This window comes from Pseudomonas sp. MWU12-2029 (genome assembly GCF_023242425.1).
Classification (GTDB): Bacteria; Pseudomonadota; Gammaproteobacteria; order Pseudomonadales; family Pseudomonadaceae; genus Aquipseudomonas; species Aquipseudomonas kribbensis.
The window spans coordinates 564,759-795,444 of sequence record NZ_JALJDY010000001.1; the positions used below are offsets into that span (position 1 = coordinate 564,759).

201 protein-coding genes and 1 pseudogene (1 of these 202 running past the window's edge) are annotated in these 230,686 nt (G+C 60.5%); 91 read left to right on the forward strand and 111 right to left on the reverse strand.

From position 1 onward, the window contains the following. Window positions 1–231: 231 nt before the first annotated feature. The 18 genes from tilS to rpsB form a co-directional block, all read right to left on the reverse strand. The gene (gene tilS / locus M5B44_RS02805) at window positions 232–1,560 is read right to left on the reverse strand and encodes a tRNA lysidine(34) synthetase TilS (protein WP_248738172.1); all 1,329 of its coding nucleotides are present in this window, start codon (window positions 1,558–1,560) and stop codon (window positions 232–234) included. A 146-nt stretch (window positions 1,561–1,706) separates the two neighbouring features. Then, entirely contained in the window at window positions 1,707–2,654 is a 948-nt protein-coding gene (locus tag M5B44_RS02810; protein WP_085712849.1) for an acetyl-CoA carboxylase carboxyltransferase subunit alpha, read from the reverse strand. 140 nt (window positions 2,655–2,794) lie between these two features. Further along, window positions 2,795–6,316, reverse strand: coding sequence for a DNA polymerase III subunit alpha (dnaE, locus tag M5B44_RS02815; RefSeq protein ID WP_248738173.1), 3,522 nt, complete (start codon window positions 6,314–6,316; stop codon window positions 2,795–2,797). A 76-nt stretch (window positions 6,317–6,392) separates the two neighbouring features. Further along, window positions 6,393–7,019 carry a ribonuclease HII gene (gene rnhB, locus M5B44_RS02820; protein WP_248738407.1) on the reverse strand — a complete coding sequence of 209 codons (627 nt, stop codon included), beginning with the start codon at window positions 7,017–7,019 and terminating at the stop codon, window positions 6,393–6,395. 11 nt (window positions 7,020–7,030) lie between these two features. Then, window positions 7,031–8,161, reverse strand: coding sequence for a lipid-A-disaccharide synthase (lpxB, locus tag M5B44_RS02825; protein ID WP_248738174.1), 1,131 nt, complete (start codon window positions 8,159–8,161; stop codon window positions 7,031–7,033). 2 nt (window positions 8,162–8,163) lie between these two features. After that, window positions 8,164–8,940 carry an acyl-ACP--UDP-N-acetylglucosamine O-acyltransferase gene (gene lpxA, locus M5B44_RS02830; protein WP_085712845.1) on the reverse strand — a complete coding sequence of 259 codons (777 nt, stop codon included), beginning with the start codon at window positions 8,938–8,940 and terminating at the stop codon, window positions 8,164–8,166. Next, entirely contained in the window at window positions 8,937–9,377 is a 441-nt protein-coding gene (gene fabZ, locus M5B44_RS02835) for a 3-hydroxyacyl-ACP dehydratase FabZ (protein WP_003222142.1), read from the reverse strand. Before fabZ ends, lpxA begins: the two co-directional genes overlap by 4 nt. A gap of 106 nt (window positions 9,378–9,483) precedes the next feature. Further along, a complete protein-coding gene (gene lpxD, locus M5B44_RS02840) occupies window positions 9,484–10,539 on the reverse strand; it encodes a UDP-3-O-(3-hydroxymyristoyl)glucosamine N-acyltransferase (RefSeq protein ID WP_248738175.1) in 1,056 nt (351 codons plus the stop codon). Window positions 10,540–10,542: 3 nt separating this feature from the next. Continuing rightward, complete coding sequence (locus M5B44_RS02845; RefSeq protein ID WP_003222140.1) at window positions 10,543–11,046, reverse strand: OmpH family outer membrane protein; 504 nt, start codon at window positions 11,044–11,046, stop codon at window positions 10,543–10,545. A 45-nt stretch (window positions 11,047–11,091) separates the two neighbouring features. Then, window positions 11,092–13,467, reverse strand: a complete 2,376-nt coding sequence (gene bamA, locus M5B44_RS02850) for an outer membrane protein assembly factor BamA (RefSeq protein WP_248738176.1) — start codon at window positions 13,465–13,467, stop codon at window positions 11,092–11,094. A 74-nt stretch (window positions 13,468–13,541) separates the two neighbouring features. Then, window positions 13,542–14,894: a sigma E protease regulator RseP gene (gene rseP, locus M5B44_RS02855; protein ID WP_248738177.1), complete on the reverse strand. Its 1,353-nt coding sequence runs from the start codon at window positions 14,892–14,894 to the stop codon at window positions 13,542–13,544. Between the two features lie 53 nt (window positions 14,895–14,947). Next, window positions 14,948–16,138: a 1-deoxy-D-xylulose-5-phosphate reductoisomerase gene (gene ispC, locus M5B44_RS02860; RefSeq protein ID WP_114881639.1), complete on the reverse strand. Its 1,191-nt coding sequence runs from the start codon at window positions 16,136–16,138 to the stop codon at window positions 14,948–14,950. After that, window positions 16,135–16,941 carry a phosphatidate cytidylyltransferase gene (locus M5B44_RS02865; RefSeq protein WP_085712840.1) on the reverse strand — a complete coding sequence of 269 codons (807 nt, stop codon included), beginning with the start codon at window positions 16,939–16,941 and terminating at the stop codon, window positions 16,135–16,137. Before M5B44_RS02865 ends, ispC begins: the two co-directional genes overlap by 4 nt. Further along, window positions 16,941–17,696 carry a polyprenyl diphosphate synthase gene (gene uppS / locus M5B44_RS02870; protein ID WP_085712839.1) on the reverse strand — a complete coding sequence of 252 codons (756 nt, stop codon included), beginning with the start codon at window positions 17,694–17,696 and terminating at the stop codon, window positions 16,941–16,943. Before uppS ends, M5B44_RS02865 begins: the two co-directional genes overlap by 1 nt. 14 nt (window positions 17,697–17,710) lie before the next feature. Further along, a complete protein-coding gene (gene frr / locus M5B44_RS02875) occupies window positions 17,711–18,268 on the reverse strand; it encodes a ribosome recycling factor (protein WP_085688727.1) in 558 nt (185 codons plus the stop codon). Next, entirely contained in the window at window positions 18,265–19,008 is a 744-nt protein-coding gene (pyrH, locus tag M5B44_RS02880) for a UMP kinase (protein WP_011332683.1), read from the reverse strand. The genes frr and pyrH overlap by 4 nt, the downstream gene beginning before the upstream one ends. Window positions 19,009–19,217: 209 nt before the next feature. After that, window positions 19,218–20,081, reverse strand: a complete 864-nt coding sequence (gene tsf / locus M5B44_RS02885) for a translation elongation factor Ts (protein ID WP_085712838.1) — start codon at window positions 20,079–20,081, stop codon at window positions 19,218–19,220. Between the two features lie 190 nt (window positions 20,082–20,271). Continuing rightward, a complete protein-coding gene (gene rpsB / locus M5B44_RS02890; RefSeq protein WP_003222119.1) occupies window positions 20,272–21,009 on the reverse strand; it encodes a 30S ribosomal protein S2 in 738 nt (245 codons plus the stop codon). A gap of 373 nt (window positions 21,010–21,382) precedes the next feature. Here rpsB and map point away from each other — a divergent pair, with 373 nt between their 5' ends. From map to M5B44_RS02915, 5 genes are all read left to right on the forward strand, one after another. Further along, window positions 21,383–22,165 carry a type I methionyl aminopeptidase gene (gene map / locus M5B44_RS02895; protein ID WP_011332681.1) on the forward strand — a complete coding sequence of 261 codons (783 nt, stop codon included), beginning with the start codon at window positions 21,383–21,385 and terminating at the stop codon, window positions 22,163–22,165. A 40-nt stretch (window positions 22,166–22,205) separates the two neighbouring features. Continuing rightward, entirely contained in the window at window positions 22,206–24,908 is a 2,703-nt protein-coding gene (locus M5B44_RS02900) for a [protein-PII] uridylyltransferase (protein WP_248738178.1), read from the forward strand. A gap of 43 nt (window positions 24,909–24,951) precedes the next feature. Continuing rightward, window positions 24,952–26,151 (forward strand): succinyldiaminopimelate transaminase, encoded by a 1,200-nt coding sequence (gene dapC / locus M5B44_RS02905; protein WP_248738179.1) that lies wholly within the window; start codon window positions 24,952–24,954, stop codon window positions 26,149–26,151. Window positions 26,152–26,318: 167 nt separating this feature from the next. Next, window positions 26,319–27,047, forward strand: coding sequence for a M12 family metallopeptidase (locus tag M5B44_RS02910; protein ID WP_248738180.1), 729 nt, complete (start codon window positions 26,319–26,321; stop codon window positions 27,045–27,047). 183 nt (window positions 27,048–27,230) lie between these two features. Beyond that, window positions 27,231–27,989, forward strand: a complete 759-nt coding sequence (locus M5B44_RS02915; RefSeq protein WP_248738181.1) for a hypothetical protein — start codon at window positions 27,231–27,233, stop codon at window positions 27,987–27,989. Between the two features lie 24 nt (window positions 27,990–28,013). On the opposite strand, the gene M5B44_RS02920 is transcribed toward M5B44_RS02915, so the two are convergent. After that, window positions 28,014–29,645, reverse strand: coding sequence for a Na+/H+ antiporter (locus M5B44_RS02920; RefSeq protein ID WP_248738182.1), 1,632 nt, complete (start codon window positions 29,643–29,645; stop codon window positions 28,014–28,016). Window positions 29,646–29,905: 260 nt separating this feature from the next. Between M5B44_RS02920 and M5B44_RS02925 the strand changes: the two genes are divergently transcribed. The 4 genes from M5B44_RS02925 (at window position 29,906) to M5B44_RS02940 (ending at window position 32,975) form a co-directional block, all read left to right on the forward strand. After that, a complete protein-coding gene (locus tag M5B44_RS02925) occupies window positions 29,906–30,214 on the forward strand; it encodes an arsenate reductase (RefSeq protein WP_042607053.1) in 309 nt (102 codons plus the stop codon). Window positions 30,215–30,245: 31 nt separating this feature from the next. Beyond that, complete coding sequence (dapD, locus tag M5B44_RS02930) at window positions 30,246–31,280, forward strand: 2,3,4,5-tetrahydropyridine-2,6-dicarboxylate N-succinyltransferase (RefSeq protein WP_085712832.1); 1,035 nt, start codon at window positions 30,246–30,248, stop codon at window positions 31,278–31,280. An 88-nt stretch (window positions 31,281–31,368) separates the two neighbouring features. Beyond that, window positions 31,369–32,574 (forward strand): aminotransferase class V-fold PLP-dependent enzyme, encoded by a 1,206-nt coding sequence (locus M5B44_RS02935; protein WP_248738183.1) that lies wholly within the window; start codon window positions 31,369–31,371, stop codon window positions 32,572–32,574. Beyond that, window positions 32,571–32,975: a SufE family protein gene (locus M5B44_RS02940; RefSeq protein ID WP_248738184.1), complete on the forward strand. Its 405-nt coding sequence runs from the start codon at window positions 32,571–32,573 to the stop codon at window positions 32,973–32,975. Before M5B44_RS02935 ends, M5B44_RS02940 begins: the two co-directional genes overlap by 4 nt. A gap of 25 nt (window positions 32,976–33,000) precedes the next feature. Here M5B44_RS02940 and tcdA read toward each other — a convergent pair whose 3' ends face one another. Then, complete coding sequence (tcdA, locus tag M5B44_RS02945) at window positions 33,001–33,819, reverse strand: tRNA cyclic N6-threonylcarbamoyladenosine(37) synthase TcdA (RefSeq protein WP_085702578.1); 819 nt, start codon at window positions 33,817–33,819, stop codon at window positions 33,001–33,003. A 273-nt stretch (window positions 33,820–34,092) separates the two neighbouring features. Here tcdA and M5B44_RS02950 point away from each other — a divergent pair, with 273 nt between their 5' ends. The 4 genes from M5B44_RS02950 (at window position 34,093) to M5B44_RS02965 (ending at window position 39,314) form a co-directional block, all read left to right on the forward strand. Next, window positions 34,093–36,684 (forward strand): glycosyltransferase, encoded by a 2,592-nt coding sequence (locus tag M5B44_RS02950; RefSeq protein ID WP_134825633.1) that lies wholly within the window; start codon window positions 34,093–34,095, stop codon window positions 36,682–36,684. A 215-nt stretch (window positions 36,685–36,899) separates the two neighbouring features. Continuing rightward, a complete protein-coding gene (gene dapE / locus M5B44_RS02955) occupies window positions 36,900–38,051 on the forward strand; it encodes a succinyl-diaminopimelate desuccinylase (RefSeq protein WP_248738185.1) in 1,152 nt (383 codons plus the stop codon). Next, window positions 38,051–38,860: a putative RNA methyltransferase gene (locus M5B44_RS02960; RefSeq protein ID WP_134825631.1), complete on the forward strand. Its 810-nt coding sequence runs from the start codon at window positions 38,051–38,053 to the stop codon at window positions 38,858–38,860. The genes dapE and M5B44_RS02960 overlap by 1 nt, the downstream gene beginning before the upstream one ends. A gap of 76 nt (window positions 38,861–38,936) precedes the next feature. Next, complete coding sequence (locus M5B44_RS02965; RefSeq protein ID WP_007954752.1) at window positions 38,937–39,314, forward strand: hypothetical protein; 378 nt, start codon at window positions 38,937–38,939, stop codon at window positions 39,312–39,314. 135 nt (window positions 39,315–39,449) lie between these two features. Here M5B44_RS02965 and M5B44_RS02970 read toward each other — a convergent pair whose 3' ends face one another. Next, window positions 39,450–39,659, reverse strand: coding sequence for a cold shock domain-containing protein (locus M5B44_RS02970; RefSeq protein ID WP_007954750.1), 210 nt, complete (start codon window positions 39,657–39,659; stop codon window positions 39,450–39,452). A gap of 237 nt (window positions 39,660–39,896) precedes the next feature. On the opposite strand from M5B44_RS02970, the gene plsB reads away from it, so the two are divergent. From plsB to M5B44_RS02990, 4 genes are all read left to right on the forward strand, one after another. After that, window positions 39,897–42,395: a glycerol-3-phosphate 1-O-acyltransferase PlsB gene (plsB, locus tag M5B44_RS02975; RefSeq protein WP_248738186.1), complete on the forward strand. Its 2,499-nt coding sequence runs from the start codon at window positions 39,897–39,899 to the stop codon at window positions 42,393–42,395. 92 nt (window positions 42,396–42,487) lie between these two features. Then, window positions 42,488–43,174 carry a hypothetical protein gene (locus M5B44_RS02980; protein ID WP_248738187.1) on the forward strand — a complete coding sequence of 229 codons (687 nt, stop codon included), beginning with the start codon at window positions 42,488–42,490 and terminating at the stop codon, window positions 43,172–43,174. Window positions 43,175–43,219: 45 nt separating this feature from the next. Beyond that, window positions 43,220–43,618 carry a YbaY family lipoprotein gene (locus tag M5B44_RS02985; RefSeq protein WP_248738188.1) on the forward strand — a complete coding sequence of 133 codons (399 nt, stop codon included), beginning with the start codon at window positions 43,220–43,222 and terminating at the stop codon, window positions 43,616–43,618. A 25-nt stretch (window positions 43,619–43,643) separates the two neighbouring features. Beyond that, window positions 43,644–44,333 (forward strand): DUF4197 domain-containing protein, encoded by a 690-nt coding sequence (locus tag M5B44_RS02990; RefSeq protein WP_085712823.1) that lies wholly within the window; start codon window positions 43,644–43,646, stop codon window positions 44,331–44,333. Here the strand turns inward: M5B44_RS02990 and M5B44_RS02995 are convergent. The 3 genes and pseudogenes from M5B44_RS02995 to M5B44_RS03005 all read right to left on the reverse strand — a co-directional run bounded on the left by M5B44_RS02995 (window position 44,330) and on the right by M5B44_RS03005 (window position 50,400). After that, window positions 44,330–45,721 (reverse strand): annotated as a pseudogene (locus tag M5B44_RS02995) (Fic family protein). The gene M5B44_RS02990 and the pseudogene M5B44_RS02995 overlap by 4 nt on opposite strands. Before the next feature lie 503 nt (window positions 45,722–46,224). Then, window positions 46,225–49,293, reverse strand: coding sequence for an efflux RND transporter permease subunit (locus tag M5B44_RS03000; protein WP_248738189.1), 3,069 nt, complete (start codon window positions 49,291–49,293; stop codon window positions 46,225–46,227). 6 nt (window positions 49,294–49,299) lie between these two features. Beyond that, on the reverse strand, window positions 49,300–50,400 hold the full coding sequence (locus M5B44_RS03005) for an efflux RND transporter periplasmic adaptor subunit (RefSeq protein ID WP_248738190.1): 1,101 nt from the start codon (window positions 50,398–50,400) through the stop codon (window positions 49,300–49,302). 94 nt (window positions 50,401–50,494) lie between these two features. Here M5B44_RS03005 and M5B44_RS03010 point away from each other — a divergent pair, with 94 nt between their 5' ends. After that, on the forward strand, window positions 50,495–51,130 hold the full coding sequence (locus M5B44_RS03010; protein WP_248738191.1) for a TetR/AcrR family transcriptional regulator: 636 nt from the start codon (window positions 50,495–50,497) through the stop codon (window positions 51,128–51,130). A 45-nt stretch (window positions 51,131–51,175) separates the two neighbouring features. Here the strand turns inward: M5B44_RS03010 and M5B44_RS03015 are convergent, their stop codons facing one another. Continuing rightward, window positions 51,176–51,958 (reverse strand): class I SAM-dependent methyltransferase, encoded by a 783-nt coding sequence (locus tag M5B44_RS03015; protein ID WP_114881557.1) that lies wholly within the window; start codon window positions 51,956–51,958, stop codon window positions 51,176–51,178. A 93-nt stretch (window positions 51,959–52,051) separates the two neighbouring features. On the opposite strand from M5B44_RS03015, the gene M5B44_RS03020 reads away from it, so the two are divergent. Continuing rightward, complete coding sequence (locus tag M5B44_RS03020; protein WP_085712817.1) at window positions 52,052–52,666, forward strand: energy transducer TonB; 615 nt, start codon at window positions 52,052–52,054, stop codon at window positions 52,664–52,666. 12 nt (window positions 52,667–52,678) lie between these two features. Here the strand turns inward: M5B44_RS03020 and M5B44_RS03025 are convergent, their stop codons facing one another. The 6 genes from M5B44_RS03025 to ppc all read right to left on the reverse strand — a co-directional run bounded on the left by M5B44_RS03025 (window position 52,679) and on the right by ppc (window position 59,233). Continuing rightward, entirely contained in the window at window positions 52,679–53,515 is an 837-nt protein-coding gene (locus tag M5B44_RS03025) for an isocitrate lyase/PEP mutase family protein (protein ID WP_248738192.1), read from the reverse strand. Between the two features lie 29 nt (window positions 53,516–53,544). Continuing rightward, entirely contained in the window at window positions 53,545–54,405 is an 861-nt protein-coding gene (locus M5B44_RS03030) for a DUF72 domain-containing protein (protein ID WP_248738193.1), read from the reverse strand. Then, on the reverse strand, window positions 54,405–54,713 hold the full coding sequence (locus M5B44_RS03035) for a hypothetical protein (RefSeq protein WP_085712814.1): 309 nt from the start codon (window positions 54,711–54,713) through the stop codon (window positions 54,405–54,407). Before M5B44_RS03035 ends, M5B44_RS03030 begins: the two co-directional genes overlap by 1 nt. A 173-nt stretch (window positions 54,714–54,886) precedes the next feature. Continuing rightward, the gene (gene tsaB, locus M5B44_RS03040) at window positions 54,887–55,561 is read right to left on the reverse strand and encodes a tRNA (adenosine(37)-N6)-threonylcarbamoyltransferase complex dimerization subunit type 1 TsaB (RefSeq protein WP_192552959.1); all 675 of its coding nucleotides are present in this window, start codon (window positions 55,559–55,561) and stop codon (window positions 54,887–54,889) included. A gap of 93 nt (window positions 55,562–55,654) precedes the next feature. Further along, window positions 55,655–56,302, reverse strand: a complete 648-nt coding sequence (gene adk / locus M5B44_RS03045) for an adenylate kinase (protein WP_085712812.1) — start codon at window positions 56,300–56,302, stop codon at window positions 55,655–55,657. 300 nt (window positions 56,303–56,602) lie between these two features. Then, window positions 56,603–59,233 (reverse strand): phosphoenolpyruvate carboxylase, encoded by a 2,631-nt coding sequence (gene ppc, locus M5B44_RS03050; protein WP_134825621.1) that lies wholly within the window; start codon window positions 59,231–59,233, stop codon window positions 56,603–56,605. A 213-nt stretch (window positions 59,234–59,446) separates the two neighbouring features. On the opposite strand from ppc, the gene M5B44_RS03055 reads away from it, so the two are divergent. From M5B44_RS03055 to M5B44_RS03065, 3 genes are all read left to right on the forward strand, one after another. Continuing rightward, window positions 59,447–59,791, forward strand: coding sequence for a pilin assembly protein (locus M5B44_RS03055; RefSeq protein WP_085729780.1), 345 nt, complete (start codon window positions 59,447–59,449; stop codon window positions 59,789–59,791). A gap of 365 nt (window positions 59,792–60,156) precedes the next feature. Next, window positions 60,157–60,561, forward strand: a complete 405-nt coding sequence (locus M5B44_RS03060) for a DUF4398 domain-containing protein (protein WP_085697302.1) — start codon at window positions 60,157–60,159, stop codon at window positions 60,559–60,561. Window positions 60,562–60,616: 55 nt separating this feature from the next. Continuing rightward, window positions 60,617–61,405: an OmpA family protein gene (locus tag M5B44_RS03065; protein ID WP_085712811.1), complete on the forward strand. Its 789-nt coding sequence runs from the start codon at window positions 60,617–60,619 to the stop codon at window positions 61,403–61,405. A gap of 65 nt (window positions 61,406–61,470) precedes the next feature. Here M5B44_RS03065 and M5B44_RS03070 read toward each other — a convergent pair whose 3' ends face one another. The 14 genes from M5B44_RS03070 to M5B44_RS03135 all read right to left on the reverse strand — a co-directional run bounded on the left by M5B44_RS03070 (window position 61,471) and on the right by M5B44_RS03135 (window position 76,727). Beyond that, entirely contained in the window at window positions 61,471–61,800 is a 330-nt protein-coding gene (locus M5B44_RS03070; RefSeq protein ID WP_119427141.1) for a hypothetical protein, read from the reverse strand. Next, window positions 61,797–62,702: an alpha/beta hydrolase gene (locus M5B44_RS03075; protein WP_248738194.1), complete on the reverse strand. Its 906-nt coding sequence runs from the start codon at window positions 62,700–62,702 to the stop codon at window positions 61,797–61,799. Before M5B44_RS03075 ends, M5B44_RS03070 begins: the two co-directional genes overlap by 4 nt. A 58-nt stretch (window positions 62,703–62,760) precedes the next feature. Then, window positions 62,761–64,038, reverse strand: coding sequence for a flavohemoglobin expression-modulating QEGLA motif protein (locus M5B44_RS03080; RefSeq protein WP_085712808.1), 1,278 nt, complete (start codon window positions 64,036–64,038; stop codon window positions 62,761–62,763). 33 nt (window positions 64,039–64,071) lie between these two features. Further along, window positions 64,072–64,626 carry a hypothetical protein gene (locus M5B44_RS03085; protein ID WP_248738195.1) on the reverse strand — a complete coding sequence of 185 codons (555 nt, stop codon included), beginning with the start codon at window positions 64,624–64,626 and terminating at the stop codon, window positions 64,072–64,074. Window positions 64,627–64,672: 46 nt separating this feature from the next. After that, window positions 64,673–65,377 (reverse strand): TetR/AcrR family transcriptional regulator, encoded by a 705-nt coding sequence (locus M5B44_RS03090; protein ID WP_011332647.1) that lies wholly within the window; start codon window positions 65,375–65,377, stop codon window positions 64,673–64,675. A gap of 118 nt (window positions 65,378–65,495) precedes the next feature. Next, entirely contained in the window at window positions 65,496–66,995 is a 1,500-nt protein-coding gene (gene lysS, locus M5B44_RS03095) for a lysine--tRNA ligase (RefSeq protein ID WP_248738196.1), read from the reverse strand. 69 nt (window positions 66,996–67,064) lie between these two features. Then, window positions 67,065–68,160, reverse strand: a protein-coding gene (gene prfB, locus M5B44_RS03100; protein WP_102621447.1) for a peptide chain release factor 2 whose coding sequence is annotated in 2 segments (ribosomal slippage) — window positions 67,065–68,087 and window positions 68,089–68,160 — 1,095 coding nt in all. Because the reading frame shifts where the segments join, the coding sequence is not laid out codon by codon here. 106 nt (window positions 68,161–68,266) lie between these two features. Then, entirely contained in the window at window positions 68,267–69,268 is a 1,002-nt protein-coding gene (locus tag M5B44_RS03105) for a response regulator (RefSeq protein ID WP_248738197.1), read from the reverse strand. Window positions 69,269–69,316: 48 nt separating this feature from the next. Beyond that, window positions 69,317–70,327 (reverse strand): chemotaxis response regulator protein-glutamate methylesterase, encoded by a 1,011-nt coding sequence (locus M5B44_RS03110; RefSeq protein WP_114881546.1) that lies wholly within the window; start codon window positions 70,325–70,327, stop codon window positions 69,317–69,319. Beyond that, window positions 70,324–72,618: a hybrid sensor histidine kinase/response regulator gene (locus M5B44_RS03115; protein ID WP_248738198.1), complete on the reverse strand. Its 2,295-nt coding sequence runs from the start codon at window positions 72,616–72,618 to the stop codon at window positions 70,324–70,326. Before M5B44_RS03115 ends, M5B44_RS03110 begins: the two co-directional genes overlap by 4 nt. Beyond that, on the reverse strand, window positions 72,615–73,298 hold the full coding sequence (locus M5B44_RS03120) for a chemotaxis protein CheW (protein ID WP_248738199.1): 684 nt from the start codon (window positions 73,296–73,298) through the stop codon (window positions 72,615–72,617). The genes M5B44_RS03115 and M5B44_RS03120 overlap by 4 nt, the downstream gene beginning before the upstream one ends. Next, on the reverse strand, window positions 73,295–74,572 hold the full coding sequence (locus M5B44_RS03125) for a CheR family methyltransferase (RefSeq protein WP_248738200.1): 1,278 nt from the start codon (window positions 74,570–74,572) through the stop codon (window positions 73,295–73,297). The genes M5B44_RS03120 and M5B44_RS03125 overlap by 4 nt, the downstream gene beginning before the upstream one ends. Then, window positions 74,569–75,105: a chemotaxis protein CheW gene (locus M5B44_RS03130; RefSeq protein ID WP_248738201.1), complete on the reverse strand. Its 537-nt coding sequence runs from the start codon at window positions 75,103–75,105 to the stop codon at window positions 74,569–74,571. The genes M5B44_RS03125 and M5B44_RS03130 overlap by 4 nt, the downstream gene beginning before the upstream one ends. Then, a complete protein-coding gene (locus M5B44_RS03135) occupies window positions 75,105–76,727 on the reverse strand; it encodes a methyl-accepting chemotaxis protein (protein ID WP_085712799.1) in 1,623 nt (540 codons plus the stop codon). The genes M5B44_RS03130 and M5B44_RS03135 overlap by 1 nt, the downstream gene beginning before the upstream one ends. 528 nt (window positions 76,728–77,255) lie before the next feature. Between M5B44_RS03135 and M5B44_RS03140 the strand changes: the two genes are divergently transcribed. The 6 genes from M5B44_RS03140 to M5B44_RS03165 all read left to right on the forward strand — a co-directional run bounded on the left by M5B44_RS03140 (window position 77,256) and on the right by M5B44_RS03165 (window position 86,234). Next, a complete protein-coding gene (locus tag M5B44_RS03140) occupies window positions 77,256–77,771 on the forward strand; it encodes an Hcp family type VI secretion system effector (protein WP_007949952.1) in 516 nt (171 codons plus the stop codon). Between the two features lie 128 nt (window positions 77,772–77,899). Further along, window positions 77,900–79,951, forward strand: coding sequence for a type VI secretion system tip protein TssI/VgrG (tssI, locus tag M5B44_RS03145; RefSeq protein ID WP_248738202.1), 2,052 nt, complete (start codon window positions 77,900–77,902; stop codon window positions 79,949–79,951). Beyond that, the gene (locus M5B44_RS03150; protein ID WP_129973734.1) at window positions 79,948–80,835 is read left to right on the forward strand and encodes a DUF4123 domain-containing protein; all 888 of its coding nucleotides are present in this window, start codon (window positions 79,948–79,950) and stop codon (window positions 80,833–80,835) included. Before tssI ends, M5B44_RS03150 begins: the two co-directional genes overlap by 4 nt. Then, complete coding sequence (locus M5B44_RS03155) at window positions 80,828–84,217, forward strand: T6SS effector BTH_I2691 family protein (RefSeq protein ID WP_248738408.1); 3,390 nt, start codon at window positions 80,828–80,830, stop codon at window positions 84,215–84,217. Before M5B44_RS03150 ends, M5B44_RS03155 begins: the two co-directional genes overlap by 8 nt. A gap of 7 nt (window positions 84,218–84,224) precedes the next feature. Next, a complete protein-coding gene (locus M5B44_RS03160; RefSeq protein WP_248738203.1) occupies window positions 84,225–84,941 on the forward strand; it encodes a permease in 717 nt (238 codons plus the stop codon). 195 nt (window positions 84,942–85,136) lie between these two features. Next, window positions 85,137–86,234, forward strand: a complete 1,098-nt coding sequence (locus M5B44_RS03165; protein ID WP_309295633.1) for a DUF6708 domain-containing protein — start codon at window positions 85,137–85,139, stop codon at window positions 86,232–86,234. Between the two features lie 186 nt (window positions 86,235–86,420). On the opposite strand, the gene M5B44_RS03170 is transcribed toward M5B44_RS03165, so the two are convergent. Together M5B44_RS03170 and M5B44_RS03175 are read right to left on the reverse strand one after the other, a co-directional pair. Continuing rightward, the gene (locus M5B44_RS03170; RefSeq protein WP_248738204.1) at window positions 86,421–87,416 is read right to left on the reverse strand and encodes a formylglycine-generating enzyme family protein; all 996 of its coding nucleotides are present in this window, start codon (window positions 87,414–87,416) and stop codon (window positions 86,421–86,423) included. Window positions 87,417–87,497: 81 nt separating this feature from the next. Continuing rightward, window positions 87,498–88,220, reverse strand: coding sequence for a tellurite resistance TerB family protein (locus M5B44_RS03175; protein WP_248738205.1), 723 nt, complete (start codon window positions 88,218–88,220; stop codon window positions 87,498–87,500). Window positions 88,221–88,395: 175 nt separating this feature from the next. On the opposite strand from M5B44_RS03175, the gene M5B44_RS03180 reads away from it, so the two are divergent. From M5B44_RS03180 to M5B44_RS03215, 8 genes are all read left to right on the forward strand, one after another. Further along, the gene (locus tag M5B44_RS03180; protein ID WP_007954670.1) at window positions 88,396–89,310 is read left to right on the forward strand and encodes a LysR family transcriptional regulator; all 915 of its coding nucleotides are present in this window, start codon (window positions 88,396–88,398) and stop codon (window positions 89,308–89,310) included. A 102-nt stretch (window positions 89,311–89,412) separates the two neighbouring features. Further along, complete coding sequence (locus M5B44_RS03185) at window positions 89,413–90,900, forward strand: gamma-aminobutyraldehyde dehydrogenase (protein WP_207866804.1); 1,488 nt, start codon at window positions 89,413–89,415, stop codon at window positions 90,898–90,900. An 82-nt stretch (window positions 90,901–90,982) separates the two neighbouring features. Further along, window positions 90,983–92,134 (forward strand): putative ABC transporter substrate-binding protein YdcS, encoded by a 1,152-nt coding sequence (ydcS, locus tag M5B44_RS03190; protein WP_085702557.1) that lies wholly within the window; start codon window positions 90,983–90,985, stop codon window positions 92,132–92,134. Between the two features lie 191 nt (window positions 92,135–92,325). Beyond that, a complete protein-coding gene (locus M5B44_RS03195) occupies window positions 92,326–93,363 on the forward strand; it encodes an ABC transporter ATP-binding protein (protein ID WP_248738206.1) in 1,038 nt (345 codons plus the stop codon). Between the two features lies 1 nt (window position 93,364). Beyond that, window positions 93,365–94,300, forward strand: a complete 936-nt coding sequence (locus tag M5B44_RS03200; protein ID WP_007954664.1) for an ABC transporter permease — start codon at window positions 93,365–93,367, stop codon at window positions 94,298–94,300. Continuing rightward, a complete protein-coding gene (locus tag M5B44_RS03205) occupies window positions 94,290–95,099 on the forward strand; it encodes an ABC transporter permease (protein ID WP_085697286.1) in 810 nt (269 codons plus the stop codon). The genes M5B44_RS03200 and M5B44_RS03205 overlap by 11 nt, the downstream gene beginning before the upstream one ends. Before the next feature lie 50 nt (window positions 95,100–95,149). Beyond that, window positions 95,150–96,574 (forward strand): gamma-aminobutyraldehyde dehydrogenase, encoded by a 1,425-nt coding sequence (locus M5B44_RS03210; protein WP_248738207.1) that lies wholly within the window; start codon window positions 95,150–95,152, stop codon window positions 96,572–96,574. A 144-nt stretch (window positions 96,575–96,718) separates the two neighbouring features. Further along, window positions 96,719–98,203 (forward strand): APC family permease, encoded by a 1,485-nt coding sequence (locus tag M5B44_RS03215; protein WP_248738208.1) that lies wholly within the window; start codon window positions 96,719–96,721, stop codon window positions 98,201–98,203. A gap of 58 nt (window positions 98,204–98,261) precedes the next feature. On the opposite strand, the gene M5B44_RS03220 is transcribed toward M5B44_RS03215, so the two are convergent. Beyond that, window positions 98,262–98,819 (reverse strand): hypothetical protein, encoded by a 558-nt coding sequence (locus M5B44_RS03220; RefSeq protein ID WP_248738209.1) that lies wholly within the window; start codon window positions 98,817–98,819, stop codon window positions 98,262–98,264. A 541-nt stretch (window positions 98,820–99,360) separates the two neighbouring features. Then, a complete protein-coding gene (locus tag M5B44_RS03225; RefSeq protein WP_039769577.1) occupies window positions 99,361–99,546 on the reverse strand; it encodes a hypothetical protein in 186 nt (61 codons plus the stop codon). Between the two features lie 403 nt (window positions 99,547–99,949). Here M5B44_RS03225 and M5B44_RS03230 point away from each other — a divergent pair, with 403 nt between their 5' ends. Then, window positions 99,950–101,578, forward strand: coding sequence for a glucan biosynthesis protein D (locus M5B44_RS03230; RefSeq protein ID WP_248738210.1), 1,629 nt, complete (start codon window positions 99,950–99,952; stop codon window positions 101,576–101,578). A gap of 12 nt (window positions 101,579–101,590) precedes the next feature. Here the strand turns inward: M5B44_RS03230 and M5B44_RS03235 are convergent, their stop codons facing one another. The 4 genes from M5B44_RS03235 to M5B44_RS03250 all read right to left on the reverse strand — a co-directional run bounded on the left by M5B44_RS03235 (window position 101,591) and on the right by M5B44_RS03250 (window position 105,871). After that, entirely contained in the window at window positions 101,591–102,124 is a 534-nt protein-coding gene (locus M5B44_RS03235; RefSeq protein WP_248738211.1) for a GNAT family N-acetyltransferase, read from the reverse strand. A gap of 91 nt (window positions 102,125–102,215) precedes the next feature. Continuing rightward, the gene (locus M5B44_RS03240; protein WP_248738212.1) at window positions 102,216–103,322 is read right to left on the reverse strand and encodes an NADH:flavin oxidoreductase/NADH oxidase; all 1,107 of its coding nucleotides are present in this window, start codon (window positions 103,320–103,322) and stop codon (window positions 102,216–102,218) included. Between the two features lie 242 nt (window positions 103,323–103,564). Next, complete coding sequence (recJ, locus tag M5B44_RS03245; RefSeq protein ID WP_007954648.1) at window positions 103,565–105,274, reverse strand: single-stranded-DNA-specific exonuclease RecJ; 1,710 nt, start codon at window positions 105,272–105,274, stop codon at window positions 103,565–103,567. Window positions 105,275–105,328: 54 nt separating this feature from the next. Further along, window positions 105,329–105,871 (reverse strand): YaeQ family protein, encoded by a 543-nt coding sequence (locus tag M5B44_RS03250; protein WP_248738213.1) that lies wholly within the window; start codon window positions 105,869–105,871, stop codon window positions 105,329–105,331. Between the two features lie 146 nt (window positions 105,872–106,017). On the opposite strand from M5B44_RS03250, the gene M5B44_RS03255 reads away from it, so the two are divergent. Both M5B44_RS03255 and M5B44_RS03260 read left to right on the forward strand, forming a co-directional pair. Continuing rightward, window positions 106,018–107,217, forward strand: a complete 1,200-nt coding sequence (locus tag M5B44_RS03255) for a CaiB/BaiF CoA transferase family protein (RefSeq protein ID WP_248738214.1) — start codon at window positions 106,018–106,020, stop codon at window positions 107,215–107,217. Then, window positions 107,144–108,124: a TIGR02285 family protein gene (locus tag M5B44_RS03260; RefSeq protein ID WP_248738215.1), complete on the forward strand. Its 981-nt coding sequence runs from the start codon at window positions 107,144–107,146 to the stop codon at window positions 108,122–108,124. The genes M5B44_RS03255 and M5B44_RS03260 overlap by 74 nt, the downstream gene beginning before the upstream one ends. A 174-nt stretch (window positions 108,125–108,298) precedes the next feature. Here M5B44_RS03260 and M5B44_RS03265 read toward each other — a convergent pair whose 3' ends face one another. From M5B44_RS03265 to xerD, 7 genes are all read right to left on the reverse strand, one after another. Continuing rightward, window positions 108,299–108,580 (reverse strand): DUF3509 domain-containing protein, encoded by a 282-nt coding sequence (locus M5B44_RS03265; RefSeq protein WP_119429023.1) that lies wholly within the window; start codon window positions 108,578–108,580, stop codon window positions 108,299–108,301. A 164-nt stretch (window positions 108,581–108,744) separates the two neighbouring features. Beyond that, entirely contained in the window at window positions 108,745–109,152 is a 408-nt protein-coding gene (locus tag M5B44_RS03270) for a DNA-binding protein (RefSeq protein ID WP_248738216.1), read from the reverse strand. A gap of 118 nt (window positions 109,153–109,270) precedes the next feature. Next, window positions 109,271–110,644, reverse strand: coding sequence for a transporter substrate-binding domain-containing protein (locus M5B44_RS03275; RefSeq protein WP_248738409.1), 1,374 nt, complete (start codon window positions 110,642–110,644; stop codon window positions 109,271–109,273). Between the two features lie 119 nt (window positions 110,645–110,763). Continuing rightward, window positions 110,764–112,173: a threonine synthase gene (gene thrC / locus M5B44_RS03280; RefSeq protein ID WP_248738217.1), complete on the reverse strand. Its 1,410-nt coding sequence runs from the start codon at window positions 112,171–112,173 to the stop codon at window positions 110,764–110,766. Between the two features lie 66 nt (window positions 112,174–112,239). Continuing rightward, window positions 112,240–113,544: a homoserine dehydrogenase gene (locus tag M5B44_RS03285; protein WP_011332618.1), complete on the reverse strand. Its 1,305-nt coding sequence runs from the start codon at window positions 113,542–113,544 to the stop codon at window positions 112,240–112,242. A gap of 131 nt (window positions 113,545–113,675) precedes the next feature. Next, window positions 113,676–114,407 carry a bifunctional protein-disulfide isomerase/oxidoreductase DsbC gene (gene dsbC / locus M5B44_RS03290; RefSeq protein WP_085711641.1) on the reverse strand — a complete coding sequence of 244 codons (732 nt, stop codon included), beginning with the start codon at window positions 114,405–114,407 and terminating at the stop codon, window positions 113,676–113,678. Between the two features lie 141 nt (window positions 114,408–114,548). Then, the gene (gene xerD, locus M5B44_RS03295; RefSeq protein WP_085729749.1) at window positions 114,549–115,445 is read right to left on the reverse strand and encodes a site-specific tyrosine recombinase XerD; all 897 of its coding nucleotides are present in this window, start codon (window positions 115,443–115,445) and stop codon (window positions 114,549–114,551) included. Between the two features lie 108 nt (window positions 115,446–115,553). On the opposite strand from xerD, the gene M5B44_RS03300 reads away from it, so the two are divergent. Beyond that, complete coding sequence (locus tag M5B44_RS03300) at window positions 115,554–117,365, forward strand: cation:proton antiporter (protein WP_248738218.1); 1,812 nt, start codon at window positions 115,554–115,556, stop codon at window positions 117,363–117,365. Between the two features lie 24 nt (window positions 117,366–117,389). Here M5B44_RS03300 and M5B44_RS03305 read toward each other — a convergent pair whose 3' ends face one another. The 6 genes from M5B44_RS03305 to ffh form a co-directional block, all read right to left on the reverse strand. Then, entirely contained in the window at window positions 117,390–117,803 is a 414-nt protein-coding gene (locus M5B44_RS03305; RefSeq protein WP_248738219.1) for an acyl-CoA thioesterase, read from the reverse strand. A gap of 91 nt (window positions 117,804–117,894) precedes the next feature. Beyond that, window positions 117,895–118,245, reverse strand: coding sequence for a 50S ribosomal protein L19 (gene rplS / locus M5B44_RS03310; protein WP_009047143.1), 351 nt, complete (start codon window positions 118,243–118,245; stop codon window positions 117,895–117,897). 45 nt (window positions 118,246–118,290) lie between these two features. Then, window positions 118,291–119,043, reverse strand: coding sequence for a tRNA (guanosine(37)-N1)-methyltransferase TrmD (gene trmD, locus M5B44_RS03315; RefSeq protein WP_085711645.1), 753 nt, complete (start codon window positions 119,041–119,043; stop codon window positions 118,291–118,293). Between the two features lie 2 nt (window positions 119,044–119,045). After that, window positions 119,046–119,582, reverse strand: coding sequence for a ribosome maturation factor RimM (rimM, locus tag M5B44_RS03320; protein ID WP_085711646.1), 537 nt, complete (start codon window positions 119,580–119,582; stop codon window positions 119,046–119,048). A 5-nt stretch (window positions 119,583–119,587) separates the two neighbouring features. Further along, complete coding sequence (gene rpsP, locus M5B44_RS03325) at window positions 119,588–119,839, reverse strand: 30S ribosomal protein S16 (RefSeq protein ID WP_003198088.1); 252 nt, start codon at window positions 119,837–119,839, stop codon at window positions 119,588–119,590. A gap of 248 nt (window positions 119,840–120,087) precedes the next feature. Then, window positions 120,088–121,464 (reverse strand): signal recognition particle protein, encoded by a 1,377-nt coding sequence (gene ffh / locus M5B44_RS03330; protein ID WP_085711647.1) that lies wholly within the window; start codon window positions 121,462–121,464, stop codon window positions 120,088–120,090. Window positions 121,465–121,673: 209 nt separating this feature from the next. On the opposite strand from ffh, the gene M5B44_RS03335 reads away from it, so the two are divergent. The 3 genes from M5B44_RS03335 to M5B44_RS03345 all read left to right on the forward strand — a co-directional run bounded on the left by M5B44_RS03335 (window position 121,674) and on the right by M5B44_RS03345 (window position 125,292). After that, window positions 121,674–122,486: an inner membrane protein YpjD gene (locus M5B44_RS03335; RefSeq protein ID WP_085711648.1), complete on the forward strand. Its 813-nt coding sequence runs from the start codon at window positions 121,674–121,676 to the stop codon at window positions 122,484–122,486. A 12-nt stretch (window positions 122,487–122,498) separates the two neighbouring features. Beyond that, complete coding sequence (locus tag M5B44_RS03340; protein ID WP_248738220.1) at window positions 122,499–123,740, forward strand: transporter associated domain-containing protein; 1,242 nt, start codon at window positions 122,499–122,501, stop codon at window positions 123,738–123,740. 235 nt (window positions 123,741–123,975) lie between these two features. Then, window positions 123,976–125,292, forward strand: a complete 1,317-nt coding sequence (locus M5B44_RS03345; protein ID WP_248738221.1) for an MFS transporter — start codon at window positions 123,976–123,978, stop codon at window positions 125,290–125,292. A 46-nt stretch (window positions 125,293–125,338) separates the two neighbouring features. Here the strand turns inward: M5B44_RS03345 and purT are convergent, their stop codons facing one another. From purT to M5B44_RS03370, 5 genes are all read right to left on the reverse strand, one after another. Beyond that, complete coding sequence (purT, locus tag M5B44_RS03350; RefSeq protein WP_024011715.1) at window positions 125,339–126,520, reverse strand: formate-dependent phosphoribosylglycinamide formyltransferase; 1,182 nt, start codon at window positions 126,518–126,520, stop codon at window positions 125,339–125,341. 100 nt (window positions 126,521–126,620) lie between these two features. Then, on the reverse strand, window positions 126,621–127,088 hold the full coding sequence (locus M5B44_RS03355) for a VUT family protein (RefSeq protein ID WP_248738222.1): 468 nt from the start codon (window positions 127,086–127,088) through the stop codon (window positions 126,621–126,623). 230 nt (window positions 127,089–127,318) lie between these two features. After that, on the reverse strand, window positions 127,319–127,531 hold the full coding sequence (locus tag M5B44_RS03360; RefSeq protein ID WP_248738223.1) for a DUF1289 domain-containing protein: 213 nt from the start codon (window positions 127,529–127,531) through the stop codon (window positions 127,319–127,321). After that, entirely contained in the window at window positions 127,528–128,052 is a 525-nt protein-coding gene (locus M5B44_RS03365) for a gamma carbonic anhydrase family protein (protein ID WP_034154816.1), read from the reverse strand. The genes M5B44_RS03360 and M5B44_RS03365 overlap by 4 nt, the downstream gene beginning before the upstream one ends. Window positions 128,053–128,099: 47 nt before the next feature. Beyond that, window positions 128,100–128,699, reverse strand: coding sequence for a CoA pyrophosphatase (locus M5B44_RS03370; RefSeq protein ID WP_085711654.1), 600 nt, complete (start codon window positions 128,697–128,699; stop codon window positions 128,100–128,102). Between the two features lie 147 nt (window positions 128,700–128,846). On the opposite strand from M5B44_RS03370, the gene M5B44_RS03375 reads away from it, so the two are divergent. From M5B44_RS03375 to nagE, 7 genes are all read left to right on the forward strand, one after another. Further along, window positions 128,847–129,398 carry an NUDIX hydrolase gene (locus M5B44_RS03375; protein WP_096819233.1) on the forward strand — a complete coding sequence of 184 codons (552 nt, stop codon included), beginning with the start codon at window positions 128,847–128,849 and terminating at the stop codon, window positions 129,396–129,398. Between the two features lie 103 nt (window positions 129,399–129,501). Continuing rightward, window positions 129,502–130,017 carry a L,D-transpeptidase family protein gene (locus M5B44_RS03380; protein WP_248738224.1) on the forward strand — a complete coding sequence of 172 codons (516 nt, stop codon included), beginning with the start codon at window positions 129,502–129,504 and terminating at the stop codon, window positions 130,015–130,017. 329 nt (window positions 130,018–130,346) lie between these two features. Continuing rightward, window positions 130,347–131,078 (forward strand): GntR family transcriptional regulator, encoded by a 732-nt coding sequence (locus M5B44_RS03385; RefSeq protein ID WP_007954613.1) that lies wholly within the window; start codon window positions 130,347–130,349, stop codon window positions 131,076–131,078. Window positions 131,079–131,108: 30 nt separating this feature from the next. Further along, the gene (gene nagA / locus M5B44_RS03390; RefSeq protein ID WP_248738225.1) at window positions 131,109–132,215 is read left to right on the forward strand and encodes an N-acetylglucosamine-6-phosphate deacetylase; all 1,107 of its coding nucleotides are present in this window, start codon (window positions 131,109–131,111) and stop codon (window positions 132,213–132,215) included. Beyond that, window positions 132,196–133,218 (forward strand): SIS domain-containing protein, encoded by a 1,023-nt coding sequence (locus M5B44_RS03395; protein WP_248738226.1) that lies wholly within the window; start codon window positions 132,196–132,198, stop codon window positions 133,216–133,218. Before nagA ends, M5B44_RS03395 begins: the two co-directional genes overlap by 20 nt. A 35-nt stretch (window positions 133,219–133,253) precedes the next feature. Next, the gene (gene ptsP, locus M5B44_RS03400; RefSeq protein WP_248738227.1) at window positions 133,254–135,767 is read left to right on the forward strand and encodes a phosphoenolpyruvate--protein phosphotransferase; all 2,514 of its coding nucleotides are present in this window, start codon (window positions 133,254–133,256) and stop codon (window positions 135,765–135,767) included. 23 nt (window positions 135,768–135,790) lie between these two features. Then, on the forward strand, window positions 135,791–137,506 hold the full coding sequence (nagE, locus tag M5B44_RS03405) for an N-acetylglucosamine-specific PTS transporter subunit IIBC (RefSeq protein WP_248738228.1): 1,716 nt from the start codon (window positions 135,791–135,793) through the stop codon (window positions 137,504–137,506). Between the two features lie 403 nt (window positions 137,507–137,909). On the opposite strand, the gene M5B44_RS03410 is transcribed toward nagE, so the two are convergent. After that, window positions 137,910–138,221: a YqfO family protein gene (locus M5B44_RS03410; protein WP_248738229.1), complete on the reverse strand. Its 312-nt coding sequence runs from the start codon at window positions 138,219–138,221 to the stop codon at window positions 137,910–137,912. A 5-nt stretch (window positions 138,222–138,226) separates the two neighbouring features. Beyond that, window positions 138,227–142,123 (reverse strand): phosphoribosylformylglycinamidine synthase, encoded by a 3,897-nt coding sequence (purL, locus tag M5B44_RS03415; protein ID WP_248738230.1) that lies wholly within the window; start codon window positions 142,121–142,123, stop codon window positions 138,227–138,229. A gap of 285 nt (window positions 142,124–142,408) precedes the next feature. Here purL and mltF point away from each other — a divergent pair, with 285 nt between their 5' ends. After that, window positions 142,409–143,869, forward strand: a complete 1,461-nt coding sequence (gene mltF / locus M5B44_RS03420; protein ID WP_085711664.1) for a membrane-bound lytic murein transglycosylase MltF — start codon at window positions 142,409–142,411, stop codon at window positions 143,867–143,869. Between the two features lie 43 nt (window positions 143,870–143,912). Here the strand turns inward: mltF and pdxJ are convergent, their stop codons facing one another. The 8 genes from pdxJ to lptF form a co-directional block, all read right to left on the reverse strand. Beyond that, window positions 143,913–144,656 carry a pyridoxine 5'-phosphate synthase gene (pdxJ, locus tag M5B44_RS03425; RefSeq protein WP_038357694.1) on the reverse strand — a complete coding sequence of 248 codons (744 nt, stop codon included), beginning with the start codon at window positions 144,654–144,656 and terminating at the stop codon, window positions 143,913–143,915. Between the two features lie 46 nt (window positions 144,657–144,702). Further along, window positions 144,703–145,392: a DNA repair protein RecO gene (gene recO, locus M5B44_RS03430; RefSeq protein ID WP_248738231.1), complete on the reverse strand. Its 690-nt coding sequence runs from the start codon at window positions 145,390–145,392 to the stop codon at window positions 144,703–144,705. A gap of 168 nt (window positions 145,393–145,560) precedes the next feature. After that, entirely contained in the window at window positions 145,561–146,463 is a 903-nt protein-coding gene (gene era / locus M5B44_RS03435; protein WP_011332590.1) for a GTPase Era, read from the reverse strand. Beyond that, window positions 146,456–147,145, reverse strand: a complete 690-nt coding sequence (gene rnc, locus M5B44_RS03440; RefSeq protein ID WP_169428982.1) for a ribonuclease III — start codon at window positions 147,143–147,145, stop codon at window positions 146,456–146,458. The genes era and rnc overlap by 8 nt, the downstream gene beginning before the upstream one ends. A gap of 182 nt (window positions 147,146–147,327) precedes the next feature. Further along, window positions 147,328–148,182 carry a signal peptidase I gene (gene lepB, locus M5B44_RS03445; RefSeq protein ID WP_065261873.1) on the reverse strand — a complete coding sequence of 285 codons (855 nt, stop codon included), beginning with the start codon at window positions 148,180–148,182 and terminating at the stop codon, window positions 147,328–147,330. Between the two features lie 9 nt (window positions 148,183–148,191). Next, on the reverse strand, window positions 148,192–149,988 hold the full coding sequence (lepA, locus tag M5B44_RS03450) for a translation elongation factor 4 (protein ID WP_085711666.1): 1,797 nt from the start codon (window positions 149,986–149,988) through the stop codon (window positions 148,192–148,194). A 173-nt stretch (window positions 149,989–150,161) separates the two neighbouring features. Continuing rightward, entirely contained in the window at window positions 150,162–151,223 is a 1,062-nt protein-coding gene (gene lptG, locus M5B44_RS03455; RefSeq protein WP_248738232.1) for an LPS export ABC transporter permease LptG, read from the reverse strand. Beyond that, window positions 151,216–152,337 carry an LPS export ABC transporter permease LptF gene (gene lptF / locus M5B44_RS03460; RefSeq protein ID WP_085711668.1) on the reverse strand — a complete coding sequence of 374 codons (1,122 nt, stop codon included), beginning with the start codon at window positions 152,335–152,337 and terminating at the stop codon, window positions 151,216–151,218. The genes lptG and lptF overlap by 8 nt, the downstream gene beginning before the upstream one ends. A 308-nt stretch (window positions 152,338–152,645) precedes the next feature. Here lptF and M5B44_RS03465 point away from each other — a divergent pair, with 308 nt between their 5' ends. The 5 genes from M5B44_RS03465 (at window position 152,646) to rlmF (ending at window position 159,166) form a co-directional block, all read left to right on the forward strand. After that, window positions 152,646–154,136: a leucyl aminopeptidase gene (locus M5B44_RS03465; protein ID WP_114881502.1), complete on the forward strand. Its 1,491-nt coding sequence runs from the start codon at window positions 152,646–152,648 to the stop codon at window positions 154,134–154,136. Between the two features lie 60 nt (window positions 154,137–154,196). Continuing rightward, on the forward strand, window positions 154,197–154,625 hold the full coding sequence (locus M5B44_RS03470) for a DNA polymerase III subunit chi (RefSeq protein WP_248738233.1): 429 nt from the start codon (window positions 154,197–154,199) through the stop codon (window positions 154,623–154,625). Window positions 154,626–154,633: 8 nt separating this feature from the next. Further along, a complete protein-coding gene (locus M5B44_RS03475; protein ID WP_085711671.1) occupies window positions 154,634–155,029 on the forward strand; it encodes a DNA polymerase III subunit chi in 396 nt (131 codons plus the stop codon). Between the two features lie 134 nt (window positions 155,030–155,163). Next, on the forward strand, window positions 155,164–158,010 hold the full coding sequence (locus M5B44_RS03480; RefSeq protein WP_248738234.1) for a valine--tRNA ligase: 2,847 nt from the start codon (window positions 155,164–155,166) through the stop codon (window positions 158,008–158,010). Window positions 158,011–158,143: 133 nt separating this feature from the next. Continuing rightward, the gene (rlmF, locus tag M5B44_RS03485; protein WP_085711673.1) at window positions 158,144–159,166 is read left to right on the forward strand and encodes a 23S rRNA (adenine(1618)-N(6))-methyltransferase RlmF; all 1,023 of its coding nucleotides are present in this window, start codon (window positions 158,144–158,146) and stop codon (window positions 159,164–159,166) included. Window positions 159,167–159,288: 122 nt separating this feature from the next. Here rlmF and M5B44_RS03490 read toward each other — a convergent pair whose 3' ends face one another. Further along, complete coding sequence (locus M5B44_RS03490; protein ID WP_003221909.1) at window positions 159,289–159,570, reverse strand: HU family DNA-binding protein; 282 nt, start codon at window positions 159,568–159,570, stop codon at window positions 159,289–159,291. A gap of 396 nt (window positions 159,571–159,966) precedes the next feature. Between M5B44_RS03490 and yejK the strand changes: the two genes are divergently transcribed. Continuing rightward, window positions 159,967–160,971, forward strand: a complete 1,005-nt coding sequence (gene yejK / locus M5B44_RS03495) for a nucleoid-associated protein YejK (protein WP_248738235.1) — start codon at window positions 159,967–159,969, stop codon at window positions 160,969–160,971. Continuing rightward, window positions 160,971–161,321, forward strand: a complete 351-nt coding sequence (locus M5B44_RS03500) for a glutaredoxin family protein (protein ID WP_248738236.1) — start codon at window positions 160,971–160,973, stop codon at window positions 161,319–161,321. The genes yejK and M5B44_RS03500 overlap by 1 nt, the downstream gene beginning before the upstream one ends. A gap of 31 nt (window positions 161,322–161,352) precedes the next feature. Here the strand turns inward: M5B44_RS03500 and M5B44_RS03505 are convergent, their stop codons facing one another. From M5B44_RS03505 to M5B44_RS03525, 5 genes are all read right to left on the reverse strand, one after another. Next, window positions 161,353–162,288 carry a glutathione S-transferase family protein gene (locus M5B44_RS03505; RefSeq protein ID WP_248738237.1) on the reverse strand — a complete coding sequence of 312 codons (936 nt, stop codon included), beginning with the start codon at window positions 162,286–162,288 and terminating at the stop codon, window positions 161,353–161,355. 739 nt (window positions 162,289–163,027) lie between these two features. Further along, window positions 163,028–163,330 (reverse strand): GIY-YIG nuclease family protein, encoded by a 303-nt coding sequence (locus M5B44_RS03510; RefSeq protein WP_248738238.1) that lies wholly within the window; start codon window positions 163,328–163,330, stop codon window positions 163,028–163,030. 39 nt (window positions 163,331–163,369) lie between these two features. Beyond that, window positions 163,370–163,843, reverse strand: coding sequence for a nuclear transport factor 2 family protein (locus M5B44_RS03515; protein WP_248738239.1), 474 nt, complete (start codon window positions 163,841–163,843; stop codon window positions 163,370–163,372). 204 nt (window positions 163,844–164,047) lie between these two features. Next, window positions 164,048–165,352: a CynX/NimT family MFS transporter gene (locus M5B44_RS03520; protein WP_248738240.1), complete on the reverse strand. Its 1,305-nt coding sequence runs from the start codon at window positions 165,350–165,352 to the stop codon at window positions 164,048–164,050. Continuing rightward, window positions 165,342–166,001 carry a FadR/GntR family transcriptional regulator gene (locus tag M5B44_RS03525; RefSeq protein ID WP_248738241.1) on the reverse strand — a complete coding sequence of 220 codons (660 nt, stop codon included), beginning with the start codon at window positions 165,999–166,001 and terminating at the stop codon, window positions 165,342–165,344. The genes M5B44_RS03520 and M5B44_RS03525 overlap by 11 nt, the downstream gene beginning before the upstream one ends. 166 nt (window positions 166,002–166,167) lie before the next feature. Between M5B44_RS03525 and M5B44_RS03530 the strand changes: the two genes are divergently transcribed. Continuing rightward, on the forward strand, window positions 166,168–166,476 hold the full coding sequence (locus tag M5B44_RS03530; protein ID WP_248738242.1) for a type II toxin-antitoxin system MqsR family toxin: 309 nt from the start codon (window positions 166,168–166,170) through the stop codon (window positions 166,474–166,476). Next, on the forward strand, window positions 166,473–166,961 hold the full coding sequence (locus tag M5B44_RS03535) for a type II toxin-antitoxin system MqsA family antitoxin (RefSeq protein WP_248738243.1): 489 nt from the start codon (window positions 166,473–166,475) through the stop codon (window positions 166,959–166,961). The genes M5B44_RS03530 and M5B44_RS03535 overlap by 4 nt, the downstream gene beginning before the upstream one ends. Window positions 166,962–167,014: 53 nt before the next feature. On the opposite strand, the gene M5B44_RS03540 is transcribed toward M5B44_RS03535, so the two are convergent. The 4 genes from M5B44_RS03540 to M5B44_RS03555 form a co-directional block, all read right to left on the reverse strand. Next, window positions 167,015–167,779 (reverse strand): amino acid ABC transporter ATP-binding protein, encoded by a 765-nt coding sequence (locus M5B44_RS03540; protein WP_114881492.1) that lies wholly within the window; start codon window positions 167,777–167,779, stop codon window positions 167,015–167,017. Between the two features lie 11 nt (window positions 167,780–167,790). Continuing rightward, complete coding sequence (locus tag M5B44_RS03545) at window positions 167,791–168,888, reverse strand: amino acid ABC transporter permease (protein ID WP_096819186.1); 1,098 nt, start codon at window positions 168,886–168,888, stop codon at window positions 167,791–167,793. Between the two features lie 10 nt (window positions 168,889–168,898). Continuing rightward, window positions 168,899–170,080: an amino acid ABC transporter permease gene (locus M5B44_RS03550; RefSeq protein WP_248738244.1), complete on the reverse strand. Its 1,182-nt coding sequence runs from the start codon at window positions 170,078–170,080 to the stop codon at window positions 168,899–168,901. Window positions 170,081–170,145: 65 nt separating this feature from the next. Further along, on the reverse strand, window positions 170,146–171,177 hold the full coding sequence (locus M5B44_RS03555) for an amino acid ABC transporter substrate-binding protein (protein ID WP_085711685.1): 1,032 nt from the start codon (window positions 171,175–171,177) through the stop codon (window positions 170,146–170,148). 467 nt (window positions 171,178–171,644) lie between these two features. Between M5B44_RS03555 and M5B44_RS03560 the strand changes: the two genes are divergently transcribed. The 5 genes from M5B44_RS03560 (at window position 171,645) to M5B44_RS03580 (ending at window position 176,836) form a co-directional block, all read left to right on the forward strand. Continuing rightward, window positions 171,645–172,301, forward strand: a complete 657-nt coding sequence (locus tag M5B44_RS03560; protein WP_085711686.1) for an alpha/beta hydrolase — start codon at window positions 171,645–171,647, stop codon at window positions 172,299–172,301. 110 nt (window positions 172,302–172,411) lie between these two features. Further along, window positions 172,412–173,890, forward strand: coding sequence for an ATP-dependent RNA helicase RhlB (gene rhlB, locus M5B44_RS03565; protein WP_085711687.1), 1,479 nt, complete (start codon window positions 172,412–172,414; stop codon window positions 173,888–173,890). A 124-nt stretch (window positions 173,891–174,014) separates the two neighbouring features. Then, the gene (locus tag M5B44_RS03570; protein ID WP_248738245.1) at window positions 174,015–174,959 is read left to right on the forward strand and encodes an ornithine cyclodeaminase family protein; all 945 of its coding nucleotides are present in this window, start codon (window positions 174,015–174,017) and stop codon (window positions 174,957–174,959) included. Between the two features lie 14 nt (window positions 174,960–174,973). Then, entirely contained in the window at window positions 174,974–176,101 is a 1,128-nt protein-coding gene (locus M5B44_RS03575) for an NAD(P)/FAD-dependent oxidoreductase (RefSeq protein WP_248738246.1), read from the forward strand. A gap of 93 nt (window positions 176,102–176,194) precedes the next feature. Further along, entirely contained in the window at window positions 176,195–176,836 is a 642-nt protein-coding gene (locus M5B44_RS03580) for a transcriptional regulator (protein ID WP_085711690.1), read from the forward strand. Window positions 176,837–176,876: 40 nt separating this feature from the next. Here the strand turns inward: M5B44_RS03580 and M5B44_RS03585 are convergent, their stop codons facing one another. From M5B44_RS03585 to M5B44_RS03610, 6 genes are all read right to left on the reverse strand, one after another. Continuing rightward, on the reverse strand, window positions 176,877–177,653 hold the full coding sequence (locus tag M5B44_RS03585; protein WP_085711691.1) for an ABC transporter substrate-binding protein: 777 nt from the start codon (window positions 177,651–177,653) through the stop codon (window positions 176,877–176,879). A 200-nt stretch (window positions 177,654–177,853) separates the two neighbouring features. Then, entirely contained in the window at window positions 177,854–178,306 is a 453-nt protein-coding gene (gene moaE / locus M5B44_RS03590) for a molybdopterin synthase catalytic subunit MoaE (RefSeq protein ID WP_085711692.1), read from the reverse strand. A 3-nt stretch (window positions 178,307–178,309) separates the two neighbouring features. Continuing rightward, window positions 178,310–178,552 carry a molybdopterin converting factor subunit 1 gene (gene moaD, locus M5B44_RS03595; RefSeq protein WP_248738247.1) on the reverse strand — a complete coding sequence of 81 codons (243 nt, stop codon included), beginning with the start codon at window positions 178,550–178,552 and terminating at the stop codon, window positions 178,310–178,312. Further along, the gene (moaC, locus tag M5B44_RS03600; protein WP_007957321.1) at window positions 178,549–179,022 is read right to left on the reverse strand and encodes a cyclic pyranopterin monophosphate synthase MoaC; all 474 of its coding nucleotides are present in this window, start codon (window positions 179,020–179,022) and stop codon (window positions 178,549–178,551) included. The genes moaD and moaC overlap by 4 nt, the downstream gene beginning before the upstream one ends. Before the next feature lie 101 nt (window positions 179,023–179,123). Then, window positions 179,124–180,518, reverse strand: coding sequence for a PhoH family protein (locus M5B44_RS03605; protein ID WP_085711694.1), 1,395 nt, complete (start codon window positions 180,516–180,518; stop codon window positions 179,124–179,126). A gap of 350 nt (window positions 180,519–180,868) precedes the next feature. Further along, window positions 180,869–181,993, reverse strand: a complete 1,125-nt coding sequence (locus M5B44_RS03610; protein WP_248738248.1) for a polysaccharide deacetylase family protein — start codon at window positions 181,991–181,993, stop codon at window positions 180,869–180,871. Window positions 181,994–182,132: 139 nt separating this feature from the next. On the opposite strand from M5B44_RS03610, the gene yaaA reads away from it, so the two are divergent. The 13 genes from yaaA to M5B44_RS03675 all read left to right on the forward strand — a co-directional run bounded on the left by yaaA (window position 182,133) and on the right by M5B44_RS03675 (window position 199,978). Then, window positions 182,133–182,912, forward strand: coding sequence for a peroxide stress protein YaaA (gene yaaA / locus M5B44_RS03615; protein ID WP_248738249.1), 780 nt, complete (start codon window positions 182,133–182,135; stop codon window positions 182,910–182,912). Window positions 182,913–183,722: 810 nt separating this feature from the next. Further along, entirely contained in the window at window positions 183,723–185,039 is a 1,317-nt protein-coding gene (locus tag M5B44_RS03620) for a nucleotide sugar dehydrogenase (RefSeq protein ID WP_085711697.1), read from the forward strand. Window positions 185,040–185,122: 83 nt separating this feature from the next. Beyond that, entirely contained in the window at window positions 185,123–186,604 is a 1,482-nt protein-coding gene (alg8, locus tag M5B44_RS03625; protein WP_248738250.1) for a mannuronan synthase, read from the forward strand. Window positions 186,605–186,639: 35 nt separating this feature from the next. After that, window positions 186,640–187,809, forward strand: a complete 1,170-nt coding sequence (locus tag M5B44_RS03630; protein ID WP_085711699.1) for an alginate biosynthesis protein Alg44 — start codon at window positions 186,640–186,642, stop codon at window positions 187,807–187,809. Window positions 187,810–187,818: 9 nt separating this feature from the next. Further along, window positions 187,819–189,225, forward strand: a complete 1,407-nt coding sequence (gene algK / locus M5B44_RS03635; RefSeq protein ID WP_248738251.1) for an alginate biosynthesis TPR repeat lipoprotein AlgK — start codon at window positions 187,819–187,821, stop codon at window positions 189,223–189,225. After that, window positions 189,222–190,703: an alginate export family protein gene (locus M5B44_RS03640; RefSeq protein ID WP_134825559.1), complete on the forward strand. Its 1,482-nt coding sequence runs from the start codon at window positions 189,222–189,224 to the stop codon at window positions 190,701–190,703. Before algK ends, M5B44_RS03640 begins: the two co-directional genes overlap by 4 nt. Before the next feature lie 26 nt (window positions 190,704–190,729). Then, complete coding sequence (gene algG, locus M5B44_RS03645; protein ID WP_085711702.1) at window positions 190,730–192,316, forward strand: mannuronan 5-epimerase AlgG; 1,587 nt, start codon at window positions 190,730–190,732, stop codon at window positions 192,314–192,316. Between the two features lie 10 nt (window positions 192,317–192,326). Then, window positions 192,327–193,778, forward strand: a complete 1,452-nt coding sequence (locus M5B44_RS03650; protein WP_248738252.1) for an alginate O-acetyltransferase — start codon at window positions 192,327–192,329, stop codon at window positions 193,776–193,778. An 8-nt stretch (window positions 193,779–193,786) separates the two neighbouring features. Beyond that, complete coding sequence (locus M5B44_RS03655; protein ID WP_248738253.1) at window positions 193,787–194,911, forward strand: mannuronate-specific alginate lyase; 1,125 nt, start codon at window positions 193,787–193,789, stop codon at window positions 194,909–194,911. 87 nt (window positions 194,912–194,998) lie between these two features. Continuing rightward, the gene (locus M5B44_RS03660; protein WP_192552923.1) at window positions 194,999–196,564 is read left to right on the forward strand and encodes an MBOAT family O-acyltransferase; all 1,566 of its coding nucleotides are present in this window, start codon (window positions 194,999–195,001) and stop codon (window positions 196,562–196,564) included. A gap of 10 nt (window positions 196,565–196,574) precedes the next feature. Then, complete coding sequence (locus M5B44_RS03665; protein ID WP_248738254.1) at window positions 196,575–197,750, forward strand: alginate O-acetyltransferase; 1,176 nt, start codon at window positions 196,575–196,577, stop codon at window positions 197,748–197,750. Between the two features lie 14 nt (window positions 197,751–197,764). Then, window positions 197,765–198,421 carry an alginate O-acetyltransferase AlgF gene (locus M5B44_RS03670; RefSeq protein ID WP_114881477.1) on the forward strand — a complete coding sequence of 219 codons (657 nt, stop codon included), beginning with the start codon at window positions 197,765–197,767 and terminating at the stop codon, window positions 198,419–198,421. Between the two features lie 105 nt (window positions 198,422–198,526). Beyond that, entirely contained in the window at window positions 198,527–199,978 is a 1,452-nt protein-coding gene (locus tag M5B44_RS03675; RefSeq protein WP_134825554.1) for a mannose-1-phosphate guanylyltransferase/mannose-6-phosphate isomerase, read from the forward strand. Between the two features lie 78 nt (window positions 199,979–200,056). Here M5B44_RS03675 and M5B44_RS03680 read toward each other — a convergent pair whose 3' ends face one another. Further along, a complete protein-coding gene (locus tag M5B44_RS03680) occupies window positions 200,057–202,885 on the reverse strand; it encodes an RHS repeat domain-containing protein (protein WP_248738255.1) in 2,829 nt (942 codons plus the stop codon). Window positions 202,886–203,066: 181 nt separating this feature from the next. Between M5B44_RS03680 and M5B44_RS03685 the strand changes: the two genes are divergently transcribed. Continuing rightward, complete coding sequence (locus M5B44_RS03685; protein ID WP_248738256.1) at window positions 203,067–203,531, forward strand: multidrug transporter; 465 nt, start codon at window positions 203,067–203,069, stop codon at window positions 203,529–203,531. A gap of 35 nt (window positions 203,532–203,566) precedes the next feature. Continuing rightward, complete coding sequence (locus M5B44_RS03690) at window positions 203,567–204,391, forward strand: SDR family oxidoreductase (RefSeq protein ID WP_248738257.1); 825 nt, start codon at window positions 203,567–203,569, stop codon at window positions 204,389–204,391. Between the two features lie 7 nt (window positions 204,392–204,398). Here M5B44_RS03690 and M5B44_RS03695 read toward each other — a convergent pair whose 3' ends face one another. Then, complete coding sequence (locus M5B44_RS03695) at window positions 204,399–205,280, reverse strand: LysR family transcriptional regulator (RefSeq protein ID WP_248738258.1); 882 nt, start codon at window positions 205,278–205,280, stop codon at window positions 204,399–204,401. Window positions 205,281–205,389: 109 nt separating this feature from the next. Here M5B44_RS03695 and M5B44_RS03700 point away from each other — a divergent pair, with 109 nt between their 5' ends. Beyond that, window positions 205,390–206,760 (forward strand): MFS transporter, encoded by a 1,371-nt coding sequence (locus tag M5B44_RS03700; RefSeq protein WP_248738259.1) that lies wholly within the window; start codon window positions 205,390–205,392, stop codon window positions 206,758–206,760. Beyond that, window positions 206,757–207,155 (forward strand): DUF4440 domain-containing protein, encoded by a 399-nt coding sequence (locus M5B44_RS03705; RefSeq protein WP_248738260.1) that lies wholly within the window; start codon window positions 206,757–206,759, stop codon window positions 207,153–207,155. Before M5B44_RS03700 ends, M5B44_RS03705 begins: the two co-directional genes overlap by 4 nt. Window positions 207,156–207,200: 45 nt before the next feature. Here the strand turns inward: M5B44_RS03705 and M5B44_RS03710 are convergent, their stop codons facing one another. The 4 genes from M5B44_RS03710 to M5B44_RS03725 are packed head-to-tail and all read right to left on the reverse strand — an operon-like array spanning window position 207,201 to window position 211,979. Then, window positions 207,201–208,064 (reverse strand): HlyD family secretion protein, encoded by an 864-nt coding sequence (locus tag M5B44_RS03710; protein ID WP_248738261.1) that lies wholly within the window; start codon window positions 208,062–208,064, stop codon window positions 207,201–207,203. A 10-nt stretch (window positions 208,065–208,074) separates the two neighbouring features. Then, complete coding sequence (locus tag M5B44_RS03715; protein WP_003221811.1) at window positions 208,075–208,275, reverse strand: DUF1656 domain-containing protein; 201 nt, start codon at window positions 208,273–208,275, stop codon at window positions 208,075–208,077. Further along, the gene (locus M5B44_RS03720) at window positions 208,265–210,457 is read right to left on the reverse strand and encodes an FUSC family protein (RefSeq protein WP_248738262.1); all 2,193 of its coding nucleotides are present in this window, start codon (window positions 210,455–210,457) and stop codon (window positions 208,265–208,267) included. Before M5B44_RS03720 ends, M5B44_RS03715 begins: the two co-directional genes overlap by 11 nt. A gap of 10 nt (window positions 210,458–210,467) precedes the next feature. Further along, window positions 210,468–211,979, reverse strand: a complete 1,512-nt coding sequence (locus M5B44_RS03725) for an efflux transporter outer membrane subunit (RefSeq protein WP_248738263.1) — start codon at window positions 211,977–211,979, stop codon at window positions 210,468–210,470. Between the two features lie 182 nt (window positions 211,980–212,161). Between M5B44_RS03725 and M5B44_RS03730 the strand changes: the two genes are divergently transcribed. Together M5B44_RS03730 and M5B44_RS03735 are read left to right on the forward strand one after the other, a co-directional pair. Next, a complete protein-coding gene (locus M5B44_RS03730) occupies window positions 212,162–213,130 on the forward strand; it encodes a LysR family transcriptional regulator (protein ID WP_085711718.1) in 969 nt (322 codons plus the stop codon). A gap of 582 nt (window positions 213,131–213,712) precedes the next feature. Then, window positions 213,713–214,687, forward strand: a complete 975-nt coding sequence (locus M5B44_RS03735) for a 2-hydroxyacid dehydrogenase (RefSeq protein ID WP_248738264.1) — start codon at window positions 213,713–213,715, stop codon at window positions 214,685–214,687. A gap of 51 nt (window positions 214,688–214,738) precedes the next feature. On the opposite strand, the gene M5B44_RS03740 is transcribed toward M5B44_RS03735, so the two are convergent. Beyond that, window positions 214,739–215,641, reverse strand: a complete 903-nt coding sequence (locus M5B44_RS03740; RefSeq protein WP_248738265.1) for a DMT family transporter — start codon at window positions 215,639–215,641, stop codon at window positions 214,739–214,741. Window positions 215,642–215,784: 143 nt separating this feature from the next. Between M5B44_RS03740 and M5B44_RS03745 the strand changes: the two genes are divergently transcribed. Then, window positions 215,785–216,660: an AraC family transcriptional regulator gene (locus M5B44_RS03745; protein WP_248738410.1), complete on the forward strand. Its 876-nt coding sequence runs from the start codon at window positions 215,785–215,787 to the stop codon at window positions 216,658–216,660. Here the strand turns inward: M5B44_RS03745 and M5B44_RS03750 are convergent, their stop codons facing one another. The 4 genes from M5B44_RS03750 to M5B44_RS03765 all read right to left on the reverse strand — a co-directional run bounded on the left by M5B44_RS03750 (window position 216,661) and on the right by M5B44_RS03765 (window position 221,119). Continuing rightward, complete coding sequence (locus M5B44_RS03750) at window positions 216,661–219,090, reverse strand: TonB-dependent siderophore receptor (RefSeq protein WP_248738266.1); 2,430 nt, start codon at window positions 219,088–219,090, stop codon at window positions 216,661–216,663. It lies immediately after the preceding gene. Between the two features lie 104 nt (window positions 219,091–219,194). Beyond that, a complete protein-coding gene (locus M5B44_RS03755) occupies window positions 219,195–220,184 on the reverse strand; it encodes a FecR family protein (RefSeq protein WP_248738267.1) in 990 nt (329 codons plus the stop codon). Then, complete coding sequence (locus tag M5B44_RS03760) at window positions 220,181–220,747, reverse strand: RNA polymerase sigma factor (protein ID WP_119426751.1); 567 nt, start codon at window positions 220,745–220,747, stop codon at window positions 220,181–220,183. The genes M5B44_RS03755 and M5B44_RS03760 overlap by 4 nt, the downstream gene beginning before the upstream one ends. 66 nt (window positions 220,748–220,813) lie before the next feature. After that, window positions 220,814–221,119, reverse strand: a complete 306-nt coding sequence (locus tag M5B44_RS03765) for a DUF3649 domain-containing protein (RefSeq protein WP_085711727.1) — start codon at window positions 221,117–221,119, stop codon at window positions 220,814–220,816. A 175-nt stretch (window positions 221,120–221,294) separates the two neighbouring features. On the opposite strand from M5B44_RS03765, the gene M5B44_RS03770 reads away from it, so the two are divergent. The 3 genes from M5B44_RS03770 to fecA all read left to right on the forward strand — a co-directional run bounded on the left by M5B44_RS03770 (window position 221,295) and on the right by fecA (window position 225,135). Continuing rightward, window positions 221,295–221,783, forward strand: a complete 489-nt coding sequence (locus tag M5B44_RS03770) for a sigma-70 family RNA polymerase sigma factor (RefSeq protein WP_248738411.1) — start codon at window positions 221,295–221,297, stop codon at window positions 221,781–221,783. Next, a complete protein-coding gene (locus M5B44_RS03775; RefSeq protein ID WP_248738268.1) occupies window positions 221,780–222,709 on the forward strand; it encodes a DUF4880 domain-containing protein in 930 nt (309 codons plus the stop codon). Before M5B44_RS03770 ends, M5B44_RS03775 begins: the two co-directional genes overlap by 4 nt. A gap of 92 nt (window positions 222,710–222,801) precedes the next feature. Next, a complete protein-coding gene (gene fecA, locus M5B44_RS03780) occupies window positions 222,802–225,135 on the forward strand; it encodes a TonB-dependent Fe(3+) dicitrate receptor FecA (protein WP_248738269.1) in 2,334 nt (777 codons plus the stop codon). Between the two features lie 116 nt (window positions 225,136–225,251). On the opposite strand, the gene M5B44_RS03785 is transcribed toward fecA, so the two are convergent. Together M5B44_RS03785 and M5B44_RS03790 are read right to left on the reverse strand one after the other, a co-directional pair. Continuing rightward, window positions 225,252–225,659: an HPF/RaiA family ribosome-associated protein gene (locus M5B44_RS03785; protein WP_085711730.1), complete on the reverse strand. Its 408-nt coding sequence runs from the start codon at window positions 225,657–225,659 to the stop codon at window positions 225,252–225,254. Window positions 225,660–225,859: 200 nt separating this feature from the next. Beyond that, window positions 225,860–226,807 (reverse strand): LysR substrate-binding domain-containing protein, encoded by a 948-nt coding sequence (locus M5B44_RS03790; RefSeq protein WP_085711731.1) that lies wholly within the window; start codon window positions 226,805–226,807, stop codon window positions 225,860–225,862. Between the two features lie 135 nt (window positions 226,808–226,942). Here M5B44_RS03790 and M5B44_RS03795 point away from each other — a divergent pair, with 135 nt between their 5' ends. The 3 genes from M5B44_RS03795 (at window position 226,943) to M5B44_RS03805 (ending at window position 230,201) form a co-directional block, all read left to right on the forward strand. Beyond that, window positions 226,943–228,319 (forward strand): L-serine ammonia-lyase, encoded by a 1,377-nt coding sequence (locus M5B44_RS03795; protein ID WP_248738270.1) that lies wholly within the window; start codon window positions 226,943–226,945, stop codon window positions 228,317–228,319. Window positions 228,320–228,382: 63 nt separating this feature from the next. Next, on the forward strand, window positions 228,383–229,684 hold the full coding sequence (locus M5B44_RS03800) for an HAAAP family serine/threonine permease (RefSeq protein ID WP_248738271.1): 1,302 nt from the start codon (window positions 228,383–228,385) through the stop codon (window positions 229,682–229,684). A 199-nt stretch (window positions 229,685–229,883) separates the two neighbouring features. Next, complete coding sequence (locus tag M5B44_RS03805) at window positions 229,884–230,201, forward strand: DUF3509 domain-containing protein (protein WP_085729667.1); 318 nt, start codon at window positions 229,884–229,886, stop codon at window positions 230,199–230,201. On the opposite strand, the gene M5B44_RS03810 is transcribed toward M5B44_RS03805, so the two are convergent. Beyond that, on the reverse strand, window positions 230,198–230,686 hold the 3' portion of the coding sequence (locus M5B44_RS03810; RefSeq protein ID WP_003221775.1) for a phosphate-starvation-inducible protein PsiE. It continues 12 nt past the right edge of the window; only the last 489 of its 501 coding nucleotides appear in the window; the start codon falls outside the window, past its right edge — the gene reads right to left on this strand; its stop codon occupies window positions 230,198–230,200. The genes M5B44_RS03805 and M5B44_RS03810 overlap by 4 nt on opposite strands.

A 230,686-nucleotide genomic window follows, 5' to 3' on the forward strand; every position in this document is an offset into this window, starting at 1 on the left:
GGAAAGCGAAGGAAGGCCGAAGCCCCCGATCACCTGCATTAATCACAGTGCACCTTTCAAAAAAACCGCCGCGTTGGGACAGACCGGAAGTGAAAACACCGGTACGTTGCTCGCTACACATTTTTTGGAATCGCCCAGCAAAGACTGCTTGGTAATCGGCAACTCCTGCAATTCAGGCGAATCCACAGAAGTTGTATCAAGAAGGGAGCGTAGTCTACCGGAATGCCCCCTTCATCTCAAACCTTGATCTTCGTCAGAAGGCTGCCAATGCAATCGCCAGCCCTCCGGTGCATTGCCATCGAGCCCCGGCAGGTTCGCCACGGCGAGCAATTCTTCACCACGAAACAGCAGCGGCAATCTGCCACGCACAAAGGCCGGCACCGCGCGCTCATTGAGCAGGCGCTTGAGATCGCGATGTCCGCGATCCGCCAGATGCATCACCTCGCCGCCCCGTCGATAGCGGATCTGCAGCGGCCCTGCGGGAGTCTGACCGCTGAACATGACACGCCCGTTATCGGGCAAGCGTAGCGCCAGCGACGTCTCGCGCCAGTCGCCGCTGACCACCGGCGTGCGCAGCCAGTGGCCGCTGAGCCACCACAGGCGACCGGCGCTGCGGTGCAACTCGCCATCCGCCAGACGCCAGACCGGAGCGGCATCGTTACCGGCATCGCGCAGATCGATCCAACCCGACCAATGGTCGGTATCCGGCAGTCGGGTCAGCGGTTCGAGCCAGTGACTGAGTGCATTGCGCTGGCGCGCATCGGACAACCCGGCGAGGACCGCGAACTCCAGCGATGGCAATCCCGACCATTCGAACTCACCGGGCAAGCTCGCTTGAGCCAGATCGATCTGCGCCAGTTCATCGAGCAAACCTTGCGCCTCCCGCAAATGCGCCGCACTGCGGGCCATGCTGGCATGTGCCTGCGGCCAGCGACCGGTCAGCAGCGGCATGACTTGATGGCGAAGGTAGTTGCGCGAAAACTGTCGATCCTGATTCGACGGATCCTCCACCCAACGCAGATCATGATCCCGCGCATAGGCTTCCAGTTCGGCACGCGAGATGTCGAGCAACGGCCGAACCAGACTGCCCTGCCCCAACGTTCGCTGCGCCGGCATGCCGGACAGACCGCGCACCCCGGCGCCACGCAGCAACCGGAACAACAGGGTTTCTGCCTGGTCGTCGCGGTGCTGGCCCGTCATCAACACATCATTGATCCGGGTCGCTGAAGTGAATGCCGCGTAACGCGCATCCCGCGCCACACGCTCAAGGCTGGCGCCCTTTTGCACGGTCACGTGAACGATCTGCAATGGAATGCCCAAGGCGTCACAGACAGCCTGGCAATGCGCCGGCCACGCATCGGCCGCGGCCTGAAGGCCGTGATGGACATGGATGGCACTTAGCGCCGGAAGGGATTCGGATTTGGCGATAGTTGCCAGAAGGTGCAGCAGGACGGTCGAATCGAGGCCACCGGAGAAGGCGATGCGCCAATGGGAAGCACCGAGCCAGGGCTTGAGATTACGCAGAAGCCTGGAAGGCAAATCAATCGAGGGCTGACCCATTTTTCTACCTTTTCACAAACCAAATGTGGGAGCGGGCTTGCTCGCGAAAGCGGTGAAACAGCCAACACAGTTGTTGAATGTTACATCGCATTCGCGGGCAAGCCCGCTCCCACAGTGTTTTGCATCAATGGCCGAAACGGCTCGACTTAGAGACCGTAGCTCATCAGACGATCGTAACGACGCTTGAGCAGCGCTTCGTTGTCGAGCTTCTTCAGCATCGCCAGTTGCGAGCTCAGCTCGGCACGGATCGAGGCAGCTGCAGCCGCCGGATCGCGGTGAGCGCCGCCCAGAGGCTCGCCGATCACTTTGTCGACGATGCCCAGGCCTTTCAGACGCTCGGCGGTGATGCCCATCGCTTCAGCGGCATCCGGCGCCTTTTCTGCGGTTTTCCACAGAATCGAAGCGCAACCTTCCGGCGAAATCACCGCGTAAGTCGAGTACTGCAGCATGTTCAGCTGGTCGCAGACACCGATTGCCAGAGCGCCGCCGGAACCACCTTCACCGATTACGGTGGCGATGATCGGGGTTTTCAGGCGGGCCATGACGCGCAGGTTCCAGGCGATCGCTTCGCTCTGGTTGCGCTCTTCGGCGTCGATGCCAGGGTAGGCGCCCGGGGTGTCGATGAAGGTCAGGATCGGCATCTTGAAACGCTCGGCCATTTCCATCAGGCGGCACGCCTTGCGGTAGCCTTCCGGACGCGGCATGCCGAAGTTGCGGCGTACCTTTTCACGCACTTCACGGCCCTTCTGGTGACCGATCACCATCACTGGCTGGTCTTCCAGACGTGCCACGCCGCCTACAATGGCCGCGTCGTCGGAGAAGTGACGGTCACCGTGCAGTTCGTCGAACTCGGTGAAGATGTGTTCGATGTAGTCCAGGGTGTATGGACGTTTCGGGTGACGTGCCAGACGTGCGATCTGCCAGCTGGTCAGCTTGCCGAAGATGTCTTCGGTGAGCGTCTTGCTCTTGTCCTGCAGGCGGGAGATCTCATCGCCGATATTCAGCGAATTGTCATTACCGACCAAGCGCAACTCTTCGATCTTGGCTTGCAGGTCGGCGATCGGCTGTTCGAAATCCAGGAAATTCGGGTTCATAGGCGTCCGTCTTGGGTCGTGTCCCAAGTGAGCTTGGGGCCGGCCGGTTGTCTATTCGCGCCCTACCTTAAGGGAGAGGCGCGCTGAGGTCGAGATTAAAAATTCAGGTTGTGGGCAGGCGGTTCGGTCCCGCCTGCCGGTCAACGGTATTGGAGGAAGACGTTGTCTCGCCCGAACTGGTCACGCAGGGCTTGAATCAAGGCATCCGCCGGGTCGATCCGCCAGGTCTCGCCAAACTGCAGCAAGGTCTTCGCATCCGGGCTGGTGTATTCCATGGTGACCGGGCACGCCCCGCGATGACGCTTGAGCAAATCCCCCAACCAGCGTAGCTGATCGCCTTTCAGGTCCTGGGTCTGCAGCTTCAGGCGCAGACTCTCGGCCAGATTGGTGCGCGCATCTTCCATGCTCATCACCCGCTTGACCCGCAAGCGCAGGCCGCCGGAGAAGTCATCGTTGCTGACCTCGCCTTCGACCACCACCATCGCATCGGTCTGCAACAGCGACTGCGCAGAGTGGAACGCGTCGGCAAACAGCGACGCCTCGATCCGCCCGGAGCGGTCGTCAAGGGTGATGAAACCCATCTTGTCGCCCTTTTTGTTCTTCATCACCCGCAGGGCAATGATCATCCCCGCCACGGTCTGGGTGTCCCGGGCCGGTTTCAGGTCAATGATGCGCTGGCGGGCGAAACGGCGGATTTCGCCTTCGTATTCGTCGATCGGGTGGCCGGTCAGGTACAGGCCGAGGGTGTCTTTTTCACCCTTGAGGCGCTCCTTGAGCGTCAGCTCCTTGGCCTTGCGATGCAGCGCGTAAACGTCTGCGTCTTCCTCGACGAACAGCCCGCCGAACAGGTCGGCGTGACCACTGTCGCGGGTGCGTGCAGTCTGTTCGGCCGACTTGATCGCCTCTTCCATCGCCGCCAGCAACACAGCGCGGTTGCGGTCGATGTTGGCGTGATAAGCCTTTTGCTCGTCATGGAAGTACGGGCCGAGGCGATCCAGCGCACCGCTGCGGATCAGGCCGTCCAGCGTACGCTTGTTGATGCGCTTGAGATCGACCCGGGCGCAGAAGTCGAACAGATCCTTGAACGGACCGGCCTGACGGGCTTCGGTAATCGCTTCCACCGGACCTTCGCCGACGCCTTTGATCGCGCCCAGACCGTACACGATGCGGCCCTCGTCGTTCACCGTGAACTTGAACTCCGAAGTGTTCACGTCCGGCGCGTCGAGGCGCAGCTTCATCGTGCGCACTTCCTCGATCAAGGTCACGACCTTGTCGGTGTTGTGCATATCCGCCGACAGCACCGCGGCCATGAACGGCGCCGGGTAGTGAGCCTTCAGCCAGGCAGTCTGGTACGACACCAGGCCGTAGGCGGCGGAGTGGGATTTGTTGAAGCCATAACCGGCGAATTTTTCCACCAGGTCGAAAATGTTACCGGCAAGATCCGCGTCGATATTGTTCGACGCACAACCCTCAATGAAACCGCCGCGCTGCTTGGCCATTTCCTCGGGTTTTTTCTTACCCATCGCCCGACGCAGCATGTCCGCACCACCAAGGGTGTAACCGGCCATGACCTGGGCGATCTGCATCACCTGTTCCTGATACAGGATGATGCCGTACGTCGGTGCCAGTACCGGCTGCAAACCTTCGTACTGGTAATCCGGGTGCGGATAAGCAAGTTCGGCACGACCGTGCTTGCGGTTGATGAAGTCATCCACCATGCCGGACTGCAGCGGCCCCGGACGGAACAGGGCCACCAGTGCGATAAGGTCTTCGAGGCAGTCGGGCTTGAGCTTTTTGATCAGCTCTTTCATGCCGCGGGATTCAAGCTGGAACACCGCGGTGGTTTCAGCTTTTTGCAGCAGCTGATAAGTCGGCTTGTCATCCAGCGGGATGAACGCGATGTCCAGGGGCGGCTCGTTGACCTTGGCGCGGTCGCGGTTGATGGTCTTCAGCGCCCAGTCGATGATCGTCAGGGTACGCAGGCCGAGGAAGTCGAACTTCACCAGACCGGCCGCCTCCACGTCATCCTTGTCGAACTGGGTTACAAGACCGTCGCCGGCCTCGTCGCAATAGATTGGCGAGAAGTCGGTCAGTTTGGTCGGCGCAATCACCACGCCACCGGCGTGTTTACCGACGTTACGCACCACGCCTTCGAGCTTGCGCGCCATCTCCCAGATTTCCGCCGCTTCTTCATCGACCTTGATGAAGTCGCGCAGGATTTCTTCCTGCTCGTAGGCTTTTTCCAGGGTCATGCCGACTTCGAACGGAATCATCTTCGACAGACGATCCGCCAGGCCGAACGACTTGCCCTGGGCCCGCGCCACGTCCCGCACCACAGCCTTGGCCGCCATGGAACCGAAGGTGATGATCTGGCTTACGGCGTTGCGGCCGTACTTTTCGGCCACGTAGTCGATCACCCGGTCGCGGCCGTCCATGCAGAAGTCGACGTCGAAGTCGGGCATCGATACCCGTTCCGGGTTGAGGAAACGTTCAAACAGCAGGTCATATTCCAGCGGGTCGAGGTCGGTGATCTTCTGCACATAGGCCACCAGCGATCCAGCACCCGACCCCCGGCCCGGCCCCACCGGCACGCCGTTGTTCTTGGCCCACTGGATAAAGTCCATCACGATCAGGAAGTAACCGGGGAATCCCATCTGGATGATGATATCCAGCTCGAAATTCAGCCGGTCGACATAGACCTGACGCTTGGCCTCGTAATCTTCGGTGGTGTCCTTGGGCAGCAGCACGCTGAGGCGCTCGTCCAGACCATCGAAAGACACCTTGCGGAAATACTCGTCGATGGTCATGCCATCGGGAATCGGATAGTCCGGCAGGAAGTGCTTGCCCAGCTTCACGTCGATATTGCAGCGCTTGGCGATCTCGACGGAGTTTTCCACGGCATCCGGCAGGTCGCTGAACAGCTCGGCCATTTCCTCGGCGCTTTTCAGGTACTGCTGATCGCTGTAATTCTTCGAACGACGCGGATCGTCGAGGGCCCGGCCCTCACCGATGCAGACGCGGGTTTCGTGGGCGGCGAAGTCTTCCTGCTTGATGAAGCGCACATCGTTGGTGGCGACCAGCGGCGCGCCGAGTTTCTCGGCCAGGGCCACGGCGCCGTGCAATTGTTCTTCGTCATTCGGACGATTGGTGCGCTGGATCTCCAGATAGAAGCGATCCGGGAACACCGTCATCCACTCACGGGTCAGCACCTCGGCCTCGGCAGGGTTGCCGCCGATCATGGCCATGCCGATCTCGCCCTCTTTCGCGGCGGACAGCATGATCAGGCCTTCGTTGGCCTCGGCCACCCACTCGCGCTCGATGATGATCATGCCGTTGCGCTGACCGTCGATGAAGCCACGGGAAATCAGCTCGGTCAGGTTGCGATAGCCCAGGGCGTTCATGACCAGCAGGCTGATCCGGCTCAGCGGACCATCCGGGTCTTTGTTCGACAGCCACAGGTCGGCGCCGCAGATCGGCTTGATCCCCGCGCCCATGGTGTTTTTATAGAATTTGACCAGCGAACACATGTTGTTCTGGTCGGTAACCGCAACGGCCGGCATGCCCATGCCGGTCAGGGCCTTGACCAGCGGCTTGATCCGCACCAGCCCGTCGACCAGGGAGTATTCAGTGTGCAGGCGTAGATGAACGAATGAAGCCGGCATAGTGATCCTGTCCAGTTACATAGAGACAACAAGGCCCGGATTGTACCGGGCCCCGAATAAAACATCAGCCTCGCCGCTAAACCTGCGTGAGACCTTCCAGCGCCTCGCAAGCCTGCCGCACCGGGGCAAACGAACGCCGGTGAATCGGCGTTGGCCCGAGGCGCACCAGCGCTTCCAGATGAACGGGCGTCGGATAGCCTTTATGGCCGCCGATGCCGTAGCCCGGGTAGATCAATTCGAACGCCGCCATCTCGCGGTCGCGGCTGACCTTGGCCAGAATCGACGCGGCGGCGATGGCCGGGACCTTGCTGTCGCCCTTGACCACCGCTTCGGAACGCATCGGCAGTTTCGGGCAACGGTTACCATCGATCATCGCCAGTTTCGGCTGGATATGCAGACCCGCGACGGCGCGCTGCATCGCCAGCATGGTGGCGTGAAGGATGTTCAGTTCGTCGATTTCTTCGACTTCGGCGCGGGCGATGCACCAGCTCAAAGCCTTTTCGCAGATTTCGTCGTAGAGCTTTTCACGCTTGGCTTCGGTGAGTTTTTTCGAGTCGTTGAGACCAAGAATCGGCCGGTTCGGATCGAGGATCACCGCCGCCGTGACGACCGCGCCGCACAAAGGGCCGCGACCGACTTCATCAACACCGGCCACCAGCTCTTCGACTTCGGCGACCAGGGTGAAATCCAGGCCCATTTGCATGCTTGTCTTGCTCATCGAGTTTGACCGATCAGGTTCAGAACGGCGTCAGCCGCCTGATTGGAGGCGTCCAGGCGCAGGGTGCGGTGGATTTCATCGAAGCCGCGAGTCTGTTCCTCACCGCCGTCGATCAGCGGGGACAGGGTCTGGGCCAGCGCCTCGACCGTCGCATCATCCTGCAACAGTTCAGGCACCAGCAGTCGCTGGGCCAGCAGGTTCGGCAGGGAGACGTACGGGCTCTTGACCATGCGTTTGAGGATCCAGAACGTCAGCGGCGCAAGACGATAGGCCACGACCATCGGGCGCTTGTAGAGCAGCGCCTCAAGGGTCGCCGTGCCCGACGCGATCAGGACCGCGTTGCACGCTGCCAGCGCCAAGTGGGACTTGCCATCGAGCAAGGTCACCGGCAAATCGCGACCGGCCAGCAGCTCTTCAAGCTGGGCTCGACGCTCTGGATTGGCACATGGAATGACGAAGCGCAAACCCGGACGCATGGCGCGAAGGCGTTCGGCGGTATCGAGGAACAGCGCGCCCAGACGACTGACTTCGCCGCCCCGGCTGCCGGGCATCAAAGCCACCAGCGGACCGTCAGGCAGACCCAGCTCCGCTCGCGCAGCGGCGCGATCAGCCTCCAGTGGAATGGTATCGGCCAGCGTATGGCCGACGAACCGCACCGGTACGCCCTTCTCTTCGTAAAACTTTGCTTCGAACGGCAGCAGCGTGAGCATCAGGTCGCAGCCTTCGCGGATCTTCAGCACCCGCTTCTGCCGCCACGCCCATACCGACGGACTGACGTAATGCACGGTCTTGATCCCGGCCTGACGCAGCTTGAGTTCGATATTGAGGTTGAAATCCGGCGCATCGATGCCGATGAACACGTCCGGCTTTTCAGCGATCAGGGTGGCGATCAGATCCTTGCGGCGCTTGAGGAGTTCACGCAGCCGACCGAGGACTTCCACCAGCCCCATGACCGACAACCGCTCCATGGGGAAATAGGAATTCAGGCCCTCGGCCTGCATCAGGGGACCGCCGACGCCGATAAACTCGACCGCCGGATGCTGCGCCTTGAGGGCGCGCATCAGACCGGCACCCAGAATATCGCCGGAAGCCTCACCCGCCACCAGCGCAATACGCAGATTGGCCATGATCAGCGAGTGATGCCGCGAGACGACGACTGGATGGAGTCACGGAATACCGCAACTTCCGGAAACTGGGCGGCAGGCTCGGCCAGTTCGGCCAGCGCTTGCTCGACAGTCAGCCCCTGACGATAAACGGTTTTGTAGGCGCGACGCAGGGCGTGAATGGCATCCTCGCTGAAACCACGACGGCGCATGCCTTCGAAGTTCATGCTGCGAGCTTCAGCCGGGTTGCCGAACACCGTGACGAACGCCGGGACGTCCTTGCCAATGGCCGTTCCCATGCCGGAAAAGCTGTGGGCGCCGATGTGGCAATACTGATGCACCAGCGTGAAGCCGGACAGGATCGCCCAGTCCTCGACGTGCACATGTCCAGCCAACGCGGTGTTGTTGACCAGAATGCAGTGGTTGCCGATGACGCTGTCGTGACCGATGTGGGCGTAAGCCATGATCAGGTTGTGATCGCCCAGGGTGGTTTCCGAGCGATCCTGAACGGTACCACGGTGAATCGTCACGCCTTCACGGATAACGTTATGGTCACCGATCACCAGACGGGTCTCTTCACCCTTGTACTTGAGATCCGGCGTGTCTTCGCCTACCGAGGAAAACTGGTAGATGCGGTTGTGCTTGCCGATTCGGGTCGGACCTTTGAGGATCACGTGTGGCCCGATCACTGTTCCCTCGCCGATTTCCACACCTGCGCCGATGATCGACCACGGGCCGACCTCGACACCCTCGGCCAGTACGGCCGAAGGATCGATGATTGCGCGAGGGTCAATCAAACTCATAGCTTGCGTTCCGCACAGATGATTTCAGCGGAGCAGACCGGCTTGCCATCGACCGAAGCCTGGCATTCGAACTTCCAGATCTGACGCTTGCAGCTGATGAACTTGGCTTCGAGGATCAACTGATCACCCGGCAGCACCGGCTGACGGAAACGCAGTTTGTCGGAACCGACGAAATAGTAGAGGGTGCCATCGGCCGGTTTCACATCGAGCATCTTGAAACCGAGGATCCCGGCAGCCTGAGCCATCGCTTCGATGATCAGCACGCCTGGCATGATCGGATGCGCAGGGAAGTGGCCATTGAAGAACGGTTCGTTGATGCTGACATTCTTGTAGGCGCGAATGCGCTTGCCTTCCGTATCCAGTTCCACCACCCGGTCCACCAGCAGGAACGGGTAACGGTGAGGCAGGTATTCGCGAATCTCGTTGATGTCCATCATTTCGGGGGGAAGCCTATGTAAAGATTGGGAGCGCGACTGACGCGCACTCCTCTAGCAAATCAAGGAGGCAGTCCAGAGGCTGTGCACACTTGATATGGAAATGGTATCAGCCTTCAGATGAAGCGTTACCGCCAGGGGTCACTTCCCCTGCCTGCTTTTCCAGCTGTCGCAAGCGTCGCGCGATGTCATCGAGCTGACGGATGCGTGCCGCGCTTTTGCGCCACTCGGCAGCCGGCTGCATGGCCGTACCGGAAGAATAGGCGCCCGGCTCGGTAATCGAGTGAGTCACCATGGTCATCCCGGTCAGGAATACGTTGTCGCAAATATCGATGTGCCCAACCAGGCCGACACCACCGGCGAGCATGCAGTGCTTGCCGATTTTGGTGCTGCCGGAAATCCCCACGCACGCGGCCATGGCGGTGTGATCACCGACCTGAACGTTGTGGGCGATCTGAATCTGGTTGTCGAGCTTGACGCCGTTACCGATCACAGTATCGGCCAACGCACCGCGATCGATGGCGGTATTCACGCCGATCTCCACATCGTCACCGATGGTGACGCCACCGATCTGGGCGATTTTCTGCCAGATGCCTTTCTCGTTGGCAAAGCCGAAGCCCTCACCGCCAAGCACTGCACCTGACTGAATCACCACCCGCTTGCCGATGCGTACATCGTGATACAGCGTGACACGCGGAGCCAGCCAGCCGCCCTCGCCGATTTCACTGCGGGCACCGACAACGCAATGTGCGCCGAGCGTCACGCCCGCCCCGATCCGTGCTTGCGCCTCGATCACCACAAAGGGACCGATGCTGGCAGTCGGATCGACCACGGCATCCGGAGCGATCACTGCCGACGGATGGATACCGGCTGCAGCTTTCGGCTTCGGATCGAACAGGTGAGAAATACGTGCGTAAGCCAGATAAGGATCCGGCACCACCAACGCATTACCGGCATAACCTTCGGCATCAGCCGCCTTGAGCAGCAATGCTGCCGCTTGCGAGCCAGCCAGGTATTTGCGGTATTGAGGGTTTGCCAGAAAGCTCAACTGAGCTGGGCCAGCCTCCTGCAAGGTGGCTAGCCCAGTAATTTGCTTCTCGGGATCGCCACTCAGGGTGGCACCGAGGAACTCGGCCAACTGGCCGAGTTTGATAGTCACGGTCATGGGTTACTTCAGCTGATTCATGCGCTCGATAACCTGGCGCGTGATGTCGTACTGAGGTTTGACATCGATCACTGCGCCACGCTCGAACACCAGGTCAAAACCACCTTTCTTGATGACTTCTTCCACTGCGCTATCCAGTTTCGGCTTGAGCTGCTTGAGCATTTCACGGTCAGCAACAGCCTTGGCTTCGTTCAGCTCCTTGGACTGGAACTGGAAATCACGGGCCTTTTGCTTGAATTCCAGCTCCAGACGCTCACGCTCGCCCTGCTGCATCTTGTCGCCGCCAGCCATCAGACGATCCTGGATACCCTTGGCGCTGCTTTCCAGCGTCTTCAGTTTGGTCAGTTGAGGACCGAACTTTTTCTCGGCATCCACGGCGTACTTCTTGGCCGCATCGGACTCCAGCAGAGCCATCTGATAGTTCAGAACAGCGATTTTCATGTCGGCAAATGCCGGGCCTGCCACCAGTACGGAGGCCAGGAGAACCAATTGAGTCAACTTACGCACGATGCACTCCTACAAAATCCATTGTCGTTATCTTGGGTCAGACGCTTAGAACGTCTGACCGAGGGAGAATTGGAACACTTGAGTTTCAGCGTTATCCGGTTTCTTGATCGGTGTGGCCAACGCGAAGCTCAAAGGACCCAGTGCGGTAACCCAGGTCACGCCGACACCGACGGAACTGGCCATGTTGCTCAGGCTGATGTCGTTGCACTTGGTGCTGGACTTCGAGCCATCGGCGTTCACAGTATCCTTGCACTGCGAGTCAAACACGTTACCCACATCCCAGAATACCGAGGTACGCAGGGAACGCTGATCCTTGACGAATGGCAGCGGGAACAGAACCTCGACACCGCCCTGAATCAGGACGTTACCACCGAACGGAAGCGGATCCTGATCCGGGTCTGCCAGGGTGCCAGGGTTTGTACCCTTGCTTGGCGTACTACGTGGACCGAGAGTGCTGTCCTTGAAGCCACGAACCGAGTTGAAACCACCAGCATAGTAGTTTTCATAGAACGGCAAGCCGTCGGTTGAACCATAACCGTCGCCATAACCCAATTCAGTGTGCAGGCGCAGTGTGTAGTTCTCGGTGATCGGCTGGAACAGCTGACCACGGTAATCAAGCTTGTAGAACGACAGGTCGCTGCCAGGAATGGTGGATTCCAGTGTCAGGCTCTGCGAACGGCCGCGGGTTGGCAACACGCCCTTGTTCAAAGTGGACTCGGACCAGCCGGCCGACGCCTTGAAGTTCAGGTACTGGTCGCCTTCGCGCTTAACGAAGTCGAAAATCTCGTCAACGGTGTAGGTACCGGTCTTGATCTTGTCCTGTTGAGCGGACAGACCGAAGGTCAGACGCGAAGTCTCGCTGATCGGGTAACCGACGTTCACGCCAGCACCCAGGCTGTCTACCGCATAGCTTGCTACGTCGACGTCGAGGTCTTTGTAGTCGGTGGTGCGATAGAACGCGTTGTAGCCCAGGCTCACGCCATCGGCGGTCCAGTAGGGGTCAACGTAGCCGAAGTTGTAACGGCTCTGGTACTGGCTACGGGTCAGGCCGACGCTGACGCGGTTACCGGTACCGAGGAAGTTGTTCTGGGTGATCGAGCCACCAAGGATCAGACCGGCACTCTGGGCAAAACCGACGCTGGCAGTGATCGAACCGGAAGCCTGTTCTTCAACCGCATAGTTCACGTCAACCTGGTCGTCGACGCCCGGAACAGCCGGAGTCTCGACGTTCACTTCCTTGAAGAAGCCCAGACGCTCAAGACGGGTCTTGGACTGGTCGATCAGGTAAGTCGAAGCCCAGCCACCTTCCATCTGACGCATTTCACGGCGCAGCACTTCGTCTTCGGACTTGGTGTTGCCACGGAAGTTGATGCGGTTGACATAGGCGCGCTTGCCCGGATCGACAGCGAACAGGATGTCCACGGTGTGGTCGTCATCGTGCGGCTGCGGAACGCCATTGACGTTGGCGAAGGTGTAGCCCTCGTTACCCAGACGACGGGTGATCAGTTCCGAGGTGGTGGTCATCAGCTTGCGCGAGAACACCTGGCCCTTTTGCACCAGCAGCAGCGACTTGACCTGGTCTTCAGGGACTTTCAGATCACCGCTGAGCTTGACGTCACGAACGGTGTACTTCTCGCCTTCGTTGACGTTGACAGTGATATAGACGTGCTTCTTGTCCGGGGTGATGGACACCTGGGTCGAAGCGATATCCATGTTGATATAGCCGCGGTCCAGGTAATAGGAACGCAGACGCTCCAGGTCACCGGAAAGTTTTTCACGGGCGTACTTGTCATCGTTCTTGAAGAACGACAGCCAGTTGGTGGTCTTCAGTTCGAACAGGTCGGTCAGGTCTTCCTCAGGGAAAACCGTGTTGCCCACCACGTTGATGTGCTGAATGGCAGCGACGGTGCCTTCGTTGATCTTCACTTTCAGGCCGACACGGTTACGCGGCTGCGATATCACTTCGGTATCGACGGTGGCCGAGTAACGACCTTGCGCAACGTACTGGCGTTGCAGCTCGTTACGCACGCCTTCGAGGGTCGCACGCTGGAAGATCTCGCCTTCGGCCAGACCGGATTGCTTGAGGCCCTTCATCAGGTCTTCGGTGGAGATCGCCTTGTTGCCTTCGATCTCGATGCTCGCGACCGATGGACGTTCAACGACCGTGATCACCAGAACGTTGCCTTCGCGGCCCAGCTGGATATCTTGAAAGAAACCGGTTTTGAACAACGCACGAGTGGATTCCACCAGGCGACGATCATCCGCCTGCTCGCCGACGTTCAACGGCAAGGCACCAAAGACGCTACCCGCGGAGACCCGCTGGAGGCCATTGACGCGAATATCAGAGATAGTGAAGGACTCGGCGTGAACTTCGGCGATCATCAATACGGTGAGAACCGCAGTTAGCAGCAGACGTTTCATGAAGTCCTTTCTTATTCCAACTGGCAATAAACAAACTGCCGCAAAATGCGGCAGATTCGCAATTCAGCGAAGCGTTACAGTCGACCCAGATCGTTGACCAGAGCAAGCAACATCACCCCGACCACCAAACTGATACCGATCTGTATCCCCCAACCTTGCACCCGATCCGACAAGGGACGACCACGCGCCCACTCGATCAGATAAAACAACAAATGCCCCCCATCCAGTACAGGAATAGGCAGCAAATTCAGAACCCCCAGGCTAATACTCAGATAAGCAAGGAAATTCAGGAAATCAGCAACGCCCGACTGGGCAGAAGCGCCCGCCACTTTAGCAATGGTTATCGGTCCACTCAAGTTTTTTACCGAGAGCTCGCCGAACAGCATTTTCTTCAGTGAATCCAGCGTCAGCACGCTCATGGTCCAGGTACGACGGGCACCCTCGCCAATCGCGGCCAAAGGACCATAACTGACCTCGCGGATCATCTCCGGTGGCCAGTCGACAGCTTTTACTCCTGCCCCCAGATAACCGCTTGGCGACTTGCTTTCACCACGCGCCGCCAGCGTCACGGGGACGTCGATTTGAGCACCGTCGCGCTCGACGTGCAGCATGATTTTGGTATCAGGACGCGTACGAACCGTGTCGACCACTTGCTGCCAGTCATCCAGCGCCTTGCCGTCCAGCGCCAGCAGACGGTCACCGGTCTTCAACCCGGCAGCCTGGGCCGGGCCTTTCGGATCGAGCTCAGCGAGAATCGGCGGCAATGCAGGACGCCATGGACGGATACCCAGAGAACGAATCGGATCCGGCTCGTCAGCACCTTTGAGCCAGTGATCCAGCGCAAGCTCACGCGGCGAATCGGCCGAAGAGCCCTGCTCACGCACCAATACCTGCAGGGAACCGCTTTCCCCCAGGCGACGCACCAGTTGCAGATTGACCGCCGCCCAGCCCGAAGTGGGCTCGCCGTCGATGGCGACGATTTCCTGACCTGCATTCAAACCGGCTTTCGCAGCGATACTGCCGGACTCGACAGCGCCGATGACCGGACGTACCTGTTCGCTGCCGAGCATGGCCAGCACCCAGAAGAACACCATGGCCAGCAGGAAGTTGGCGACGGGTCCGGCAGCCACGATAGCAATACGCTGGCGAACTGACTTGCGATTGAAAGACAAATGAAGCTGATCAGCGGGCACTTCACCTTCACGCTCATCGAGCATCTTGACGTAGCCGCCCAGCGGAATGGCAGCAACGACAAACTCTGTCCCCTGCTTGTCATGCCAGCGCAGCAACGGCATGCCGAAGCCCACGGAAAAGCGCAGGACCTTGACGCCACAGCGACGCGCGACCCAGAAGTGGCCGAATTCGTGAAAGGTGACCAGCACACCCAGGGCGATCAGGGTGCCGGCAATCATATAGAGCGCGCTCATCTACTTTCTCCGCAATCCTGTTCTATGCCGCGTGAAGCCTTGTACCGCAGGGTCTATCGACCGTGACGAGTCAGCCATTGCCCGGCGAGCGTACGTGCTGCCGCGTCCGCCGTGAACACCGCATCGAGATCATTCAGAGCAACCACCGGCTCGAGATTCAACACTTCCTCGATGATACTCGCGATTTCGAGGTAGCGAACCCGTCCGTCGAGAAACGCCGCCACCGCGACTTCATTCGCGGCATTGAGCATGGCAGGTGCACTGTTGCCGGCCTCGGCTGCCTGACGGGCAAGTCGCAGGCACGGGAAGCGCTCTTCATCGGGCGCTTCGAAGTCCAGGCGCGCGATGGCAAAAAGGTCCAATGGCGCCACACCGGAATCAATGCGCTCAGGCCAGGCCAGCGCATTGGCGATCGGCGTACGCATGTCGGGATTACCCAACTGCGCCAGTACCGAGCCATCTACGTAGTCGACCAGAGAGTGAATCACGCTCTGTGGATGGATCACCACTTCGACTTGCGACGGCCGGGCATCGAACAGCCAGCAGGCTTCGATCAACTCGAGCCCCTTGTTCATCATGCTGGCCGAATCCACGGAAATCTTGCGACCCATGGACCAGTTAGGATGGGCACAGGCCTGGTCGGGAGAAACATGCGCCAGTTCGGCCATCGGCGTCTGCCGGAAAGGACCACCAGAGGCCGTCAGCAAAATCCGACGCACACCGACATTGCTCAATCCACGAGCGAAATCCTGCGGCATGCACTGGAAAATCGCGTTGTGCTCACTGTCGATGGGCAGCAGGACGGAACCGCTCTTGCGCACAGCCTCCATGAACAAGGCGCCGGACATCACCAGCGCCTCCTTGTTGGCCAGGAGAATTTTCTTGCCCGCCTCGACAGCGGCGAGGGTCGGGCGCAGACCCGCGGCGCCGACGATGGCCGCCATCACGGCATCCACCTCAGGGGCTGCCGCGACCTGACACAGACCTTCCTCACCTACCAGCACCCGGGTCGACAGGCCGGCAGCACGCAAATCGTCTTGCAAACCACGGGCTGCCGCGACTTCCGGCACCACAGCGAACTGCGGCACATGGCGTACGCATAAGGCAAACAGCTCGCTCAGACGCGTAAAGCCACTGAGTGCAAATACCTGATAACGCTCGGGGTGACGAGCAATGACATCCAGAGTGCTCAGACCGATCGAGCCGGTTGCCCCCAGAACAGTGACCTGTTGTGGGCGGCTCACGGTGCAGCCATCCACAACAGCACGGCGAATACCGGGATCGCGGCAGTCAGGCTATCAATGCGGTCCAGTATGCCGCCATGACCCGGCAGCAGATTGCTGCTGTCCTTGATACCGGACTGACGTTTGAACATGCTTTCAGTCAGATCGCCCACCACCGAGATGAACACGATCAGCGCAGCGCCAATCAGGCCTTTGAACAGTTGCGCCACTGTCCAGTCACGGAACAGAGCGACCAGCGTGGTGATGACGAGGCTCAGCGCCAGACCGCCATACACGCCTTCCCAGCTTTTGCCCGGGCTGACTTGCGGGGCCAGCTTGCGCTTGCCGAATGCACGACCGGAAAAGTAGGCACCGATATCGGCGCCCCAGACCAGCACCATCACCGCCATGATCAGCCAGTTACCCAGCGGGTATTGCTTGATCTGAACCAGCCCTTGCCAGGCCGGCAGGAGAATCAGCAGGCCGATCACCAGTTTGCTGGCGGCACTGGCCCAGCGCTCGCTGGAGCGCGGATAGGTCAGCACCAGCCAGGTCGCTACTGCCCACCAGATCACCGAAGCACCGAGCACCCAGGGCGCCAGCCCCGGCAGGATGTACATGACGAACAGCATCAGCGCGACGACTGCCGCATAACCAACGCGAAACGATTGCGCGGTGAAACCGGCCAGGCGTGCCCATTCCCAGGCGCCCAGACTGACCACCAGACCGATGAACAGCGCAAAACCGGAACCCTCGAGCAGGAAAAATCCGCCCAGTGCGATCGGCAGCAGGATCAGCGCAGTGATGATTCGTTGTTTAAGCATTAAACCCGGGCTCCAGCTTCGATCTGCTCGCTCGTTTTACCGAAGCGACGCTGACGCGAAGCGAAATCGGCCAGTGCATTACGCATGGCATCGTGTTTGAAGTCCGGCCAGAACAGGTCGGAGAAGTACAACTCGGCGTAGGCCAGCTGCCACAGCAGAAAGTTGCTGATGCGGTGCTCGCCGCCCGTACGGATGCACAGGTCCGGCAATGGCAGGTCGCCGGTCGCAAGACAGGTTTGCAGCAGATCCGGGGTGATGTCTTCCGGCCGCAGGTGACCGGCCTGGACTTCACGAGCCAGGCGCTGCGCGGCTTGCGCGATATCCCACTGACCGCCGTAGTTGGCGGCAATTTGCAGGATGAAGCGATTGGCACCCGCAGTCATCGCTTCAGCTTCACGCATGGCCGCCTGAAGCTCAGGATGGAAACGCGAACGGTCACCAATGATGCGCAGGCTGATGTTGTTGTCATTGAGGCGCTTGGCCTCACGACGCAGCGCCTTGAAGAACAGATCCATCAGGGCACTGACTTCATCGGCCGGGCGCTGCCAGTTCTCGCTGGAAAAGGCGAACAGCGTCAGCACCTCGACCCCGGCCTCGGCACACACCTCGATCACCGCCCGCACAGCATCTACACCCGCTTTATGCCCGGCGACACCCGGCATAAAGCGTTTTTTCGCCCAGCGATTGTTGCCATCCATGATGATCGCGACATGGCGCGGCACCGCGGACGGCGCAGTCTGCTTGGTCTTTTCCATTTAAAGCTCGACCCTTATACGGCCATCAGATCCGCTTCTTTTTCCTTGGTAGCCGCGTCGATATCAGCTTCGGCCTTGTCGGTCAGCTTCTGGATATCAGCCGCCGCACGGCGCTCTTCGTCTTCGCTGATTTCCTTGTCCTTGACCAGTTTCTTCAGGTCGCCCAGTGCATCGCGGCGAATGTTGCGCACGGCAACGCGTGCATCTTCAGCCGCTGCACGCGCCTGCTTGGTGAAGCCCTTACGGGTTTCTTCGGTCAGCGCCGGCATGGAAACCAGCAGCAGCTCGCCAAGGTTGGTCGGATTGAGGTTCAGACCGGCGTTCATGATCGCCTTGTCGACCGCCGTGAGCATGTTGCGCTCGAACGGCACGACCTGCAGGGTACGGGAGTCTTTCACCGTAACGTTCGCTACCCCGCTCAAAGGGGTATCGGCACCGTAGTAAGGCACCATCACGCTACCCAGAATGCTCGGGTGAGCCTTGCCGGTACGAATCTGGCCAAATGCATGACTCAGCGACTCGATCGACTTCTTCATGCGCTCTTGGGCGTCTTTCTTGATTTCGTTGATCATTGTTGAACTTCCTCGATCAGGGTTCCTTCAGCGCCGCCGTGCACAATGTTCAGCAGGGCGCCGGGCTTGTTCATGTTGAATACGCGCAATGGCATCTTGTGGTCGCGGCACAGGCAGATGGCCGTCAGATCCATTACGCCCAGCTTGCGATCCAGTACTTCATCGTAAGTCAGATGATCGAACTTCTCGGCATGCGGGTCTTTGAACGGGTCGGCGGTGTAGACGCCATCGACCTTGGTTGCCTTGAGTACGACGTCCGCGTCGATCTCAATGGCACGCAGGCAGGCTGCCGAATCCGTGGTAAAGAACGGATTGCCGGTACCGGCCGCGAAAATCACCACGTCCTTGGAGTTCAGGTGGCGCATGGCCTTGCGACGATCATAGTGATCGGTCACACCGACCATGGAAATGGCCGACATCACGATGGCCGAGATATTGGCACGTTCCAGCGCATCGCGCATGGCCAGGGCGTTCATCACAGTGGCCAGCATGCCCATGTGGTCGCCGGTGACGCGATCCATGCCGGCCTTGCTCAGCGCTTCACCGCGGAACAGGTTGCCGCCGCCGATCACCAGACCGACCTGAACGCCGATGCCGACCAACTGGCCGACTTCCAGCGCCATGCGATCGAGCACTTTCGGATCGATCCCGAACTCTTCCGAGCCCATCAGGGCCTCGCCGCTAAGCTTGAGTAGAATGCGTTTATAGCGAGCCTGATAACCACTGCCCTGCTGAGCCATTGCGAATCTCTCCTGCGGCGTATTTAAAAATTCTTTGCGAGCTGTTTGCAGCTGCGTTCACTCTAGCGTGGCGCTGCTTCAGCGCCATCGGAACATGGCTTTGTAAGTCAGTTCCAAGGGGAAACCAATTAAAAATTGGTAACCCTATCTGAAAAGAGGCTGCGCGCGTGAGCGGGCAGCCTCTTTCGGGCGACAGTTGAAAAACCGTCTTACTGCTTGGCGGCAGCCACTTGAGCGGCAACTTCGGCAGCGAAGTCATCAACTGGCTTCTCGATGCCTTCGCCTACTTTGAAGTAGGTGAAGGAAACGATTTCGGCACCGGCTTTCTTGGCCAGCTCGCCAACCTTGACTTCAGGGTTCATGACAAAGGCTTGCTCTTTCAGCGAGGCTTCGGCTTTGAACTTGGTGATACGACCGTTGATCATGTTCTCAACGATGTTTTCCGGCTTGCCGGCGATCTTGTCGGCATTCAGCTGCAGGAATACGTTCTTCTCGCGCTCGATGGCCTCGGCGGAGATTTCCGACGCGTCCAGGAACTCTGGGTTCGAAGCTGCAACGTGCATGGCGATGTTCTTGGCCAGGTCGACGTCGCCGCCTTTCAGAACAACCACTGCACCAATCTTGTTGCCGTGCAGGTAAGCGCCTACAACGTCACCCTCAACACGCGCCAGACGACGGATGTTGACGTTTTCGCCACACTTGGCAACCAGGGCTTCACGAGCAGCTTCACGCGAAGCGATCAGCGGAGCCGCGTCGGTCAGCTTCTGAGCGAAGGCTTCTTCGAGGCTTTCGCTGACGAAGTTCTTGAAGTCGTCCTGCAGGGCCAGGAAGTCGGTCTGCGAGTTCACTTCCAGCAGAACGGCGGACTTGCCGTCAGCCTTGACAGCGATAGCGCCTTCAGCGGCAACGTTGCCGGCTTTCTTGGCAGCCTTGATCGCGCCCGAAGCACGCATGTCATCAATGGCTTTTTCGATGTCGCCGCCAGCCTTTTCCAGGGCTTTCTTGCAATCCATCATGCCTTCGCCGGTACGCTCGCGCAGTTCTTTGACCAACGCTGCAGTAATTGCTGCCATTTTCAAATTCCTCTTGGATAGGTTTTCAACCATTCCACCCGATCGAACGGGCGTTCAATTCTTCCCGAACCACCTTGTAGCCGCTGCACGTTACAGATGCTGTAGCTGCGCTGCCGACAGATGGTTTTCGAGGTGGCAAAAAGGGGGCCAAGCCCCCTTTTTGCTTACTGAGTCAACGCCAGGGCGTCAATTACTCAGCTGCAGCCTGAGTTTCTTCAGCTGCGAATTCAACAGTACCGCCAGCAACATTGTTGCGACCACGGATAACTGCGTCAGCCATCGAACCCATGTACAGCTGGATAGCGCGGATTGCGTCATCGTTGCCTGGGATGATGTAGTCAACGCCTTCCGGGCTGCTGTTGGTATCGACAACGCCGATGACCGGGATGCCCAGCTTGTTGGCTTCGGTGATCGCGATGCGCTCGTGGTCAACGTCGATCACGAACAGTGCGTCTGGCAGACCGCCCATGTCCTTGATGCCGCCCAGGGAGCGATCCAGCTTCTCAAGATCACGGGAGCGCATCAGCGCTTCTTTCTTGGTCAGCTTGGCGAAAGTACCGTCTTCGGCTTGTACTTCAAGGTCACGCAGACGCTTGATGGAAGCACGGATGGTCTTGAAGTTGGTCAGCATGCCGCCCAACCAGCGGTGGTCGACGTACGGCGAACCGCAACGTGCTGCTTCTTCAGCAACGATCTTGCCAGCGGAACGCTTGGTGCCGACGAACAGAATCTTGTTTTTGCCCTGGGCCAGACGCTCTACGAAAGTCAGAGCTTCGTTGAACATTGGCAGGGTTTTTTCAAGGTTGATGATGTGAATCTTGTTACGCGCGCCGAAAATGTACTTGCCCATTTTCGGATTCCAGTAACGGGTTTGGTGACCGAAGTGCACACCGGCCTTCAGCATATCGCGCATATTGACTTGGGACATGATAGTTCCTTGATAAGTCGGGTTGGGCCTCCACGTATCCCAATGACCAACCCCTGATCCGAGGATCAAAGGCACCCAGGCCATCGTGTCGACACGTGTGTGGGTTAATGCTCCCGGAGCTATCCCCGGAAAGCGGCGCATTTTATACCACAGCAAGGCTGCAAACGGAACCCGGAATCTTTAATCCCGTCAGGGACATGGATGCCGGCCCCTTGGAATCGGCCTTGCGCGCACTATTGTATAGAGAGAAGCGATGCACGCAGGCGCGGATTTGCGCCTTTGGTCTGTTAGAATCGCGTTTTTCAGGGCTGCCAGGCGAAAACCGCCGCCCTGTCCGTATCAGCAAGCGCCGTCGAGCGCAGAGAGAGCCTGTATGACCGTCACCCTCAAAACTCCCGAGGACATCGCTGGCATGCGTGTCGCCGGCAAACTGGCCGCCGATGTGCTGGAAATGATTGCCGAACACGTCAAGCCGGGCGTGACCACCGATGAGCTGAACCAGATCTGTCACGACTATATCGTCGACGTGCAGAAGGCCATCCCTGCCCCGCTCAACTACAAGGGCTACCCGAAGTCGATCTGCACTTCGATCAACCACGTGGTCTGCCACGGCATCCCGAACGACAAACCGCTGAAAAACGGCGACACCCTGAACATCGATGTCACCGTCATCAAGGACGGCTACCACGGCGACACCAGCCGCATGTTCCACGTCGGCACCGTACCGGTCTGGGCCGAGCGTCTGTCCCAGGTCACCCAGGAATGCATGTACAAGGCGATCGAGATCGTCAAACCCGGCTGCCGCCTCGGCGACATCGGTGAAATCATCCAGAAGCACGCGGAAAAGAACGGCTTCTCCGTGGTGCGCGAATTCTGCGGTCACGGCATCGGCAAGGTGTTCCACGAAGAGCCGCAGATCCTGCACTACGGCCGCGCCGGCACCGGCATGGAACTGAAGGCCGGCATGACCTTCACCATCGAGCCGATGATCAACCAGGGCAAGGCCGACACCAAGGTACTGGGCGACGGCTGGACCGCGATCACCAAGGATCGCAAGCTGTCGGCACAGTGGGAACACACTTTGCTTGTCACCGACACCGGCTACGAGATCTTCACCCTGCGCAGCGACGACACCATCCCGCGCATCTCGGCCTGATACAGACACCGTTCCCAGCCTTTAGAAGGAAAGCCAATCGATGCCGCAGGTGGATCCCGAACTCTTCGACCGCGGCCAGTTCCAGGCTGAACTGGCCCTGAAAGCGAGTCCCATCGCGGCGTTCAAGAAGGCGATCCGCCAGGCCCGCGAAGTGCTCGATGCACGCTTTCGCAGCGGCCGCGACATCCGGCGACTGATCGAGGATCGCGCCTGGTTCGTCGACAACATCCTGCAAAAGGCCTGGGACCAGTTCAACTGGAGCGAAGACGCCGACATCGCGCTGGTCGCGGTCGGCGGCTACGGTCGCGGTGAATTGCACCCCTATTCCGACATCGACCTGCTGATCCTGCTGGACAGCGCCGACCACGAAATTTTCCGTGATTCCATCGAACGCTTTCTGACGCTGTTGTGGGACATCGGCCTGGAAGTCGGTCAGAGCGTTCGCTCGGTGGACGAATGCGCCGAAGAGGCCCGTGCCGACCTGACGGTGGTCACCAACCTGATGGAAAGCCGCACCATCTGCGGCCCCGAGCGTCTGCGCCAGCGCATGCTCGATGTCACCAGCACCGCCCACATGTGGCCGAGCAAGGAATTCTTCCTGGCAAAACGCTCCGAGCAGAAGGCCCGCCACCACAAGTACAACGACACCGAATACAACCTGGAACCCAACGTCAAAGGCTCGCCCGGCGGACTACGGGATATTCAGACGATTCTGTGGGTCGCCCGGCGTCAGTACGGAACCCTGAACCTGCGTGCCCTGGCCGGCGAAGGCTTCCTGGTCGAGAGTGAAAATGCCCTGCTGGCGTCGTCCCAGGAATTCCTCTGGAAAGTACGCTACGCCCTGCACATGCTGGCTGGCCGCTCCGAAGATCGCCTGCTGTTCGACCATCAACGCACAATCGCAGGGCTGCTGGGGTTTGAAGGTGACGACGCCAAGCAGGCCGTCGAAAACTTCATGCAGCAGTACTTCCGCGTGGTGATGAGCATCGCCCAGCTCAGCGACCTGATCATCCAGCACTTCGAGGAAGTCATCCTCGCCCCGGAAGACGAAGCGCCGCCGCAGCCGATCAATTCGCGATTCCAGCTGCACGACGGTTACATCGAAGCACGCAACGACAACGTGTTCCGCCGCACGCCGTTCGCCATGCTCGAGATCTTCGTGCTGATGGCCCAGCAGCCGGAAATCAAGGGCGTGCGCGCCGACACCATTCGCCTGCTGCGGGAAAACCGTCACCTGATCGACGACAATTTCCGCAACGACATCCGCAACACCAGCCTGTTCATCGAACTGTTCAAGTGCAAGATCGGCATCCACCGCAACCTGCGACGAATGAACCGCTACGGCATTCTCGGGCGCTATCTGCCGGAATTCGGTTTCATTGTCGGGCAGATGCAGCACGACCTGTTCCACATCTATACGGTCGATGCCCACACGCTGAACCTGATCAAACACCTGCGCAAATTGCAGTACTCACAGGTGTCGGAAAAATTCCCGCTGGCCGCCAAGCTCATGGCCAAGCTGCCGAAACCCGAACTGATCTACATGGCGGGCCTGTATCACGACATCGGCAAGGGCCGGCACGGCGACCACTCGGATATCGGCGCGGTGGATGCCGAGGCGTTCTGTCAGCGCCATCAGCTGCCGGTGTGGGACAGCCGCCTGATCGTGTGGCTGGTGCAGAATCATCTGGTGATGTCGACCACCGCCCAGCGCAAGGACTTGTCCGACCCACAGGTCATCCATGACTTCGCCCAGGCGGTCGGCGACGAAACCCGCCTCGACTACCTGTACGTGCTGACCGTGGCCGACATCAATGCGACCAACCCGACCCTGTGGAACTCCTGGCGCGCCAGTCTGCTGCGCCAGCTCTACACCGAGACCAAGCGCGCCCTGCGTCGCGGCCTGGAAAACCCGGTGGATCGCGAAGAACAGATCCGCCAGACCCAGAGCGCAGCGCTGGACATTCTGGTGCGCGGCGGCACCGATCCGGACGACGTCGAGCAATTGTGGGCGCAACTGGGCGACGACTATTTCCTGCGCCACACCGCCGGCGACGTGGCCTGGCACAGTGATGCGATTCTCCAGCAGCCGGCCGACGGCGGCCCGCTGGTGCTGATCAAGGAAACCACCCAGCGCGAATTCGAGGGCGGTACGCAGATCTTCATCTATGCCCCGGACCAGCACGATTTCTTTGCCGTGACCGTGGCGGCGATGGACCAGCTCAACCTGAACATTCACGACGCCCGGGTCATCACGTCCAGCAGCCAGTTCACCCTCGACACCTACATCGTGCTCGACACCGAAGGCGAATCCATCGGCGACAATCCGGCCCGGGTCAAACAGATCCGCGACGGTCTCACCGAAGCCCTGCGCAATCCTGATGATTACCCGACCATCATCCAGCGTCGGGTGCCGCGCCAGCTCAAACACTTTGCGTTTGCCCCGCAGGTCACGATCCACAACGACGCCCAGCGTCCGGTGACGGTGCTGGAACTCACAGCGCCCGACCGCCCGGGTCTACTGGCACGGATCGGCGGGATTTTCCTGGAGTTCGACCTGTCGCTGCAGAACGCCAAGATCGCCACCCTGGGCGAGCGGGTGGAAGACGTGTTCTTCATAACCGACGCCCACAATCAGCCGCTGTCCGATCCGCTGCTGTGCAGCCGTTTGCAGGATGCCATCGTCGAGCAGCTCAGCGTCAATCAGGAACCCGATATCAAACTGTCGCGCATCAGCATTTGATTGCGCGCCCGGATTCAACCGCTTTGCACGAGACCCCGCACCGATGAACAACGCTCTGACCCAGTTGCAGCCCTACCCGTTCGAAAAGCTCCGCGCCCTGCTCGGCAGCGTCACGCCAAACCCGGACAAGCGCCCGATCGCCCTGTCCATCGGCGAGCCGAAACACCGTTCGCCAAGCTTTGTCGCCGAAGCCCTGGCCAACAACCTGGATCAAATGGCGGTGTACCCGACGACTCTCGGCATCCCGGCCCTGCGTGAAGCCATCGCCGCCTGGTGCGAGCGTCGTTTCAACGTACCGAGCGGCTGGATCGACCCGGCGCGCAATGTGCTGCCGGTCAACGGCACCCGTGAAGCGCTGTTCGCGTTTACCCAGACCGTGGTCAACCGTGGCGACGACGCGTTGGTAGTCAGCCCGAACCCGTTCTATCAGATCTACGAAGGCGCGGCGTTCCTCGCCGGCGCCAAGCCGCACTACCTGCCATGCCTGGATGAAAACGGCTTCAACCCGGACTTCGACGCGGTATCGCCGGACATCTGGAAACGCTGCCAGATCCTGTTCCTGTGCTCGCCGGGTAACCCGACCGGCGCGCTGATTCCGGTCGACGTGCTGAAAAAGCTGATCGCCCTGGCCGATGAATACGACTTCGTGATCGCCGCCGACGAATGCTACAGCGAGCTGTACTTCGACGAACAGACTCCGCCGCCGGGCCTGCTCAGCGCCTGCTCCGAACTGGGTCGCAAGGACTTCAAACGCTGCGTGGTGTTCCACAGCCTGTCCAAGCGCTCGAACCTGCCGGGCCTGCGTTCCGGCTTCGTTGCCGGTGATGCCGACATCCTCAAGGGCTTCCTGCTGTATCGCACCTACCACGGTTGCGCGATGCCGGTTCAGACCCAACTGGCCAGCATTGCCGCGTGGAACGATGAAGTGCATGTGCGCGCCAACCGTGCGCTGTATCGCGAGAAGTTCGATGCCGTGCTGGCGATCCTCAGCCCGGTGATGGACGTGCAGCGTCCGGATGGCAGCTTCTACCTGTGGCCGAACGTGCAAGGTGACGACGCCGCGTTCTGCCGTGATCTGTTTGCCGAAGAGCACGTAACCGTGGTGCCGGGTTCGTACCTGTCCCGGGATGTCGACGGGGTCAACCCGGGTGCCGGCCGCGTGCGCATGGCACTGGTCGCACCGTTGGCAGAATGCGTGGAAGCGGCCGAGCGTATCCGCGATTTCGTACTGCGTCACAAGTAACGCCTGAACGCCCGCGCCGGGCAATCCGGCACGGGCGCCTCATACATCGGGTTACAGATCCTCCAACTATTTATCTCACTTGCCATCCGGCCAGACGTTAGTCTTGAGCCGCGCCTGTCTCTGCGCCCAAACAAACTCAAAACTTAAACTTCAAGGAAGAAGTGCAAATGAACAACCTGCTGGATTGCCAACTCATTCAATGGCCCGATGATCAAGCTGCGTACACAGCGGCCATCAATGAAAACCCCGCCAATGCCGGTAAAACTACCGGCACTCGACGCAAACGCTCAATCCTTAATTATTCAAAATTGTGGGCTAATGGCCGAACCTTGAAAGTGGCTTTCATGGACGCACCCGACGCTGACCACAAGAACAAGATAATCACCGCGGCCAGGCAATGGCTGCCGTACATCAACCTGAAGTTTGAATTTGTCGACGACTTGAAAGGCGACATCCGGATTGCAACAAAAAACAATAACAACAGTTCGATGCTGGGCACCGACGCTTTATTGATTCACCCCGACCACCCCACCATGAATCTTGGAGTGAAGCCGGAACACGAAGACTTTGAGGTAATCGTGATTCACGAATTCGGCCACGCATTGGGCGCGATGCACGAACATCAGCACCCCAGGGCCAATATTCCGTGGGACAAGCCGAAGGTGTATGAATTTTACAAAAACCGCGAAATGAACCCGCTCACCGAGGAGCAGGTCGACAGGAACCTGTTCGCATCTTTCGACACACTGGACGCGATCTACACCTCCTACGACCGGAAATCGATCATGCACCACCCGGTGGCAAACACATTGACGGTGGGCAACTGGGAGGTGCCGATCAATCGCCGAATCAGCAGGAAAGACAAACGACTGATGCGATTGCTTTATCCAAAATAACCAACCGATACCGACACAAAAAGTTCGCCTGGTGCAACAACCTCGCGAACTTTCAATATCACGCAATACAACCCGACTTCGCTCAGCCCGCACTTTCCTTTAACTTTCACCCGTCTGTTATCCGACCCACGTGCCCGGAATAAACAACAGCCTATTGGATCAACATCAGTACGGACACTTAGTATGAACTCCGCAACACTTTGCCCCACAGAAAAAGCAGTTTCGCTTCAACGCGCTTATGAAGTCGCTGTAGCCGAGAACCCGGCCAATGAAAAAACCTCGGCATCCACTCGGAAAAAACGAGCCGTCGGGAAACACAGTTACTTCTGGGCGCCAGGCCGGACCTTGCGCATCGCGTTCCTGAGTGGTGATCAAGCATTCAAGGACGCCGTAAAATCCGCGGCGAACAACTGGCTGCCCCATATCAACCTGACGTTCGATTTTGTCGAAGGTGAGTCAGGGGATATCCGCATCAGCAGCGAACCCGGCATTTACTGGTCGATGATCGGTACCAACGCACTGCTGGTCGAGGCAGAAGAGCCCACTATGAGGCTGTCTCCAGATCATCAGCTCGCCCCGGCATTTTTCGCCGCCAACGTCATGCACGAGTTCGGACATGCACTGGGTGCCGAACATGAGCACCTGCATCCGGAGTCAAACATTCCCTGGAACAAGCCTGCGGTTTACGCTGCACACGGAGTGGCCGAAGACGCCGATGAGGACGATTACGCGCGCCGATCTGTCGATGAACGCTACTTCAATCTGCTCGATGCCAGCGAGTTCGATTACTCGCCCTACGATCCGAAGTCGATCATGCATTATGTCGTGCGCCAGAACTGGACCCACGGCGACTTCAAGACTGATCTGAATCTGGTACTCAGCGAAAAGGACAAGGCGTTCATGGCGAAGGCCTATCCCTTCCCCACTGCACAAACGGCCTAATCAGCCCGGGGCAGGTCAATGCAATTACTTGACCTGCCCCAGGTTCGCCTCACTCAGATCCAGCTCACCCAACACTTCACGCAACACGTCATCGCCGATCTGGTGCTGACGGCTCAGGCTGTACAACTCAAGGCGTTGCGCCCGCAGCGCCTTGAGACGCAAACGTCGTTCGAGCAGGTCCATCTGGAATGCCAGCGCCTGGGCTTCCGCCGAATCGTTGAACACCTCCAGTTGATGGCGATACTCGGACATGATCCGCGCCTTGAGCTCGGCCGACAGCGCCGCTTGCGCAGCGTCCTGCGGATTGACCTCTTCGATCTCCAGCGCGTGGATCGCCGCTTCGGCCGTCTTGCGCCAGGCATCGCGGACTTCCTGGCGACGCTTGTCGTCGGGGCTTTTCTGGATCCCGCGCAGCAGCAACGGCAAGGCGATGCAGGCTGCCACCAGCGACATCAGGATCACACCGGCGGCGATGAAGATCAGCAGATCACGCTCGGGAAAGGCCTCGCTGCCCATCAACATCGGCACCGACATCACGCCCGCCAGGGTCACCGCACCGCGCACCCCGCCGACCGTCAGCAGCCAGCAGGACCGGGCCGTGGGCACTTGAGTCAATTCACCCTTGCCGCGCAAACGGCGCAGCAGCACGGACAGACGCCAGATGCTTTGCACCCAGATGAAGCGCAGCAGTACCAAGGCAAGGAATATCGCCACTACATCGAGGCAGCGATAGAACAAGGTTGGCCACAATGAGGTTTCGTGGCTGACCACCGCTTTGATGATGTCCGGCAGTTGCAGACCGAGCAGCAGGAAGATCAAACCGTTGAAAGCAAACTCCAGCAACGACCAGACACTGCGATTGAGCAAGCGGGTACTGGTCTGGCGCGGCAGCAGATCGAGCCAGCTCTGCATCATCCCCGCAGCCACCGCCGAGAGAATGCCCGATGCGCCAAGCCGTTCGGCCAGCACGTAAGCGGCAAACGGCAGCAGCAACATGAACACCACGTGGGTCGCCGGATCGTCCCAGCCCCGGGCGATCATCCATGCCCGCAAGCGGCCCACCAGCCAGCTCAGCGCAATACCGACCGCCAGCCCGCCCACCGCCACCAGCACAAACGTCAGGCTCGCATTGGCCAACGAGAATGCACCGGTAACCGCCGCCACCAGCGCGAACTTGAAGGTCACCAGACCCGAAGCATCATTCATCAACGCTTCGCCTTGCAGCATGTGCATCAGCGGCGTGGGCAAGCGGTTCTGCGAAATCGCCGACACCGCCACGGCGTCGGTGGGCGACAGCACCGCCGCCAGCGCGAAGGCCACCGGCAATGGAATCGTCGGCAACAGCCAGTGAATGAAGTAGCCGGCACCGACCACGGTAAACAGCACCAACCCGACCGCCAGCGTCAGCACCGGCCCGCGCAGGCGCCACAATTCGCGCTTGGGCATGCGCCAGCCATCGGAGAACAACAGCGGCGGCAGGAACAGAAACAGGAACAGTTCGGGATCGAGCGCCACATGCAGGCCAAGAGTCGGCCAGGCCAGCAAGGCCCCGGCAGCGATTTGAACCAACGGCAGCGGCAACGGGATGACCCGTCCGACCAGACGCGAAACGCTGACCAGCATCAGCAGGATCAGGACGGTATAAGCGGTTTGCATAAAGCGGAAATCCCGGACAATCGACAGCGTTGAACTGCCATATTAGCCGCTTAGGCTGTGGCTGACCGTTGCACCTATGTCGCACATCGGTGGACGGCGGCCAGTGACAATGGGACAAACCCCGGCCAGCGGCGACGCCGAAACCGTCCGGTCGTGGCATAATCCGTCACCTTTTCTTTCCGGCAACCTGTAAAGGGGGCGATTCCTTGACCGTTTCAAGCAAAACGTTGCACCTTTTCGGCATCAAAGCCTGCGACACCATGAAGAAGGCGCGCACCTGGCTCGATGAACACGCTGTCAGCTACGACTTCCACGACTACAAAACCGCCGGCATCGACCGTGAACACCTGACCCAATGGTGTGACGAACACGGCTGGCAAACGGTGTTGAACCGCGCAGGCACGACCTTTCGCAAGCTCGACGACGAACGCAAAGCCGATCTCGACCAGTCGAAAGCCATCGAACTGATGCTCGCTCAACCCTCGATGATCAAGCGCCCGGTGCTCGATCTCGGTGACCGAACCCTGATTGGCTTCAAGCCAGATATCTACGCGGCTGCGCTCAAGTAAGCAGCCCGTCACTTTTTGTAGAGGTATTCACATGTCCAACTCTCTGTTCAGTATCGCCTTCGGCGTCGGCACCCAGAACCGTCAAGGCGCGTGGCTGGAAGTGTTCTACGCCCAGCCGCTGCTCAATCCTTCGGCCGAACTGGTCGCTGCCGTGGCACCGATCCTCGGTTACACCGAAGGCAACCAGGCCATCAGCTTCACCACCGCACAGGCCGCACAACTGGCTGAAGCCGTGAAAGGCATCGACGCGGTACAAGGCAAGCTGCTGACCCGTCTGGCCGAAAGCCACAAGCCGCTGGTCGCTACCCTGCTGGCTGAAGACGCTCAACTGACCTCCACGCCAGAGGCGTACCTGAAGCTGCACCTGCTGTCCCATCGCCTGGTCAAGCCGCACGGCGTGAGCCTGGCCGGGATCTTCCCGCTGCTGCCAAACGTTGCCTGGACCAGCCAGGGCGCGATCGACCTGAGCGAACTGGCCGAGCTGCAACTCGAAGCCCGCCTGCGCGGCGAGCTGCTGGAAGTGTTCTCGGTGGACAAGTTCCCGAAAATGACCGACTACGTGGTACCGGCCGGCGTGCGTATCGCTGACGCCGCACGTCTGCGTCTGGGCGCCTACGTGGGCGAAGGCACCACCGTGATGCACGAAGGTTTCATCAACTTCAACGCCGGCACCGAAGGCCCGGGCATGATCGAAGGCCGCGTCTCCGCTGGCGTGTTCGTCGGCAAGGGTTCGGACCTGGGCGGCGGCTGCTCGACCATGGGCACCCTGTCGGGCGGCGGCAACATCGTGATCAAGGTCGGCGAAGGCTGCCTGATCGGCGCCAACGCCGGTATCGGTATCCCGTTGGGCGACCGCAACACCGTCGAGTCGGGTCTGTACGTGACCGCCGGCACCAAGGTGGCGCTGCTGGACGAGCACAACAACCTGGTCAAAGTGGTCAAGGCCCGTGAACTGGCCGGTCAGACCGACCTGCTGTTCCGTCGTAATTCGGAAACCGGCGCTGTGGAATGCAAGACCCACAAATCGGCGATCGAACTGAACGAAGCGCTGCACGCTCACAACTAAGCGCCGCGTAATCCTTCTGTGGGAGCGGGCTTGCTCGCTTCCACAGGGCTTGGCGTACACCCGCCCAAGTTCACCAGGGCTCGAAAGCATGATGATTCCCTCCCCCTGGCGCGCCGATTTCCCGGCCATCGCCGCCCTGCAACGGCAAGACCAGACTTACCTGGACAACGCCGCCACCACGCAAAAACCCCAGGCCCTGCTCGACGCGCTGGCGCATTACTACGCCAACGGCGCGGCCAACGTGCACCGTGCGCAGCATCTGCCCGGCGCCCACGCCACGCAGGCGTTCGAGGACAGTCGCCTGAAGGTCGCCCAGTGGCTGAATGCCGGTGACAGCGGGCAGATCATCTTCACCCACGGCGCCACCAGCGCGCTGAATCTCCTGGCTTATGGCCTGGAACATCTTTTCCATCCGGGCGATGAAATTGTCATCAGCGCCCTGGAGCATCACGCCAACCTGCTGCCGTGGCAGCAACTGGCACAACGTCGCGACCTGAAACTGGTGATCCTGCCGCTGGACGATGACGGCGTGATCGACCTCGCCGCCGCCGTTCACCTGATCGGTCCGCGCACCCGTTTGCTGGCAGTCAGCCAATTGTCCAATGTGCTCGGCGCCTGGCAACCCTTGCCGGCCCTGCTGGCGATGGCCAAGGCGCAGAACGCACTGACCGTGGTCGATGGCGCCCAAGGCGTGGTCCACGGCCGGCATGACCTACAGGCACTGGGTTGCGACTTTTATGTGTTTTCCAGCCACAAACTGTACGGCCCCGATGGCCTCGGCGTGCTGTTCGGGCGCAACGAAGCGCTCGAGCAACTGCGCCCGTGGCAGTTCGGCGGCGAAATGGTGCTGGAAGCCAATTATCACGAATCCCGTTTCCGCCCTGCTCCGCTGGGTTTCGAAGCAGGAACGCCGCCGATTGCCAGCGTGATCGGCCTTGGCGCGACCCTCGACTACCTCGCCGGTCTGGATCTCGACGCCGTGTCCGCCCACGAAGCCGCGCTGCACGATTACCTGTTGCGTGGCCTCGCCGCTCGCAACGGCATTCGCCTGCTGGGCAAGCCACAACTGGCGCTGGCCAGTTTTGTCGTCGAAGGCGTGCACAACGCTGACCTGGCGCACTTGCTGACCGAACAAGGCATCGCCGTGCGCGCCGGTCACCACTGCGCGATGCCGCTGCTCAAGCGTTTCGAACTGGCTGGAGCGATCCGTGTGTCGCTGGCGCTGTACAACGACTCCGAAGATCTCGAGCGCTTCTTTGAAGCGCTGGATCAGGCGCTGGAGTTGTTGCGATGAGCCTGCCGGTCGAAGCCGCCGAAGCGCTGCAAACCTTTCAGAACGCCGCCGGTTGGGAACAACGGGCGCGGCTGTTGATGCAGTTTGGTGATCGCCTGCCGCCGTTGAGCGATGGGGACAAGTGCGATGCAAATCGGGTGCATGGCTGCGAAAGTCAGGTGTGGCTGGTGGGCGAGTTGCGCGACGGCCACTGGCAATTCGAAGCGAGCAGCGATGCGCGGATGATTCGCGGGTTGGTGGCGTTGTTGCTGTTGCGGGTCAACGGCTTGAATGCTGAAGAATTGCAGAAGGTGGATCTGCCGGACTGGTTCAATCAACTGGGGCTGTCGCGACAGTTGTCACCGTCGCGCAGCAATGGCCTGAATGCCGTGTTGCAGCGAATGAACGAGCTGGCGCAGTAAAAGGGCTGCTGCGCAGCCCTCTGCTTCAGGCCTGAGGCTTGACCCGATCCGCCGGGCGCCGGACGCCCGCGACAATCTTGTCCACCGCCTTGGTCGCCGCGACCATACCGAACGTCGCCGTCACCATCATCACCGCACCAAACCCGCCGGCGCAGTCCAGCTTCACGCCGTCGCCGACAAAACTCTTCTGCAGGCAGATGCTGCCGTCCGGTTTCGGATAACGCAGCTGTTCGGTGGAGAACACGCACGGCACGCTGTAGTGACGGGTCACGGTGCGCGAAAAGCCATAATCGCGGCGCAATGTCGAGCGCACTTTCGAAGCCAGCGGATCGTTGAAGGTGCGGTTGAGGTCGCAGACCTGAATCAGCGTCGGGTCAATCTGCCCGCCGGCGCCGCCGGTGGTGATGATCTGGATCTTGCGGCGCTTGCACCAGGCGATCAGTGCGGCCTTGGCGTTGACCGCATCGATGCAGTCGATCACGCAGTCGATGTTCGGCGTGATGTATTCGGCCATGGTGTCGCGGGTAACGAAATCCGCCACGGCGTGCACCTTGCAGTCCGGGTTGATCCCGCGCAGACGCTCGGCCATCACCTCGACCTTGGGTTTGCCGACCGTGCTGTCCAACGCGTGCAACTGGCGGTTGGCGTTGCTGACGCAGACATCGTCGAGGTCGAACAGGGAAATCTCGCCCACCCCGCAACGGGCCATGGCTTCCGCCGCCCAGGAACCGACGCCGCCAACGCCGACAATCGCCACGTGGGCGGCGCGCAGACGCTCCATCCCTTCAATGCCATACAAACGGGCGATGCCTGCAAACCGCGGATCTTCTGTACTCATGACCATTACCCCAAAAACCGGCGCGCATTATAGGGCCGTCGGCGGCCAAGAGCACCTTTGCGCTATGAACGGCGAACCTGCCTGCTTTAATTAAAGCTGCACGTAACAAAGATTTGCCTTACATGCTGAAACGAAAGAACTTAAGTCGGGTTGGATTGCCCAACGTCCGGCATTTCCCTGTCTGTTGTAGGACTCGGCGAACTGCCGGTGTAGGATGCGCGCCCTCAGGCGTCAACCAGCCGACCCTTCGTTCCACAGACCTTGGAACCCGACACAGCTATGTCATCGCGTAAATTTGGACTCAACCTGGTGGTGGTTCTGGCAATCGCCGCCCTGTTCACCGGTTTCTGGGCGCTGATCAACCGCCCCGTCTCCGCGCCGAACTGGCCGGAGCAGATCTCCGGTTTCTCCTATTCACCGTTCCAGCAAGGACAGTTCCCGCAGAAGGATCAGTATCCGACTGACGACGAAATGCGCCGCGACCTGGAGATCATGAGCAAGCTGACGGACAACATCCGCATCTACTCGGTCGACGGTTCCCTGCAAGACATCCCGAAACTGGCTGAAGAATTCGGCCTGCGCGTGACCCTGGGGATCTGGATCAGCCCCGACCAGGAGCGCAACGAGCGCGAAATTACCCGCGCCATCGAACTGGCCAACACCTCACGCAGCGTGGTTCGTGTGGTGGTCGGTAACGAAGCGATCTTCCGCAAGGAAATCACCGCCCAAGAACTCAGCGTGCTGCTCGACCGCGTGCGCGCGGCCGTGAAAGTGCCGGTGACCACCTCCGAACAGTGGCACGTCTGGGAAGAACACCCGGAACTGGCCAAGCACGTCGACCTGATCGCCGCGCACGTTCTGCCTTACTGGGAATTCATTCCGGTGGACAAGGCCGGGCAGTTCGTATTCGACCGCGCCCGCGACCTGAAAAAGATGTTCCCGAAAAAGCCGCTGCTGCTGTCCGAAGTGGGCTGGCCGAGCAACGGCCGCATGCGCGGTGGCGCCGATGCGTCGCCGGCGGATCAGGCGATCTACCTGCGCACGCTGGTGAACAAACTCAACCGCCAGGGCTTCAACTACTTCGTGATCGAAGCGTTTGACCAGCCGTGGAAGGCCAGCGACGAAGGTTCGGTCGGCGCCTACTGGGGCGTGTTCAACGCCGCGCGACAGCAGAAATTCAACTTCGAAGGCCCGGTGGTGGCGATCCCGCAATGGCGCGTGCTGGCCATCGGTTCGGTGGTGCTGGCGCTGTTGTCGCTGACCCTGCTGATGATCGACGGCTCGGCCCTGCGCCAGCGCGGCCGTACCTTTCTGACCTTTATCGCGTTCCTGTGCGGTTCGGTACTGGTGTGGATCGGTTACGACTACAGTCAGCAATACAGCACGTGGTTCAGCCTGACGGTGGGCTTCCTGCTGGCGCTCGGTGCGCTCGGGGTGTTCATCGTGTTGCTGACCGAGGCCCACGAACTGGCCGAAGCCGTGTGGATTCACAAGCGTCGCCGTGAATTCCTGCCGGTGGTCGGCGATTCGGACTATCGCCCGAAAGTCTCGATCCACGTGCCCTGCTACAACGAGCCGCCGGAGATGGTCAAACAGACCCTCAACGCCCTGGCCAACCTCGACTATCCGGACTTCGAAGTCCTGATCATCGACAACAACACCAAGGACCCGGCGGTCTGGGAGCCGGTGCGCGACTATTGCGAAACCCTCGGCCCGCGCTTCAAATTCTTCCACGTCTCGCCCCTGGCCGGCTTCAAGGGCGGTGCGCTGAACTACCTGATCCCGCACACCGCCAAGGACGCCGAAGTGATCGCGGTGATCGACTCCGACTACTGCGTGCACCCGAACTGGCTCAAGCACATGGTGCCGCACTTCGCCGACCCGAAAATCGCCGTGGTGCAGTCGCCGCAGGACTACCGCGACCAGAACGAAAGCACCTTCAAGAAGCTTTGCTACGCCGAATACAAAGGCTTCTTCCACATCGGCATGGTCACCCGCAACGACCGCGACGCGATCATCCAGCACGGCACCATGACCATGACCCGTCGCTCGGTTCTGGAAGAACTGGGCTGGGCCGACTGGTGCATCTGTGAAGACGCCGAACTCGGTCTGCGCGTATTCGAAAAAGGCCTGTCGGCGGCGTATTACCACGACAGTTACGGCAAGGGTCTGATGCCGGACACCTTCATCGACTTCAAGAAGCAGCGTTTCCGCTGGGCCTACGGCGCGATCCAGATCATCAAGCGTCACACCCGCAGCCTGCTGCGCGGCAAGGACACCGAGCTGACTCGTGGCCAGCGCTACCACTTCCTCGCGGGCTGGCTGCCGTGGGTGGCGGACGGCATGAACATCTTCTTCACCGTCGGCGCGTTGCTGTGGTCGGCGGCGATGATCATCGTGCCGCAACGGGTCGACCCGCCACTGCTGATCTTCGCGATCCCGCCGCTGGCGCTGTTCGTGTTCAAGGTCGGCAAGATCATCTTCCTCTACCGTCGCGCCGTGGGCGTGAACCTGAAAGATGCGTTCTGCGCGGCACTGGCTGGCCTGGCGTTGTCGCACACCATCGCCAAAGCGGTGCTGTACGGCTTCTTCACCAGCAGCATTCCGTTCTTCCGCACCCCGAAAAACGCCGACAACCATGGCTTCTGGGTGGCGATTTCCGAGGCCCGGGAAGAGCTGTTCATCATGCTGCTGTTGTGGGGCGCGGCGCTGGGGATTTTCCTGGTGCAGGGCATTCCAAGCAACGACATGCGCTTCTGGGTGGCGATGCTGCTGGTGCAGTCGCTGCCGTACGTGGCGGCGCTGATCATGGCGTTCCTGTCGTCGCTGCCGAAACCTTCGGCGGCGCCTGAACCGGCACCTGTCGTCTAATTCCTCGACGAAGCACTAAACGGCGGCCAATGGTCGCCGTTTTGCTTTAAGATAACCGCCATTTTGCGGGGCTTGGCGTGATATCCAACCCTGTGGGAGTGAGCTGGCCCGCGATGGCAATGTAACAATCAGCCTTTATGTTGACTGACACACCGCCAACGCCAGCAGGCTGGCTCCCACTTTGGCCCTCGCCCAATTTCAATCCGGAGTTTTCCATGACGGCCCACGCCGACCTTTCGCCGACCCTCCAACTCGCCATCGACCTGATCCGCCGTCCGTCCGTGACGCCGGTCGACGCCGATTGCCAGAAGCAGATGATGCAGCGCCTGGGCGATGCCGGTTTCTCCCTCGAGCCGATGCGCATCGAAGATGTGGATAACTTCTGGGCGACTCACGGTAAAGGCGACGGCCCGGTGCTGTGCTTCGCCGGTCACACCGATGTGGTGCCGACCGGTCCGGTGACCGCCTGGCAGATCGACCCGTTCAACGCGGTGATCGACGAACACGGCATGCTTTGTGGCCGTGGCGCGGCGGACATGAAAGGCAGCCTGGCCTCGATGACTGTGGCAGCCGAGCGTTTTGTCGCCGACTACCCGGATCACAAGGGCAAGGTCGCGTTCCTGATCACCAGCGACGAAGAAGGCCCGGCGCATCACGGCACCAAGGCTGTGGTCGAGCGTCTGGCCGCCCGTAACGAGCGTCTGGACTGGTGCATCGTTGGCGAACCGTCGAGCACTACGCTGGTGGGCGACGTGGTGAAGAACGGTCGTCGCGGCTCCCTCGGCGCCAAACTGACCGTGCGCGGCGTGCAAGGCCACGTGGCCTATCCGCACCTGGCGAAAAACCCGATCCACCTCGCGGCCCCGGCTCTGGCCGAACTCGCCGCCGAGCATTGGGATCACGGTAACGACTTCTTCCCGCCGACCAGTTTCCAGATTTCCAACGTCAACTCCGGCACCGGCGCGACCAACGTGATTCCGGGCGATCTGGTGGCGTTGTTCAACTTCCGCTTCTCCACCGAATCGACCGTTGAAGGCCTGCAGAAACGCGTCGCCGACATCCTCGACAAGCACGGCCTGGACTGGCACATCGACTGGGCGCTGTCCGGTCTGCCGTTCCTCACCGAGCCGGGCGCGCTGCTCGATGCAGTGTCGTCGAGCATCAAGCAGATCACCGGCCGCGAGACCAAGGCGTCCACCAGCGGCGGTACCTCCGACGGCCGTTTCATCGCGACCATGGGCACGCAGGTTGTTGAACTGGGCCCGGTCAACGCGACCATCCACCAGGTCAACGAGCGCGTGCTGGCGGCCGATCTCGATGTACTGACCGAGATCTACTACCAGACCCTGATCAAGTTGCTTGCCTGATGCTTGCGTGCCCGATCTGCAGTGAACCGCTGAACGCGGTGGACAACGGCGTGGTCTGCCCCGCAGGCCACCGCTTCGACCGTGCGCGTCAGGGTTACCTGAACCTGTTGCCGGTGCAGCACAAGAACAGCCGCGATCCCGGCGACAACCAGGCGATGGTCGAGGCCCGCCGCGACTTTCTGAACGCCGGGCATTACGCGCCGGTGGCCAAGCGTCTGGCGGAACTGGCGGCCAGTTATGCGCCGGCCCGCTGGGTCGATATCGGTTGTGGCGAGGGCTACTACACCGCGCAGATCGCCGAGGCCTTGCCGGACGCTGACGGTTACGCACTGGACATTTCAAAGGAAGCGGTCAAGCGCGCCTGCAAACGCAATCCTTCGCTGACGTGGTTGATTGCGAGCATGGCCCGTGTGCCATTGGCTTCCGGCAGCTGCCAGTTTCTGGCCAGTGTCTTCAGCCCGCTGGACTGGGAAGAGGCCAAGCGCCTGCTCAGCGTTGGTGGCGGTCTGATGAAAGTCGGCCCGACCAGCGGCCACCTGATGGAACTGCGCGAACGCCTGTACGACGAAGTGCGCGAATACACCGACGACAAGCACCTGGCCCTGGTGCCGGAAGGCATGGCGCTGGCGCACAGTGAAACCCTGGAATTCAAACTGACGCTGGACAAGCCCGAGGATCGCGCCAACCTGCTGGCGATGACGCCCCACGGCTGGCGCGCCAGTGCCGAGCGCCGTGCGGCGGTGATCGAGCAGGCCGAGCCGTTCGTGACCACCGTGTCGATGCGCTACGATTATTTCGTTCTTCAATAACTTTTGGACTCGGGCAAGCAGCCCGGGGCCGGCTAAATCCGCGAATGGATTTTTCAGACCCGCAGTGAGGATATCCATGCGCCAACCGGACATCGAGATTTACCTGAAAGACGCCGACGTCGACCACAAGGCCATTTCCGCCTGGCTGGGCGCCGCCCTTGGCCCGTGCAGCGACTGGGTCCAGAAAGGCCAGACCTACAAATGCAAGGCCGGCAACATCCCGGTGACCTGGCTGCCGAAAGCCGTGGGCAAGTGGAACAGCCTGTACCTGGAAAGCGACCAGACGCCATGGGATGACGATATCGCCTGTGCCCGTGCAGCATTTGCCGCGCTGAACGTTGAAGTGCGCTGCGCGCCGGGGACGTGGGTCGAGGAAGAAGGTGAGGAAACGGCGGACCGCTGGATTCGGATCAGCGCCGATGGTGAAGAAGAGATCACCTGGAAAACTGCGTAACAGACAATACACAAAACCTGTGGGAGCGAGCTTGCTCGCGATTGCGGTCGGACATTCAACATCAATGTTGACTGAAAGGGCCCCATCGCGAGCAAGCTCGCTCCCACAGTGTTTTTGGTGTTCTGAAGATTTGCGTTACAGGCCTACAACATCCTCCGCCTGCAACCCCTTCTGCCCTTCCACCACCGCGTATTCAACCTGCTGACCCTCGGTCAGCGAACGGTGGCCTTCACCGCGGATCGCGCGGTAGTGCACGAACACGTCCACCCCGTCTTCGCGCTGAATGAAGCCGTAGCCCTTGGCATCGTTGAACCACTTCACGTTGCCGGTTTCACGTGTTGCCATCTGTTCATACTCCTTTTTTATTATTGAACAGGCTTTTCGCAGGAAAGCCTTTGCGGAACGTCAGCCTGCGTCCGACGTCCATAAAAGGGCCCCGGCGACAGACCGCCGAGTATATGACAGGCGGCAAAACTCTCAACAGGAGATTACTTCGCCGCTTTTTTGCCGATTTTCCATGAATCCGGCACACTATCGACCGCCCGAGCAAACGCTCGGTTTATCCACTCACGCAGAAGCCGTATGACCCGTTCCCCGTTCCGCCGTCTTGTGTTTGGCACCTTGCGCCGACTGTTGTATCTCTGGGTCCGCTCCGAGACGATCAACCAGTCGTCGTTCACCCTCAACCTCGACCGCAGTCGTCCGGTGTTCTACGTCCTGCAAAACCCATCGCTGACTGATCTGGCGGTGGTCGACACCGAGTGCACCAAGGCCGGATTGCCACGGCCGGTACTGCCAGTATCAGTCGGTAATCTGTTGGAGCCGGCGGCGTTCTTCTACCTGACGCCGGACCCGGACTGGCTCGGCCGCCAGGACAAACGCGGTGCACCGCCGACCCTGACCCGACTGGTCAGCGCCCTCAGCCAGAACGCTGCCGAGGACGCGCAGATCATTCCGGTCAGCGTGTTCTGGGGCCAGTCGCCGGACAGCGAAAACAGCCCGTGGAAACTGCTTTTCGCCGACAGCTGGGCGGTCACCGGGCGCCTGCGTCGCCTGCTGAGCATCATGATTCTGGGTCGCAAGACCCGCGTGCAATTCTCCGCGCCGATCCATCTGCGCGAACTGATCGAGCACAACAAGGGCCACGAGCGCACCGTGCGCATGGCCCAGCGAATCCTGCGGGTGCACTTCCGCAACCTCAAGGCTGCGGTGATCGGCCCGGACATCTCCCACCGCCGCAACCTGGTCAAAGGTCTGCTCAACCAGCCGCTGGTCAAGCAAGCGATCCTCGACGAAGCCGAGCGCGAAAATATTTCCCCGGAAAAAGCCAAGGCCCAGGCCCTGCGCTACGGCAACGAGATCGCCTCGGACTACACCTACACCGCGATCCGTTTTCTGGAAGTGGTGCTGAGCTGGTTCTGGAACAAGATCTACGACGGGATCAAGGTCAACCACATCGAAGGCGTGCAGAAGGTCGCCCAGGGTCACGAAGTGATCTACGTGCCGTGCCACCGCAGTCACATCGACTATCTCTTGCTGTCGTACTTGCTGTTCCGTAACGGCCTGACCCCGCCTCACATTGCCGCCGGGATCAACCTCAACATGCCGGTGATCGGCAGTCTGCTGCGTCGGGGCGGTGCGTTCTTCATGCGCCGCACGTTCAAGGGCAACCCGCTGTACACCTCGGTGTTCAACGAATACCTGCATACTCTGTTCACCAAGGGCTTCCCGGTCGAATACTTCGTCGAGGGCGGCCGCTCGCGTACCGGGCGCATGCTGCAACCGAAAACCGGGATGCTCGCGATCACCATGCGCAGCTTCCTGCGCTCCTCGCGGATGCCGATCGTGTTCGTGCCGGTGTACATCGGTTACGAACGCGTACTTGAAGGCCGGACCTACCTCGGCGAACTGCGTGGCGCGAGCAAGAAGAAAGAATCGATCTTCGACATCTTCAAAGTCATCGGCGCGCTCAAGCAGCGCTTCGGCCAGGTGGCGGTGAATTTCGGCGAGCCGATCAAACTGGCGGAATTCCTCGACAGCGAACAGCCGGGCTGGCGCCAGCAGGAGCTGGGCCCGCAATTCAAACCGGCGTGGCTCAACGAAACCACCAATCGCCTCGGCGAGAAAGTCGCGCAGCATCTGAATGAAGCGGCGGCGATCAACCCGGTCAACCTGGTGGCGCTGGCGCTGCTGTCGACCACTCGTCTGGCACTGGATGATCGGGCCATGGCGCGGGTGCTGGATCTGTATCTGGCGCTGTTGCGCAAGGTCCCGTACTCGCCGCACACCACCCTGCCGGAAGGCGATGGCCGGGCGTTGATCGAACACGTGAAGGACATGGATCTGCTGTCCGAGCAGAACGATGCACTGGGCAAGATTCTGTATCTGGACGAGCAGAATGCCGTCCTGATGACCTACTACCGCAACAACGTGCTGCACATCTTCGCCCTGCCGGCGCTGCTGGCGAGTTTCTTCCAGAGCACTTCGCGCATGAGCCGCGAGCAGATCCTGCGCTACACCCGTGCGCTGTATCCGTATCTGCAGGCGGAGCTGTTCATCCGTTGGAGCCTGGACGAACTGGATGCGGTGATCGATCAGTGGCTGGAGGCTTTCGTCGAACAGGGCCTGCTGCGTTTCGAGAAAGACGTCTACCTGCGCCCGGCGCCGAGCTCACGGCATTTCGTGCTGCTGACCCTGCTGTCGAAGAGCATCGCCCAGACCCTGCAGCGCTTCTACATGACCGTGTCGTTGTTGCTCAACGCCGGCCAGAACACCATCAGCGCCGAAGAACTGGAAGACCTGTGCACAGTCATGGCCCAGCGCCTGTCGATCCTGCATGGCCTGAACGCACCGGAGTTCTTCGACAAGAGCCTGTTCCGCCACTTCATCCAGACGATGCTCGATCTCGACGTGCTGCGTCGCGACGAAGCAGGCAAGTTGAGTTATCACGAACTGCTTGGAGAACTGGCCGAAGGTGCAGCGAAACGGGTACTGCCGGCGGAGATCCGTTTGTCGATTCGTCAGGTGGCGCTACATCGCAGTGAGGATGCGGCGGAAACTGCAACCTCGTCGGTTTCCTGAAACTTGAGGACAACTAACCGGAAGACCGGATCGTTTTCCGGTTAGTTGTTTTATGAATTAATGGGCTCTTTTTAATCGATAAGGAAATCGAGATGAGCCTGTTAAACGAATCTCTTCAAAACATCACCGTAACGTTTAGCCTTCCAGCAGAATTCAGTGCCCCTCTCGACGGAGATAATGAAACCGTTGTAGACGTTCAAGTGATCAATACCCGGCAACCGTTAAGCATCAAACACTGGAAACATCCCTCCATTGTCGACGGCCAGTGGAATTTCAGTTTTACCCATCGATATAGCGATGTGAGCGTCAAATACCGCGTCACCATCCAGCTGTTTCATAACGGGCAGCCCTTGTTGCTGGAACAGGATCACTTCGTCATTGTTCATCAGGCGCCCCATCGGCAGACGCTGCATCTGAGTCCGATCGGTTACTTGTACGTTGAAGTGCAGGAACCCGAAATGATTCCCCCCGAACAGGCAATCACCATCAGCCTGCATGAAAACGAAAGTCCCGGTGTCGAACTGGCGCGCGTTTCTCACGATGAGGAAACTGCCACTTCGTTTTATCTTGAATATGATCCGGAGCATGTGGTGCCGGGCAAAAGGTATGCACTGACGGGGATAGAAAACAGGTACCACCAACGGCTGTCCGTATTTCCTGAAGCTATCGAACTTGTACCGGCGACACATCCGCCCCGATCGCGCCTGTTGCGGGCAATCGATCAGTGGCTGAATGAACCGTTACGTTTGTTCACTGACTCACTTTCCAAAATCCGCTAGATTTCTCTGGGCGCCCCTCTGGCGCCCAAGTCTTTTGAGGTCCCCATGAAAAAACTTTCTCTTCTCGCCGCCGCCACTCTGTTGAGCGCCTGCCAGTCCACCACACCGAGCGGAAAAGCGAGCCTCGACGGCGAAGTGTTCTACCTGCAACGCATCGCCATGCCGCCCAGCGCGACCTTGAGTGTGAGCCTGCAGGACGTTTCGCTGGCCGATGCGCCGGCCGTCGTGCTCGATGAACAGAAAGGCCCGATCAAGGGACAAGTGCCGTTGCCGTTCCATTTGAGCTACGATCCGGCCCAGGTCAAACCCGGCCACCGCTACTCGGTCAGCGCACGCATTGAGGTCAACGGCGAGCTGATGTTCATCACCACCGAAAACCATGCCGTGCAGCTTGATGGCAAGGATCCCCAGCCGCTGAAGATCCGCGTCGACGCCGCCCGCTAACGCTCTTATGAACAAGGAAGCCTTGATGCTCCGCCCTACCCTTCGCTTCGCCGGCCTGTGCGCGGGCCTGATGATCTCCGCCAGCGCCATGGCCCTGTCCCTCAGCGACCTGTCGCAGGGCGACGCCACCGGTGGCCTCAAGGATGCCCTGACCCAGGGCGCGCAACTGGCCGTCAAACAACTCGGTACCCCGGGCGGCTTCAGCAACAACCCGGACGTGAAAATCGAACTGCCGGGCAAACTCGGCAAAGTCGCCGGCAAGATGAAAGCGTTCGGCATGGGCGCCCAGGTCGATGAACTGGAAACCGCCATGAACAAGGCCGCGGAAACCGCCGTGACCCAGGCTCAGCCGATCCTGGTCGACGCCGTGAAGAAAATGAGCGTGGCTGACGCCAAAGGCATCCTCAGCGGCGGCAACGACTCCGCCACCCAATACCTGGACAAATCCAGCCGCGAACAGATCCGCGCCAAGTTCCTGCCGATCGTCAAACAGGCGACCGACAAGGTAGGCGTGGCGCAGAAGTACAACTCCTTCGCCGGCCAGGCTGCGACACTGGGCGTGGTCGACGCGAAGAGCGCGAACATCGAAAGCTACGTCACCGAACAAGCGCTGAACGGCCTGTTCGAGATGATCGGCAAACAGGAAGAAACCATCCGCAAAAACCCGGCCGCTGCGGCGACGAGTCTGGCGAAGAAGGTGTTTGGCAGCCTCTAGGTCAACGCTGCACGGGAGCGAGACAACTCGCTCCCGTCCTTCAACACACTGGCTGGACTGCGTAAAAAGAACACCCACTCGCTGCCCATTTTCCTTTTCTCGAAGACCTGCAATTCGACCAGCCCATTCAGGGCCGACATCGCGGTGCTGCAAGAGCAACCCAAGTGTTCCCTCACGTTGCTCGCCGTAAACTCCTTCGCCACTCCGCTCTTGGCCACCTGATACAGCGCCCGCTGCCTTTGCGTCAGCCGCTCGAAAAAACCCGACGCCATCAGCCAGCGCTCAAAGTCTTCCGTGTACGCCAGGCTTTTGCGGTAGACATCCGTGAAGCGACTGACCGCACGCTGAATCACCGAACACTGAAACTCGATGAAATACGTCAGATCCAGCTCATCGGCCTCGCTATGCAAATACGACCGCCCGTACTTCACCGGCGCATTGCGCAGCAAAGGACTGATCGCAATGTAGCGAAATGCCGAAAACTCGTGCTTGAACATGAACCAGTAGAACAACGCCCTCGCAACCCGTCCGTTGCCATCGCGAAACGGATGTTCGTAGCCCAGAGAAAAATGCAGCGTGATCGCCTTGATCAACGGGTGCAGGTAGTCCCTTTCTTGAGGTGAGCCGAGTGGCTGATTGATCCAGCGTACGAGCCTCTGCAAACGCATCACCAGCCCGACAGCGGGCGGCGGTGCATGCACCGTGTTGCCCTCGCCATCCTGTACCACCACTTCATCGTTCGTCCTGAACAAACCGGGACTGTATTGCGCGTCATCGATCCCCTCGACGCCCACCCGATGCATTGCCGTGATCAAGTCGACGCTCAAGGGTTGGTAACGGTTTTCCCAGGCGAAATTCATCATCCTGTAATTGCCCATGACCATCCGCTCATCCGGCGTGCGCGGCTACCGTTGATACTTGAGCAAGTCCTTGGCAACTCGCGTGGTGGTGGCCGCACCTTCCAACTGGCTGCTGGCGATCACTTCGTCTTCGATCAGATCATTGAGCAAATAACTGAAATGCGACCGTTCGCCAATCTGCCCGGTCATGCATTCCAGCGAAGCGGAAGTCGTCTGCAGATCGACGGCCGAAAGGGTTTTCCGTGCCGAGGGTGTCAGCAAATACTTGCCCCACTGCGGCGGCTCACCCAATGGCAGTAGATTGATGTACTGCGCAGCCCTCGCCCTCTTCACCAGCGCCCAACACAAACAAGCGTCCAGCCCCGGCGCCCAGCGATAGCGCAAATCCTCGAAAGGCAAGTAACGCCCCCGATCATCGAGAGGCTTGAGCAGCGCCAGATAATCCACCAGATACTGCTTGTGCGGCGCCTGCGCCAACAAGTCGAACACCGGATCGGACCGTCCTTTCAATACTGGCGGCTTCTTCACAAAAAACCTCTCGATCACTCATAAAAACAGAGAACCGAGTACAACACCCCAGACCAGACGGCCTCAATATCAGAGAATTCTGAAAAAGCTGTAGGAGACACCGCAGCCCATAGCCCATAGCCCATAGCCCATAGTCACTCAAACACGATGAGCGTTAGCTCGAGTAAAGCTTTTGACGTACCGGCCCCGTTGAGAGGCTGAGTGGAGGGATTTATCCGGGGGTGGGCGCGAAGCGCCGTTTGGCGAAGCCAAACACATCGAGAGGAGGTGCAGCGAAGCAAACCGTAGGCGATGCCCCCGGATGAATCCCGGAGCGAAGGGACGCCGAGCCACAGCGAGGCGCCGAACGTTGGGGCAAGACTTTTTGGTTACTTTTGAGGCGTTTGTCAAAAGTGACCCGCTGTAAGAGCGGAACCGCCAGCCGCAGCACCCGCAAAAACGGATATTCACCCAAACCCCAGGAGCCTGGCCGGCCCGAAGGCCGCCAAGCTCACCAAACCAAATCAAGCCTCCTTACGCACCCGGAACCAAGCCGCATACAACGCCGGCAAAAACAAAAGCGTCAGAGCAGTCGCCACAATCAACCCACCCATGATCGCCACCGCCATCGGCCCGAAAAACACACTGCGTGACAACGGAATCATCGCCAGCACCGCCGCCAGCGCCGTCAGCACAATCGGCCGGAACCGCCGCACAGTCGCCTCGATGATCGCCTGCCAGGGCTTGAGCCCCGCCGCGATATCCTGCTCGATCTGATCCACCAGAATCACCGAGTTGCGCATGATCATCCCCGACAGTGCAATCGTCCCCAGCATCGCCACAAACCCGAACGGCTGACGGAACACCAGCAGAAACAGCGTCACCCCGATCAACCCCAGCGGCGCCGTCAGAAACACCATCGCCGTGCGCGAGAAACTGCGCAGCTGCACCATCAGTAACGTCAACACGACGACAATGAACATCGGCACACCGGCATTCACCGACTTCTGCCCACGCTCGGAGTCTTCGACGGTGCCGCCGACATCCAGCAGATAACCGTCAGGCAATTCGGCACGGATCGGATCGAGGGTCGGCTGAATCTGTTTCACCAGCGTCGCCGGTTGCTCCTTGCCATAGATATCGGCCCGCACCGTCACGGTCGGCAGCCGGTTGCGATGCCAGATGATGCCTTCCTCGAAGCCATATTCCAGCGTGGCAATCTGCGACAACGCAACGCTGCGACCGTTGTCGGTCGGCACCGCCAGACTCGGCAGCAGCGACAGTTCGGTGCGCTCGTGCACGGTGCCGCGCAAGAGGATTTCGATCAGCTCGTTGTCTTCGCGATACTGGCTGACACTGGAACCGGTCAGCGAGCTCTGGAGGAATTTCGCCAGATTGGCGGTGCTCACGCCCAGTGCCCGGGCGCGGTCCTGATCGATGTTCAGGTACACGACCTTGCTCGGCTCTTCCCAGTCCAGATGCACATTCACCACATGCGGATTCTCGCGCACCTTGGCCGCGACCTTGCGTGCCAATGCGCGGACTTCCTCGATGTGCTCGCCGGTGACGCGGAACTGCACCGGATAGCCGACCGGCGGGCCGTTCTCCAGGCGCGTGACCCGCGAACGCAGGGCCGGGAATTGTTCGTTCAAGGTATCGATCAGCCAGGTGCGCAGGGCTTCCCGCTCCTCGATGGTTTTCGCCAACACGACGAACTGGGCGAAACTGGCCGCCGGCAGCTGTTGATCCAGCGGCAGGTAGAAACGCGGCGAGCCGGTGCCGACGTAGGCCACGTAATTGTCGATGCCAGCATGATCCTTGAGCATCGCTTCCAGTCGCTTGACCTCGGCGGTGGTGTTGGCCAGCGACGCGCCTTCCGCCAGTTTCAGATCGACCATCAGTTCCAGCCGGTTGGAGGCCGGGAAGAACTGCTGCGGGACGAACTTGAACAGCATCACCGAGGCGACGAACAGCCCCACTGTCAGCACGATCACCGTCTTGCGCCGACGCACGCACCACTCCACCAGACGTCGAACCCGCTGATAAAACGGTGTGGCATAAGGGTCCGGCTGACCGTCACCACTGCCGTGTTTGGCCGCGTGAATTTTCGCCAGGTCCGGCAGGAGTTTTTCCCCGAGGTACGGCACAAACATCACCGCCGCCACCCATGAAGCGAGCAACGCGATGGTGACGACCTGGAAGATCGAGCGGGTGTATTCACCGGTGCCGGACTGCGCGGTGGCAATCGGCAGGAAGCCTGCGGCGGTGATCAGCGTACCGGTGAGCATCGGGAACGCGGTGCTGGTCCAGGCGTAACTGGCCGCCTTGATCCGGTCAAAGCCCTGCTCCATTTTGATCGCCATCATTTCCACGGCGATGATCGCGTCATCCACCAGCAAGCCCAGCGCCAGCACCAGAGCACCGAGGGAAATCTTGTGCAGCCCGATGCCGAGGTAATACATGCAGGCGAAGGTCATCGCCAGCACCAGCGGAATGGTCAATGCCACCACCATGCCGGTGCGCACGCCAAGGGAGAAGAAGCTCACCAGCAACACGATGGCCAGCGCTTCGACCAACACCTGGACGAACTCGCCGACGCCACTTTTCACCGCCGCCGGCTGATCGGACACCTTGCGCAACTGCATGCCGGCCGGCAGGTTTTTCTGGATGCGGGAGAACTCGACTTCCAGCGCCTTGCCCAGCACCAGAATGTCACCGCCGTCCTTCATCGCCACCGCAAGCCCGATGGCGTCTTCGCCCATGAAGCGCATGCGCGGCGCCGGCGGGTCGTTGAAACCGCGCCGTACATCGGCGACATCCGAGATGCGGAACGTACGATCACCGACCCGGATCGGGAAGTTTCGGATCTCGTCGACTGTCTGAAAATTCCCCGAGACCCGTAGCTGCAATCGTTCGCTGCCGGTTTCGAAGAAGCCGGCGGTGGACACCGCGTTTTGCTCTTCCAGCGCCTGCTGGACTGCCGCCAGCGGCAAGCCGAGGGTGGCGAGTTTGACGTTGGACAGCTCGACCCAGATTTTCTCGTCCTGCAGCCCGAGCAGATCGACCTTGCCCACGTCCTTGACCCGTTGCAGCTGGATCTGGATGCGGTCGGCGTAATCCTTGAGCACGGCGTAGTCGAAGCCGTCGCCGGTCAGGGCGTAGATATTGCCGAACGTGGTGCCGAATTCATCGTTGAAGAATGGGCCCTGAATCCCCGGTGGCAGGGTCTGGCGGATGTCGCTGACCTTCTTGCGTACCTGATACCAAAGGTCCGGGATCTCCACCGAATGCATCGAGTCGCGGGCGATGAACGTGACCTGGGACTCACCGGGGCGGGAAAACGAAACAATGCGTTCGTACTCGCCGGTTTCCATCAGCTTCTTTTCGATGCGCTCGGTGACCTGACGCGATACTTCCTGTGCCGTAGCGCCCGGCCAGCGGGTCTGGATGACCATGGCCTTGAAGGTGAACGGCGGGTCTTCGCTCTGTCCGAGTTTGGTGTAGGACAAGGCGCCGACGATGGCCAGCAAAAGCATCAGGAACAGTACGATCTGGCGATTACGCAGCGCCCATTCGGAAAGGTTGAAGCGCATCGGGACTTACTCCTTGTCCGCCAGATTGACCACACGGTTGGAGCGATCCACGGGACGCACCTGCTGCCCTTCCAGCAGCACATGCACGCCGGCGGCCACGACCCAGTCGCTGGCGTTGAGGCCTTCGAGCACCGGCACGGTTTTCTCGCCGAACGGGCCGATGCGCACGGGCGTCTTTTTCAAGGTGTTGTTGGCGCTGACGACCCAGACGTAGGTCGCGCCGTTTTCGGCGGTCAGGGCCGAGAGTGGCACCGACAGCGGGATCACGTCGGCGGTCTGGACGAACACCCGGGCGCTCTGGCCGAGTTCGACAGGCACGTTGCCGGCGGTGAAGGCGATGCGGGCGGCGAAGGTCCGGGATTTCGGATCGGCCGCTGGCGAGAGCTCACGGATTTTGCCGGCGAAGCGCTGGTTCGGTTGCGTCCACAGCTCCACGGAAACAGGCTGGCCAACCTTGAAGCGGCCGAAGCTTTGCTCCGGGAGGCTGATCAGCACTTCGCGTTCGCCATCGGTGGCGAGGGTGAATACGGTCTGCCCGGCGGCGACCACTTGCCCGACTTCCACCGAACGCTTGGCTACCACGCCATCCTGAGGCGCACGCAGCACGGCGTAACTGGCCTGGTTGGTCGAGACGTTGAATTCGGCTTTGATCTGCTTGAGACGCGCCTCTCCGGAGCGGTAGAGGTTTTCGGCATTGTCGTAGGCCGAGCGGCTGACCATCTGCCGCTCCATCAGGGTCTTGTAGCGGTCACGCTCGGCGCGCACCAGATTCAGATTGGCTTCGGCGGCGGTGACCTGAGCGCGGGTGGCTTCCAGTTGCAGGCGTACGTCCTGCGGGTCGAGTTCGGCCAGGGGTTGATCGGCCTTCACGCGCTGGCCTTCCTCGACCAGTCGTCGGCTGACTTTGCCGCCGATGCGGAACGCCAGATCCGGTTCGTAGCGGGCGCGAACCTCGCCCGGATAACTTTCCATTGCCTGCGCCGAAGGCTCTGGCTGCACCACCATGGCCGGTCGCACGCTGACTGGCGTCACCTCTTCCTTACCACACGCCGACAATAAAAACGCCAGAGTGACTGGCACCGCAAAGGACAACGCATGGCGGAACATGGTGAAGGACCTTTCGCTAAGGAGGCTTGGAATAATTATACTGGCCGGTATGTTATTAATAGCAAACTCACCAGTCCAGTATTAAAAGCGAAGAATGTCGAACCATCTTTCAGCTCCAAACGGCCCCGGCCGCCCGAAGGATCCGGCCAAGCGCCAGGCGATTCTCGAAGCGGCGAAAATCCTGTTCCTGAGTCACGGCTATGCCAACACCAGCATGGACGCGGTGGCCGCCGAGGCTGGCGTGTCGAAGCTGACGGTCTATAGCCATTTCAATGACAAGGAGACGCTGTTTTCCGCCGCCGTGGTGGCCAAATGCGAGGAGCAATTGCCGCCGCTGTTCTTCGAATTGCCGGACGGCATCGCGGTGGAAAATGTGTTGCTGAACATTGCCAGAGGCTTTCACCACCTGATCAACAGCGATGAATCGGTGAACCTGCATCGCCTGATCATGGCGCTGGGCAGTCAGGATCCGAAGCTGTCGCTGATCTTCTTCGAGGCCGGCCCGCAGCGCATGGTGCAAGGCATGGAGCGGCTTCTGCGGCGGATCGATGAGACTGGCGCGCTGCGTATCGACAACCCGCACAACGCCGCCGAACACTTCTTCTGCCTGATCAAGGGCGCGGGGAATTTCCGGTTGCTGTATGGCTGCGGTGAACCACTGACCGGCGAGGCGGCGGAAAGCCATGTGCAGGAAGTGGTCGAGCTGTTCATGCGTGCCTATCGCCCCTGAAAACAAAAATCCCACGCCATGCGTGGGATTTTCTTATGAGCCGGCTCAGGGCTTGAGCGCTTTCTTCGGGTAGATGTCATAGCGGCTGGATTTGCCATCCAGCGCATGGCTCGGCTTCGGCCCTTCGATGCACGGCGCCTTGCGCGGGCGCTTGACCACCACCCGGTGCGTGGCCAGCGCCAGCGCCGCTTCCAGCAGGGCCGGTGCATCCGGATCGTCGCCCACCAGCGGGCGGAACAGGCGCATTTCCTTCTTCACCAGGGCGGTTTTCTCACGGTGCGGGAACATCGGGTCGAGGTAGATCACCTGCGGCGGCTCGCCTTCCCAGTTGCGCATCACGTCGATGGAGTTGCCCTTGAGCAGTGTCATCCGCGCCACGATCGGTGCCACGTCGAAATCTTCCGCCGCGCGGGCCAGACCATCCTCCAGCAACGCGCCAATCAATGGCTGGCGCTCGATCAGGCTCATCTCGCAGCCCAGGCTCGCCAGCACGAACGCATCCTTCCCGAGCCCCGCCGTGGCATCCAGCACCCGCGGACGCACGCCTTGGGCGATACCGACCGCCTTGGCGATCATCTGCCCGCTGCCACCGCCGTACAACCGGCGATGGGCCGCGCCGCCCTCGACGAAATCGACCCGCACCGGCCCCGGCGCATCCGGCCCCAGCTGTTGCAGCTGCAAGCCCTGCTCGCCGACCTGCAAGGCAAACTCGCCGTCGGCCACCTGCAACGGCAGATTCAGGCGCTGCGCCCACTGCTCGGCCTGCGCTTCGAACGTCGGGCCGAGGGCTTCGACATGGATGCGGCAGGCCGCAGGTTGCTCAATCATGGAAAACACGCTCAAAAAAGTTAAGGATCGGCAAAAACCGCCGATAACCCAATCAACGCGCATTTTGCCAGAGCTGAGCGTCGACCGAAAAAAATGTCAGGCATTCTTCCCACATCGATTGGCTACATCTCGCCTACAGGCGATTTCAGCCGTCATAACACTCAAGCATTGGGCGGCGTCAGCCACCTGTGGCAGGATTTCTTCGCCCAGGCACTGGCCGAGCAATCGAGTGATGTGGTGCCGGCCTGTGGCACTTTCCCGCCGGTCGATCTGGAAAGCCCTGAAGAGCCGACTATCGGCAGCGAACTGCACGCCCACATCATCGACCAACGCGAATGCGATGTGGTGGAAACCCAGGTACGCCCGCCCGAGCCGCTGTTCCTGCCGATTGCCGAAATCGACATGAACCTGGCCGAGCCGTACCCACCGTTCCCGCCGGAAGACATCAAGACTCAGCAAAAGCAGCAGGATTTCGACAGCAGCTGGGTTCGTCCGGTCGTGATCAACAACGGCCAGCCGATTCCGGAACCGGGACCTGCCCCGCAGAAAAAGCCGCTGTACCTGCCGATTGCCGAGTTCGACCTGGATCTGCTGCAGCCTTACCCGCCGTTCCCGCCGGAAGAGATCGTCGAGCAGCAGAAAGCCCTGGACTTCGATAACGGCTGGGTACGCCCGATCGTTCAGCAGAACCTGCGCATCGCCGCCTGATCCCGTCCCGTTTCAACCCTTGAAGAATTGATTGGCCTTGGCGTACGGCATCGAACGCGAGGTGAAGCCGAACGTGCCCGATTGCTGGATTTCCTCGGCAGCCCTGAAGAACTCACCAAACGCCGCCAGCGCCAGCGCCGAGCCGGTACTGATGCGCTTCACACCCATTTCTTCCAGTTGCTGCACGGTCAGTTTCAGGCCACCGGACATCAACACATTGACCGGTTTCGGCGCCACCGCTCGCACCACCGCCAACACTTCTTCGGCCGTCCTCAGGCCCGGAGCATAGAGCACGTCGGCCCCCGCTTCGGCGAACGCCTGCAGGCGGCGAATGGTGTCGTTGATATCCGGATTGCCATGCAGGTAGTTCTCCGCGCGGGCCGTCAGGGTGAAGGGAAACGGTAATGTTCGAACAGCGGCAACCGCGGCTTCGATCCGCGCCACTGCATGTTCGAAACAGTAGATCGGCGCATCCGGACGGCCAGTGGCATCTTCGATCGAGCCACCCACGGCGCCCGCTTCGGCGGCGCGCAGCAGGCTTTGCGCCGATTCAGCAGGATCATCGGCAAAACCGTTTTCCAGATCCACCGCCACCGGCAAGTCCGTGGCTGCAGCAATTGCCCGGACGTTGTCCAGAGTCTGTTCAAGCCCCAAAGCGCCATCGGGCTTGCCCTGGGAAAACGCATAACCGGCACTGGTGGTCGCCAGCGCCTGATAACCCAGGCTGGCAAGCATCTTCGCGGAACCGGCATCCCACGGATTGGGAATCACGAAAATCCCGGGACGTTCATGCAGGGCTTTGAAGGCTTCGGCTTTACGGACTTGTTCTTTGCGGGCTTGGGCGTCCATCGGCAGGCTCCTGGGCAGAAAAAACCGCCTCAGAGCAGGCCAAGTTGCTCGGCGGCGGGTTCTCTGTATAGCTCAGGCAGCGATGGCAGGCCAGGCAAACGTTGCATCAGCTGTGTGTGAAAACGCTGCGCAAGCTTCGCCGCCAGGATGTTATCGGCGGTGTGCAGGAAGATGTACGGCGTGCGGCCCTCTTCGATCCACTCGGCAATCTTCGCCACCCACGGCACCAGGAACGGATCGTTGGCCTCAAGCTCGGGATGGCCGATGAAACGTACCTGCGGAAATTGGGTGAACGCTGCCGGGCGGGTCGGCACGCGGGGCTTTTTCGATTGGGCGTGGATCACCGAAGACTCGGTGGACAGGCAACTGAACAACGCGCGCGGATCGAGGCAGATACGTTCCACCTCGCGATCCAGCAGCAGACGATTGAGCAGGCGTTCACTCTCGCCTTTGGCGAAGAATTGCTCATGGCGCACTTCCACCGCCAGCGGTCGATCAAACGCGTCGATGAAGGCTGCGAGCTCTGGCAAGCGTTGCGGAGTGAAGCTTTTCGACAGTTGCAGCCACAGTGGCGATACGCGTTCGCCGAGCGGGCTGAGCAACTGGATGAAGGTTTCGGCGGCGGTCAGTTGATCGCGCAGGTCACCGCCGTGGCTGATGTCGCCGGGGAATTTGGCGGTGAAACGAAAGTGCTCGGGCATGACCTCGGCCCAACGCGCCACGGTGGCCGGCGAAGGGCTGGCGTAGAAAGTCGTATTGCCTTCCACGGCGTTGAACACTTGAGAATAGAGACCGAGGAAATCGGAGGTCTTGGCGTCTACCGGATACAGATACTCGCGCCAGGCGTTTTCACTCCAGGACGGGCAACCGAGGTAGTAAGGCAGATCCATCAGATGTACAGGTCGAGGCCCAGCACGTCTGCGTCCCAATCGACAAAACCGGCGGTGCTCAGGTAGCTGGCCAGGGCCATGGCCACGCTTTTCTTCATCGCACGGTGATAAATCATGTCTTGTTGGCGGGCGGGCAGATTGCTCAGGCGTTGCGCGGAGGCCTTGGCGGCGCGGGCAGCCAGTTGCGCTTCGGTGGGGAATTCCAGCTCGCCTTCAATATCCTCGACGGATTCATCCAGCGCCGGATTGCCTTTGCGAGGCTTGCGCTTGATGGGGTAGGAATGAGTGGAAACGCCGTCTATACGCATAAAGTCATGCTCGGTATCGATGATGGCAATTTAGCGGCACCTGACCGACTTAGCAAATCGCCGAGTGATAACTAGAACACATAAAAGACAAAAGGTTTAAAGCGCGGGGTTGGAAACGGACGATTGGCAGGCATTTGCAGGACCCTGCGGCGAATGCCACAGGGTCGAAGTCGTCAGCGGGCTTTCGGCGTGGCGACTTTATCGCGCAGGTAAACCGGCTGGGCATCGTCGGCCGGAATCGACTCGCCACGTTCCCAGGCGAATCGCGCCAACGTCAGCAGATCTTCGGCGTGGGGCAGCATGCCCGCATCGGAACCGCTCAGGTTGACAGCGATACGCTCGCCGTAGCCCCAACCGGTGCCGGCACCGAACCAGTCGCCAGCCGCATCGTCCGGCAGCGCGGCGACTTCAGGCGGCAATACCGCCTCGGTGCCGACCAGACGCATCTCCCCGGCCGTCTCGCGGTAGCAGCCCCAATACACCTCATCCATCCGCGCATCGATGGCCGCCGCGACCTGGCTCACGCCGTGTTCGCGATAAGCCCGTTGCGCGAGTACCGCCAGGTTCGACACCGGCAACACCGGACGATCCAGCGCGAACGCCAGGCCTTGCACTACGCCGATGGCGATGCGCACACCGGTGAACGCGCCAGGGCCGCGACCGAAGGCAATCGCGTCCACCGCTTGCAGCGTGGTGCCGGCGTCGGCCAGCAATTGCTGGATCATCGGCAGCAGCTTCTGCGCGTGCAGGCGCGGGATCACCTCGTAATGGCTCGTGACCTTGCCGTCATGCAGCAAGGCAACGGAGCAAGCTTCAGTCGCGGTGTCCAGGGCCAGCAAGGTGCTCATCGATGTGTCCGTAAATCAGGTGGGGAAAAGTGCGCCAGTATAAACAACTACGGCCCGCAAGCGGGCCGTGGATGATGCAGCGGATCAGGTTTTTCAGCTCAGCGCTTCAAGAACCTTGGCGGTGATCGCTTCAACCGAACCGACACCCGGGATGTGGCTGTACTTCGGCTTGCCGTTGGCGGCAGACAGCTTCTGGTAGAAGTCCACCAGCGGCTTGGTCTGCGAGTGGTAGACCGACAGGCGATGACGCACGGTTTCTTCGGTGTCGTCCTTGCGCTGCACCAGCTCTTCACCGGTGATGTCGTCTTTACCGGCAATCTTCGGCGGGTTGTAGACGATGTGGTACACGCGGCCGCTGGCCTCGTGAACGCGACGGCCAGCGATGCGCTGAACGATTTCTTCGTCTTCAACGGCGATCTCAACCACGGCATCCAGCTCGACACCGGCAGTCACCAGCGCTTCAGCCTGAGGAATGGTGCGCGGGAAACCGTCGAACAGGAAACCGTTGGCGCAGTCAGCCTGAGCGATGCGGTCTTTTACCAGTGCGATGATCAGGTCATCCGACACCAGGCCGCCGGCATCCATGATGCTCTTGGCCTTGATGCCCAGTTCGGTGCCGGCCTTGACCGCAGCACGCAGCATGTCGCCGGTGGAGATTTGCGGAATGCCGAATTTCTCGGTGATGAACTTAGCCTGAGTACCTTTACCGGCCCCGGGAGCTCCCAGCAGAATGACGCGCATTAGATGTGCTCCTCAATTTTTTTATAAAAAGCTTTTGCAAAACAACGGATTCGCCTCATGGGGCGAAATCCTGGAAATAGGGTCGTGACCGCCCAAACGGCCAGAGGCTGACCAAGATACACAGCAGGCTGCGCCCACACAAGACGCCAAAAGTCGGAGAAACCGGCGCCTGCCGCGACCTTGCGACGCGGTTCCCCAAGTCGCAACCCCATCATTAACTGTCGCTTGCCCGCATTTTTCCCACGCTCGATAAACGGCACCCGAGGTATGCCCCGGGTGCCCCGCCCCACGCAGAAAACCTTAGCCGGTATTTCGCAAACCGGCGGCAATCCCCGCCACAGACACCAGCAACGCCTGTTCTACCGGGCTGTCCTGCTCGACGTTCGGCTGCCGCGAACGCGCCAGCAGTTCGGCCTGCAATAGATGCAGCGGGTCGAGATAGGTGTTGCGCAGGCGGATGAATTCCAGGGTGTCCGGGCTATGTGCCAGCAGTTGCGACTGACCGGTCAGGCCGAGCACCACGGAACATGCCTGCGACAATAGGTCGCGTAAGTGCACACCCAAAGGTAACAAGTCCGACTCAACCAGTCGCTCATCGTAGGACAGCGCAATGTCGGCGTCGGCCTTGGCCAAAACCATTTCCAGCATGTCGATGCGGGTGCGGAAAAACGGCCACTGCTCGCGCATCTGCCCCAGCAATTCGCCTTCACCGCGCTCCAGCGCCTTGCTCAGCGCGGTTTCCCAACCGAGCCACGCTGGCAGCATCAAACGCGTCTGGGTCCAGCCGAAGATCCACGGAATCGCCCGCAGGCTTTCGATGCCACCGGCGCGGCGCTTGGCCGGACGGCTGCCCAACGGTAAACGTCCCAGCTCCTGCTCGGGTGTCGACTGGCGGAAATACTCGACGAACTGCGGATTTTCCCGCACCACGGCGCGGTAAGCAGCCACACCGTCGGCGGCCAATTCGTCCATCAGATGCCGCCACTCCGGCGTCGGCGGCGGCGGTGGCAGCAAGGTCGCTTCTAATACCGCAGCCAGATACAGATTGAGATTCTGCTCGGCGATGTCTGGCAGGCCGAATTTGAATCGAATCATTTCCCCTTGCTCGGTGGTGCGGAAACGCCCCGCCACCGAACCCGGCGGCTGCGACAGGATCGCCGCGTGAGCCGGGCCGCCGCCACGGCCCACGGTGCCACCGCGACCGTGGAACAGAAGCAGTTCGACTTGCTGCTCGCGGCAGATTTCCACCAGCCGCTCCTGGGCCCGGTATTGCGCCCAGGCCGCTGCGGTGGTGCCGGCGTCCTTGGCCGAGTCGGAATAACCGATCATCACTTCCTGCGGGCCTTGCAGACGTGCGCGGTAACCCGGCAGCAGCAACAGGCGCTCGATCACCGGCCCGGCGTTGTCGAGGTCGGCCAGGGTTTCGAACAGCGGCACTACGCGCATCGGCCGCAGCACACCAGAGTCCTTCAACAGCAGTTGCACCGCGAGGACATCGGAGGCGGCACCGGCCATGGAGATCACATAGGAACCCAGCGAAGCCCCCGGTGCGGCGGCGATTTCCTTGCAGGTGGCGAGCACTTCAGCGGTGTCGGCCGATGGCTTGAAATGCGCCGGCAGCAGCGGCCGGCGGTTTTGCAGTTCGCGGGTCAGAAAGCTGATGCGCTGTTCTTCGTCCCAGTCTTCATAGCGACCGAGGCCAAGGTAATCGGTGATTTCGGTCATCGCTGCTGTGTGTCGCGACGAGTCCTGGCGTACATCGAGGCGCACCAGGAACAGGCCGAAGGTCACGGCCCGACGCAGGCAATCGAGCAACGGTCCGTCGGCGATCACGCCCATGCCGCACTCGTGCAGCGAGTGGTAGCACAGCTCCAGCGGATCGAGCAGGTCGCGGTTGTTGTGCAGCACATCGGCCGGGGCCGGGGTCGTCGCAGTCAAGGAGGCATGGGCCCAGTTGCGTGTGGCACGCAGGCGTTCACGCAATTGCTTGAGTACCGCTCGATAGGGCTCGGCGCTGTCGCCGGCCTTGGCCTTGAGCGCGTCGCTGGCTTGCTGCATCGACAGTTCGGCGGCCAGGTGATCGACATCACGCAGGTAAAGGTCCGCCGCCATCCAGCGCGCCAGCAACAGCACTTCGCGGGTCACCGCAGCGGTGACATTCGGGTTGCCATCGCGGTCGCCGCCCATCCACGAAGCGAAGCGGATCGGCGCGGCTTCCAGCGGCAATCGCAGGCCCGTGGCCGCAAACAGTGCCTGATCGGCCTTGCGCATATGGTTGGGAATCGCCTGCCACAGCGAGTGCTCGATCACCGCAAAACCCCACTTGGCTTCGTCCACCGGGGTCGGGCGGGTGCGACGGATTTCTTCGGTGTGCCAGGCTTCGGCGATCAAGCGCTGCAGAGTGTTGTGGATCTGCTCGCGCTCGGCGCTGGTCAGGTCGCGGTGATCCTGGGCCGCCAGTTGCGCGGCAATCGCGTCGTACTTCTGGATCAGCGTGCGCCGGGCCACTTCGGTCGGGTGCGCGGTCAGCACCAGTTCGATTTCCAGTCGCGACAACTGGCGGGCGAGGGAGTCGGCGCTGTGCCCTTCCTCGCGCAGTCGGGCGAGCAATTCCGGCAGCACGCGGGATTCGAACGGCGCAGCTTGCGACTCTTCGCGGCGATGGATGAGCTGGTATTGCTCGGCGATGTTCGCCAGGTTGAGAAACTGGTTGAAGGCCCGCGCCACCGGTAGCAATTCGTCTTCGCTCAGCTGATTGAGGCTGGCGCTGAGTTCGGCGTCCATCGAGCCGCGTCGGTCGGCCTTGGCGCCCTTGCGAATCTGCTCGATCTTGTCGAGAAACGCCTCGCCGTACTGGTCACGGATGGTGTTGCCCAACAGCTCACCGAGCAGGTGAACGTCTTCGCGCAAGCGTGCATCAATATCGGTCATCAGCATCTCTCCAGCAGTAATCGGTGACGGATCGCAAGTGAGTGGATGAACAGAGAGTGCCGCTCTGCAACGCTTCTTACAAGCAGACGACGAAGGGACTTTAAACCTTGCGCCCTGAAGCTAGTCTCAACAGTAAGCCCCACAACGGCTGCCGCCGCCTGACGGCGGACACTCACCCAGACCTGCCACGAGCAGGTACGACATGAGGTCATCATGAAAATCCGTGAACTCGCCCAGCATTGGGAAGAAACCGCCAAGGGTCGCCTGACCGACACCGGCTACACGATTCATCTGGATGTGGAGGCCGCCGCGCGCCTGGCGGCGATTGCCGAGATGTACCCCAAACGGCATGCCGAAGAACTGCTCGGCGAATTGATCGGCGCGGCGCTTGAAGAGTTCGAGGCGAGCCTGCCGTATGTGAAAGGCTCGACCGTGGTTGCCACCGATGAAGAAGGCGATCCGCTGTATGAAGACGTTGGCCCGACGCCGCGTTTTCTCGCGTTGTCGCGTCGGCATCTGCAGGACCTGTCGACGGCTGCCGGCAAGCAAAAACACTGATCTCTGACACTTCAAAACTGTGGGAAATGGCTTGCCCTCAAAGGCGTCAGTTCAGCCGCAAATGTGTTGAATTTGATGACCTCATCGCTGGCAAGCCAGCTCCCACAGGGACTCTGTTCCCTCTCCGCTTTTGCGCCTTTTTCGCCCGCGCGTACCACTCTCCCCCGCCAAAGTTCCCGGTTTAGAGCCCTGTCCATTCGGTCAGAATATTTTTTGGCGATGAGCCATCTTTTCTGAACTTTTAAAAAAAGCCTTCGGTCGGAACAGGTAACCACGCCTGGAACGAGCGTTTCAAAACGCACTTGCACATGACGGTTGCGGCTCCGCTACCAGGATGGATTTCGAAGCTTCCAAGGAGTTAACCAATGGAGTTGAAGACCATGAAGACCCAAACCTCGTTCTCCCACCTACGCGGTCTGAAACTGGCCGCCCTGGCCATCGGCACCAGCTTCGTGCTGGCCGGTTGTGCCGGCAATCCACCGACCGAGCAATACGCGGTGACTCAATCGGCCGTGAACAGTGCGGTCAGCGCCGGCGGTACCGAGTTCGCCGCCGTGGAAATGAAGCAGGCGCAGGACAAGCTCAAACAAGCCGAAATCGCCATGCACGACAAGAAGTATGACGAGGCTCGCACCCTCGCCGAACAAGCCGAGTGGGATGCCCGCGTTGCCGAACGCAAGGCTCAGGCGATGAAAGCCGAACAGGCTGTGAAGGATTCCCAGAAAGGTGTTCAGGAACTGCGTCAGGAAAGTCAGCGCACCGTGCAGTAAGCGCGCATCCCGACCGCAAGGCTGAATCTCTTATCGATAGAAAGGACGAACGATTATGCGTAAACAACTGATGATCCCCGCTCTCCTGGCCGCAAGCGTTGCCCTGGCTGCCTGCTCCACGCCACCGAACCCGAACCTGGAACAGGCGCGCACCAACTACGCCGGCCTGCAGGCCAACCCGCAGGCGAGCAAGGTTGCAGCACTGGAAACCAAGGACGCCAGCGATTACCTGGACAAGGCTGACAAGGCCTATCTGGACAAGGAAAACGCAGCCAAGGTCGACCAACTGGCCTACCTGACCAACCAGCGTGTGGAAGTGGCCAAGCAGACCATCGCCCTGCGCACCGCTGAAAACAACCTGAAGAACGCCGCTGCCCAACGTGCCCAGGCCCGTCTGGATGCCCGCGACCAACAGATCAAACAGCTGCAGGACAGCCTCAACGCCAAGCAGACCGATCGCGGTACGCTGGTGACCTTCGGTGACGTGCTGTTCGCCACCAACAAGGCCGACCTGAAATCCAGCGGTCTGGTGAACATCAACAAACTGGCGCAATTCCTCCAGGAAAACCCGGACCGCAAGGTGATCGTCGAGGGCTACACCGACAGCACCGGCGCCGCTTCGTACAACCAGTCGCTGTCCGAGCGTCGTGCGACCTCGGTGCAGGTTGCGCTGATCAAGATGGGCGTCGATCCGTCGCGCATCGTGGTGCAGGGTTACGGCAAGGAATACCCGGTCGCGGATAACGGCAGCGTCTCGGGCCGTGCGATGAACCGTCGGGTGGAAGTGACCATCTCCAACGACAACCAGCCGGTGATGCCACGTTCGGCAGTCAGCTCGAACTAAGCTTCAAGTCGCAACGAAAAAGCCCCGCCTGAGTTGATCAGGCGGGGCTTTTGTTTGTCGCGGGTTTACTCTTCCAGCTTCTGCGGCGTCTCCTGGCCCATGCAGCGCACAGCCTTTTTCTGTGCGTTGATCAGCACCCCGGTCAGGCCTTTCTGTTCGGTGTCGAACAGCACCAGCACACCATCGATGCACTGCGCCACTTGCGGCGCCGGGTCCAGGGAGACCTTGTAGTCTTCGCCGGGAATGGTCTTGAGCATGGTGAATTCGTTGAGCAGCAGCGCATCCTCGGGTTTGGCGAAGTGCAGGTAGCCGTAGTACCACAGGGCGCCGACGGTGCCGAGGATGCTGCAGATACCGGTGATGATCAGCGGGATGGCGTTGCGTTCTTCACTCATTGCGGACTCTCGTTTTCAGAATTCGGAGGTTGCGGGTAATTCGGGACTTCGCCGAGGCGGCGCAGGCCGTTGAAATGCTCGGGATCGTCGAGGTAACGCAGCATCACCTGGCGCCACACCGGGTCGCCGAAGGTCTGCACATGGCCACCGCGAGTCAGTTGCAGGACCCGGGGCGGCGGCGCAGCTTGATACAGGCGGATGCCGTTGGAAAGGGGCACCAGCGGATCGTCGATGCTGTGGAAGATCAGTTTCGGCACACCTTTGAGCTGCGGCATCGAGTTGATCGCACTGTCGCTGTCCGGCACCAGCCACGACAGCGGCACCTGGAATGGCCAGGTCATCCACGATGTACTCAGGGCGTATTGGCCGACGCTGCGGTAACTGGCCGGAACCCCGTCGAGCACAAAAGCCTTGAGCTGTTTTTGTCTTTCCGGATGCTGCACCAGCCAATGCACGGCCATCGAGCCGCCGAGACTCTGGCCGAGCAGGATCAACGGTTTGCCTTTGACTTCCGGTGCCTTGTCCAGCCAGGCAAATGCGGCGTCGATGTCCTGATAAATCGCCGGCAGGCTCGGCTTGCCTTCGGACAGTCCGTAACCGCGATAGTCCACCAGCAGCACCTGATAGCCGTTTTTTGGCAACCACCAACTGCCGCCCAGGTGCATCGGCAGGTTGCCGCCGTTGCCGTGCAGGTGCAGCACCGTGCCCTTGACCTCGACACCGGGTTTGGCCGGCAGCCACCAGGCGTTCAGTTTGAGGCCGTCGGCGGTGGTCAGGGTGACGGTGCGGTATTCGAGTTTGGCCTTCTCCGGGGTAAATATCTGGCCCGGCTCGGGGTAGAACAGCAAAGAGCTGCAACCGCCGAGGGCCAGGAGCAGGCAGAGGATGCCGAGGATTCTCATCCGGTGAAACCTCGCAAGGTTCGGATTCCCGCGCTCAGCGCGGGAATGATCAATGGGCCTACAGGATGTTGGAGTAATCGGCCTCGATCCGGTCCAGGCTCAAGTGATTAAGGAAGTTGGAGAAGCACATCCACGCCGACAACGCGTTCATGTCACGGAACTGGTCCGGCAAGTACTTGGGCGGCACCACCAGGCCTTCATCCACCAGTTGACGCAGGGTTCGCATGTCCTCCAGCGTGGTCTTGCCGCAGAACAACAGCGGGACCTGCTCGAGCTTGCCCTTGCGCACGGCCAACTGAATGTAGTTGTAAACCATGATGAAGCCCTTGAGGTAGGACAAGTCTTTGGTGAATGGCAGACCGGTCGGCGTCGATCCACGGAAAACCCGACTGGCGTTGCCGTAGCTTTCCGCCATCTCGAAGCCCTGCTCGCGGAAGAACTCGAAAATCTGCAGGAAGTCCGCGCCCTCCTCCACCATATGAATGGCGCGAGTGCGGTTGGTCAGCTTGCGCAGGCGGCTCGGGTAGGAGGCGAAGGTGATGATTTCCATCAGGATCGCCAGGCCTTCCTGAGTCACGGTCGACGAGGGCGGGCCCTTGGACAGGAAGGTGCAGATCGGCTGGTTCAAACCGTTGAGCGTGGTGCCGACGTGCACCAGACCTTCGTGGACTTCCAGCGCGCGCACGTCGCGGTCGTTGAACATCGCGTCGGTGCGGATCTTGATGTAGTCGGCGCCCGCCGCCGCGTCGGCGACGATGCCGTCGGACTCGAACACGCGGATGGTTTCCTCGGCCTCGCCGAACACCTTGTTCAGGCGGGTCTGCAGCAAGTGCACGGCGTCCTTGGCGGTGAGGATCTTCGGTTCGTCCTTCAGGTCGCCACGGCCGTCGATGTTGTTCAGGTAGTCCGACATCATCAGGCCGAGGTCGGCCAGGGTCGGGTCACCGGCGTGAAACGCATCGGACGCAGCGCCATACAGTTCCTGGGAAATCAGGCCGAAATCTTCGGTGCCGCGCGCTTCGAGCATGCGCACCACCATCCGGTATTCCTTGCACATGCGCCGCATGATCTGGCCGACCGGGTTGAACTGTCCGAGCTGGCGGGTGATGTCCCGTTCGATGTTCTGGAACTCCAGCTTGACCTTGCTCGAATCGAAGGACAGCGGCCGGTTGAGGTAGTAGTCGCGATCCACCGCCGGCAATTCCTTGCCCTTGGCCTTGAGGAACCCCTTGCGGATGTTCTCGTCCCACTTGACTGCGTCAAGGACGCGAATCGGCGTCTGCGCCAGCACAATGCGATCGGACAGCGTGCGTATCGTCTGCTGGTAATCGTCCACCCGAAACTCCTGTAGAAAACGTGACGAACTGAATTATTTGGCCTTGGCCTGATGCTGGTAGCGCGCCGCTTCGACGAAAACGTCTGAGTTGGCCGGGTCGTCGAGGTAAGCAAAGACCTTATCCAGCGGACTGTCGACCTGCACGCCCTGACCGTCATCGGTCGGGAAGCCCTGGCCGTCGAGGCTTTTCTGCGCAATGGCCTGGTTGATCTGTTCGAGATCGAGGTTGTAGATCACCAGTTCGTGCTTATCGGTGATCTCGAAGCCGGCGATGGTGAAGTGCCCGCCATACTGCGCCGGCACCTTCGCCGACAGATACCAGCGGTTGCCATGACGCGACACGGTGAACGGGTAGGCTTCCCGCTCATGGGGACGGGCCTTGAACCAGGTGACCGCCTGATAGCGGTCATTGCCCAGGCGCGTGAGTTCCAGGTTCATCGGCTCGCCCCAGGCATTGGTGCTCGCCCATTCGCCGAGCAGGCCCCTGGGCGCCGGCTCACGGGCGGGCAGCGGATCCTTGAAGGTCACCAGACAACCGCTGAGCAGCAGGAACGACAGCGCGATCAACGCGCCACGCCAGGCTTTCATTCAACACTCCCTATGAACCGAACTCACCACCGGACCTGTGGGAGCGTTACACCGACGCAAGCACCAGATGCATATAGCGCGTCAGAATGCCGAGCATGTCCTCTTCGGCCAAAGGCTCGGCGTCGTTGAGCAGGCCCTGATATTCCATCCGTCCGATAATCGCCGTCAACACCTTGGCATCCTGCTGCGGCTCGCGGGAGCCCAGCACCTGGAACAACTGGCAGGTGCCCTGCAACAGAATCTGCTGGTGCGAACGCACCAGCTCCGCCAGTCGCGGGTTGAGCAGCGCTTCCTGACGGAACGCCTGTTCGGCCATCAAATGCTCGCGGCGGTTGACCAGTTGCCGGTGCACGTAATCGGCCATCAACCGGGCGATGTCGTCAGCCAGTTGCGAACGCGACTCCGGGCTGCCATCGCCGCTGACCACCATCTCCCGCAGCAGGCCTTCGTTGTTGATCCACAGCTTGGCCATGTAGGCCGCGCTGCGTTCGACGTATTGGGCGAAGGTATCGGTGAGCAGATCATCGATGTCCTTGAAGTAGTACGTGGTAGCCGACAACGGCACACCGGCCTCGGCCGCCACCGCACGGTGACGCACGGCGCGCACGCCATCGCGCACGACAATGCGCATCGCCGCATCGAGAATGTCCTGCCGACGCTGCTCGCTGCCCTGTCGGCTGGCCTTGCGGCCCTGGTACTGAACACTTTCAGCGACCGCAGTGGCGATACCCGCTGCACCCTCTTGAGCCATTGCACCGATCACGACAGGACTTCCTCTGTTGTTTTTTTCAAAAGTAACCATTTGATACGTTTGTACCAGACAGGCAATAAAAAGCCGCCCATTTCAGGCGGCTTTTTTATTGAAACACTTACGCTTGCGGCCGCATGTGCGGGAACAGGATCACGTCGCGGATCGACGGCGAGTTGGTCAGCAACATCACCAGACGGTCGATACCGATACCTTCACCGGCCGTTGGCGGCATGCCGTACTCCAGCGCGCGAACGAAGTCGGCGTCGTAGTGCATGGCTTCGTCGTCGCCGGCGTCCTTGTCGGCCACCTGCGCCATGAAGCGCTCGGCCTGGTCTTCCGCGTCGTTCAGCTCGGAGTAGGCGTTGGCGATTTCACGGCCGCCGATGAACAGCTCGAAGCGGTCGGTGACGTTCGGGTTGTCGTCGTTGCGACGGGCCAGCGGCGACACTTCGAACGGGTACTGGGTAATGAAGTGCGGCTGTTCCAGCTTGTGCTCGACCAGCTCTTCGAAAATCATCACCTGCAGCTTGCCCAGACCTTCGAAGCCCAGCACCTTGGCGCCGGCCTTCTTGGCGATGTCGCGAGCCTTGTCGATGTCGTTCAGGTCATCGGCGGTCAGCTCAGGGTTGTACTTGAGGATCGAGTCGAACACCGACAGGCGCACGAACGGCTCGCCGAAGTGGAACACCTTGTCGCCGTACGGCACGTCGGTGCTGCCCAGAACCAGCTGCGCCAGCTCACGGAACAGTTCTTCGGTCAGGTCCATGTTGTCTTCGTAGTCGGCGTAAGCCTGGTAGAACTCCAACATGGTGAATTCAGGGTTGTGACGAGTCGAAACGCCTTCGTTACGGAAGTTGCGGTTGATCTCGAACACTTTCTCGAAACCGCCAACCACCAGACGCTTCAGGTACAGCTCTGGCGCGATACGCAGGAACATTTCCATGTCCAGCGCGTTGTGGTGGGTTTCGAACGGCTTGGCCGCAGCGCCGCCAGGAATGGTCTGCAGCATCGGCGTTTCGACTTCGAGGAAGTCGCGCTTCATCAGGAAGCTGCGGATGTGCGCGATCACTTGCGAACGCACGCGGAAGGTCTGGCGCACGTCTTCGTTGACGATCAGGTCAACGTAGCGCTGACGGTAGCGCTGTTCGGTGTCGGTCAGGCCGTGGTGCTTGTCCGGCAGCGGGCGCAGGGATTTGGTCAGCAGGCGCACGCTGGTCATCTCGACGTACAGGTCGCCCTTGCCGGAACGGGCCAGGGTGCCTTCGGCGGCGATGATGTCGCCCATGTCCCAGGTTTTCACCGCGGCCAGGGTTTCTTCGGACAGGGTCTTGCGGTTGACGTAGACCTGGATGCGACCGGTCATGTCCTGGATCACCATGAACGAGCCACGGTTGAGCATGATGCGACCTGCAACCTTGACCGGGATCGCAGCCTCTGCCAGCTCTTCCTTGGTCTTGTCCGCGTACTGTTTCTGCAGTGCTTCGCAGTAGTTGTCGCGGCGGAAGTCGTTCGGGAAGGCATTGCCCTTGGCGCGCTCGGCAGCAAGCTTTTCCTTGCGCAGGGCGATCAGGGAGTTTTCTTCCTGTTGCAGGGCCTGGTCGAGTTGTTGGTCGCTCATGTCTTTAAATATTCCATCACAGGTTCGTTGCCCCCGCCGGTGACGGGGGACTTGAGGTCGGGTGAAAGCTTACAGCCCCGATTTCAGGCTGGCTTCCAGGTATTCGTCGATGTCGCCGTCGAGCACCTTGTCGCAGTCGCTGCGTTCGATGTTGGTGCGCAGATCCTTGATCCGCGAGGCATCGAGCACGTACGAACGGATCTGGTGACCCCAGCCGATGTCCGACTTGGTATCTTCCAGCGCCTGGGACGCCGCGTTGCGCTTCTGCATTTCCTGCTCGTACAACTTGGCCCGCAGCATTTTCATGGCGGTGTCCTTGTTGGCGTGCTGGGAACGTTCGTTCTGGCAGCTGACCACGGTGTTGGTCGGTACGTGGGTGATACGTACGGCCGAGTCGGTGGTGTTTACGTGCTGACCACCGGCACCGGAGGAACGATAGGTGTCGATCCGCAGGTCTGCCGGGTTGATTTCGATTTCCACCTTGTCATCGATCTCTGGCGAGACGAAAACAGCGGAGAACGAGGTGTGGCGACGGTTGCCGGAGTCGAACGGGCTCTTGCGCACCAGACGGTGCACGCCGATCTCGGTGCGCAGCCAGCCAAAGGCGTATTCGCCCTTGATGTGCACGGTGGCACCCTTGATCCCGGCGACTTCACCGGCCGACAGCTCCATGATGGTCGCATCGAAACCGCGTTTGTCGGCCCAGCGCAGGTACATGCGCAGCAGGATGTTGGCCCAGTCCTGGGCTTCGGTGCCGCCGGAACCGGCCTGGATGTCCAGGTAGGCGTTGTTCGGGTCCATCTCGTGGCTGAACATACGGCGGAATTCGAGCTTGGACAGGGACTCTTCGAGACCTTGAAGGACTTCGACGACGTCGTTGACCGCGCCCTCGTCGTTCTCTTCAACGGCCATGTCCAGCAGCTCGCGGCAATCGGCCAGGCCACCGTTCAGTTCGTCGAGGGTGTCGACGATCTGCGCCAGCGCAGCGCGCTCGCGGCCCAGCTCCTGGGCGTATTCAGGTTTGTTCCAGACTGCAGGATCTTCAAGCTCGCGATTGACTTCGATCAGACGCTCATGCTTTTGATCGTAGTCAAAGATACCCCCGAATAGTTTCGGAGCGCTCGGACAGGTCCTTGATGGTGTTCAGGATCGGATTGATTTCCATGACGGGCAGCACTCGTTGGCGAACTTTTGAAAGCCGGCGAGTATAACGTAATCAAGCTGTCACGGCAGCCCGTCTGGCGGCTCTCGACGCGAATGAACCCGATGGTTCACTCGATCCCCACCTGGTTGCGCCCGTTGTTCTTCGCCAGATACAGGCCACGGTCCGCCGCCGAGATCAGCAACCGGCAATCGCTGCCCGACTCCGGCACCATCGTCGCCAGGCCGATGCTGATGGTCAGGCTCGCCCCTTCGGCCGGAGCATTGTGCGGAATCTTCAGCGCCGCCACAGTCTGGCGCAGCTTCTCCGCCACCAGCCGCGCCCCGCCCGGCGAGGTGTTGGGCAGCACCAGCGCAAACTCTTCGCCGCCATAACGCGCCGGCAGGTCGGACGGCCGTGCGCTGGCCTCGCGAATCGCCGTGGCGACCTTGCGCAGGGCCTCGTCGCCTTCGACGTGGCCGAAGGTGTCGTTGTAGGACTTGAAGTAATCGACGTCGATCATCAGCAACGACAACTGACTCTGGTCACGCAGCGAGCGGCGCCATTCCAGCTCCAGGTACTCGTCGAAATGCCGGCGGTTGGACAGCCCGGTCAGGCCATCGGAGTTCATCAGGCGTTGCAGCACCAGGTTGGTGTCGAGCAATTGCTGCTGGCTGACCCGCAAGGCGCGATAGGCCGCGTCCCGTTGCAGCAGGGTCATGTAGGAGCGCGAGTGATAACGGATGCGCGCCACCAGTTCGATGTTGGCCGGCAGTTTCACCAGGTAATCGTTGGCCCCGGCGGAAAACGCCGCGCTCTTGATCAGCGGATCTTCCTTGGTCGACAGGACGATGATCGGAATGTCCTTGGTCGCCGGGTGATTGCGGTATTCGCGCACCAGGCTCAGGCCGTCGAGGCCGGGCATCACCAGATCCTGGAGGATCACGGTCGGCTTGATCCGCACGGCGTGGGCCACGGCCTGATGCGGGTCGGAGCAGAAGTGAAAGTCGATGTTCTCTTCATTCGACAGCCCGCGGCGCACGGCTTCGCCGATCATCGCCTGATCGTCCACCAACAACACCATGGCGGCGTTCTCGTCGGTTTTGATGTCATCGATCTGTAAGTCATTCATGGGCGGTCACCTGAGTGCTGCGGGGGCCTGGATTGCGGAGTAATGCGTTCATTTGGGGAAAATCTCCAGCAATCGTGGCGCTATCTTTTCCAGTGGACGGATTTCTACGGCTGCATCGATGGCCGCGGCGGCCTTGGGCATGCCGTACACCGCACTGCTTTGCTGATCCTGCGCGATGGTCAGGTAACCCTGTTGGCGCATGAGCTTAAGCCCTTGAGCCCCGTCGCGTCCCATCCCGGTCAATAAAACCCCTACTGCGTCACCGTTCCAGTAATTGGCGACGCTTTCGAAAAACACGTCGATCGAGGGGCGGTAGATCTCGTTGACCGGCTCGGCGGTGTAGGCCAGCGTGCCGTTCTTGAGCAATCGAATGTGATGATTGGTGCCGGCCAGCAACACCGCGCCGGCCTGCGGCGGTTCGCCTTCCCGGGCCAGACGCACATCGAGGCCGCTGGCGCTGGCCAGCCATTCGGCCATGCCGGCGGCGAACACCTGATCGACATGCTGCACCAGCACGATGGCCGCAGAAAAGTTGCGTGGCAGGCCTTTGAGCAAAACCTCAAGCGCCGCCGGACCACCCGCTGACGAGCCGATCGCCACCAGCCGCTGGCACGACGCCGAACTGCGCGGCGTTGTCTGGGCCGGGCGGGCGCGAGCGGTTTTCTCGCCGATCAGCCAGCCGATATTCAGAATCTTGCGCAACAGCGGCGCGGCCGCCTGCTGCGCATTGCCGGCGCCGAGGGCCGGGGTGTCGACCACGTCCAGCGCGCCGTGGCCCATGGCTTCGAACACCCGGTGCACGTTCTGCTGGCGGTCGACCGTGACGATGACGATGGCGCAGGGGCTCTCGGCCATGATCCGGCGGGTGGCCTCGACACCATCCATCACCGGCATGATCAGGTCCATCAGGATCAGGTCCGGGGTGTTTTCCGCGCACAGCCGCACCGCTTCGGCGCCGTTGTTGGCGACCCATACCACCTGATGCGCCGGCTCGAAGGCCAGCGCCCGGCGCAGGGCCTCCACCGCCAGGGGCATGTCGTTGACGATTGCGATCTTCATGCCCGCGCTCCTCCGATGAGCTCAACCACTGCGTCGAGCAGGGCATCGTCATGAAAACTGGCCTTGGCCAGATAATAGTCCGCCCCGGCATCCAGTCCACGGCGGCGGTCTTCTTCGCGATCCTTGTAGGACACCACCATCACCGGCAGCGATTGCAGGCGATTGTCGCGACGCAGCAGCGTCACCAGTTCGATACCGTCCATGCGCGGCATGTCGATGTCGGTGATCAACAGATCGAAATCCTCGGAGCGCAGGGCGTTCCAGCCGTCCATGCCGTCTACCGCGACAGCGACGTCGTAGCCGCGATTGAGCAGCAACTTGCGTTGCAGCTCGCGCACGGTGAGCGAGTCGTCGACCACCAGAATCCGTTTGCGCGCGGCTTCTGCGGCCTGATTGCCATGGCGGGCGATGCGTTCCAGACGCCCGGTGTTCAGCAACTTGTCCACCGAGCGCAACATGTCTTCGACGTCGACGATCAACACCACCGAACCGTCGTCGAGCAAGGCCCCGGCAGAAATGTCCTGCACCTTGCCCAGGCGCTCGTCCAGCGGCAACACCACCAGCGTGCGCTCGCCGATGAAGCGTTCGACCGCCACGCCGTAGATCGCATCGCGCTCGCGGATCACCACGACCTTCAGCGTGTCGCCGCTGTTCTGGCTCGCCGGGCGCTGCAGCAATTGGCTGGCCGCAACAAGACCGACATGCCGGCCCTCGTGCCAGAAGTGCTGGCGCCCTTCGACCTGCACGATGTCGTCCGGCGCCAGATCACACATGCGCTCGATGTGCGCCAGCGGGAAGGCGTAGGCCTCGTCGCCGACTTCCACCACCAGACTGCGAACCACCGACAGGGTCAGCGGCACTTCGAGATGGAAGCGACTGCCCTCGCCCGCCGTCTGCTCCAGCACCACCGCGCCGCGCAACTGGCGGACCATGTGCTGAACGGCATCGAGGCCGACGCCACGACCGGACACTTCGGTGACCTTGTCCCGCAGACTGAAACCCGGCAGGAACAGGAACGTCAGCAGCTCTTCTTCACTCAGTTGAGCAGCGGTTTCCGCTGGCGACAACTGACGTTCGACGATGCTGCGGCGGACCTTTTCCAGATCCACGCCATTGCCGTCATCACTCAGTTCAAGCACCAGCAGCCCGGCCTGGTGTGAGGCGCGCAGTCGGATCAACCCTTCCTCGGGCTTGCCTTTGAGCAGGCGTTCTTCCGGTGTTTCGATACCGTGATCGACCGCGTTGCGCAGCAGGTGCGTCAACGGGGCTTCGAGTTTTTCCAGCACATCGCGGTCAACCTGGGTTTTCTCGCCCTCGATCTCCAGCCGCACCTGTTTGCCGAGGCTGCGACCGAGGTCGCGCACCATCCGCACCTGGCCGGACAGCACATCGGCGAACGGCCGCATGCGGCAGGCCAGCGCGGTGTCGTAGAGCACTTGCGCGCGCTGACTCGCTTGCCAGGCAAACTCGTCGAGTTCGGCGTTTTTCTCCGCCAGCAATTGTTGGGACTCAGCGAGCAGTCGTCGTGCATCTTCCAGCGCCTCTTGAGCTTCAAGGCTCAGGGCATGTTCCTTGAGATGCACGTTGAGACTTTCCAGCGCCCGCAGGCCGTTGTTCTGCATGCGCTTGAGGCGCTGCATGGTGGCCAGGTGCGGTTTGAGACGCTGGGTTTCCACCAGGGATTTGCTCGACAGATCGAGCAGGCTGTTCAGGCGTTCGGCAGTGACCCGCAGAACCCGCTCGCCACCTTCGGTGGTGCGTTTGCTTTTGCGCGGCGCAGGCTCTGGCTCGGCCACCTCGACGGGGATTTCAACGGGCGCCGGTTCAACCACTGGCGGTGGCTGAAGCTGCAACTCGGCCATCGGTGGCGCGCTCGGTACAGCGGGCACCACGGCCGGCGCCGCCGGATCGAGCAAACCACCCATCAACGCCACGTAAGCCTCGATGTCCGCGGGTTGCGGGCCATTGGCCGGGGTGGCGATGCGCATCAGCAAATCGGTGCCCTGCAACAACGCATCGATATGTTCCGGGCGCAGGAACAGCCGCCCTTCCTGCGCGCTGACCAGACAATCTTCCATCACGTGGGCAACGCTGACGCCGCTGTCGATGCCGACGATCCGCGCCGCACCTTTCAACGAGTGTGCCGCCCGCATGCACGACTCAAGCTGATCGGCCTGGGTCGGGTTGCGTTCCAGCGCCAGCAGCCCGGCACTCAGGACCAGGGTCTGGGCTTCGGCTTCGAGGCTGAACAGCTCCAGCAGGGAGGCGTCGCGCATTTGCTCGGGGGTCATGTGAGGCTCCGGGAGACGGCGGACAACAGCTGTTCTTCATCCAGCCAACGCAGGCTGCGACCTTTGAAAGGCAACACGCCTCGGGTGTATTTGGCACTGGCCTGCGCCCCGGAACGCGACGCGGCATCGAGGATTCGTTCGTCGATGGCGTGAATCCCGTCGACTTCGTCCACCGGCACCACCACCGGCCCGCCCTGGGCCGCGATGATCAGCATGCGCGGCATGATCCGCGCGCCGGTCGCCGGGGCGGCGTTACCGTCAAGATCGAGCAGTTCGACCAGCGACAGGCACGCCACCAGCGCCCCGCGCACGTTCGCCACGCCGAGCAAGGCCCGGGAGCGCTGGTGCGGCAAGGAGTGAATCGCCTGCAACGGTGCGACTTCCACCAGACTGCGAGTGGCCAGTCCGAGCCATTCCTCGCCAAGACGGAACATCAGCAGCGAACGGGTTTTCAGCTCGGTTTCAACCTGGCTCGCCACCGGATCGCGCTCGTCCTGCTGCAACGCATAACGGTCGAGCAGGCGCGTGGCGGCGGCGGAATACACCGAGCAATTGCGGCAATGAATGTGTTCTTCCAGCAACGGGCAAGACTTGTCGCCGTGGATGCCGATGCGGTTCCAGCAATCATCGATGGCCCGGGCGTCTTCGTGGGTGACGTTCAAGGTGTCGGACGGGATCATCGTTTACGCTCACTGTCGGCGGTGCGGCCGCTGCGGGCGGCGCGCTCCTGCAATCGTCTGGCACCGGCCGTGTCACCCTGGGCCTGCAGCAGCGCGGCCAGGTGCATCAAGGCTTCGGGGTGTTGCGGTTCGAGGTACAAGGCTTTGCGATAGTAGCTCTGGGCTTCGAGAGCAGAACCGGCGACATCACTGAGCAGCCCCAGCCAGTAGAACACCTGAGCTACCGGTTCATGACTGCGCAAATACTGTTCGCACGCGGCACGGGCCTCGGCGCTTTTGCCTTCGTTGGCCAGGGCGGCAATGTTGGCCAGCAGGGTCGCCGCGTCGGGGTTCGGGCTTTTGGCGGTGGCGGGCAACGGCGTCACAGCGGCAAACGGTCGATTGCGCACCGGCGGCGGTGGCGTGCTGCGCACCGGTTGGCGCACGGGCAACGGGGTCGGGAGCGCGACCGGCATCGGCAGCGGTTCGGGCTGCGGATCGCTGTGACGACTGAACGCGAAAGACTGCGGAATCCCGATCGAGCGCATGCCCAGCCGCCCGAGCAGACTGCCCTCGGCGGGGCCGATAAACAGCACGCCGTCGACATGGGTCAGGCGCTTGAGCACGGCGAATACCTGCTGCTGGGTCGGCTGATCGAAATAGATCAACAGGTTGCGGCAGAACACGAAATCGAACGGTGGTTCGTTGACCAGCAATGACGGATCGAGCACGTTGCCGACCTGCAGGCGGACTTGCTCGCGGACGATTTCATTCACCCGATAACCTTCGTTCTCGGCGAAAAAATGCCGCTCGCGAAAGTCCAGTTCCTGGCCGCGAAACGAGTTCTTGCCGTACAACGCCCGCCGCGCCTTCTCCACCGACAGGGGGCTGACATCCATGCCGTCGACCTTGAACTGATGGGGCTTGAGGCCCGCATCGAGCAACGCCATGGCAATCGAATAGGGTTCTTCACCGGTGGAGCACGGCAGGCTGAGAATGCGCAGCGCCCGCATGTTGTTCAGCTCGGCCAGGCGTTTGCGCGCCAGTTTGCCCAGGGTGGCGAAGGATTCCGGGTAACGGAAAAACCAGGTCTCCGGGACGATTACCGCCTCGATCAACGCCTGCTGTTCGTCCCGCGAGCCTTGCAGCGTTTGCCAATATTCATCGGCCGTGACCATTTGCGCCAGGATGATGCGCTGGCGCACCGCCCGCTCGATGATTGCCGGCCCTACCGAAGCGACGTCGAGCCCGATGCGTTCCTTGAGGAAATCGAAGAAGCGCTGGTCACTGCTCATGGCAGATCCTCAAGCCGCGCCGGATCCAGCGGCGGCGTCGGGAACAGCAGCGGGCGCACCGTATCGTCGAGCAAATCGTTGACCCGCACCCATTGCACCAGGCCCCGGGCGTCTTCACGCACCGGACCGAGGTACGGCGCCTGACGATTGTCGAGGCCGTAGGGCTGGAATTCATCCGGGTTGCAACGCAGGGTGTCGGTGGCCTGTTCGAGGATCAGCCCGAGCCATTGCGAGGGTTGTGAATCGTCGGCGCGGTAATGCACCAGCACCAGTCGCGTGCTGGTGCGCGCTTCGGCAGGCTGGCCGAACGTCAGGGCGCTGAGGTCGATCACCGGCACCACCGAACCGCGATAGGCGAACACCCCCGCCACCCAGTGCGGCGCCCGGGCAATCGGCTTCAGCGGCAGGCGCGGCAGCACTTCCGCCACCTCCGTGGCACGCAGAGCGTAGCGTTCGTTGCCGATGCGAAACAGCAGGAACAACGTCTGCTTCGCCACCGGTGCAGCGCTGCGTTTGGCGATGATTTCGCTCATCAGACTTTGAATCGCGAAACGCCGCTGCGCAGGCCCACGGCCACCTGGCTCAGTTCGTCGATGGCGAAACTGGCCTGACGCAACGACTCGACGGTCTGGCTGCTGGCATCACCCAGCTGCACCAGCGCGTGGTTGATCTGCTCGGCACCGGTAGCCTGGGCCTGCATGCCTTCGTTGACCATCAACACCCGCGGCGCCAGCGCCTGCACCTGATGGATGATCTGCGACAGCTGCTCGCCGACCTGCTGCACCTCAGCCATGCCGCGACGCACTTCCTCGGAGAACTTGTCCATGCCCATCACCCCGGCGGACACCGCCGACTGGATCTCGCGGACCATCTGTTCGATGTCATACGTGGCAACAGCGGTCTGATCCGCCAGACGCCGCACTTCGGTGGCGACCACGGCAAAACCGCGACCGTATTCGCCGGCCTTCTCCGCTTCGATCGCGGCGTTCAGGGACAGCAGGTTGGTCTGGTCAGCGACCTTGACGATGGTCACGACGACCTGATTGATGTTGCCGGCCTTCTCGTTGAGGATCGCCAGTTTGGCGTTGACCAGATCCGCCGCGCCCATCACCGAGTGCATGGTGTCTTCCATGCGTGCCAGGCCTTGCTGCCCGGAACCGGCGAGCACCGAAGCCTGATCGGCAGCGGTGGAGACTTCGGTCATGGTGCGCACCAGGTCACGGGAGGTCGCCGCAATCTCGCGGGACGTCGCACCGATTTCGGTGGTGGTGGCGGCGGTTTCTGTGGCGGTAGCCTGCTGTTGTTTGGAGGTGGCGGCGATCTCGGTCACCGACGTGGTGACCTGCACCGACGAGCGCTGGGCCTGGGACACCAGCGAGGTGAGCTCGGTCATCATGTCGTTGAAGCCGGTTTCCACGGCGTTGAATTCGTCCTTGCGGCCCAGGTTCAGGCGCGAACTCAGATCGCCGGTGCGCATGGTGTCGAGAATCCGCACGAGCAGGTTCATCGGGGCCATGATCGCGCGCATCAGCAGAAGACCGCACAGGCCGGCGGCCAGCACGGCCACCAGCAGGGAGATGCCCATGCTGACTTTCGCCGCCGCGACCGCGTCGTCGATGTTGTTCATGGCTTCATCGGCAACGGCCTTGTTCTCGCGAATGATGTCGTTGAGTTTCATGCGGCCGGCGGTCCAGGCCGGGGTCAGCTGTTCATTGAACAACTTCGCGGCCGCGTCCTCCTGGTTGCGCACATGCAGGTCGAGCACCTGCGCCTGAATCTTGTTGTAGTTGAGTACGTCCTGCTTGAACACGGTGTACTCGGCCCGGTCCTCGGCAGTGGTGACGGTGCTTTCGTAGTTGCCCATCTGCTCGTTGAGACGCGCTTCGAAAGACTTGAAGTCCGCGGCGTCTTCGGCACTGATTCCCTGGCCTTTTTTCAGGCCCAGCAACTCTTGAGTCTGCAGATAGCTGTCGACCCAGGCACTGCGAATCATCGAGCTGAAATACACACCCGGCACTGCGTCCTGACGCACGCTCTGCTCGCCGGCTTCGATCTTCAACAACCGTGAATACGAGACGACCACCATCAACAGCATGATGGCGATAATCACCGCAAAGCTCGCCAAAATGCGTTGGCGCAACGTCCAGTTCTTCACAGTCAGTCCTCGGGGCCAGATCGAAATTGCGGGGGAGTATAGCTGAGGGCGGTGTTTCATTTATAAGACGGTTTGCCGCGCTCGCGCCGCCCGAGCGTAAACGGGATGGGCTCTGGATAAGGACTTTCAAGGAATCGCAGGGCAACGTGCCAGTGGCGCAATGGCAAAAAGGGGCGATGGATTGGCCATTTCTGCAACGGAGAGGTCTGGCACTGACATAGCCATGTGCCATGGTGCGCAACTTCTTGCGCACTTGTTTCGCAAAATCGCCGCCTGATTTCGCTACAGCCCCCGGGTTCCGTCGCCTGTAGCCAAGTGCGCAACTTCTTGCACACCACTGCGCAAGAAGTTGCGCACTTTTAGCCTGAATTTGGCATGAAACATCTTGAAACATGCACTAAACAGCAGTTTCAGCCCCGTATCACGGAGACTTTGGAAAACCTGGCACGGTCCTTGATATAGCTTTGGCACCCACCGGGCGATTTCGCCTCCCGGGCACCCTAACTTTATCCGCAAGGAGCACCTCCCATGGCAACACCAGCGTACATGTCGGTTACCGGCGAAAAACAAGGCCTGATCACTGCCGGCGCCTTCACCGCCGACTCCGTTGGCAACACCTATCAGGAAGGCCACGAAGACCAGGTCATGGTTCAGGCTTTCACCCACGACGTGATCATCCCGCGTGACCCGCAATCCGGTCAGCCAACCGGTCAGCGCGTGCACAAGCCAGTCGTGATCACCAAAGTCTACGACAAGGCTTCGCCTCTGCTGCAAGCCGCTCTGACCTCCGGCGAGCGCATGAGCGAAATCGTTATCCAGTGGTACCGCACTTCGGCTCAAGGTACCCAAGAGCACTACTACACCACCAAACTGGAAGACGCGATCATCGTCGCCATCAACAACAAGATGCACAACTGCCAGGATCCAGGCAACGCGCACTTCACCCACCTGGAAGAAGTGCAGTTCACCTACCGCAAAATCACCTGGACCCACGAAGTCTCCGGTACTTCGGGTTCCGATGACTGGCGTGCTCCAGTCGTTTAATTACGGCTGATCGTTTCAAGCATCGGCCAGCTCTGCTGGTCGATGTTGTTTACGCCCCTCCAGAATTTCGCGCGCGTTGACCGCTCTTGCGGTCGACGGGCGCCGCTGTACAGCACGAGGAACAAGGGATGTTCGCGCCGGCCAATGAAACCCACTTTGCCCTGACCATCGAAGGGCTTTCCGCCGATTTCCAGGTGTTTACCCTCACCGGTCGGGAAGCCATCAGCCAGCCGTTTGCCTTCGAGGTGGAGCTGGTCAGTGAGCAGCCGTCGCTGGACCTCGAAACCCTGCTGCACAAACCGGCCTTCCTGCAGCTGTCGCCCGACGGCAGCGGCATCCACGGCCTGATCGACCGCGCCGCGCAAGGCGATTCCGGCAAGCGCCTGACGCGCTACTCCGTGACCCTGCGCCCGCAACTTTCGTACCTGGCGCACCGGATCAACCAGCGGATCTTCCAGAACCTCAGCGTGCCGAAAATCATCGGCAAGGTTCTCGAAGAACACGGTATCCAGGGCAACGCCTACGAATTCCAGACCGGGTCGATCTACCCCGACCGCCTCTACTGCGTGCAGTACGACGAGTCGGACCTGCATTTCATCCAGCGCCTGTGCGAAGAAGAAGGCATTCACTACCACTTCCAGCACAGTGCCACGGCGCACAAACTGGTGTTCGGCGATGACCAGACGGTGTTCCACAAACTGGCGCCGGTGGCCTATCAACAAGACTCCGGCATGGTCGCCAGCGACCCGGTGATCAAGCGTTTCGACCTGCGCCTGGAAACCCGCACCAGCCGCACCACCCGGCGCGATTACGACTTCGAAAAACCCCGGATCACCCTCGAAAGCGAAAACCGTGGCGACGCCCTGCCCGACCTCGAGGACTACGATTACCCGGGCCGTTTCGTCGACCGCGAACGCGGCAAGCACCTGGCCAAACGCGCCCTCGAACGTCACCGCAGCGACTTCCAGCTCGCCGAGGGTCGCAGCGATCAGCCATTGCTGGTCAGCGGCCATTTCCTCGCGCTGAAAGAACACCCGAAAGCCAAGTGGAACGACCTCTGGCTGCTCACCGAAGTCTTGCACGAAGGCAAACAGCCGCAAGTGCTGGAAGAGTCGGTGACCAGTGACACCACGGCGCTGAAAGACGATTTCCACCAGGGCTACCGCAACCGCTTCCAGGCCACCCCGTGGGACGTGCCGAACCGCCCGCCCCTGCGCCACCCGAAACCGCGCATCCTCGGCAGCCAGAGCGCTGTGGTCACCGGGCCGCAAGGCCAGGAAATCCACTGCGACGAATACGGCCGGGTGAAAGTGCAGTTCCACTGGGACCGCGACGGCCTCGCCGATGACAAGACCAGCTGCTGGCTGCGCGTCTCCAGCGCCTGGGCCGGCGCCCAATACGGCGGCATCGCCATCCCGCGCATCGGCATGGAAGTGCTGGTCACCTTCCTCGAAGGCGACCCCGACCAGCCGCTGATCAGCGGCTGCCTGTACCACAAGGAAAACACCGTCCCCTACGCGCTGCCGGCGAACAAGACCCGCACTACCTTCAAGACCCTGAGCTCGATGGGCGGTGGCGGCTTCAACGAACTGCGCATCGAAGACAAGAAAGGCCAGGAACAGATCTTCCTCCACGCCCAGCGCGACTGGGACGAGAACATCGAACACGACCAGAAAATCCGCGTCGGCAACGAACGCCACGACGTCGTGGAAAAGAACAGCTACACGGAATTCAAGGCCGAAGAACACCACACCGTCTACGAAGACCGCAAAGTCGAAGCCCGCGCCAACGACCACCTCACCGTGGGCGTGAACCAGCACATCAAGATCGGCACCGGACAGTTCATCGACGCCGGGCAGGAAATTCACCTGAGCAGCGGCATGAAAGTGGTGCTGGAAGCCGGGGCCGAACTGACGCTGGTCGGCGGTGGCAGCTTCATCAAGATCGATGGCGGCGGCGTGACCATGAGCGGGCCGGCGATCAACATCAACTCCGGTGGTGGGCCGGGGAGCGGGACCGGGGCGGCGCCGTTGATGCCGGGGCCGTTGAAGCAGGCGGATGCGGACAAGGCTGGGAAATTGTTGGTGCCGGCGCAGCGGCAGGCGTTGATACGGGGCACGCCACGTTGTGAGATTTGTGAGAAAGCTGCCGCGCAAGCAGCGAAGGACGCCGCCAAATGAACTACCCGTCGAACGCCAACTTTTTGCTGATCGACGGGGTTCTGCGTCCTGATGCGATCCCAAGTCTTTATCAGCTCGGCGAACCGTTAGAGATCGAGCCGGTGTACTTGGGGACGCGATGGACGGAATTGAAAGATCTGGGGCCAATACTCGTGAAGCCGCAGGGGAACTCTTCCGTCCTCAGAGACTGGCAGCAAAATCACCTGACTCAAGCCGATTCGTGTCCGTTATTCAGCCGCGCTTCACTAACTGAAATAGCAGATCACCTACGACATTTTATCTGTCCGCCGGACGTGAACGGCGGCGAAGGTCTTTTACGTTTCGCCGATCCCCTTGTCATGCATCACTGGCTTTCTAGCTACGGGCCGGAACATCTCAGTCACGTGCTGGGACCTGTAGAGACTATTTGGATCAAGGCACCGGTCCACACCTGGTGCTCTGCGAGCGATGCACCGATTACGCCGTTCGCGAGACCGCAGTCAAAGGACCCTCGTGACAAAAATTTTGCCCTGCTCGGCGAGCAACAAATCGCGGCTCTGGAACTCGCTTATCGATGGCAGTTCAAAGAGCGCTTGTACACTTGGTTGAACACCCGTGACGCTCAAACATTTTCACTGTTGAACAGCGATCAAACTGAGTGGTGGCTTGAACACGTTCTAGACAGCGGCAGCGCCTGGGGACTGGTCAGCGAACGAGGACTGGTAACATGGGCGGAAACCTGCGTCGACTGGGGAAGAGACTTCACCACTCGCCCTGACAGCCCCTATCAAGAGTGGTTGAGCCAAAACCCAGACAAAGGGCGTTTGGCACCGGAACTGCGTATCGAAGCACTGGATGATTATCGCCAGCAAGCGCTGGAAGCAAAGGACACTGCAAATGGCTGAAAAGAGCGGAACACTCCAACAACAGCGCAACGCCTGTTTCCCCACCACAACAGCACAAGCCACCGGCGGCTGCCCCCTCACCGGCCCCGATGTAGCAATCGTTCCGATGCGCTATGCGCTGGATCGCTCTCGATACGATGAAGATCCGAAAAAGCTCAAACCATTATTGAAGTCTGGTATGTGGGCAGTACTACCTGCGCTGAAAACACGTAACTACACTTTGCGCCAGCTTTACGACGGCTATGTCTACGTTTACGACGAAACCGCAAAAACCTTTCACGAATACGAATTTTCCGCTACTCACGGTGTATTAACCCGAGTACAACTGAGTGACGCTGACACCGGTAAAGACGAGCGTAAAGCCTCCGGAGAAAGCAAAAGCCATCTGATATATCCGCGTAAGAACAAGCTGCATATTGCGTACTCTCCGGTTCAGTGGACTTGGCGTGTATGCGAGCATATGAGATCAAATCCTGGCAGCCGTAAACAGTGGATGAAAAACCTCGACCTGCCGAGTTATTGCATCAGCATGTCAGCGGCTGAAACCTTACCTCTGGTGTCGCTTGCTGACGCAGTTGCCGATGTTGATAAGGGAGCAGTAATTTCCGATAAACGACTCGCTGACTCAGCCATTCCACCCTACGCGACCGAAGGTAAATCGAACGGCAAAGCGATTTTCAGCACATTGGCAGCTGATACTTATTGGACAGGTAGTGTACCTGACAAAGAAAGTGCTCTAGCTATTGTTCTAGATGATCCAATAGCCATTTTGAATGACATCGGTATGCAATTAGCTGCCGATCAAGCCGCTTATGAGGCCTGGAAGCAAAAACACGAACATAAAATACAGATTGCTCAAACAGTGGAGGCGTTGTGCGGTGCAAGCGTGGCCCCGGACAAACTGCCAGCATCTATCCGCGGGGACGCGTCGAAAACACGGGAATTCCAACGGGATTTGGATGCTTATTATGCTCAAAGAGAGCATGAAAATACTCAATCCGTTCTTAGCGCCATGGGCGGCACAAACACGGCTATCACATTGCCGGGAAGCTTCAAGTCCTTTGAAATGGCGGATGCAATCAAATCAAAATATGGTCAGTCTCCAACGGAATCTGACTATCAGGCTTGGTCTGATCGAAGTAAATGGCGACGCGAAATTGATCTTGATGGAGCCCACGCTTATATCCAGACCTATCAAGGCGATGGTGAAGCTCTGCTTAAAAACATTCATAACACCCAGAATGACTTTCAAGCCCTGGCCAAATACGTAGGCAACGACCCTCTACGATTGTTCATCGACACTACGAACAAGAAACAGCTTTTATACCTCCAGGAGACAGTGGCGAGTCTCCTCTCAATATACTGCCAAGACGCAAACTCGAGTATTTGGCTTGCAAAAGAAGACGCTAATGCAGAAAGCCTCTTCGGCACTGTTCGATATGGTTTTTCACCTGCTCTGAAAGACGCTTTGGATACACAAGCCAATATTTTGCTTAATGGCATGGGGGATATGACCACGCTTGCAACGAGAGTTGGTGAGTTTAACAGTGTACTGAACCAAGACGGGTTCGCTGAAAAGCCCTGGATGCAGGCATTAAAAAAGCCTGTTCAAGACACGTTCAAAGCTTTGCGTGAACTAGCGAGCAAAGAAGGTAAAGCAACTGCAGAGTCCATTCTTATAGCACTGATCCCATCAGATAGCCGAATGGCCTTGGGAAAAAACCAGAACATCAGCGCTCTCATTAGAAACCTAATGATCGGACAAGTTTTAATTAACTCACCAGATCGCCCAGCGATTGATATAAAAGTTTCTGAGAAGCTCAGGACCTGGAAAAACGAATGGCTGTTGTTGAACAAAAAAATTGCTGATACACGTAAACAGTGGATCTATCCGGACCGACCTGGAAAACGAAAGAATCTCGCTCGCGTATTGCAGCAGCAGGAAGCAAAACTGCAAATGCATGAATTGAACATGCCAGGAATACTCGACTACCAAAACAACAAGTACGCGGAACTGCTAAGAGAAGAGATCAAGAATTTTGCCTCCTCCCGTGCAGACGTCGTGAAAAACTGGCAAGCAAAAGCCAAAGCCTGGAGCGAAAAGTGGGGATTGAATGCAGGAGCAATAGTTTGGGGCGTAGTGCTGCTGAACTTTATAAACACCGCCCTCACTTACCGCGACCTTACAAAAGACGGCCAGTTCAGTAAAAAAGACGTCGCCAAAATAAGCTACGGATTGGGATACAGCTTCAACTTACTGATGGCGGTTTTTGTCGAAACTCCTTGGAAAACGATAAAAAATGCGGCCCCGGTTTTAATTGACGAAGTGGAAGTCGGAATATTAAGCAGATCAGCAGCGTTCTGGACGGCAGAAGGCAAGGCAGCGTGGGCAGCGACTGTCCGTGCTTTCAGCCGAAGAATGGTCGCAATGGGGGCATTTGCAGTCATTTCCACAATTCTCGAGATATGGGATATCCAAGACGATTATGGAAACGCGAGAAGTTCCGAGGAAAAGGCCGCAATGTGGGTGAAAGGCCTCGCCGTATTTGGAATGGGAATCGCAGGGATTGCACAGTTACTTACAGGAGTAACACTTGCAGGTGACATGGTTGTATTAGTCATGAATCCTTGGTTTGCAGTTGCGATGCTGGTACTTGGCGCTGTCTATTTGGCAGCGACGCTGGCACTTAATTATTTCAAATCGGACGGTGTGGGCTGGTGGTTGCGAAAATGTTGTTGGTCACGCTCAAAAGAGTTGCAGTACCAGTCTACTCTTGAAGGCCAAGCGGAGGAAAAGCGTGCTTTGCTGGAAATTCAACTAAGCCCACAGATCTACGTTAAGAGCACTTTCGATACCAGGCGCGTATTCAGAGGAAGATTTGGATATCAAAACGAAGAAGTACTGAATGGAGCTTGGGTACATCTTCGATTGCCAAGTGCAGTACGCGGTCAACTCATCCAATTTAATGTGATCGATAGCAAACGTATTCTACCCCTGCTACCTGTTAGAAAAATGGATGATCCTGTACAAGATCCGTTTCTGGACAAAGGGCAATTTACGAGCACCAGTGCATTTGGCACAGACACAAACTCACCATACACTGCGGATGTACGCGCTGCGCGCTTTCCGCCAATGCCTGCCTCCGGCCAAGACATCGTCTGGCGGACATGGATCCCGGTTGACAAAAGTGCTGACTTTATTGAATTGCAAATTTGGTATCCTACAAACGTTTTAGCAGCTGGCGTTGAAGATCAAGGTTACCTCTACCAATTAGAGCTTGACAAAGTAGGAAGCACCTCCGTCGACGGACTGAGCATTACAGAGCTTCAAGTAAAATCTGTTAGTCGTAAAGGCGCGATGATCCTGGCCGTAGCGGAATAATACGAACATGACAAAACCCAGTGACAACTCATTCAACCAGACTTCATGCCGAGCCGTTGAAGAAAAATCAAATGCACATGAACGCGTCCTTATGGAATGGTCGACAAAAACAATAAAATCTCCACCTAAAGAAATCATGAAAGCACAGCTTTGGCTCTTTGCTGGCGCGACGCTAATGAATATTTTTGTAACGGCCATCGCTTGGAACAACCTGCCACAATATATGCTTGGACTTTTCTCGGCGTATGTATTTTCGTACGCACTAACCATCTACTTCATACTTATATTACGCCAAAAAACAGTATTCAATTACTCCATTACAGCGAACCATGGGAAAGTCGAATATTTTCGGAATTATCCAAAATCCTCCGGAACCATTTTCAAAAGCCTCGCTATTTTTATAATATTATTTTTCTCAGGCGTTGCGATTTATACAGGATCCTTAGCCTTTATGATCGGCCCGGCAGCTATGACGCTAGGAGCAGCAAAATTCCTTCTCGGCTGGAAAAACAACATAACCAACTCGCGCAGTTCCCCTTGGGCGGAATACAACTTTGTAACTGTAGATCGGTCTAGACTGATGATAGTCACCCATAGAACCAACCAATCAGTGGGATTCGAAGCACGCTTCCAAGAAACGGCCACATTCGATCGTTACTTGAAGATTTTAAAAACAGTACTACCAAGCAGCGCCATATACACAGAAAAAAGCTGGCAATGGTGATTATTAAAACCTCATGGTTACACTGACTACTTATCTAAATATATAAATGACAGAAAGGTGACAGGTCCACTTTCCAACAAATGGATCTATCACCTTTTTCTCAATTTGCAGCACTACGAACTCGAGCACCCGATGCTCCATGGTTAGTAATCAACAGTGAAGCCTTGAGTTCTCCAAACCCGACAGGTTGAAAGCATGTATTCGAACCTTAAGAAAAACGATGAGTTTGATTTCAAACAAAACCGACCTTTTGCGGGAGAACGCCGGCGCTTCGCTACAGGTGAAGCCATTTTTTTGTCACCGAAACCAATTCCGACAGGGCAAACGCCCATGGATTTGGGAGGAAGCTTCATTGAAGTAAACGATACGTTTCTTGATGTAGGCAGCAGTAATGTGAACAAGGCATTCCAAGCGAGAGTGATGATCGCAAGTGTAATGCTCGTACTCATATCATGTTTATTAATCGTTCCAACGCTTGCAGGTCTCGCTGGAATCAATAATCCCTTTGGTCGCAGTTTCTGGTGGTACTTTAGCGATTTTTTTGAGTTTGGCCTGCGACTATCTATCTGGTGCGCTGGAGGAGTGGCAATCCTCGGTAGCTATGTGGTAATTAGCAGTACCCTCAAAAAATCGAGGGCTCGTCCAATTCGCTTTAATCGCCAACGGCGTGAAGTCTGTTTTTTCCCTGACGGCTCTGATGAACCGATAATCCAACCTTGGGAAGATACTGTCGCCTGGCTTTCAATAAGTACGGGCGTTACGGGAGTAGGTGTAATGAGAAATTATACCTTTGGCATGGCCATCGATAACCCCAAAGCTGATACGGTACACTTTCTGAATCAAGAGGTAATGACACCTACTCATGGGTTAGGAAAATGGGAAGCCATCCGCATCTACATGGAAAAAGGCACTCAATTCTGCCCCGGCAAGGCCCCTTTTGAGGGTAGTCATAGTTTCAATAAAGAACGCGATGACATGCGAGAGGAGTACCGACACAAGGAGCGCTCTGCACCGGGTGTGGCATGGTGGTATTTGACTCATTTGATTACGTGGTGGCGTCTTCCGTACTGGATAGCGGAATGGGATTACCGCTACAGCATGAAAGGATTCCCCGAGTCGGTTGAAAGATGGTCTGAAGAGCTCCCACCCGAACAGTGGGCACAACCGAGCCCAGCATTGAAAGAACAATCAGCAAAAATCGAAAAAGCTTTTGCTCGTGGTCAAGATTTCATGAGTTACTTCAAAATAGATCTAGAGCGCTCATCGACCGAACAGGAAGCACAGCATAATTAAAGAAGCGTAGGAGCCAAGAGAGTAAAAGATGACAGGGTGACAGATGTACTTTGTGGAAAATAAATCTGTCACCTTTTCTTGCAAAACTGACAACATCCTTATCATCCTAAAACGTCTAAGAGCATCGCTACCGCCAGACCAACATTAACATCCTCACCAATGCAAAAAAACGCTTGAAAGAAGCAGTCACTGCAGACGTCCCTCTGACTGAATAGCGCAGCGAAAACCAGTACCAGGATAATAGGCTTCCTGTTCTGGTTTATCCGGCCAGCGTCTAACTACTGAGGCGGCGGACATTGGGCCTTCTGGATAGTAGGAGCCTCGCTTAACCTTATATGTACCTTTGTCCGGTCCTTGAGGATTTTCCACTGGTGACTGTCGGTAGTATTCCTCACCGTACCAATCATTAACCCAGTCAGTCGCGTTACCTGCAAGACTGTAAATACCCAGTGGACTGGGTGGAAATTTAGCAATTGAAAACGTTCTACCGCCTCCGTCCACAGGATAGTTTTTCCCAAAACTCAAACTACCTGTATCAGTAGGAAAAAGAATATGTTGCCCGCGATTACGGGCAGCAAATTCCCACTGCGCCTCGGTAGGCAAATCCACCGAATAACCACTAAGATTGGCAATCCAGTGACAATAATCCTTCGACTCTTGCCAAGTTTTAGTAAATGCAGGCAAATCACGTTGATAGCGAAACTTCAAATCCTCACGCTCGCGCTTCTCAGCATCAAACAGAGGTTTTCCGTTTGCAATAAAGAACAAATCGAAATCACCCAGCGAGACTTGAAACTTTGAAAAATGATAGGAACTCAATTTGACCGGATGAACAAAGTCATCATCGCCATTACTGCTGATATTACAAAGCTGCTCCGGCTCCAGCCCGCAAGGCCAGGTACAAACATCCGTTTCATCGTATTCACAAGCCCAGCCAAAGTCGCCCATATCAAACTGTCCCCCCTCGACAAACACCATGTTGTCAATCGACTGAACGACGGTGGTAAGGACCTTTTCGCGCAGATCGCTGGAGAGGTTCGGATACTTGTTTTTGATGGTTACCGCAATCGACGCGACTTTTTCCGGTGTCAGGCTCTTGCTGACTGGCAATGAGCCGGACTCGGCCCCGCAACCGGCCAGAAAAAACATGGCCGGGAGGGCGAGCACAAACTGACGTAACACGGGCAATATCCTTATAAGGTGCGTCAAAGGCCAAACCTTAACATCCCCTGCCCTGTCTCATAAAAACCTGAATACCTCCGCTTACACCAAAGCCACCCTCACCTGCCTCTCCAACTCAACCTTCAACCCCGGCTCCAGCTTCAGCTGCCGCGCCAGTTCATCCAGATAGCTCTTTTCCATGAAGTTCTCCTCATCCACCATCATCACGCTCGCCACGTACATCTCGGCGGCCATTTCCGGCGTACTCGCCGCGCGGGCGACGTCGGTGGGGTCGAGGGGTTTGTTGAGTTCGGCGTGGAGCCAGTACTTGAGTTCCTGATCGTTGTCGAGTTTGGTGAATTCGCCTTCGATCAGCTGGCGTTCGCGGTCGTCGATGTGGCCGTCGGCCTTGGCGGCGGCGACCAGGGCCTTGAGGATGGCCTGGCTGTGTTGTTCGACTTGCGCCGGTGGCAGGCGATCGAGGGTTTGCGGTTCGCTTTGTGGGGCGGTGCCTTTCTGGGCGTTCCAGTTGCCGTAGGCTTTATAGGCGATCACGCCCAGTGCGGCGAGGCCGCCGTAGAGGGCGACTTTACCGCCAACCTTGCGGGCCTTTTTGCTGCCCAGCAGCAAGCCCATGGCGCCGGCCGCCAGGGCTCCGCCGCCTGCGCCTGACAGTAAACCGCCGAGTGCGCCATTACTGGAAGATCCGCCCAGCAAGCCGCCCAACCCACCGGCAGCCGGTTTGTTCTGCGCCCCGCCCGCCTTGTTCTGCAGCAGTTCCTGACCGGATTTGAGGAGTTGATCGAGCAATCCACGGGTGTTCATGTTCCGTCTCCAAACAGGGTTATCCGGATCAATAAGGCTCTCAGCCTAGTTCGAAAGTGCCCGTCACTTGGGTGCGAGTGTGCTTCCAGATGTTGCCTGGCCCACCGCAGCCATTCGCGAAAATAGATATACACTCGAGGCAATCTGTAAAAACCGCCCACCGGGTAAACCTTCCATGATGACCTTGCGTCAGATCCGCCATTTCATCGCCGTGGCCGAGACCGGCTCGATCTCCGCCGCCGCGCAAACCGCGTTCATTTCCCAATCGACCCTGACCCTGGCCATCCAGCAACTGGAAGAAGAAATCGGCGTCAGCCTGTTCAACCGCCACGCCAAGGGCATGACGCTCACCCATCAGGGCCATCAGTTCCTGCGCCAGGCGCACCTGATTCTGGCCACCGTGGACAACGCCAAGCGCAGCCTGCAACAGAGCACCGATCAGGTCGCCGGGCAGTTGATCGTCGGCGTGACCAGTTTGGTGGCCGGTTATTACCTGGCGGATTTGCTCACCCGTTTCCAGCGCGCATATCCCAATGTCGAGATCCGGGTGATGGAGGACGAGCGGCCGTACATCGAGCATCTGCTGGTGAGCGGCGAGATTGATGTCGGGGTGCTGATCCTCTCCAACCTCGAAGACCGCCACGCCTTGCAGACCGAAGTGCTGACCCACTCGCCGCACCGTTTGTGGCTGCCGGCCCAGCATCCGCTGCTGGAGCACGACAGCATCAACCTCGCCGATGTCGCCCGGGAGCCGCTGATTCAACTGAACGTCGACGAGATGGATCGCAATGCCCAACGTCTTTGGCGTGGCGCCGGATTGCAACCGAAGATCACCCTCAGAACCGCTTCCACCGAGGCCGTGCGAAGTCTGGTGGCGGCGGGTCTGGGCGTTTCGATCCAGCCCGACATGACCTACCGCCCATGGTCGCTGGAAGGCGACATCATCGAAGCCCGACCGATTGCCGACCTCAACCAGACCCTCGACGTCGGCCTGGCCTGGCGTCGCGGCACCGCGCGACCCGCGCTGGTCGATCCGTTCCTGACTGTGGCCCGCGAACAGCCGCACGGCGGACGCAAGCCATCTATTTAATCGAATGCCACCTTCAGTATTTAGAATTTGTCGACCCCGGAGCCGCGCACTAGTCTTGCTGCATCTATAAGACGGTCGGCTCCCGGATCTGCGGGAGCAAAAATGACCACACAAGAAAAGAGATCCCGGAAAATGGCTGGCGCGCAGACCCACATGCACACCGCGTTGCTGATCGACGGCGAACTGGTCGCTGGGCAAGGATTTGTCGAACCGATCCTCAACCCGGCCACCGGCGAAGTCCTGACCCAGATCGCCGAAGCCAGCACCGAGCAAGTCGAAGCCGCCATCCTCGCCGCCCACCGCGCCTTTGCCGAGTGGTCGCGTACCACCCCGCAACAACGCTCTAACTTCCTGCTGGAAATCGCCAACGCCGTCGAAAAGCACGCCGATCACCTCGCCCGCCTCGAAGCCCTGAACTGCGGCAAGCCGCTGCACCTGGCGCGACAAGACGATTTGACCGCGACCGTCGATGTATTCCGCTTTTTCGCCGGTGCCGTGCGCTGCCAGACCGGCCAGCTCAGCGGCGAATACGTGCCGGGCTACACCAGCATGGTGCGCCGCGATCCGATTGGCGTCGTCGCGTCGATTGCGCCGTGGAACTACCCGATCATGATGGCCGCGTGGAAAATCGCCCCGGCCCTTGCCGCCGGCAATACGCTGGTGTTCAAACCGTCCGAGCACACGCCGCTGTCAATCCTGGCGCTGGCTCCGGCACTGGCCGAGATTCTGCCACGCGGGGTGATCAATATTGTCTGCGGTGGCGGCGAAGGCGTCGGCAGTCACCTGGTAGGCCACCCGAAGGTGCGCATGGTGTCGCTGACCGGCGACATCGTCACCGGCCAGAAAATCCTCCAGGCCGCCGCCAAAACCCTCAAACGCACGCACCTCGAACTCGGCGGCAAGGCCCCGGTGATCGTCTGCAACGATGCGGATCTCAAAGCCGTGGTCGAAGGCGTGCGCACTTATGGCTATTACAACGCCGGGCAGGATTGCACCGCCGCGTGCCGGATCTACGCCCAGGCCGGGATTCACGACAAGTTGGTCGCCGAACTCGGCGCGGCGGTCAGCAGCCTGCGCTTCGCCGGCAAGCGTGATGCCGACAATGAAATCGGCCCGCTGATCAGCACCCGCCAGCGCGACCGGGTGGCCAGTTTCGTCGAGCGCGCCCTCGGGCAACCGCACATCGAACGGGTGACCGGTGCGGCGGTGCATTCCGGTGCCGGGTTCTTCTATCAGCCAACCCTGCTGGCCGGTTGCAAACAGAGCGATGAAATCGTCCAGCGCGAAGTGTTCGGCCCGGTGGTGACCGTGACCCGCTTCGACGAACTGGCGCAAGCGGTGGACTGGGCCAACGACTCGGAGTACGGCCTCGCCTCGTCGGTGTGGACCCAGAACCTGGACAAGGCGATGCAGGTCGCCGCGCGCCTGCAATACGGCTGCACCTGGATCAACAGCCATTTCATGCTGGTCAGCGAAATGCCCCACGGCGGCCTGAAACGCTCCGGTTACGGCAAAGACTTATCCAGCGATTCGCTGCAGGACTACAGCGTGGTGCGGCACATCATGGCCCGCCACGGCCAACATCTCTGACTACGCTAATAACAAGCCGCTGACGGCATGCTCCACCGCGTTCACAACTGCCCCGACCATAATTTAAAGAAGAGGGTTCACCATGTTCGTGCACAAGACCGCACTGCTCAGTGCAATCACCATGGCCCTGCTGGCCAGCGCCAGCCTGCAGGCCGCCGAGCCGCTGAAAGCCGTCGGCGCCGGCGAAGGCCAGCTGGATATCGTCGCCTGGCCCGGCTACATCGAACGCGGTGAAAGCGACAAGGCCTACGACTGGGTGACCGGTTTCGAGAAGGAAACCGGCTGCAAGGTCAATGTGAAAACCGCCGCCACCTCCGACGAAATGGTCAGCCTGATGGCCAAGGGCGGTTACGACCTGGTGACCGCGTCGGGCGATGCCTCGCTGCGGTTGATCGTCGGCAAGCGTGTGCAGCCGATCAACACTGCGTTGATCCCGAACTGGAAATCCCTCGACCCACGCCTGAAAGACGCGCCGTGGTACGTGGTCAACAAACAAACCTACGGCACCCCGTACCAGTGGGGCCCGAACGTGTTGATGTACAACACCAACGTGTTCAAGACTGCGCCGACCAGCTGGAACGTGGTGTTCGAGGAACAGAACCTGCCCGACGGCAAGCCGAATAAGGGTCGCGTGCAAGCCTACGACGGCCCGATCTATATCGCCGACGCAGCGCTCTATCTGAAATCCACCAAGCCTGAGTTGGGGATCAAGGATCCGTACCAGCTCACCGAAGATCAGTACAAAGCCGTGCTGGAACTGTTGCGCGCCCAGCAGAAGCTGATCCACCGCTACTGGCACGACACCACCGTGCAGATGAGCGATTTCAAGAACGAAGGCGTGGTCGCATCCAGCGCCTGGCCGTATCAGGTCAACGGCCTGATCAACGACAAACAGCCAATCGCTTCGACCGTGCCAAAAGAAGGCGCCACCGGTTGGGCCGACACCACCATGCTGCACGCCGAAGCCAAGCACCCGAACTGCGCGTACAAGTGGATGGACTGGTCGCTGCAACCGAAAGTCCAGGGTGATGTGGCGGCGTGGTTCGGTTCGTTGCCGGCGGTTCCGGCGGCTTGCCAGGGCAGTGAGTTGCTTGGCGCTGAAGGTTGCAAGACCAACGGGTTTGATCAGTTCGACAAGATCGCCTTCTGGAAAACACCGCAGGCTGAGGGTGGGAAGTTTGTGCCGTATAGCCGGTGGACGCAGGACTACATTGCGATTATGGGTGGCCGCTGATTCCGATTACACCTCGGTAGAGCTCCCTTTCCCCCCGCCCTCTCCCGGAGGGAGAGGGAGCTAAAAGCGAACCGCGTCGCCCTCATCAAACAGGTGAGCCAACACGGGCAAACACCGCCAAACGATCCAGTTTTTTCAGAAGTCCAGGCAGGGCCGCTGCGACGGCCCTCGCCTTTTTGGAGCACCGCACCATGACGCTTGCAGTCCAGTTCACCAACGTTTCCCGGCAGTTCGGCGAGGTGAAGGCCGTTGACCGGGTTTCCATCGACATCCAGGACGGCGAGTTCTTTTCCATGCTCGGCCCCTCCGGTTCGGGCAAGACCACGTGCCTGCGCCTGATCGCCGGGTTCGAACAACCGAGCGCTGGCTCGATCCGCATTCACGGCGCCGAGGCCGCCGGTCTGCCGCCCTATCAACGCGATGTAAACACTGTGTTTCAGGATTACGCGCTGTTCCCGCACATGAACGTGCTGGACAACGTCGCCTACGGCCTGAAGGTGAAAGGCGTAAGCAAAACCGAGCGCCACAAGCGCGCCGAAGAAGCATTGGACATGGTCGCCCTCGGCGGATACGGCGCCCGTAAACCGGTGCAGTTGTCCGGCGGTCAGCGCCAGCGTGTCGCCCTCGCCCGCGCCCTGGTCAATCGTCCACGAGTTTTGCTGCTCGACGAACCGTTGGGCGCCCTCGATCTGAAGCTGCGCGAACAGATGCAGAGCGAACTGAAGAAGCTGCAACGCCAGCTCGGCATCACCTTCATCTTCGTTACCCACGACCAGACCGAAGCGCTGTCGATGTCCGATCGCGTGGCCGTGTTCAACAAAGGCCGCATCGAGCAGGTCGACACCCCGCGCAATTTGTACATGAAACCCACCACTACCTTCGTCGCCGAATTCGTCGGCACTTCGAACGTGATTCGCGGTGATCTGGCGCGTCAGCTCAGCGGCCATCCGCAGCCGTTTTCGATCCGCCCGGAACACGTGCGTTTCGCCGAAGGCCCGTTGGCCAGCCATGAAATCGAAGTCAGTGGTCTGCTCCACGACATCCAGTACCAAGGCAGCGCCACGCGCTATGAACTGACCCTGGAAAACGGCCAGACCCTGAGCATCAGCCACGCCAACAATCAGTGGATCGACAGCAGCGCGCAGCACCAGACCGGTCAGCGCATCAGTGCACGCTGGGCACGGGAAGCGATGATTCCGCTGCACGACACCGTTGCGAGCGGGGTGTGACATGACCGCCCTCGCCCTCCCTCAATCGGCACCGTTGCGCAGGTTTTCCAACCTGCTCTATCGCAAGCCGAATCTGTATCTGTCGATGCTGCTGGTGCCGCCGCTGCTGTGGTTCGGCGCGATCTATCTGGGCTCGCTGCTGGTGCTGTTGTGGCAAGGTTTCTACACCTTCGACGATTTCACCATGGCGGTCACCCCGGACCTGACCCTGGCCAATTTCGCGGCGCTGTTCCAGCCGTCGAATTTCGACATCATCCTGCGAACCCTGAGCATGGCCGTCGTGGTGTCGATCGCCAGCGCCATCGTCGCGTTCCCGATTGCCTACTACATGGCGCGTTACACCACCGGCAAGACCAAGGCGTTTTTCTACATCGCGGTGATGATGCCGATGTGGGCCAGCTACATCGTCAAGGCCTACGCCTGGACCCTGCTGCTGGCCAAGGGCGGCGTCGCGCAGTGGTTCGTTCAGCACCTGGGGCTGGAGCCGGTTCTGCAGTTCATTCTGGGGATTCCCGGGGTCGGCGGCAGCACCTTGTCGACCTCGCATCTGGGGCGATTCATGGTGTTCGTCTACATCTGGCTGCCGTTCATGATCCTGCCGATCCAGGCCTCGCTGGAGCGCTTGCCGCCGTCGTTGCTGCAAGCCTCCGCCGACCTCGGGGCCAAGCCGCGCCAGACCTTCATGCAGGTGATTCTGCCGCTGTCGGTGCCGGGGATTGCCGCCGGTTCCATCTTTACGTTTTCGCTGACCCTGGGCGACTTCATCGTGCCGCAACTGGTGGGTCCGCCGGGTTACTTCGTCGGCAGCATGGTCTACGCGCAGCAAGGCGCGATCGGCAACATGCCGATGGCTGCGGCATTCACGCTGGTGCCCATCGTGCTGATCGCCATCTACCTGTCCATCGTCAAACGACTGGGGGCCTTCGATGCACTCTGAAAAAGCATCTCTCGGTCTGCGCATCGCAGCCTGGGGCGGGCTGGTATTTCTGCACTTCCCGATCCTGATCATCTTCCTCTACGCCTTCAACACCGAAGACGCGGCGTTCAGCTTTCCACCGAAAGGCTTCACGCTGCACTGGTTCAGCGTGGCGTTTTCCCGGCCGGACGTGCTGGAAGCGATCAAGCTGTCGTTGCAGATCGCGGCCATTGCCACGCTGATCGCGATGGTGCTCGGTACGCTGGCTTCAGCGGCGCTGTACCGCCGGGACTTCTTCGGCAAACAGGGCATTTCGCTGATGCTGATCCTGCCGATTGCACTGCCGGGGATCATCACCGGGATCGCGCTGCTGGCGACCTTCAAGACGCTGGGAATCGAGCCGGGGATGTTCACCATCATCGTCGGCCACGCGACCTTCTGCGTGGTGATCGTCTACAACAACGTCATCGCCCGTTTGCGCCGCACCTCGCACAGTCTGATCGAGGCGTCGATGGATCTCGGCGCCGACGGTTGGCAGACCTTTCGCTACATCATTCTGCCGAACCTCGGCTCGGCCCTGCTCGCCGGCGGCATGCTCGCGTTTGCGCTGTCGTTCGATGAAATCATCGTCACCACTTTCACCGCCGGCCACGAACGCACCTTGCCGCTGTGGTTGCTCAACCAGTTGAGCCGCCCACGGGACGTGCCGGTGACCAACGTCGTGGCGATGCTCGTGATGCTGGTGACCATGCTGCCGATCCTCGGCGCCTACTACCTGACCCGGGGTGGCGAGAGCGTGGCCGGCAGCGGCGGCAAATGAATTCCCTGACCTTTCCCACCCTGAATTTGCAGTAGAAAGAGGACAACAACATGCAAACCAAACTCTTGATCAACGGCCATCTGGTCAACGGCGAAGGCCCGGCGCAACCGGTGCTCAACCCGGCGCGCGGCGAAGTGCTGGTGGAAATCAACGAAGCCACCGAAGCCCAAGTCGATGCCGCGGTGCGCGCCGCCGACAGTGCCTTCGCCGAATGGTCGCAGACTACGCCGAAAGACCGTTCGCTGCTGCTGCTCAAACTCGCCGACGCCATCGAAGCCCACGGTGAAGAGCTGGCAAAACTGGAATCGGACAACTGCGGCAAACCCTACAGCGCCGCGCTGAACGACGAGATTCCGGCGATTGCCGACGTGTTCCGTTTCTTCGCCGGCGCCAGCCGTTGCATGAGCGGTTCGGCCGGTGGTGAATACCTGCCCGGCCACACCTCGATGATCCGCCGCGACCCGGTGGGCGTGATCGCCTCCATCGCACCCTGGAACTACCCGCTGATGATGGTCGCCTGGAAAATCGCCCCGGCCCTCGCCGCCGGTAATACCGTGGTGCTCAAACCGTCGGAACAAACCCCGCTGACCGCGTTGCGTCTGGCCGAACTGGCGTCGGATATTTTCCCGGCCGGCGTACTCAATCTGGTGTTCGGTCGTGGGCCGAGCGTGGGCAGTCCGCTGGTGACCCATCCGAAAGTGCGAATGGTGTCGCTGACAGGCTCCATTGCCACCGGTTCAAACATCATTTCCAGCACTGCCGACAGCGTCAAACGCATGCACATGGAACTGGGCGGCAAGGCCCCAGTGATCATCTTCGACGACGCTGATATCGACGCGGCGGTCGAAGGCATTCGCACCTTCGGCTTCTACAACGTCGGCCAGGACTGCACTGCCGCGTGCCGGATTTACGCGCAGCAAGGCATCTACGACAAGTTTGTCGAGAAACTCGGCGCAGCGGTGAGCAGCATCAAGTACGGCTTGCAGGATGATCCGTCGACCGAGCTCGGGCCGCTGATCACCGCCCAGCATCGCGACCGCGTGGCCGGGTTTGTCGAACGCGCCGTGGCGCAATCGCACATCCGCTTGATCACCGGCGGCAAGGCTGTCGAAGGCAACGGTTTCTTCTTCGAGCCGACCGTTCTTGCCGATGCCCAGCAGGACGACGAAATCGTCCGTCGCGAAGTGTTCGGGCCGGTGGTGTCGGTGACCAAGTTCACTGATGAAGCCCAGGCGCTGGAGTGGGCCAACGATTCGGACTACGGTCTGGCGTCCTCGGTATGGACGGCGGATGTAGGACGCGCCCATCGCCTGTCCGCACGGTTGCAGTACGGCTGCACCTGGGTGAATACGCACTTCATGCTTGTCAGCGAAATGCCTCATGGCGGTCAGAAACTGTCCGGCTACGGCAAGGACATGTCCATGTACGGACTGGAGGACTACACCACGGTTCGGCATGTGATGTTCAAACACTAAAGGCATTTCCCGGCTTCAAGGCAGAAACCGGTCATCCGCATCACCAGGCATTCAAAACAATAACTACCGATCCGGGCGGCGCTCACCAAGCCCCGCCACGGCTTCGGCCATCCGAAATCTGCCGATTTCACGGAGCAAACACACATGAGTGCATCACCCGATCTCTCAGCCGCCGTTGCCGACAGCGATGCCGAACAACTGCGCCAACTGGGCTACACCTCCAATTTCAACCGCAGCATGAGCCTGTGGGAAAACTTCGCGCTGGGCTTCACTTATCTTTCACCGGTCGTAGGGGTTTATACCCTGTTCGGCCTGTGCCTGGCCGCCGGCGGGCCACCGATGTTCTGGGCCTATTTGCTGGTGGGCTGCGGGCAACTGCTGGTGTGCCTGATCTTCGGTGAAGTGGTTTCGCAGTTCCCGATTTCCGGCGGCGTCTATCCTTGGGCGCGGCGCCTGGTGGGCAAGAAATGGGCGTGGATGGTCGGCTGGATCTACTCCATCGCCCTGTGCGTGACCATCGCCGCCGTGGCGGTCGGCGCCGGCCCGTACCTCGCGGCCATGCTGGGTTTTGAGCCGAGCAACAACACCAACATCGTCATCGCCCTGGTGCTGACGCTGTTCGCGACTTTGGTGAACCTCAGCGGCACCAAAGTGCTGGCGCGGATCGCCATGTTCGGCTTCCTCTGCGAACTGGTGGGCGCAGTGATCGTCGGCGTGTACCTGCTGATTTTCGAGCGTCATCAGCCGATCAGCGTGCTGTTCAACACGTTCGACATCAGCGTCGACGGCTCCTACCTGCCGGCATTCCTCACCGCGTGGCTGGCGGGGATGTTCCTCTACTACGGCTTCGAAGCCTGCGGCGATGTGGCCGAAGAAACCCCGAACCCGAGCAAGAAAATTCCGGTGGCCATGCGCATGACCATCTACATCGGTGGCATCGCGGCGATGTTCGCTTGCCTGGCGCTGATCCTCGCCGTGCCGGACATGCAAGCGGTGATCAACGGCACCGACAAGGACCCGGTCACCACCATCCTCAACAACGCCTTCGGCCCGGTCGGTTCGAAAGTGGTGATGGGCGTGGTGATGATTTCATTCATCTCCTGCGTCATCAGCCTGCAGGCGGCGGCGAGTCGTCTGCTGTACTCCTACGCCCGCGATGAAATGGTCATCGGTAGCCGACTGCTGAAAAAGATTTCTCCTACGACCCAGGTGCCGGTTGCTGCGCTGTTCGTGTCCGGCGTCCTGCCCGGCCTGATCATCGCCCTCGGCTTCTTCCTGCAAGACGCCGTGGCCACCATCGTCAGCTTCGCCGCCATCGGCATCTACCTCGCGTTCCAGATGATCGTCCTCGCGGCCCTGTACGCCCGCAGCAAAGGCTGGAAACCGAGCGGCAAATTCACCCTCGGCGCCTGGGGCTGGCCGGTGAACATCGGCGCGCTGGTCTACGGCGTCGGCGCAATCATCAACATGGCCTGGCCACGCACGCCCGATGCCGCGTGGTACATCAACTACGCGATGGTGCTGAGCACGGTGATCGTGATTGGGTTAGGGTTGGTTTACATGTGGATTGGCAAGCCGTATGACCATGGGAAGGCACCGGCTGGGGATGCTTGGAAGGTGAGTCGCTAAAAGATTTTGGCCCCGGCACCTATAGAGTGCCGGGGTTCAAGAAAGCCGGCGCAAAACATCAAAACAAAAGTTCGGACTGATCGTATTTCAGCGAGGAAATACGATCGAACAATTTGATTTTTTCGTTGGCTTTTTGCTTGGCGTGGTCAGACATGAATGCAATCAACTCTTCGAGCTGATTGACGTCTCCCACCACTTTGAATTCCTTCTCCTTGTTGACGAAGACAAGGGACTTCTTCTTTCTCGACAGCAGTTCTATGACGTTGCTGAGCGTACCGGTGCTCTTCGCATCCCATATCATCAAGCCGTAGTCAGCGGCTTCGGCCATCACCAAGTCTTTCTCAGTGAAGAAGGCCCTTGATCCTTTGGAGTGCTTGGAGTCCACCGTTCTGGCGGGCCACTGTCCGAGGTTGTTCCGCGGCGCTGGACCGCTACAGAACACAGTGGTTCTGGATCGTTCGAGACTCAGCAGATATTCCTGAATGGAGGTATCGGCGCCGCCCGCATCACCAACGACCAGCTCGAATTCAGACGCAACGATATTATTGATACGCTCCTTAACCTTCGGATCAAGGTTCTTGATGTTGATAGAGCCTGCAATAAATACGGTAGTCATTGAGTTCACTTCCAGGTAAGCGCCGCTACGTAGATCTTCCCCACCTTCGGAAGAATCCTTTGAGCTGCCGCCCACCCCGGAGGATGCCGGAGATTCATAAAGGAAAAATCACGTTTCAGGTGCAGTCTGGCTGGCCGCCATACAAAAACAGGAATTTCCTACAGATGCGGGCTTCAAAAGAAAGCCACATTTCCTACGCTACGCGTCCACAGCGTAGACTTGGCGCCGCTAGCGCCTGACCGATAGGCTTTGTCCCGTCGCAGCCCAATCAGTTGCCGGGGCCGAAACCGGAAATCTGTCAACACAATGCTGTGCCCTTTATTGAACTATGGTTTTTTCGCAACTTCAGTTTTGCGTTATGGCAGACCGCGTGGCGCGGGCCTTCCGGGTTTTCCGTGTTTGACCAGAAGTATCCCGACTTCGAACGCCACTCGGTTCGCCACCCAACTTGTCGAAGGGTTGATGCAACCGCAGCGTCCCCGGTAAGACTCAAGAATGAAAAAGGGGCGGACTTCACAGTCCGCCCCTTTGGTTTTTCACTTCAAAACCGCGAAACACTCCTCATCGCATCCACCAGATACCGCATCGCAATCCGGTCGCTTTCCGACAACTCGCGGTAACGCTCCACCAGTTTCAGTTCATCAGGACTGAGCCGGCGTCTTCGCCGGACGTTGGTGAGGCAGGGAAAGATGCCCAACATTTCGGTGATGCCTTGTCCTTTTGCCATGGACGTTGTCCTTTTCCAGTACGTCAGAATTTTTCCAAAACCGCATCGCCCTGCTCCCTTAAGCAGCGATTTGAGCCCTGCCGGTCGGGTGAGTCGTGACCGGCCATGCTCATAGAATAGAAATTAAATCGGCGCTGAAAAGCTGTTTTTAGAGTAATTAGTCGAAAAAAGCAGATATGCCCTGTAAATCAGAAAAGGCTGTGGGATAAGTAACCGTAACGTCTTGTTTCATTGAGACGCTGTCGCCGTGTAATCAATGAATTTTGCAAAATCAGCGAACGGATTAAGCTAGCGCGCATCTGTTACTAGTCCGTAGCGTTTGGCCGAAGGCTTGTCCGAACCGTAATTTCTGATCCAGTACGTGCCAGGAACGGCGCGGGATTGTCCACGACAGGTTGTATCTATGCACCGCAGGAATTTGCTCAAAGCGTCCATGGCCATTGCGGCTTATACCGGTCTTTCGGCCACCGGCCTGCTGGCCTCCCGCGCCTGGGCCGCCTCTGGCGGTGCCGCCGACGGTGAAGCCCAGGCCTTCGACTTTGAAACGCTGAAGCGCCAGGCCAAGCAGCTGGCCGGCAGCGCGTATCAGGACACCAAACAGGTGCTGCCGCCGACCCTGGCGACCATGACCCCGCAGAACTTCAACGCGATCCGCTACGACGGCGAGCATTCGCTGTGGAAGGAGAACAAGGGTCAGTTGGATGTGCAGTTCTTCCACGTCGGCATGGGTTTCCGCCAGCCGGTGCGCATGTACAGCGTCGATCCGAAGACCCGCACAGCCCGCGAGGTGCATTTCCGCCCTCAACTGTTCAACTATGAAAACACCTCGGTCGACACCCAGCAGCTAAAGGGCGACCTGGGTTTTGCCGGCTTCAAGCTGTTCAAGGCACCGGAGCTGGATCGCCATGACGTGGTGTCGTTCCTCGGCGCCAGCTACTTCCGCGCGGTGGATGCCACTGGCCAATATGGCCTCTCCGCCCGTGGCCTGGCCGTCGACACCTACGCCAAGAAACGCGAAGAATTTCCCGACTTCACCAAGTTCTGGTTCGAAACCCCGGATCAGAACGCGACTCGCTTTGTGGTCTACGCCCTGCTCGACTCGCCGAGCGCGACCGGCGCCTATCGCTTCGACATCGACTGCCAGGCGGAGCGCGTGATGATGGAAGTCGACGCACACATCAATGCCCGCACCGCCATCGAGCAACTGGGCATCGCGCCGATGACCAGCATGTTCAGCTGCGGCACTCATGAGCGCCGGATGTGCGACACCATCCATCCGCAAATCCACGACTCGGATCGTCTGGCCATGTGGCGTGGCAACGGCGAGTGGATCTGCCGTCCGTTGAACAACCCGGCGACCCTGCAATTCAACGCCTTCGCCGACACCGATCCGAAAGGTTTCGGTCTGGTGCAGACCGACCACGAATTCGCCAACTATCAGGACACCGTCGACTGGTACAGCAAGCGCCCGAGCCTGTGGGTAGAGCCTACAACCGCGTGGGGCGAAGGCTCTATCGATCTGCTGGAAATTCCTACAACCGGCGAAACTCTCGACAACATCGTCGCGTTCTGGACGCCGAAAAAACCGGTGGCTGCCGGCGATTCGCTGAACTACGGCTACAAGCTCTACTGGAGCGCCCTGCCGCCGGTCGGCACGCCGCTGGCGCGGGTGCATGCGACCCGTTCGGGCATGGGTGGATTCGTCGAAGGCTGGGCACCGGGCGAGCATTACCCGCCGGTCTGGGCCCGCCGTTTTGCCGTGGACTTCACCGGTGGCGGTCTGGATCGCCTGCCGCAGGGCACCGGGATCGAACCGGTGGTGACTTGCTCCAACGGCAAGGTGCAGGACTTCAGCGTGCTGGTGCTGGATGACATCAAGGGTTACCGGATCCTGTTCGACTGGTACCCGACCAATGACAGCGTGGATCCGGTGGAACTGCGCCTGTTCATCCGCACCAACGACCGCACGCTGAGCGAGACCTGGCTGTACCAGTACTTCCCGCCGGCGCCGGACAAGCGCAAGTATCCTTGATGCGTTGAGCCGTCAGGCCAACGGGCAGTACAAGTGAATATCGTGGGGTTCCAGATCAAACAGCTCGGGATCCGGTTGCGCCAGCAACCGGCAACCCTGGCGCTGATAGAACTCCACGGTATTGCGTGATTCGGTTGCCGAGACGTACAACGCCTCGGCACCGACCTCCCGGCCATGCTCGCAAGCCAGGGCAAACAAGCGTCCGCCCAATCCCTGCCCGCGCCAGGCACGGCTGATGTGCAGGAACTTCAACTGCCGCATCTTCAGGCCCTGATTGTGAATAACCCGGTTATCCACAACCACCGCTGACACCAGTGTCTCGCCATCGAAAATCCCGTGCAGCCACCCACCGCTGCGCCAGCATTTTTCCAATACCCGCGCATTCTCCTCCGCTTCCCCTTCGGGCCATCCGCGCATGTCGAAACGCGCCGGATACAGAATCAGCTCAGCGTTTTCCACGCGATAGCACTCCTCAACCAGTTCACTGCGGTCGATCTGCGCCAACAGTGGCAAGTCCGATTCAGTCAGCTCTCGTTCGATCAACATTGCGGTCCATTCCTTTGCAATTCCAAACGACAGGTAAGAAAAAACCCGCCGGTTCAATGGCGGGTTTTATAGGCTTTGCGACCGGTCGGAATCAATCCCGCAGATCAGACTCGTGAATCGGCTGATCCCGATGGGTCGCACGTTGATATTGCGCTGGCCACACCGCTTTGCGTCCACCCAGATCATCGTCGGCATGCAGCGGCCAGTACGGATCACGCAGCAACTCACGGGCGAGGAAGATGACGTCGGCCTGACAGGTTCTCAGGATGTGCTCGGCCTGGGCGGGTTCGGTAATCATTCCCACGGTGCCGGTGGCAATGCCTGACTCCTTGCGCACCCGTTCGGCGAAGCGCGTCTGATAACCCGGTCCCACCGGAATCTCCGCGTTCGCTGCGGTGCCACCCGACGATACGTCGATAAGATCCGCGCCGAGGGTTTTCAGGCGTCGCGCCAGCTCCACGGTTTCATCGGGGTTCCAGCCATCTTCAACCCAATCGGTGGCCGACAGACGGACGAACACCGGCAGTTCTTCCGGCCACACCGCGCGTACCGCCTCGGTCACTTGCAACACCAGACGGATGCGGTTTTCGAACGAGCCGCCGTACTGGTCGCGCCGCTGATTACTCAATGGCGACAGAAACTGGTGCAGCAGATAACCGTGCGCCGCATGCACCTCGACCACACTGAAACCGGCGGTCAGCGCGCGTTTGGCTGCTGCCACGAAGTCCTGAATGACTTGGGCGATCTGGCTTTCATCAAGTTGTTTGGGTTGGGTGTGTTGCGGGTCGAAGGCAATCGGCGAAGGCCCGACCGGGGTCCAGCCGCCGTCATCCGGTTTGACGCTGCCGTGCTTGCCGATCCACGGCCGATGAGTGCTGGCCTTACGTCCGGCGTGGGCCAGTTGAATGCCGGCCACAGCGCCCTGCGCGTTGATGAAACGGGTAATGCGTTGCAGCGGTGCGATCTGTTCGTCGTTCCACAGGCCCAGGTCTTCGGCGGTGATCCGCCCGTCGGCCGTGATCGCCGTGGCTTCGGTAAATACCAGGCCAGCGCCCCCTACCGCACGGCTGCCGAGGTGCACCAGATGCCAGTCGTTGGCCAGGCCGTCGACGCTGGAATACTGGCACATGGGCGACACGGCGATGCGGTTGGGCAGGGTCAGTTGGCGAAGGGTAAAGGGTTCAAGCAGCAGACTCATGGGGCACCTCTCAAATCAGTGGGCAGGCTCCAGGGTTCTGTTTGAAAAGTCGACGAGTGACAGGAAAAAGGTACGGCACCCGCCCCCGCGGGCAAAAAATTCGACAAGACGTCACAAGGCCAATCAAGCAGTGCTTAGAGCCTAGTCGACATCCGGGGATGAGGGAGGGTTCAGAGTGATTCTGTGTGTGTGTGTGAGTCCGCTTTCGTCGGAACGCCGCCCGGAGCAAGCTCGCGAAAGTGTCAGCGCGGTTCGATGTGGGCAATCATCAGTTGCACGGTTTCATTGCCGCGAAACTCGTTGAGATCGAGTTTGTAGGCCAGTTCGACCCATTTGATCGTCGGGTTCGGCCAGATATCGCGATCGATGCCGAACGCGATGCCATCGAGCTTCACCGAACCGCATTCGGTTTTCAGCACCACTTTCAGGTGCCGCTCGCCGACCACTCGCTGCTCGACCAACTGGAACACGCCGTGAAACAGCGGCTCCGGGAAATGCTGGCCCCACGGCCCGGCGTGACGCAGGGCGCGGGCCAGTTCCAGATGAAATTCCTCGACCGCCAGCGTGCCATCCGACAGCAGGCGCCCGGTCAGGTCTTCTTCGCGAAGTTGCCTACGCACCTCGGCGTCGAAGGCCTCGGCGAACAACGGAAAATTCTCCTGCGGCAAGGTCAGGCCAGCGGCCATCGCGTGGCCGCCGTACTTGGCAATCAGATCCGGATGTTGCGCCGCAACCACGCTCAGCGCATCGCGAATATGAAACCCCTGCACCGAACGCCCCGAGCCCTTGAGCAGACCGTCACCAGCATCGGCGAACGCGATGGTCGGGCGGAAATACCGCTCCTTCATCCGCGACGCCAGAATACCGATCACACCCTGGTGCCATTCCGGATCGAACAGGCACAACCCGAACGGCATCGACTCGACCGGCAAATCCTTGAGCTGGGCCAGCGCTTCGCGCTGCATGCCCTGCTCGATGGATTTGCGGTCCTGGTTCATGCCGTCCAGTTGCGCGGCCATTTCCCGTGCCAGCGCAGCGTCGTGGGTCAGCAGGCACTCGATCCCGAGGCTCATGTCATCCAGACGCCCCGCCGCGTTCAATCGCGGACCGACGATGAAACCGAGGTCGGTCGACGTAATGCGCGAAGCTTCGCGCTTGGCCACTTCCAGAATCGCCTTGATCCCCGGCCGTGCACGCCCGGCGCGAATCCGCTCCAGACCCTGATGCACCAAAATCCGGTTGTTGGCATCCAGCGGCACCACGTCGGCAACGCTGCCCAGCGCCACCAGATCCAGCAGTTCGCCGATGTTCGGCTGCGGCTTGCTCTCGTACCAGCCGAGGCTGCGCAGGCGCGCGCGCAAGGCCATCAACACATAGAAAATCACCCCGACCCCGGCCAGCGCCTTGCTCGGAAACTCGCAACCAGGCTGGTTCGGATTGACCAGCGCATCGGCTTGCGGCAGTTCATCGCCGGGTAAGTGGTGGTCGGTGATCAACACCTTCAGGCCGTGACGTTTAGCGGCCGCCACACCTTCGACGCTGGAAATACCGTTGTCGACGGTGATCAACAATTGCGGCTCGCGGGTCATCGCGACTTCGACGATTTCCGGGGTCAGGCCGTAGCCGTATTCGAAGCGGTTCGGCACCAGATAATCGACGTGCGCCGCGCCCAGCAGGCGCAAGCCAAGTACGCCCACGGTGCTGGCCGTCGCACCGTCGGCGTCGAAGTCACCGACGATCAGGATCCGCTGACGCTGCTCCAGTGCCGTCACCAGCAGGTCTACCGCCGCATCGATCCCTTTGAGCTGCTGGAACGGGATCAGCCGCGCCAGGCTCTTGTCCAGCTCCGCCTCGGACTGCACGCCCCGCGCCGCGTACAAACGGGTCAGCAGGGGTGGCAGTTCACCGAGAAACGGCAGAGTGGCGGGCAACGGGCGAGGATCGATACGCATGGGGTGACAGAAGCTTCTCTTGAATACGTGGGATTTTTTGGGAGTAACGCGGACTTAACCGCGCTCGCCTTGCAGCCAAGTGAGCTGGATTTCGTGCTGGCCACGATCGTCGGTGACGAAGATCGTGCCTTCACTGATCATCACGTCCCACTTGATGACGCGGGGCATGTCCTGGGCCAGTGTTTCCAGCACCTCCTGCGGGACAGCAGCAATATTGACGTTCTTCAGGTTTTTGATCGCCGGGATCACCTTGCCTTCCCAGACGCGCAGGCTGCCGTAGGCCAGCAGGCTGGTGCGCTCGGTGCGACGGGAGCACCACGTCAGGCGATCAGCGTCCGGCTGGCCGACTTCGATCCAGTGCAGGACGCGGTCATCCAGGCTCTTTTCCCACAACGCAGGTTCATCGACGTCCGACAGACCACGACCGAACGACAGCTGCTCGTTGTACCAGAGCGCGTAGGCCAACAGGCGTACGGTCATGCGTTCTTCGGTTTCCGAAGGGTGACGGGCGATGGTCTGCTTCACGTTCTCATAGACGCTGCGGTCGAGATCGGTGAGGTTCAGTTCGAATTTGTAGGTAGTGGACGGCTGGGCCATGAACGGGCTTCTTGATACGAGGAAAGTCGGCAAGTCTAACCGATGCTGTAGGCAATCCACGAATTGATGGCGATCAACCTTGCGCGACTGACAGCCGGCTATGTTAAAACGCTGTATCTGCTCAGCCTTGTCCTACAGGATCTCGCATGCCGTTCGCCAACAAACCGCTCAGCGGTCTGAAAGTCATTGAATTGGGTACTTTGATTGCCGGGCCGTTTGCCTCGCGCATCTGCGGCGAGTTCGGCGCCGAAGTGATCAAGATCGAATCGCCGGACGGCGGTGATCCGCTGCGCAAATGGCGCAAGTTGTACGAAGGTACTTCGCTGTGGTGGTTCGTCCAGGCTCGCAACAAAAAGTCCCTGACGCTGAACCTGAAACACCCCGACGGCCTGGCGATCCTGAAAAAACTGCTGGGCGAAGCCGACATCCTGATCGAGAACTTCCGCCCCGGTGTGCTGGAAAAACTCGGCCTGAGCTGGGAAACCCTGCACGCACTGAACCCGAAACTGGTGATGGTGCGCCTCTCGGGCTTCGGCCAGACCGGGCCGATGAAGGATCAGCCAGGTTTCGGCGCGGTCGGCGAATCCATGGGCGGCCTGCGCTACATCACCGGTTTCGAAGATCGCCCGCCGGTGCGTACCGGAATTTCCATCGGCGATTCGATTGCGGCTTTGTGGGGCGTGATCGGTGCGTTGATGGCCCTGCGTCATCGCGAGGTCAACGGTGGCCTCGGCCAGGTGGTCGATGTGGCGTTGTACGAAGCAATTTTCGCGATGATGGAAAGCATGGTGCCGGAGTTCGACGTTTTCGGATTCATTCGTGAGCGCACCGGCAACATCATGCCAGGCATCACGCCTTCGTCGATCCACACCAGCGCCGACGGCAAACACGTGCAGATCGGCGCCAACGGCGATGCGATCTTCAAGCGTTTCATGCTGATCATCGGTCGTGAGGATCTGGCCAATGACCCGACACTGGCCAGCAATGACGGGCGCGACACCCGCCGTGACGAGTTGTACGGCGTGATCGATCGCTGGGTCAATTCGCTGCCGCTGCAAACCGTGCTGGACCTGTTGAACCAGGCCGAAGTCCCGGCCAGCCGGATCTTCAGCGCCGAAGACATGTTCAATGATCCGCAGTACCTGGCCCGGGAAATGTTCCTGCACGCCAAACTGCCGGACGGCAAACCTTTCAAGATGCCGGGCATCGTGCCGAAACTCTCTGAGACACCCGGCACGTCCGAATGGGTCGGACCGCAGCTCGGTGAACACAATGCGCAGGTACTCCACGATCTTGGCTACGACGAGAAGCAGATCGCCCGGCTGCGCGAAGACGGAGCCATCTGAGCTGAAGCGCCGACCGGCCTCAGCCTCCAACCGCGCCCACCACTGGTGGACGTGGCGGCTGTTCGGCCTGCTTTTTCTGCTGGTGCTGCCAGCCTGGGCGCAGGCCAAGCCAACGCTGATCTGGCTGTTGCGCGACCTGCCGCCGCTGACCATTCTCGAAGGCCCGAAAAAGGGCCAGGGCGTCATCGATCAACTGATGCCGATGCTGATAGCCGGCATGCCGCAATACGAACACACCCTGATGCGGGTCAACCGCGCCCGGGGCCTCCAGATGCTCCATGAACATCCGTTTGCCTGCGATCCGTCGTTGCTCTGGAACAGGGAGCGGGCACAGTGGATTGCGTTCTCCATCCCCGCTTTCCGCGCAGTCAGTAATGGTCTGGTGGTTCGTCGCAAAGATCGCGAAATGCTGGAACCTTTTCTGGTCGAGGAGCAAGTCGATCTGTCGGCGTACCTGGCCAACGGCGAGAGAAAAGTCGGGGTGGTGGCCGAGCGAAGTTATGGCGAATACGTCGACAATCTGCTGCGCCGCGCACCAAGTGGATCGCTGACGCCGCACTATGGCAATGATGCTCTCAGCAGCCTGCTCTCGATGCAGCGACTGGGTCGGCTGCAAGCGGTGCTGGGCTACTGGCCGGAAATCCGCTACCAGGCGCGTCAGGTTCAGATCGCCGAAGACGAGCTGGAGTTTTTCCCCGTTCACGGTGCGGACAAGTACATCTCGAGCCATGTCGGCTGCACCGATACCACCCAGGGTCGCCAGGCGATCCGCGAAATCGATCAACTGTTGCGCACCCTGCCCCACGAACACCTGAACCAGCTCTACGCCCAGTGGCTCGACCCTGAAATGCGCCCGGACTACCTGGAGCAGGCACGGATTTTCTTCCAGCAACAGGCCACGCAGTAGATGCCGGGCAAAAAGAAACCCCGAGAAGTGGGGAGACGACTCGGGGTTAAACGTGGTCTGTATCAAAGACCCGTAGCAGCAAGCGACAAGCACCGGAGCACAATGCTTGATCCTGCTGTTATGGGGTCTGACTGACCTGGATGCAGGAAGGTTCCCACAAAAGTCCCATCAGTTTCAGAGCAGCGGGCGCTTGTCGCGGGCAACATTGCGCAATGCAGCGATCACACAGGGTTCCAGCCGGCCTTCGGCGATCAGGATGTCGCGATGCAAGCCATCGACCACATCCGTCAGCTGGCGCTTGTCGCTCAACTGCGCCCGATTGAATTCGCGTTCCACCACAATGGCGCCACTGCCGTTCTTCAGTGTCACCAGGCATTCGCCCTGCAGACCGCGAGGGGTCAGCGTTACCTGATACGGGCTCAGAGCCTCACCGAGCAATAGACTGATACTTTCCATCTCGATCTCCACTCAATAGTCCGAAAACACAGTGCCTGGGGCGTGTCCACAGTAAATGACCACCGGCCCGAGAAGAAAGTTCTGCATATCGGCGGCCTCTGCGGGAGCGTCACCGACCTGTCGGAGCATGCATGGAGAAGATGACAGAAAAATAACCGATGGCTTCAGGCGCTGACCGAACGTCGGGGCTGCGACAGGTAACTGTCAAGCAGATTGCGCATCAGCACCGCCGAAACCGGCGTGTACAGTCGGCCCAGGAGCTGCACCCCGCTCTCCTCCAATAAAAATTCCAGATCGGCCAGTACGCTGGGAGCGACCACACCCAGCAGAATCAACGATCGAGCATCCCGTCGGGCAACCAGATGGTTGATCAGTGCCAGCCCCTCACCATTTTTGAGCTGCGGATTGCAAATGGCGATATCGACAGCCCCCCGACGATCCAGCGAGCGCTTTGCCGCGCCCAGCGAAGGCGCGGTCAACACGTCGTAGATTCCAATGGCGTTGAGCATCTGGTGCAACGCCATCAGTTGAAACGGGTCGGGTTCGAGAAGCAGGATTTTGAGCGAGCGCATTGGACGACCTCTTGCACGACAATCGCGGTTTCTCGCCGCAGTGGATTGTCACTCTAGGGCAGTCGTCCTAAGCCTCCCATCAGAAAAGTAGCCAGGTTTTATAGGACATTTCCGATCTTCAACGCAGACATCGACACCCGCTATCGGTCTGCCTCTGAATGATGTCTGTCCAGCCCCCCAGCAAGCCGCGCAGCGCCCCATCAGCACCGTAAAAAGGAACCGTCCACTGATAGACCTGCCGAGAACCGCCCTTGAACATCAGCTGTCGCCTGCTGAAGCGCGTCTTGCGGGTGCGCAGTTGCACCATGAACTCATCATGAAGCATCAACGCCGTGGCTTGCGGAAGCACGTCGAGCTCACAGAGCGTCCGCCCCTGCACCTGTTCAAGACGCACGCCGAGTGCCTCTTCATAACTGCGATTGCACATGATCAGGCGCCCCTGCAGGTCACGCACGAACACCGGGTCCGGCATGGCATCGATCAACGCATGCTGAAACGCCAGTTGATCGCCCAGGTCTTTCTCCACCTCACGTCGCTGCTTTATCTCGACAGCGAGCCGGCGGCTCCACAGCAGCGAAAACAGGCCGAACACCCCGAGCACGCCCATGCCCCAGCATCCCCACTTGATCACCAGCGTCCCGAGCGAGGGCGCTGGAGCAGGGGAAATGCCATCCAGCCATTTCAGGCGCATTGCACGCAATTCGGCTGCCGAAAAGGCCCCAAGGGCTTTGTTGAGAATACTCAGCAACTCAGGCAAGCCCTTGCGCACCGCCAGATGATCCGCCTCCCACTTGCCCTCCACCAGACCTCCGACCTTGAGCAGGCCCGATGGAAACAACTGCGCACCCATTTCGTTTTCAATGGTGGCGTATGCCTCGCCACTCTCCACCAGCGCCTTGGCCTCGGCGTAAGTCTTGACCGAACGTATCTCGATCAGCGGATGGTCGCGTCGGATACTGTCCTCCAGCGCATGCCTGGCCGGCAGCACCAGAACCCGTTTATCCAGCTCTTCAAGCGACTGCACCGCCGGCAAACCCGCCCGCCCGACGAACACCCACCCCGCTCCCCCGAAGGCATGGCTGAAATCGAGAAACTGCCTGCGCTCCTCGTTCATCGCCAGCGTGGTACTGATGTCGGCGACGCCACTTTCGAGCTGCTCCAGCATGTGGTTGGTGGAGAACGACTCCTGATGCACGAACTGCAAACCGGTCATGGCGCTGATGTGCTTGAGCACATCGTTGTTCAAGCCGCTCCACTGACCGTGCTCATCCTGAAACAGATACAAGGGATACTGCACCGAGGCGACTGTCACCCTGGGGTTTTCACGAATCCACTGTTGCTCTTGCGCGTCCAGCTCAATGGGCTGGATGTTCAACTCTGCCTCTCCTGAATGCATCGTCAGATGGGCCGCGTCCGCCAATTGCAGCAACCCCGACAGCCCCAAAAAAAACAACCAGCACAACGCCGGCTTCCATCTTGAATAAAACCGCATTGCCACATCCTTCGTCATCGACTCGCCCGTCCTTCGTGGGCGAAACACGCGCAGTGTGGCATGCAAAAACAAGAAAGCCCGTCAGGAGACGGGCTTCAAAATGTGACAGCTTTCAGGGCTTAAAGCGGCTTGCCGCGATTGCCATGCTGGCTGACAAAGGCTTGCACGGCTTTCAGCTCGTTTGCCAGAACGGTGCAGCGCTCTTCTCTCTCAAACAAATCAGAAAGGTGTGCAGGCAGTTCGAGAGCTTTTCCTACACCGGCTTTCTCCACTGCGTCCGGGAACTTGACCGGATGCGCCGTGCCCAGGATCACCATCGGGATGTCCAGGCTGCGACGGCATTCGCGAGCGGCTTTCACGCCGATGGCGGTGTGCGGATCCAGCACTTCACCGGTCTGCTCGTAGACTTCGGCGATGGTTTCGCAGGTTTGCGAATCGTCCACAGCCAGCGAGTCGAACAGTTTGCGGGCTTCGGTCCAGCGTTCCTGTTCGACGCTGAAACCGCCGCCCTGCTTGAACGAGTCCATCAGGCCGGCAATCGCCGCGCCGTTGCGACCGTGCAGGTCGAACAGCAGGCGTTCGAAGTTCGACGAAACCATGATGTCCATCGACGGCGACAGCGTGGCGTGCAGGGTTTCCTTGACGTACTGGTTGCCGCTCATGAAGCGGTGCAGGATGTCGTTGCGGTTGGTGGCGACGATCAACTGGTTGATCGGCAGGCCCATGTTGCGCGCCAGGTAACCGGCGAAGATGTCGCCGAAGTTGCCGGTCGGTACCGAGAACGACACGGAGCGAGCCGGGCCACCCAGTTGCAGCGCTGCGTGAAAGTAATAAACGATCTGGGCCATGATCCGCGCCCAGTTGATCGAGTTCACCGCCACCAGGCGCGTGCCCTTGAGGAAGCTCTGGTCGGCGAAGCTGGCCTTGACCATTTCCTGGCAGTCATCGAAGTTGCCTTCGATAGCGATGTTGTGGATGTTCTCGCCGAGAATGGTGGTCATCTGCCGACGCTGCACTTCGGACACACGGTTGTGCGGGTGCAGGATGAAAATGTCGACGTTTTCGCAGTGCTTGCAGCCTTCGATCGCGGCCGAACCGGTGTCACCGGAGGTGGCGCCGACGATCACCACGCGCTCGCCGCGTTTTTCCAGCACGTAGTCGAGCAGACGGCCGAGCAGTTGCAGGGCAAAGTCCTTGAACGCCAGGGTCGGGCCGTGGAACAGCTCCATGACCCATTCGTTGCCGTTCAGCTGACGCAGTGGCGCCACGGCGTTGTGGGCGAACACACCGTAGGTTTCTTCGAGGATCTTTTTGAAATCGGCGTCCGGAATGCTGCCGGTGACGAACGGGCGCATGACGCGAAATGCCAGCTCGTGATACGGCAGGCCGGCCCAGGAAGCGATTTCTTCCTGGGTGAAACGTGGCAGGTTTTCCGGGACGTACAGACCGCCGTCGGTGGCGAGACCGGCCAGCAGGACGTCTTCGAAATTCAGGGCCGGTGCCTGGCCGCGGGTACTGATGTAACGCATGACTGACTCCAATGGACAGTGTTCACGACACCGGTCCCGCTGGCGGAACCGGTGAAGGAGATCGGCTTAGTTCAAGTGCTCGACACGGATCCGCACGACCGGACCGACCACGCCCGCCAGGGCTTCGAGGGCGGCGATCGCATCGTTGATGTGCTGTTCCAGCACGCGGTGGGTCAGCAGGATCATCGGCACCAGGCCGTCGTGTTCCTCGACTTCCTTCTGCATGATCGACTCGATGTTGATGCCGCGTTCCGAGAGGATGCTCGCCACCTGAGCGAGTACGCCCGGGTGGTCCTTGGCCTGGATGCGCAGGTAGTAGGCGCTTTCGCAGGCTTCGATCGGCAGGATCGGATGGGCCGACAGCGAGTCCGGCTGGAAGGCCAGGTGCGGCACGCGGTTTTCCGGGTCGGAGGTCATGGCGCGAACCACGTCCACCAGGTCGGCGATCACCGACGATGCGGTCGGCTCCATGCCGGCGCCGGCGCCGTAGAACAGAGTCGAACCGGCAGCGTCACCGTTGACCATCACCGCGTTCATCACACCGTTGACGTTGGCGATCAGACGATCGGCCGGGATCAGCGTCGGGTGTACGCGCAGCTCGATACCGGCGGCGGTGCTGCGAGCCACGCCCAGGTGCTTGATGCGGTAGCCCAGCGCTTCGGCGTAGTTCACGTCGGCGGTGGTCAGCTTGGTGATGCCTTCGGTGTAGGCCTTGTCGAACTGCAGCGGAACACCGAACGCGATGGACGCCAGGATTGTCAGCTTGTGCGCTGCGTCGATGCCTTCGACGTCGAACGTCGGATCGGCTTCGGCGTAGCCCAGCGCTTGCGCTTCGGCCAGCACGTCTTCGAAGGTGCGACCCTTCTCGCGCATTTCGGTGAGGATGAAGTTGCCGGTGCCGTTGATGATGCCAGCAACCCAGTTGATGCGGTTGGCAGACAGGCCTTCACGGATCGCCTTGATCACCGGAATGCCGCCGGCTACCGCCGCTTCGAACGCCACGATCACGCCTTTCTCGCGAGCCTTGGCGAAAATTTCATTACCGTGAACGGCAATCAAAGCCTTGTTCGCGGTGACCACATGCTTGCCATTCTCGATGGCCTTGAGTACCAGCTCGCGGGCAACGGTGTAGCCGCCCATCAGCTCTATGACGATGTCGATCTCAGGGTTCGTGGCCACTTCGAAGACATCGTTGGTAATCGCAATACCGGTCGTCTGGAACTGAGGCTTTGGCGTGCGCATGGCAATTTGTGCCACTTCGATTCCACGCCCGGCACGACGAGCGATTTCCTCGGCGTTGCGCTGAAGTACGTTGAAGGTACCGCCACCGACGGTCCCTAACCCACAGATGCCTACTTTGACCGGTTTCACTGTGAACTCCCCATAAAACGGCCGACGCGAGGCCGGCCGTGAAAACAACCGCGCAATCGCGGCTCTCTATTGATGGCCCGGCCGTGTTGCCGCCGGGCCACGCTCGTCACGCCTTGACGTGACGATGCGAATTACTTCGCGCCCAGCGCCAGTTTGGCGACTTGTGGCGCAGGCTGGTAGCCCGGAATGACTTGTCCGTCAGCCAAAACGATGGCCGGCGTGCCGTTCACGCCGATCGACTGACCAAGGGCGAACTGTTTGGAAACCGGGTTCTCGCACTTGGCGGCCTTGATTTCCTTGCCATCGACCATTTTGTCCATGGCGGCTTTCTTGTCTTTCGAGCACCACACGGCTTGCAACTGCTCGTCACCCGGCGAGCCCAGGCCCTGACGCGGGAACGCCACGTAGCGCACTTCGATGCCACGCTTGTTCAGCTCAGGCACTTCGGCGTGCAGCTTGTGGCAGTACGGGCAAGTGGTGTCGGTGAACACGGTGATGTGCGACTTGGTCTCGCCCACAGCCGGGTAAACCACGGTCTCGGCGACCGGAATTCCGTTGATCAGTTTGGAAATGCCCAGGCGTTCGGTCTTCTCGGTCAGGTTGACCGGTTTGCCGTCCTTGAGCTGGAACATGTAGCCCTGAACGATGTACTGGCCGTCGGCGCTGGCGTAGAGCACGCGGCTGCCCTTGAGCTTGACTTCGTACAGGCCCGGCAGAGGGCTGGCGGTGATGGTGTCCACCGGAACGTCGAGCTGGAGGTTTTCCAGGCTCTGGCGGATGGCTTTGTCGGCCGCATCATCGGCGACGGCAAAGGTGCTGACCAACGCAATGGCTGCGGCGGCGAAAATCTGGGTCAGACGCATGTGAACTCCTGAAGGCGGACAAATGGAACGATCAGAACGCCCGTGCCGGAACACCGGGTCATAACCGTCCATCGTGCAAACCGGCAAAGCCTACCACATAAGGCTCCCGTGGCCGAATGCGCCTGTCGCAAGGCAGAACGCTCAGCCGCGAGGGTGATGCTTGGCATGCAGATCCTGCAACCGTGCACGGGCGACGTGCGTGTAGATCTGCGTGGTCGACAGGTCGCTGTGGCCCAACAGCATCTGCACCACGCGCAAGTCGGCGCCATGGTTGAGCAAGTGAGTCGCGAAGGCGTGACGCAGTGTGTGCGGCGACAGCGATTTGCCGATCCCTGCAACCTTGGCCTGATGCTTGATGCGGTGCCAGAAGGTCTGGCGAGTCATCTGCTCGCCGCGCTGGCTTGGAAACAGCACATCACTCGGGCGCCCACCCAGCAACTCGCCGCGACCGTCGCGCAGGTAGCGCTCGACCCAGACAATCGCTTCCTCGCCCATCGGCACCAACCGCTCCTTGCTGCCCTTGCCCATCACCCGCAACACGCCCTGCCGCAGGTTGACCTGTTCCAGGGTCAGACTGATCAGCTCGGTCACCCGCAGGCCACAGGCGTAAAGAACTTCAAGCATGGCACGGTCGCGCTGGCCGATGGCTTCGCTCAGATCCGGCGCCTTCAGCAGCGCTTCCACGTCGGCTTCTGACAGGGATTTGGGCAACGGTCTGCCCAGTTGCGGCATGTCGACACGCAAAGTCGGATCGACCGAGATCAGTTTTTCCCGCAGCAAATAGCGATAAAAGCCACGCACGCCTGAGAGAAATCTCGCGGTGGAACGGGGTTTGTAGTTCTGCTCCAGACGCCAGGCCAGGTGATCGAGGATCAACTCGCGACCCGCGTTGATCAATTCGAGGTTTTTCTCCTGCAACCAGCCGTTGAACAGCGCCAGATCACTGCGGTAGGCATCGCGGGTGTTGTCGGACAGGCCTTTCTCCAGCCACAGGGCATCGAGGAATTGGTCAATCAGCGGGTGGTCGATGGCAGGCATGGGCACTCTGGCCGCGCCGGCAAAAGCACGACGCGCAAATAAACAGTGAACGGTTGAAAGGCTCGCTAGTCTTTCATAGCCCGCTATTTCAAGGAACAGGGAGCTTCAATGAACGAGCAGCAAATTCTCTTGGCCTTCGGCGGTATCGGTGCTGCCGCTCTGGGCTGTCAATGGCTGGCGTGGCGGCTGAAGTTGCCGGCGATTCTGTTTCTGCTGTTGACCGGCATTCTCGCCGGCCCCGTGTTGGGCTGGCTCGACCCGCAGGAAATGTTTGGTCCGCTGCTGATGCCGCTGGTGTCACTGGCAGTGGCGCTGATCCTGTTCGAGGGCAGCCTGACCCTGCATCTGTCGGAGTGGCGCGAGATCGGCAGCGTCGTGCATCGGCTGGTGACCCTCGGCGCGCTATCGACCTGGACAGTGATTGCGGTGGCGACTCACTGGCTGCTGGGCTTCGACTGGCTGCTCGCCATCCTGTTCGGCAGCCTGACCCTGGTGACCGGCCCGACCGTGATCGTGCCGATGCTGCGCGTGGTACGACCGAAGGCTTCGATCGCCAACATCCTGCGCTGGGAAGGGATTGTGATCGACCCGATCGGCGCGCTGCTCGCGGTGGTGGTCTACAGCTTCATCATTGCCCGGACCGAAGGCCATGGCCTGGAACAGAGCCTGCTCACGTTCGGCGGGGTGATTGTCTGCGGCAGCGCGTTCGGCATCGCCGGTGGCTGGCTGCTCGGTACGATCATTCGGCGTCAATGGCTGCCGGAGTATTTGCACAATCTGGCATCGCTCGCAGCAGTGCTGGGGATATTCATCGCCGCCAACCAGACCATGCACGAATCCGGGCTGCTGGCGGTGACGCTGATGGGCATGTGGCTGGCGAACATGAAGGGCGTGGATGTGCGGCACATTCTGCACTTCAAGGAAAACCTCAGCGTGCTGCTGATTTCCGGGTTGTTCATTCTGCTGGCGGCGCGGCTGGACCTGAACGCGCTGATCGGTCTCGGACCGCTGGTGCTGATTCTGTTGCTGGTGATCCAGCTGATTGCCCGACCGCTGAACGTAGTCTTGAGTACCGCCGGTTCGAGCCTGAGTTGGCGTGAGCGTGCATTGCTGTGCTGGATCGCCCCGCGCGGGATCGTTGCGGCAGCAGTCTCGGCGATCTTTGCGATTCGCCTGGATGAAGCAGGCCATGAAGGCGCGCTGTTGCTGGTGCCGCTGACCTTCGCCGTGATCATCGGCACCGTCGTGCTGCAAAGTGCGACTGCCCGACCACTGGCGCGCCTGTTGAAAGTAGCGGAACCGGCACCCAGCGGTTTCCTCATCGTTGGTGCAAACGGTCCGGCGCGCCTGCTCGGCAAGTCGCTGCAACAACTCGGCAGCCGGGTGTTGCTCACCGATTCAAGCTGGGAAAACATTCGGGCGGCGCGCATGGATGGTTTGCCGACCTACTTCGGTAATCCGGCCTCGCAGCATGCCGATGCGCACCTGGACCTGGTGGGGCTGGGGCATTTGCTGGCGCTGTCACCGTCCGGCGAACTCAATACGCTGGCAGCCATGCGCTTTCGACATGACTTTGGCCATCAACGCCTGTTCGGACTGGCCAGTGGTCATGAAAGCCGCCGCAGCGACAAGCACCGCGCCAGCCTGGAACATCGCGGCAATCAACTGGGGAGCGAGGCGCTGACTTACGCCAGGCTGGCCAGCCAGTTGGGCCAGGGCGCCGATCTGTACAGCACGACGCTGACGGACGGGTTTGGCTGGGACGATTACCGGGCGCTGCATGGCAACCGCGCGACATTGCTTTTCATGCGCGATGACAGTGGCTGGGTGCACGTGGTGACGCCGGAGACCGTGCTGAAACCGGGGCCGGGGTGGACGTTGCTGGCGTTGATTCAGCCTGAGGTCAGCGGCGGAGCATAAATCCAATCACGGCTCGGTGCTTGATCAGACCGCGAAGCCCGGCAGCACGGGCACTGGCCGCTTGTCATCATCAATGGCAACGAAGCTGAACTGCCCGTGAATGGCTTTCTCACGCCCGTCGCAGCTCATGCTTTCAACGAACACTTCCACCTCGACCTTGAGGCTGGTGTTGCCGACCTTGATCACCCGCCCGACCAGCTCGACGATGGAACCTGCCGGGATCGCATGGTTGAAATCGATCCGGTCGGTGGAGACCGTCACCAGCGGCAAACGGCAGAAACGCGTGGCAGTGATGAACGACACTTCATCCATCCAGGCCAGGGCGGTGCCGCCGAACAGGGTGTTGTGGTGATTGGTGGTCGGCGGGAAGACCGCCTTGGTCACGCGGGTCACCGAGAGCTCGGTGCGGCGTTCGATTTCTTGCTCGCGAGATGTCATGGATACGGCCTGAAGCAATGGTGCTGTGGATAAATTGCGGACAACAAAAAAGCAGCCCGTAGGCTGCTTTTTTCTGCATCGGAAGCTGGACTTAAGCCAGTTTTTCCTTGATGCGAGCTGCTTTACCCGACAGGTCGCGCAGGTAGTACAGCTTGGCTTTACGTACGTCACCGCGACGTTTAACAGCCATGCTGTCGATCTGCGGGGAGTAGGTCTGGAAAGTACGTTCTACGCCAACACCGTTGGAGATTTTACGAACGGTGAACGCACTGTTCACGCCGCGGTTACGCTTGGCGATTACAACGCCTTCGAACGCTTGCAGACGGGAACGATCGCCTTCCTTCACTTTCACCTGAACGACAATGGTGTCGCCCGGGGCAAAGGCTGGGATCTCTTTGGTCATCTGCTCTGCTTCGAGTGCAAGGATGATTTTGTTGGTCATGCTGTGCTCCTAAGGTAAATCGTCGGATCTACCATCGATACGTTGTTAACTATCGTCCCGCTCGCGGATGTATTCCTCGAGCAGCTTCTTCTCTTCTCCAGAAAGCGAGCGGCTTTCCAGAAGATCGGCGCGTCGTTCATAGGTCCGACCAAGGGACTGCTGTAAACGCCAACGCCGGATGTGTGCGTGATTGCCACTTAGCAATACGTCGGGAACACGCTGATCCGCATACACCTCCGGTCGGGTGTAGTGCGGGCAATCCAGCAAACCATCCGTGAAGGAATCTTCCTCCGCGGAGTCCGCATGCCCTAAAGCTCCGGGCAGCAGTCGTGTAACCGCATCTATCAGGACCATCGCCGGCAGCTCGCCGCCAGACAGGACATAGTCCCCAATCGACCACTCTTCATCGACATGAGCATCAATAAAACGCTCGTCAATGCCTTCATAGCGACCGGCAATCAGGATCAATGCATCCGATTTCGCCAGTTCGCGTACCGCCGACTGAGTCAGTTGACGGCCTTGGGGGGACAGGTAAATCACCTTCGCCGCCTCCCCGGCTGCTGCCTTGGCCTGAACCAGAGCATCTTCCAGGGGCTTGATCTTCATCACCATGCCCGGACCACCGCCAAACGGGCGATCGTCCACAGTGTGATGCCGATCCGTCGTGTAATCCCGCGGATTCCAACAGGTCAGCTGCAAGAGCCCCTGTTTGACCGCTCGACTGGTGATGCCGTAGTCGCCGATGGCGGAAAACATCTCGGGAAACAAACTGATCACTTCTACGCGCAAGTTAGCCACGCTTAGAAGTCCGCGTCCCAATCCACCTTCATCTCGCCCGCTGCGAGGTCGACTGCCAACACGCATTGCTCCGTATAGGGCAACAGGCGTTCGCGATCATCCAGGCTGCCAGCGCAAGGCTTGACTACCATTACATCATTGGCGCCGGTTTCCAGAAGATGATCGATTTTTCCGAGCAGTTGCCCAAGCGTATCGATGACCTTCAGACCTTCCAGCTGGTACCAGTAGTACTCGCCTTCGGTCAATTCAGCGAACAGGCTGCGCGGCACGCAGATCTCGTAACCGGCCAGAAGACGAGCTTCTTCACGATCATCAAGACCCTTGAGCTTTGCGACCAGGAACTTGTCGCTCCCGCGTCCACTGACCAGCTCGACCTGTTTGACATTGCCTTCGCGCTTGAGCGTCCAGGTTTTGTACTGCAACAGGTTTTCAGTCGGATCAGTAAAGGAATAAACCTTCACTTCGCCGCGAACGCCGTGAACAGAATAAATTTTGCCAATAACGATCAAATCATCGGCAACAGCAGGCGTCGCGTTCATATTGCTCAGGCCGCAGCCTTAGCCGATTCCTTCAGCAACTGAGCAACACGCTCAGAAGGCTGTGCACCAACGCTCAGCCAGTAGGCTACGCGCTCTTGGTTCACGGACAGACGAACTTCCTGACCACGGGCAACAGGGTTGAAGAAACCAACCTGTTCTTTGTGGGAACCGTCACGCGGGTTGCGGGAGTCGGTTACGGTCAGGTGGTAAAACGGGCGCTTTTTGGAGCCGCCAAGGGCAAGACGGATTGTTAGCATGTGAACATCGTTCCTGTAGTCGGTGCTGCAAATCTAAATGCACAGCGGGCATGGGTGCCCGAAAGGCCGCATATTCTAAGGAATATCCGGACTTTTGCAAATGACTTTTTCCGGCGCCTATGGCATGCCGTGCTGATTTGCGGTAGAGCCGTCAATGAAAACGGCCAGTCAGCTCCCGCCGTATGCGGGTTTGCTGTGGATCCCGCATCCATGCGGGACTGCGCCGGTGCGACGACCGGCGAGTTCTTTTACAGTTTTGGCATGCCGCCGCCGGGCAGCATTCCGCCCATGCCGCGCATCATTTTCGCCATTCCGCCCTTGGCGGAGAATTTCTTCATCATTTTCTGCATCTGCTTGTGCTGCTTGATCAAGCGACCGATGTCCTGCACCTGGGTGCCGGAACCCATGGCGATCCGACGCTTGCGCGAACCGCTGATCAGCTCGGGGTCGCGGCGCTCGGCCGGGGTCATGGAGTTGATGATGGCTTCCATCTGCTTGAACTGCTTCTCTGCCGCACTCTGGGCATTGCCCATCTGCGACAGGTTGACGCCACCGATGCTCGGCAGCTTGTCCATGAGGCCGCCGAGGCCGCCCATGTTCTTCATCTGTTGCAGCTGATCGCGGAAGTCTTCGAGGTCGAAGCCCTTGCCCTTCTTCAGTTTCTTGGCCAGTTTGTCGGCCTTGTCCTTGTCGAGGGTCGCTTCAGCCTGTTCGATCAGGCTGAGCACATCGCCCATGCCGAGGATCCGCGAGGCGATACGCTCAGGGTGGAACGGGTCGAGGGCTTCGGTCTTCTCGCCCATACCGATGAACTTGATCGGCTTGCCGGTGATGGCACGAACGGACAGTGCGGCACCGCCACGGGCATCACCGTCGACCTTGGTCAGGATCACGCCGGTCAGCGGCAGTGCATCGCCAAAGGCCTTGGCCGTATTGGCGGCGTCCTGACCGGTCATGGCGTCGACCACGAACAGGGTTTCGACCGGGTTGATCGCGGCGTGCAGCGCCTTGATCTCGCCCATCATCTCTTCGTCGATGTGCAGACGACCGGCGGTATCGACGATGACCACGTCGATGAATTTCAGTTTTGCTTCTTTAATAGCCGCGTTGGCGATGTCGACCGGCTTCTGGCTCAGGTCGGACGGGAAAAACGTCACGCCGATGTCGTTGGCCAGGGTTTCCAGCTGTTTGATAGCGGCAGGACGATAGATGTCCGCCGACACGACCATGACCGACTTCTTCTTGCGCTCTTTAAGGAAGCGCGCCAGCTTGCCGGCGGTGGTGGTTTTACCGGCGCCCTGCAGACCGGCCATCAGGATGACGGCAGGCGGCACGGCGCTCAGGTTCAAGTCTTCGTTGGCCGCGCCCATCAGGCTTTCGAGCTCGGCCTGGACGATCTTCACGAACGCCTGGCCCGGCGTCAGGCTGCGCGACACCTCGGTGCCGACTGCACGTTCCTTGACCGAATTGACGAAGTCCTTGACCACCGGCAGGGCAACGTCGGCTTCGAGCAACGCCATGCGCACTTCACGCAGGGTGTCTTTAATGTTGTCTTCGGTCAGTTTCGCCTTGCCGGTGACATGGCGCAGCGTCTGCGAGAGACGGTCGGTTAAGTTTTCAAACATTGCGCGATCCTTTCAGGCCCTGTGTAGACCGGGATAATGGCGGCCCGGACCGGAATCAACATGTACTCGGCGAGCCTGCGGCGTGGGCAGGTCGCGGATTATAGCGAAGACTGCGTCTGGCGGACACCTCGCTGTCAGCTTGCCGGTCTTTCGTGCGATGACCGTTCTATGCCAAACTCAGCGCCTTTCGGGCTTGCCTAACAGGATTTATGCTCCCCTTGTCACCGAGTTTGCTGACCACCCTCGCCGCCGCCCTTCTCTATGCCGCTGCGACCCTCTATCAGGGCACCCGCCTGGCCACCGGCGCCAAGGCCAACAAGCGCCTGCTGGTCACGCTTGGCGTGCTCGCCGTGCTGGCCCACAGTGCCAGCCTGCTGACTCACCTGCTGACGCCGATCGGTCTGGGCCTGGACTTCTTCAGTGCTTCGAGCCTGATTGCCGCAGCGGTCATCGCCCTGACCCTGCTGGCCTGCTCGCGGATCCCGGTGGAAAACCTGCTGGTCCTGCTGTTCCCGCTGGGGGCGATCACTGTGTTGCTGGCGCAGTTCGCGCCAACCGGTACCGTGCAGATCATCGACGAGGAGCCGGGCATTCTTGCGCACATCCTGCTATCGATCCTCGCCTACGGCATGTTCACCATCGCCGTGTTCCAGGCCTTGTTGCTGCTGGTGCAGGATCACCAACTCAAGAACAAGCACCCGTCCGGGCTGATCAAGAACTTCCCGCCGCTGCAAACCATGGAAAGCCTGCTGTTCGGCTTCCTTTGGGCCGGCTGGACGCTGCTATCGCTGTCGCTGATTTCCGGCTGGCTGTTCGTCGAGAACCTGTTTGCCCAGCACCTGGTGCACAAGACCCTGCTGGCCTGCCTGGCCTGGATCGTGTTCAGCGTGCTGTTGTGGGGCCGCAACCGCCTGGGCTGGCGCGGCCACAAAGCGATCCGCTGGACCCTCGCCGGTTTCTGTCTGCTGATGTTGGCGTATTTCGGCAGCAAACTGGTCCGTGAATACATCCTGCACATCTGACGGGCGGCATAAATGGACGGTTTGCCCATAGGGCCGATGCTCGCGGTATTTGTCCTGCTGATTCTCTGGTCGGGGCTGTTTACCGCCATCGAAGTGGCGCAACAGCATCTGCTGGCACAACGCACCGCGTCGCGCGCCAGTGACAAACCACTGGCCAAGCTCAGCTTCCCGCTCGACAGCCTGATCCTGTGCAACACCCTGTGCCGCGCCCTCGCCGTGGTGCTTGCCACGCTGTTGGCGATTTTCCTTTGTGAAGAAAATGGTCCCTGGGCAGCCACCCTGGGTGCCGGCGCCGTCTTGCTGGTGTTTGCCGACTATTTCCCGCGCACCCTCGCCCAACGTTATCCGGATGCCGTGCTGTCATTCGGCAACACGTTGCTGGCAGTGCCGCTGAAAGTGATCTATCCGCTCGCATGGCTGCTGAGCAGCATCAGTGGATTGCTGCTACGTCCGCTGGTGCGCAAACCTCAGGTCGTGCAGCAGAGCGAAGACGATGTCCCCGCGGAGCGCCATGACGATCCGGAACACCCGTCTCGCCCGCACCCGGTTTCCGGCATCCATGCACTGGACAACATCACGGTCAACGACATCCTGGTGCCTCGCAGTGACGTCGACGGCATTAATCTCGACGATCCGATCGAAGAGATCATCGAGCAATTGCGCCACAACAAACGCACCCGCCTGCCGGTCTTCCACAGCGACATCAACCAGGTCGAGGCGGTCCTCAACACCCGGCAGGTCCGTCATTTGCTGGACGATCACAGCCTGACCCGCGAAGCCCTGCTGGCCGCCAGTTACGAGCCGTACTTCGTCCCGGAGAGCACACCGCTGCAACTGCAGCTACTGAATTTCCACAAGCAGCAGCGGCGCCTGGGCATGGTGGTGGACGAATACGGCGAAGTACTGGGAATCGTCACCCTGGAAGACATTCTCGAAGAGATCGTCGGCGAATTCGAAAGCGAACACAGCCTCGACAACCCGCACATCCATCCGCAGGCCGACGGGCGCATGGTGATCGACGGCGCGGCATCGATCCGCGAACTGAACAAATGCCTGGGCTGGCATCTGCCCAGCGACGGCCCGCGAACCCTGAATGGCCTGGTGACCGAAGCGCTGGAAACCATTCCGGAAAGCGCGGTGTGCCTGAAGATCGGGCGCTATCGCCTGGAGATCCTCGAAACCGAGGAAAACCGCGTGAGCAAAGTGCTCATCTGGCACACCAGCTCGGCACCGGCACTCACTCCCGTCCGCTAGCTCGCCCCTTGTTCAATCGTTAGCCACCTTCCTATAATCGCGGTGCTTACCCAAGCCCCGCCGAACCCCGTGCTTACCCCGCACCTGACAGGTTCCGGCCGGTTCATCGCCGCTTTCCGCATCACACCGACGACTGTTCCTACCTGAAACAGCGCTCGCGCCCTATCCCACATCCCCGGGTAGTCGACCATAATAATTCGCTCCAATGGAGCTCATGACTGTCAGGGATCACCGCATGACGACCAGCACAGCTTACAGCGACACCGCGCCGACCCAACCGGCCAACTCCGCCACCCGGGTGGCCACCGCGAGCTTCATCGGCACGGCCATCGAGTTCTACGATTTCTACGTCTATGCCACCGCCGCCGCACTGGTGATCGGGCCGGTATTCTTTCCGCAGACATCCGGCACCGCGCAGATGCTCTCTGCATTCCTCACCTTCGGTATCGCCTTCCTCGCCCGCCCGCTGGGTTCGGCGCTGTTCGGCCATTTCGGTGACCGGATCGGGCGCAAGTCCACGCTGGTGGCTTCGCTGCTGCTGATGGGGGTCTGCACCACGCTGATCGGCGTGCTGCCGGGTTACGACAGCATTGGAGCATGGGCGCCGATCCTGTTGTGTGTGCTGCGCTTCGGTCAGGGTCTCGGACTGGGCGGTGAATGGGGTGGCGCGGCATTGTTGGCCACCGAAAACGCGCCGAAAGGCAGACGGGCATGGTTCGGCATGTTCCCGCAGCTGGGCCCTTCGATCGGTTTTCTGGCGGCCAACGGCCTGTTCCTGACCCTGGCCATGACGCTCAATGACGAACAGTTCCGCAGTTGGGGCTGGCGGATACCGTTCCTGCTCAGTGCGGTACTTGTGATGGTCGGGCTGTACGTGCGCCTCAAACTCCACGAAACGCCAGTGTTCGCCAACGCCATCGCCCGCCAGGAGCGGGTGAAAGTGCCGCTGGTCGAGCTGTTCAGCCAATACTGGGCGCCAACGTTGTTGGGTGCTGCCGCCATGGTGGTCTGCTACGCGTTGTTCTACATCTCTACGGTGTTTTCCCTGAGCTACGGCGTGTCGACGCTGGGCTACAGCCGCGAGACATTCCTCGGTCTGCTGTGCTTCGCCGTGCTGTTCATGGCAGCCGCCACGCCGCTGTCAGCCTGGGCCAGTGACCGTTACGGGCGCAAACCGGTGCTGATCGTCGGCGGTGTGCTGGCGATTCTTTCCGGATTCCTGATGGAGCCGTTGCTGACTCAGGGCTCGACCTGGGGCGTGGCACTGTTCCTGTGCATCGAGCTGTTCCTGATGGGCGTGACGTTCGCCCCGATGGGCGCGCTGCTGCCGGAACTGTTTCCGACACACGTGCGGTATACCGGTGCATCGGCGGCCTACAACCTCGGCGGCATCGTTGGAGCCTCGGCGGCGCCGTTCTTTGCGCAGAAACTGGTGGCGATGGGTGGTTTGAGTTACGTCGGCGGGTATGTATCGGGGGCGGCAGTGCTCAGCTTGATCGCCGTGCTGTGCCTGAAGGAAACGCGCCATAACGACCTGAATCAGGTGTCGTAAGCGAAATGATCGCTCCCGCGCGGGCGGGAGCGATCAGACAGCGAGATTACAGCTCTACAACGACCGCCTGGGAAGCACGGGTCGCCTTGGCACGAGCGGCCTCGATCGACTCGTCGCGGGCCAGTGCAACACCCATGCGGCGCTGGCCATTGACCTCAGGCTTGCCGAACAGGCGCAGCGCGGTATCCGGCTCGCTCAGCGCAGCGCCAAGATTGGCGAATGCGGTCTGGGTCGACTGGCCTTCCACCAGAATCACCGCCGATGCCGATGGACCGAACTGACGGATCAGCGGCACCGGTAAACCAAGGATTGCCCGGGCGTGCAGGGCGAACTGCGACAGGTCCTGGGAAATCAGGGTCACCAGACCGGTGTCGTGCGGACGCGGCGACACTTCGCTGAACCACACCTGATCGCCCTTGATGAACAGCTCGACGCCGAACAGGCCACGGCCACCCAACGCCTCGGTCACGGCTTTGGCAACGCGCTCGGACTCAGCCAGAGCAATCGGGCTCATGGCTTGTGGCTGCCAGGATTCCTGATAGTCGCCCTTTTCCTGACGGTGGCCGACCGGTGCACAGAACGTGGTGCCGCCGATATGACGCACGGTCAGCAGGGTGATTTCGTAGTCGAAATCGATGAAGCCTTCGATGATCACCCGGCCTTTACCGGCACGACCGCCCTCTTGTGCGTAGTCCCAGGCTTTCTGCACGTCATCGGCGCTGCGCAGCAGGCTCTGGCCCTTGCCTGACGAACTCATCACCGGTTTGACGACGCACGGGAAACCCAGGTCCTGAACAGCCTTGCTGTAGTCCTCGAAGGTGTCGGCGAAGTGGTATGGCGAAGTCGGCAGATCCAGCTCTTCGGCGGCCAGACGACGAATGCCCTCGCGGTTCATGGTCAGCTGAGCGGCGCGGGCGGTCGGTATCACGGTGAAACCTTCGGCTTCCAGTTCGACCAGGGTGGCGGTGGCGATGGCTTCGATTTCCGGCACGATGAAGTGCGGCTTCTCGGCTTCGATCACCGCACGCAGGGCGGCGCCGTCGAGCATGTTGATCACGTGGCTGCGATGGGCGACCTGCATGGCCGGCGCATTGGCGTAACGGTCAACGGCGATCACTTCAACGCCCAGGCGTTGCAGCTCGATCACCACTTCCTTGCCCAACTCACCACAGCCACACAGCAATACGCGGGTCGCGGTCGGCGACAATGGAGTTCCGATACGGGTCATCTCAGGTCCTCAAAGAAGCGGATCATCGAGGAAAGCAACGCCAGACGCGCTTTCCATGGGGAGAAAGCGCGGCATTTTACATGAACCTGAGGGTTTGGCTTCAGCCGGCGACAGCCTGTTTGCGTTCGCGCCAGGCCATGATCAGCCAGACCGCAGTCACACCGGCGAACTTCGAGGCCAGGGCGGTGATGATCACCGGCGGTGTCAGCAGGTCGATCATGCCGAAAAAGATAAAGGTATCGAGGGGAATGCTCAGCGCCGAGCTGATCCACAGACGATCACGCAACGGACGCTTGGTGATGCTGAACACCAGCCAGTCGATGCACTCGGACACCGCAAACGCCGTGGCACTGGCCAGCGCGATTGATGGATCGGAGGTGACATAGGACAGCACCAGCGCCGCCAGCATCGCCACAATCGCGCCATGGCCAAAACGGATCTGCACCATGTCGCGCAGCACGAACACCAGCCCGCCCCAGGCCGACCAGATGATGTCCAGGTGCGGCGCGGTGGAGAAAGCGAAGTTGATCAGCACGACGCTGCTGATGTAAGCGATGAGGAAGAGCATGGGCGTGACCTGTCAATTTGGCGCACAGATTACTGGACCCGCAGATCAAGAGCCACCCCCTCACCCCAACCCTCTCCCCCAAGGGGGCGAGGGGGAAAGGGAGCAGATCGAGGGCTTTTCAAATCTTGAGTTCGACTCGGTATTTCAGGTCGATGTAGATCGGAAAAACAGCTCGGTCAGTCCCCTCTCCCTTCGGGAGAGGGCTAGGGTGAGGGCATTTTAAAGGTTGATTACGACTTCAAAGAAGGCAACATCCAAATCAATCCACTGGCCTTCGCCCGCTCATGACACAACCCGAGCACCACCCGCCGTTCGTCGTTGGTCATCCGGCTCCAGCGGGTGATTTCCTCGACCGTGCGCTGGCAACCGGTGCAAATGTCATCCTCGTCCAGCGCGCAAATGCTCACGCACGGCGAGGCGACAGGTCTTTCCGGGGTTGTCATTCTTCCTGCTCGACCAGATCACGCGCATAGCGCTGGGAGTTATGCACATAGTGCGCAGCACTGGCTTCGAGCATCTTTTTCTGCGGCTCGGTCAGTTCGCGCACGACCTTGCCCGGAGAGCCCATTACCAGCGAACCGTCCGGAATTTCCTTGCCTTCACCGATTAGCGAATTGGCGCCGATGATGCAGTTCTTGCCGATCTTCGCGCCGTTGAGGATGACGGCGTTGATGCCGATCAGGCTGTAATCGCCGACCGTGCAGCCGTGGAGCATGGCGTTGTGGCCAATAGTCACGCCGGTACCGATGGTCAGCGGAAAGCCCATGTCGGTGTGCATCACCGTGCCATCCTGCACGTTGCTGTTCTTGCCGATCAGGATCAGTTCGTTGTCGCCGCGCAACACGGCGTTGAACCAGACGTTAGCGCCCTCTTCCAGCTTGACCTTGCCCACCAGCACGGCGTTGGGGGCGACCCAGCTCTGCGGATGGGTTTCGACGCGGGCGTCGCCCAGGCGATATTTCATCTTGTTTTCCTCAGGGCTCACGATGGCTGACCATTCGAACGATGGCTTCAGGTATTGATAAAGCTTTTCGGCGGTCGATGCAGGCTGATTTTGGCGTCATAGAGCAGGTTGATCAACTCGACGATCATGATCGCCGTCAGCCCCCAGATCTTGTATTCGCCGTAACGATAGCTCGGCACGTACCAACTGCGACCCTGATAGTCGATGCGGTGGGTGTGTTCGCGCGGATCCTTGCGAAAAAACTCCAGGGGCACACTGAACACCGCAGCGATCTCGGCATCATTGGCCTGGTATTCGACGAAATCGGGAATCACCCCGACATACGGCGTGACCTTGATGCCATGCAGGGAGATCAATGGACTGAGCGGGCCGATCACTTCGACCAGTCCCGGCGGCAGGCCGATTTCCTCTTCGGCTTCACGCAGCGCGGTGAAGATCAGGTCCGGGTCTTCCGGATCGCGCCTGCCACCGGGAAAGGCGACTTCGCCACCGTGGGTCGAGAGCCCGCTGGCGCGCAGGGTGAGGACAAGCTCGGGTTCGTCACTGCGAGTAATCGGCACCAGGACGGCGGCCTCGGGGAAACGCGTGTCGGTCTCCAGCGTGCGCGGCGTGTGATTGCTTACCCGGTGCAGTAGCTCGTCCAGCATAAGTGTTCTCGATCTGTGCCTTGCCCTGCATCATGCACCAATCAATGCGACCGCCCAAGCCCTGAACAAGGGACATGTCGCGAAACGACAACTTGCCGACTGACACCGCTGCACGCCAAGATAGGCGCAGCATTCAGGAACCCCAGCATGAAATTTTGCAGCCAGTGCGGCAACCCGGTGACCCAGCGCATTCCCGAAGGCGACTCGCGGCTGCGATTTGTCTGCGACAGCTGTCAGACCATTCACTACCAAAACCCCAATATCGTGGCCGGCTGCGTGGCGACCTGGGGCAGTAAAGTCCTGCTCTGCCGCCGCGCCATCGAGCCACGTCTCGGTTACTGGACGCTGCCCGCCGGTTTCATGGAGAACGGCGAGACCATCGAACAGGCTGCCATCCGCGAAACCGCCGAGGAAGCCTGCGCCCGGGTGCGCAACCTGAGCATCTACACCCTGATCGACGTGCCGCACATCAGTCAGGTGCATGTGTTCTTTCGTGCCGAGCTCGCAGACCTGGATTTTTCCGCCGGCCCCGAGAGTCTCGAAGTGCAACTGTTCGACGAAGCGCAGATTCCATGGGACGAGCTGGCTTTCCGCACGGTGGGCCGTACCTTAGAATGCTTCTTCGCTGACCGCCGCGCCGAGACTTACCCCGTGCGCTCGGAATCGATTCCGCCGCTCGCTCAGCCGGCCATCACTTGATTTCAGCGCCAGCCGGCCGATAACCCGCGTGCGCAGCCCGCGACAGCGCCTGCATAAGATCTATAAATAAATTATCTGCATCACCTTCTGGGGAATCGTTTCAATGCGCTGGTTGCTTGCCCTGTTTTGCCTGTCGTTCGCCACCGTCTCCCAAGCGTCGTTCGTGACCACCGTGACGCCTTCGAACACCCCGCTCATCGAAAAAATACTGGTGCTCAAATCGGCTCATCAACTGCAGTTGATCGCCGACGGCAAACCGCTCAAGAGCTATCGCATTTCCCTGGGCAAGGGCGCGAAGAAAGGTCCGAAACTGATTGAAGGCGATAAACGCACACCTGAAGGTTTCTATTGGATCGACTGGCGCAAGACCAGCGACAAATTCAACCTGTCGATGCACATCTCCTACCCGAACATCAGCGACTCCGCCCGCGCCCGCCGCGAAGGCGTCGAGCCCGGCGGCATGATCATGATCCATGGCACGCCGGATTCCGCAGAGAACCCGGAAAACCTGTTCCATACCCTGGACTGGACCGACGGCTGCATCGCCATGCGCAACGTCGACATGCGCGAAGTCTGGAACCTGGTGCCGGACGGCACGATGATCGAAATCCGCCCCTGATTCTGTCACCAGGGCACCTGCTCTCCCCGGGCCGCGAAGCGGCCCTTTCCCCTGACCATTGGTCGCCCGCAAAAAATAAATACAAAAGATCGCAGCCTGCGGCAACGCCTGAACGGTGATACCACTTTCACCCGCCGGAACTGCCGCAGACTGCGATCTTTTGCGTTCTCGCACCCACCTCTAATACCACTTGAAACCACCCGCCCTCAAACACCCGATCCAAAAGGACTACAGGCCCTTCCGCTGCGTTGACATGGTATTCAAGTGGTATTAGTTTTCGCCGAAACAGCGAGCGACAACAATCCAATACCAGCTCCGGAAGTGCCTGCATGAACGATCTCCACGCCCTGCGCCCTGACGACTCCCAGCCGACGCCGCTGTACCTGCAATTGGCGCGCAACCTGGAGGCGGCGATCCACGCGGGCCAGTGGAAAGCGGAACAGGCGATGCCATCCGAACGCAACCTCAGCGAAATGCTGGGGATTTCCCGAGTCACCGCGCGCAAAGCGCTGGAAGTCCTGCTCGACCAAGGTTTGATCCGCCGCCTGCAAGGCTCCGGCACCTTCATCACTCCGCGCCTTGAACAACCGCTGTCGCGCCTGTCGGGCTTCAGCGAAATGCTCCGTCTCAAGGGTTTCGTGCCCAGCTCGCAATGGCTCGAGCGGGAAATCACCCTGCCCACCCACGAAGAATTGATCCGCCTCGGCCTGTCGCCGAACGACAAGGTCGCGCGCATGAAACGCCTGCGCAAGGCCGACGACACGGTGATGGCTATCGAGATGAGCACCCTGCCCGCCTCGATCATGCCCAAGCCGCAAGTGGTGGGCGATTCCCTCTACGAACACCTCGACAGCATCGGCAAGCCGATCGTGCGCGCCTTGCAGCACATCCAGGCGATCAACGCCTCGGACGAGTTCGCCGCGCTGGTCGGCATCGCACCCGGCACTGCGATGCTGCTGATGACCCGGGTCGGCTACCTGGAAGACAACACGCCGATCGAAGTCACCGACACCTATTGCCGCAACGACTACTACGACTTTGTTGCAGAGCTTCGCCGCTGATCAGCAGCCAGGCCAAACGAGAGAAGCGAAATGTCCGAAGACAACATCCTCACCGCTGACGGCTGGATTCGCGGCCGGCTGATCCACGAACACGGCAGAGTCGTGTCCATCGAAGGCGTGCCCTGCGATCCGGCGGACAACGACCTGCCTTACCTGCTGCCGGGTTTCATCGACCTGCACGTTCACGGCGGCGGCGGCAAGGACATCATGGAAGGCACCAGCGCCTTCGAAACCATCACCCGAACCCACGTGCGTTTCGGCACAACCTCGCTGCTGGCTACCACGATGACCGCGCCGAGTGCGGAGATTGCCAGCGTGCTCAAGGATGTCGGGGAATTCTGTGAGCAGCGTCCGAAAGGCGCCGCCCGGGTCCTCGGCGTTCACCTCGAAGGCCCGTACATCAATCCCGGCAAACTCGGCGCGCAGCCGAACTTCGCCCACACCGCGTTGATGGCCGAGGTCGAAGAGTATCTGGCGCTGGCGCCGATCCGGGTGATCACCATCGCCCCGGAAATCGCCGGTCACGACGGTTTGATCCGCGCCCTCAGCGCACGCGGCATTCGCATGCAGATCGGCCACACACTCGGCAGTTACGAGGAAGGCGTCGCCGCTCTCGAGGCCGGCGCCACCAGTTTCACGCATTTGTACAACGCCATGAGCCCACTGCATCACCGCGAACCGGGGATCGTCGGCGCGGCACTGGCCCACGCCAAGTTCGCCGAACTGATCCCGGATCTGCTGCACGTGCACCCCGGTGCGATCCGCGTGGCCCTGCGCTCGATCCCGTGCCTGTACTGCGTCACCGATTCGACCGCCGCCGCCGGCATGCCCGACGGCGAGTACAAGCTCGGCAGCCACACCGTCACCAAATGCCTGGGCGGGGTGCGCCTGCCAGACGGCACGCTGGCCGGCAGCACCCTGACCATGGATCAGGCTTTGCGCAATCTGGTGAAGATCGGTCTACCGATAGCCGAGGCCTCGCAACGTCTTTCGCAATTCCCCGCCGACTACCTCGGCATCACCGAACGCGGGCGCCTTGCACCTGGCGCCTGGGCCGACTGCGTGCGGCTGGATCGCTCACTCACACTGACCGCCGTCATGGTCGAAGGAGAAGACATTGACTTCAAAAATGCTTGAGGAGGCGCTGTCCTCGTTCGAGGCCGTGCAAGCCCAACTGCAACAGCTCGATGCTTCGATGATCGAGATCGCCGGGCGCCTGCGCCGTCAGCCGCCGCAAGTGGCGATGACCGTCGCCCGTGGCAGTTCCGACCATGCGGCCAGCTATTTTGCCTACCTGACCATGCAGCAACTGGGGATTCCGGTGGCGTCGCTGCCGATGTCGGTGGTCACCATGCAGCAGGCGCCGTTGAAGGTCAGCGGTCAGGTCGCGTTCGCGTTTTCCCAGTCGGGGCAGAGCCCGGATCTGGTCAACAGCCTGCGTCTGCTGCGCAAGCGTGGCGCCCTGAGCGTGTCGATGGTCAACGCCGCCGACTCGCCGCTGGAAGCCGCATGCGAGTTCAGCCTGCCGCTGCTGGCCGGCACCGAAAGCAGCGTCGCCGCGACCAAGAGTTTCATCGCCACCCTCAGCGCCAGCGCCCGCCTGATCGCCCACTGGAAAGAAGACAGTGAATTGCTGGAGGCACACAACGCCCTGCCCGAAGGCTTGCGCGACGCCGCGCAACAGGACTGGAGCCCGGCCATCGATGCCCTGCGCGATTGCGAACGCCTGATGGTGATCGGCCGTGGCGCCGGTTTCGCCATCGCCCAGGAAGCCGCGCTGAAATTCAAGGAAACCTCGGCGATCCAGGCCGAAGCCTTCAGCAGCGCCGAAGTGCGTCACGGCCCGATGGCTCTGATCGACGCCAACTACCCTTTGCTGGTGTTTGCCCCGCGCGGCGCCGAGCAGGCCGGCCTGCTGAGCCTGGCGGCGGAAATGCGTCAGCGTGGTGCCCGTGTACTGCTGGCGGCGCCGGATGATGTGCTCGAACGCGACCTGACCCTGAGCCGTGCCGAACACCCGGCGCTCGATCCGATCCTGGCGATCCAGAGTTTCTACGTGATGGCCGCCAACCTGGCCGTGGCCCGTGGCATGGACCCGGATCAGCCGCGCCACCTGAGCAAAGTCACCCGTACGCACTGAGTCCGAACCGAACGTTTTCCTGATGAGACCGAGCCATGCACAACAACAATAAAGAGCTGACTTTAAGCGCCCCGCTCAGCGGCCCGGTGCTCACGCTCGCCAAAGTTCCGGACGCGGTGTTCGCCAGCGGCGCAATGGGTGACGGCATTGCCATCGATCCGCTGAACGACACCCTTTATTCGCCTTGCGCCGGGGTGGTGATCCACGTCGCCCGCACCGGCCATGCAGTGACCGTGCGAGCCGACAACGGCGCGGAAATCCTCCTGCACTTGGGGCTCGATACCGTCGAGTTGCAGGGCGAAGGTTTTTCGATGCTGGTCAAAGAAGGCACCCGGGTCAGCAGTGGCCAGCCGCTGCTGCGCTATGACCTGGACAAGGTCGGCCGTCAGTGCAAAAGCCTGGTCAGCCTGTTGATCCTGACCAACAGCCAGGATTTCCAGGCGCGTCCCATCACTCTGAAAACGGTGAAAGTCGGCGAACCGCTGCTGCACATCGTCGCCCGTCACGGCACGGCGGCGAATGCGGAAGAACCCGGCGGCCCGGAAGTTCACGGTCATGTGCGGGTCGCCCACCGTGGCGGTCTGCATGCGCGTCCGGCGGCGTTGATCCGCCAGACGGCGCAAGGTTTCAAGAGCCAATCGCAGCTGCATTTCGCCGGCAAATCGGCACCGTGCAACAGCCTCATCGGCTTGATGGGCCTGGCGATTGGCGAACAGGACGAAGTGCAGGTCAGTTGCCAGGGTTCCGACGCGCAAGCGGCGTTGCAAGCGTTACTCGCTGCACTGGCTACCGCCCTGCCGGAGGATCATCACGCCGCTGCACCGGTTGCTGCCGCCCCACGCAATCGCCCGGCCGAGTCCGGCGTGTTGCACGGCGTGTGCGCAGCACCGGGTCTGGTCGGCGGGCCGTTGTTTCGCCTGAATGCGATCAGCCTGCCGGCGGACGCCGGCAATCATCAGCCCGAGCAACAATTGCAGATCCTCGATACGGCGCTGAATCAGGTTCGCAGCGAAATCGACGGCACACTCGCCCAGGCGAAAAAACAGCGCAATGCCGACGAAGAAGCGATCTTCGCCGCGCACCTGGCGCTGCTGGAAGACCCGGCCCTGCTCGACGCCGCGCAGCAATCGATTGAAACCGGTACTGCGGCGACCCACGCCTGGAGCCAATCCATCGATACGCAATGCGAAGTGCTGCAAAACACCGGCAGCCCGCTCCTGGCCGAGCGCGCCAACGATCTGCGCGATTTGAAACAACGGGTGCTGCGCGCGCTGCTCGGCGAAGCCTGGCATTACGAAGTGCCGGCCGGCGCCATCGTCGCCGCTCACGAACTGACGCCGTCGGATCTGCTGCAACTGAGCGCGCAAGGCGTCGCCGGGTTGTGCATGGCCGAAGGTGGCGCGACTTCCCATGTGGCGATTCTGGCCCGGGGCAAAGGCCTGCCGTGCATGGTCGCACTGGGCTCGGCGCTGCTTGATCAAACGCAAGGCCAATCGGTGGTCCTCGACGCCGACGGCGGACGCCTCGAACTGACGCCGAACGCCGAGCGCCTGGCCGAAGTCCAACAAGCGCAAATCGACCGTCAGCAACGTCGCGATGCCCAGCAAGCCAAAGCCCATCTACCGGCGGAAACCCGCAACGGCGTGGCCATCGAAGTGGTCGCCAACGTCGCCTCCAGCCATGAAGCAGCGGACGCGTTTGCCAATGGCGCCGATGGCGTCGGCCTGCTGCGCACCGAGTTCCTGTTCGTCGACCGCCACACTGCGCCAGACGTCGAAGAGCAACGCACCGCCTATCAAGCCGTGATCGATGCCATGGGCGACAAGTCGGTGATCATCCGCACTATCGACGTCGGTGGCGACAAGCAACTCGACTACCTGCCGCTGCCGGTGGAGGCCAACCCGGTGCTGGGTCTACGCGGTATTCGTCTGGCTCAGGCCCGCCCGGAAATCCTCGATCAGCAACTGCGCGCCCTGCTGCAAGTCAGCCCGTTGCAGCGCTGCCGGATCCTGTTGCCGATGGTCACCGAAGTCGACGAACTGCTGCACATTCGCCAGCGGGTCGATGCGCTGTGTCTGGAACTCGGCATCAATCAACGTCCTGAAATCGGCGTGATGATCGAAGTCCCGGCCGCTGCATTGCAGGCCGAGCAACTGGCCGAACACGCCGACTTCCTGTCCATCGGCACCAACGACCTGTCGCAATACACCCTGGCCATGGACCGCGACCACGCCGGCCTCGCCGCACGGGTCGATGCCCTGCACCCGGCGCTGCTGCGCCTGATCGCCATGACCTGCGAAGGCGCGGCGGTGCATAAACGCTGGGTCGGCGTGTGCGGCGCACTGGCTTCCGATCCGCTGGCGACGCCGGTGTTGATCGGCCTGGGCGTGACCGAGCTGTCGGTGAGCCCGGTACAAATTGGTGAAATCAAGGATCGCGTGCGCCAGCTGCACGAAGCCGAATGCCAACGCCTCGCCCGGGATTTGCTCAAGCTGAGCAGCGCCGCCGCAGTGCGTCACGCCTGTCATCAACACTGGCCTCTGCGCTAACAAAAACAACAAGGACAAACGCCATGTACCAACTCTTTATCGAAGGCCTGCAACGCCTCGGCCGGGCGCTGATGCTGCCGATCGCGATCCTGCCGATCGCCGGCCTGTTGCTGCGCCTGGGCGACACCGACCTCTTGAACATCGCGATCATCCACGACGCCGGGCAGGTGATCTTCGCCAACCTGGCGATGATCTTCGCCATCGGCATCGCCGTCGGGTTCGCCAAGGACAACAACGGCACCGCCGGTCTGGCCGGGGTGATCGGTTACCTGGTGATGATCTCCACGCTGAAGGTGCTCGACGCCAGCATCAACATGGGCATGCTCGCCGGGATCGTCAGCGGCCTGATGGCCGGCGCGCTGTACAACCGCTTCAAGGACATCAAGCTGCCGGAGTACCTGGCGTTCTTCGGTGGTCGGCGCTTCGTGCCGATCGTCACCGGTTTTGCCGCAGTGGGCCTGGGCGTGGTGTTCGGCTACATCTGGCCGCCGATCCAGCACGGCATCAACAGCTTCGGCAGCCTGATGATGGAAAGCGGCAGCTTCGGCGCCTTCGTCTTCGGCGTGTTCAACCGCCTGCTGATCGTCACCGGCCTGCACCACATCCTCAACAACATGGCGTGGTTCGTGTTCGGCAACTTCACCGACCCGACCACCGGTGCGCTGGTGACAGGCGACCTGTCGCGTTACTTCGCCGGTGATCCGAAGGGCGGCCAGTTCATGACCGGCATGTTCCCGATGATGATCTTCGGCCTGCCCGCCGCCTGCCTGGCGATGTACCGCAACGCCCTGCCGGAGCGGCGCAAGGTGATGGGCGGGATCTTCCTGTCGATGGCCCTGACCTCGTTCCTGACCGGCGTCACCGAACCGATCGAATTCGCCTTCATGTTCCTCGCACCGCTGCTGTATCTGGTGCATGCGCTGCTGACCGGCCTGTCGATGGCAATCACCAACGCGCTGAACATTCATCTGGGCTTCACCTTCTCCGGCGGCTTCATCGACATGGTGCTCGGCTGGGGCAAGTCCACCAATGGCTGGCTGGTGATCCCGGTGGGCCTGGCCTATGCGCTCATCTATTACGCGGTGTTCGATTTCTGTATCCGTCGCTTCAACCTGAAGACGCCGGGGCGTGAAGACGTTGCCACCGCCGACAAAGCGGTACTGACCGAAAACGAACGCGCCGGCGCATACATCAAGGCACTCGGTGGCGCAGAGAATCTGGTGACTGTTGGCGCATGCACCACGCGTCTGCGACTGGAAATGGTCGATCGCAACAAAGCCTCCGATGCGGACTTGAAAGCATTGGGCGCAATGGCCGTGGTACGCCCGGGCAAAGGCGGCAGTTTGCAGGTGGTTGTCGGACCAATGGCCGACAGCATTGCCGATGAGATTCGACTGGCGATGCCGGCATTGGGCCGTGCCGTAGTGGCTACACCTGTTGCGGTCATCGAAACCAGCGAACCGATTGCAGTCGCCACACCGCTGGCACAGCAATGGCTGAGCGCTCTGGGTGGCAGCGACAACGTGCTGCAACTCGACTGCATCGCCATGAGCCGGATTCGCCTGCAACTGGCCGATGGCAAGGCGCTGTCGGAAAGCCGATTGAAAGAGCTTGGATGTCTGGGTGTGAGCGCGCTGGAGGACGGCGTTTGGCACTTGCTGGTGGGCGAGCGGGCGCAGAGCTTGAGTGCGGCGTTGGAGGGGTTGGTTAATCGTAGTGAGGTGAGTGCGAAGGTTTAGGTCCACCACTCAACACGATGAGCGTTAGCTCGAGTACCGCTCTTGACGTGCCGGCCCCATCGGCAGGCTGAGTGGAGGGATTTATCCGGGGGTGGGAGCGCAGCGACCGTGCGGCGCAGCCGCATGCATCGAGAGGAGGTGCAGCGAAGCAAACCGGAGGCGATGCCCCCGGATGAATCCCGGAACGAAGGAACACCGAGCCAAAGCGAGGTGCCGAACGCCGGGGCCCAGACCTTTGGTTCCTTTGGGGCGTTTGCCAAAGGGACTCGCCGTAAGGGCGAAACCATAAGAAGCCGTTACCGCAGCAACGGATATTCACTCAATCCCAACCCCAAAAACCAAAAACCAAAAAACCCGCTGAAATCACTCTCAGCGGGTTTCCCATTTCAGCAGCCAAGGAAGATCAAAAATCCTCCAACCGCCAAACCTCATAAGCCGGCGTCTCGTAGGGATGGCTCAACTTAAGAGCCGCCACTACCGCGCGAATCAACTCATCACCAACGACAAGCTCAACCTTCCACTCCTCGACCCGCTCAACCCGCCCCGCCTCACCAATGAACGGCTGACTCCCGTCCAAAGGCCGAAACTGACCAGATCCAAGCACCTGCCACGCACAGTGGTCATAGTCACCGATCCGCCCGCCACCGGCAGCGAATACAGCGTCCTTGACCACCTCGACATGGCTGTCGGGAACAAAAAACGCGAGCTTGTACACAGCGCTTAGTTCACCCACACACGAGCGTTACGGAACATGCGCATCCAAGGAGCGTCTTCGTTCCAGTCTTCCGAACGCCACGAGTTCTGCACGGCGCGGAACACACGCTCCGGGTGCGGCATCATGATCGTCACACGGCCATCACGGCTGGTGAGACCGGTGATCCCGCGCGGCGAGCCGTTCGGGTTGGCCGGGTAGGCTTCGGTGACCTTGCCGTGGTTGTCGACGAAACGCATCGCCACGCAACCGGACAGATCGGCTTCGAGCAGTGCCTCTTCGCTTTCGAATTCGGCATGGCCTTCACCGTGAGCGATGGCGATCGGCATGCGCGAACCGGCCATGCCCTGCAGGAAGATCGAGTTCGATTCCTGGATCTGCACCATCGCCACGCGCGCTTCGAACTGCTCGGAGCGGTTGCGCACGAAGTGCGGCCAGAACTCGCTACCCGGGATCAGCTCGTGCAGGTTGGACATCATCTGGCAACCGTTGCACACGCCGAGGGTGAAGCTGTCATTACGTTCGAAGAAGCCCTGGAACGCATCGCGGGCACGGCTGTTGAACAGTGCGGACTTGGCCCAGCCTTCACCGGCGCCGAGAACGTCGCCGTAGGAGAAACCACCGCAGGCCACCAGACCTTTGAACTCGTTCAGGTCGACACGGCCGGCCAGAATGTCGCTCATGTGCACGTCGATCGCGTTGAAACCGGCGCGGTCGAACGCGGCTGCCATTTCCACCTGACCGTTGACGCCCTGCTCACGCAGCACGGCAACCTGTGGGCGAATGCCTTTCTTGATGTAAGGCGCGGCGATGTCCTGGTTGACGTCGTAGCTCAGCTTGACGCTCAGGCCCGGATTGTCTTCTTCCAGCAGGACGTCGAATTCCTGCTGGGCGCAGTCGGCGTTGTCGCGCAGACGCTGGATCTGGTAGCTGGTCTCGGCCCACTGACGTTGCAGCAGACGACGCTGGCCTTCGAACACGGTGTCACCGTTGAAGGTGATGTTGATCTGGCCGTTGTTGATCGGCTGACCGATCACGGAAACGCAGTCGCCCAGACCGGCCGCACTGAATTGCGCGAGGATGTCCGGGGTGGCGTCCTGGCGAACCTGGATCACCGCACCCAGTTCTTCGTTGAACAGGATGGCGGCGATTTCAGCGGCGTTTTCCGCAACGCTGTCGAGGTTCAGGCTCAGGCCGCAGTGGCCGGCGAAGGCCATTTCCACCACGGAGGTCAGCAGACCACCGTCGGAACGGTCGTGATAAGCCAGCAGGTGACCGTCGGCGTTGAGGCCCTGGATCACGGCGAAGAACGCTTTCAGGTCTTCGGCGTCATCGACGTCCGGAGCCTGCTTGCCGAGCTTGCCGTGAACCTGAGCGAGGATCGAGGCGCCCATGCGGTTCTGGCCGCGACCGAGGTCGATCAGGATCAGGTCGGTGGTGCCCTTGTCCATGCGCAGTTCCGGAGTCAGGGTCTGACGGATGTCAGCCACTGGCGCGAAACCGGTCACGATCAGGGACATCGGCGAGGTGACAGTCTTGTCTTCACCGTTGTCGTTCCAGCGAGTGGCCATGGACATGGAGTCCTTGCCCACCGGAATGGTCAGGCCCAGCTCGGGGCACAGTTCCATGCCGACCGCTTTCACGGTGTCGTACAGACGCGCGTCTTCACCCGGGTGGCCGGCAGCGGACATCCAGTTCGCCGACAGTTTGATGTCGGAGAGCTTGTTGATGCGCGAAGCGGCAATGTTGGTCAGGGTTTCGCCGATGGCCATGCGGCCCGACGCCGGAGCGTCCAGCAGCGCCAGCGGAGTACGCTCGCCCATCGCCATCGCTTCACCGGTGTAGACGTCGAAACTGGTGGCGGTGACGGCCACGTCGGCCACCGGAACCTGCCATGGGCCGACCATCTGGTCACGGGCCACGAGGCCGGTGATGGTGCGGTCGCCGATGGTGATCAGGAAGCTTTTGCTCGCCACGGCCGGGTGATGCAGGACACGCTCGATGGAATCGGCGATGTCGAGGTTCGACGGATCGAAGTCATCGCCCAGCTCGGCTTCGCGAACCACCGAACGGTGCATGCGCGGCGCCTTGCCCAGCAACACTTCCAGTGGCATGTCCACCGGGTTGTTGCCGAAGTGGCTGTCGGTCACGGTCAGTTGCGGCTCGGCGGTGGCTTCACCGACGACGGCAAACGGGCAACGCTCGCGTTCGCAGATCGCCTTGAAGCGCTCGAAGTCGGCCGGACCGACCGCCAGAACGTAACGTTCCTGGGATTCGTTGGACCAGATTTCGTGCGGGGCCATGCCCGGCTCGTCGTTTGGAATGTTGCGCAGTTCGAAACGGCCACCGCGGTCGCCGTCGTTGACCAGTTCCGGGAAGGCGTTGGACAGACCGCCCGCACCCACGTCGTGGATGAAGCTGATCGGGTTCTTGTCGCCGAGCTGCCAGCAACGGTCGATGACTTCCTGGCAGCGACGTTCCATTTCAGGGTTTTCACGCTGAACCGAAGCGAAGTCCAGATCCGCCGAGCTGGTGCCGGTGGCCATGGAGGAGGCAGCGCCGCCGCCCAGACCGATCAGCATTGCCGGGCCGCCGAGAACGATCAGCTTCGAGCCGACGACGATCTCGCCTTTCTTGACGTGCTCTTCGCGGATGTTGCCCATGCCGCCAGCCAGCATGATCGGCTTGTGGTAACCGCGAACTTCGTCACCGTGCGGAGTGGTGATCGACTGTTCGAAGGTACGGAAGTAGCCGGTCAGGGCCGGACGACCGAATTCGTTGTTGAACGCAGCGCCGCCCAGCGGGCCTTCGATCATGATGTCCAGCGCGTTGACGATGCGCTCAGGCTTGCCGTACGGCACTTCCCACGGCTGTTCGAAGCCAGGGATCAGCAGGTTCGACACGGTGAAACCGGTCAGGCCGGCCTTTGGCTTGGCGCCACGACCGGTTGCACCTTCGTCGCGGATCTCGCCACCGGAACCGGTGGACGCGCCCGGGAACGGAGCGATCGCGGTCGGGTGGTTGTGGGTTTCGACCTTCATCAGGATGTGCACCGGCTCCTGCACCGCGCCGTACTGGCGGGTTTCCGGATCCGGGAAGAAGCGGCCGGCGACGTTGCCGACGATCACCGAAGCGTTGTCCTTATAAGCGGACAGCACGCCTTCGCTGTGCATCTGATAGGTGTTCTTGATCATGCCGAACAGGCTTTTTTCCTGGCTCTCGCCGTCAATATCCCAACTGGCGTTGAAGATCTTGTGGCGGCAGTGCTCGGAGTTGGCCTGGGCGAACATCATCAGTTCGATGTCGTGCGGGTTGCGCTTGAGACCGTTGAAGGCGTTGACCAGATAGTCGATCTCGTCTTCGGCCAGGGCCAGGCCCAGCTCGACGTTGGCCTTCTCCAGCGCGGCGCGGCCACCGCCGAGGATATCGATGGCGGTCAGCGGCTTCGGCTCGGCGTGGCTGAACAGACCGGCAGCCTGTTCGAGGTTGCCCAGAACGATCTGGGTCATGCGGTCATGCAGTACGTCGGCGATCTGCTGCGCCTGAGCGTCGCTGAACTGACCGGCCACATAGAACGCGATACCGCGCTCCAGACGCTGGATCTTGCTCAGGCCGCAGTTGCGGGCGATGTCGCTGGCCTTGCTCGACCATGGCGAGATGGTGCCGAAACGCGGCAACACCAGGAACAGACGACCGGTCGGCTCTTGAACCGGAACGCTTGGACCGTACTTCAGAAGGCGCGCAAGCACCTGCTGTTCGTCGCCGGTCAGGACGCCGGTGACTTCGGCGAAGTGAGCGAATTCAGCATACAGGCCACTGACAGCTGGAACCTTCTGGCTCAGTTGCTCAAGGAGTTTGCTGTGGCGAAAGGCAGAAAGGGCAGGAGCGCCGCGCAGGATCAACATCTTCGGGACAGCCTCGGGAAGGGGTGTGCTTTGAGGCCGTGCATTCTAGCCTAAACCGCCTTCAACATCACCCGAAACGCTACGCACGGTTGCACTCGGACCACAATCTGTGTTTCTGCCTCTGAAGTCAGATTTAGAGCCTGCGGGACAACAGCTTATTTTTTCTGTCACAAAATGCTGTCCGGCCCCATTCCTGCGGGGTTGCGGGCGCTTTTTCAATCGCTAGCAGACTACCCCTCCACTGTCGAGATATGGCGCCCGTTGCGCTTTGCGTATACTGCGCACATGTTTTCCCCAACGGCTTTGCGTCCGCGGTACGCCAAATGGCTGATCGCTACCGGACTCTTCCTGATGCTCAGTGGCTGTGTTGATAAACCCAACACACTCGAGCGCGTAAAGGAGGATGGTGTGCTGCGGGTGATCACCCGTAACAGCCCCGCCACCTACTTTCAGGATCGCAGCGGCGAGACCGGCTTCGAATACGAGCTGGTGAAGCGCTTCGCCGACGATTTGGGGGTGGAACTGAAGATCGAGACCGCCGACAACCTCGACGACCTGTTCGACCAGATCGGCAAACCCAACGGCCCGGTACTGGCTGCCGCGGGTCTGGTCAGCAGTGAACAGCGCAAGAAGCAGGTGCGCTTCTCCCATTCCTACCTCGAAGTCACCCCGCAGATCATCTATCGCAACGGCCAGTCCCGGCCGACCGACGCCAGTGAGCTGGTCGGCAAGAAGATCATGGTGCTCAAGGGCAGCACCCACGCCGACCAGCTCGCCGAGCTGAAACAGAAATATCCCGGGATCGAATACGAAGAGTCCGACGCCGTCGAGGTGGTCGACCTGCTGCGCATGGTCGATGAAGGCCAGATCGACCTGACCCTGGTCGATTCCAACGAAGTGGCGATGAACCAGGTGTACTTCACCAACATCCGCGTCGCCTTCGACCTTGGCGATGCCCGCAGCCAGAGCTGGGCGGTGGCCGCCGGTGAAGACAACAGCCTGCTCAACGAGATCAACAGTTATCTGGACAAGGTGCAGAAGAACGGCACCCTGCAACGTCTGAAGGACCGCTACTACGGCCACGTCGATGTCCTCGGCTACATGGGCGCCACCACCTTCGCCCAGCATTTGCAGCAGCGCCTGCCCAAGTACGAACAGCACTTCAAGACTTACGCCAAGAAAGAGAAAGTCGACTGGCGCCTGCTGGCGGCCATCGGTTATCAGGAATCGCTGTGGCAACCGGCCGTCACGTCGAAGACCGGTGTACGCGGCCTGATGATGCTGACCCAGAACACTGCACAGGCCATGGGCGTATCCAACCGCCTCGATCCGAAGCAGAGCATCATGGGCGGCGCGAAGTATCTGGCGTACATGAAGGATCAACTGGATGACTCGATCCAGGAGCCGGATCGTACGTGGTTTGCACTGGCTGCCTACAACGTCGGCAGCGGTCACCTGGATGACGCACGCAAACTGGCGTCCCGGGAAGGCCTGAATCCGGACAAGTGGCTGGATGTGAAGAAGATGCTGCCCCGCCTGTCGCAGAAGCAGTGGTACAGCAAGACCCGCTATGGCTACGCCCGTGGCGGCGAACCGGTGCATTTCGTGGCGAACATCCGTCGCTACTACGACATCCTGACCTGGGTGACCCAACCGCAGCTTGAAGGCGATCAGGTCGCCGAAGGCAATCTGCATGTGCCGGGAATCGACAAGTCCAAACCGGCGCAGGAAAACCCGCCGCTCTGATAAACACTGCGGGAGCCGGCTCCCACAGTGTCTGTGTTGATGCTTAGTGTTTGGCGGCCGCCAGGATCAGCGCCTTCATCTCCGAAACCGCCGACTTGAAGCCGACAAACAAGGCATGCGCCACCAGCGCGTGACCGATGTTCAGTTCGTTGATGCCCTTGATCGCCGCCACGGCTTCAACGTTGTGATAGTGCAGACCGTGACCGGCATTGACGATCAGGCCCTGGGCCAGACCGAATGCCACACCATCCGCCACACGCTTGAGCTCTTCAGCCACTTCGGTCGGCGTTTCGGCATCGGCGTAACGCCCGGTGTGCAGCTCGATAGCTGGAGCGCCGACACGTTTCGAGGCAGCGATCTGCCGCTCGTCAGCGTCAATGAACAGCGACACTTCGCTGCCGATCTTCGACAGGCGCTCCACCGCAGCCTTGATCCGCTCCTCCTGCCCCGCCACGTCCAGACCGCCTTCGGTGGTCAGCTCCTGACGGGTTTCCGGTACCAGGCAGATGTGCGCCGGACGGATGCGCTCGGCGAAGGCCATCATTTCTTCGGTGACGCCCATTTCGAAGTTCATGCGGGTTTGCAGCACATCCTTGAGCAAGAGCACGTCGCGCTCCTGAATGTGGCGACGGTCCTCACGCAGGTGCACGGTGATGCCGTCGGCACCCGCCTCTTCCGCGTCCAGCGCAGCCTTGACCGGATCCGGGTAGCGCGTGCCACGGGCCTGACGCAGGGTGGCGACGTGGTCGATGTTCACGCCAAGAAGAATGCGATTGCTGGTGGTCACGGATGCGCTCCTGAAGGGAAAGATTCGGCGCACAGCATACACGGGGCTACGGTTTGCGAAACAGTTCGCGACTTACGAGAGGACGTCCGCCCAGATGCACGGCCAATGCCTGACGCATCAAGCGTTTTGCGGCGGACAACGCGCCGGGGGCTGACCAGTCGGCTTCGGCCATGGCCAGCAGCTCGGTGCCGTTGAACAGACCGGGTTGCAGCAGGTAGACCCGCTCGAGTCCGGCGTCCACCTGCAAGCGATAGAGACCGTCCGCAGCGATAGGCTCGTCATTGATGTCGGTGCTCAGGGAAAAGCCATAGCCGAGGTCGTCGAGCAGGCGCCATTCGAAGGAGCGCAGCAGAGGTTCCAGTGGCCGGCCCTCAGCCAAAGCCAACAAGGTCGCCGCGTAGTGATCGAATACTGCGGGATGCGGATCTTCGGCCGGCAGCAGGCGGATCAGCAACTCGTTGAGATAGAGACCGCTGAACAGCGCTTCGCCAACCATCCATGTCGCGCTACCAACACTCTCCATGCGCCCGACGTTCTTCAACTCACCCTTGCCACGAAACTCCACTTCCAGCGGCACGAACGGTCGCGCCAGCGTCCCGGCCTTGCCCCGCGCGCTGCGCAACACCGCCCGCAGCCGGCCTTGCGGCGTGAGGAAGTCCACCAATGCACTGGTTTCGCGGTAGGCGCGCGAATGCAGGACGTAGGCGGGTTGGGCGGGAGGTGGGCTTTGCGACATTGAGTTCTCGATGACGAAATGCAGTTTTACACACAACCCAAAACTACTGTGGGAGCGGGCTTGCTCGCGAAAGCGGTGAATCAGTCAAAGTATATGTCGACTGATACTGCGCATTCGCGGGCAAGCCCGCTCCCACAGTGGGTTCTTTGATGTAGCAAAAAAACGGTGTTACAGGTCGCCGTAACCCAGCGAACGCAGCGCACGCTCGTCGTCGGACCAGCCGCCTTTCACCTTGACCCACAGGTTGAGCATGATCTTGGAGTCGAACAGCAGCTCCATGTCCTTGCGCGCCTCGGTGCCGATGCGCTTGATGCGCTCGCCCTTGTCGCCAATGATGATTTTCTTCTGGCCGTCACGCTCGACGAGGATCAACGCATGGATGTGCAGGGTCGCGCCCTGCTGCTTGAACTCTTCGATTTCCACGGTGATCTGGTACGGCAGCTCGGCACCGAGCTGGCGCATGATCTTTTCGCGTACCAGTTCGGCTGCGAGGAAGCGGCTGCTGCGGTCGGTGATCTGGTCTTCCGGGAAGAAGTGATCGTTCTCCGGCAGGTGATCGGCGATGACCTTTTCCAGCGCGTCGAGGTTGTGCCCCTGCTGCGCCGAAATCGGGATGATCTGCGCGTTCGGCAGCTGTTCCTGCAACCAGGACAGGTGCGGCATCAGCTCGGCCTTGTCCTCGATACGGTCAGTCTTGTTCAGCGCGACGATCAGCGGGCCGGTCACGTACTGCACGCGTTCCAGGACCATCTGGTCTTCTTCGGTCCACTTGGTGCGGTCGACCACGAAGATCACCACGTCGACGTCTTTCAACGCTGCCGAGGCGGTCTTGTTCATGTAGCGGTTCAGGGCCTTTTCGCCGCCCTTGTGCATGCCTGGGGTGTCGACGTAGATCGCCTGCACGTCGCCTTCGGTCTTGATCCCGAGCATGTTGTGGCGAGTGGTCTGCGGCTTGCGCGAGGTGATCGCGAGCTTCTGGCCGAGGATGTGGTTCAGCAGCGTGGACTTGCCCACGTTCGGACGGCCGACGATGGCAACGTAGCCACAGCGAGTTGCGTTTGTATCAGTCATTGCCATTCTCCACACCCAGGGCAATCAGTGCTGCGGCAGCCGCTACCTGTTCGGCAATGCGACGGCTCACACCCTGACCCCGGCTTTTTTCATTCAAAAGGACAACTTCGCACTCGACGAAGAAGGTACGGCAGTGCGGTTCGCCCTGGATATCCACGACTTCGTAGCGTGGCAGCTCGCAACCGCGCGATTGCAGGAACTCCTGCAGGCGGGTCTTCGGATCCTTGTTGGTATCGACCAGCGTCAGACCTTCGAACTCGCCGGCCAGCCAGGCCAGGACGCGCTCGCGGGCGACTTCCATGCCGGCGTCGAGATAGATCGCGCCGATCAGCGCTTCCAGAGCATCGGCCAGAATCGACTCGCGACGGAAACCGCCGCTTTTCAGCTCACCGGAACCCAGGCGCAGGTATTCGCCCAGATCGAAACCACGGGCCAATACCGCCAGGGTCTCGCCTTTCACCAGACGTGCACGCAAACGCGACAACTGGCCTTCGCGGGCCAGCGGGAAGCGGTCAAACAGGGCTTCACCGGCGACGAAGTTGAGGATCGCATCGCCGAGAAATTCCAGACGCTCGTTGTTGCGTCCGGCAAAACTGCGGTGCGTAAGAGCCAGGACCATCAGCTCCTGGTCCTTGAAGGTGTAACCGAGCTGACGCTCGAGACGGCTGAGAGAAACGCTCACGGTTTGACCACGCTGAGTTCGTGGCTGGATTCCACCGCCATCGCCGGGATACGGCGCAGGCCTGGGACAATTAACGCTGTGTTCAAAAATGACGTCCTGAATATCGTGGCTTCATGCCCCGGAGCCGGTTGTGCCGACGCCAGAAATGCATTCGGCGCTGTGGTCAACAGCGCCGTGATTGTTTACTTGATCAGGCCGACCCGCGAGAAATTCGGCAGGTGGCTGAGTTTCGGTTCCGGCCAGCTCATCCAGACCGCGAAGGCCTTGCCGACGATGTTCTGGTCGGGAACCATGCCCAGCAGATCCTTGGGAATGTTCGGGTCATCCCAGTAGCGACTGTCGTTCGAGTTGTCGCGGTTGTCGCCCATCATGAAGTAGTGCCCGGCCGGCACGGTCCAGGTATGGTCCGGCGTGGCACGGTAGCGGCTCATTTCCTTGCGGATCAGGTGTTCGGCGGCGCCGAGTTTTTCCTTGTAGAGCTCCGCACTGCCGAGGGTGCCCGGCTCGGAGCCGACCAGTTGTTCGGCAATCGACTCGCCATTGACGAACAGACGCTTGTCGGCGGTGTAACGCACCGTGTCGCCCGGCAGGCCAACCACACGCTTGATGTAGTTGACGTTCGGGTCGCTCGGGTAGCGGAACACCATCACATCGCCGCGTTGCGGATCACCGACTTCGATGACTTTCTTGTCGATCACCGGCAAGCGGATCCCGTAAGAAAACTTGTTCACCAGAATGAAGTCGCCGACGTCCAGGGTCGGTTTCATCGAGCCGGACGGAATCTGGAACGGTTCCACCAGGAACGAACGCAGCACCAGCACGATGAACAGCACCGGGAAGAACGACTTGCCGTATTCGACCAGCAGCGGTTCCTTGTTCAGCTTCTCCACCACCAGTACATCAGGCTGGCTGACGCTGCCCTGATAGGAAGCGATGGCGGCGCGCCGACGCGGTGCCAGGATCAACAGATCGAGCAACGCCAACAGGCCGCAGACGAACACGGCGATAACCAGCAACAGCGGGAAATTTAGTGACATAGGACCTGACTATTCCAACCTGAGCACAGCAAGGAAGGCTTCTTGTGGAATTTCCACGTTGCCGACCTGCTTCATGCGTTTCTTACCGGCCTTTTGCTTCTCGAGCAGTTTCTTCTTACGACTGACGTCACCGCCGTAGCATTTGGCCAATACGTTCTTTCTGAGCGCCTTGACGGTTGTCCGGGCGACGATCTGACCGCCAATGGCGGCCTGGATGGCCACGTCGAACATCTGACGAGGAATCAGTTCTTTCATCTTCTCGGTCAACTGGCGACCTTTGAAGTGCGAATTGTCACGGTGCACGATCAACGCCAGGGCATCGACCTTGTCGCCGTTGATCAGCACGTCCAGTTTCACCAGATTAGCCGATTGGTAACGATCGAAATGGTAGTCCAGCGAAGCATAGCCGCGGCTGGTGGATTTCAGACGGTCGAAGAAGTCCAGGACCACTTCGTTCATCGGCAGGTCGTAGGTCACCTGGACCTGATTGCCGAGGAACAGCATGTCGACCTGGACACCGCGTTTTTCGATGCACAGGGTGATGACGTTGCCCAGGTGCTCCTGCGGCACCAGGATGTTGGCCCGCACGATCGGCTCGCGCATGTCTTCGATGGACGATACGTCCGGCAGCTTCGACGGGTTGTCGACGTAAATCGTTTCACCGGTTTTCAGCACCAGTTCGAAGATTACCGTCGGCGCAGTGGTGATCAGGTCCAGGTCGTATTCGCGCTCCAGGCGCTCCTGGATGATTTCCATGTGCAGCATGCCGAGGAAGCCGCAACGGAAGCCGAAGCCCAGGGCGTCGGAGCTTTCCGGGGTGTACTGCAGCGACGAGTCGTTCAGAGTCAGTTTCTGCAGCGCTTCGCGGAAGTCCTCGAAGTCGTCGGAGCTGACCGGGAACAGACCGGCGTAAACCTGTGGCTGGATGCGCTTGAAGCCTGGCAGCACTTCAACGTCCGGGGTGGAGCTCAGGGTCAGGGTGTCACCGACCGGCGCACCGTGAATGTCCTTGATGCTGGCGATGATGAAGCCCACTTCGCCGGCCTTCAGGTCAGCGGTAGCGGTGTGTTTCGGGTTGAACACGCCGACGCTGTCGACCAGGTGCACCTTGCCGGTGGATTTCACCAGGATCTTGTCGCCCTTCTTCACGCGGCCGTGACGCACGCGCACCAGGGAAACAACGCCCAGGTAGTTGTCGAACCAGGAGTCGATGATCAACGCTTGCAGCGGATCTTCGATGTTGCCTGTCGGCGCAGGAATGGTGGCGACCAGACGCTCGAGCACTTCGTCGACACCCAGGCCGGTCTTGGCGCTGCAGGTGACGGCGTCGGTGGCGTCGATGCCGATGATCTTCTCGATCTCGTCCTTGACGCGGTCAGGCTCGGCCTGCGGCAGGTCGATCTTGTTCAGTACCGGCATGACCTCGAGGCCCTGCTCGATGGCGGTGTAGCAGTTGGCCACGGACTGGGCTTCTACGCCCTGCCCCGCGTCGACCACCAGCAAGGCACCTTCACACGCGGCCAGGGAACGGCTGACTTCGTAGGTGAAGTCGACGTGGCCCGGGGTGTCAATGAAGTTCAGCTGATAGGTAACGCCGTCTTTGGCCTTGTAATAGAGGGTAACGCTGTGGGCCTTGATGGTGATCCCGCGTTCGCGCTCCAGCTCCATGGAATCCAGTACCTGGGCTTCCATTTCACGCTCGGCCAGGCCACCGCACATCTGGATGAATCGGTCAGCCAGCGTCGACTTGCCATGGTCAATGTGGGCGATGATGGAGAAATTGCGGATATGACTCAAATCACTCACGGATCAACACTCAAAAAGGCTGCAGGCTTGGCCCGCCGAAAAATAGCCGGGAATTGTACCTGATACACGGCGCAAGCGTCACGTTCGCCTGTCACCCGGATTGCATGCAAAAACGCCCCGGTCTGGCGACCGGGGCGTTTTTCAAGGTTGAAGCAAGGGTGAAACCTTGTTCATCAACCGGCTCGACGCAGCAACCAGACACCCGCCAGCGCACAGACGCCGGCCGGAACCAGCACCGCGAACAGCGGCGAGAAGCCGAACACCAGGCTGGATGGACCCAGCAGATCCTGGACGATCCGGAAGGTGAACCCCACCAGCACACCGGTGAACACTCGCTGCCCCAGGGTCACCGAACGCAACGGACCGAAAATGAAGGAGATCGCCATCAGCACCAGCGCAGCGGTCACCAGCGGCTGCAACACCTTGACCCAAAACGCCAGCCAGTAACGGCCATTGCTCAGCCCCTGATCCGCCAAATAATGGATATAACCCCACAGGCCGCTGATCGACAGCGCTTCCGGCGCCATGACCACGGTATTCAACAGTTCCGGACTGATGGAAACATCCCAGTCTTCTGTCGGTTTGTTGACGACTTCGGTGCTGCGCTCGTGGAACAGCGTGGTGGTGATATCAGTGAGCTGCCAGTGTTTGCCATCGAATTCGGCGCGTTTGGCGAAGCTCGAACTCAGCAGGTGGCGCTCCTTGTCGAAGTGATAACGGGTCACGCCATACAACAGGCCATCGGGCTGAACGGCGTTGATATGAATGAACTCGTCACCCTGACGGTGCCACATACCGTGCTTGGCGCTCTGTGCGTCGCCACTGCCCTGTGCCAGCGAGCGATTGGCCTGGGCCATGCTCTCGGTCGCCGGGGCAACGTATTCCCCGATCAGCACGCCGGCCAGCATCAGCACCAGCATCGGCTTCATGACCGCCCAGACGATACGCCCGATGGACACACCGGCGGCACGCATGACGGTCAGTTCGCTGCTGCTTGCCAGACTGCCGAGGCCGATCAGACAGCCGATCAGCGCCGCCATCGGCAACATGTCGTAGAGCCGGCGCGGTGCGGTCAGCAGTACAAAGCTCAGCACATCGACCAGTGTGTAGGTTTCGCTGACGTCGCCCATTTCGTCGATGAAAGCAAACAGGGTGGCCAGGCCAAGAATGATCGCCAGCACCGCGATGATCGCGATGAACACGCTGCTGCCGATGTAGCGGTCGAGTTTAACCACGAGCCACCTCCAGCGCAGCGCTGCGACGGCTGGCCAGCTTCAGGCGCAGCGGTTCCCAGTACAGCAGGCCGATACCGATGGCCAGGAAGATCCCGTGCACCCACCACAGACCCAGGCTCGCCGGGATCTTGCCTTTTTCGAGGGCGCCGCGGGCGGCAATCAGGATGGTCAGGTAAGCCATATAAAGAAGAATCGCCGGCAGCAACTTGAGGAAGCGCCCCTGGCGCGGATTGACCCGCGACAGCGGCACCGCCATCAGGGTCACGATAAATACCAGCAGCGGCAGCGACAGGCGCCATTGCAGTTCGGTTTTCGCACGGATGTCGTCGCTGGCCATCAGGGTCGAGGTCGGCATCGCGTCACGATCGGTGACTTCCTCGCTGACATCCGGCTTGGGCAGCAGCACGCCATAGGTTTCGTAATGGATGGCACGGTAGTTGGCCAGTCCCGGGCTGCCGTCGTAGCGGTAGCCGTTGTGCAGGATCAGGTAACGGTTGCCGTCAGGACGGACTTCCTGCCGGCCTTTTTCGGCCACCAGTACGGAAATCCCGCGATCTGCCTGGTTGGCGCCGAGGTTTTTCTGCGAAATGAACACGCTGCCCAGATTGACCCGGTCGTCGCTCAGGGTTTCGGTGTAAGTCACCCGGGTGCCGTCGCGCAACGCCTGGAAGCGGCCCGGCTCGAGGGTATCGAACTCGGTCAGGGCGTCCTGCTTGTTCAGCAGCAGTTGGAACTGGTTGGCGCCTTGCGGGGCCAGGCTCAGGCTGAGCCACGCCACCACCAGTGCCACCAGGGTGGCCGGGAACAGGGTCATGCGGAACAGGCGCTGCTGGCTCATGCCAGTGGCCGACAGCACGGTCATTTCGCTTTCCAGATACAACCGGCCGTACGCCAGGAGGATCCCGAGGAACAGGCCCAGTGGCAGGATCAACTGCATGAAACCCGGCAGACGGTAGCCCATGATCAGGAACAGCGATCCCGGATCGAGCTGGCCCGCAGCGGCCTGGGCAAGGTATTTGATGAAGCGACCGCTCATGATGATGACCAGCAGCACGGCGCTTACCGCACTCAGGGTCAACAGGACTTCGCGGGACAGATAACGGAAGACGATCAAACCAGACACTCCAGGGTTGTCAGGCTAAGGCGGCCAAACAAGCAAACGTATCGACAGGCCCGCAAGGCAGAGCCGTCGAAAAAAGATGCGGCATTATCCTGTGATTGAGGGCGCCTGTCACTGCGCACACTCACGCAAGCGTGCAATCCGTTGAAGATCGTACAACCGAGGGTTGTCAGGCGCGGTGAGCGAGGTTCAAACTGCCGCCTCTGTCGCAGGCACTGGCCTGCGCCTCTTCTCTCTATAAGCAGGCGACGGCGGACACCGTCGAACGCCTGCATGTTGACCATTCATTCAGGGATCCGGACATGGAACTGGTTGTAAAAAGCGTTAGCCCAGAAACGTTGAAAACCGCCACCCTGGTGGTTGCCGTCGGCGAAGGCCGCAAACTCGGCGTCGCAGCCAAGCAGGTCGACGAACTGAGCGGCGGCGCCATCAGCGCTGTCCTCAAGCGTGGCGACCTGGCCGGCAAGGTCGGTCAGAGCCTGTTGCTGCACAGCCTGCCGAACCTGAAAGCCGAACGCGTGCTGCTGGTCGGCGTGGGCAAGGATGAAGAACTGGGCGACCGCCCGTTCCGCAAAATCGTTGCCGGTATCCTCAACACCCTCAAGGGCCTGGGCGGCAGCGATGCCGTTCTGGCGCTGGATGAAATCATCGTCAAGGGCCGCGACAGCTATGGCAAGACCCGCCTGCTGGCCGAGACCCTGGTCGACGGCGAATACACCTTCGATCAGTTCAAGAGCCAGAAAGCCGAACCTCGCGCACTTAAGAAAATCACCCTGCTGACCATCAAGGCCGCCCAGGCTGAAGTGCAACGCGCTGTGAACCACGCCACCGCGATCGCCAACGGCATGGCATTCACCCGCAACCTGGGCAACCTGCCGCCGAACATCTGCCACCCGACCTTCCTCGGCGAACAAGCCAAGGACCTGGGCAAAGAGTTCAAGGATCTGAAAGTCGAAGTGCTCGACGAGAAGAAGATCAAGTCGCTGGGCATGGGTTCGTTCTACGCCGTCGGCCAGGGCAGCGCCCAGCCGCCGCGCCTGATCGTCATGCAATACAACGGCGGCAAGAAATCCGAGAAACCGTACGCGCTGGTCGGTAAAGGCATCACCTTCGACACCGGTGGCATCAGCCTGAAACCGGGCGCCGGCATGGACGAGATGAAGTACGACATGGGCGGCGCCGCCAGCGTGTTCGGCACCCTGCGTGCCGTGCTGGAACTGAAACTGCCAATCAACCTGGTGTGCATCCTGGCCTGCGCCGAGAACATGCCGAGCGGCACCGCTTCGCGTCCGGGCGACATCGTGACCACCATGAGCGGCCAGACTGTGGAGATCCTCAACACCGACGCCGAAGGCCGTCTGGTGCTGTGCGACGCCCTGACCTACTCCGAGCGCTTCAAACCGCAAGCGGTGATCGACATCGCCACCCTGACCGGAGCCTGCGTGGTTGCCCTGGGCGCCCACACGTCGGGCCTGCTGGGCAACAACGACGAACTGATCGAGCAATTGCTGAGCGCCGGCAAGGCCGCTGACGACCGCGCCTGGCAATTGCCGCTGTTCGATGAGTATCAAGAGCAACTGGACAGCCCGTTCGCCGACATCGCCAACATTGGCGGGCCGAAGGCCGGCACCATTACTGCTGCATGCTTCCTGTCGCGCTTCACCAAGAACCTGAACTGGGCGCACCTGGACATCGCGGGCACCGCGTGGACCAGCGGCGGCAAGGACAAGGGCGCCACCGGCCGTCCGGTTCCTCTGCTGACCCAGTACCTGCTGGATCGCGCCAAGGCCTGAAACCGATGACTGTGAGCGGTGCCTCTTTCGAGGGGCGTCGCTTTCAGTTCAGGAACCGCAATGACCAAAGTCGACTTCTACATCCTGCCCAGTGCCGATCCCTCGGCGCGTCTGGATTTTGCCTGCAAGCTCACCGAGAAAGCCTGGCGCATGGGTCACCGCATCTACCTGCATTGCAGCGATGCCGCCCAGCGTGATGACCTCGATGCGCGACTGTGGGCGTTCAAGGGCGAAACCTTCGTGCCCCACGGCCCGGCCGAGAGCGAACCGGAAGGTTTGATCGTGCTTGGACTGGGGGATGACTGCGGCCAGCATCAGGATTTGCTCGTCAACCTGGACCTGAAAGTCCCAGCCTTCGCCAGCAAGTTCGCCCGCGTGGCGGAAGTGGTGGTGGAAGATCCGGCGATCCGTGCAGCTGCGCGGGAGAGTTTCCGTTTCTACCGGGAACAGGGCTATCCTCTGCAAGACCACCGTTTACAGCGACTCTGAGTACGCCGATGGACACTCCAAAACCGCTGCAAAAACCCGCGCACCTGCTGGATGACCTCGAGTCGATCCGCCAGCTGCTCGGTGATGACAACCTGCAACCGCCGCTGCTGACCGACACGGTCGATGATGGCGAACAGGAACAGATTCCGATGCTGTTCGACTCGGTCGCCACCGAGCCACCGGCCGTCGAACCGCCGCCAGCCCCCGTCGCAAAACCCGCCACCGCGCCCGCCGCACCTGTGGATAAAGGCCCCGACGCGCTGCTGCACCTGGACAGCGAACTGCGCGCCGCTGCGCAACTGATCATGCAAGACGTGATCGACGACTTCGCCCCGCACATTGAAAATGAAATCAAACGTCGCCTCGAGGCGCGGATGGAACGGCTTCTCGGCCAGTACGAATAATCGACGGTGGGAGCCTTCGCACGGTCGCTCCCACTTTTAGATCCCCACCCGGCCCGCCCCGCTCGCCCTGCGCCCCATGCCCCGCTATACTTCCCGGCTTTTCCTGAATAAATGCCAATAGGGTCCCGCCGCGCATGGATAAGACCTACCAGCCGCACGCCATTGAAACTTCCTGGTACAACACCTGGGAGTCCGAGAACTACTTCGCCCCGCAAGGCGCGGGCGACTCCTACACCATCATGATCCCGCCGCCGAACGTCACCGGCAGCCTGCACATGGGTCACGGTTTCAACAACGCGATCATGGACGCCCTGATCCGTTTCCGCCGCATGCAGGGTCGCAACACCCTGTGGCAGCCGGGCACCGACCACGCCGGTATCGCCACGCAGATGCTGGTGGAGCGTCAACTCGAAGCCCAGGGCCAGAACCGCCACGATCTGGGCCGGGAAAAATTCCTCGAGAAAGTCTGGGAGTGGAAGGATCAGTCCGGTGGCAACATCAGCCGTCAGATCCGCCGCCTCGGCTCGTCCGTGGACTGGAGCCGCGAGCGCTTCACCATGGACGATGGCCTCTCGGAAGCCGTTAAGGAAGCGTTCGTGCGCCTGCACGAAGACGGTCTGATCTATCGCGGCAAGCGTCTGGTCAACTGGGACACCAAGCTGCACACGGCGATTTCCGACCTCGAAGTGGAAAACCACGACGAGAAAGGTTTCCTGTGGAACCTGAAGTACCCGCTGGCCGACGGCGCAAAAACCGCCGAAGGCAACGATTTCCTGATCGTCGCGACCACCCGTCCGGAAACCATGCTCGGCGACTCCGCCGTCGCGGTGAACCCGAACGACGAGCGCTACAAAGCCCTGATCGGCAAATTTGTCGAGCTGCCACTGGTCGGCCGTCGCATCCCGATCATCGCCGACGATTACTGCGATCCTGAATTCGGCACCGGCTGCGTGAAAATCACCCCGGCCCACGATTTCAACGACTACGAAGTCGGCAAGCGCCACAACCTGCCGCTGCTGAACATCTTCGACAAGAACGCCAACGTGCTGCCTGCGGCCCAGGTGTTCAACCTCGACGGCACGCTGAACGACAGCATCGACGGCAAGATTCCGGCCGAGTACGCCGGTCTCGAGCGTTTCGAAGCACGCAAGCAGATCGTGGCCGCGTTCGACGCCGCCGGCCTGCTGGTCAGCGTCGACGATCACGGCCTGAAAGTGCCGAAAGGCGACCGCTCCGGCACCGTCATTGAGCCGTGGCTGACCGACCAATGGTACGTGTCCACCAAGCCGCTGGCCGAACCTGCGATTGCCGCCGTTGAAGACGGCCGCATCCAGTTCGTGCCGAAGCAGTACGAAAACATGTACTTCTCGTGGATGCGCGACATCCAGGACTGGTGCATCAGCCGTCAGCTGTGGTGGGGCCACCGGATTCCGGCCTGGTACGACGAGTCGGGCAAGGTCTACGTCGGTCGCGACGAAGCCGAAGTGCGTGCCAAGCACAACCTCGGCCCGGACGTTGCACTGCAACAGGACAACGACGTGCTCGACACCTGGTTCAGCTCGGGCCTGTGGACCTTCTCCACCTTGGGCTGGCCGGAAAAGACCGAGTTCCTGAAGAAATTCCATTCCACCGACGTGCTGGTGACGGGCTTCGACATCATTTTCTTCTGGGTTGCCCGGATGATCATGCTGACCATGCACCTGATCAAGAACGAGGACGGCACGCCGCAGGTCCCGTTCAAGACTGTTTATGTGCACGGTCTGGTGCGTGACGGCCAGGGCCAGAAGATGTCCAAGTCCAAGGGCAACGTCCTGGACCCGCTGGACATCATCGACGGCATCGAGCTCGAAACCCTGGTACAGAAACGTACTTCCGGTCTGATGCAGCCGAAACTGGCGAAGAAGATCGAGAAGCAGACCCGCGAAGAATTCGCCGACGGCATCGCCAGCTACGGCACCGACGCCCTGCGCTTCACCTTCTGCTCGCTGGCGTCCACCGGTCGCGACATCAAGTTCGACATGGGCCGCGTCGAAGGCTATCGCAACTTCTGCAACAAGATCTGGAACGCTGCGCGTTATGTTCTGGACAAGGGTGAAGACTGCGGCCAGAACGGCGAAGCCTGCGAGCTGTCGCTGGCGGATCGCTGGATCATCTCGCAACTGCAGCGCACCGAAGCCGAAGTGACCCGTCAACTGGATCAGTTCCGTTTCGACCTCGCCGCGCAAGCGCTGTACGAGTTCATCTGGAACCAGTACTGCGACTGGTACCTGGAACTGTCCAAGCCTGTGCTGTGGGACGAAAACGCGCCGGTCGAGCGTCAGCGCGGCACTCGTCGCACGCTGGTTCGCGTACTGGAAGTGGCGCTGCGTCTGGCGCATCCGTTCATGCCGTTCATCACTGAAGAAATCTGGCAGCGCATTGCGCCGCTGGCCGGCATTCAGGGCAAGACGATCATGCTGCAAGCCTGGCCGGTGGCCAACGAAGAGCGCATCGATCCGGCGGCCGAAGACGACATCGAATGGCTCAAGGGCCTGATGCTCGGTACGCGCAACATCCGTGGCGAAATGAACATCGGCCCGGGCAAACCGCTGCCGATCTATCTGAAAAACGTCACCGCTGAAGACCAGCGTCGTCTGACCGAGAACGAAGCGCTGCTGAAGAAGCTGGCGCGTCTGGAATCGATCACCGTCCTGGCGGCCGGCGAAGAAGCGCCGCTGTCCGCCACCGCGCTGGTTGGCGAGATGGAAGTGCTGGTGCCGATGGCCGGCCTGATCGACAAGAACGCCGAACTGGCGCGTCTGGACAAGGAAATCCTGCGTCTGCAGGGCGAAGTCCAGCGGGTCGGCGGCAAGCTGTCCAACGCCGGTTTCGTTGACAAGGCTCCGGCCGAAGTCATCGAGAAGGAACGCGCCAAACTGGCCGAAGCCGAACAGGCTCTGGGCAAACTGGCCGAGCAGCACGCGCGGATTGCCAGCCTGTAACGGCAAATCGCACTGAAAAAGGGAGGCCCGCAACGGCCTCCCTTTTTTGTGCCCGGCACTTTTCCGGCCAACAACGCGGCTCCCTGTGGGACAATAGCCGCCACTTTCAGCCCTACCCGAATCGACCACGCCCATGAACGCCCCACGTACACCGAAACCTGCGCGCAAGAAGCCTGACTCCGCCACCCCGGCCAAGCCCGTGGAACCGCGTAAAGAAGCCAGCCTGCATCCGCGCAATCGCCATCAGGGTCGTTACGACTTTCCGGCGCTGATCAAGACCACGCCGGAACTGGCGAAGTTCGTGATCACCAACCCGTACGGCAAGGAAAGCATCGACTTCGCCAGTCCCGATGCGGTGCGTGTGTTCAACCGGGCGTTGCTCAAGTCGTTCTATGGCATCCAGCATTGGGACATCCCGGCCGACTACCTCTGCCCGCCGGTGCCGGGCCGTGCCGACTACATACACTTCCTGGCTGACCTGCTGGCGAGCAACAACGACGGCGTGGTTCCGCGCGGTGCCATCGTCAACGTGCTGGATATCGGCATGGGCGCCAACTGCGTGTACCCGTTGATCGGCAACAGCGAATACCGCTGGCACTTCCTGGGCTCGGAAATCGACCCGACGGCCGTGGCCGCCGCCAGGGCCATCGTCCAGTCCAACGACCTGAGCAAGGTCATCAAGCTGCGCCAGCAGGAGAACCGCAAGCACATCCTGATCGACCTGCTGGAGCCCGGTGAGCGCTTTGACCTGACCATGTGCAACCCGCCGTTCCACGCGTCGATGGAAGAGGCCACCAAGGGCAGCGAGCGCAAATGGCGAGCCCTGGGCAAGGCCGATCCGAAGCGTAAGCTGCCGGTGCTGAATTTCGGTGGCCAGTCTGCCGAACTGTGGTGTGAAGGTGGCGAAGCACGTTTCGTGACGCAACTGATCGCCGAAAGCGCGACCCTTGCGCACAAGGTGTTGTGGTTCAGCACCCTGGTCTCGAAAGCCTCGAACCTGCCCGCCATCGAAACCGCGCTGAAAAAGGCCGGTGCGCTGGAAAGTCAGGTAGTGGAAATGTCCCAGGGACAGAAGCAGAGCCGCTTCGTCGCCTGGACCTTCCAGACCAAGTCCGAGCAGCAGATCTGGCGGCGTGAGCGCTGGGTTCGCAAGTAATACGTTTCACCTGAGGCGGCGCTTGATTGCAAGCAGCCGCCACTACTGCCGAAACACATTCGGCAGGCACAAAAAAACCGTGCCCGGATCACTCCGGCGCACGGTTTTTTTATCGCTGCGTCTTACTTGTTCACAGCGTCGGTCAGGCCTTTGGCCACAACCAGCTTGATCACTTTCTTGGCAGGGATTTCGATGGCAGCGCCAGTCGACGGGTTACGGCCAGTGCGGGCAGGACGCTCGGTCACTTTCAGCTTGCCGATACCTGGCAAGGTGATTTCGCCGCCGTTTTCCAGCTGATCGGCAACGATTTGGCCCAGTTGGTCCAGAGCGTTACGCGCGGTGGTTTTCGGCGCGTCGATAGCTTCAGCGATGTCGGCGATCAGTTGGTCTTTAGTAAGAGCCATGTAGTGTTCCTTCCCTATCAAATTCATATGGATTGCAGAGTGCAGTGTCAGCCATCGAGCCCGATCTTCTGGATCTGGCACCCTCGGCGATAACCACGACGAGTCGGGGTTATAGATGCCGAAATCAGGGTTTGGTTCGACCTGACAAATGCTGAATGCACGCTTAACGCAGTGACTACGCGTAAGACCGGGCAAAACTAGCACAGAGACAAGGAAATATCCGCCTCTAGCTAGCCAAATGGTCAGGTTTATTGCGCTAAATCGGTAAATAAATGCATAAGCGCCGCCCCATGACCCCGAATTGCCCTTCAGCCCGCGCCAAAACCAGTGGTTGCGGTACACTGAGCGCTTTTTCGGGGGAGCCCGCCCTCCTCCCTTTCACTTGCCGAGAAGCCCATGCCGATCCGTCATTGCATCGTCCACCTGATCGACAAAAAACCCGATGGCACGCCCGCAGTCCTGCACGCCCGTGACTCTGAACTGGCCGAGTCCGCCGCCATCGAGAACATGCTCGCCGACCTCAACGAGAGCTATAACGCCAAACAGGGCAAAGCCTGGGGCTTGTTCCATCCGGAGTCCGGTGCATTCCCTTTCAGCGGCTGGCTGAAGGAATACATGGAAGGCGGCAAGGACTTCACCGCATTCAGCAAAGTCGCGGTCGAGCACCTGCAAAAACTGATGGAAGAGTCGAACCTGTCAGTCGGCGGCCATGTGCTGTTCGCCCACTACCAGCAAGGCATGACCGATTACCTGGCCATCGCCCTGCTGCACCACAGCGAAGGCGTGGCGGTGACCGATCAACTGGACGTGACGCCTTCGCGCCACCTCGACCTCGGCCAGCTGCACCTGGCGGCGCGGATCAACGTCTCCGAGTGGCAGAACAACAAGCAGTCCAAGCAGTACATCTCGTTCATCAAGGGCAAGAACGGCAAGAAGGTCTCGGAATACTTCCGCGACTTCATCGGCTGCCAGGAAGGCGTCGACGGCCCGGGCGAGACCCGCACGCTGCTCAAGGCCTTCAGCGACTTCGTCGAGAGCGAAGACCTGCCGGAAGATTCCGCCCGCGAGAAGACCAAGACCCTGGTCGACTACGCCAGCAGCCAGGCCAAGCTCGGCGAGCCAATGGGCCTGGAAGAACTCTCGGAGCTGATCGACGAAGAACGTCCGAAAGCCTTCTACGACCACATCCGCAACAAGGATTACGGCCTGTCGCCGGAGATTCCGGCGGACAAGCGCACGCTCAACCAGTTCCGCCGCTTCACCGGCCGCGCCGAAGGCCTGTCGATCAGCTTCGAAGCGCACCTGCTGGGCTCGAAGATCGAATACGACGAAGAAGCCGGCACGCTGGTCATCAAAGGCCTGCCGACCTCGCTCACCGATCAGTTGAAGCGTCGCACCTGATGCTCGGCAATGTGCTGAAGAAGGTTGCACTGGTTCTACTGGTGGTCGTGGTCTATCAGAACTGGGGCAAGATCGAGCGGGTGTTCAACCCGTCGCAGATGGCGTCCGAGCAGGTCCGCGCCAACGCCAGGGTCGTGCTGTACACCACGGACTGGTGCGGGTACTGCAAGCAGACCAAGCGCTTTCTCGATCAGAAAGGGATTGCGTTCAAGGAATTCGATATCGAGAAGGACGCCGAGGCGCGCAAGGCGTACGAAGCGCTGGGCGGGCGCGGGATTCCGCTGATCGACGTCAATGGCACGTTGATTCGCGGGTTTGATCCGGACGAAATTCTTGCTGCACTGAAATGAACGAGGGAGCCAATCGGCTCCCTCATTTGTTTCAGCGTTTCTCGATTCGGAAACCGAAACGCGGGAAGTGCACATGCACTACGCCACCGCGTTCGTCTTCACGGCGCAGGATCAGCTCTTCGCGACCTGCAAATACCAGCTCTCCGGCAACCGGATCAACGCCATAGTCAGTGGCCGCGATCACGACTTGTTGGCCCGCTTCAAACCCGTTCGGATCGACAAATACTTCTTGCGGCAACGCCGCCGGGGTCGAACTGCGCGCAACTTCCAGCGCTTCTTCCGACGTCATCGCACTCGCCGCACCATGGCCGAAGCCCAGCACCCGCCCAAGCCACGCAGACACAGCCGGATAGTCATCCACCAGCGGCGCCGTCACATGCGTAGCCTTGAGGAACCACAGCGGATGCGCCATGGCGAAGTCGGCTATCGACGGCTCACCGAACAGGAAGTCACCGTCCTCACGCTGCAACTGCTGCTCCAGACGCGCCATGATGGTTGGCCAATTGTGCTTGGCCTGCTCGGCCGAAATTTTGGTCGCGCTGCCACCACTGAACAGTCCGGCACGATCGGCGAGGAAGGCCTTGATCGCTTCCGGCGGCAACTTGCCGAAACGCACCGCCACCGATTCCGGCTGAAACACCAGGCTCACTGCGTGCTGGAACACCACAGAATCGGCCCAGGCGGCGAAACTGGCGGCGATCATTTCCTGACCTTCCGGGAAGAACGAAGGCTGGGCCTTTTCCTGCTCCAGACGACGGGCGATCAACGCGGTGTCGCAATAGATATCGGCACCGATCTGCAGCACTGGCGTCTTGCGGTAACCACCGGTCAGAGCAGTCAGGTCCGGCTTCGGCATTACCGGCGAGATGTGCACCGAGCGCCAGGACAAGCCCTTGAAACCCAACAGCAGCCGGGCCTTTTCGGCGAATGGAGAGGTCGGGTAATGATGGAGGATCAACTCGGACATGCTCGGCTCCGCCGCACAGGAAGTGAACCCGCAGCTTAGCGCGCAATTCGTTCGCAGCCTACGGATCCGGCTGATGGGAACTGATCAGTCAGGTTAATAAAGCACTCGAGAGTTTTCGAAAAAAACCGTCTCAGCCGAAACCGAGATGGTTTTCCCAGTGCAATGGCCTTACATCCGGTCATCGAAGTGATCTCGCAGGAACTCGTAAAAGCGAAACGCTTTGAACGACCTCCATACGAGGCTCAGAGTACGCAGCAAAAGCTTCATACGTTTTGGCCTCCGGTTGGGGGCCAAACCTCCAGCGTGCTTACCGGACCACGTACGCCTTCGGAATACACGCCAATGTATCCAATGAGGCGGCCGGTTGTGATCCCCCTGAAAAATCATTCCGGCACGGGAGCAACCCCATGTCAGAGGGCATGAAACCGTTACGTCGATCAGCCAGACCTCAAAAGCTGCATTGGCATGCGAGCGGACGAATAGTAATCGGATTGCTATACCGTCATTTAAACAAATGAGCTCAAAATCGCATTCTCTGGAATGGGTGTTTCAAGGCTTGCCTGGTGACGTAAAGACGAATACTCTTGGTCTGCGCCAGTGTATCCAGTGAGATGCTAAACCCCGGCCGCAAACCGAGGTTTACAGAAAAAACCGCCTACAAGGGCGGTTTTTTCTTGCCTGTCGTTTATGCAACGTGTCGCCTCTACGGAAGGGATATCTACAAGGCTTGAGGGCTTATTCAGTCCGGCCGATAAGACGCCACCAGACACTCCTTCGCACTCTTTCTGAGTTTCTTGATCAACCGTTCCTGGCGCAACGCATCACTCTTGTCGCGGCACAGCTCGGTATAGACCAGCGCCATCGCCGGGCTCGAGAGAAAGAACCGTGCACCTTTACCGCTTTGATGTTTGGCAAAGCGGCGCACGGGATCATCGCTGATCCCGCAGTACAGCGAACCGTTGGCGGCGCGAACGAGGTAGACGAACCAGGACTTGCTCACTGGAACGTCGGCTTCGGGAGGATTTTCGCTGAGGCTGGTCACGGGGCAATTCAGGCGCAAGGGAAACAGGCGGCGATCTTATCAGCGACTCGCCTGAAATGCCTTCAGCCCTTTCAGCGCCTGGGTGCGGACGGCGTTGCGCACCAGCGGCGTCCAGCCCAGCAGCAGGCCCTTGAAGCCCAGTGCCTGACGAGACCAGCGCCACAGGTCGAAGTGGTCGTGGTGTTCACAGATCTTGCCGTCGCGGAAGACGAAGCGTGCCTGGATGTCGTTGATCACGACGTTGCCGGTCTGGCTGAACAGGTAGGTCGCCACCCAGTGGGCACCGCCGCTGCGCTCGTCGGCGCGGACGTTGTCGAAGGTCAGGGAGAAGTCCTTGGCCCGGGTGGTGAGCATGCGCCACATGTCGCCGGCATCGCGGCCGCGCAGCTCGCCGAAGGCCGGATCGCTGAACACCACGTCGTCGGTGTAGCAGGCGGCCATGGCCTCGGCGTCGAGGCGCTGGAAAGCCTGGTAGAAACGGGTGATCAGGGCGCTGTGGGCTTCTTCACTCATGGGCAATCTCCAGGAAATGTACAGATTGCCAGCACGATAATCCGCAAACGCCCGAAACACTATCGGCATTCGCATTCCGAATACCGATAGCCAATAAAACCTGTGGGAGCGAGCCTGCTCGCGATGGCTGATTGTCAGTCGACATCATGGCTGGATGTCAGGGCACTATCGCGAGCAGGCTCGCTCCCACAATTGTTTCCTGCATCAGACCTTTTCGCTTTCGACCTGCACGTAAAGCGCACGCCCGGCACCGAGGCCGGCAAGGATCGCACCCGCCCCGACGATGCCGAAGATCCAGCCCACGGCGTTCCAGCCACCGGTCCAGTCGTGCACCACGCCGACCGCGAACGGCCCCATGGACGCGAGGGTATAGCCGAAGCCCTGGGACATGCTCGACAGGTTCGCCGCGACATGGGAGTCCCGCGAGCGCAACACGATCAGGGTCAGCGCCAGGCTGAACGTACCGCCCTGCCCCAGGCCCAGCAGGATCGCCCATCCCCACAAGCCTTCGATCGGCGCGTAAAGGCAACCGAACAGTCCGCCGAGGGTCAGCGCCATCACCACCACGATGGCCAATCGTTGATCCTTGCCGCGCGTGGCCAGCCATGGCGCTGCCAGGGAACTGGCAAGCTGGATGATCACCGAACCGGACAGCACCAGACCGGCCTGAGTCGGCGTAAGCCCGCGACCGATCAGGATCGACGGCAACCAGCCGAACACGATGTAGGCCAGCGACGATTGCAGGCCCATGTACAAGGTCACCTGCCAGGCCAGCGGATCACGCAACAAGCCACGCACCCGATAGGCGACGTTGTGCGCGCCGTGTTTCTGGCCGATTTGTGGCAGCCAGAACACCGCCGCGACCAGCGCCGGAATCACCCAGAAGCCGAGGCCCATGGCCCAGCTGTGATCGAAGTGCTCGCTCAACGGCACGGTCGAACCCGCCGCCATGGCCGCGCCCAGGCACAGGGCCATGGTGTAGACACCGGTCATTGTGCCGGCGTGTTTGGCGAAGTCGCGCTTGACGATGCCCGGCAGCAGCACGCCGATGATGCCGATACTCGCGCCACCCAAGACACTGCCGGCAAACAGGCCGATTTCACCGAAGTTGCTGCGCAGGATGATGCCGCCAGCCAGTGTCAGCAGAATCCCCAGCACCACCCGCTCGGCACCGAAACGTCGCGCCAGCACCGGAGCCAACGGAGCGAACAGACCGAGACACAGCACCGGCAACGTCGTCAGCAACCCCGCCTGAGCGGCAGACAAGCCAAGACTTTTCGACACTTCACTGAGCAGCGGCGCCATGCTCGACAGCGCCGGGCGCAGGTTCAACGCCACCAGAATCAGCCCCAGCAGCAACAGCCACGGGCGCCGCACCAGCGGATGACTTTGCTGCACCTGCTCGTCATCGGCCTCGGCATCAATCAGCAGCTCCTCCAGTTCGGCGGTGCGCTTGGGGGCGTTGGCGGCTTCAGGGCGGGACATGGTTTTCTCGGTTTCAAGGTTCATTGATCAGTTGCCTCGACAGGGCCTTGGCCCGTTCCGGATCGCGCTGTTCGACGGCTTCGAACAAGGCGATGTGCAAATCGAAGACTTCCTGTCGACGAGGGACGATGTTCAGGGTCTGGCGCAATTGCGCGCCGACGATGCTGGAGAAATAGCGATACAGCTCGCTGAGGGCCGGGTTGTGCGCGGCATCTACCAGTCGGCGGTGAAACACCAGGTCACAGGCGATGTAGCTGTCGAGGTCACCGTGATAGTGGCTGCCGGCAACGCCAAGCGCCTCGCGCAGCCCTGCCAGATCCTCATCGGTACGGCGCAACGCCGCCAGGCCGATGGCCTCGACTTCAAGGATGTGCCGAGTTTCCCGGGCCTGATCCAGCGAGCATTTGGACAGCGCCTTGAGCGTGTCCATCGGATCGACCACCGCCCGCAGGTAACTGCCGTCGCCCTGACGGATTTCGATTAACCCGGAAAACGCCAGCACCCGCATCGCCTCGCGCACGGTATTGCGGCTGATGCCGAGTTCGGCGCACAGCTCGGGTTCGGTCGGCAAACGCTGACCGACCTGCCAGGTGCCGTCGGTGATGCGCTGACGCAATTGATCCAGGGCCTGGTCGACCAGGGATCGCTTAATGAGTGGAGAAATTTCTGACATAGGATTCGCCCTTTCATCCAATCATGGGATGAATTTTCTGACATGTTAGTCAGCTCCGTGTAGGACGGCAACCACCTAGGTTGATTGGGAGGGAAATGAAGCGGGATTTTCGATTGGTCAAAATTACCCTTTAAGGGTAATTTCAGGGACAGGGTTTTGGTTTCTTATGGAAAAGAACACACCCCATTACGACTTGGCGGTGATTAAGGCTGAGGTCAGGCGACTTGGCAAAAAAGCCTTCACCAGGTCTTCAGCAAAATCCGGTGAGAAGCTCGGCTTTAGCTTCAGAGAGATGCAAGAGATCGTTTTCGAGTTACAGAACAGGATGTTGTACAAATCCATGACCACTTATGACGATCATCGAGTCTGGCAGGACGTGTATCACATCACTTCACAAGATCAGGAGATTTACATCAAGGTGACCTACCGCCCAGGCGGCCCACCGGTAATTTCCTTCAAGGAGAAAAACCCATGAAAACCCAGCAATGTGTCAGCTGCGGTGCACGTGAGGGAATGCTGCATTTCGAGGGTCGCGCCGAAACCTTGAGTGTCAAAGGCATGGAGCGCCGTGTAGATAATCTTTCTGGCTGGGAGTGCCAGAAGTGCGGTGAAGTCGAGTGGGACTTCGACACTGACAGCGCAGAACGTTATGGGGAAGCAGGTGATGAACTGGTATTCGCTGCCAGGCAAATGATCGGTGACGAGATGAGGCGTATCCGTCGAAAATTGCACCTTACGCAAAAAGAGACGGTGCAATTATTGTCGGGTGGTGGACATAACGCTTTCTCTCGCTACGAGCGCGGTGAAATATTGCCTCCCAAAGCACTGATACTGCTGATGCGACTGTTGGATCGTTACCCGTACTTGCTGACCGATGCAAAGTCTCTTGGTGAAGGGGCAGACTTGAGAGGCTTCACGCACACCGTTCACAAAGAACACGAAACCCTCACCGTGTCCTGATCCCCAAAAAAACAAACCCGGCACAAGGCCGGGTTTGTTTTATGCATCAGATATCAATGCAGAATCTGACTCAGGAACAACTTGGTCCGATCATTCTGCGGATTGTCGAAGAAGTCGTTCGGTGCCGCCTGCTCGACGATTTCGCCCTTGTCCATGAAGATCACACGGTTGGCCACGGTGCGGGCAAAGCCCATTTCGTGGGTCACGCAGAGCATGGTCATGCCGTCTTCGGCCAGACCGATCATGGTGTCGAGAACTTCTTTCACCATCTCCGGGTCGAGCGCCGAAGTCGGCTCGTCGAACAGCATGATTTTCGGTTTCATGCACAGCGCGCGGGCAATCGCCACACGCTGCTGCTGACCGCCGGACAGTTGCCCCGGGAACTTGTGCGCCTGCTCCGGAATGCGTACGCGTTCCAGGTAATGCATGGCGATTTCTTCGGCCTTGCGCTTGGGCATCTTGCGCACCCACATCGGCGCCAACGTGCAGTTCTGCAGAATGGTCAGGTGCGGGAACAGGTTGAAGTGCTGGAACACCATGCCGACTTCACGACGGATCGCTTCGATCTGCTTGAGGTCGTTGGTCAGCTCCACGCCATCGACCACGATGCGGCCCTGCTGGTGCTCTTCCAGACGATTCAGGCAGCGGATGGTGGTGGACTTGCCGGAACCGGACGGGCCGCACAGCACGATACGTTCGCCCTGCCTGACGTTGAGGTTGATGTCTTTCAGCACGTGGAACTGGCCGTACCACTTGTTCACGCCCTGCATCTGAATGATGCCTTCAGGGCCCACTGGCTTTTTGATTGCTTCGCTCATCGAAAAAACTCCTAACGCTTGTGGCCAGTGTCGAGCTTGCGTTCCAGATGCATGGAATAGCGCGACATGCCAAAACAGAAAATCCAGAACACCAGGGCGGCGAACACGTAGCCTTCGGTGGCCATGCCCAGCCATTTCGGATCGGCAGCGGCTTGCTTGACGCTGTTGAGCAGGTCAAAGAGGCCGATGATGATCACCAGGCTGGTGTCCTTGAACAGCGCGATGAAGGTGTTGACGATGCCGGGAATCACCAGCTTCAGGGCTTGCGGCAGAATCACCAGGCCCATGGCACGCCAGTAACCGAGGCCCATCGCGGCAGCGGCTTCGTACTGACCTTTGGGGATCGCTTGCAGACCGCCGCGTACCACTTCGGCGACGTAGGCCGACTGGAACAGGATCACGCCGATCAGCGCCCGCAGCAGCTTGTCGAAGTTCATGCCTTCAGGCAGGAACAGCGGCAGCATCACCGAAGACATGAACAGCACGGTGATCAGCGGCACGCCGCGCCAGAACTCGATGAACGTCACGCAGACCACACGAATGGCCGGCATGTTCGAACGTCGTCCCAACGCCAGCATGATCCCCAGCGGCAACGCACCGGCGATACCGACGGTGGCGATCACCAGGGTCAGCATCAGGCCGCCCCACTGACTGGTGGCAACGGCGCTCAGGCCGAACACGCCGCCATGCAGCAGGCACCAGGCAACGATCGGATACACCACCAGGAAGCTCAGTCCGTACACCGCTTTACGCGGCACACGCTTGATGAACAGCGGCGCCACGCCGATGACCGCCAGCCACACGGTCAGGTCCACGCGCCAGCGCAGGTCCGCCGGGTAGTAGCCGTACATGAACTGGCCGAAACGCTGCTCGATGAACACCCAGCAGGCGCCCGCCTTGGTGCAGTCGGCGCGGGTGGTGCCGACCCAGTTGGCATCGAAGATCGCCCAGCTGAGCAACGGCGGAATCACCAGGTAAATCAGGTAGAACGCAAACAGGGTCAGCAGGGTGTTGAGCCAGCTGGAGAACATATTCGCGCGGATCCACGCCATCGGGCCGAAGACCTTGGCCGGCGGTGGCATGTCGGGTTTGAAAGTATGAGTACTCATGCGCTATTCCTTACCGCTCGATCAGCGCAATGCGCTTGTTGTACCAGTTCATCAGCAGGGAAATGCTGATACTGATCGCCAGGTACACGCTCATGGTGATGGCAATGACTTCGATCGCCTGGCCGGTCTGGTTCAGCACGGTGCCGGCGAACAGCGAAACCATTTCCGGGTAACCGATACCGGCCGCCAGCGAGGAGTTCTTCGCCAGGTTCAGGTATTGGCTGGTCAGCGGCGGAATGATCACGCGCAGCGCTTGCGGAATGATCACCTTGCGCAGGGTCGGACCGTTGCGCAGGCCGAGGGAACGGGCCGCTTCGGTCTGGCCGTGGCTGACCGACTTGATCCCCGAACGCACGATCTCGGCGATGAACGCCGCGGTGTATACGGTCAGGGCCAGGGTCAGGGCCAGCAGTTCCGGGATCAATACCCAGCCGCCGACGAAGTTGAAGCCTTGCAGCTTCGGCATTTCCCAATGCAGCGGCGCGCCGAAGATCAGCGCGCACAGCGTCGGGATCACCAGGAACATCGCCAGGCCGACCCAGAACTTGTGGAACGGCTCGCCGGTTTCCTCGAAACGTTTGTTGGCCCAGCGGCTCATCAACACGATGGCAACGATAGCCACCACGACGCTGACAACGAACGCCCAGAAGCCGTCGGCCATCTGCGCGGCCGGCATGTTCAGGCCACGGCTGCTGACGAAGAAGGTGTCGCCGAAGTTGTGACTGTTGCGCGGGCCCGGCATGGTCAGGAACACCGCGAAATACCAGAACAGGATTTGCAGCAGCGGCGGAATGTTGCGGAAGACTTCCACATACACGGTCGCCAGTTTGCTGATGATCCAGTTCGGCGACAGCCGCGCCACACCGATGATGAAGCCCAGCAGGGTCGCCAGGATCACGCCGATGAAAGTCACCAGCAAGGTGTTGAGCAGGCCGATCACGAACACGCGGGCATAGCTGTCGGCTTCGGTGTAGGAGATCAGGTGTTGAGCGATGCCGAACCCGGCACTGCGCTCCAGAAAGCTGAACCCGGACGTGATGCCCCGGTGCTGCAGGTTGGTCTGGGTGTTGTCGAACAGATACCAGCCCATGGCGACCACCGCCACGACGGTGATGATCTGGAATAGCCACGCACGCACACGCGGATCGCTGAGGCTGAACCTCTGCTTTGGTGCGCCGATTGAATTTTGCATGAAGTGCCCCGCAAGAAATGGAACAGAACATCACCCGGCGGTTGGCCCGCCGGGTGATAGAACCATTAGCGCACTGGTGGTGCGTACTGAATGCCGCCGTTGTTCCACAGCGCGTTCAGGCCACGGTCGATTTCCAGCGGAGTGCTCTTGCCGAGGTTTTTCTCGAAGATTTCGCCGTAGTTACCTACCTGGGAAACGATTTTCACCACCCAGTCCTTCGGCAGTTTCAGGTCCTTGCCGTACTCGCCGTCGCCACCCAGCAGACGGGCAACGTCCGGGTTCTTGGTGGACTTGGCTTCTTCGAGTACGTTTTTCGAAGTGATGCCGGCTTCTTCAGCGTTCAGCAGCGCGTAACCAACCCAACGAACGATGGCCAGCCACTCGTCGTCGCCGTTACGCACGACCGGGCCCAGAGGTTCCTTGGAAATGGTTTCCGGCAGAACCACGTAGTCCTTCGGCGAAGCCAGCTTGCTGCGCTGGGCGAACAGTTGGGACTTGTCGGAGGTCAGCACGTCGCAACGACCGGATTCCAGCGACTTGGCGCTTTCATCGGAGGTGTCGAAAGTGATCGGGGTGTACTTCAGGCCATTGGCGCGGAAGTAGTCGGACACGTTCAGCTCGGTGGTGGTACCGGCTTGAATGCAGATGGTCGCGCCGTCGAGTTCCTTGGCACTTTTCACGCCCAGCTTGTTGTTGGCCAGGAAGCCCACGCCGTCGTAATAAGTGATGAAGCCAGGGAATTTCAGGCCCATGCCCGCGTCACGGGAGCTGGTCATGGTGGTGTTGCGCGACAGGATGTCGATCTCGCCGGACTGCAGCGCGGTGAAGCGCTCCTTGGCGTTCAACTGACTGAACTTGACCTTGGTCGCATCGCCGAACACGGCAGCGGCCACGGCACGGCAGACGTCGGCGTCGATGCCGAGGATCTTGCCGGTCGAATCCGGTACGGAGAAGCCTGGCAGACCGTCGCTCACGCCACACTGCACGAAACCTTTCTTCTGTACCGCATCCAGGGTTGCACCCGCCTGAGCGAACCCGCTGACACCCAGTACTGCAGCAGCAGTCACGATCGCCAGCGTGGATTTCAACATCTTCATTCAAACCTCCAGTTTTGCTCTTGTTGTGTCGGAGCTTGAGTCCAGTCGCACCCTTTTGAGGCGTTGTTGACCCGTGTTGGCTTTTTATGGGGTCAACCGACGCAGGACCTTCGCTATGAGTCTAGTAGGAGAAAATCCACATCATGGACAACTCACTTCTCACCAGTCGGCCGAACGGGCGGTAGCCCTTTCACGTTCGCGAAGCCCGTTGCGGCCATTGGCGAACATCCATCACCGGATTCTTTGCTATCCCGTCGCCGGGCGTTCACTGATAGTGTTACCGCCAGGCGCGAGATCGATTGCACGACTACCTCATAGCAAAGCCCGTACCACACCGCTCGCTGAAGCGATTGAGCGACAGGTCAATAGCAAAACTTGTAGCCTTGCGACATCTTCTTAACGGATCAACTGGGCGCGCACCCCAATCACGCACTTAATGAGAGCGCCCGCACATTTTTGGAGCAGCCATGACCGAGCCCTTGATTCTTCAGCCTGTTAAGGCAGCCGACGCCTGCGTGATCTGGCTGCACGGCCTCGGCGCCGACCGCTACGACTTCCTGCCGGTGGCCGAGGCCTTGCAGGAAAGCCTGCTGAGCACGCGCTTCGTCCTGCCTCAGGCGCCGACCCGCCCGGTGACCATAAATGGCGGATATGCCATGCCGAGCTGGTATGACATCAAGGCCATGAGCCCGGCCCGGGCCATCGACCGCGATGAGTTGGAAGCGTCCGCCGATCACGTCATCGAATTGATCGAACAACAGCGCGCCAGCGGAATAGACGCTTCGCGAATTTTCCTCGCCGGTTTTTCCCAGGGCGGCGCCGTGGTCTACCACACCGCTTTTCTGAAATGGCAGGGACCGCTGGGCGGCGTGCTGGCGTTGTCGACCTACGCGCCGACCTTCAGTGACGAACTGGAGCTGTCCGCCAGCCAGCAACGGATTCCGGCACTGGCGCTGCACGGCCAGTTCGACAACGTGGTGCAGAACTCCATGGGCCGCACGGCGTATGAGTATCTGAAGGCTCATGGTGTCACCGTGACATGGCAGGAATACCCAATGGAGCACGAAGTGTTACCCGAAGAAATTCGCGACATCGGCGTGTGGCTGAGCGAACGTCTGCGCTGATCGTCCGGGGTTCGATTTTCCGGTGGTCGGGCCCCTTTGATCATCCCACTACGCCGCGCCCGTTTCTTGCATTACACTGGCCGGCGTACATTCCTTAACCAATTGATGAGATGACCGTGCTCAAAGCACTCAAGAAGATGTTCGGTAAAAGCGAGGCTGAGCAGCTCGCGCCCGCTCCCAGTGCGCCGTCGCACGCCCCCGGCCATCGCAGCGATGGCAAACAGGCCGACCGCCAGGCTCCCGTAGCCACACCGAAACGCGAACCGAAAACCGACCCTGTCGCCGCACCGGTCACTGAACCGGCCCGCAGCGAAGCACCAAAACCGGCCAAGCCACGCCGCGAACCGAAGCCCAAGGCGCCGGTCATTCCCTGGAAACTCGAAGATTTCGTCGTCGAGCCACAGGAAGGCAAGACCCGTTTCCACGATTTCAAACTCGCCCCGGAATTGATGCACGCCATCCACGACCTGGGTTTCCCGTATTGCACGCCGATCCAGGCCCAGGTGCTGGGTTTCACCCTCGCCGGCAAAGACGCCATCGGCCGCGCCCAGACCGGTACCGGCAAGACCGCCGCGTTCCTGATCTCGATCATCACCCAGCTGTTGCAGACCCCGCCGCCGAAAGAGCGCTACATGGGCGAGCCACGGGCGCTGATCATCGCGCCAACCCGCGAGCTGGTGGTGCAGATCGCCAAGGACGCCGCCGACCTGACCAAGTACACCGGCCTCAACGTCATGACGTTCGTGGGCGGCATGGACTTCGACAAGCAGCTCAAGCACCTCGAAGCCCGCCACTGCGACATCCTCGTCGCGACCCCGGGCCGTCTGCTCGACTTCAACCAGCGCGGCGACGTGCATCTGGACATGGTCGAAGTGATGGTGCTGGACGAAGCCGACCGCATGCTCGACATGGGCTTCATCCCGCAGGTACGGCAGATCATTCGCCAGACCCCGCCGAAAAGCGAACGCCAGACCCTGCTGTTCTCCGCGACCTTCACCGATGACGTGATGAACCTCGCCAAGCAGTGGACCACCGACCCAGCCATCGTCGAAATCGAAGTCACCAACGTGGCCAACGAAAACGTCGAACAGCACATCTACGCGGTGGCCGGTGCCGACAAATACAAACTGCTCTTCAACCTGGTCAACGACAACGGCTGGGAGCGGGTGATCGTGTTCGCCAACCGCAAGGACGAAGTGCGCCGCATCGAAGAACGCCTGGTACGCGACGGCATCAACGCCGCGCAACTGTCCGGCGACGTGCCGCAGCACAAGCGGATCAAGACGCTTGAGGGTTTCCGCGAAGGCAGGATCCGCGTATTGGTCGCCACCGACGTGGCCGGTCGCGGCATCCACATTGACGGTATCAGCCACGTGATCAACTTCACTCTGCCGGAAGTGCCGGACGACTACGTGCACCGCATCGGCCGTACCGGTCGCGCGGGCGCCGATGGCGTGTCGATCAGCTTCGCCGGCGAAGACGACTCCTATCAGTTGCCGTCCATCGAAGAAAAACTCGGTCGCAAGATCAGCTGTGAAACCCCGCCGACCCATCTGTTGCGGGCAGTTGAGCGCAAGCGTCCTCAGTAAACGACGCCATAAAGAGAAGCGCAGCCGGCAACGGACTGCGCTTTTTTTTCGCCCGGATATTGTTCAACAAAACTAAAAGTCCATAATGGACAAATTAGTTTAGAAACAGTCTCCGGAGTCCGACATGTCCAGTACGCCGTACGTGATTGATCAAACCCAGGCCCGCGAGCTTCTGGCCCGGATCGATGTGCCGCAGATCCTGCGCAGGCTATTCCGCGATCTGGCGGCCGGACATGCGGTGCAACCGGCACAGCAACTGGTGGAGTTTCCCCGGGGCGCCGGGGACTTCATCAACTATCTGGGCGTACTGGCCGAGGACGGCGTGTACGGAGTCAAGACCTCGCCGTACATCGTCCGCGAACAAGGCCCGCTGGTGACGGCGTGGACACTGTTGATGTCGATGCAGACCGGCCAGCCATTGCTGCTCTGCGATGCCGGCGAACTGACCACCGCGCGCACGGCTGCAACCACAGCTGTCGCGGTCGATGCCCTGGCCCCTTCGAACGCAAAACGCCTGGCGATCATCGGCAGCGGCAAGGTTGCCCAGGCACACCTTCATTACGCCAAGACATTGCGCGACTGGCAGAGCATCAACGTGTACTCGCCCTCCTTGAGCGAAGACGGGGCAACCGCCAGCCTGCTGCAAGCCCTTGATCCGCGCGTGCAAATCACCGACAGCCGCGAAACCGCCATTGCCGACGCAGACGTGATCATGCTCTGCACCTCCTCCGCAGGACCTGTGATCGCCCCGGCAACCCTGAGCAAACCGGCACTGATCACCTCGATCAGCACCAATGCACCGCGCGCCCACGAAGTGCCGCCGCAGAGCCTCAACGACATGCAGGTGTTCTGCGACTATCGTCTGACCACACCGGGCTCGGCCGGTGAGATGCTGATCGCCGGCGAACAGCATGGATGGGACAACCACGCGATCATCGGTGACCTCGCGGACCTGCTCAGCGAAAAAGTGCAGCGTCCGGATTACAACCGTCACGTGTTCTTCCGCTCCATCGGCCTGGGCCTGGAAGACATCGCCCTGGCCAACGCCGTCTATCAATTGCAGCGCTGACACCGGAGATTTTCATGAGTCATGCAGATTTCATCATCATCGGCGGCGGGATTGCCGGCGCTTCCACCGGTTTCTGGCTGTCGCAGCACGGCAAGGTTGTTGTGCTGGAGCGCGAATCGCACCCGGCCTATCACTCCACCGGACGTTCCGCTGCGCTGTTCACCGCCGCTTATGGCACTCCACAGGTTCGGGCACTGACACAGGCCAGCCGGGCGTTTTTCGATCACCCGCCCAGTGGCTTCTGCGAACATCCGCTGCTGACCCCGCGCGGTGAAATGACCGTGGATTTCACCGGTGACGCCGCCGAACTGAACAATCAATACCTCAGCGCCAAAGCTACGGTGCCGGAGATGCAACTGCTCAGCGCGGAAGAAGCCTGCGTGCGATTGCCGATTCTGCGTCGGGAAAAGGTCCACGGCGCGATCTACGACCCGACCGCCAGCGACATCGACACCGATGCGCTGCACCAAGGCTATCTGCGCGGTATCCGCCGTAATAACGGGCAAGTCCTGACCGATTGCGAAGTGCTCGGGCTGAGCCGTGATGCCGACGGCGTCTGGCAAGTGCAGACCAACGGCCAGACCTTCAGCGCGCCCATCGTGATCAACGCGGCAGGTGCCTGGGCCGACAAGATCGGCGCTCTCGCCGGTGCGCGGCCGCTGGGCCTGCAACCGAAACGCCGCGCCGCGTTCATCTTCGCCGGCCCCGAAGGCGTCGACATCCACCATTGGCCGATGCTGGTCAGCCTCGACGAGTCGTTCTACATGAAGCCCGACGCCGGGATGTTCCTCGGCTCCCCGGCCAACGCCGATCCGGTCGAGCCCCACGACGTGCAGCCGGAAGAACTGGACATCGCCATGGGCATCTACCAGATCGAAGAAGCGACAACCCTGACCATCCGCCGACCGACCCGCACCTGGGCCGGCCTGCGCAGTTTCGTCGCCGATGGCGATTTGCTGTCCGGGTTCGATCCGCAGGTGCCGGGGCTGTTCTGGGTCGCGGCCCAGGGCGGTTACGGCATCCAGACCTCGCCGGCGATGGGTCAGGCCAGCGCGGCGCTGGTACGCGGTGAATCGCTACCCGAGCACCTCAAGCAGTTCGGCCTGAACGCCGCCATGCTCTCCCCTGCCCGTCTGTCCTGACAGCCCACCCGGATGACTCGCCCAACGGATTGCGGCACACTCGCAACGCCCCCGGACCACGGGGGCATTGACGTTGCCTGGAGCTCCACAGTTATGACCGCCCCCGAACAAACGCCCGAGCCGAATGACGCCGCGCTGGATAACTACCACGCCATCGCCGATGCCATCGCCACCCTGTTCTTTCCCCACGCCGAAGTGGTGCTGCATGACCTGCGCACGCAGAAGGTCGACTACATCGCCAACAACCTGTCGAAACGGGTGATCGGCGATGAATCGTCGCTGGAAGACATGCTCAGCGACGACGTCAGCGAACGGAACATCGGTCCGTACGAAAAGCTCAACTGGGACGGCCAGAAGATTCGCAGCCTGAGCACCGTGCTGCGCGACAGCGAAGGGCGTCCGCTGGCGGTGCTGTGCATCAACCTGAATATTTCACTGTTCGAGAACGCCAAGGCTGCACTGGATCTGTTCCTCTCGCCGAGCAAGCTGATTCCGCAACCGGACTCGCTGTTTCGCGATGACTGGCAGGAGCGCATCAACACTTTCCTGCACGCCTGGCTGCGCGAGCGGCAACTGAGCCTGAATCTGCTGACCCGCGATCACAAACGCGAACTGGTGCTGGCGCTGCACGCCGAGGGCGCGTTCAAGGGCAAGAGCGCCTCGAACTACGTGGCCAATGTGCTGAACATGGGGCGGGCGACGGTGTACAAGCATTTGAAGGAATTGAAGGGCTGAAAGCGTGCAGCCTGCGATGGCAGGCTGCACATTTTGAAACTCAGTCGCCGTAGATGTCCGACTTGAAGTACTTCTCGGAGATCTTCTGATACTCGCCACTGGCGCGAATACCGTCGATGGCGGTGTTCAACTGGCTGACCAGTTCGGTGTTGCCCTTGCGCACCGCGATCCCTGCGCCCTCGCCCACGTATTTCGGATCCTTCAGTTCCGGCCCGACAAAGGCGTAACCCTTGCCGCGAGGCATCGACAGGAAATCGGTCAGCGGAATGGTATCGGCGAAGATTGCATCGAGACGCCCGGCCGCCAGGTCCATGTAGATTTCTTCGTTGTTGCCATAGCGCTTGACGTTGATGCCCTTGGGCTCGAACACCTCGGTGGCATAACGGTCGGTGGTGGTCGCACGCTGCACGCCGACGGTCTTGCCCTTGAGGCTGGCGTACTGGTCATCGACGGTCGCGCCTTCCTTCATCACCAGCCGCGACGAGGTGAAATAGTACTTGTGGGTGAAGTCCACGGACTTCTTGCGGTCTTCATTGATGGTCATGGACGACAGCGCCATGTCGATTTTCTTCACCTTCAGGGAAGGAATCAGACCGTCGAACTCGCCCTCGACCCACACACATTTGACCTGCATCTGCGCGCACAGGGCATTGCCGATGTCGTAGTCGAAACCGACGATTTCACCTTGGTCAGTCTTTGAGGCGAAGGGTGGATACGCCGCTTCGATACCGATGCGCAGGGTTTTCTCGGCGGCAAACACGCTGCTGCACGCCAACAGGCTCAGCGCCAGACCGGTGATGAGGGGGAGTTTCTTCATGTTCGTTCTCTCGCGGGTTGTTGTTGGTTTGGCAAGACGAAGAAGAGCAGCTGCAAGCGGCAAGCCTGGAGCTTCAAGCATGAGACTATTTTTGTACTTGGAAATCCATATTGGACTTTCATGTACAAATCGTCAATCGGGCAAAAGCCATCGGCACCAGCCAATGGTCGGCCGATGCACTAGAGGGGATAAAAGAAGATTTACTGCTTCCAGCGATCCGCCGCCGCATGATCGCTGTCACGACCTTCGACCCAGCGCGGGCCGTCGCTGGTGTTCTCTTTCTTCCAGAACGGCGCGCGGGTCTTCAGGTAATCCATGACAAAGGCACAGGCATCGAAAGCCGCCTGACGGTGGGCGCTGGCGGCGCCGACGAACACGATCGGTTCGCCCGGTTCCAGCGCGCCGATGCGGTGCAGCACTTCCAGCTTCAACAGTGGCCAGCGCTGTTCGGCCTCGACGGCGATCTTGCCCAGAGCCTTTTCGGTCATGCCCGGATAGTGTTCGAGGAACATTCCGGCGACATCAAGGCCGTCGTTGAAGTCGCGCACATAGCCGACAAAACTCACCACCGCGCCGACGCCGACATTGGCCGCGTGCATCGCGTTGACTTCAGCGCCGGGATCGAACGCGGTGGACTGCACACGAATCGCCATGCCTTAGCCTCCGGTCACGGTGGGGAAAAACGCCACTTCGTCGCCATCGACCACTGGCTCGTCGAGCTGGCACAGGTCTTCGTTGCGCGCGCACATCAGGTTCTGTTCGCTCAGCACCTCGGCGCCGTCACGTTTGGCGAGCAAGGCGCGTACGTCCTCCACAGTCGCGAATTCACCTTCGATCTTCACCGAATCCACGCCCAGCGCCTCGCGGTAACGGGCAAAAAACTTCACGGTCAGGTTCATGGCTGCTCCGCCTGGAAATGCCCGCTCTTGCCGCCGACTTTCTCCAGCAGGCGCACGCTTTCGATGGTCATGCCGCGATCCACGGCCTTGCACATGTCGTAGATCGTCAGCGCGGCGACGCTGGCGGCGGTCAGCGCTTCCATCTCCACGCCGGTCTGCCCGGACAACTTGCAGCGAGCCACGATGCGCACGGCGTCGTCGCCTTCGGCGCTGAGTTCGACCTTGACGCCGGTGAGCATCAGCGGATGGCACAGGGGAATCAGGTCACTGGTTTTCTTCGCCGCCTGAATGCCGGCGATGCGCGCCACGGCGAACACGTCGCCCTTGGGATGGCCGCCGCTGACGATCATCTGCAGGGTGTCGGGCAGCATGCGCACCAGCGCTTGGGCCGTCGCCTCGCGGAACGTCACGGCTTTTTCGGTGACGTCGACCATGTTGGCGCGACCTTGGGAATCGAGATGAGTCAGCACGGGGTTACTCCTGATCAGGAGCGTCGATTGTAAACCTGAGGGTCAGAATTGCGCACACAAAAAACCGGGCGACTTTGCAGTCGCCCGGTTCCTTTGGCGGGTTACAGATGGGATTCGGCGTATTCGGCCAGGATCGAGCGAGGCACCCCTTGCAGGGTGATGTGCACACCGTTGGGGAAATCCTTGAAACGTTCGGTCAGGTAGGTCAGCCCGGAACTGGTCGCGGACAGGTAAGGGGTATCGATCTGTGCCAGGTTGCCCAGGCACACCACTTTGGAACCGGCGCCGGCCCGGGTGATGATGGTTTTCATCTGGTGCGGCGTGAGGTTCTGGCATTCGTCGATCAGGATCAGGCTCTGCTGGAAGCTGCGACCGCGAATGTAGTTGAGCGATTTGAACTGCAACGGCACTTTGCTGAGGATGTAGTCGACGCTGCCATGGGTGTTTTCGTCATCCATGTGCAAGGCTTCGAGGTTGTCGGTGATGGCGCCGAGCCAAGGCTCCATTTTTTCCGCTTCGGTGCCGGGCAGGAAGCCGATTTCCTGGTCCAGGCCCTGCACGCTGCGGGTGGCGATGATGCGGCGATAACGCTTGCTGACCATGGTCTGCTCGATCGCAGCGGCCAGCGCCAGGATGGTCTTGCCGGAACCGGCGGCGCCGGACAGGTTGACCAGGTGAATGTCCGGGTCGAGCAAGGCGTACAGCGCCAGACTCTGATAGATGTCACGCGGCTTGAGGCCCCAGGCTTCCTGATGCAACAACGGTTCCTGGTGCAGATCGAGGATCAGCAGACGGTCCTCTTCAATCTCCTTGATCCAGCCGACAAAGCCCTGCTCATCGATGATGAACTCGTTGATGTGCACGGCCGGCAGGTTGTCGATCAGTTGCACCTGGTGCCAGGTGCGGCCATGGTCCTGACGGGTTTCGACCTTGCTCACGCGGTCCCAGAAGGAGCCGGTCATGTTGTGGTAGCCGTTGGGCAGCAGGGACACGTCATCAACCAGTTGGTCGGTGCTGTAGTCCTCGGCGTCGATCCCGCAGGCCCGCGCCTTGAGGCGCATGTTGATGTCTTTGGTGACCAGCACCACCGGTTTCTTGGGATCGCGGGTGTGCAGATCGATCAACTGGTTGATGATTTTGTTGTCGTTCAGGTGCTCGGGCAGAATCAGGTTCGACTCTGCCTGTTTGCTCATCAGAATTGACAGCAACCCTTTAGGCCCGCCCTTTCCGCGCTGGATCGGCACCCCTTGCTCGACGTCTTCGGGCGAGGCATCACCCAACGTCTTGTCGATCAGCCGGATGGCCTGGCGGCATTCGGCGGCCACGCTGTGATGCCCGCTCTTGAGCTTGTCCAGCTCTTCAAGCACGGTCATCGGGATCGCGACGTGGTGTTCTTCGAAATTCAGCAGGGCGTTTGGATCGTGAATCAGTACGTTGGTATCGAGTACATAAAGGATTGGCTGGTTGGAGGAAGGGCTACGTCCGTGATCATCCATACTCGGTCACCTTTGTGGGAGCCATTCGACGCAATACCTGGGCGGTGCTGCGCCTCGAAGTGACTGCCGAATCCACCTGCGAAGCTTTTGTTCGGAATAGCAGGTGAATTGCACACAAAATGGGTCTTGGAAGACGCCACCTGTGTTGCAGGTTTCGGCGGTCTGACTTCGTAATACTCCAAAACCCGTGACAGAAAAAAGCACTTTGACGCTTTTTTGAAGTTTATTTTGCAAAGTGACGAAAAGCCCTTGGCGGACCGCCGCGCCCCCGTTAGAGTCGGAAGTCCGCCTGCATCGAATCCTGCAAAAAATTCACCCCAAGCCCAATGTTTCCGGGCTCTTGCCGTTTGTCAGCGAAAAGCGTCCTGACAGTCTTCCCAGCCGATGCCGCTTTGCGCGGTTTGCGTGATCAGCCACGGCAACGCCGTCTTCACCGCGTCCTGCTTCATGTTGAAATTGATCACTCCGTGCCGCCACAACAGCATCAGGGTCAGCACCCGCTGCGCGCTGGGATTGCCCTTGAGCTTGCCGGCGCCGTCCTGGGCATCGATGTCCCACAGCGCCACTTGCAGGCCCTGATTGCGCAAGAAACTGCCAGCATCGCTGCGGCGCTGGCCTTCCGGTGGACGGAACAGCGGAACGTAGTTTTCCGGCAACTTGCTCTTCACCAGATCGCTGCTGCGGCGTACCGAGTCCTGCCAGTCCTGCCAGTGGCTGTGGGAGCGGAACTCCCAGCCCTGTACGCCCACGCAGAGTTTCGAGAATTCCGATTGCAGGTTGTTCACCGAGCGATCCGCCAGCCGCGCCTGCACATCCTTGCCCAGCAAAAAGAAGGTGCCGCTCAGGTTGGATTTACGTAGATATTCGGCGATCCAGTCGGTGTTGTCCGGCTGCAGATTGGCGGCGCTGTCGAAACTCAGCAGGAACAAGCGGTCATGCATGTCGTCGCCGTTGCGCTCGTAGTCACCGAAATGATCGACTTCGCTGGTAGTCTGCGGCGACAGCGCCGCCTTGCGCATGAGCTCGTCCAGATACTGCAGATGGAAGATCCGGCTCGGCTCGGCCCACTTCGTGTAATAGCTTTCATCGCTGACCACGAACTTGGCCGCCTGCTCGCGCAGGGTCGGCAGGTCTTCGACGAGGAAACAGAAGGAAGCGTCTTGATCGCAGCTCTGCTGGGCGTAGTTGTAGCTGGTCAACAAACGCTGCCACAGACGCTCGCGCAGACTGTTGATCGCCTCCAGATTGACCGTGCGCAGCCCCAGACGCTGGGCCAGCGCGGCCTCATCCAGTGCTTCACTGCCCAGCAGGCCCCGGGCGAACATCAGGACCTCCGCCCGGGAGGCAACGTCGAACAGGGTCGGGTTGTCGAGCTTCTCCGGCCAGGTGCTGCGATCGAGCGTGGCAATATCACCCGGCGCCGCGACGGCCCCGAAGCTCAACAGCCACACGGTGAGTAATAGAACAATGCGCAAAGGGGTGTCTCCATAACAAAACCCGCGCGGCACTATAGCCGATCCGGCTGGCGAACCGCCGATCACCTATGGACCTGATAGCTGGAGTCATCCGTCCCAACCCCCTAGAATCGCCCCCACGATTAAAGGAGACGACTTCATGCTGATGGTGATTTCCCCCGCCAAGACCCTCGATTACGAAACACCGCCGGCGACCCAGCGCTTCACCCAGCCGCAATACCTCGACCATTCCCAGGAACTGATCCAGCAGTTGCGCGAACTGAGCCCGGCGCAGATCAGCGAACTGATGCACGTTTCCGACAAGATCGGCGGCCTCAATGCTGCACGCTTCGGCAGCTGGACACCGGCGTTCACCCCGGCCAACGCCAAACAGGCACTGCTGGCCTTCAAGGGCGACGTCTACACCGGGCTCGACGCCCAGAGCTTCAGCGAAGCCGATTTCGATTACGCGCAACAGCACCTGCGCATGCTCTCCGGCCTCTACGGCCTGCTGCGCCCGCTCGACCTGATGCAGCCGTATCGGCTGGAAATGGGCACCAAACTGGCCAACGCCCGGGGCAAGGACTTGTACGCGTTCTGGGGCACGCGCATCAGCGAATGGCTGAACGAAGCGCTGGCCGACCAGGGCGATGACGTGCTGCTGAACCTGGCGTCCAACGAGTATTTCTCGGCGGTCAAGCGCACGGCTCTGAACGCGCGGATCATCAACACCGAGTTCAAGGACCTGAAGAACGGCCAGTACAAGATCATCAGCTTCTACGCCAAAAAGGCTCGAGGCCTGATGAGCCGCTTCGTGATCCAGGAACGCATCAACGATCCGGCGGCCCTCAAACAGTTCGATGTGCAGGGTTATCGCTTCAGCGCCGAGCAATCAAAACCGGACAATCTGGTGTTTCTGCGCGATCACGCACCCGAATAAAGCATGCCCATTGCACGACTCTTTATATAAAGAGTCGTGCACCTCGCACGACGTCAAAAAAACCTCCCTTCTTTTCGCCGATTTATTGGCGCCATAAAAACATCACACCCATTTCTATCTTTTCTTTCACTCGACAGTTGTCATTTTTTTCAGTAGTGGCACCCAAATTTTTTCCGGGTAGTGGCACAAAACCATCTAACGCGATTATCTGCCTATTAATAAAGGGCGAAATGGAAAGTGCTATCAATATGAGAGCAGTGCCATCTTTCTCAATATTTCAAAAAATTTCAGATTTCGCGATGAGCGGACAGGAACTATGTCCAAATGCATAGCTCATACCACCGGTAACGATTCTCGCCGAATATGTACGAGATAACTTACGCAGAGATCAAAACCATGTAACCAAGTTGTCACAGCAACTTGCCTGAATGGATAACAACTCTGGACAACTAGCGAAGGACAGGAGATACGCACCATCAATATCCCCTACAAGGCCAAGGCCGCGCCCTTATAAACGTGCTCGCCTGAGCACCCAACCGCCCGATCTACAGGCCTTCGCCTGACATCGGGCGCGCAATACGAGATTGCACAAGAGTCCTCTTGCCAGAGGATCCGCTGCATAACAGGGCATGTCACAACAATAAGGCCTGGTTGCGCACATCTTGAGTGCACTTATTTAGACACTCGAAACTTAGTATGCCTGCACACGGCATTGTGACGCCTGCAAGTCACACTTTCGAGTGCACTAAGACCGCTGAACACCATTAACTCCGGCCCTCTAACGGCCTGATATATACAGAGGTAATTGCGATGCGCATCAGCATATTTGGTTTGGGTTACGTCGGTGCAGTCTGTGCCGGTTGCCTGTCTGCACGGGGCCATGACGTGGTTGGCGTCGATGTTGCCAAAGACAAGATCGACATGATCAACGCTGGCAAATCCCCCATTGTCGAACCGGGCCTGGGCGAGTTGCTGGCGCAAGGGATCGAGACCGGTCGTCTGCGCGGTACGACCAACTTCGCCGAGGCGATTCGCGACACCGACCTGTCGATGATCTGCGTCGGCACGCCAAGCAAGAAGAACGGCGACCTGGAACTGAACTACATCGAAGCGGTGTGCCGCGAGATCGGTTTTGTCCTGCGTGAAAAATCCACCCGTCACACCATCGTCGTGCGCAGCACCGTGCTGCCGGGCACCGTGGCCAACGTGGTGATCCCGATCCTCGAAGACTGCTCCGGCAAGAAGGCCGGTGTCGATTTCGGCGTGGCGGTCAACCCTGAGTTCCTGCGCGAATCCACCGCAATCGCCGATTACGACCTGCCACCGATGACCGTCATCGGCGAGTTCGACAAGGCTTCGGGCGACGTTCTGCAATCGCTGTACGAAGAACTCGACGCGCCGATCATCCGCAAAGACATCGCCGTCGCCGAGATGATCAAGTACACCTGCAACGTCTGGCACGCGACCAAAGTGACCTTCGCCAACGAGATCGGCAACATCGCCAAAGCGGTGGGCGTCGATGGACGTGAAGTGATGGACGTGGTCTGCCAGGACAAGACCCTCAACCTGTCCCAGTACTACATGCGCCCGGGCTTTGCCTTCGGCGGCTCGTGCCTGCCGAAGGACGTGCGCGCCCTGACCTACCGCGCCGGTTCCCTGGACGTAGAAGCGCCGCTGCTCAACTCACTGATGCGCAGTAACGAATCGCAAGTGCAGAACGCCTTCGACATCGTTGAAAGCCACGACAAACGCAAAGTCGCCCTCCTCGGCCTGAGCTTCAAGGCCGGCACCGACGACCTGCGCGAAAGCCCGCTGGTGGAACTGGCCGAGATGCTGATCGGCAAGGGTTACGACCTGAGCATCTACGACAGCAACGTCCAGTACGCCCGTGTCCACGGCGCGAACAAGGATTACATCGAGTCGAAGATCCCCCACGTGTCGTCCCTGCTCAATGCGGATTTCGACTCGGTGATCGACAACTCCGACGTGATCATCCTCGGCAACCGCGACGAGAAGTTCCGCTCCCTGGCTCAACAGGCACCGCACGGCAAACAGGTCATCGACCTGGTCGGCTTCATGGCCAAGGCCACCGATGCCGGCACCCGCACCGAAGGGATCTGCTGGTAACGCAGCAGCAAGCCTCGAGCTTCAAGCCGCACGCCGTGAATCGGCGGGCGGCCTGAAGCCCCCATCACCTTCGGATGACGGTCATGTCCAAGCTCAAACATTTTTTTCTGCAATCCGCCGGCTGGCTTTTGTTTCTGAGCCTGCTGATGGGCCTGGCCCTGATGCTGCCCGAGTCCACGTTCGACTCCGAGTCGAAGGACTTCATTTTCCTGATTGGCGCCGTGGGTATCTGGCGCTACTCGATGGGTGCAACGCATTTCGTGCGCGGCATGATCTTTCTCTACATCGTCTACCCGCACCTGCGCCGCAAGGTTCGCAAGCTGGGCAAGGCGGCGGACCCGTCCCATGTGTTTCTGATGGTCACCAGTTTCCGCATCGACGCGTTGACCACCGCGCAGGTCTACAGCTCGGTGATCCGCGAAGCCATCGACTGCGAACTGCCGACCACCGTGGTCTGCTCCATCGTCGAAATGTCCGATGAACTGCTGGTCAAGGCGCTGTGGGCGCGGATGAATCCGCCGGACCGGGTCAAGCTCGACTTCGTGCGCATTCCCGGCACCGGCAAACGCGATGGCCTGGCCTACGGCTTCCGTGCGATCTCCCGTCACCTGCCGGACGACCGTGCCGTGGTGGCCGTGATCGACGGCGATACCGTGCTCGCCGAAGGCGTGGTGCGCAAGACCGTGCCGTGGTTCCAGATGTTCGGCAATGTCGGTGGCCTGACCACCAACGAATTCTGCGAAGTGCGCGGCGGCTACATCATGAGCGAGTGGCACAAGCTGCGCTTCGCCCAGCGCCACATCAACATGTGCTCGATGGCCCTGTCCAAGCGCGTGCTGACCATGACCGGCCGCATGTCGGTATTCCGCGCCTCGGTGGTGACCAACCCGGACTTCATCGCCGACGTCGAAAGCGACTCGCTGCAACACTGGCGTCTGGGCCGCTTCAAGTTCCTGACCGGCGACGACAAGTCGAGCTGGTTCAGCCTGATGCGCCTGGGCTACGACACCTTCTACGTGCCGGACGCCGCGATCAACACCGTTGAGCACCCGCCGGAAAAGAGCTTCATCAAGGCCAGTCGCAAACTGATGTTCCGCTGGTACGGCAACAATCTGCGGCAGAACTCGCGAGCGCTGGGCCTGGGTGTGAAACGCCTCGGCACCTTCACCTCGGTGGTGCTGTTCGACCAGCGCGTATCGATGTGGACCTCGCTGCTCGGCCTGACCGTGGCGATCATCGCCAGCTTCAAGTACGGCGGCGCGTTCATCCTCGCGTACCTGCTGTGGATCGGCATCACCCGTCTGATTCTGACGCTGCTGCTGTCCTGCTCCGGTCACCGCATCGGCCCGGCCTACCCGGTGATTCTCTATTACAACCAGATCGTCGGTGCGCTGGTGAAGATCTACGTGTTCTTCCGCCTCGACCAGCAATCCTGGACTCGCCAGCCCACTTCCCTGACCCGTGATCTCGCCAGCTTTCAACGTTGGTTCAACACCTGGTCGTCTCGGACCATGACCTTCTCCGCCGGCAGCATTTTCGTCGCCGTGCTGCTGATGATGGTCTGACCTGCCCCTCTTGAATTAACAAGGAAATCGCCCCCATGAATACCGCCGTCAACGTCAACGTAGTGCATGAATCCGAAGCCCAGCGTCAGCACGCCCGAGTGAAAATCCCGGCCAAGCTGCGGTTCTTCGGCCCTGACCGCGCACCGGTCGAAGCGCGGGTCATCGACCTGTCCGCCGGTGGTCTGGCGTTCAACGCCGGGCAACTGCCGCTGACCGTCGGCCAGGTGTACAAGGCGCGCCTGCAGTTCGTCATCGACAACCTCGGCATCGCCATGGACGTTGAACTGCAAGTGCGCTCCTACGACCGCCAGACCGGCCGCGCCGGTTGCCAGTTCCAGAACCTCGAACCGCAGGACATTTCCACCCTGCGCCACCTGATCACTTCGCACCTGGCCGGCGACATCGTCAGCATCGGCGAAGTGCTGGCGACCCTGCAGCGCGACAACTTCACCAAGGCGCGCAAGACCAAGGACAGCGGCCACGGCATGACCCCGTTCGGGCGTCTGAAAGCCGTGACCTTCAGCGCCGGCATTTTCGCGATCGGTCTTGTGGCGGCGGGTTTCGTTTTCAAATCGGTGTACAGCATGTACTTCGTCAGCCATGCCCAGGCCGGTCTGGTCAGCGTGCCGGGCATGAACATCACCATGCCCCGCGACGGCACCGTACAGAGCCTGGTGAAGTCCGACGGCGTTGCCGCCAAAGGCGCACCACTGGCGACGTTCAGCACCAGCATGCTCGACGTGCTCAAGGGCCATCTGGATGAAGATCAACTGCAACCGGCCAAGGTTGAAGAACTGTTCGGCAAGCAAATGACCGGCACCCTCACCTCGCCGTGCGATTGCACCGTGGCCCAGCAACTGGTGGCTGACGGTCAGTACGCGAGCAAGGGCGACGTGATCTTCACCCTGGTACCGCGCAACACCCAGGCCACCGTCGATGCACGCTTCTCCTATCGCCAGTTCGGCGACGTGCGTCCGGGTACTCCGGTGAGCTTCCAGATCGCCGGCGAAGACAAGACCCGCACCGGCAAGATCATCAGCAGCACCAGCCTGAAAAGCGCCGACCTGTCCTCCGACATCCGCGTGCAGATCCAGCCTGACGAGCCGCTGGACAGCACCTTCGCCGGCCGCCCGGTGGAAGTGAACAGCGACCGCGGTCCGAACCTGAACTGGCTGATCGACAAAGCCATGGCTGCCGGTCTTTAAGTCGAGGACATGCCCGTGACGAGCCCTATCAGAATCCTGCCGGTCCCGCTGACGCTGGCCATGGCAATCGCTTTGGCCGGTTGCGCCGGCCTGCCCGACCAGCGTCTGGCCAACGAAGCGCTGAAGCGCGGCGACACCGCGACCGCCGCGCAAAACTACCGTGCGTTGGCCGATCTGGGTTACAGCGAAGCTCAGGTGGGTCTGGCCGACATCCAGGTCGACAGCCGCGACCCTGCGCAGATCAAACAGGCCGAGGCGACCTATCGCGCAGCGGCCGATGTGTCGCCGCGTGCCCAGGCCCGACTTGGTCGCTTGCTGGTGGCCAAGCCCGGCTCCACCGAAGCCGAGCATCACGAAGCCGAAACCCTGCTGAAGAAAGCCGCTGCCAACGGCGAAGGCAATACGTTGATCCCGCTGGCGATGCTGTACCTGCAATACCCGCACAGCTTCCCGAACATCAACGCCCAGCAGCAGATCGACCAGTGGCGCAAATCCGGTTACCCGGAAGCAGGCCTGGCGCAGGTGCTGCTGTATCGCACCCAGGGCACTTACGACCAGCATCTGGATGACGTGGAAAAGATCTGCAAGGCCGCGCTGCACACCACCGACATCTGCTACGTCGAGCTGGCCACGGTCTATCAGAAACGTGCCCAGCCAGACCGGCAAGCCGAGCTGATCAAGCAACTGCAGGCCGGTTACAGCCGTGGCAGCGTCACGGCCCAGCGCGTGGACTCCGTTGCCCGTGTGCTCGCCGACTCGACCCTCGGCAAGACCGACGAAAAGACTGCGCAATCGCTGCTCGAACCGATCGCACCGGGCTACCCGGCCTCGTGGGTGACGCTGGCGCAACTGCTCTACGACTTCCCGGAACTGGGCGACGTCGATCAGATGATGAAGTACCTGGACAACGGCCGCGCCGCTGATCAGCCCCGCGCCGAGCTGTTGCTGGGCAAGCTCTACTACGAAGGCAAACTGGTGCCGGCCGACGCGAAAGTCGCCGAGGAACATTTCCAGAAAGCCGTCGGCCGCGAAGTCGCCGCCGACTACTACCTCGGCCAGATCTACCGCCGTGGCTACCTGGGCAAGGTCTATCCGCAGAAGGCTCTCGACCATCTGCTGACCGCTGCGCGCAACGGCCAGAACAGCGCCGACTTCGCCATCGCCCAACTGTTTTCCCAAGGCAAGGGCACTCAGCCAGACCCACTCAATGCCTACGTGTTCAGCCAATTGGCCAAGGCGCAAAACACCCCGCAAGCGGATGAACTGGCGACCACCCTCGCGGCGCAATTGCCCCCCGAGCGCCTGGCCGAAGCCCAGCGCCTGTTGCAACAGGAACAGGCCAGCCGTGGCGCCCTGAATCAGAACACGCTGCAACTGCACGCCCTGCAAGAAGAAGACGGCGAGGAAAAATTATGAAGTTGAATCCATTCGTGAAGGCCGGCATTGGCCTTACGTTCGCGCTGATCTGGTCTTGCCCGACACTGGCCGCGATCACTGAAACCAAGAACTTCGGCCTCGAAGTGAAAATCACCGGCCAGTCCGAAGACGACCGCGACCTCGGCACCGCGCCCGGCGGCGACGTCAACGGCGTCGGCCTCGACCTGCGTCCGTGGATCTACGGCGAAAGCGGCGCGTGGAGTGCCTATGCCATGGGCCAGGCCGTGACCTCGACCGACATCATCGAGACCGACACCCTGCAACAGTCCGACGGCGCCGAAACCACCGACAGCGGTGATCGCAAGACCAAGAAGAACTACCTGGCAATGCGCGAGTTCTGGGTCGGCTACAGCGGCCTGACGCCCTACCCCGGCGAGATTCTCAAGTTCGGTCGCCAGCGCCTGCGCAACGACGACGGCCAGTGGCGCGACACCAACATCGAAGCGCTGAACTGGACCTTCGACACCACTCTGTTGCGCGCCAACGCCGGTGTCGCCGAACGCTTCAGCGAATACCGCACCGACCTGAAAGAGCTGGCGCCGAAAGACAAGGATCGCCTGCACGCCTACGCCGATGCGGCGTATCAGTGGACACCGGGCAACTGGGTCGGCATTCGCGGCCATCACACCCACGATAACGGCAAACTCGATTACGCCGAGCCGGGCGTGCCCCGCGACACCCTCGACAAAACCCAGAACGGCGACATCAGCTGGCTCGGCCTGACCGCCGACAGCGACGCCTACAACTGGCGCAACACCAACACCGTCAACTATTGGGGCAGCATCACCGGCATGAGCGGTGACCGCGATACGGTCAACCCGCTGAATGCCGACGGTACCCGCCCGGCGCAGGCCAAGCGCAGCGAAGACATCAACGGCTGGGCCACCGACATCGGCGTGCGCCTGCGCCTCGATCCGCAGTGGCAGGTCGGTGCGGCCTATGCCCGTGCCAGCGCCGATTACCAACAGAACGGTCTGGAAAGCAACCGCTCCAACTACACCGGTACTCGCTCGCGGGTACACCGCTTCGGTGAAGCATTCCGTGGCGAAATGAACAACATGCAGACCGCCACTTTGTTCGGATCCTGGATGCTCAACGACCAGTACGACGCGAGCCTGATCTACCACAAGTTCTGGCGCGTGGACGGTAACAAACCGGTGGGCAGCAACGGCATCAACGCGGTGGAAAACAACACCGACGACGTGACCGGCGCAATCCTCTCCAGCACCTCGTTGCCACTGCAGGACGGCAACAAGGATCTGGGCCAGGAAATGGATCTGGTGGTCACCAAGTACTTCAAGCAAGGCCTGCTGCCGGCGGCGCTGAGCCAGTCGATCGACGAGCCTTCAGCGCTGGTGCGTTTCCGTGGCGGCGTGTTCAAGCCGGGTGACGCCTATGGCAGCCAGGTCGATTCGTACATGCACCGCGCGTTCATCGACGTGATCTGGCGCTTCTGATGCAAACCGCGAAGGGAGTGCCCGACATGAACAACCCAAGGAAAGGCTCGCTCAGCCTGTTGGCCGGCGCAATGCTGCTGGCCTCGACTGGCGCCTTCGCCACGGTCGAACCGGCGGCCCCTCAGCCAGGCAAGCCGGTCACCATCGCCAAGGAGCTGCAACAGGCCAAGACCTACACCGTCAGCAGCGCGCCAACCGAGGCACTGGAACTGGCCAAGCCGAAACTGCCCGACCTCTCCGGCTTCACCGCCGAAGCCGCTGCCGCGAAAATCGTGCGCAGCAAACCGGGCAAGATCAGCGTGCGCCGGATGATGCAGGAAGACGCCCTGAAGGACTTCATCGGTGGCGACAACAAGATGGCCGAATGGGTGGTGCGTCAGCACGGCATCCCGCAGGCGATCTTCGTCGACGACGGCTACATGAACCTCAAGGAACTGGCGCAGAAACTGCCCAAGCAGTACTTCAGCGAAACCTCGCCGGGCGTGTACCTGGCCAAGTTGCCGATTGTGGTCGGTCGCAAAGGCATCCTCGAAATCGACGGCCAGACTCAGGAATTGCGCCTTTCCCAGGAGGCCGGATCGTTCCTGGTCAACGACGGTCAACTGTTCGTGCGTGACACCAAAGTCACCGGCTGGCGCGAGAAGGACAACGGCCCGGCAACGTTCCGTTCGCCGAAGGAATTCCGCCCGTTCCTGCTGGCCTGGGGCGGCACCGAGACCTACATCGTCAACAGCAAGATGGCCAGTTTCGGCTACGCCAACAGTAAGTCCTACGGCGTGAGTATTTCCCAGTACACGCCGAACATGGCCAAGGTGCTCAAGCGTCCCGAGCCGACCGGCTGGATCGTCGGTTCCGAGTTCTCGGACATGTGGTACGGCTTCTACTGCTACGAGACCCGCGACTTCGTGGTCAAGGGCAATACCTACAAGGACAACATCGTCTACGGCATCGACCCCCACGACCGTTCCCACGGTCTGATCATTGCCGAGAACACCGTCCACGGTACCAAGAAGAAGCACGGGATCATCATTTCCCGTGAGGTGAACGACAGCTTCATCTTCAACAACAAGAGCTTCGACAACCACCTCTCCGGTCTGGTGATCGACCGTAACAGCGTGAACAACATCGTCGCCTACAACGAGATCTACAAGAACCACACCGACGGCATCACGCTTTACGAGTCCGCCGACAACCTGCTGTGGGGCAACAAGGTCATCAGCAACAAGCGCCACGGCATCCGCATTCGTAACAGCGTGAACATCCGCCTCTACGAAAACATCGCCATGGCCAACGGCCTGACCGGCGTCTACGGCCACATCAAGGACCTGACCGACACCGACCGCGACATCAAGCTCGACCCGTTCGACGCCCAGGTTTCGCTGATCGTGGTAGGCGGTGAGCTGGCCGCCAACGGCAGCGGCCCGATGGCCATCGACTCGCCGCTGAGCGTCGAGTTGTACCGCGTGTCGATGCTGGCACCGACCAAATCCAGCGGCATCAGCTTCAACGGCGTGCTGGGTGATCGTCAGGATGAAATTCTCGACCTGCTGGTGCGCCAGCAGAAAGCCGTGCTGATCGACCCTGTCGAACGCCAGACCGAAATGCGGGACTGAGGATAATTTTATGCACCCACACCTGATCAAATTACTCAGCCTGTCGGCCCTGACCGTGGGCATTCTGGCGGCCAGCAACGGCGCCCGCGCGGATGAAGTCCAGGCACCGAAATTCACCGCCGAACCCTGCTGCAGCCTGTGTCCGGCCGCCCATGACGCGAAGAACTACACCACGCGTTATCAGCAGAACTTCACCACGCTGGTGCAAGCCCAGGGCGACTGGCTGTTCCGGACCCAGGAAGACCTGCGCACCGAGTTCAACACCACCCCGGCCGGCTACAAGCGCCTGCAACAGTTGCACGATGCGTTCAAGGCCAAGGGCGTCGAACTGGTGATCGTCTACCAGCCGACCCGTGGCCTGGTGAACCGCAACAAGCTCAACCCGGCGGAAAAAGCCGCGTTCGATTACGAGAAAGCGCTGGGCAACTACAAGACCATGCTCGGCCGTTTTGCGCAGATGGGTTACGTGGTGCCGGACCTGTCGCCGCTGACCAACGAATCGCTGCCGGACACCCTGCCCGCCCACGATTTCTACTTCCGCGGCGACCAGCACTGGACGCCGTACGGTGCGCAGCGCACGGCGAAAATCGTCGCCGAGAAGGTCAAGCAGATCCCGGCCTTCGCCGACATTCCCAAGCGTGAATTCGAAACCAAACGCTCCGGGCGCATGGGCAAGACCGGCACCCTGCACAACATGGCCGGGCAGCTGTGCGGCACCAGTTACGCGATCCAGTACATGGACCAGTTCACCACCGAGCCCAAAGGCGAAGCCGGTGACGGCGACCTGTTCGGCGATTCAGGAAATCCGCAGATCACCCTGGTCGGCACTTCGCACAGCGGCAAGAACTACAACTTCGCCGGCTTCCTCGAAGAAGCCATCGGCGCCGACATTCTCAACGTCGCCTTCCCCGGCGGCGGTCTGGAAGGTTCGATGCTGCAGTACCTGGGCAGCGACGAATTCCAGAAGACGCCGCCGAAAATCCTCATCTGGGAGTTCTCGCCGCTGTATCGCCTCGACCAGGAAACCATCTATCGCCAGATGATGTCCCTGCTCGACAACGGCTGCGAAGGCAAAGATGCGCAAATGTCCGCCAGCACCACGCTCAAGCCCGGCGGCAAACAGGAACTGCTGGTCAACAGCAAGAACCTGAACCTGCAGAACAGCGGCCATCAGGTCGACATCCGCTTCGCCGACCCCTCGGTGAAAAAACTGCAAGCCACCCTCTGGTACATGAACGGTCGCCACGAGGACATCAAGATCGAGAAACCGGAAACCTCCGACACCGACGGTCGTTTCGCCTTTGAGTTGCGCACGGACGAAGACTGGGCCTCGCAGAACCTGCTGGCGGTCGAAGTCCAGGGCCCGGATGCGGGCACCGCGCCACAGAAAGTCGAAGCGAAAATCTGCAAACGCAACGTATTCCCGGGCGCTGGGCAACAAACCGCTCAGGTCGGGCAATGAGGTCTGCCATGCGAAACCGAACGATCAAACACCTGCTTGCGCCTTCCCTGCTGACCCTGGCGATGTTCGCCGGGGCCACTCAGGCCGCCGCGCCACTGCGTCCGCCCCAGGGCTACTTCGCCGCCGTGGATAAATTCAAGACCGGCGACAAGAGCGAAGGCTGCGACGCGATGCCGGCGCCCTACACCGGCCCGCTGCAATTTCGCAGCAAATACGAAGGCTCGGACAAGGCCCGCGCCACGCTGAACGTGCAGTCGGAAAAGGCCTTCCGCGATACCACCAAAGACATCACCACGCTGGAGCGCGGCACCGCCAAACGCGTGATGCAGTTCATGCGCGACGGTCGCCCGGAGCAGCTCGATTGCACACTCAACTGGCTGACTGCTTGGGCCAAGTCCGACGCGTTGATGTCCAAGGACTTCAACCACACCGGCAAGTCGATGCGCAAATGGGCGCTGGGCAGCATGGCCTCTTCGTACATTCGCCTGAAATTCTCCGACTCCCATCCGCTGGCCCAGCACCAGCAGGAAGCGCAGTTGATCGAAGCCTGGTTCAGCAAGATGGCCGATCAGGTGGTCAGCGACTGGGACAACCTGCCGCTGGAAAAAACCAACAACCATTCGTACTGGGCAGCGTGGTCGGTGATGGCGACGTCCATCGCCACCAACCGCCGCGACCTGTTCGATTGGGCGGTCAAGGAATACAAGGTCGGCGTCAATCAGATCGACGCCGACGGCTACCTGCCGAACGAACTCAAGCGCCAGCAACGCGCCCTCGCCTATCACAACTACGCCCTGCCGCCGCTGGCGATGATCGCCAGTTTCGCCCAGGTCAACGGTGTCGATCTGCGTCAGGAAAACAACGGCGCGCTGAAACGTTTGGGTGACCGGGTGCTGGCCGGCGTGAAAGATCCCGGGGACTTCGAGAAGAAGAACGGCAAGGAACAGGACATGACCGACCTGAAAGAGGACATGAAATTCGCCTGGCTTGAGCCGTTCTGCAGCCTCTACACCTGTTCGCCGGATGTGATCGAGAAGAAGCACGGGATGCAGCCGTTCAAGACGTTTCGGCTCGGCGGCGACCTGACCAAGGTCTACGACCCGTCCCACGAGAAAGGTAACAAGGGCAGTTAGTCGCAGATCGTTTCACCCCTCCAATTCCACGGGGGGTTTGGGGGGGCTTTGGCCCTTGACTGTTGGTTCAAACATGGAGAGATCGGGATGGTATTTTCATCCAACGTGTTCCTGTTTCTGTTCTTGCCGATCTTTCTCGGCTTGTACTACCTGAGCGGGCAACGCTATCGCAATTTGCTGCTGCTGATCGCCAGCTACGTGTTCTATGCGTGGTGGCGGGTGGACTTCCTGGCGCTGTTCGCCGGCGTCACCCTGTGGAACTACTGGATCGGCCTGAAAGTCGGCGCCGCTGGCGTGCGCACCAGACCGGCCCAGCGCTGGCTGCTGCTCGGCGTGGCGGTGGACCTGTGCATCCTCGGCTACTTCAAGTACGCCAACTTCGGCGTCGACAGCATCAACGCGATGATGACCTCGGTCGGTCTCGAGCCGTTCATCCTGACTCACGTGCTGCTGCCGATCGGTATCTCGTTCTACATCTTCGAGTCGATCAGCTACATCATCGACGTCTATCGCGGCGACACCCCGGCCACCCGCAACCTGATCGACTTCGCGGCGTTTGTGGCGATCTTCCCGCACCTGATTGCCGGTCCCGTGCTGCGTTTCCGTGACCTGGCCGACCAGTTCAACAACCGCACCCACACCCTCGACAAGTTCTCCGAGGGCTGCACGCGGTTCATGCAGGGTTTCATCAAGAAGGTGTTCATCGCCGACACCCTCGCCGTGGTGGCCGACCATTGCTTCGCCCTGCAAAACCCGACCACGGGCGATGCCTGGCTCGGCGCGCTGGCTTACACCGCGCAGCTGTATTTCGACTTCTCCGGTTACAGCGACATGGCCATCGGCTTGGGCCTGATGATGGGTTTCCGCTTCATGGAAAACTTCAAGCAGCCGTACATCAGCCAGTCGATCACCGAGTTCTGGCGTCGCTGGCACATCAGCCTGTCGACCTGGCTGCGTGACTACCTGTACATCACCCTCGGCGGTAACCGCAAAGGCACGCTGATGACCTATCGCAACCTGTTCCTGACCATGCTGCTCGGTGGTCTGTGGCACGGCGCGAACATCACCTACATCGTCTGGGGTGCGTGGCACGGCATGTGGCTGGCGATCGAAAAAATGCTCGGCCTCAACACCTCGCCGCGCAGCCTCAACCCGATCCGCTGGGCGCTGACCTTCCTGCTGGTGGTCATGGGCTGGGTGATCTTCCGCGCCGAGAACCTGCACGTCGCCGGGCGCATGTACGGCGCGATGTTCAGCTTCGGCGACTGGTCGCTGTCGGAACTCAACCAGGCCAGCCTCACCGGTCTGCAAGTCGCGACTCTGGTGGTCGCTTACGTGACCCTGGCGTTCTTCGGCCTGCGTGATCTGTACACCAGCAAGCCACCGGTGAAGACCAAACCTGCGGTCAACGTCGAGAGCGACGGCCCTGCCGGTGCGCAACCGGGTCTTATCAAGGCTGCCCCCGGCGAAAACCCGGCGAGCATCCACGAACCTGGCTACACCGTCGGCGTCGACGCCCAGGTGCAACCGGCGTACTGGACGGCGGACTGGTCGCGCTACGTGATGCGCGGGCTGATCCTGCTGCTGTTCATCGCCTCGATTCTCAAACTCTCGGCGCAAAGCTTCTCGCCGTTCCTTTACTTCCAGTTCTGAGGGATCTGACATGACCCGCTCATTACGCATCTTCTACATCGCGCTGTTTCTGGTGACCCTGCTGGTGCTCGGTCTGTGGTCGGTGCGCAGCTTCTTCGGCTTCAGCACCAACGCCGACGCGACGGTGCTCAACGGCCGCTGGACCAAAGCCGTGGAAACCCACTACGACGATGAATTCCCGATCAAGCGCCTGGGCACCAACCTCTGGGCCGCACTGGATTTCAAACTGTTCAACGAAGGTCGTCCGGGCGTGGTGCTCGGTCGCGATCAGTGGTTGTACAGCGATGAGGAATTCAACCCGATCGTCAACGAAGAGCTGAACCTGCAAGGCAACTACGCGCTGGTCGAAGGCGTGCGCCAGACCCTGAAAGAGAAAGGCGTGAAACTGGTGATGGCGATCGTGCCGGCCAAGGTTCGCCTGTACCCGGAACACCTGGGTGAAGTGAAACCGGCGAGCATCCACGCCAACCTCTATCAGGACTTCCACGCCCGTGTCGCGGCCGACAAGATCCTCGCCCCCGACCTGCTCGGCCCGCTGCAAAAGGCCAAGCAGAACGGTCAGCAAGTGTTCCTGCGCACCGACACCCACTGGACCCCGGAAGGCGCGGAAATCGCCGCCAACACCCTGGCGAAAACCATCGCCGACAAGTTCCCGCTCAGCGGCGAGCCGCAGCGTTTCGTCACCACGCCCGCCGAGAAGGTCACGCACAAGGGCGACCTGCGTCTGTTCCTGCCGCTGGATCCGCTGTTCGAAAACCTGATGCCGGCGCAAGAGCCGCTGCAAAAGCGCAACACCGTGGCCGCCGCCGAGCAGCCTGCCGGTGACGACGCGCTGTTCGCCAACAGCGAAGTGCCGGTCGCGCTGATCGGTACCAGCTACAGCGCCAATCCCAACTGGAACTTCGTCGGTGCGCTCAAACAAGCGCTGCACAGCGACGTCGTGAATTACGCCGAGGACGGCCACGGCCCGATTCTGCCGATGCTCAGCTACCTGAAAAGCGATGACTTCAAGAACAGCCCGCCACAGGTGCTGATCTGGGAGTTTCCTGAACGATATCTGCCTGTGAACAACGAAATCGGCGACGCCGACCCGCAGTGGGTCGCAGAGCTTAAACAAGCCGGCGCGCGCCAACAAAACGTAGCAATCAACACTAAATCCGAGACGCCCGATCGGGCGCAAAACTGAAAGAGAGGTACACCATGACTTTCACTACAACTCCTCGTCGTCTCGCCAAACGCATTGCTCTGGTCGCTGGCCTCAGCGTGCTGTCGGTCCAGGCCTTTGCCGGTGGTGACGCCGCGCTGTACGGCCCGACCGCACCGAAAGGCTCGACCTTCGTACGGGTCTACAACGCCAGCAACGCTGAAGTCAGCGCCACCGTCGGCAGCACCAATCTGAGCGACGTCGCACCGCTGGCCAGCAGCGACTTCAGCTTCATGCCGGGCGGTGACTACAGCGCCAAGATCGGCAGCCAGACCCTGCCGGTGAAGCTCGCCGGTGACCATTACTACACCCTGGTCAACAACGCCTCCGGCGCGCCGCAACTGATCGAAGAACCGCCGTTCAAGAACAAGCAGAAATCCCTGGTCCGCGTGCAGAACCTCAGCGACAAGCCGCTGACCCTGAAGACTGCCGACGGCAAGACCGACGTGGTGCCGAACGTGGCCGCCAAGGGCCGTGGCGAGCGTGAAATCAACCCGGTGAAAGTCAGCCTCGCGCTGTACGAAGGCGACAAGAAAGTCGGCGACGTGAAACCGGTCGCCCTGGAGCGCGGTGAAGCCGCGGTGCTGTACGTCACCGGCAACGGCAGCAACCTGTCGCCAGTCTGGGTGAAGCGCCCGGTATCGACTCGCTAAGCACATGAAACCGGGCAGCCATCGCTGCCCGGCACGGAATAACAACAAGAGTGAAACGACACAGGCTCGTGGCTCTAACCCAATCGATTTTATGGAGTAAACAATATGATTCCGGTGATCTTGTCAGGTGGTAGCGGTTCACGTCTTTGGCCGCTTTCGCGCAAGCAGTTTCCCAAGCAGTTCCTCGCCCTGACCGGCGAACACACACTGTTCCAGCAAACTCTCGAGCGTCTGGTGTTCGAAGGCATGGACACCCCGATCGTGGTCTGCAACAAGGATCACCGCTTCATCGTCAACGAACAGCTGAGCAACCGGAACCTCGAATGCCAGCGCATCCTGATGGAGCCGTTCGGCCGCAACACCGCGCCGGCCGTGGCGCTGACCGCGATGATGCTGGTCAATGAAGGTCGCGACGAACTGATGCTGGTGCTGCCGGCCGACCACGTTCTCGAAGACCAGAAAGCCCTGCAACGCGCCCTGGCCCTGGCCACCGTGGCGGCAGAAAACGGCGAGATGGTGTTGTTCGGCGTGCCGGCCACCAAACCGGAAACCGGTTACGGCTACATCAAATCCACCGGCGATTCACTGCTGCCGGAAGGCGTCAGCCGCGTCTCGCACTTCGTGGAAAAACCCGACGTCAAACGCGCCACCGAATACGTCGAGTCCGGCGGTTACTACTGGAACAGCGGCATGTTCCTGTTCCGTGCCAGCCGCTTCCTCGAAGAGCTGAAAAAACACGACCCGGACATCTACGACACCTGCCTGCTGACCCTGGAGCGCAGCACTCAGGACCCGGACACCATCACCTTCGACGAAGCCACCTTCGCCTGCTGCCCGGACAACTCCATCGACTATTCCGTGATGGAAAAGACCCAGCGCGCCTGCGTGGTGCCGCTGACCGCCGGCTGGAGCGATGTCGGCTGCTGGTCGTCGCTGTGGGAAGTCAACGAGAAGGACGCCAACGGCAACGTCAGCAAGGGCGACGTGGTGATCCAGGACAGCAAGAACTGCATGATCCACGGCAACGGCAAACTGGTGTCGGTGATCGGTCTGGAAAACATTGTCGTGGTCGAGACCAAGGACGCCATGATGATCGCCCACAAGGACAAGGTCCAAGGCGTCAAGCAGATGGTCAACACCCTCAACGAGCAGGGACGCAGCGAAACCCAGAACCACTGCGAGGTCTATCGTCCGTGGGGCTCCTACGACTCGGTGGACATGGGCGGGCGTTTCCAGGTCAAGCACATCTCGGTCAAACCGGGCGCGTGCCTGTCGCTGCAGATGCACCACCACCGCGCCGAACACTGGATCGTGGTCAGCGGCACCGCCGAAGTGACCTGCGATGAAAACGTGTTCCTGCTCTGCGAAAACCAGTCGACCTACATCCCGATCGCCTCGGTGCATCGCCTGCGCAACCCGGGCAAGATCCCGCTGGAAATCATCGAAGTGCAGTCGGGCTCGTATCTGGGTGAAGACGATATCGAGCGTTTCGAGGACATCTACGGTCGCTCCACCCCGATCGAACGCGGCGTGTCGGTGAAAACCATCGCGCAGTGATCGCTCTGTAATTAAAAGCCCCTGTCCAGCCTGCTGCGTCCCCTATCCGCAGTGGGTTGGGCGGGGGCTTTTTGGGCTTCAGCTGTACGACTGCTGCCGGGGTGCAGGAGACTTCGCTCGAGCCCCTCGTTTGACCGAGTGCCGATTACCGGCATAGGGCGTCGGCCCAACCAGCGCGATGAAGTCCTGACTCCTGTTCAGCGCCCGAACAACGACCGGAGTTTGCGCAGACAGCTCGGAAACCTTTTCGAAGATCTCCTCCGTTACATTGCTGGACACAGCCAGTTCGTCCTTGATCGCCTGTGTTCTGAATTCCAGCATGTCGATCACCGCTGGCGTTTGTTCGTAAGCTTCGCTCAGTGCTTCTGCATTCAATCCTTGCGAGGCACGGTAGAACTCAATTCCGGTTCTTATCAGGCCCGGCACCTCCGAACCCAGCTTGCCACCCACCTTGTCAATCGTTTTATCGACCGCCACTCTGGGGAGCCGGGCGCGTCCTTCTGGTGTACGTGGATCCGATGCCGCGAGTTCGAATCCTAGCGTTGCCAGACCCGGCCTCTTTTTCGGCTCGACGCTTTCGATGAAAGCCCTGGGATTCATTTCATTGCCTTTGAAATTGATCGCGCGATCCAGTTGAAAGGCGTCCACCACTTTGGACACAAGGCTGCCTGCTGCCATTGATACAGCCTTTTCCCCGGCAACGGTACCCAATGTCGCACCAGCCGGACCAAACAGCCCGCCAATGGCGCCCCCTGCGACGGAGCCTGCCGCGCTGGCACCGGCGCTGACTGCGGAACTGCCCAATTGCGTGATGACGCGTCTGCCCAGCCCCTGAAAACGTTGACGGGCATACAGGTGATTCATGATGGAGTTGCGGGTGTTCGCAACAGCCGATGACACTGCTGACAACAAGGCCTGCTGTTTGTCCGCGCTGCTGTTCAATTCATCGGCTTCGGTTTTGCCTCCCCCGTCGCTGTCGAAAAAAGTGACCGGCGAATTGGCGACCATACGGTACAGATTGGGCCCGTCGATCATGCCTTTGGGGTCCGGATTCAACCAATGCTGCAACCACGGGATGTAGTAGCGCAGACCGAAAGAGTCGAGCCCGGTCGCATCACGCTCCTTGCCCGAGTAACGGATGTATTTGTAGCTGAATTCGCCGTCCTTCCAGGCACTGGTACCGTATGGGTGAAACGTTTCCCGGCTGATCACCGCACCGTCATCGGCGGTTTCCAGACTGCCCGAACCCAGGCGATCAACATGCTGGTATCGAAATTGAATGTCGGCGCCCCAGGGCGGCGGACTCTCCCAACGCAGTACCCGAGCATTGTCGGCAATGATGACCTGCAACCGTTCGCCGGAACCGTTGTCGGTTCGCAACTCCAGCCCGGGCAAATAGCGCACATCGGCAACCAGGGTTCGGGCATTGGTTAACAAAGAGCGGATCTTGCGTACCCGCTGACTGCTGCCATCGTAGAGATAGACCTCGTGGTCGTTGAGCCCGGAGGCACGCGCCACCGGGCTGACCGATTGCAGTTGGTTGCGCAGGTTCCAGCTCAGCACCCGCCCCGCTTCCAGCTCCAGCAGGTTGCCTCTGCGGTCGTAGGCCGCTTCGATTTGCGGATCGCCGGGAATGACGTCCGTGTAAGGCAAAGTGCGGTTGCTGTAACTCGCCGGTTGCAGTTTGCGCCCGTGGCTTTGTGGCCCGACATGAATCAGGTTGCGCAGGTTGCCGCCGGGATCATATTCGTAAGTCTGCTGATAGTTGCTGACCGCCGCCGGATCGATGCGCCCCATCGATTGCGGGCCCTGATTGACAGTACCCGCTTCCCAGCCGGACGCCTTGGTCAGCTGATAAAGGCTGTCGTAGACAAAGCGGCTGACCGGCTCGATGCGCTGGTTGGCGAAGTAACGTATCGGCAGCGTCCTGTCTTCGATACTCAGGACATTGCCCACCCTGTCGTATCCATAAATCAGGTGTTGCAGCCCGAGACCGTGAGCGTCTTCGGACCGAAGGCCCAACAGGCGATCGTCTTCGGGGCGATAGGTCCGGTTGGTGTGCACACCGTTGCCGGCAGTATGCTGCGTGACATTGCCTTGCGCGTTGTAGCGGATGTCAGTGACCAGGATCTGCTCAGGCTCCCCTTTCAACTGCAAACGGCGCTCGTGCAAGCGGCCATCGACGGTCAGCGCGAATGCATGTCGGTTGTCTCGGGCATCCGTCTGTTCCAGCACATCGCCCAGCGCACCATGGCGCCACTGCGATGTTGCACCGACGCCAGGCTCCAACAGCCGCTGACGATCCGCCTCCAGCTCCGGCCAGTGGGGTGTCAGCGGGTCCAGCGTGAAATGGCGGGTGTCCTCGGTGCATGGGCCGCTGATGGCAAACGCGTTGAAAAGCACGCTGCCGGCCGGATGATCATGACGAATCAGCTGACCGAACTGGTTTCGCGACTGATTCCCGCTGCCGGGATGACCGTAGGTCAGGCGCTCGACACAACGCCGAGGCTCGCCCGTTCCTTCTTCGAATATCGCGACGGGGCGCAGCAGATAGTCGTGCTCGATCTCGCGCTGTGTCTGACGGCTGTCCCAACTGAACACCGTTTGCGTGGCGAGCCCCTTCAACTCGATTTGCGTGCCGGCATCGACGCTGTCCGAACGTATGACCGAGGCGTCCAGTACAAACACCTGCGTCAGATTGGCCGGCGTCAGCGGGTCGCCGGCCTGTGACAGCCAAAGCCGCGGATCCCAGTGTTTCACCGCATTCCCTGCCGGATCGTGAAGCGTGCGGTTAATCCGGAGATCGACCGGGCCGCCCTCGACGGTTCGACAATAGTCGACCGTGCGAACCGGCAAGCCGCGCGGGTCGACCACAGACACCCTCGGCGTATTGATGTGCAAGCTCATGGAGCGCGCTCCCCCGCAACCGGCACTCGTTGTGACTCTGGCATCTGAGCAAGCTCAGCGCTATTTCGGCTACTGTCAGAAATTACAGTCACGACCAACGGCGCACTCGATCAATCCGCGAATGTCCATTCCCGCGCCCCTTCGGTAGGATGGTCATCACGAGTTCAAGGAGCGTTCGAACATGTTCATCGGCGTCTTGCTGGTCATCACCTGGCTGATCCTGCTGTTGCGCTACCCGGCCAAAGCCTTGCCGGTGTCCATGGCGGCCGCCGTCGGCCTCGGGCTGGTGGCAATGTGGGTGGTGTGGCTGGACAACCGCGAGATCAAGCAACTGGCGCGGCTCGAGTTGCGCATCACCTATGCACCTGAGCAGTGCCCGGCGGATCGTCCGCTGCAATTGAAGCTGAACAACGGCAACGACGTACCGCTGACCGAACTGCGCTGGCGCATCGCGGCGTACGCGCCGGGCGACACCGTGAATCTGGCCGACAATCAATACGCCGCCCCGCGCTATCGCGGCCCCGGTGAACTGCAGGCCGGTGGCAATTGGGAAGACTGCTTGCCGATGCCGCCACTGCGTCCCGGTTATCGCCCGCAAACCCTGGAGTTTCGCGCCGAGCGATTGCAGGGTAGTTTCTCCGACTGATCCCCTCTCCCACTCTTTTGCACAAGGAATGCGCCATGCCCGTTGCGTTGATTACCGGTTGTTCCAGCGGCATCGGCCGCGCCCTCGCCGATGCCTTCAAAGGCGCCGGTTACGAGGTATGGGCCAGTGCGCGCAAGGCTGAAGATGTCGCGGCACTCGCCGCTGCCGGGTTCACGGCGGTGCAACTCGACGTCAATGACAACTCCGCGCTGGAACAACTCGCCGAGCGAATCAACCAGCAACACGGCGGCCTCGATGTGCTGATCAACAATGCCGGTTACGGCGCCATGGGGCCGCTGCTCGACGGCGGCGTTCCGGCCATGCAGCGCCAGTTCGAAACCAACGTGTTTTCGATTGTCGGCGTGACCCGTGCGCTGTTCCCGGTGCTGCGCCGGGCCAAGGGCCTGGTGGTGAATGTCGGCAGTGTTTCCGGGGTGCTGGTCACGCCATTCGCTGGCGCCTATTGCGCGTCGAAAGCGGCGGTGCATGCGTTGAGCGATGCATTGCGCATGGAGCTGGCGCCGTTCGGGATCCGCGTGCTGGAAGTGCAGCCGGGGGCGATTCAATCGAGCTTCGCCAAGAATGCCGGGCATGAGGCCGAACAACTGATCAACGAACAATCGCCGTGGTTTCCGTTGCGTGAAGGTATTCGGGCGCGGGCCAAAGCTTCGCAGGACAAACCAACGCCGGCCAGCGACTTTGCCGCCGAGTTGCTCAAGGCTGTGCAGCAGAGCAAACCGCCAAGGCTGATCCGCATCGGCAATGGCAGCCGGGCGTTGCCGTTGCTGGCGACGTTGTTGCCGAAAGGGCTGCTGGAATCGACGTTGATGAAGCGCTTCGGCTTGCGCGGGCAACTCTGAAACCGCGTCAGCCCCAACCTTTCATGAAATCAATGAACGCCCGCACCTTCAGCGGCAGGTGCCGGGTGTCCGGGTATAGCGCATACACGCCTTGTTGGGCAAAGCGGTAATCCGGCAACAGGCGTTGTAATCTCCCGGCGTCCAGATCTTCCTGTATCAACCATTGCGGCAGAATCGCCACGCCTTGCCCGGTCAGCGCAAAGGCACGCAGGGTCGCCGAGTTGTCGGCGACGATGGCGGTGGTTCCCGGTTTCGGCTGATAGACATGCTCGGTGCCGGCCGGATCGGTAACCGTCATTTCTGGCACTCGCCCATGTCCCAGCGTTGGCATGGACTCCAGCACCGCCAGCGTTTTGACCGGCGCAAAACCCTCGACCAGCCCCGGTGCCGCTACTGCAAATACTTCGAACGTCGACAACTGCACCGCCCGCAGATTGGAGTCGTGCATGCGGCCCAGGCGGATCGCCATGTCAAAACGTTCGGAGATCAGATCGGCATGGGTCGAGGACGTGGACAAGTGAATGTTCAGTTGCGGCTGCTGTTGTCGAAACACTTCCAGCGCCGGCACCACCTGAGCCAGGGCAAACTCCACGGTCGTGGTGATGCGCAGGGTGCCCTTGAGCTGAGAGTGCTCCGAGCGAGCCTCTTCGATGGCCAGCCGCGCTTCGTCGAGGGTGCGCAGACAACGCCGGTAAAAACGTTCACCGGCATCGGTCAGGGCCAGTTGCCGGGTGTTGCGGGTGAGCAAGGTAACGCCCAACTCTTCCTCCAGCCGCTTGAGGTTGAAGCTCACCACCGCCCGCGTCTGCCCCAGCGTATCGGCGGCTGCGGTCAACGAGCCGGCCTCGACCACGGCTTTGAAGGTATCGAATCGATCCAGGCTGACCATGTTCAGCACGCTCACTGTCAAAATAGTTTTGACAAACTAGCAGTCAAACCAGCGTATTTCTATCGCCGCCAGCGCCCTACCCTGCACGCTTCATCACAGGGAAGCTGCCATGGCCTATCGCTCGAAAGTCGCGCTGGTGTATTTGCTGGGCTTCGCCCTCGACCTGCTGAACATGTTCGCCGCCAGCATTGCCTACCCGGACATCGCCGCGCAGTTGCACGCCTCGGTGACGCAACTGGCGTGGATCACCAACGCCTACATGCTCGGGCTGACGCTGATCATTCCGATGAGCGTGTGGCTGGCGGCACGGGTGGGCGAACGGCGGCTGATCCTCGGTTCACTGCTGGTGTTCGGGATCGCCTCCGGGCTCATCGCTCAGGCGGGTTCGATTGAAAGCCTGATCGGCTGGCGACTGCTGCAAGGGCTCGGTGGCGGGTTGCTGCTGCCGGTCGGTCAGGCGCTGGCCTATCGAGAGTTTCCGGCGACACAGCGCGCGCACTTCACCGGTGTGGTTCTGCTGGTGGCGCTGATGGTACCGGCCCTGTCGCCGGCGGCGGGAGGCTTGATCGTTGAAACGTTGTCTTGGCGCTGGATTTTCTACCTGAACTTGCCGGTGACGCTCGTGGCTTTCGGATTGGGCCTGCTGTGGCTGAAGCCGGATCAGGCTACCAGTGAACGCCCGACACTGGACGCACGCGGCCTGCTGCTGGCCGTGTCGGCCCTGAGTCTGTTGTTGATGGCCGTCAGTCTGGCGAGCGAACCCGAAACCCGTCACCTCGCGGGCGGTGTCCTGCTGCTCTGCGCCCTGAGCCTGTGGATCTACCTGCGTGATGGCTGGAACAAACCGGGTGCAGTCCTTGATCTGCAACTGATCAGGAACCCGTCCCTGCGCCTGGCGATGCTGATCTATCTGTTCGTGCCCGGCATCTTTACCGGCACCAACATGATTGCCGTGCTGTACCTGCATGACCTCGGTTTCGGTGCAGCAAAAACCGGGTCGCTGATGCTGTCCTGGGCGGCGGCCTCGGGCGTGGCGATCATGCTGGGCAAACGCAGCTTCAACCGGATCGGCCCCAAGCCATTGCTGATCGCCGGCATGCTGCTGCAATGCCTGGGCATTGCCGTGCTGATTCAGATCGACCACCCCGCCAGCGTCCCGTTGATTTTCGCCTACGCCCTGATGGGGCTGGGCGGCAGTCTGTGCAGCGTCACTGCGCAGACCCTGGCGTTTGTCGGCATCACGCCGGAAAAAATGGGCCACTCCAGCGCCCTGTGGAACATCAACCGTCAACTCGGCTTCTGCCTCGGCGCGGCGCTGCTCAGCTCATTGCTGGGCGCGTTGGGCGCCAACGGTTTCCAATACTGCTTTCTCGCCGCCGCGTTGCTGACGCTGTTGCCGATGGCCGCCGTGCTGCGTTTCGATTCAACGAAAGTGCTCGCACTGCTGAACTCACCTGCCCTTCAGGAACAATCCACATGACTGACTACACCGCCTATTTTGACGAAGTGATCCAGGCCCATGAGGCCATCGAACGATGGTTTGCCGTGAAGGAGGAAGAAGCTGCACTGGAACGATTGCTGGCGCGTTTTTCGCCACGGTTTTCCATGGTGACGCCGCTGGGGCGTGTGCTGGATTTCGAGGCCTTGCGTGCGCTGTTTCAAATGGCGGGCGGCAAAAAGAGCGGGTTCAGGATCGAGCTCGGCGAGCTTTGCGGGATTGCTCTGCACGAACGCGGTGCGACGGTGAGTTACCGCGAGCAACAGAGCGATGCGAGTGGGTTGCAAACGGATCGACGTTCAACCGTGGTGTTTGAAAAAAACGAATCCGGGCAGGTGATCTGGCGGCATTTGCACGAAACGTTTTGCCAGGGCTGACAACAAGCCGATCCGGCGAGGGAGCATGCTCCCTCGCCACAAGGATTACTCGACAGCGTCCTGCTTCACCACCACGGTGCAGGTGATCCCCGCCGCCAGCAGCACACCCTCCGGCACCACATCGATATGAATCCGCACCGGCACCCGTTGCGCCAGACGTACCCAGTTGAACGTCGGGTTCACATCGGCGATCAGTTCGCGGCTTTCCGGGTTGTCGCGGTCGTAGATGCCGCGGGAAATGCTTTCCACATGGCCCTTGAGGACTTCACCGCTCATCAGTTGCATGTCGGCTTTGTCGCCAACCCGCACGTGAGGCAGTTTGGTCTCTTCGAAGAAGCCGTAGACCCAGAACGAGTTCATGTCGACCACGGCCATTTTCGCCTCTCCGATGCGGGCGTAGTCGCCGCGATGCACATTGAGGTTGGTCACATAGCCGTCCACCGCCGCCCGCACCTCTGTGCGCTTGAGGTTGAGTTCAGCCGCTTCCAGTTGCGCCTGAGCCTGTTGGTAATCGGCCAGTGCCGAGTCGGCGATGTTGCTGGCGTCGTCGCGGTTTTCCTTAGAGATCACCAGGTTGTCCAGATCGGCACGGCGATGGGCGTTGACCTTGCGCATCTCCCACGTGGCCTTGCGCGAAGCCACCAGCGACTGCGCCTGTTTCACCGCCAAGCGATAGTGTTCGGGATCGATCTGCATCAGCAGGTCACCCTTCTTCACCAACTGGTTGTCACGTACCGGCACATCGACCACTTCACCGCTGACGTCGGCCGCGACGTTGATGATATCGGCGCGGACCCGGCCGTCGCGGGTCCACGGGGTATTCATGTAGTGCTCCCACAACGTGCGGCCGATCCACAGCGCCAGGGCCAGCACCAGCAGGGTCGCGAGCAGGCTGAAAAACTTTTTCATCAGAACGTTCTCAACGGTAGACAGTCAGCGCCATCGCGCCGAACAGACAGGTAAACAGGCTCAGACGCAGCAGCGCCGGGTGCCAGAAGAAGCGATACAGATCGAACCCCGAGAGGAACCGATCCAGCGCCCAGGCCAGTGCCGCAGCAACGAAAAACATCAGAGTCATGGTCGGCATGTACACGCCGTGGAAGGCGATTTCACGAGGCATGGGCAAGTCCTTCGGGCTTGGCGATGGCATGGGCAGCAAGGGGCGATTGCGGGTCGAGCAACGAGGTGCGGATGAAGTGCAGGTAGCTTTTCACCCGACGCAGCGCCGAGGTGTCGAAGTGCGGCGCGAACGGCTCGTCGGTGGCGGCGACACGGCTGATCGCGTGATCGACGGCGACCAGTGCGCGTTCCAGATTGCTCGAATTCGGTTGCAGGAACAGCCGCACCAGCGAGCGCCCCATGACCCGGATTGCCTGGCGCCATGGCTGAGATTCGGCATAGGCCGGATGCACCGGCAGAATCGCTTGCTCCTTGCGCAGCTCGATGATCGCGTGGCCGACTTCCAGCACCACGAACATCCAGCGCAGCAGGTTTTTCTGCACCTGCGGCTGACCGGCCGCCAGACCATAAGCCTGATGCATCAAGTCGCGGGTACGGCTTTCGAAGCTCGACGCCAGGCCCTTGAGTTTGCCGCTGATCGCGTACACCACTTGCCCGCGCAGGTCCTGCTCCAGGCGCTGCCACAACCAGCGGCTGTTAGGCGGCAGAATGATCGCGCCTGCCGCGGCGCAAACCAGCATGCCCATGACCATGGCGATGTAGTCGTTGATGAAGGTGTAGGGGTTGTAGATCGTCAGGTTGTCCGGCACCGAACCGGTGCTGAAGAAGATCAGCAGACCCAGGCCGACACCGGCGTATTGCGGCCGCGACGCGAGGAACGAGCCGAGCACGATCACTGGCGCGAGCATCACGCACAGCAGCGGAAAACCGTCGATCCACGGGAAGATGAAAAACATCTCGACGAAGCCGATCAACGCCCCGAGGAACGTACCGCAGGCCATCTGGAACGCCATGCGTTTCGGGTTCGGCGTCGCCGCCGACAGGCCCACGGTAGCGGCGGCGATCAGGGTCATGGTCGCGCCGCTCGGCCACGCCGTGGCGACCCAGTAACTGCCGAGCACGACCAGAATGAATGCGGCACGAATCCCCGAAGCCGCTGCCGCCCACCAACTGGTCTGCGGGGTGAACGGCTCGTCCCAGCGCTCGCGTTCGTGGCTGTGATCGGCCAACGACGCGTGGGTCTGTGCATAACCGTGCAGGTCATCGACGAAGCGATAGAGCAGTTCGTACGCGGTGTGGAAATCCAGCAACTCGGCGTCGCTCGGATCGCTCTCCTGGAAGGCCGCCCGCAGACTGCGCACCCGTGCCGGCAAACCTTCCTTGTACGCCGTCAGCGCCGTCACCAGACGCGCTGCATCCGGGCTGGTCAGGGCCCGGCCACTGAAGCCGTCGAGCACTTCGGCCAGATCCTGCAGGCCCGGTTTGATCGCTGCCACGACATGCTCTTCGCCATTGACGCGCAGGCGCTCCAGTAACTGGTGCAAGGCGTTGAACCGGGTGGTGATGCCCATGAACTCGCTGTTCAGGCGACTGAGCCGACCGTTGCGTCGACGCATGTGCGGGTCTTCGAACACGGTCACGCTGCGCAGCCCTTCCAGCCCCACCGCTTCGGCGATGAAGCGCACGTTGCTGGCCTCGAACGACTCCGGTTTGCTGCGCCCGCGCAGGCCATCGGTGACGAACAACGCGAACACACCGAAGCGCTGATACAAGGCGTTGCGCATCGCGGCGCTGGCGGTTTGCGGCAGGATCGCGGCGCTGACCAGGGTCGAGCAGAGAATCCCCAGCGAAATCTCCAGCACCCGCCACACTGCCGCCATGAACGCGCCATCGGGGTGGGCAAGCGCCGGCAGGCCGACCATCGCTGCCGTGTACCCGGCCAGCACAAAACCGTAAGCGCGGAAGTTGCGGCAACGGGCGGCGCCGGCCGAGCAGATGCCGACCCAGATCGCCAGCGAACCGAGGAACAGTTCGGTGTTCTGGGCGAACAGCGAAATCAGCGTGACCATCATCGCCGACCCGGCCAGGGTGCCGAGGAAGCGATAGAAACTCTTGGCGAACACCTGGCCGCTCTGCGGCTGCATGACGATGAACACGGTGATCATCGCCGTGCGCGGTTGCGGCAACTCCAGACGCATCGCCAGCCACAGGGTCAGGAACGCGGCAATCAACACCTTGAAGATGTAGACCCAGGTCACGCCGTCGCTGCGCGCCCAGTCGAAGAAACCCCGGCGCCATTCCAGGGAGTAGAGCCAGCGCAAAGGTGCGGGCAACGGAGTCATTAAGGCTTGCTCAGTGGTCGAGGGCTTGAAGAAGGGCCGGTTTTTTCGGTGCGGCGGTCTGTTCGGCGGTCGGCACGTCTTTACCCGCACCAAGGCCACCGCCCAATGCCGTCACCAGTTCCGCATGGGCGCTCAAACGCGCCGCCTGCACCTGCTGCTGAACCTGTTGCTGCTTGAACAGCAGGGTCTGGGCGTTGAGCACGTTGAGGTAATCGGTGAGGCCGCGCTGGTAGGCGATCATCGCGATGTCGTAAGTCTTTTGCGCGGTGGCCACGGATTCGGCGGCGAACGTCTGCTGCTTGTCCATCGACTCGCGGCGGATCAACTGGTCGGAGATGTTCTTCAGCGCATTGACCAGGGTCTGGTTGTAATGCGCGACGGCGATGTCATAACCCGCCGAGGCTTCACCGAGTTCGGCACGCAGTCGCCCGCCGTCGAAGATCGGCAGCGAGATCGCCGGTCCGACGTTGTAGTTGAGTTTCTTCCCGGTCAAAAACTCCAGCGCTCCGCCGCCGGTGGCCATGTAGCCGAGGCTGCCGACCAGATCGACGTTCGGGTAGAACCCGGCATGCGCGACATCGATCCCGCGTGCCTGGGCCGCCACTTGCCAGCGACTGGCGACCACGTCCGGACGCTGGCCGAGCAACTCGGCGGGCAGTGCCGACGGCAGCTTCAGCGCCGCGCCGAGGGACAGGGTCGGACGCTGCAATTGCGCGCCGACGCCCGGGCCTTTGCCGGCCAGTGCCGCGATCTGGTTGCGGCTCAGGGCGATTTCTTCGTCCAGTGCATCCAGTTGCCGATGGGTTTCCGGCAGCGGGGTCTCCGCCTGGCTGACTTCGAAGTGCGTGCCGATCCCGCCGTTCAGGCGTTTCTGCGCCAGCTCGAGAATCTGCTGTTGCTGCTTGAGCGTCGCCGCCACGATGTCGCGCTGGGCATAGTGCAACGACAGCTCGATGTAGGCGCGCACGATGTTGTTCTGCAATTCGAGCTGCGCCTGCCGCGCCTCGGCCACGCTCATGTGCGCAAGATCCACCGCACGTTCGGTGCTGTTGCTTTCACGGCCCCAGAGGTCCAGCGCGTAACTGAAACCCAGTGCGGCGTTGTTGTCCCAGGTGGTGCTGTTGGCCAGCTCACCGGGACCGTAGAACTGGTCGGTCGGCCAGTTGTGACGCTTGAGGGTCGACTCGCCATTGATCTGCAACGACTCGGCGGCTTCGGCGACACCGGCCATGGACCGGGCCTGACGCACTCGCGCGGCGGCCATGGCCATAGTCGGGCTGCCTTGCACGGCCAGGTCGATCCAGCGATTGAGTTGCGGGTCGCCGTAGGCTTGCCACCATTGAGCGGTGGGCCAGTTTGCGTCACGGGCGGCGTGGGCGATGGCCTCGTCGGTGGCCAGTTCATTGGCGTCCAGAGCCTTGCCCTGCGGGGCAATCCCTCCGGTTCCGATGCAGCCGCTGAGACCTAACGAAATAGCCAGAACACTGAGCGGCAAAAGCGCTCTGTTGATGCGACGCGGCACTGCTGCGAATTCCTGAGGTGGGGGATGTTTCGAGGTGGGCGCAATTCTAGGGGGCGCCCTGAACGGCGATAAGCTGGGTTTTCTGCGAATCTTTGTTACGGTTAACGAGATAATCCCTTGGTCGGGGGTCTCAGCCCCTGAAACTTCGTGTCACAATTTGCCATCTCCCTTGAGAGCACCCCATGGACACTTTGCAAAACATGCGCGCCTTCAGTTGTGTGGCCGAAGCCGGCAGCTTCACCGCCGCCGCCGTGCAACTCGACACCACCACTGCCAACGTCTCGCGCGCGGTCTCCAACCTTGAGGCTCACCTGCAAACCCGTCTGCTGAATCGCACGACCCGGCGCATCGCACTCACCGAGGCCGGCAAGCGCTACCTGCTGCGCTGCGAGCAGATCCTCGCCTACGTCGAAGAGGCAGAAGCCGAAGCCAGCGAAGCCCACGCGCGCCCGGCCGGTCAGTTGAAAGTGCACACCATGACCGGCATCGGCCAGCACTTCGTGATCGACGCCATCGCCCGCTACCGCAAGACCCACCCGGACGTGACCTTCGACCTGACCATGGCCAACCGCGTGCCGGACCTGCTGGACGAAGGCTACGACGTGTCCATCGTCCTCGCCCGCGAACTGCCGGACTCGGGTTTCGTCTCGCAACGCCTGGGCATCACCTACAGCATCGTCTGCGCCTCCCCGGCCTACGTGAAAGCCAACGGCTGCGCACAGAAACCCAGCGACCTGCTGAACCACGCCTGCCTGCGCCTGGTGAGCCCGGTGATCCCCCTGGAAAAATGGGCCTTCGACGGCCCGGAAGGCCAGGAAATGGTCACCATCAACAGCTCACCCTTCCTGGTGAACTCCGCCGACGCGATGAAAACCGCGATCACCAGCGGGATGGGTGTCGGTGTATTGCCGGTGTATGCCGCGATCGAAGGCTTGCGCAACGGCTCGCTGGTGCGGGTGATGCCGAACTACCGCTCGCAGGAACTGAACCTGTATGCGATCTACCCGTCGCGGCAGTATCTGGATGCGAAGATCAAGACCTGGGTTGAATATTTGCGTGGGTCGTTGCCGGAGATTCTGGCGGGGCATCAGGCGGAACTGGCGGCTTATGAGATGAGTGGGAGTCTGGCGGGGGTGCGGGTGGCGAATTGAGTTGGTCCTCCTGAAATTGGTGTGATGTTGAGAGCGCCACCCCTCACCCTCTCCCCGAGGAGAGGGAACCGACCGAGTTGTTTGGGAGAGCTACGCCGACGTGAAATACCGAATCGAACTCAAGAAAAAAAGCACACATTCCGCTTCTGCTTTGGCTTTCCACCACTCAACACAATGAGCGTTAGCTCGAGTACCGCTTTTGACGTGCTGGCCCCTTCGGCAGGCTGAGTGGAGGGATTCATCCGGGGGTGGGCGCGAAGCGCCGTTCGACGAAGTCGAACACATCGAGAGGAGGTGCAGCGAAGCAAACCGTAGGCGATGCCCCCGGATGAATCCCGGAACGAAGGAACACCGAGCCTAGGCGAGGTGCCGAACGCCGGGGCCCAGACCTTTGGTTCCTTTGGGGCGTTTGCCAAAGGGACTCGCCGTAAGGGCGAAACCGCCAGCGGCAACTCCCGAAGCAACGGATATTCACCCAAAACCCCAAAAGCCTGGTCGGCCCAGAGGCCGCCAAGACAACCCAAAACAGAAATGTTAGCTTGCTTGGCATCACACCAGCCGCCAAGTCCGAGCCCAATGCCAATGAAAAAAACAGTCCTGGCCTTCAGCCGCATCACCCCCCCCATGATCGAACGCCTGCAACAGGACTTCGACGTCATCGTCCCCAACCCGAAAAACGGCGACATCAACGCCCAGTTCAACGAAGCCCTGCCCCACGCCCACGGCCTGATCGGCGTCGGTCGCAAACTCGGCAAGGCCCAACTGGAAAACGCCGCGAAACTTGAAGTGGTCTCCAGCGTCTCCGTCGGTTACGACAACTACGACCTCGCCTACTTCAACGAACGCGGGATCATGCTCACCAACACCCCGGACGTGCTGACCGAAAGCACCGCCGACCTGGCCTTCGCCCTGATCATGAGCAGCGCCCGCCGCGTCGCCGAACTGGACGCCTGGACCAAGGCCGGCCAGTGGCAGGCCAGCGTCGGCGCACCACTGTTCGGTTGCGACGTGCACGGCAAGACCCTGGGCATCGTCGGCATGGGCAACATCGGCGCCGCCGTCGCCCGTCGCGGACGCTTCGGCTTCAACATGCCGATCCTCTACAGCGGCAACAGCCGCAAGACCGAACTGGAACAGGAACTCGGCGCGCAATTTCGCAGCCTTGACCAACTGCTGGCCGAAGCCGATTTCGTCTGTCTGGTGGTCCCACTCAGCGACAAGACCCGCCACCTGATCAGCCATCGCGAACTGGCACTGATGAAGCCCGAGGCAATTCTGGTGAACATCTCTCGTGGCCCGGTAGTCGATGAACCAGCACTGATCGAAGCCCTGCAAAACAACCGCATTCGCGGCGCCGGCCTTGACGTCTACGAGAAAGAACCGCTGGCCGAATCACCGCTGTTCCAGCTGAAAAACGCTGTGACCTTGCCGCACATTGGTTCGGCCACGAATGAAACCCGTGAGGCCATGGCCAATCGGGCGCTGTCCAATCTGCGCAGCGCCCTGCTTGGCGAGCGGCCGCAGGATCTGGTCAATCCGCAAGTCTGGAAAGGCTGATAAAAAAGGGGCAGACGTCGCCAGACGTCTGCCCCTTTACCGCCAGAACAGTCAGGCCAGTTTGCCGTGACTCGGCAATAGCGGCGCCTTGGGTTTGCGAAACACCAGCACATTGCCCAGCATCACCAGCACCAACCCCGCCAATGCCGGCGCCGTCCATTGATAACCTTCGGCAAACGCCGAAACGTTCAACGCCACCACCGGGAACAGCACCGTGCAATAGGCTGCGCGCTCCGGCCCCATGCGACCGACCAGCGTCAGGTACGCGGTGAAACCGATTACCGAGCCGGGAATGACCAGGTACAGCAGCGCGCCGATGTAGCGCGAGGTCCATTCCATCTCGAACGGAATACCATTGACCAAGCACCACACCGACAGCATCGCCGCACCGTAGGCCATGCCCCAGGCATTGGTGGTCAGCGGCTTCAGGCCGGCCTTCTGTTGCAGGCTCGACAACATGTTGCCCGCCGAGAAACAGAGGGTGCCGCAGAGCGCCAGCCCCAGGCCGAGCAACGTTTGCGGGCTGGCGTGATGCCCGGCCAATTCCGGCCAGAACAACAGGCCCAGGCCAAACAGCCCCAGCGCCCCGCCCATCAACACATTGCGCGCGATGCGCTGGCCGAAGAACACCCGCGCGTTCAGTGCGTTCCACAAGGTCGCGGTGGAAAACACCACCGCCACCAGACCGCTGGGGATCCATTGGCTGGCGGTCAGGAAACACATGAAGTTGACGCAGAACAGGCACAAGCCCTGCGCCACACAGATCAGATGCCCGCGCCGGTTCATCGGTTGCAGACGGCGGCTGAGCAGCAACAGCGCGAACAACACCAGCGCGGCAAGGCCGAAGCGATAAACGATCGACACCGGAATCGCGACCACGCCCAGTTGCCACTTGAGGGCGATCCAGGTGGTGCCCCAGATCAGTACGGTCAACAAATACAACGACAGGTTCATGGCAGACACTCCTCGATTGGGTTTCAGTGTCCGCCCCAGCCATCTTCCAGCGCTTGCATAAACTTGCGCTTTTATCGGGCCGCAGGCTGGCAGCGGAAAATCTACGGAGTAGGATGCAAGGCGTTGAAGAGAACCGACTGACCATGGCCGCCATCGATACCCTGCAAGTCTTTCAAGCGTTGAACAGCTCGCCGAACGCACGTCTTGTGCACAGCGCCGAGTTGGGCGACGGCTTGTCTGCCGCTTTGTGGACCAACCACCACGATGCGCAGGATTATGAAGCACCGAGCCATCACACCCTGTCCTGCTACATCGCCGGTGGCACCGGTACGTTCCGTCGCGATCAACCCGGGCAGAAAGGCGGGCCGGACAAGCTCTGCATCCTGCCGGCCGATCACGAATCGGGTTGGGTGATCAACGGCGATATTCGTCTGGCCCACCTGTATTTCAGCGCCGAACAATTTGCCCTGGGGTGCGTCACACTGCTGGATCGCGAGCCCCGGGAAATGCAGTTGCGCGAGCAGACTTTTCTCGAAGATCCGCAACAGGCCCAGCGGTTTCGCCAGTTGCTCACCCTCAATTGGGACGAACCCGGCGAGCGCTTGCTGACCAGCAGCCTGGCCCACGAATTGATCAGCCATACCTTGCTCAGCCAGGTCGGCGTGCGTGAGGGCTTGCGTCTCAAGGGTGGTTTGGCACCGCACCAGCGCCGGCAATTGGTGGAGTTCATCGACAGTCAACTGGCCGAGCCGATCAGCCTCGGGCAACTGGCGGGGTTGTGTGCGTTGTCGGAATACCACTTTGCGCGGATGTTCCGGGTGAGCTTCGGCTTGCCGCCACATCAGTATGTGCTGGCGCGGCGCATGAGCCGGGCGCGGGAGTTGTTGCGCGGGACGGCGTTGCCGTTGGGGGAAATTGCCCTGGCGTGCGGGTTTGCCAGTGCCAGTCACTTCACCAACCGCTTTCGCCAGGTGCTGGGTGGAACGCCCGGCGAGTATCGCCAGGCGTTTTTGCGCTGATCAGAACTCCAGCGTGCTCGACAACGAAATCTGCCGCGAATCGCCCATCGACACGAAGAACCGGCTCGCCGCCGAGGTGTAGTAGGTGCGGTCGAACAGATTCTTCACGTTGAGCTGGAACTTGACCTTCTGCCCTTCCACTTTGGTGTCGTAGGTGGCAAACGCATCGGCCACGGTGTAGCTCGGCAGTTCGAAATCATTCACTGCGTTACCCGCTCGCTCGCCGACATATCGCGCGCCTGCGCCAACCCGAAGTTGATCGCCGCCGATCACGCTGCCGAAGTCGTAGACCGCCGACAGCGAGCCGGTGTTCTTCGCCACATTCTGCAGTTTGTTGCCTTTGTAATCCGGATCTTCCGTGACCTCGGCGTCGGTGTAGGCGTAGCTGCCGATCATGCTCCAGCGGTCGCTGAGCTGGCCGGTCAGGTCCAATTCCAGACCACGGGAACGCACTTCACCGGCGGCACTGTAAATCGTGGTCGGGCCTTCGGCATTGGCCACCAGCACGTTGCGTTTCTTGATGTCGAACAAAGCGATGTTGCCGGTAACGCGGCCCGGAATATCGAGGCGCGCACCCAGCTCCCAGGACTTGGCTTCTTCCGGCGCGATGCTGCCGTCGAGCACGGTACTGCTGCCGCTCAACGGGGCGATGGTCGAGTTCGGCTTGAACGACTCGGTGTAGCTGCCGTAGAACGACAACGCGTCGGTGTAGCGATACACGAGACCGGCGCGCGGCACCCATTTCTGCCCGTTGCTGTCGGTGTTGGCCTTGAACGGTACGCCTTTGCCGGCGTACTGGTCGTATTCCTGGAAGCGCCCGCCGGCCACCAGAATCCACTGGTCGTTGAGGTGGATCGAGTCCTGCAGGAACACCGAGTCGCTGCGCAGCAGATCGGTCTGCGCACTGTCTGCCGGGCTGACGGTGGAGCCGGCAACTTCACGACCGTACACCGGGTTGACGTAACTGAAGGTGCTCAGGCTTTTCTGGCGGATCAGGTCGGCGCGGTAGATCTTGCGGTATTCGTCGTCGACGCCGAACACCAGGTCATGTTGCATGCCCAGCACGTTGACCTTGCCTTCGAGGCTGGCGGTGGTGAAACGGTCGGTACTGATCGCGCCCTGGGTGCCGTCCATGCTGCGGGTCAGGGTGCCTTTTTTGGTGTCGATGGCGGTCACGCGGACCTGGCTGGCGTCGTAGGTTTCGCGGTTCCAGCTGTAGCCGAAATGGGCTTTCCAGTCGTCGTTGAGTTCGTGGTCGGCCTCGAAGTGGTAGAGATCCGAGCGCCCTTCCATGTCGTTGAATTTCTCGTCCAGACGTTCGTTGCGCGAGATGTCCAGCGGATGGTTGGTGCGCGGATCGATCAGGGTTCCACGATCGAATGGGGTCAGGAATTCGCGGTGCTCGTAAGCGAACAACAGCTTGGTGCGCTCGCCGTACCAGGCCAGCGACGGCGCGATCAGGCTTTCACGGTGGGTACCGAAGTTGCGCCAGTAATCTTCGTCTTCGTGATCCAGCACCATGCGATAGGCCAGGCCGGAATCACCCAGCGCACCGGTACTGTCGAACGAGCCGCCGCTACCGTTCTTGCCATCGCCGTAGGTCGAGCCGCGCAGCGTCAAGGCGTTGTACTGGGTCAGTTCAGGCTTCTTGCTGACCATGTTGACCACGCCGCCCGGGTCCTGAATCCCGTACAGCAGCGAGGCCGGGCCCTTGAGCACTTCGACGCGATCCACAGTGGCGTTCATGCCGCGCCCCTGCACCACCGGCATGCCGTCGCGCATGATCGAGCCGTTGCGGTTGTCGCCGAAGCCGCGGGTCATCACCGAATCCTGGGTGCTGCCCAGCGTGTTGCCCTGGGTGATGCCGCTGACGTTGGCCAGTGCATCATCAAGATTGCGCGGCGCCTGGTCGCGAATGACCTGGGCCGGGATCACGTTGACGGTCTGCGGGATTTCCTGAAGTGAGGCCGAGGAGCGCATCACCGAACTGGTTTCCGGCGGCTGGTAACTCATCGGTTGGTCGATGACCGAGGTGATGTTCGTCGCGCCGAGGTTCAGCGCACCTGCGGTCGGTTGTGGTTCGAGGGCCAGGGTATGGCTGTCGGTGCGGCGGAAGGTCAGGCCGGAACCGGTGAGCAATCGTTGCAGTGCCTGTTCGGCGCTCATCTGCCCGTTGACCGCCGGCGCGTTGAGGCCGTACGGCGCTTCGACGGTGTAGACCACGCTCTGGCCGGTCACGCGACTGAAATCGCTCAGGGCCTGCGGCAGCGGTTTGGCAGCCAGGGAAAAACTGAACTGTTTCTGTGGCTGGCTGCTGTTGCTTTCAACGGCCTGCGCCACGCTCATCGGCAGCAATGCCAACGCCGCAAAACGCAGCGCCGAGGCGCCGAACCACTGTTTGACCGAACCCGATTTTGCCCTGGACTTCATTGCTCATGACCTGTGTAGAACCGCAACGGATGCGAATGACTCGCAGTTTCAGTCACTACACGGATGGCATCGGGATTTACCTCACCACAATTTTGAAAATATTTTCAGCGCAGGATAATCAGCTTACCCAACACCTGATGCTGCTCGAATCCCAGAACCCCCTGCAGCGAATTCAACACCGCTTGCGGATCCTTGCTCGGGAAACTCCCGCTGACCTTGCGCGCGCCCAGTTCGTCATTGAGCAACACGATGCGCCCGGGGTAATAACGCCGCAGATCCTGCACCACATCGGCCAGTGTCGATTTGTAGTACGTGAGCCAGCCCTGACGCCAGGCCAGTTGCGCTTCGCTGTCCACGGCGTGCAGTTTTTGCGCTGAACCTTCGCCATACGCAACCTGCTGACCGGCGCTGAGAATCTGCTGTTGATCATCACGGGATGCCGTCACGCCGACGCGCCCGGACAGCACAGTGACTTGTGCGCCGTGTGGCTGCAGGCGCACTTCGAACTGCGTGCCGAGCACCCGCGCCTGGCCCTTTTCAGCCTCGACCACGAACGGCTCACCGGTGTGGGTCACGCTGAAAAATCCGGCGCCCCGACGCAGTTGAACATGCCGTTCGCCGTGACTGAAATCCACGGCGATGGCGCTGTCGGCGTCCAATGTCACTTGCGATTGATCGGCGAGAGTCACCGTGCGGATCTCACCCGGTGCCGAAACATAGTCAGCGCCCAGATCTTCAATCCAGCGCTGCGGCTGCCAACCGGTGCCGAGGCTGATCATCAACAACAGACAGGCCGCCATCGCCAGCGCTCCGGCCCAGCGCCGGACCTGCGGACGGCGCGGCCGATCCATCGCATTCAAATAGCCTTGCAAGGCGAACGCTTCTTCATCGGCCAGAGTACGGGCCGGTCCTTCACTCAGTTCCCAGATGACTTGCGCCTGAGCGTAAGCCTCGGCGTGGGCGGGATCGGCATGCAGCCATTGGCTGAAGGTCAGTTGATCGCCGGTGCTCGGGCGGTCGTGCAACAGGCTCAACCAGGCAAAAGCCGCCTGTTCCTGAGCAGGTGTCGGCGTGACGCGGTCAGTGTGATTCACGGTGCTTTCCCTGGCAGGCGTGGCGCGGGTTCGCGCAGGCTGGCCTTGCAGGCCTCGAGGGCGCGCATCATATGTTTTTCCACGGCGCTTTGGGACAAGCCCATGGCTTTGGCGATCTCGGCGTACTTGCGCCCGTGGATGCGATTGAGCAAAAAGATCTGCCGCGTGCGCTCGGGCAAGGCGCGCAACGCCGCCTCGACGTGGCGCAGATCGTTGCCCGCTTCGAGCGCGGCTTGCGGTTCGCTGGCGCTGCTGTCCGGCTCATCCGGCTGCCAGCCTTCATTGACCCGCACTCGCGTGCCTTCACTGCGAAGATGGTCGATGGCGATGTTGCCGGCGCAACGCAACAGGTAGGTGCTGAGCTCTTCGACCTGCACCAGCGGCCGGCGCCAGAAACGCAAGAACAGATCCTGTACCAGGTCCGCCGCGGTTGCCCGGCAGCCGACGCGGCGGTTCACCAGGGCTTCCATTTGCGAACGCTGGGACAGAAACACCTGCAGAAAATGCGCACGGGCGCCGTGGGGTTCGTCGTCGCGGGACTCGGGGGGATGGCTGATCAGCATGTCAGTTCAAGAACCCTGCGACAGAGAGCGGCAGCGGGCCGGTCATTGCCTGCGCTAAACACTCGTTCATGCATAACCCAGCCCACGGGCAGCGCCGGAGATGGTCGCCAGAATCACACTCGGCACCAGCAGACCGACCCACGCCGACCACGCGCTGCGACAGGCGAAACACCAGAGCACCGCCACCAGATAGACCAGGAACGAGACGGTCATGCCGGTGACCACGGCTTCGGCGCGGTTCAACGGCAACCACAGGGTCAGCGTGACACTGGCCAGCGCCGCGACCAGATAGCCGCCAAACACCGCCGCGAGCACCCGCGAAGTGACGGCCAGACGATAGGACATGGGGAGTGCGGCGAGTTTGGCTTTCATGTTTCGGCCCTGAAACGGTTAACGCCCGGCCAACAAGCCGAGACGACAGATGAGCGATATTAATGATAAATATTCTCATACGCAAAAGAGTCTGATTGCCGGCATGCATTTGCAACCCTACAATGCGAACTATTCTTGTTCTCTAACGCACTCACATGCGCCCGGAGTGATGCCGTTGTCGTCCGCCCATCCCGTCGAATCGCTGTATCAGGCCCACCACAGCTGGCTCACCGGCTGGTTGCGGAGAAAACTCGGCTGCCCGGACAGCGCCGCCGATCTGGCCCAGGACACCTTCATCCGGGTGCTGACTGCTCGCGAGCCGCCGGTGATCATCGAGCCGCGCGCATTCCTCACCACTTTGGCCAAGCGCGTGCTGTTCAACCACTACCGTCGCCAGGACCTGGAGCGCGCCTACCTCGACACCCTCGCGCAGATGCCGGAAGTGGTCGCGCCTTCGGAGGAAGAGAAAGCGATCATCCTGCAAACCCTGATGGAGCTGGATCAGTTGCTCGACGGTCTGCCGCGCGTGGTCAAACGTGCATTTCTGCTGGCCCAGGTCGATGGCCTGACCTATCCGCAGATTGCCGCCGAACTGGGCATCTCCGTGGCCACGGTCAAACGTCATCTGAACAGGGCAGCGATGCGCTGCTACTTCGCCCTGTGAACCCGCCGATGGATTTTTCCGCGCAGGTCGCCGAGCAGGCTGTGCACTGGCTGCTGGAAATGCAGCAGGGCCCGTTGAATCCACGCCAGCAACAAGCCTGGCAGCAATGGATCGACGCCCACAGCGAACACCGCCGCGCCTGGGAACACATGCAGCGGGTCAATTCGCGGTTGCGCGGATTGTCATCGCCACTGGCCCACGCCGCGCTAAATGCGCCGAAGTCCGGCAGCCGGCGTCAGGCGCTGAAGCTGTTGCTGATTCTCGGCGCTGGTTCTGCGGTCACCTGGGGGATGCGCGAGCACAATCCGTTGCCATCGCTGCTGGCCGATTACCGCAGCCAGGTCGGTCAGCGACGCAAGATTTCGCTCGGCGCCGGCGGCCAATTGCAGCTCAACACCGCAAGTGCGGCGGATGTCCGTGGCGATGGCCTGATCCGCCTGCTGGAAGGTGAAATGCTGCTGACCGCCACTCAATCCTTCGAAGTGCAAACCGCCCAGGGCGTGCTGAAAACCCAAGGCACACGGATCAACGTGCGGCAGTTTGCCGATCGTACGCAGATCGCACTGTTTGAAGGTCGGGTCGAATTGAACGCGCAAGGTCGCGCACCGATGTTGCTGCCGGTCGCCCGGCAATTGAGTTTCAGCGCTAACTCCATCGGTGAAGCCAAACTACTGGACGCCAACAGCGGCGCCTGGGCCGACGGCATGCTGGTGGCCGCGCACATGCGCCTGGGTGACTTCCTCGACGAACTCGGCCGCTATCGTCACGGGCAGCTCCATTGCGATGCAAAAGTCGCAGACTTGCTGATCTCCGGGACGTATCCACTGGACGACAGCGAGCGGATTCTCGATCTGCTGGAAATCAGCCTGCCGGTGAAAGTGAAGCGATTTACCCGCTACTGGGTGACGGTCGAAGCCAAGGTTTGATCAGCCGCAAAAAATAAATGAGCCGTTTTTCAGATCTGGCGTGACAGAGAAGGAAAGCCCCCCTTGATTCAACCTTCTCAGGACCGTCCTCCATGCACTCCACCCGCCTCACGCCACTGGCCCGAACCCTGCGCAATCTTGTCCTCGGCGCCAGCCTGAGCTTCAGCGCCCTGCCCCTTGCGCAGGCCGCCGAGACCAAGGCTTATCACATCGCCCCGTCGTCGCTGGAAAACGCCCTCAACCAGTTCGGCCGTGAAGCCGGCGTGCTGATTTCCTTTGGCTCGCAGGTCACCAGCGGCGTGCAGAGCCGTGGACTGGAAGGCAATTACACAGCGGAACAAGGTCTGAACGCGCTGCTCGAAGGCACCGGCCTGCAAGCCCGCGCCGAAGGTGGCAACGCCTTCAGCCTGCAACCGTCTAGCGATACGGCGCTGGAGCTGGACACCTCGAAAGTGGTTGGTGACTGGCTCGGTGAAGCCGAACAGGTCAACGTCTTCGAACATCCCGGCGCCCGTGACGTGATCCGCCGCGAAGAGTTCGAACGCCAGGGCGCGACTCAGGCCCGTGACGTGCTCAACCGCATTCCCGGGGTCAATGCCCCGGAAAACAACGGCACCGGCAGCCACGACATGGCGCTGAACTTCGGCATTCGCGGCCTCAACCCGCGCTTGGCTGCACGCTCGACGGTGTTGATGGACGGCATTCCGGTGCCGTTCGCGCCTTACGGTCAGCCGCAGTTGTCGTTCGCTCCGATCAGCATGGGCAACATGGACGCAGTGGATGTGGTGCGAGGCGGCGGCGCCGTACGTTACGGCCCGCAGAACGTCGGCGGCGTGGTCAACTTCGTGACCCGGGCGATTCCGGACGAGCCGACCGTCAAGGGTGGTTTCCAGACCGAAACCAGCCCATCGTCGAGCCATGACGGCTTCAAGACCAGCGCCAACCTGCTGGCCGGCGGCACCAACGACAATGGCCTGGGCGGTGCCCTGCTGTACTCCGGCACCCGCGGTGGCGACTGGCGCGAACACAGCGACACGGAAATCGACGACCTGATCCTCAAGGGCAAATACCAGCTCGACGAAGCCAACAGCTTCAACGCCATGGCCCAGTATTACGAAGGCAAGGCTGACATGCCCGGCGGTCTGAATGTCGCCGACTACGATGCCGATCCGTATCAGTCGACCCGACCGAAAGACCAGTTCTGGGGTCGTCGCACCATGTTCAATTTTGGTTACCGCTATCAGGAAGATCGCCGCGAATTCACCGCCAACACCTTCTTCACCAAGACCCTGCGCAGCGGTTATCTGGATCAGGGCACGTTCCTGTCGCTGTCGCCGCGCGAATACTGGGTTCGCGGTCTGGAAACCCGTTTCGCTCAAGGTTTCGACCTCGGCCCGACCAGCCATGAAGTCGGCGTCGGCTATCGCTACATCAATGAGGCCGGCCACGAGTTGCGCTATCGCACGCCGATTGCCAGCAATGAATACCCGACCACCAACAGCCGCAATGACCGCGACACTCGCGGCGGCACTGAGGCCAATGCGTTCTTCGTCGATGACCGCATCGATATCGGCAAGTGGACGATCACGCCGGGTGTGCGCTACGAGATGATCGAGTCGCAGCAGACCAACAACCTGACCAACGTCAAATACAAGGGCGACTACAACACCGCGCTGCCGGCGTTGAACGTTCTGTATCACCTGACCGACACCTGGAACCTGTACGCCAACACCGAAGGCTCCTTCGGCAGCGTGCAATACAGCCAGATGCCCAACCGCGTAAGCAGCGGCGAAGTGAAACCGGAGAAGGCCCGCACCTGGGAACTCGGGACCCGTTACGACAACGGTGCGTTGCGCGCGGAAATCGGCGCGTTCCTGATCAACTTCGACAACCAGTACGAAAGCAACCAGACCAACGATTCGGTGATTGCCCGTGGCGAGACCCGCCATCAAGGCATCGAGACCAGCGTCAATTACGCGCTGGATGGCTTGAGCCCGGCACTGGCCGGCTTCGATGTCTACGCCACATACGCCTATGTCGACGCGACCATCCGCGAAGACGGGCCGAACAAGGGCAATCGTGTGCCGTTCTCGTCGAAACACAAAGGCACGATCGGCGTCGGTTACACCGAAGGGCCGTGGAAACTGAACCTGGACAGCAGCTTCCAGAGCGACCAGTTCGCCGACAATGCCAACACCTCGAAAGAAAGTGCCGACGGCAGCACCGGCAAGATTCCGGGCTACATGCTGTTCAGCAGCCGTGCCGGGTATGACTTCGGCCCGCAGCTGTCGGACCTGAACGTGGCAGTGGGGGTGAAGAACATCTTCAACACCCAGTATTTCACCCGCTCGTTCGATGATAACAACAAGGGCAAGTATGTCGGTGAGCCGCGCACGGTGTATGTGCAGACATCCGTTGCCTTCTGATAACAACATGCACCTTGCCCTCTCCCCAAGGGAGAGGGGGTTCAAACCCGCCACAAACAAAAACGGGCCTGCAATCGCAGGCCCGTTCTCATTGGGTGACTTATAAAATCAGCGCATCAACTGTTGATCGCTGCCTGTTCGTTTTCCAGAAATTCTTCCTCCAGCAACCGGTCATTCGCCTTTCTTTCGAACGGCACCACAGCGGCTCGCGGTTTGCCCCGCAGTTTGCCAAACAGGTGCTCCAGCGCGTGCTCCAGTTTTTCGGCTGCACCATCGATCGCCTGTTCCAGCGAATCGGCTTTGTGGGTGACGGAAATCGGTTGATGGCCTTTTGGCCGCGCCTCCAGTTGGCAGCGCAAATCATGGGGACCCGGTTTGTCACCGTTCTCGTCGCTCAGGTGGACTTCGACACGGGTCAGGTCTTCCTCATAACGGTCGAGCGTGCTCTCAATTGTGGTTCGTACCCACTCCTCCAGTCGTTTGCTGCTTTGAATATGGTTGTCGCTGTTGACTTGGATTTGCATAGTTCATCCCTTATTTCAGCTAGCTCGCAAGAGGCCTTGAACAGGATTTCGTGACCTCTTGATTACAACAATCGGCCCGCTTGACGAACATTTCAACCCCTGAAAAAAGATAAATATTCATACGCAAAAAAAGCCGGACAACCGAGTGAAGCGCTGGTAAGGTCGGGAGTTGGGTCGCCCCGCCACCCTGAAAAATCTGCTCACAATTGGCCATCACCCAACGGGTGCAGGCCACGAAAAATCTCCGCCTCTTCCACCAGCCAGTCATGCACCGCGCGCACGCCCGGATGGCTCAAGGCTCCCGGCGCATAGAGCAATACATAGCGCTTGTGATTGGGCACCGAAATCCCGAACGGCACGATCAATGTCCCCCGCTCCAGCTCATCGTTGAGCAGCGTGCGCCGGGCAATCGCCACGCCCATGCCGGCAATCGCCGCTTCAATGGTCAGGTGATTGCGGTTGAACGTGTGCCCGCGCCGCACATCGGCGCCCTCAAAACCGACAGCGTTGAGATAGAACTCCCACTCCGCGTACTCATAACTGCCGCGCCAGGCCGTGATGTCGTGCAACAGCGGGAAATGCACCAGATCCGCCGGCCCGTGCAGCGGCGGGCGCCCCCGCAGCAGGCCCGGCGCGCACACCGGGAAAATCTGCTCGTCGAGCAAGGCTGTGGATAACAGGCCCGGATAACTGCCGTCGTTCAAGTCGATGGCCAGGTCGAAATCACCTTCATGCAACGGAACGCTGCTGTCCTCGGCCACCAGCCGCAGCTGGATGTCCGGGTAACGCTGTTGCAGGCGCGGCAGACGCGGGGTCAGCCATTTGCTGAGAAACGATGGAATCGAACGGACTCGCAGAATTCCGCTGATCATCCCCGCATCGAGACGACGCAACTCCGCATCGATGCTGCCGTAAGCCTCGTTGACCGTAATCGCCAGTCGCTGCCCTTCCGCACTCAGTTCCACACCCCGTGCGCGACGGTGAAACAGGCGAAAGCCCAGGCGCTCTTCCAGTTGTCGGATTTGTTGGCTGACCGCCCCCGGCGTGATGTGCAGTTCTTCGGCACAACGGGTGAACGACAGGTGCCGCGCGGCACAGGAAAACACCTGCAGCCAGACGTAAGTCTGGGCATGCAATTGACGGCTCATGGTTTAGTCCTGCTAAAGGCTTACTTAGGAAGTTTCGTTAGTCACGCTGAAGCGAGGTAGGCAGTATCGCCGACATTGCGCTTGTCCTACAAAAAATGGCGGCGATTCCTACTCCATTGCTTGTAAGGCTTTAGCATGGCTATCAGTGTTTTCGATCTATTCAAAGTCGGCATCGGTCCGTCCAGTTCCCACACCGTCGGCCCGATGCGCGCCGCCGCAACCTTCGCCCAAGCCCTGATCGATCAGCATTTGCTGCTCGACGTGCAGCGGGTGGAAATCCGTTTATACGGCTCGCTATCGGCCACCGGCGTCGGTCACGCCACCGACCGTGCAACGGTCATGGGCCTGATGGGCGAATGGCCGGACAGCATCGATCCGTCGACCATCGACCCGCGCATCCAGCAACTACGGGAAACCGGCCAACTCTGCCTCGCCGGGCAGAGAGACATTGCCTTCAACTGGCAACACGATCTCCTGCTGCTGGACGAGAGCCTGCCCTACCACCCCAACGCCATGTCGCTGACAGCCTTTGGCGAATCTGCCGAGCTGTTCACGCAAACGTACTACTCGGTCGGCGGCGGTTTCATCATCGAAGCGGCCGAAGCCGAATCCGGCGTAGCACCGGCCGGTGACGTCAAGTTGCCCTACGACTTTTCCAGCGCCGTCGAACTGCTGGCGCTGTGCAAGCAGCACAACCTGCGGGTCTCCGAACTGATGATGGCCAACGAACGGGCCTGGCGCAGCGACGCCGAGATCCGTCAGGGCCTGCTGCATATCTGGTCGGTAATGCGCGAGTGCGTCGAGCAAGGTTTGCGTCACGAAGGCGTCTTGCCCGGTGGTCTGAATGTTCCGCGTCGTGCAGCGAAACTGCACCGCAGCCTGCTGGAAATCGGCAAACCGAACGTCATCAGTTCGACCCTGTCGGCGATGGAGTGGGTCAACCTGTTCGCCCTCGCCGTCAACGAAGAGAACGCCGCCGGCGGGCGCATGGTCACCGCGCCGACCAACGGTGCCGCCGGGATCATCCCGGCCGTCCTGCACTACTACATGAAATTCAATCCGGACGCGTCGGACGATGACGTGGTCGCATTCTTTCTGGGCGCGGCCGCCGTCGGCATCCTGTGCAAGAAAAACGCCTCGATCTCCGGCGCCGAAGTCGGCTGCCAGGGCGAAGTCGGCTCCGCTTGTGCGATGGCCGCTGCGGGCCTCGCCGATGTTCTGGGAGCCACGCCGGAGCAACTGGAAAACGCCGCCGAAATCGGCCTGGAGCACAACCTCGGCCTGACCTGCGACCCGGTCGGCGGCCTCGTGCAGGTGCCCTGCATCGAGCGCAACGCCATCGCTGCTGTGAAGGCGATCAACGCTACGCAAATGGCCCTGCGCGGCGATGGCAAACACTTCATCTCCCTCGACCGGGTGATCCGCACCATGCGCGATACCGGCGCCGACATGCATGACAAATACAAAGAGACTTCACGGGGCGGCCTGGCCGTGAGCTGGGTGGAGTGCTGAGGAGCGCTCCCTGACCGCCTGTAACACGTGAGCCCGAGCAAGAATAATAACGAGGCAAAAACGATGACCGATGTACGCACACCTGCTGCCGAAAATCCTGCTGTAGACCGCACACGCAATAACGAAACCGCCCACAAGGGCTGGAGCAAATTCGACACCACCTGGATGCTCGGCCTGTACGGCACCGCCATCGGTGCCGGTACGCTGTTCCTGCCGATCAACGCCGGTGTCGGCGGCTTCTGGCCGTTGCTGATCCTGGCGGTGCTGGCGTTCCCGATGACCTTCTTCGCGCACCGGGGCCTGACCCGCTTTGTGCTGTCGGGCCGTTCCGGTGACATCACCGAAGTGGTGGAAGAACACTTCGGTGTCGGTGCCGGCAAACTGATCACGCTGCTGTATTTCTTCGCGATCTTCCCGATCCTGCTGGTGTACAGCGTGGCGCTGACCAACACCCTGAGCAGCTTTCTCGAACATCAGTTGCACATCGCCCCACCTCCGCGCGCGGTGCTGTCGCTGGCCCTGATCCTCGGTCTGATGGCCATTGTGCGTTGCGGTCAAAGCGTCATCGTCAAAGCCATGAGCGTGCTGGTGTATCCGTTCGTCGCCGCGTTGCTGCTGCTCGGCATCAGCCTGATTCCGAACTGGAACGGCGCATTCTTCGCCAGTGCTCAAGAACCGATGGAAATGTCGGTGTTCCTCAAGACCCTGTGGCTGGCGATCCCGGTGATGGTGTTCTCGTTCAACCATTCGCCGATCATTTCCGCGTTCGCCGTCAAGCAGAAACAGCGCTACGGCGACCAGGCCGAACGCAAGAGCAGCGGCATCCTCGCCATGGCCCACGGCATGATGGTGGTGACGGTGATGTTCTTCTGCTTCAGCTGCGTGCTGGCGCTGTCGCCGGCGGACCTGGCAGCGGCCAAGGCGCAGAACATTTCGATCCTGTCGTATCTGGCCAACCACTTCCAGACTCCGGTCATCGCTTACGCCGCGCCGCTGATTGCGCTGGTGGCGATCACCAAATCCTTCCTCGGCCACTACATCGGCGCCAGCGAAGGCTTCCAGGGCATGATCGTCAAAAGCCTGCGTGGCCGTGGTCGGGTGATGTCGGCGAGCTGGCTGAACCGTGCGACTGCGCTGTTCATGATCCTCAGCTGCTGGGCCGTCGCGACCTTCAACCCGAGCATCCTCGGCATGATCGAAACCCTCGGCGGGCCGGTGATTGCCTGCCTGTTGTTCCTGATGCCGATGTACGCGATCCGCCGCGTGCCAGCCTTGCGCCAGTATTCGGGCCAGGTATCCAACGTGTTCGTGGTGCTGATAGGCCTGATTGCACTGTCGGCGATCATCTACTCGGTTCTGCCCTGAAACGGGCCGCAAACGAAGAAGGCGAGCCATGGGCTCGCCTTCTTTTTGGCCGGTTTCATTGTTCGACAATATTCCCGGCATGTCCCTTGCTACATCGCTGAAGGAGACAGGACCACGGAAGGGCCGACGGTCAGGTTTGGCGAACCAACCCGATCAAGGCCGGTCAACAACTGCACGTTCAATCAGGCGGTGACGCATCATGGACAATCCTTTTCAGATCATTACCGATGCTTTCGCGCCGGACTATCAGATCAACCTGAGCATTCAGGGCCTCGACGGCAGCATCATGCTGACCCTTTCCAACAGTGGCCGGATCGTCGCCAAACGGATGATCAGCGCCGAACAGCGCAACGACCCCAAACGCCTCAAACGCTTGGTGCAAAGCATTCAATTCGGCATCGCCATCGAACAGGGCCACAGCGCCATGGCGATCCTCGAAGCCATGACCCGCGGCGACGGGCTCACCCCGCCACCGCGGCAGATCAAGGGCCAGCATCGACCCTCGATCGGGCTTTAAAGCTCGCCCTTCTCGATCTCGGGATGTTCACCGGAGCCCGCACCGAGCTTGCGTTGCGGCTTCTCGATTTTCACCGAAGGGAATTGCGACGAGGCGTAACGCACCACCAGGATCGAAAACGCCAGCAGCAGAATCCCGCCGCACAGGTAGATGATGCCCATGTCCGGCGGGTTGTGGTGCGAGACGTTGGAGATCAGCAGGCGCGTCAGTGCGGTGATCGCCACGTAGATCAGGAAGCGCACCGGCATGTGGTTGGTCTTGAAATAAATCCCGACCATCGCCCCCAGTTCCAGATAGATGAACAGCAACAGAATGTCATCGATCTTGATGTGCCCTTCCTCGAGCATCCCGAGAAATTCCATCACCGCCGCCCAGGCGGTCACCGCACCAATGGCGAACAGCGCCAGGTAGTGGAAGGTCTCGACGAACAGGTTGCCCAGGGACTCGGCCAGTTGATGCACGTTTTGCCGCAGTTTCTCGGCCCA

Excerpts from the sequence above, each read along its gene's own strand:
- tilS (WP_248738172.1), bottom strand. The coding sequence starts at position 1,560 with ATGGGTCAGCCCTCGATTGATTTGCCTTCCAGGCTTCTGCGTAATCTC.
- M5B44_RS02810 (WP_085712849.1), bottom strand. The coding sequence starts at position 2,654 with ATGAACCCGAATTTCCTGGATTTCGAACAGCCGATCGCCGACCTGCAA.
- dnaE (WP_248738173.1), bottom strand. The coding sequence starts at position 6,316 with ATGCCGGCTTCATTCGTTCATCTACGCCTGCACACTGAATACTCCCTG.
- rnhB (WP_248738407.1), bottom strand. The coding sequence starts at position 7,019 with ATGCAAATGGGCCTGGATTTCACCCTGGTCGCCGAAGTCGAAGAGCTG.
- lpxB (WP_248738174.1), bottom strand. The coding sequence starts at position 8,161 with ATGGCCAATCTGCGTATTGCGCTGGTGGCGGGTGAGGCTTCCGGCGAT.
- lpxA (WP_085712845.1), bottom strand. The coding sequence starts at position 8,940 with ATGAGTTTGATTGACCCTCGCGCAATCATCGATCCTTCGGCCGTACTG.
- fabZ (WP_003222142.1), bottom strand. The coding sequence starts at position 9,377 with ATGATGGACATCAACGAGATTCGCGAATACCTGCCTCACCGTTACCCG.
- lpxD (WP_248738175.1), bottom strand. The coding sequence starts at position 10,539 with ATGACCGTGACTATCAAACTCGGCCAGTTGGCCGAGTTCCTCGGTGCC.
- bamA (WP_248738176.1), bottom strand. The coding sequence starts at position 13,467 with ATGAAACGTCTGCTGCTAACTGCGGTTCTCACCGTATTGATGATCGCC.
- rseP (WP_248738177.1), bottom strand. The coding sequence starts at position 14,894 with ATGAGCGCGCTCTATATGATTGCCGGCACCCTGATCGCCCTGGGTGTG.
- M5B44_RS02865 (WP_085712840.1), bottom strand. The coding sequence starts at position 16,941 with ATGCTTAAACAACGAATCATCACTGCGCTGATCCTGCTGCCGATCGCA.
- uppS (WP_085712839.1), bottom strand. The coding sequence starts at position 17,696 with ATGGAAAAGACCAAGCAGACTGCGCCGTCCGCGGTGCCGCGCCATGTC.
- frr (WP_085688727.1), bottom strand. The coding sequence starts at position 18,268 with ATGATCAACGAAATCAAGAAAGACGCCCAAGAGCGCATGAAGAAGTCG.
- pyrH (WP_011332683.1), bottom strand. The coding sequence starts at position 19,008 with ATGGCTCAGCAGGGCAGTGGTTATCAGGCTCGCTATAAACGCATTCTA.
- tsf (WP_085712838.1), bottom strand. The coding sequence starts at position 20,081 with ATGGCAGCAATTACTGCAGCGTTGGTCAAAGAACTGCGCGAGCGTACC.
- rpsB (WP_003222119.1), bottom strand. The coding sequence starts at position 21,009 with ATGTCCCAAGTCAATATGCGCGATATGCTGAAGGCCGGTGTGCACTTC.
- map (WP_011332681.1), top strand. The coding sequence starts at position 21,383 with ATGACCGTCACCCTCAAAACTCCCGAGGACATCGCTGGCATGCGTGTC.
- M5B44_RS02900 (WP_248738178.1), top strand. The coding sequence starts at position 22,206 with ATGCCGCAGGTGGATCCCGAACTCTTCGACCGCGGCCAGTTCCAGGCT.
- dapC (WP_248738179.1), top strand. The coding sequence starts at position 24,952 with ATGAACAACGCTCTGACCCAGTTGCAGCCCTACCCGTTCGAAAAGCTC.
- M5B44_RS02910 (WP_248738180.1), top strand. The coding sequence starts at position 26,319 with ATGAACAACCTGCTGGATTGCCAACTCATTCAATGGCCCGATGATCAA.
- M5B44_RS02915 (WP_248738181.1), top strand. The coding sequence starts at position 27,231 with ATGAACTCCGCAACACTTTGCCCCACAGAAAAAGCAGTTTCGCTTCAA.
- M5B44_RS02920 (WP_248738182.1), bottom strand. The coding sequence starts at position 29,645 with ATGCAAACCGCTTATACCGTCCTGATCCTGCTGATGCTGGTCAGCGTT.
- M5B44_RS02925 (WP_042607053.1), top strand. The coding sequence starts at position 29,906 with ATGAAGAAGGCGCGCACCTGGCTCGATGAACACGCTGTCAGCTACGAC.
- dapD (WP_085712832.1), top strand. The coding sequence starts at position 30,246 with ATGTCCAACTCTCTGTTCAGTATCGCCTTCGGCGTCGGCACCCAGAAC.
- M5B44_RS02935 (WP_248738183.1), top strand. The coding sequence starts at position 31,369 with ATGATGATTCCCTCCCCCTGGCGCGCCGATTTCCCGGCCATCGCCGCC.
- M5B44_RS02940 (WP_248738184.1), top strand. The coding sequence starts at position 32,571 with ATGAGCCTGCCGGTCGAAGCCGCCGAAGCGCTGCAAACCTTTCAGAAC.
- tcdA (WP_085702578.1), bottom strand. The coding sequence starts at position 33,819 with ATGGTCATGAGTACAGAAGATCCGCGGTTTGCAGGCATCGCCCGTTTG.
- M5B44_RS02950 (WP_134825633.1), top strand. The coding sequence starts at position 34,093 with ATGTCATCGCGTAAATTTGGACTCAACCTGGTGGTGGTTCTGGCAATC.
- dapE (WP_248738185.1), top strand. The coding sequence starts at position 36,900 with ATGACGGCCCACGCCGACCTTTCGCCGACCCTCCAACTCGCCATCGAC.
- M5B44_RS02960 (WP_134825631.1), top strand. The coding sequence starts at position 38,051 with ATGCTTGCGTGCCCGATCTGCAGTGAACCGCTGAACGCGGTGGACAAC.
- M5B44_RS02965 (WP_007954752.1), top strand. The coding sequence starts at position 38,937 with ATGCGCCAACCGGACATCGAGATTTACCTGAAAGACGCCGACGTCGAC.
- M5B44_RS02970 (WP_007954750.1), bottom strand. The coding sequence starts at position 39,659 with ATGGCAACACGTGAAACCGGCAACGTGAAGTGGTTCAACGATGCCAAG.
- plsB (WP_248738186.1), top strand. The coding sequence starts at position 39,897 with ATGACCCGTTCCCCGTTCCGCCGTCTTGTGTTTGGCACCTTGCGCCGA.
- M5B44_RS02980 (WP_248738187.1), top strand. The coding sequence starts at position 42,488 with ATGAGCCTGTTAAACGAATCTCTTCAAAACATCACCGTAACGTTTAGC.
- M5B44_RS02985 (WP_248738188.1), top strand. The coding sequence starts at position 43,220 with ATGAAAAAACTTTCTCTTCTCGCCGCCGCCACTCTGTTGAGCGCCTGC.
- M5B44_RS02990 (WP_085712823.1), top strand. The coding sequence starts at position 43,644 with ATGCTCCGCCCTACCCTTCGCTTCGCCGGCCTGTGCGCGGGCCTGATG.
- M5B44_RS03000 (WP_248738189.1), bottom strand. The coding sequence starts at position 49,293 with ATGCGCTTCAACCTTTCCGAATGGGCGCTGCGTAATCGCCAGATCGTA.
- M5B44_RS03005 (WP_248738190.1), bottom strand. The coding sequence starts at position 50,400 with ATGTTCCGCCATGCGTTGTCCTTTGCGGTGCCAGTCACTCTGGCGTTT.
- M5B44_RS03010 (WP_248738191.1), top strand. The coding sequence starts at position 50,495 with ATGTCGAACCATCTTTCAGCTCCAAACGGCCCCGGCCGCCCGAAGGAT.
- M5B44_RS03015 (WP_114881557.1), bottom strand. The coding sequence starts at position 51,958 with ATGATTGAGCAACCTGCGGCCTGCCGCATCCATGTCGAAGCCCTCGGC.
- M5B44_RS03020 (WP_085712817.1), top strand. The coding sequence starts at position 52,052 with ATGTCAGGCATTCTTCCCACATCGATTGGCTACATCTCGCCTACAGGC.
- M5B44_RS03025 (WP_248738192.1), bottom strand. The coding sequence starts at position 53,515 with ATGGACGCCCAAGCCCGCAAAGAACAAGTCCGTAAAGCCGAAGCCTTC.
- M5B44_RS03030 (WP_248738193.1), bottom strand. The coding sequence starts at position 54,405 with ATGGATCTGCCTTACTACCTCGGTTGCCCGTCCTGGAGTGAAAACGCC.
- M5B44_RS03035 (WP_085712814.1), bottom strand. The coding sequence starts at position 54,713 with ATGCGTATAGACGGCGTTTCCACTCATTCCTACCCCATCAAGCGCAAG.
- tsaB (WP_192552959.1), bottom strand. The coding sequence starts at position 55,561 with ATGAGCACCTTGCTGGCCCTGGACACCGCGACTGAAGCTTGCTCCGTT.
- adk (WP_085712812.1), bottom strand. The coding sequence starts at position 56,302 with ATGCGCGTCATTCTGCTGGGAGCTCCCGGGGCCGGTAAAGGTACTCAG.
- ppc (WP_134825621.1), bottom strand. The coding sequence starts at position 59,233 with ATGACCGATATTGATGCACGCTTGCGCGAAGACGTTCACCTGCTCGGT.
- M5B44_RS03055 (WP_085729780.1), top strand. The coding sequence starts at position 59,447 with ATGAAAATCCGTGAACTCGCCCAGCATTGGGAAGAAACCGCCAAGGGT.
- M5B44_RS03060 (WP_085697302.1), top strand. The coding sequence starts at position 60,157 with ATGGAGTTGAAGACCATGAAGACCCAAACCTCGTTCTCCCACCTACGC.
- M5B44_RS03065 (WP_085712811.1), top strand. The coding sequence starts at position 60,617 with ATGCGTAAACAACTGATGATCCCCGCTCTCCTGGCCGCAAGCGTTGCC.
- M5B44_RS03070 (WP_119427141.1), bottom strand. The coding sequence starts at position 61,800 with ATGAGTGAAGAACGCAACGCCATCCCGCTGATCATCACCGGTATCTGC.
- M5B44_RS03075 (WP_248738194.1), bottom strand. The coding sequence starts at position 62,702 with ATGAGAATCCTCGGCATCCTCTGCCTGCTCCTGGCCCTCGGCGGTTGC.
- M5B44_RS03085 (WP_248738195.1), bottom strand. The coding sequence starts at position 64,626 with ATGAAAGCCTGGCGTGGCGCGTTGATCGCGCTGTCGTTCCTGCTGCTC.
- M5B44_RS03090 (WP_011332647.1), bottom strand. The coding sequence starts at position 65,377 with ATGGCTCAAGAGGGTGCAGCGGGTATCGCCACTGCGGTCGCTGAAAGT.
- lysS (WP_248738196.1), bottom strand. The coding sequence starts at position 66,995 with ATGAGCGACCAACAACTCGACCAGGCCCTGCAACAGGAAGAAAACTCC.
- M5B44_RS03105 (WP_248738197.1), bottom strand. The coding sequence starts at position 69,268 with ATGAATGACTTACAGATCGATGACATCAAAACCGACGAGAACGCCGCC.
- M5B44_RS03110 (WP_114881546.1), bottom strand. The coding sequence starts at position 70,327 with ATGAAGATCGCAATCGTCAACGACATGCCCCTGGCGGTGGAGGCCCTG.
- M5B44_RS03115 (WP_248738198.1), bottom strand. The coding sequence starts at position 72,618 with ATGACCCCCGAGCAAATGCGCGACGCCTCCCTGCTGGAGCTGTTCAGC.
- M5B44_RS03120 (WP_248738199.1), bottom strand. The coding sequence starts at position 73,298 with ATGATCCCGTCCGACACCTTGAACGTCACCCACGAAGACGCCCGGGCC.
- M5B44_RS03125 (WP_248738200.1), bottom strand. The coding sequence starts at position 74,572 with ATGAGCAGTGACCAGCGCTTCTTCGATTTCCTCAAGGAACGCATCGGG.
- M5B44_RS03130 (WP_248738201.1), bottom strand. The coding sequence starts at position 75,105 with ATGAGCGAAATCATCGCCAAACGCAGCGCTGCACCGGTGGCGAAGCAG.
- M5B44_RS03140 (WP_007949952.1), top strand. The coding sequence starts at position 77,256 with ATGGCAACACCAGCGTACATGTCGGTTACCGGCGAAAAACAAGGCCTG.
- tssI (WP_248738202.1), top strand. The coding sequence starts at position 77,900 with ATGTTCGCGCCGGCCAATGAAACCCACTTTGCCCTGACCATCGAAGGG.
- M5B44_RS03150 (WP_129973734.1), top strand. The coding sequence starts at position 79,948 with ATGAACTACCCGTCGAACGCCAACTTTTTGCTGATCGACGGGGTTCTG.
- M5B44_RS03155 (WP_248738408.1), top strand. The coding sequence starts at position 80,828 with ATGGCTGAAAAGAGCGGAACACTCCAACAACAGCGCAACGCCTGTTTC.
- M5B44_RS03160 (WP_248738203.1), top strand. The coding sequence starts at position 84,225 with ATGACAAAACCCAGTGACAACTCATTCAACCAGACTTCATGCCGAGCC.
- M5B44_RS03165 (WP_309295633.1), top strand. The coding sequence starts at position 85,137 with ATGTATTCGAACCTTAAGAAAAACGATGAGTTTGATTTCAAACAAAAC.
- M5B44_RS03175 (WP_248738205.1), bottom strand. The coding sequence starts at position 88,220 with ATGAACACCCGTGGATTGCTCGATCAACTCCTCAAATCCGGTCAGGAA.
- M5B44_RS03180 (WP_007954670.1), top strand. The coding sequence starts at position 88,396 with ATGATGACCTTGCGTCAGATCCGCCATTTCATCGCCGTGGCCGAGACC.
- M5B44_RS03185 (WP_207866804.1), top strand. The coding sequence starts at position 89,413 with ATGACCACACAAGAAAAGAGATCCCGGAAAATGGCTGGCGCGCAGACC.
- ydcS (WP_085702557.1), top strand. The coding sequence starts at position 90,983 with ATGTTCGTGCACAAGACCGCACTGCTCAGTGCAATCACCATGGCCCTG.
- M5B44_RS03195 (WP_248738206.1), top strand. The coding sequence starts at position 92,326 with ATGACGCTTGCAGTCCAGTTCACCAACGTTTCCCGGCAGTTCGGCGAG.
- M5B44_RS03200 (WP_007954664.1), top strand. The coding sequence starts at position 93,365 with ATGACCGCCCTCGCCCTCCCTCAATCGGCACCGTTGCGCAGGTTTTCC.
- M5B44_RS03205 (WP_085697286.1), top strand. The coding sequence starts at position 94,290 with ATGCACTCTGAAAAAGCATCTCTCGGTCTGCGCATCGCAGCCTGGGGC.
- M5B44_RS03210 (WP_248738207.1), top strand. The coding sequence starts at position 95,150 with ATGCAAACCAAACTCTTGATCAACGGCCATCTGGTCAACGGCGAAGGC.
- M5B44_RS03215 (WP_248738208.1), top strand. The coding sequence starts at position 96,719 with ATGAGTGCATCACCCGATCTCTCAGCCGCCGTTGCCGACAGCGATGCC.
- M5B44_RS03220 (WP_248738209.1), bottom strand. The coding sequence starts at position 98,819 with ATGACTACCGTATTTATTGCAGGCTCTATCAACATCAAGAACCTTGAT.
- M5B44_RS03225 (WP_039769577.1), bottom strand. The coding sequence starts at position 99,546 with ATGGCAAAAGGACAAGGCATCACCGAAATGTTGGGCATCTTTCCCTGC.
- M5B44_RS03230 (WP_248738210.1), top strand. The coding sequence starts at position 99,950 with ATGCACCGCAGGAATTTGCTCAAAGCGTCCATGGCCATTGCGGCTTAT.
- M5B44_RS03235 (WP_248738211.1), bottom strand. The coding sequence starts at position 102,124 with ATGTTGATCGAACGAGAGCTGACTGAATCGGACTTGCCACTGTTGGCG.
- M5B44_RS03240 (WP_248738212.1), bottom strand. The coding sequence starts at position 103,322 with ATGAGTCTGCTGCTTGAACCCTTTACCCTTCGCCAACTGACCCTGCCC.
- recJ (WP_007954648.1), bottom strand. The coding sequence starts at position 105,274 with ATGCGTATCGATCCTCGCCCGTTGCCCGCCACTCTGCCGTTTCTCGGT.
- M5B44_RS03250 (WP_248738213.1), bottom strand. The coding sequence starts at position 105,871 with ATGGCCCAGCCGTCCACTACCTACAAATTCGAACTGAACCTCACCGAT.
- M5B44_RS03255 (WP_248738214.1), top strand. The coding sequence starts at position 106,018 with ATGCCGTTCGCCAACAAACCGCTCAGCGGTCTGAAAGTCATTGAATTG.
- M5B44_RS03260 (WP_248738215.1), top strand. The coding sequence starts at position 107,144 with ATGCGCAGGTACTCCACGATCTTGGCTACGACGAGAAGCAGATCGCCC.
- M5B44_RS03265 (WP_119429023.1), bottom strand. The coding sequence starts at position 108,580 with ATGGAAAGTATCAGTCTATTGCTCGGTGAGGCTCTGAGCCCGTATCAG.
- M5B44_RS03270 (WP_248738216.1), bottom strand. The coding sequence starts at position 109,152 with ATGCGCTCGCTCAAAATCCTGCTTCTCGAACCCGACCCGTTTCAACTG.
- M5B44_RS03275 (WP_248738409.1), bottom strand. The coding sequence starts at position 110,644 with ATGCGGTTTTATTCAAGATGGAAGCCGGCGTTGTGCTGGTTGTTTTTT.
- thrC (WP_248738217.1), bottom strand. The coding sequence starts at position 112,173 with ATGCGTTACATCAGTACCCGCGGCCAGGCACCGGCCCTGAATTTCGAA.
- dsbC (WP_085711641.1), bottom strand. The coding sequence starts at position 114,407 with ATGCGTCTGACCCAGATTTTCGCCGCCGCAGCCATTGCGTTGGTCAGC.
- xerD (WP_085729749.1), bottom strand. The coding sequence starts at position 115,445 with ATGCCTGCCATCGACCACCCGCTGATTGACCAATTCCTCGATGCCCTG.
- M5B44_RS03300 (WP_248738218.1), top strand. The coding sequence starts at position 115,554 with ATGAACGAGCAGCAAATTCTCTTGGCCTTCGGCGGTATCGGTGCTGCC.
- M5B44_RS03305 (WP_248738219.1), bottom strand. The coding sequence starts at position 117,803 with ATGACATCTCGCGAGCAAGAAATCGAACGCCGCACCGAGCTCTCGGTG.
- rplS (WP_009047143.1), bottom strand. The coding sequence starts at position 118,245 with ATGACCAACAAAATCATCCTTGCACTCGAAGCAGAGCAGATGACCAAA.
- rimM (WP_085711646.1), bottom strand. The coding sequence starts at position 119,582 with ATGAACGCGACGCCTGCTGTTGCCGATGATTTGATCGTTATTGGCAAA.
- rpsP (WP_003198088.1), bottom strand. The coding sequence starts at position 119,839 with ATGCTAACAATCCGTCTTGCCCTTGGCGGCTCCAAAAAGCGCCCGTTT.
- ffh (WP_085711647.1), bottom strand. The coding sequence starts at position 121,464 with ATGTTTGAAAACTTAACCGACCGTCTCTCGCAGACGCTGCGCCATGTC.
- M5B44_RS03335 (WP_085711648.1), top strand. The coding sequence starts at position 121,674 with ATGCTCCCCTTGTCACCGAGTTTGCTGACCACCCTCGCCGCCGCCCTT.
- M5B44_RS03340 (WP_248738220.1), top strand. The coding sequence starts at position 122,499 with ATGGACGGTTTGCCCATAGGGCCGATGCTCGCGGTATTTGTCCTGCTG.
- M5B44_RS03345 (WP_248738221.1), top strand. The coding sequence starts at position 123,976 with ATGACGACCAGCACAGCTTACAGCGACACCGCGCCGACCCAACCGGCC.
- purT (WP_024011715.1), bottom strand. The coding sequence starts at position 126,520 with ATGACCCGTATCGGAACTCCATTGTCGCCGACCGCGACCCGCGTATTG.
- M5B44_RS03355 (WP_248738222.1), bottom strand. The coding sequence starts at position 127,088 with ATGCTCTTCCTCATCGCTTACATCAGCAGCGTCGTGCTGATCAACTTC.
- M5B44_RS03360 (WP_248738223.1), bottom strand. The coding sequence starts at position 127,531 with ATGACAACCCCGGAAAGACCTGTCGCCTCGCCGTGCGTGAGCATTTGC.
- M5B44_RS03365 (WP_034154816.1), bottom strand. The coding sequence starts at position 128,052 with ATGAAATATCGCCTGGGCGACGCCCGCGTCGAAACCCATCCGCAGAGC.
- M5B44_RS03370 (WP_085711654.1), bottom strand. The coding sequence starts at position 128,699 with ATGCTGGACGAGCTACTGCACCGGGTAAGCAATCACACGCCGCGCACG.
- M5B44_RS03375 (WP_096819233.1), top strand. The coding sequence starts at position 128,847 with ATGAAATTTTGCAGCCAGTGCGGCAACCCGGTGACCCAGCGCATTCCC.
- M5B44_RS03380 (WP_248738224.1), top strand. The coding sequence starts at position 129,502 with ATGCGCTGGTTGCTTGCCCTGTTTTGCCTGTCGTTCGCCACCGTCTCC.
- M5B44_RS03385 (WP_007954613.1), top strand. The coding sequence starts at position 130,347 with ATGAACGATCTCCACGCCCTGCGCCCTGACGACTCCCAGCCGACGCCG.
- nagA (WP_248738225.1), top strand. The coding sequence starts at position 131,109 with ATGTCCGAAGACAACATCCTCACCGCTGACGGCTGGATTCGCGGCCGG.
- ptsP (WP_248738227.1), top strand. The coding sequence starts at position 133,254 with ATGCACAACAACAATAAAGAGCTGACTTTAAGCGCCCCGCTCAGCGGC.
- nagE (WP_248738228.1), top strand. The coding sequence starts at position 135,791 with ATGTACCAACTCTTTATCGAAGGCCTGCAACGCCTCGGCCGGGCGCTG.
- purL (WP_248738230.1), bottom strand. The coding sequence starts at position 142,123 with ATGTTGATCCTGCGCGGCGCTCCTGCCCTTTCTGCCTTTCGCCACAGC.
- mltF (WP_085711664.1), top strand. The coding sequence starts at position 142,409 with ATGTTTTCCCCAACGGCTTTGCGTCCGCGGTACGCCAAATGGCTGATC.
- recO (WP_248738231.1), bottom strand. The coding sequence starts at position 145,392 with ATGTCGCAAAGCCCACCTCCCGCCCAACCCGCCTACGTCCTGCATTCG.
- era (WP_011332590.1), bottom strand. The coding sequence starts at position 146,463 with ATGACTGATACAAACGCAACTCGCTGTGGCTACGTTGCCATCGTCGGC.
- lepB (WP_065261873.1), bottom strand. The coding sequence starts at position 148,182 with ATGTCACTAAATTTCCCGCTGTTGCTGGTTATCGCCGTGTTCGTCTGC.
- M5B44_RS03465 (WP_114881502.1), top strand. The coding sequence starts at position 152,646 with ATGGAACTGGTTGTAAAAAGCGTTAGCCCAGAAACGTTGAAAACCGCC.
- M5B44_RS03470 (WP_248738233.1), top strand. The coding sequence starts at position 154,197 with ATGACCAAAGTCGACTTCTACATCCTGCCCAGTGCCGATCCCTCGGCG.
- M5B44_RS03475 (WP_085711671.1), top strand. The coding sequence starts at position 154,634 with ATGGACACTCCAAAACCGCTGCAAAAACCCGCGCACCTGCTGGATGAC.
- M5B44_RS03480 (WP_248738234.1), top strand. The coding sequence starts at position 155,164 with ATGGATAAGACCTACCAGCCGCACGCCATTGAAACTTCCTGGTACAAC.
- rlmF (WP_085711673.1), top strand. The coding sequence starts at position 158,144 with ATGAACGCCCCACGTACACCGAAACCTGCGCGCAAGAAGCCTGACTCC.
- M5B44_RS03490 (WP_003221909.1), bottom strand. The coding sequence starts at position 159,570 with ATGGCTCTTACTAAAGACCAACTGATCGCCGACATCGCTGAAGCTATC.
- yejK (WP_248738235.1), top strand. The coding sequence starts at position 159,967 with ATGCCGATCCGTCATTGCATCGTCCACCTGATCGACAAAAAACCCGAT.
- M5B44_RS03500 (WP_248738236.1), top strand. The coding sequence starts at position 160,971 with ATGCTCGGCAATGTGCTGAAGAAGGTTGCACTGGTTCTACTGGTGGTC.
- M5B44_RS03505 (WP_248738237.1), bottom strand. The coding sequence starts at position 162,288 with ATGTCCGAGTTGATCCTCCATCATTACCCGACCTCTCCATTCGCCGAA.
- M5B44_RS03515 (WP_248738239.1), bottom strand. The coding sequence starts at position 163,843 with ATGAGTGAAGAAGCCCACAGCGCCCTGATCACCCGTTTCTACCAGGCT.
- M5B44_RS03520 (WP_248738240.1), bottom strand. The coding sequence starts at position 165,352 with ATGAACCTTGAAACCGAGAAAACCATGTCCCGCCCTGAAGCCGCCAAC.
- M5B44_RS03525 (WP_248738241.1), bottom strand. The coding sequence starts at position 166,001 with ATGTCAGAAATTTCTCCACTCATTAAGCGATCCCTGGTCGACCAGGCC.
- M5B44_RS03530 (WP_248738242.1), top strand. The coding sequence starts at position 166,168 with ATGGAAAAGAACACACCCCATTACGACTTGGCGGTGATTAAGGCTGAG.
- M5B44_RS03535 (WP_248738243.1), top strand. The coding sequence starts at position 166,473 with ATGAAAACCCAGCAATGTGTCAGCTGCGGTGCACGTGAGGGAATGCTG.
- M5B44_RS03540 (WP_114881492.1), bottom strand. The coding sequence starts at position 167,779 with ATGAGCGAAGCAATCAAAAAGCCAGTGGGCCCTGAAGGCATCATTCAG.
- M5B44_RS03545 (WP_096819186.1), bottom strand. The coding sequence starts at position 168,888 with ATGAGTACTCATACTTTCAAACCCGACATGCCACCGCCGGCCAAGGTC.
- M5B44_RS03550 (WP_248738244.1), bottom strand. The coding sequence starts at position 170,080 with ATGCAAAATTCAATCGGCGCACCAAAGCAGAGGTTCAGCCTCAGCGAT.
- M5B44_RS03555 (WP_085711685.1), bottom strand. The coding sequence starts at position 171,177 with ATGAAGATGTTGAAATCCACGCTGGCGATCGTGACTGCTGCTGCAGTA.
- M5B44_RS03560 (WP_085711686.1), top strand. The coding sequence starts at position 171,645 with ATGACCGAGCCCTTGATTCTTCAGCCTGTTAAGGCAGCCGACGCCTGC.
- rhlB (WP_085711687.1), top strand. The coding sequence starts at position 172,412 with ATGACCGTGCTCAAAGCACTCAAGAAGATGTTCGGTAAAAGCGAGGCT.
- M5B44_RS03570 (WP_248738245.1), top strand. The coding sequence starts at position 174,015 with ATGTCCAGTACGCCGTACGTGATTGATCAAACCCAGGCCCGCGAGCTT.
- M5B44_RS03575 (WP_248738246.1), top strand. The coding sequence starts at position 174,974 with ATGAGTCATGCAGATTTCATCATCATCGGCGGCGGGATTGCCGGCGCT.
- M5B44_RS03580 (WP_085711690.1), top strand. The coding sequence starts at position 176,195 with ATGACCGCCCCCGAACAAACGCCCGAGCCGAATGACGCCGCGCTGGAT.
- M5B44_RS03585 (WP_085711691.1), bottom strand. The coding sequence starts at position 177,653 with ATGAAGAAACTCCCCCTCATCACCGGTCTGGCGCTGAGCCTGTTGGCG.
- moaE (WP_085711692.1), bottom strand. The coding sequence starts at position 178,306 with ATGGCGATTCGTGTGCAGTCCACCGCGTTCGATCCCGGCGCTGAAGTC.
- moaD (WP_248738247.1), bottom strand. The coding sequence starts at position 178,552 with ATGAACCTGACCGTGAAGTTTTTTGCCCGTTACCGCGAGGCGCTGGGC.
- M5B44_RS03605 (WP_085711694.1), bottom strand. The coding sequence starts at position 180,518 with ATGGATGATCACGGACGTAGCCCTTCCTCCAACCAGCCAATCCTTTAT.
- yaaA (WP_248738249.1), top strand. The coding sequence starts at position 182,133 with ATGCTGATGGTGATTTCCCCCGCCAAGACCCTCGATTACGAAACACCG.
- M5B44_RS03620 (WP_085711697.1), top strand. The coding sequence starts at position 183,723 with ATGCGCATCAGCATATTTGGTTTGGGTTACGTCGGTGCAGTCTGTGCC.
- alg8 (WP_248738250.1), top strand. The coding sequence starts at position 185,123 with ATGTCCAAGCTCAAACATTTTTTTCTGCAATCCGCCGGCTGGCTTTTG.
- M5B44_RS03630 (WP_085711699.1), top strand. The coding sequence starts at position 186,640 with ATGAATACCGCCGTCAACGTCAACGTAGTGCATGAATCCGAAGCCCAG.
- algK (WP_248738251.1), top strand. The coding sequence starts at position 187,819 with ATGCCCGTGACGAGCCCTATCAGAATCCTGCCGGTCCCGCTGACGCTG.
- M5B44_RS03640 (WP_134825559.1), top strand. The coding sequence starts at position 189,222 with ATGAAGTTGAATCCATTCGTGAAGGCCGGCATTGGCCTTACGTTCGCG.
- algG (WP_085711702.1), top strand. The coding sequence starts at position 190,730 with ATGAACAACCCAAGGAAAGGCTCGCTCAGCCTGTTGGCCGGCGCAATG.
- M5B44_RS03650 (WP_248738252.1), top strand. The coding sequence starts at position 192,327 with ATGCACCCACACCTGATCAAATTACTCAGCCTGTCGGCCCTGACCGTG.
- M5B44_RS03655 (WP_248738253.1), top strand. The coding sequence starts at position 193,787 with ATGCGAAACCGAACGATCAAACACCTGCTTGCGCCTTCCCTGCTGACC.
- M5B44_RS03660 (WP_192552923.1), top strand. The coding sequence starts at position 194,999 with ATGGTATTTTCATCCAACGTGTTCCTGTTTCTGTTCTTGCCGATCTTT.
- M5B44_RS03665 (WP_248738254.1), top strand. The coding sequence starts at position 196,575 with ATGACCCGCTCATTACGCATCTTCTACATCGCGCTGTTTCTGGTGACC.
- M5B44_RS03670 (WP_114881477.1), top strand. The coding sequence starts at position 197,765 with ATGACTTTCACTACAACTCCTCGTCGTCTCGCCAAACGCATTGCTCTG.
- M5B44_RS03675 (WP_134825554.1), top strand. The coding sequence starts at position 198,527 with ATGATTCCGGTGATCTTGTCAGGTGGTAGCGGTTCACGTCTTTGGCCG.
- M5B44_RS03680 (WP_248738255.1), bottom strand. The coding sequence starts at position 202,885 with ATGAGCTTGCACATCAATACGCCGAGGGTGTCTGTGGTCGACCCGCGC.
- M5B44_RS03685 (WP_248738256.1), top strand. The coding sequence starts at position 203,067 with ATGTTCATCGGCGTCTTGCTGGTCATCACCTGGCTGATCCTGCTGTTG.
- M5B44_RS03690 (WP_248738257.1), top strand. The coding sequence starts at position 203,567 with ATGCCCGTTGCGTTGATTACCGGTTGTTCCAGCGGCATCGGCCGCGCC.
- M5B44_RS03695 (WP_248738258.1), bottom strand. The coding sequence starts at position 205,280 with ATGGTCAGCCTGGATCGATTCGATACCTTCAAAGCCGTGGTCGAGGCC.
- M5B44_RS03700 (WP_248738259.1), top strand. The coding sequence starts at position 205,390 with ATGGCCTATCGCTCGAAAGTCGCGCTGGTGTATTTGCTGGGCTTCGCC.
- M5B44_RS03705 (WP_248738260.1), top strand. The coding sequence starts at position 206,757 with ATGACTGACTACACCGCCTATTTTGACGAAGTGATCCAGGCCCATGAG.
- M5B44_RS03710 (WP_248738261.1), bottom strand. The coding sequence starts at position 208,064 with ATGAAAAAGTTTTTCAGCCTGCTCGCGACCCTGCTGGTGCTGGCCCTG.
- M5B44_RS03715 (WP_003221811.1), bottom strand. The coding sequence starts at position 208,275 with ATGCCTCGTGAAATCGCCTTCCACGGCGTGTACATGCCGACCATGACT.
- M5B44_RS03720 (WP_248738262.1), bottom strand. The coding sequence starts at position 210,457 with ATGACTCCGTTGCCCGCACCTTTGCGCTGGCTCTACTCCCTGGAATGG.
- M5B44_RS03730 (WP_085711718.1), top strand. The coding sequence starts at position 212,162 with ATGGACACTTTGCAAAACATGCGCGCCTTCAGTTGTGTGGCCGAAGCC.
- M5B44_RS03735 (WP_248738264.1), top strand. The coding sequence starts at position 213,713 with ATGAAAAAAACAGTCCTGGCCTTCAGCCGCATCACCCCCCCCATGATC.
- M5B44_RS03740 (WP_248738265.1), bottom strand. The coding sequence starts at position 215,641 with ATGAACCTGTCGTTGTATTTGTTGACCGTACTGATCTGGGGCACCACC.
- M5B44_RS03745 (WP_248738410.1), top strand. The coding sequence starts at position 215,785 with ATGGCCGCCATCGATACCCTGCAAGTCTTTCAAGCGTTGAACAGCTCG.
- M5B44_RS03750 (WP_248738266.1), bottom strand. The coding sequence starts at position 219,090 with ATGAAGTCCAGGGCAAAATCGGGTTCGGTCAAACAGTGGTTCGGCGCC.
- M5B44_RS03760 (WP_119426751.1), bottom strand. The coding sequence starts at position 220,747 with ATGCTGATCAGCCATCCCCCCGAGTCCCGCGACGACGAACCCCACGGC.
- M5B44_RS03765 (WP_085711727.1), bottom strand. The coding sequence starts at position 221,119 with ATGAAAGCCAAACTCGCCGCACTCCCCATGTCCTATCGTCTGGCCGTC.
- fecA (WP_248738269.1), top strand. The coding sequence starts at position 222,802 with ATGCACTCCACCCGCCTCACGCCACTGGCCCGAACCCTGCGCAATCTT.
- M5B44_RS03785 (WP_085711730.1), bottom strand. The coding sequence starts at position 225,659 with ATGCAAATCCAAGTCAACAGCGACAACCATATTCAAAGCAGCAAACGA.
- M5B44_RS03790 (WP_085711731.1), bottom strand. The coding sequence starts at position 226,807 with ATGAGCCGTCAATTGCATGCCCAGACTTACGTCTGGCTGCAGGTGTTT.
- M5B44_RS03795 (WP_248738270.1), top strand. The coding sequence starts at position 226,943 with ATGGCTATCAGTGTTTTCGATCTATTCAAAGTCGGCATCGGTCCGTCC.
- M5B44_RS03800 (WP_248738271.1), top strand. The coding sequence starts at position 228,383 with ATGACCGATGTACGCACACCTGCTGCCGAAAATCCTGCTGTAGACCGC.
- M5B44_RS03805 (WP_085729667.1), top strand. The coding sequence starts at position 229,884 with ATGGACAATCCTTTTCAGATCATTACCGATGCTTTCGCGCCGGACTAT.